Source organism: Streptomyces sp. NBC_00224, from assembly GCF_041435195.1.
Lineage (GTDB): Bacteria > Actinomycetota > Actinomycetes > Streptomycetales > Streptomycetaceae > Streptomyces.
On record NZ_CP108106.1, the window covers coordinates 2510821 to 2740179 of the forward strand.

General features: G+C 72.1%; 206 protein-coding genes, 3 rRNA genes and 1 riboswitch (2 of these 210 cut by a window edge). Of the genes, 87 read left to right on the forward strand and 122 right to left on the reverse strand.

Annotated features, from left to right (window positions below; translation table 11 throughout):
• Nucleotides 1–862 carry the 3' portion of a DUF5925 domain-containing protein gene (locus OG965_RS11210; RefSeq protein ID WP_371651685.1) on the forward strand. It extends 233 nt beyond the left edge of the window, so the window shows 862 of its 1095 coding nt (coding positions 234–1095); its start codon lies beyond the left edge, outside the window; it ends in the stop codon at nt 860–862.
• Between the two features lie 64 nt (nt 863–926).
• Here OG965_RS11210 and OG965_RS11215 read toward each other — a convergent pair whose 3' ends face one another.
• On the reverse strand, nt 927–1301 hold the full coding sequence (locus OG965_RS11215; RefSeq protein ID WP_361375178.1) for a GntR family transcriptional regulator: 375 nt from the start codon (nt 1299–1301) through the stop codon (nt 927–929).
• A gap of 244 nt (nt 1302–1545) precedes the next feature.
• On the opposite strand from OG965_RS11215, the gene OG965_RS11220 reads away from it, so the two are divergent.
• Nucleotides 1546–2046 (forward strand): DUF402 domain-containing protein, encoded by a 501-nt coding sequence (locus OG965_RS11220; RefSeq protein ID WP_371651687.1) that lies wholly within the window; start codon nt 1546–1548, stop codon nt 2044–2046.
• Nucleotides 2047–2361: 315 nt separating this feature from the next.
• Nucleotides 2362–3420 carry a lytic polysaccharide monooxygenase gene (locus OG965_RS11225; RefSeq protein WP_371651689.1) on the forward strand — a complete coding sequence of 353 codons (1059 nt, stop codon included), beginning with the start codon at nt 2362–2364 and terminating at the stop codon, nt 3418–3420.
• Between the two features lie 120 nt (nt 3421–3540).
• Here the strand turns inward: OG965_RS11225 and OG965_RS11230 are convergent, their stop codons facing one another.
• The gene (locus OG965_RS11230) at nt 3541–4419 is read right to left on the reverse strand and encodes an esterase/lipase family protein (protein ID WP_371651691.1); all 879 of its coding nucleotides are present in this window, start codon (nt 4417–4419) and stop codon (nt 3541–3543) included.
• Between the two features lie 187 nt (nt 4420–4606).
• The gene (locus tag OG965_RS11235) at nt 4607–5335 is read right to left on the reverse strand and encodes a TetR/AcrR family transcriptional regulator (RefSeq protein ID WP_371651693.1); all 729 of its coding nucleotides are present in this window, start codon (nt 5333–5335) and stop codon (nt 4607–4609) included.
• A gap of 86 nt (nt 5336–5421) precedes the next feature.
• On the opposite strand from OG965_RS11235, the gene OG965_RS11240 reads away from it, so the two are divergent.
• The gene (locus OG965_RS11240) at nt 5422–6159 is read left to right on the forward strand and encodes an SDR family oxidoreductase (RefSeq protein WP_371651695.1); all 738 of its coding nucleotides are present in this window, start codon (nt 5422–5424) and stop codon (nt 6157–6159) included.
• Between the two features lie 65 nt (nt 6160–6224).
• Here OG965_RS11240 and OG965_RS11245 read toward each other — a convergent pair whose 3' ends face one another.
• Entirely contained in the window at nt 6225–7361 is a 1137-nt protein-coding gene (locus OG965_RS11245; RefSeq protein ID WP_371651697.1) for a hypothetical protein, read from the reverse strand.
• A gap of 47 nt (nt 7362–7408) precedes the next feature.
• Nucleotides 7409–10915, reverse strand: coding sequence for a DNA polymerase III subunit alpha (locus tag OG965_RS11250; RefSeq protein WP_371651698.1), 3507 nt, complete (start codon nt 10913–10915; stop codon nt 7409–7411).
• 174 nt (nt 10916–11089) lie between these two features.
• On the opposite strand from OG965_RS11250, the gene OG965_RS11255 reads away from it, so the two are divergent.
• On the forward strand, nt 11090–12139 hold the full coding sequence (locus OG965_RS11255; protein WP_371651700.1) for a DUF3533 domain-containing protein: 1050 nt from the start codon (nt 11090–11092) through the stop codon (nt 12137–12139).
• 91 nt (nt 12140–12230) lie between these two features.
• Here the strand turns inward: OG965_RS11255 and OG965_RS11260 are convergent, their stop codons facing one another.
• On the reverse strand, nt 12231–13136 hold the full coding sequence (locus OG965_RS11260; RefSeq protein ID WP_371651702.1) for a slipin family protein: 906 nt from the start codon (nt 13134–13136) through the stop codon (nt 12231–12233).
• Between the two features lie 212 nt (nt 13137–13348).
• Here OG965_RS11260 and OG965_RS11265 point away from each other — a divergent pair, with 212 nt between their 5' ends.
• Complete coding sequence (locus OG965_RS11265; protein ID WP_371651704.1) at nt 13349–14218, forward strand: alpha/beta fold hydrolase; 870 nt, start codon at nt 13349–13351, stop codon at nt 14216–14218.
• An 80-nt stretch (nt 14219–14298) separates the two neighbouring features.
• On the opposite strand, the gene fxsT is transcribed toward OG965_RS11265, so the two are convergent.
• The 5 genes from fxsT to fxsA are packed head-to-tail and all read right to left on the reverse strand — an operon-like array spanning nt 14299 to nt 22811.
• Entirely contained in the window at nt 14299–18234 is a 3936-nt protein-coding gene (gene fxsT, locus OG965_RS11270) for an FxSxx-COOH system tetratricopeptide repeat protein (RefSeq protein ID WP_371651706.1), read from the reverse strand.
• Nucleotides 18218–19558, reverse strand: a complete 1341-nt coding sequence (gene fsxC / locus OG965_RS11275) for an FxsC protein (RefSeq protein WP_371651709.1) — start codon at nt 19556–19558, stop codon at nt 18218–18220. The genes fxsT and fsxC overlap by 17 nt, the downstream gene beginning before the upstream one ends.
• Nucleotides 19559–19618: 60 nt before the next feature.
• Entirely contained in the window at nt 19619–20437 is an 819-nt protein-coding gene (locus tag OG965_RS11280) for an aminoglycoside N(3)-acetyltransferase (RefSeq protein WP_371651710.1), read from the reverse strand.
• Complete coding sequence (gene fxsB / locus OG965_RS11285; RefSeq protein WP_371651712.1) at nt 20430–22667, reverse strand: radical SAM/SPASM protein FxsB, inactivated metallohydrolase extension form; 2238 nt, start codon at nt 22665–22667, stop codon at nt 20430–20432. The genes OG965_RS11280 and fxsB overlap by 8 nt, the downstream gene beginning before the upstream one ends.
• A gap of 27 nt (nt 22668–22694) precedes the next feature.
• Nucleotides 22695–22811, reverse strand: coding sequence for an FxSxx-COOH cyclophane-containing RiPP peptide (gene fxsA, locus OG965_RS11290; protein WP_371651714.1), 117 nt, complete (start codon nt 22809–22811; stop codon nt 22695–22697).
• A 294-nt stretch (nt 22812–23105) separates the two neighbouring features.
• On the opposite strand from fxsA, the gene OG965_RS11295 reads away from it, so the two are divergent.
• Complete coding sequence (locus OG965_RS11295; protein WP_371651716.1) at nt 23106–24011, forward strand: DUF4231 domain-containing protein; 906 nt, start codon at nt 23106–23108, stop codon at nt 24009–24011.
• 17 nt (nt 24012–24028) lie between these two features.
• Here the strand turns inward: OG965_RS11295 and OG965_RS11300 are convergent, their stop codons facing one another.
• The 7 genes from OG965_RS11300 to OG965_RS11330 all read right to left on the reverse strand — a co-directional run bounded on the left by OG965_RS11300 (nt 24029) and on the right by OG965_RS11330 (nt 32525).
• Nucleotides 24029–24508 (reverse strand): hypothetical protein, encoded by a 480-nt coding sequence (locus tag OG965_RS11300; RefSeq protein ID WP_371651718.1) that lies wholly within the window; start codon nt 24506–24508, stop codon nt 24029–24031.
• A gap of 159 nt (nt 24509–24667) precedes the next feature.
• A complete protein-coding gene (locus OG965_RS11305; RefSeq protein WP_371651720.1) occupies nt 24668–25573 on the reverse strand; it encodes a S1 family peptidase in 906 nt (301 codons plus the stop codon).
• Between the two features lie 196 nt (nt 25574–25769).
• Nucleotides 25770–26579 carry a DUF1684 domain-containing protein gene (locus OG965_RS11310; RefSeq protein ID WP_371651722.1) on the reverse strand — a complete coding sequence of 270 codons (810 nt, stop codon included), beginning with the start codon at nt 26577–26579 and terminating at the stop codon, nt 25770–25772.
• A 4-nt stretch (nt 26580–26583) separates the two neighbouring features.
• Complete coding sequence (locus OG965_RS11315; RefSeq protein WP_371651723.1) at nt 26584–27876, reverse strand: NtaA/DmoA family FMN-dependent monooxygenase; 1293 nt, start codon at nt 27874–27876, stop codon at nt 26584–26586.
• Nucleotides 27873–28886 (reverse strand): LLM class flavin-dependent oxidoreductase, encoded by a 1014-nt coding sequence (locus OG965_RS11320; protein ID WP_371651725.1) that lies wholly within the window; start codon nt 28884–28886, stop codon nt 27873–27875. Before OG965_RS11320 ends, OG965_RS11315 begins: the two co-directional genes overlap by 4 nt.
• A 123-nt stretch (nt 28887–29009) precedes the next feature.
• A complete protein-coding gene (locus OG965_RS11325; RefSeq protein WP_371651727.1) occupies nt 29010–30818 on the reverse strand; it encodes an FAD/NAD(P)-binding protein in 1809 nt (602 codons plus the stop codon).
• Between the two features lie 444 nt (nt 30819–31262).
• Nucleotides 31263–32525 (reverse strand): DUF5685 family protein, encoded by a 1263-nt coding sequence (locus OG965_RS11330; protein ID WP_371656913.1) that lies wholly within the window; start codon nt 32523–32525, stop codon nt 31263–31265.
• A gap of 312 nt (nt 32526–32837) precedes the next feature.
• Here OG965_RS11330 and OG965_RS11335 point away from each other — a divergent pair, with 312 nt between their 5' ends.
• On the forward strand, nt 32838–33272 hold the full coding sequence (locus OG965_RS11335; protein ID WP_371651729.1) for a cell division protein SepF: 435 nt from the start codon (nt 32838–32840) through the stop codon (nt 33270–33272).
• 26 nt (nt 33273–33298) lie between these two features.
• Here the strand turns inward: OG965_RS11335 and OG965_RS11340 are convergent, their stop codons facing one another.
• Nucleotides 33299–34495, reverse strand: a complete 1197-nt coding sequence (locus tag OG965_RS11340) for an acyl-CoA dehydrogenase family protein (protein ID WP_371651731.1) — start codon at nt 34493–34495, stop codon at nt 33299–33301.
• A gap of 133 nt (nt 34496–34628) precedes the next feature.
• On the reverse strand, nt 34629–36287 hold the full coding sequence (locus tag OG965_RS11345) for an MFS transporter (RefSeq protein WP_371651733.1): 1659 nt from the start codon (nt 36285–36287) through the stop codon (nt 34629–34631).
• Between the two features lie 523 nt (nt 36288–36810).
• Between OG965_RS11345 and OG965_RS11350 the strand changes: the two genes are divergently transcribed.
• Nucleotides 36811–37809 carry a phosphatase PAP2 family protein gene (locus OG965_RS11350; RefSeq protein WP_371651735.1) on the forward strand — a complete coding sequence of 333 codons (999 nt, stop codon included), beginning with the start codon at nt 36811–36813 and terminating at the stop codon, nt 37807–37809.
• 122 nt (nt 37810–37931) lie between these two features.
• Here OG965_RS11350 and OG965_RS11355 read toward each other — a convergent pair whose 3' ends face one another.
• Nucleotides 37932–38147: an I78 family peptidase inhibitor gene (locus OG965_RS11355; RefSeq protein WP_101387617.1), complete on the reverse strand. Its 216-nt coding sequence runs from the start codon at nt 38145–38147 to the stop codon at nt 37932–37934.
• A gap of 463 nt (nt 38148–38610) precedes the next feature.
• Here OG965_RS11355 and ctaD point away from each other — a divergent pair, with 463 nt between their 5' ends.
• Nucleotides 38611–40311, forward strand: a complete 1701-nt coding sequence (ctaD, locus tag OG965_RS11360) for a cytochrome c oxidase subunit I (RefSeq protein WP_371651738.1) — start codon at nt 38611–38613, stop codon at nt 40309–40311.
• On the opposite strand, the gene OG965_RS11365 is transcribed toward ctaD, so the two are convergent.
• Both OG965_RS11365 and OG965_RS11370 read right to left on the reverse strand, forming a co-directional pair.
• Nucleotides 40299–41570 carry an ABC transporter substrate-binding protein gene (locus OG965_RS11365; protein ID WP_371651740.1) on the reverse strand — a complete coding sequence of 424 codons (1272 nt, stop codon included), beginning with the start codon at nt 41568–41570 and terminating at the stop codon, nt 40299–40301. The genes ctaD and OG965_RS11365 overlap by 13 nt on opposite strands.
• Entirely contained in the window at nt 41548–42066 is a 519-nt protein-coding gene (locus tag OG965_RS11370) for a hypothetical protein (RefSeq protein WP_371651742.1), read from the reverse strand. Before OG965_RS11370 ends, OG965_RS11365 begins: the two co-directional genes overlap by 23 nt.
• A gap of 107 nt (nt 42067–42173) precedes the next feature.
• On the opposite strand from OG965_RS11370, the gene OG965_RS11375 reads away from it, so the two are divergent.
• Genes OG965_RS11375 through OG965_RS11385 form a run of 3 tightly spaced genes read left to right on the forward strand, consistent with a single transcriptional unit; the run spans nt 42174 to nt 45720 of the window.
• Nucleotides 42174–42572, forward strand: coding sequence for a hypothetical protein (locus tag OG965_RS11375; protein ID WP_371651744.1), 399 nt, complete (start codon nt 42174–42176; stop codon nt 42570–42572).
• Nucleotides 42573–42575: 3 nt separating this feature from the next.
• Nucleotides 42576–45044: an ATP-binding cassette domain-containing protein gene (locus OG965_RS11380; protein ID WP_371651746.1), complete on the forward strand. Its 2469-nt coding sequence runs from the start codon at nt 42576–42578 to the stop codon at nt 45042–45044.
• A gap of 19 nt (nt 45045–45063) precedes the next feature.
• Nucleotides 45064–45720 (forward strand): ATP-binding cassette domain-containing protein, encoded by a 657-nt coding sequence (locus OG965_RS11385; protein WP_371651748.1) that lies wholly within the window; start codon nt 45064–45066, stop codon nt 45718–45720.
• A gap of 86 nt (nt 45721–45806) precedes the next feature.
• Here the strand turns inward: OG965_RS11385 and OG965_RS11390 are convergent, their stop codons facing one another.
• The gene (locus OG965_RS11390) at nt 45807–46523 is read right to left on the reverse strand and encodes a transglycosylase family protein (protein WP_371651750.1); all 717 of its coding nucleotides are present in this window, start codon (nt 46521–46523) and stop codon (nt 45807–45809) included.
• Between the two features lie 529 nt (nt 46524–47052).
• Between OG965_RS11390 and OG965_RS11395 the strand changes: the two genes are divergently transcribed.
• Together OG965_RS11395 and OG965_RS11400 are read left to right on the forward strand one after the other, a co-directional pair.
• The gene (locus OG965_RS11395) at nt 47053–47826 is read left to right on the forward strand and encodes a hypothetical protein (RefSeq protein ID WP_371651752.1); all 774 of its coding nucleotides are present in this window, start codon (nt 47053–47055) and stop codon (nt 47824–47826) included.
• 309 nt (nt 47827–48135) lie between these two features.
• A complete protein-coding gene (locus OG965_RS11400; RefSeq protein ID WP_371651754.1) occupies nt 48136–48522 on the forward strand; it encodes a hypothetical protein in 387 nt (128 codons plus the stop codon).
• Nucleotides 48523–48550: 28 nt separating this feature from the next.
• Here the strand turns inward: OG965_RS11400 and der are convergent, their stop codons facing one another.
• From der to OG965_RS11420, 4 genes are all read right to left on the reverse strand, one after another.
• A complete protein-coding gene (gene der, locus OG965_RS11405; protein ID WP_371651756.1) occupies nt 48551–50002 on the reverse strand; it encodes a ribosome biogenesis GTPase Der in 1452 nt (483 codons plus the stop codon).
• Nucleotides 50003–50073: 71 nt separating this feature from the next.
• Nucleotides 50074–50661 (reverse strand): lysophospholipid acyltransferase family protein, encoded by a 588-nt coding sequence (locus OG965_RS11410; protein WP_371656914.1) that lies wholly within the window; start codon nt 50659–50661, stop codon nt 50074–50076.
• Between the two features lie 53 nt (nt 50662–50714).
• The gene (gene cmk, locus OG965_RS11415) at nt 50715–51458 is read right to left on the reverse strand and encodes a (d)CMP kinase (RefSeq protein ID WP_371651758.1); all 744 of its coding nucleotides are present in this window, start codon (nt 51456–51458) and stop codon (nt 50715–50717) included.
• A 69-nt stretch (nt 51459–51527) separates the two neighbouring features.
• Nucleotides 51528–52613 (reverse strand): prephenate dehydrogenase, encoded by a 1086-nt coding sequence (locus tag OG965_RS11420; protein ID WP_371651760.1) that lies wholly within the window; start codon nt 52611–52613, stop codon nt 51528–51530.
• 150 nt (nt 52614–52763) lie between these two features.
• Between OG965_RS11420 and OG965_RS11425 the strand changes: the two genes are divergently transcribed.
• Genes OG965_RS11425 through OG965_RS11435 form a run of 3 tightly spaced genes read left to right on the forward strand, consistent with a single transcriptional unit; the run spans nt 52764 to nt 54380 of the window.
• The gene (locus OG965_RS11425) at nt 52764–53087 is read left to right on the forward strand and encodes a DUF952 domain-containing protein (protein ID WP_371651761.1); all 324 of its coding nucleotides are present in this window, start codon (nt 52764–52766) and stop codon (nt 53085–53087) included.
• 58 nt (nt 53088–53145) lie between these two features.
• Nucleotides 53146–53622, forward strand: coding sequence for a Rieske (2Fe-2S) protein (locus OG965_RS11430; protein ID WP_371651763.1), 477 nt, complete (start codon nt 53146–53148; stop codon nt 53620–53622).
• 17 nt (nt 53623–53639) lie between these two features.
• Entirely contained in the window at nt 53640–54380 is a 741-nt protein-coding gene (locus tag OG965_RS11435; RefSeq protein WP_371651765.1) for a DNA polymerase beta superfamily protein, read from the forward strand.
• Here the strand turns inward: OG965_RS11435 and OG965_RS11440 are convergent.
• The 13 genes from OG965_RS11440 to OG965_RS11500 form a co-directional block, all read right to left on the reverse strand.
• Entirely contained in the window at nt 54309–55061 is a 753-nt protein-coding gene (locus OG965_RS11440; protein WP_371651767.1) for a DNA polymerase beta superfamily protein, read from the reverse strand. The genes OG965_RS11435 and OG965_RS11440 overlap by 72 nt on opposite strands.
• 3 nt (nt 55062–55064) lie before the next feature.
• The gene (locus tag OG965_RS11445) at nt 55065–56090 is read right to left on the reverse strand and encodes an ADP-ribosylglycohydrolase family protein (RefSeq protein ID WP_371651768.1); all 1026 of its coding nucleotides are present in this window, start codon (nt 56088–56090) and stop codon (nt 55065–55067) included.
• Entirely contained in the window at nt 56087–56836 is a 750-nt protein-coding gene (locus OG965_RS11450; RefSeq protein WP_371651770.1) for an NUDIX domain-containing protein, read from the reverse strand. Before OG965_RS11450 ends, OG965_RS11445 begins: the two co-directional genes overlap by 4 nt.
• Nucleotides 56830–57603, reverse strand: coding sequence for a transcriptional regulator (locus tag OG965_RS11455; RefSeq protein ID WP_371651772.1), 774 nt, complete (start codon nt 57601–57603; stop codon nt 56830–56832). The genes OG965_RS11450 and OG965_RS11455 overlap by 7 nt, the downstream gene beginning before the upstream one ends.
• A 177-nt stretch (nt 57604–57780) precedes the next feature.
• Entirely contained in the window at nt 57781–58950 is a 1170-nt protein-coding gene (locus OG965_RS11460; protein WP_371651774.1) for a pseudouridine synthase, read from the reverse strand.
• Nucleotides 58947–59591, reverse strand: coding sequence for an SMC-Scp complex subunit ScpB (scpB, locus tag OG965_RS11465; RefSeq protein ID WP_371656915.1), 645 nt, complete (start codon nt 59589–59591; stop codon nt 58947–58949). The genes OG965_RS11460 and scpB overlap by 4 nt, the downstream gene beginning before the upstream one ends.
• 8 nt (nt 59592–59599) lie before the next feature.
• On the reverse strand, nt 59600–60805 hold the full coding sequence (locus tag OG965_RS11470; RefSeq protein ID WP_371651775.1) for a segregation/condensation protein A: 1206 nt from the start codon (nt 60803–60805) through the stop codon (nt 59600–59602).
• Nucleotides 60806–60874: 69 nt separating this feature from the next.
• The gene (locus tag OG965_RS11475) at nt 60875–61408 is read right to left on the reverse strand and encodes a hypothetical protein (RefSeq protein WP_371651777.1); all 534 of its coding nucleotides are present in this window, start codon (nt 61406–61408) and stop codon (nt 60875–60877) included.
• Entirely contained in the window at nt 61393–62514 is a 1122-nt protein-coding gene (locus OG965_RS11480; RefSeq protein WP_371651779.1) for a ParA family protein, read from the reverse strand. Before OG965_RS11480 ends, OG965_RS11475 begins: the two co-directional genes overlap by 16 nt.
• Before the next feature lie 414 nt (nt 62515–62928).
• A complete protein-coding gene (ald, locus tag OG965_RS11485) occupies nt 62929–64044 on the reverse strand; it encodes an alanine dehydrogenase (protein WP_371656916.1) in 1116 nt (371 codons plus the stop codon).
• 145 nt (nt 64045–64189) lie between these two features.
• The gene (locus OG965_RS11490) at nt 64190–66301 is read right to left on the reverse strand and encodes a tetratricopeptide repeat protein (RefSeq protein ID WP_371651781.1); all 2112 of its coding nucleotides are present in this window, start codon (nt 66299–66301) and stop codon (nt 64190–64192) included.
• Between the two features lie 237 nt (nt 66302–66538).
• Entirely contained in the window at nt 66539–67165 is a 627-nt protein-coding gene (locus OG965_RS11495) for an NUDIX domain-containing protein (protein WP_371651783.1), read from the reverse strand.
• Between the two features lie 75 nt (nt 67166–67240).
• Nucleotides 67241–68917, reverse strand: coding sequence for a CTP synthase (locus tag OG965_RS11500; RefSeq protein ID WP_371651785.1), 1677 nt, complete (start codon nt 68915–68917; stop codon nt 67241–67243).
• A gap of 430 nt (nt 68918–69347) precedes the next feature.
• Between OG965_RS11500 and OG965_RS11505 the strand changes: the two genes are divergently transcribed.
• From OG965_RS11505 to OG965_RS11515, 3 genes are all read left to right on the forward strand, one after another.
• The gene (locus OG965_RS11505) at nt 69348–71150 is read left to right on the forward strand and encodes a glycoside hydrolase family 15 protein (protein ID WP_371651787.1); all 1803 of its coding nucleotides are present in this window, start codon (nt 69348–69350) and stop codon (nt 71148–71150) included.
• A gap of 71 nt (nt 71151–71221) precedes the next feature.
• Nucleotides 71222–72604: an FAD-binding oxidoreductase gene (locus OG965_RS11510; RefSeq protein WP_371651789.1), complete on the forward strand. Its 1383-nt coding sequence runs from the start codon at nt 71222–71224 to the stop codon at nt 72602–72604.
• Between the two features lie 72 nt (nt 72605–72676).
• Nucleotides 72677–74308 carry a PucR family transcriptional regulator gene (locus OG965_RS11515; RefSeq protein ID WP_371651791.1) on the forward strand — a complete coding sequence of 544 codons (1632 nt, stop codon included), beginning with the start codon at nt 72677–72679 and terminating at the stop codon, nt 74306–74308.
• 12 nt (nt 74309–74320) lie between these two features.
• Here the strand turns inward: OG965_RS11515 and OG965_RS11520 are convergent, their stop codons facing one another.
• The 5 genes from OG965_RS11520 to OG965_RS11540 all read right to left on the reverse strand — a co-directional run bounded on the left by OG965_RS11520 (nt 74321) and on the right by OG965_RS11540 (nt 79752).
• A complete protein-coding gene (locus tag OG965_RS11520; RefSeq protein ID WP_371651792.1) occupies nt 74321–75403 on the reverse strand; it encodes a glycosyltransferase family 4 protein in 1083 nt (360 codons plus the stop codon).
• 187 nt (nt 75404–75590) lie between these two features.
• Entirely contained in the window at nt 75591–77318 is a 1728-nt protein-coding gene (recN, locus tag OG965_RS11525) for a DNA repair protein RecN (RefSeq protein WP_371656917.1), read from the reverse strand.
• 373 nt (nt 77319–77691) lie between these two features.
• Nucleotides 77692–78645, reverse strand: a complete 954-nt coding sequence (locus OG965_RS11530; protein WP_371656918.1) for an NAD kinase — start codon at nt 78643–78645, stop codon at nt 77692–77694.
• Between the two features lie 5 nt (nt 78646–78650).
• Entirely contained in the window at nt 78651–79466 is an 816-nt protein-coding gene (locus OG965_RS11535) for a TlyA family RNA methyltransferase (RefSeq protein ID WP_371651794.1), read from the reverse strand.
• Nucleotides 79467–79473: 7 nt separating this feature from the next.
• A complete protein-coding gene (locus tag OG965_RS11540; protein WP_371651795.1) occupies nt 79474–79752 on the reverse strand; it encodes a hypothetical protein in 279 nt (92 codons plus the stop codon).
• Nucleotides 79753–79794: 42 nt separating this feature from the next.
• On the opposite strand from OG965_RS11540, the gene OG965_RS11545 reads away from it, so the two are divergent.
• Nucleotides 79795–80142: an SCP2 sterol-binding domain-containing protein gene (locus OG965_RS11545; RefSeq protein ID WP_371651797.1), complete on the forward strand. Its 348-nt coding sequence runs from the start codon at nt 79795–79797 to the stop codon at nt 80140–80142.
• Between the two features lie 76 nt (nt 80143–80218).
• On the opposite strand, the gene OG965_RS11550 is transcribed toward OG965_RS11545, so the two are convergent.
• The 4 genes from OG965_RS11550 to OG965_RS11565 all read right to left on the reverse strand — a co-directional run bounded on the left by OG965_RS11550 (nt 80219) and on the right by OG965_RS11565 (nt 84337).
• Complete coding sequence (locus OG965_RS11550; RefSeq protein WP_371651799.1) at nt 80219–81022, reverse strand: ABC transporter ATP-binding protein; 804 nt, start codon at nt 81020–81022, stop codon at nt 80219–80221.
• Between the two features lie 65 nt (nt 81023–81087).
• Nucleotides 81088–82116, reverse strand: coding sequence for a FecCD family ABC transporter permease (locus tag OG965_RS11555; protein ID WP_371651801.1), 1029 nt, complete (start codon nt 82114–82116; stop codon nt 81088–81090).
• Complete coding sequence (locus tag OG965_RS11560; RefSeq protein ID WP_371656919.1) at nt 82113–83168, reverse strand: FecCD family ABC transporter permease; 1056 nt, start codon at nt 83166–83168, stop codon at nt 82113–82115. Before OG965_RS11560 ends, OG965_RS11555 begins: the two co-directional genes overlap by 4 nt.
• Nucleotides 83169–83308: 140 nt before the next feature.
• Nucleotides 83309–84337 carry an HAD hydrolase-like protein gene (locus OG965_RS11565; RefSeq protein WP_371651803.1) on the reverse strand — a complete coding sequence of 343 codons (1029 nt, stop codon included), beginning with the start codon at nt 84335–84337 and terminating at the stop codon, nt 83309–83311.
• 71 nt (nt 84338–84408) lie between these two features.
• Here OG965_RS11565 and OG965_RS11570 point away from each other — a divergent pair, with 71 nt between their 5' ends.
• Nucleotides 84409–85716, forward strand: coding sequence for a DUF1015 family protein (locus tag OG965_RS11570; RefSeq protein WP_371651805.1), 1308 nt, complete (start codon nt 84409–84411; stop codon nt 85714–85716).
• 72 nt (nt 85717–85788) lie between these two features.
• Here OG965_RS11570 and OG965_RS11575 read toward each other — a convergent pair whose 3' ends face one another.
• The 6 genes from OG965_RS11575 to OG965_RS11600 all read right to left on the reverse strand — a co-directional run bounded on the left by OG965_RS11575 (nt 85789) and on the right by OG965_RS11600 (nt 94594).
• Nucleotides 85789–86691, reverse strand: coding sequence for a hypothetical protein (locus tag OG965_RS11575; protein ID WP_371656920.1), 903 nt, complete (start codon nt 86689–86691; stop codon nt 85789–85791).
• The gene (locus OG965_RS11580; protein WP_371657189.1) at nt 86628–88079 is read right to left on the reverse strand and encodes a hypothetical protein; all 1452 of its coding nucleotides are present in this window, start codon (nt 88077–88079) and stop codon (nt 86628–86630) included. Before OG965_RS11580 ends, OG965_RS11575 begins: the two co-directional genes overlap by 64 nt.
• A 188-nt stretch (nt 88080–88267) precedes the next feature.
• A 5S ribosomal RNA gene (gene rrf, locus OG965_RS11585) occupies nt 88268–88384 on the reverse strand.
• A gap of 107 nt (nt 88385–88491) precedes the next feature.
• Nucleotides 88492–91615 (reverse strand): 23S ribosomal RNA (locus tag OG965_RS11590).
• Nucleotides 91616–91894: 279 nt separating this feature from the next.
• A 16S ribosomal RNA gene (locus tag OG965_RS11595) occupies nt 91895–93420 on the reverse strand.
• Together the 16S, 23S and 5S rRNA genes form the textbook arrangement of a ribosomal RNA operon.
• Nucleotides 93421–93952: 532 nt before the next feature.
• Entirely contained in the window at nt 93953–94594 is a 642-nt protein-coding gene (locus OG965_RS11600) for a DNA-3-methyladenine glycosylase (protein ID WP_371651807.1), read from the reverse strand.
• An 85-nt stretch (nt 94595–94679) separates the two neighbouring features.
• Between OG965_RS11600 and OG965_RS11605 the strand changes: the two genes are divergently transcribed.
• From OG965_RS11605 to OG965_RS11615, 3 genes are all read left to right on the forward strand, one after another.
• The gene (locus OG965_RS11605; RefSeq protein WP_371651809.1) at nt 94680–95462 is read left to right on the forward strand and encodes a sporulation protein; all 783 of its coding nucleotides are present in this window, start codon (nt 94680–94682) and stop codon (nt 95460–95462) included.
• An 88-nt stretch (nt 95463–95550) separates the two neighbouring features.
• A complete protein-coding gene (locus OG965_RS11610; RefSeq protein WP_371651811.1) occupies nt 95551–96087 on the forward strand; it encodes a YbhB/YbcL family Raf kinase inhibitor-like protein in 537 nt (178 codons plus the stop codon).
• 157 nt (nt 96088–96244) lie between these two features.
• Nucleotides 96245–96751 carry an HNH endonuclease gene (locus OG965_RS11615; RefSeq protein ID WP_371651813.1) on the forward strand — a complete coding sequence of 169 codons (507 nt, stop codon included), beginning with the start codon at nt 96245–96247 and terminating at the stop codon, nt 96749–96751.
• Nucleotides 96752–96844: 93 nt separating this feature from the next.
• Here the strand turns inward: OG965_RS11615 and OG965_RS11620 are convergent, their stop codons facing one another.
• The 4 genes from OG965_RS11620 to OG965_RS11635 form a co-directional block, all read right to left on the reverse strand.
• Nucleotides 96845–97621 (reverse strand): sulfite exporter TauE/SafE family protein, encoded by a 777-nt coding sequence (locus OG965_RS11620; RefSeq protein WP_371651815.1) that lies wholly within the window; start codon nt 97619–97621, stop codon nt 96845–96847.
• 93 nt (nt 97622–97714) lie between these two features.
• Nucleotides 97715–98644 (reverse strand): SPFH domain-containing protein, encoded by a 930-nt coding sequence (locus OG965_RS11625; protein WP_067157382.1) that lies wholly within the window; start codon nt 98642–98644, stop codon nt 97715–97717.
• Between the two features lie 79 nt (nt 98645–98723).
• A complete protein-coding gene (locus OG965_RS11630) occupies nt 98724–99146 on the reverse strand; it encodes an NfeD family protein (RefSeq protein WP_371651817.1) in 423 nt (140 codons plus the stop codon).
• Nucleotides 99147–99205: 59 nt separating this feature from the next.
• A complete protein-coding gene (locus OG965_RS11635) occupies nt 99206–99997 on the reverse strand; it encodes an ABC transporter ATP-binding protein (RefSeq protein ID WP_371651819.1) in 792 nt (263 codons plus the stop codon).
• 138 nt (nt 99998–100135) lie between these two features.
• On the opposite strand from OG965_RS11635, the gene OG965_RS11640 reads away from it, so the two are divergent.
• On the forward strand, nt 100136–100933 hold the full coding sequence (locus OG965_RS11640) for a hypothetical protein (RefSeq protein ID WP_371651821.1): 798 nt from the start codon (nt 100136–100138) through the stop codon (nt 100931–100933).
• A gap of 332 nt (nt 100934–101265) precedes the next feature.
• On the opposite strand, the gene OG965_RS11645 is transcribed toward OG965_RS11640, so the two are convergent.
• The 3 genes from OG965_RS11645 to OG965_RS11655 form a co-directional block, all read right to left on the reverse strand.
• Nucleotides 101266–101508 (reverse strand): chaplin, encoded by a 243-nt coding sequence (locus tag OG965_RS11645; RefSeq protein WP_371651823.1) that lies wholly within the window; start codon nt 101506–101508, stop codon nt 101266–101268.
• A 171-nt stretch (nt 101509–101679) separates the two neighbouring features.
• Nucleotides 101680–102321 (reverse strand): response regulator, encoded by a 642-nt coding sequence (locus OG965_RS11650; protein ID WP_371651825.1) that lies wholly within the window; start codon nt 102319–102321, stop codon nt 101680–101682.
• Entirely contained in the window at nt 102314–103459 is a 1146-nt protein-coding gene (locus OG965_RS11655) for a GAF domain-containing sensor histidine kinase (RefSeq protein ID WP_371651827.1), read from the reverse strand. The genes OG965_RS11650 and OG965_RS11655 overlap by 8 nt, the downstream gene beginning before the upstream one ends.
• Before the next feature lie 222 nt (nt 103460–103681).
• Here OG965_RS11655 and OG965_RS11660 point away from each other — a divergent pair, with 222 nt between their 5' ends.
• The 3 genes from OG965_RS11660 to OG965_RS11670 all read left to right on the forward strand — a co-directional run bounded on the left by OG965_RS11660 (nt 103682) and on the right by OG965_RS11670 (nt 106479).
• The gene (locus tag OG965_RS11660; RefSeq protein WP_371651829.1) at nt 103682–104380 is read left to right on the forward strand and encodes an SDR family NAD(P)-dependent oxidoreductase; all 699 of its coding nucleotides are present in this window, start codon (nt 103682–103684) and stop codon (nt 104378–104380) included.
• Nucleotides 104381–104408: 28 nt separating this feature from the next.
• Nucleotides 104409–105545, forward strand: coding sequence for an S-adenosylmethionine:tRNA ribosyltransferase-isomerase (locus OG965_RS11665; RefSeq protein WP_371651831.1), 1137 nt, complete (start codon nt 104409–104411; stop codon nt 105543–105545).
• 268 nt (nt 105546–105813) lie between these two features.
• Nucleotides 105814–106479: a transglycosylase SLT domain-containing protein gene (locus tag OG965_RS11670; RefSeq protein WP_371651833.1), complete on the forward strand. Its 666-nt coding sequence runs from the start codon at nt 105814–105816 to the stop codon at nt 106477–106479.
• A 76-nt stretch (nt 106480–106555) separates the two neighbouring features.
• Here OG965_RS11670 and OG965_RS11675 read toward each other — a convergent pair whose 3' ends face one another.
• A complete protein-coding gene (locus OG965_RS11675) occupies nt 106556–109123 on the reverse strand; it encodes an FHA domain-containing protein (protein ID WP_371651835.1) in 2568 nt (855 codons plus the stop codon).
• A 268-nt stretch (nt 109124–109391) separates the two neighbouring features.
• Here OG965_RS11675 and OG965_RS11680 point away from each other — a divergent pair, with 268 nt between their 5' ends.
• Together OG965_RS11680 and serB are read left to right on the forward strand one after the other, a co-directional pair.
• Complete coding sequence (locus OG965_RS11680; protein WP_371651837.1) at nt 109392–110972, forward strand: streptophobe family protein; 1581 nt, start codon at nt 109392–109394, stop codon at nt 110970–110972.
• Nucleotides 110973–111168: 196 nt separating this feature from the next.
• A complete protein-coding gene (serB, locus tag OG965_RS11685; protein WP_371651839.1) occupies nt 111169–112434 on the forward strand; it encodes a phosphoserine phosphatase SerB in 1266 nt (421 codons plus the stop codon).
• Nucleotides 112435–112690: 256 nt separating this feature from the next.
• Here the strand turns inward: serB and OG965_RS11690 are convergent, their stop codons facing one another.
• From OG965_RS11690 to OG965_RS11705, 4 genes are all read right to left on the reverse strand, one after another.
• Complete coding sequence (locus tag OG965_RS11690) at nt 112691–113209, reverse strand: histidine phosphatase family protein (protein WP_371651841.1); 519 nt, start codon at nt 113207–113209, stop codon at nt 112691–112693.
• A gap of 77 nt (nt 113210–113286) precedes the next feature.
• Nucleotides 113287–113493 carry a hypothetical protein gene (locus OG965_RS11695; protein ID WP_371651843.1) on the reverse strand — a complete coding sequence of 69 codons (207 nt, stop codon included), beginning with the start codon at nt 113491–113493 and terminating at the stop codon, nt 113287–113289.
• Between the two features lie 167 nt (nt 113494–113660).
• Nucleotides 113661–113777, reverse strand: coding sequence for an SGM_5486 family transporter-associated protein (locus tag OG965_RS11700; protein ID WP_257582640.1), 117 nt, complete (start codon nt 113775–113777; stop codon nt 113661–113663).
• Nucleotides 113778–113781: 4 nt separating this feature from the next.
• Nucleotides 113782–115080 carry a CynX/NimT family MFS transporter gene (locus OG965_RS11705; RefSeq protein WP_371651845.1) on the reverse strand — a complete coding sequence of 433 codons (1299 nt, stop codon included), beginning with the start codon at nt 115078–115080 and terminating at the stop codon, nt 113782–113784.
• Between the two features lie 92 nt (nt 115081–115172).
• On the opposite strand from OG965_RS11705, the gene OG965_RS11710 reads away from it, so the two are divergent.
• Entirely contained in the window at nt 115173–115847 is a 675-nt protein-coding gene (locus tag OG965_RS11710) for a FadR/GntR family transcriptional regulator (protein ID WP_371651847.1), read from the forward strand.
• A gap of 48 nt (nt 115848–115895) precedes the next feature.
• Here OG965_RS11710 and OG965_RS11715 read toward each other — a convergent pair whose 3' ends face one another.
• From OG965_RS11715 to fabG, 3 genes are all read right to left on the reverse strand, one after another.
• Complete coding sequence (locus OG965_RS11715; protein ID WP_371656921.1) at nt 115896–116294, reverse strand: hypothetical protein; 399 nt, start codon at nt 116292–116294, stop codon at nt 115896–115898.
• A gap of 167 nt (nt 116295–116461) precedes the next feature.
• Complete coding sequence (fabI, locus tag OG965_RS11720; RefSeq protein WP_371651849.1) at nt 116462–117229, reverse strand: enoyl-ACP reductase FabI; 768 nt, start codon at nt 117227–117229, stop codon at nt 116462–116464.
• A gap of 4 nt (nt 117230–117233) precedes the next feature.
• On the reverse strand, nt 117234–117950 hold the full coding sequence (gene fabG, locus OG965_RS11725; protein ID WP_371651852.1) for a 3-oxoacyl-[acyl-carrier-protein] reductase: 717 nt from the start codon (nt 117948–117950) through the stop codon (nt 117234–117236).
• A gap of 146 nt (nt 117951–118096) precedes the next feature.
• Between fabG and OG965_RS11730 the strand changes: the two genes are divergently transcribed.
• The 3 genes from OG965_RS11730 to tyrS are packed head-to-tail and all read left to right on the forward strand — an operon-like array spanning nt 118097 to nt 122378.
• Nucleotides 118097–119659, forward strand: a complete 1563-nt coding sequence (locus OG965_RS11730) for a TldD/PmbA family protein (RefSeq protein ID WP_371651854.1) — start codon at nt 118097–118099, stop codon at nt 119657–119659.
• The gene (locus OG965_RS11735) at nt 119656–121053 is read left to right on the forward strand and encodes a metallopeptidase TldD-related protein (RefSeq protein ID WP_371651856.1); all 1398 of its coding nucleotides are present in this window, start codon (nt 119656–119658) and stop codon (nt 121051–121053) included. Before OG965_RS11730 ends, OG965_RS11735 begins: the two co-directional genes overlap by 4 nt.
• A 56-nt stretch (nt 121054–121109) precedes the next feature.
• The gene (tyrS, locus tag OG965_RS11740) at nt 121110–122378 is read left to right on the forward strand and encodes a tyrosine--tRNA ligase (protein WP_371651858.1); all 1269 of its coding nucleotides are present in this window, start codon (nt 121110–121112) and stop codon (nt 122376–122378) included.
• Between the two features lie 63 nt (nt 122379–122441).
• On the opposite strand, the gene OG965_RS11745 is transcribed toward tyrS, so the two are convergent.
• The gene (locus OG965_RS11745) at nt 122442–122717 is read right to left on the reverse strand and encodes a GlsB/YeaQ/YmgE family stress response membrane protein (RefSeq protein WP_371651860.1); all 276 of its coding nucleotides are present in this window, start codon (nt 122715–122717) and stop codon (nt 122442–122444) included.
• 212 nt (nt 122718–122929) lie between these two features.
• On the opposite strand from OG965_RS11745, the gene OG965_RS11750 reads away from it, so the two are divergent.
• Both OG965_RS11750 and OG965_RS11755 read left to right on the forward strand, forming a co-directional pair.
• Nucleotides 122930–123316, forward strand: coding sequence for a DUF3099 domain-containing protein (locus OG965_RS11750; RefSeq protein ID WP_371651862.1), 387 nt, complete (start codon nt 122930–122932; stop codon nt 123314–123316).
• Between the two features lie 177 nt (nt 123317–123493).
• On the forward strand, nt 123494–123742 hold the full coding sequence (locus OG965_RS11755; RefSeq protein WP_101387680.1) for a hypothetical protein: 249 nt from the start codon (nt 123494–123496) through the stop codon (nt 123740–123742).
• On the opposite strand, the gene moaA is transcribed toward OG965_RS11755, so the two are convergent.
• The 3 genes from moaA to OG965_RS11770 all read right to left on the reverse strand — a co-directional run bounded on the left by moaA (nt 123725) and on the right by OG965_RS11770 (nt 126863).
• A complete protein-coding gene (moaA, locus tag OG965_RS11760; RefSeq protein WP_371651864.1) occupies nt 123725–124714 on the reverse strand; it encodes a GTP 3',8-cyclase MoaA in 990 nt (329 codons plus the stop codon). The genes OG965_RS11755 and moaA overlap by 18 nt on opposite strands.
• A gap of 152 nt (nt 124715–124866) precedes the next feature.
• Nucleotides 124867–126501, reverse strand: a complete 1635-nt coding sequence (locus tag OG965_RS11765) for a cation acetate symporter (RefSeq protein ID WP_371651866.1) — start codon at nt 126499–126501, stop codon at nt 124867–124869.
• Nucleotides 126498–126863, reverse strand: coding sequence for a DUF485 domain-containing protein (locus tag OG965_RS11770; protein WP_371651868.1), 366 nt, complete (start codon nt 126861–126863; stop codon nt 126498–126500). Before OG965_RS11770 ends, OG965_RS11765 begins: the two co-directional genes overlap by 4 nt.
• Nucleotides 126864–127163: 300 nt before the next feature.
• Between OG965_RS11770 and OG965_RS11775 the strand changes: the two genes are divergently transcribed.
• Nucleotides 127164–128684 (forward strand): S8 family serine peptidase, encoded by a 1521-nt coding sequence (locus OG965_RS11775; protein ID WP_371651870.1) that lies wholly within the window; start codon nt 127164–127166, stop codon nt 128682–128684.
• Between the two features lie 99 nt (nt 128685–128783).
• Nucleotides 128784–130322, forward strand: a complete 1539-nt coding sequence (locus tag OG965_RS11780) for a S8 family serine peptidase (protein ID WP_371651872.1) — start codon at nt 128784–128786, stop codon at nt 130320–130322.
• A 115-nt stretch (nt 130323–130437) separates the two neighbouring features.
• On the opposite strand, the gene OG965_RS11785 is transcribed toward OG965_RS11780, so the two are convergent.
• The 6 genes from OG965_RS11785 to OG965_RS11810 form a co-directional block, all read right to left on the reverse strand.
• Complete coding sequence (locus OG965_RS11785) at nt 130438–131481, reverse strand: zinc-dependent alcohol dehydrogenase family protein (RefSeq protein WP_371651875.1); 1044 nt, start codon at nt 131479–131481, stop codon at nt 130438–130440.
• A gap of 102 nt (nt 131482–131583) precedes the next feature.
• Nucleotides 131584–132306, reverse strand: a complete 723-nt coding sequence (locus OG965_RS11790) for a VIT family protein (RefSeq protein WP_371651877.1) — start codon at nt 132304–132306, stop codon at nt 131584–131586.
• A 25-nt stretch (nt 132307–132331) separates the two neighbouring features.
• The gene (locus tag OG965_RS11795; RefSeq protein ID WP_371651879.1) at nt 132332–133561 is read right to left on the reverse strand and encodes an amidohydrolase family protein; all 1230 of its coding nucleotides are present in this window, start codon (nt 133559–133561) and stop codon (nt 132332–132334) included.
• Nucleotides 133558–134871, reverse strand: coding sequence for an amidohydrolase family protein (locus OG965_RS11800; protein WP_371651881.1), 1314 nt, complete (start codon nt 134869–134871; stop codon nt 133558–133560). Before OG965_RS11800 ends, OG965_RS11795 begins: the two co-directional genes overlap by 4 nt.
• A gap of 10 nt (nt 134872–134881) precedes the next feature.
• Nucleotides 134882–135766 (reverse strand): SDR family NAD(P)-dependent oxidoreductase, encoded by an 885-nt coding sequence (locus tag OG965_RS11805; protein WP_371651883.1) that lies wholly within the window; start codon nt 135764–135766, stop codon nt 134882–134884.
• Nucleotides 135766–136563 (reverse strand): acetoacetate decarboxylase family protein, encoded by a 798-nt coding sequence (locus OG965_RS11810; protein ID WP_371651885.1) that lies wholly within the window; start codon nt 136561–136563, stop codon nt 135766–135768. The genes OG965_RS11805 and OG965_RS11810 overlap by 1 nt, the downstream gene beginning before the upstream one ends.
• Nucleotides 136564–136685: 122 nt before the next feature.
• On the opposite strand from OG965_RS11810, the gene OG965_RS11815 reads away from it, so the two are divergent.
• From OG965_RS11815 to OG965_RS11840, 6 genes are all read left to right on the forward strand, one after another.
• Nucleotides 136686–137309 (forward strand): TetR/AcrR family transcriptional regulator, encoded by a 624-nt coding sequence (locus OG965_RS11815; RefSeq protein ID WP_371651887.1) that lies wholly within the window; start codon nt 136686–136688, stop codon nt 137307–137309.
• 40 nt (nt 137310–137349) lie between these two features.
• Nucleotides 137350–138339, forward strand: a complete 990-nt coding sequence (locus tag OG965_RS11820; RefSeq protein WP_371651889.1) for a DEDDh family exonuclease — start codon at nt 137350–137352, stop codon at nt 138337–138339.
• Nucleotides 138340–138392: 53 nt separating this feature from the next.
• A complete protein-coding gene (locus OG965_RS11825) occupies nt 138393–138626 on the forward strand; it encodes a hypothetical protein (protein ID WP_067160707.1) in 234 nt (77 codons plus the stop codon).
• 57 nt (nt 138627–138683) lie between these two features.
• Nucleotides 138684–139472: an SURF1 family protein gene (locus OG965_RS11830; protein ID WP_371651891.1), complete on the forward strand. Its 789-nt coding sequence runs from the start codon at nt 138684–138686 to the stop codon at nt 139470–139472.
• A gap of 101 nt (nt 139473–139573) precedes the next feature.
• A complete protein-coding gene (locus tag OG965_RS11835) occupies nt 139574–141355 on the forward strand; it encodes a glycoside hydrolase family 15 protein (RefSeq protein ID WP_371651893.1) in 1782 nt (593 codons plus the stop codon).
• 4 nt (nt 141356–141359) lie between these two features.
• Nucleotides 141360–142115 (forward strand): SDR family oxidoreductase, encoded by a 756-nt coding sequence (locus OG965_RS11840; RefSeq protein ID WP_371651895.1) that lies wholly within the window; start codon nt 141360–141362, stop codon nt 142113–142115.
• 171 nt (nt 142116–142286) lie between these two features.
• Here the strand turns inward: OG965_RS11840 and amaP are convergent, their stop codons facing one another.
• The 5 genes from amaP to OG965_RS11865 are packed head-to-tail and all read right to left on the reverse strand — an operon-like array spanning nt 142287 to nt 144824.
• Nucleotides 142287–142865 (reverse strand): alkaline shock response membrane anchor protein AmaP, encoded by a 579-nt coding sequence (amaP, locus tag OG965_RS11845; protein WP_371651896.1) that lies wholly within the window; start codon nt 142863–142865, stop codon nt 142287–142289.
• A gap of 3 nt (nt 142866–142868) precedes the next feature.
• Entirely contained in the window at nt 142869–143597 is a 729-nt protein-coding gene (locus tag OG965_RS11850; protein ID WP_371651898.1) for a DUF6286 domain-containing protein, read from the reverse strand.
• Nucleotides 143594–144064, reverse strand: coding sequence for an Asp23/Gls24 family envelope stress response protein (locus tag OG965_RS11855; RefSeq protein ID WP_371651899.1), 471 nt, complete (start codon nt 144062–144064; stop codon nt 143594–143596). The genes OG965_RS11850 and OG965_RS11855 overlap by 4 nt, the downstream gene beginning before the upstream one ends.
• Nucleotides 144065–144073: 9 nt before the next feature.
• Nucleotides 144074–144271 (reverse strand): hypothetical protein, encoded by a 198-nt coding sequence (locus OG965_RS11860; protein WP_371651901.1) that lies wholly within the window; start codon nt 144269–144271, stop codon nt 144074–144076.
• Nucleotides 144272–144323: 52 nt separating this feature from the next.
• Nucleotides 144324–144824 (reverse strand): Asp23/Gls24 family envelope stress response protein, encoded by a 501-nt coding sequence (locus tag OG965_RS11865; protein ID WP_371651903.1) that lies wholly within the window; start codon nt 144822–144824, stop codon nt 144324–144326.
• Nucleotides 144825–144917: 93 nt separating this feature from the next.
• Here OG965_RS11865 and OG965_RS11870 point away from each other — a divergent pair, with 93 nt between their 5' ends.
• Nucleotides 144918–145535, forward strand: coding sequence for a nucleopolyhedrovirus P10 family protein (locus tag OG965_RS11870; protein ID WP_371651905.1), 618 nt, complete (start codon nt 144918–144920; stop codon nt 145533–145535).
• Nucleotides 145536–145703: 168 nt separating this feature from the next.
• On the opposite strand, the gene OG965_RS11875 is transcribed toward OG965_RS11870, so the two are convergent.
• The 4 genes from OG965_RS11875 to OG965_RS11890 all read right to left on the reverse strand — a co-directional run bounded on the left by OG965_RS11875 (nt 145704) and on the right by OG965_RS11890 (nt 149690).
• A complete protein-coding gene (locus OG965_RS11875; RefSeq protein ID WP_371651907.1) occupies nt 145704–146495 on the reverse strand; it encodes an enoyl-CoA hydratase/isomerase family protein in 792 nt (263 codons plus the stop codon).
• Nucleotides 146496–146614: 119 nt separating this feature from the next.
• The gene (locus OG965_RS11880; RefSeq protein WP_067157635.1) at nt 146615–146836 is read right to left on the reverse strand and encodes a helix-turn-helix domain-containing protein; all 222 of its coding nucleotides are present in this window, start codon (nt 146834–146836) and stop codon (nt 146615–146617) included.
• A 347-nt stretch (nt 146837–147183) separates the two neighbouring features.
• Nucleotides 147184–148782, reverse strand: coding sequence for an ABC-F family ATP-binding cassette domain-containing protein (locus OG965_RS11885; protein WP_371651909.1), 1599 nt, complete (start codon nt 148780–148782; stop codon nt 147184–147186).
• Nucleotides 148783–148991: 209 nt separating this feature from the next.
• Nucleotides 148992–149690: a hypothetical protein gene (locus OG965_RS11890; protein WP_371651911.1), complete on the reverse strand. Its 699-nt coding sequence runs from the start codon at nt 149688–149690 to the stop codon at nt 148992–148994.
• Nucleotides 149691–149788: 98 nt separating this feature from the next.
• Here OG965_RS11890 and OG965_RS11895 point away from each other — a divergent pair, with 98 nt between their 5' ends.
• On the forward strand, nt 149789–150682 hold the full coding sequence (locus tag OG965_RS11895) for a neutral zinc metallopeptidase (protein ID WP_371651913.1): 894 nt from the start codon (nt 149789–149791) through the stop codon (nt 150680–150682).
• Between the two features lie 118 nt (nt 150683–150800).
• Complete coding sequence (locus tag OG965_RS11900) at nt 150801–151190, forward strand: VOC family protein (protein WP_371651915.1); 390 nt, start codon at nt 150801–150803, stop codon at nt 151188–151190.
• A gap of 6 nt (nt 151191–151196) precedes the next feature.
• Here OG965_RS11900 and OG965_RS11905 read toward each other — a convergent pair whose 3' ends face one another.
• From OG965_RS11905 to OG965_RS11915, 3 genes are all read right to left on the reverse strand, one after another.
• Nucleotides 151197–152519, reverse strand: coding sequence for a hypothetical protein (locus OG965_RS11905; protein ID WP_371651917.1), 1323 nt, complete (start codon nt 152517–152519; stop codon nt 151197–151199).
• A 321-nt stretch (nt 152520–152840) separates the two neighbouring features.
• Nucleotides 152841–153965: an alpha/beta hydrolase gene (locus OG965_RS11910; RefSeq protein ID WP_371651919.1), complete on the reverse strand. Its 1125-nt coding sequence runs from the start codon at nt 153963–153965 to the stop codon at nt 152841–152843.
• 47 nt (nt 153966–154012) lie between these two features.
• Entirely contained in the window at nt 154013–154699 is a 687-nt protein-coding gene (locus tag OG965_RS11915) for a class II aldolase/adducin family protein (RefSeq protein ID WP_371651921.1), read from the reverse strand.
• A gap of 221 nt (nt 154700–154920) precedes the next feature.
• On the opposite strand from OG965_RS11915, the gene OG965_RS11920 reads away from it, so the two are divergent.
• The 9 genes from OG965_RS11920 to cobI all read left to right on the forward strand — a co-directional run bounded on the left by OG965_RS11920 (nt 154921) and on the right by cobI (nt 167827).
• The gene (locus OG965_RS11920; RefSeq protein WP_371651924.1) at nt 154921–156186 is read left to right on the forward strand and encodes an anion permease; all 1266 of its coding nucleotides are present in this window, start codon (nt 154921–154923) and stop codon (nt 156184–156186) included.
• A 36-nt stretch (nt 156187–156222) separates the two neighbouring features.
• Nucleotides 156223–156447, forward strand: coding sequence for a hypothetical protein (locus OG965_RS11925; protein ID WP_190093641.1), 225 nt, complete (start codon nt 156223–156225; stop codon nt 156445–156447).
• A 111-nt stretch (nt 156448–156558) separates the two neighbouring features.
• Nucleotides 156559–156701, forward strand: a riboswitch (cobalamin riboswitch).
• A gap of 107 nt (nt 156702–156808) precedes the next feature.
• Nucleotides 156809–157738, forward strand: coding sequence for a cobalamin biosynthesis protein (locus OG965_RS11930; protein ID WP_371651926.1), 930 nt, complete (start codon nt 156809–156811; stop codon nt 157736–157738).
• Nucleotides 157735–159243: a cobyric acid synthase gene (locus OG965_RS11935; protein WP_371651928.1), complete on the forward strand. Its 1509-nt coding sequence runs from the start codon at nt 157735–157737 to the stop codon at nt 159241–159243. The genes OG965_RS11930 and OG965_RS11935 overlap by 4 nt, the downstream gene beginning before the upstream one ends.
• Complete coding sequence (gene cobN, locus OG965_RS11940) at nt 159240–162893, forward strand: cobaltochelatase subunit CobN (protein ID WP_371651930.1); 3654 nt, start codon at nt 159240–159242, stop codon at nt 162891–162893. Before OG965_RS11935 ends, cobN begins: the two co-directional genes overlap by 4 nt.
• A complete protein-coding gene (locus OG965_RS11945) occupies nt 162890–164896 on the forward strand; it encodes a putative cobaltochelatase (RefSeq protein ID WP_371651932.1) in 2007 nt (668 codons plus the stop codon). Before cobN ends, OG965_RS11945 begins: the two co-directional genes overlap by 4 nt.
• The gene (cobO, locus tag OG965_RS11950) at nt 164896–165495 is read left to right on the forward strand and encodes a cob(I)yrinic acid a,c-diamide adenosyltransferase (RefSeq protein WP_190093646.1); all 600 of its coding nucleotides are present in this window, start codon (nt 164896–164898) and stop codon (nt 165493–165495) included. Before OG965_RS11945 ends, cobO begins: the two co-directional genes overlap by 1 nt.
• Complete coding sequence (locus OG965_RS11955; protein WP_371651935.1) at nt 165489–167084, forward strand: cobyrinate a,c-diamide synthase; 1596 nt, start codon at nt 165489–165491, stop codon at nt 167082–167084. Before cobO ends, OG965_RS11955 begins: the two co-directional genes overlap by 7 nt.
• Nucleotides 167081–167827: a precorrin-2 C(20)-methyltransferase gene (gene cobI, locus OG965_RS11960; protein WP_371651937.1), complete on the forward strand. Its 747-nt coding sequence runs from the start codon at nt 167081–167083 to the stop codon at nt 167825–167827. Before OG965_RS11955 ends, cobI begins: the two co-directional genes overlap by 4 nt.
• Before the next feature lie 29 nt (nt 167828–167856).
• On the opposite strand, the gene OG965_RS11965 is transcribed toward cobI, so the two are convergent.
• The gene (locus tag OG965_RS11965) at nt 167857–168576 is read right to left on the reverse strand and encodes a ZIP family metal transporter (protein WP_371651939.1); all 720 of its coding nucleotides are present in this window, start codon (nt 168574–168576) and stop codon (nt 167857–167859) included.
• 77 nt (nt 168577–168653) lie between these two features.
• Here OG965_RS11965 and cobM point away from each other — a divergent pair, with 77 nt between their 5' ends.
• From cobM to cobC, 6 genes are read left to right on the forward strand one after another with little or no spacing between them, the layout of a single operon-like run.
• Nucleotides 168654–169481, forward strand: coding sequence for a precorrin-4 C(11)-methyltransferase (cobM, locus tag OG965_RS11970; protein ID WP_371651941.1), 828 nt, complete (start codon nt 168654–168656; stop codon nt 169479–169481).
• A complete protein-coding gene (gene cbiE / locus OG965_RS11975; protein WP_371651942.1) occupies nt 169478–170743 on the forward strand; it encodes a precorrin-6y C5,15-methyltransferase (decarboxylating) subunit CbiE in 1266 nt (421 codons plus the stop codon). The genes cobM and cbiE overlap by 4 nt, the downstream gene beginning before the upstream one ends.
• Complete coding sequence (gene cobJ / locus OG965_RS11980; protein ID WP_371651944.1) at nt 170740–172455, forward strand: precorrin-3B C(17)-methyltransferase; 1716 nt, start codon at nt 170740–170742, stop codon at nt 172453–172455. Before cbiE ends, cobJ begins: the two co-directional genes overlap by 4 nt.
• On the forward strand, nt 172452–173048 hold the full coding sequence (locus OG965_RS11985; RefSeq protein WP_371651946.1) for a precorrin-8X methylmutase: 597 nt from the start codon (nt 172452–172454) through the stop codon (nt 173046–173048). The genes cobJ and OG965_RS11985 overlap by 4 nt, the downstream gene beginning before the upstream one ends.
• Nucleotides 173045–173956, forward strand: coding sequence for a sirohydrochlorin chelatase (locus tag OG965_RS11990; protein ID WP_371651948.1), 912 nt, complete (start codon nt 173045–173047; stop codon nt 173954–173956). Before OG965_RS11985 ends, OG965_RS11990 begins: the two co-directional genes overlap by 4 nt.
• Complete coding sequence (gene cobC, locus OG965_RS11995; protein WP_371651950.1) at nt 173928–174998, forward strand: Rv2231c family pyridoxal phosphate-dependent protein CobC; 1071 nt, start codon at nt 173928–173930, stop codon at nt 174996–174998. The genes OG965_RS11990 and cobC overlap by 29 nt, the downstream gene beginning before the upstream one ends.
• 249 nt (nt 174999–175247) lie before the next feature.
• On the opposite strand, the gene OG965_RS12000 is transcribed toward cobC, so the two are convergent.
• Nucleotides 175248–176141 carry an SCO1860 family LAETG-anchored protein gene (locus OG965_RS12000; RefSeq protein ID WP_371651952.1) on the reverse strand — a complete coding sequence of 298 codons (894 nt, stop codon included), beginning with the start codon at nt 176139–176141 and terminating at the stop codon, nt 175248–175250.
• 337 nt (nt 176142–176478) lie between these two features.
• Nucleotides 176479–177570 (reverse strand): amidohydrolase family protein, encoded by a 1092-nt coding sequence (locus OG965_RS12005; RefSeq protein ID WP_371651954.1) that lies wholly within the window; start codon nt 177568–177570, stop codon nt 176479–176481.
• Nucleotides 177571–177681: 111 nt separating this feature from the next.
• On the opposite strand from OG965_RS12005, the gene OG965_RS12010 reads away from it, so the two are divergent.
• The 6 genes from OG965_RS12010 to OG965_RS12035 all read left to right on the forward strand — a co-directional run bounded on the left by OG965_RS12010 (nt 177682) and on the right by OG965_RS12035 (nt 182897).
• Nucleotides 177682–178779, forward strand: a complete 1098-nt coding sequence (locus OG965_RS12010) for an alanine--glyoxylate aminotransferase family protein (RefSeq protein WP_371651956.1) — start codon at nt 177682–177684, stop codon at nt 178777–178779.
• A gap of 291 nt (nt 178780–179070) precedes the next feature.
• Nucleotides 179071–179580: a diaminobutyrate acetyltransferase gene (gene ectA / locus OG965_RS12015; protein WP_371651958.1), complete on the forward strand. Its 510-nt coding sequence runs from the start codon at nt 179071–179073 to the stop codon at nt 179578–179580.
• Complete coding sequence (ectB, locus tag OG965_RS12020) at nt 179577–180851, forward strand: diaminobutyrate--2-oxoglutarate transaminase (RefSeq protein WP_371651959.1); 1275 nt, start codon at nt 179577–179579, stop codon at nt 180849–180851. The genes ectA and ectB overlap by 4 nt, the downstream gene beginning before the upstream one ends.
• A 32-nt stretch (nt 180852–180883) precedes the next feature.
• Nucleotides 180884–181288 (forward strand): ectoine synthase, encoded by a 405-nt coding sequence (locus tag OG965_RS12025; protein ID WP_371651960.1) that lies wholly within the window; start codon nt 180884–180886, stop codon nt 181286–181288.
• A 5-nt stretch (nt 181289–181293) separates the two neighbouring features.
• Nucleotides 181294–182148: an ectoine hydroxylase gene (thpD, locus tag OG965_RS12030; RefSeq protein ID WP_371651961.1), complete on the forward strand. Its 855-nt coding sequence runs from the start codon at nt 181294–181296 to the stop codon at nt 182146–182148.
• 89 nt (nt 182149–182237) lie between these two features.
• Nucleotides 182238–182897 (forward strand): hypothetical protein, encoded by a 660-nt coding sequence (locus OG965_RS12035; RefSeq protein WP_371651962.1) that lies wholly within the window; start codon nt 182238–182240, stop codon nt 182895–182897.
• Here the strand turns inward: OG965_RS12035 and OG965_RS12040 are convergent.
• Both OG965_RS12040 and OG965_RS12045 read right to left on the reverse strand, forming a co-directional pair.
• Entirely contained in the window at nt 182875–183588 is a 714-nt protein-coding gene (locus tag OG965_RS12040; RefSeq protein ID WP_371651963.1) for a hypothetical protein, read from the reverse strand. The genes OG965_RS12035 and OG965_RS12040 overlap by 23 nt on opposite strands.
• 53 nt (nt 183589–183641) lie before the next feature.
• Nucleotides 183642–184727: an alkene reductase gene (locus OG965_RS12045; protein WP_371651964.1), complete on the reverse strand. Its 1086-nt coding sequence runs from the start codon at nt 184725–184727 to the stop codon at nt 183642–183644.
• Nucleotides 184728–184820: 93 nt separating this feature from the next.
• Between OG965_RS12045 and OG965_RS12050 the strand changes: the two genes are divergently transcribed.
• On the forward strand, nt 184821–185354 hold the full coding sequence (locus OG965_RS12050) for a MarR family winged helix-turn-helix transcriptional regulator (RefSeq protein WP_371651965.1): 534 nt from the start codon (nt 184821–184823) through the stop codon (nt 185352–185354).
• Between the two features lie 122 nt (nt 185355–185476).
• Here OG965_RS12050 and OG965_RS12055 read toward each other — a convergent pair whose 3' ends face one another.
• The 3 genes from OG965_RS12055 to OG965_RS12065 all read right to left on the reverse strand — a co-directional run bounded on the left by OG965_RS12055 (nt 185477) and on the right by OG965_RS12065 (nt 188371).
• Nucleotides 185477–186535, reverse strand: coding sequence for an aminotransferase class V-fold PLP-dependent enzyme (locus tag OG965_RS12055; protein ID WP_371651966.1), 1059 nt, complete (start codon nt 186533–186535; stop codon nt 185477–185479).
• A gap of 113 nt (nt 186536–186648) precedes the next feature.
• The gene (locus OG965_RS12060) at nt 186649–187368 is read right to left on the reverse strand and encodes a DsbA family oxidoreductase (RefSeq protein WP_371651967.1); all 720 of its coding nucleotides are present in this window, start codon (nt 187366–187368) and stop codon (nt 186649–186651) included.
• Between the two features lie 82 nt (nt 187369–187450).
• A complete protein-coding gene (locus OG965_RS12065; protein WP_371656922.1) occupies nt 187451–188371 on the reverse strand; it encodes a GlxA family transcriptional regulator in 921 nt (306 codons plus the stop codon).
• 172 nt (nt 188372–188543) lie between these two features.
• On the opposite strand from OG965_RS12065, the gene OG965_RS12070 reads away from it, so the two are divergent.
• On the forward strand, nt 188544–189950 hold the full coding sequence (locus OG965_RS12070) for an MFS transporter (RefSeq protein WP_371651968.1): 1407 nt from the start codon (nt 188544–188546) through the stop codon (nt 189948–189950).
• A gap of 234 nt (nt 189951–190184) precedes the next feature.
• On the opposite strand, the gene OG965_RS12075 is transcribed toward OG965_RS12070, so the two are convergent.
• Nucleotides 190185–191741: an aldehyde dehydrogenase (NADP(+)) gene (locus OG965_RS12075; RefSeq protein WP_371651969.1), complete on the reverse strand. Its 1557-nt coding sequence runs from the start codon at nt 191739–191741 to the stop codon at nt 190185–190187.
• Between the two features lie 194 nt (nt 191742–191935).
• On the opposite strand from OG965_RS12075, the gene OG965_RS12080 reads away from it, so the two are divergent.
• From OG965_RS12080 to OG965_RS12105, 6 genes are all read left to right on the forward strand, one after another.
• Nucleotides 191936–192706 (forward strand): IclR family transcriptional regulator, encoded by a 771-nt coding sequence (locus OG965_RS12080; RefSeq protein ID WP_371651970.1) that lies wholly within the window; start codon nt 191936–191938, stop codon nt 192704–192706.
• Nucleotides 192707–192709: 3 nt separating this feature from the next.
• Nucleotides 192710–193210, forward strand: a complete 501-nt coding sequence (locus OG965_RS12085; RefSeq protein WP_371651971.1) for a GNAT family N-acetyltransferase — start codon at nt 192710–192712, stop codon at nt 193208–193210.
• Nucleotides 193211–193274: 64 nt separating this feature from the next.
• On the forward strand, nt 193275–194519 hold the full coding sequence (locus OG965_RS12090; RefSeq protein WP_371651972.1) for a sensor histidine kinase: 1245 nt from the start codon (nt 193275–193277) through the stop codon (nt 194517–194519).
• Nucleotides 194516–195169 carry a response regulator gene (locus OG965_RS12095; protein WP_371651973.1) on the forward strand — a complete coding sequence of 218 codons (654 nt, stop codon included), beginning with the start codon at nt 194516–194518 and terminating at the stop codon, nt 195167–195169. The genes OG965_RS12090 and OG965_RS12095 overlap by 4 nt, the downstream gene beginning before the upstream one ends.
• Before the next feature lie 100 nt (nt 195170–195269).
• Nucleotides 195270–196730: a peptidoglycan D,D-transpeptidase FtsI family protein gene (locus OG965_RS12100; protein ID WP_371651974.1), complete on the forward strand. Its 1461-nt coding sequence runs from the start codon at nt 195270–195272 to the stop codon at nt 196728–196730.
• A 72-nt stretch (nt 196731–196802) separates the two neighbouring features.
• On the forward strand, nt 196803–198005 hold the full coding sequence (locus OG965_RS12105; RefSeq protein ID WP_371651975.1) for an MFS transporter: 1203 nt from the start codon (nt 196803–196805) through the stop codon (nt 198003–198005).
• A gap of 260 nt (nt 198006–198265) precedes the next feature.
• On the opposite strand, the gene OG965_RS12110 is transcribed toward OG965_RS12105, so the two are convergent.
• Both OG965_RS12110 and OG965_RS12115 read right to left on the reverse strand, forming a co-directional pair.
• Nucleotides 198266–199405: a hypothetical protein gene (locus OG965_RS12110; protein WP_371651976.1), complete on the reverse strand. Its 1140-nt coding sequence runs from the start codon at nt 199403–199405 to the stop codon at nt 198266–198268.
• Nucleotides 199402–200379 carry a 5-dehydro-4-deoxyglucarate dehydratase gene (locus OG965_RS12115; protein WP_371651977.1) on the reverse strand — a complete coding sequence of 326 codons (978 nt, stop codon included), beginning with the start codon at nt 200377–200379 and terminating at the stop codon, nt 199402–199404. The genes OG965_RS12110 and OG965_RS12115 overlap by 4 nt, the downstream gene beginning before the upstream one ends.
• A gap of 291 nt (nt 200380–200670) precedes the next feature.
• Between OG965_RS12115 and OG965_RS12120 the strand changes: the two genes are divergently transcribed.
• The 5 genes from OG965_RS12120 (at nt 200671) to OG965_RS12140 (ending at nt 209027) form a co-directional block, all read left to right on the forward strand.
• On the forward strand, nt 200671–201495 hold the full coding sequence (locus OG965_RS12120) for an NAD-dependent epimerase/dehydratase family protein (protein WP_371656923.1): 825 nt from the start codon (nt 200671–200673) through the stop codon (nt 201493–201495).
• A 123-nt stretch (nt 201496–201618) separates the two neighbouring features.
• On the forward strand, nt 201619–202809 hold the full coding sequence (locus OG965_RS12125) for a TerD family protein (protein ID WP_371651978.1): 1191 nt from the start codon (nt 201619–201621) through the stop codon (nt 202807–202809).
• Between the two features lie 195 nt (nt 202810–203004).
• Nucleotides 203005–204228, forward strand: a complete 1224-nt coding sequence (locus OG965_RS12130; protein WP_371651979.1) for a beta-ketoacyl synthase — start codon at nt 203005–203007, stop codon at nt 204226–204228.
• A gap of 300 nt (nt 204229–204528) precedes the next feature.
• Nucleotides 204529–206769: a PQQ-binding-like beta-propeller repeat protein gene (locus tag OG965_RS12135; RefSeq protein ID WP_371651981.1), complete on the forward strand. Its 2241-nt coding sequence runs from the start codon at nt 204529–204531 to the stop codon at nt 206767–206769.
• On the forward strand, nt 206766–209027 hold the full coding sequence (locus OG965_RS12140; protein WP_371651982.1) for a protein kinase: 2262 nt from the start codon (nt 206766–206768) through the stop codon (nt 209025–209027). The genes OG965_RS12135 and OG965_RS12140 overlap by 4 nt, the downstream gene beginning before the upstream one ends.
• Here the strand turns inward: OG965_RS12140 and OG965_RS12145 are convergent.
• Together OG965_RS12145 and OG965_RS12150 are read right to left on the reverse strand one after the other, a co-directional pair.
• Nucleotides 209024–210463, reverse strand: coding sequence for an alkaline phosphatase PhoX (locus tag OG965_RS12145; RefSeq protein WP_371651983.1), 1440 nt, complete (start codon nt 210461–210463; stop codon nt 209024–209026). The genes OG965_RS12140 and OG965_RS12145 overlap by 4 nt on opposite strands.
• Nucleotides 210464–210748: 285 nt before the next feature.
• The gene (locus OG965_RS12150) at nt 210749–212188 is read right to left on the reverse strand and encodes a hypothetical protein (protein ID WP_371651984.1); all 1440 of its coding nucleotides are present in this window, start codon (nt 212186–212188) and stop codon (nt 210749–210751) included.
• Nucleotides 212189–212516: 328 nt separating this feature from the next.
• On the opposite strand from OG965_RS12150, the gene OG965_RS12155 reads away from it, so the two are divergent.
• Entirely contained in the window at nt 212517–214355 is a 1839-nt protein-coding gene (locus tag OG965_RS12155; protein ID WP_371651985.1) for an endonuclease/exonuclease/phosphatase family protein, read from the forward strand.
• A 1-nt stretch (nt 214356) separates the two neighbouring features.
• Here OG965_RS12155 and OG965_RS12160 read toward each other — a convergent pair whose 3' ends face one another.
• From OG965_RS12160 to OG965_RS12170, 3 genes are all read right to left on the reverse strand, one after another.
• Nucleotides 214357–215079: an antibiotic biosynthesis monooxygenase gene (locus OG965_RS12160; RefSeq protein WP_371651986.1), complete on the reverse strand. Its 723-nt coding sequence runs from the start codon at nt 215077–215079 to the stop codon at nt 214357–214359.
• A gap of 98 nt (nt 215080–215177) precedes the next feature.
• Nucleotides 215178–215870 carry a hypothetical protein gene (locus OG965_RS12165; RefSeq protein ID WP_371651987.1) on the reverse strand — a complete coding sequence of 231 codons (693 nt, stop codon included), beginning with the start codon at nt 215868–215870 and terminating at the stop codon, nt 215178–215180.
• Nucleotides 215867–216052, reverse strand: coding sequence for a hypothetical protein (locus tag OG965_RS12170; protein ID WP_371651988.1), 186 nt, complete (start codon nt 216050–216052; stop codon nt 215867–215869). Before OG965_RS12170 ends, OG965_RS12165 begins: the two co-directional genes overlap by 4 nt.
• A 135-nt stretch (nt 216053–216187) precedes the next feature.
• Here OG965_RS12170 and dapA point away from each other — a divergent pair, with 135 nt between their 5' ends.
• Nucleotides 216188–217057, forward strand: a complete 870-nt coding sequence (gene dapA / locus OG965_RS12175) for a 4-hydroxy-tetrahydrodipicolinate synthase (protein WP_371651990.1) — start codon at nt 216188–216190, stop codon at nt 217055–217057.
• A gap of 66 nt (nt 217058–217123) precedes the next feature.
• Here the strand turns inward: dapA and dapD are convergent, their stop codons facing one another.
• Complete coding sequence (gene dapD, locus OG965_RS12180) at nt 217124–218119, reverse strand: 2,3,4,5-tetrahydropyridine-2,6-dicarboxylate N-succinyltransferase (RefSeq protein ID WP_371651991.1); 996 nt, start codon at nt 218117–218119, stop codon at nt 217124–217126.
• A gap of 10 nt (nt 218120–218129) precedes the next feature.
• Nucleotides 218130–219362, reverse strand: coding sequence for an MFS transporter (locus OG965_RS12185; protein ID WP_371651992.1), 1233 nt, complete (start codon nt 219360–219362; stop codon nt 218130–218132).
• A gap of 111 nt (nt 219363–219473) precedes the next feature.
• On the opposite strand from OG965_RS12185, the gene OG965_RS12190 reads away from it, so the two are divergent.
• Nucleotides 219474–220361 (forward strand): winged helix-turn-helix transcriptional regulator, encoded by an 888-nt coding sequence (locus tag OG965_RS12190; protein ID WP_371651993.1) that lies wholly within the window; start codon nt 219474–219476, stop codon nt 220359–220361.
• Between the two features lie 18 nt (nt 220362–220379).
• Here OG965_RS12190 and OG965_RS12195 read toward each other — a convergent pair whose 3' ends face one another.
• The 3 genes from OG965_RS12195 to OG965_RS12205 all read right to left on the reverse strand — a co-directional run bounded on the left by OG965_RS12195 (nt 220380) and on the right by OG965_RS12205 (nt 221899).
• Complete coding sequence (locus OG965_RS12195; protein ID WP_371651994.1) at nt 220380–220703, reverse strand: multidrug efflux SMR transporter; 324 nt, start codon at nt 220701–220703, stop codon at nt 220380–220382.
• A gap of 151 nt (nt 220704–220854) precedes the next feature.
• Nucleotides 220855–221391: a TetR/AcrR family transcriptional regulator gene (locus OG965_RS12200; protein WP_371651996.1), complete on the reverse strand. Its 537-nt coding sequence runs from the start codon at nt 221389–221391 to the stop codon at nt 220855–220857.
• Between the two features lie 55 nt (nt 221392–221446).
• Entirely contained in the window at nt 221447–221899 is a 453-nt protein-coding gene (locus OG965_RS12205) for an SgcJ/EcaC family oxidoreductase (protein WP_371651997.1), read from the reverse strand.
• A 96-nt stretch (nt 221900–221995) separates the two neighbouring features.
• On the opposite strand from OG965_RS12205, the gene OG965_RS12210 reads away from it, so the two are divergent.
• Nucleotides 221996–222502 carry a MarR family winged helix-turn-helix transcriptional regulator gene (locus tag OG965_RS12210; RefSeq protein WP_371651998.1) on the forward strand — a complete coding sequence of 169 codons (507 nt, stop codon included), beginning with the start codon at nt 221996–221998 and terminating at the stop codon, nt 222500–222502.
• On the opposite strand, the gene OG965_RS12215 is transcribed toward OG965_RS12210, so the two are convergent.
• The 8 genes from OG965_RS12215 to sufB all read right to left on the reverse strand — a co-directional run.
• Nucleotides 222492–223814, reverse strand: a complete 1323-nt coding sequence (locus OG965_RS12215) for a hypothetical protein (protein ID WP_371652000.1) — start codon at nt 223812–223814, stop codon at nt 222492–222494. The genes OG965_RS12210 and OG965_RS12215 overlap by 11 nt on opposite strands.
• Nucleotides 223815–224092: 278 nt before the next feature.
• Nucleotides 224093–224431, reverse strand: coding sequence for a metal-sulfur cluster assembly factor (locus OG965_RS12220; protein WP_101387762.1), 339 nt, complete (start codon nt 224429–224431; stop codon nt 224093–224095).
• Nucleotides 224428–224892 carry a Fe-S cluster assembly sulfur transfer protein SufU gene (gene sufU, locus OG965_RS12225; protein WP_371652001.1) on the reverse strand — a complete coding sequence of 155 codons (465 nt, stop codon included), beginning with the start codon at nt 224890–224892 and terminating at the stop codon, nt 224428–224430. Before sufU ends, OG965_RS12220 begins: the two co-directional genes overlap by 4 nt.
• A gap of 12 nt (nt 224893–224904) precedes the next feature.
• Nucleotides 224905–226161, reverse strand: coding sequence for a cysteine desulfurase (locus OG965_RS12230; protein ID WP_371652002.1), 1257 nt, complete (start codon nt 226159–226161; stop codon nt 224905–224907).
• Nucleotides 226158–226925: a Fe-S cluster assembly ATPase SufC gene (gene sufC, locus OG965_RS12235; protein ID WP_371652004.1), complete on the reverse strand. Its 768-nt coding sequence runs from the start codon at nt 226923–226925 to the stop codon at nt 226158–226160. Before sufC ends, OG965_RS12230 begins: the two co-directional genes overlap by 4 nt.
• Nucleotides 226926–226931: 6 nt before the next feature.
• Nucleotides 226932–227252 (reverse strand): non-heme iron oxygenase ferredoxin subunit, encoded by a 321-nt coding sequence (locus tag OG965_RS12240; RefSeq protein ID WP_371652005.1) that lies wholly within the window; start codon nt 227250–227252, stop codon nt 226932–226934.
• Nucleotides 227252–228433 carry a Fe-S cluster assembly protein SufD gene (gene sufD, locus OG965_RS12245; protein WP_371652007.1) on the reverse strand — a complete coding sequence of 394 codons (1182 nt, stop codon included), beginning with the start codon at nt 228431–228433 and terminating at the stop codon, nt 227252–227254. Before sufD ends, OG965_RS12240 begins: the two co-directional genes overlap by 1 nt.
• Before the next feature lie 67 nt (nt 228434–228500).
• Nucleotides 228501–229359: the 3' portion of a Fe-S cluster assembly protein SufB gene (gene sufB / locus OG965_RS12250; protein ID WP_371652009.1), read on the reverse strand. The gene runs 563 nt beyond the window's last position; the window shows 859 of its 1422 coding nt (coding positions 564–1422); the start codon falls outside the window, past its right edge — the gene reads right to left on this strand; the stop codon is at nt 228501–228503.

Here is a 229359-nt window from a genome sequence, read left to right on the forward strand (position 1 = left end):
CGACGGCTGGACGCTGCTCGTCTCCCGCTGGAACCGGGGCGCGGACGTCACGGTGACCGCGACCAGCGAGGACCTCGCCGAGAGAGTGCTGAAGCAGGCCACCGAGGGCGCGGAGGACGAGCCGGAACCGGTACCGGAGAACGTCACGATGGGCTTCTGGTACGTCTCGCCGCGCCGCGGCCCGCACCGCACCACCCGCCAGATCGCGGCCGGTACGTGGGAGGAGGTCCGCCCCAACTACACGGCGCCGGTGGCCGAGGCGATGGACCACCTGATGAAGGTGACCCCCGACGACATCGCGGGCCGACTGCTGCTGCTCCATGGCCCACCCGGCACCGGCAAGACGTCGGCGCTGCGCACGCTCGCCCGCTCCTGGCGCGACTGGTGTCAGGTGGACTGCGTCCTGGACCCGGAGCGCCTCTTCAACGACGTCGGCTACTTGATGGACATCGCGATCGGCGAGGACGACGGCACGGCGAAGGGCCGCTGGCGGCTGCTGTTGCTGGAGGACTGCGACGAACTGATCCGTGGCGAGGCCAAGCACACGGCGGGGCAGGCCCTGTCGCGCCTGCTGAACCTGACGGACGGACTGCTGGGCCAGGGCCGCAACGTCCTGGTCGGCGTCACCACCAACGAGGACCTGGAGCGCCTGCACCCCGCGGTCGTCCGCCCCGGCCGCTGTCTGGCCCGTATCGAAGTGGGCCCGATGACCCGCCGCGAGGCGGTGACCTGGTTGGGCACGGAGGAAGGCGTCGGCCGCGAGGGCGCCACCCTGGCCGAGCTGTTCGCCCTGCGCCGCGGCACCACACCGCCCAGCGTCCCGGACCCCCGGGAGAGCGCGGACGCGGGGCTGTATTTGTAAGGGGGTGTAGGGGGTGTACTTGTACGGGGCGCTCGGCTTGCGGCTTGCGGCCGGGGGTTGGTCGTCAGTCGCCGTACACCGCTCGCACCGCGTCGGACACCGCCGCTTGTGCCGCTTCGCGGCTGAGGCCCAGGCGCCGCACCTCCTCGGCGTAGGTCCGGGCGGCCGCCGCGGCCCGGCGTTCCGCCGCGTCGCCCGCTGCCGCGACGAACGTGCCGTTGCGGCCACGCGTCTCGATCACGCCGTCCGCCTCCAGTGCGCGGTAGGCCTTGGCCACGGTGTTGGCGGCGAGCCCGAGCTCCTCGGCGAGGCCGCGCACCGTGGGCAGCTTGTACCCCACGGGCAGCACCCCCGCCCTGGCCCGCTCGGCGATCTGGGCCCGCAGCTGCTCGTACGGCGCGCTGGCGGCTTCCTGGTCAATGACGATCTTCAGGGTCACACGCCGATTCTGCCCCTCCCCCGCCCGGGGCGAAAATGGGAGGCACCGTTCGTGCCCTGCGCGTAACGTCCGACTCCATGACCGTGACTGTCCGAGCACCACGGCCCGGCACCTCCCTCGACGCCGAATCCGTACGGGCATCGCCTAAGACAGCCCGCTCCCCGGACAGGCCTTTACCGCCAACGGCCCGATGCTGACGATCAACAACTGGTCCCCTACGAAATCTGCGCTACGGAGATACGTCATGTCCGCGAACTCGGCCGAGCCCGGCTCCCTCCTCACCATCACCCTGGTCAAGTCCGGCCGTACGAAGATCGGTTACCCGGCGTCCGTGGTGTCCGACGACGGCGTCCGCCTCACGGTCCGCGCCCCCTGGGCGGCCGACGGCGTCCGCGACTTCGGGTTCGTCCGCTTCGAGCCGGGCGACGTCTTCACCGAGCACTACTGGCGGGACCGCTGGTACGCGGTGAAGGAGGTACGGGCGGCCGACGCGTCGCTCAAGGGCTGGTACTGCGACATCACCCGCCCCGCCGTGGTGCGCGACGGAGCAGTGGTCGTGGAGGACCTGGACCTCGACCTCTGGGTCTCCGCCGACGGCGGCACCGTGCTCCGCCTGGACGAGGACGAGTTCGCCGAGAGCGGCCTGGCCGACCACGACCCGGACGCGGCGGCCCGCGCCGTACAGGCCCTGGACGAGCTGGAACTCCTGGCGAAGCTCGGCAAGTTCACGGCGCTGCTCGACTAGTACGCGAGCAGTACGCGCGCGTTACGTCCCGGAACGGCCCGCCTCATGTCCGGGCGGGCCGACTTCGTACCCAGCCCTTCGTGCCCGGCCTTCGTGCCCGGCTTGCCCGGCCTTCGTGCCCGGGAGGCGGCCCGCCTCGCGCCCGGTGGCGGGCCGCCTCCCGGCCCGGGGCGGCCCGTTCTTAACCGTCTCTCAGTCGCTCCTTAACGCGACCATAAAGATCGCCATCACCCGCTCCCAGCAGCCGATTTCGCGGTTCTCGGCGGCTAGCGTGCTCCACGCCCACCCCGTGCAGCACCGAAGGAGAACGTCACGATGACCGCTCGTCGCAAGGCCGCCACCATCGCCGCCCTGGCCATGGCGCCGCTCGCGCTGACCGGGCTCGCGGCCGGTCCGGCCGCTGCCCACGGCTCGATGACGGATCCGGTCAGCCGGGTCTCCGCCTGCTACGCCGAGGGGCCGGAGAGCCCCCGCTCGGCCGCCTGCAAGGCGGCCGTCGCCGCCAGTGGGACCCAGGCGTTCTACGACTGGAACGCGGTCAACATCGCCAACGCGGCGGGCAAGTCGAAGCAGATCATCCCCGACGGCAAGCTCTGCAGCGCGGGCAACGACAAGTACAAGGGCCTCGACCTGGCGCGCGCCGACTGGCCGTCCACCAAGCTGACCGCCGGGCGCCACGCCTTCCACTACAAGGGCACGGCTCCCCACAAGGGCACGTTCGAGCTGTACATCACCAAAGGCGGCTACGACCCCACCAAGCCCCTGAAGTGGTCGGACCTGGAGTCCGCGCCGTTCGCCAAGGTGACGAACCCGTCGATGCGGAACGGCGATTACGTCTTCGACGCGACCCTGCCCGCCAAGTCGGGCCGCCACCTCGTCTACTCGATCTGGCAGCGCTCGGACAGCCCCGAGGCCTTCTACACCTGCTCCGACGTGGTGTTCGGCAAGGACAGCGGCGGCACCGGATCCGCCCCGGCCCCGACGGCCTCGGCGCCGACCCAGCAGCAGGTCGAGGACGGCGCCTCCAAGTCGACGGTGGAGCACCACGGGCACGGCGACGACGACGCGAGTACGGGCGCGGGTGCACCGGCGCGGCAGGCCGCCGACAAGGGCGGAAAGCCGAGCGGCGAGCAGCCTGGCAAGCAGGGCGGCGGCAAGGAGCAGTCCGGCAACCAGCCCCGGACCGACAGCGTGGCCGCGGCTCCGGCCCAGAACGGCTCGGTCAGCACCGAGAACCTCGCCGAGACGGGCGGGAGCGGCTCCACCCCGTACCTCGCGTTCGGCGGTGCGGCCGCCCTGGCCGCGGGCGCCGCGTTCCTCTTCCTGACCGTCCGCCGCAAGGCCGCACCGGCCGGCGGCCGCCACGGCCGCTGATCCACCCTCTACACCCGCACAAGGCGAGGCCCCTTCAACCTACTTCGTAGGTTGAAGGGGCCTCGCTGATGCCGGTGCCGACCGGTATGCGATCCGGCGCCGTCTACGGGGAGCGCGGGCTCAGCCGATGACGGACGCGCAGGTGGTGGGTGTGGCGTGCGCGGGGTCGAGCGCGTTCACCACTTCGTGGTAGGTGATGCGGTCGACGAGCCCCATCGCCACGTGCTCGGAGAGGTCGAGGGCGCACTTGTCCTGGATGAGGACGTTGTCGACATCGGGTCCGTCCAGGAACTGCGAGCGGTACGGGGTGACCACCTCGTCGTACTTGCTGGCGATGACGGTGTAGTGCACCCCGGGAACGGTGTCGCCGCCCGCGTTGAGCTTGGCCAGGAACGGCGACCCGGCCACCTGGTCGGCGAGGCCGGGGGTGGCGAGGTTGAGCAGGTCCCCGGCGCCGGGGAAGTAGGGCAGCAGCGCCGTGAGGCCGAGCAGGGTGGTGCCGTGGTTGTCGGGCGCGATACCGACCAGGGTGTTCACCTTGGAGGCGCCGCCCATGAACTTCAGATACCAGCGCGGCATCATGCCGCCCTGGGAGTGCCCCACGAGATCGGCCTTGGGGGCGCCGGTCGACGCGAGCACTTTGTCTACGAAACCGGCGAGCTGTTCGGCCGATTTGTCGATGTGGCCGAGACCGTTGAAGAGCGGTACGCCCGGGAACTGCCCGTAGTCGAGGGAGAAGACGCAGTAGTCCCGGTGGGCGAGGTACGGGGCGAGGGCCAGCCAGTTGTCGACCGAGTTCCCGAAGGTGCCGTGGACCAGGACAACGGGGCGGGGGTGGGCGGCGGAGGGCTTGCAGGAATAGTTGTTCCAGCCGCTGCTGGGGGCGGACTGGGCGTGCGCGGCGGTGGCGGGAACGGCGGTGGCCGCGGCCGCGAGCAGCAGCGCCGCCAGCGGTCCGAGCAGGTGTTTCCAGGCGCGGCGGGGCTTCCAGGGCAGCATCGAGCGATCTCCTTGCGGCTCAAGGGGAGTTGCGGGGACACACACCCTGTGATCCGGACCACAAGTGCTGTTCGCTCGCCAAATTACGCACCAGTAGCCTGAGAGTGAAGTTACGCGTCAGTAAAAACTGCCGTGTCGCTGTCCGGGCTCAGCTACCTCCCTTCCGGCACCCACGCTCCCGGCTCCCTCATTCGCGGCCCCGCCGCCGCCCGACCCCGCGGCTCTTGACCCCTACGCCTTCGCCCCCTGCACCTTCACCCCTGGCGCCCTCATCCCCGTCGGCCGACAGCAGCTTCTCCAGCGCCGCGGCGAGATCGGCCGCGAGTTCGTCGTCGACCGGGGCGTGGCGGCTCAGCAGCCGGTACCACATCACCCCGAACGCGAAGTCGACGGCGAGGTCGAGCGACGCGTCGGCGCCCTCGCTCAATTCGCCGCGCCGCACCCCGCGTTCCAGGATCTGGCGCAGCACCTCGCGGCGCGGGCCGATCACCGACTCCTGCAGCCGCCGGGACAGCTCGGCGTCGCCCTGCGCGTCGGCCATCAGCCCCACGATGGCCCGGCCGGTGACGCCCCGGGTCAGCTCGAAGGTGTAGGCGAGGAGCTCCTCGACATCGCCGCGGACGCCGCCCGTGTCGGGGAACAGCCGGTCGGGGGTGCGGTGCGGCAGCTCACCCAGGACTTCGATGAGGACGTCCTGCTTGGACGGCCACCAGCGGTAGACGGTCTGGCGGCCGACGCCGGCTTCGTCCGCGATCCCCTTCATCGTCAGTTCCTGGTAGCCGTCGCGCTGGCACAGCTCCAGCGCGGCCTCCAGCACGGCGCGCCGGGCCGTCTCACTGCGGGGCCGCCCGCGGGGGGCCGGACCCTCGCCCGACCCGCCTCCCGGCACCTTCGAGGAATTTTCGGGATTCTCCATGGGACCACTTTACAAGACACCGTGCACCGGAATACGCTTTACGAGACACGGAGCACCGTAATTTGTCGAAGCGTGGAAGGTACGGCATGAACGAGCGAGTTGTGATCATCGGCGGCACGTCCGGCATCGGCCTGGCGGCCGCGCGGCGCCAGCTCACCGAGGGCAGGGATGTCGTCGTCACCGGCCGCACCCCGGAGCGGCTGCGTGCGGCGCTGGCCGAACTGGACGCGCTGGAGGGCGTGGTGGGCACGGCGACGGGCGCGATCGTGGACGCCCGGGACGAGACGGCCACGGTCGAGTTCTTCGCCGGCCTCCAGCGGGCCGACCACGTCGTCATCGCCGCGACCGGCGCCACCGCGGCGGGGCCGTTCCGCTCGGTGACGACGGAGGCGCTGCGCGAGGCCGCCGAGGGCAAGTTGATCGCGCACAGCCTCACGGCCCGGGCCGCCCTCGAAGTCCTGTCCCCCGGCGGGTCGCTCACCTTCCTGACCGCCGCGTCGGCGGGCGCCGCGATGCCCGGCACGGCGGGGCTCGCGGCCGTCAACGCCTCGGTCGCGGCGATGGTCCCCGTCCTCGCCGTCGAGCTGGGCCCGATCCGGGTCAACGCGGTCTCGCCGGGCGTGGTGGACACGCCGTGGTGGGACTGGATGGACGCGGACGCCAAGGCGCAGACCTTCGCCTCGTACGCCAAGTCGACCCCGGCCGGCCGCTGCGGCGCCCCCGAGGACATCGCGGACGCCATCGCGTTCCTCATAGGCAACAGCTTCACGACGGGCGTCGTGCTCACGGTGGACGGGGGTGCGCGGCTCTCGGCAGGGGCGTAAGCAAGTACGCCGCGGGCGGGGCGAGGTCCCCGGCCCGGCCCCGGCGAGGCGGAACCGGGCCGCACTCAGGCAGCGTCGGCCAGGGTGCCAGGGGCTGCTGCGGTGCCAGTGACTGCTGCGACGCCAGGGGCTGCCACGGTGCCGACAGGGGCGGCCCCCGGACCGGTTGCCGCCGCCGCGCTGACGATCGCGGCCGGGCCGAAGCGGGCGCGGGCGCGGTCGGCGACCGCCTCGATACGGCGGGCCCGGTCGTCCGCGGGGTCGAACGTCAACTGCCGGGAGGCCAGTCGGGCGGGCGTCAGCCCCTCGGCCCGCAGGGAGATGCCCCGGACGCGGGCTCGCTGGAGGCCCAGCGACTCGTGGATCGCGTACGCCAGCGCGGTGAGCGCCGGGGAGTGGGCCGTGGGCTCGCGCAGGGTGCGGCCACGAGTGGTGGTGGACCGGTCGGCGTATCGGACGGTGAGCGTCAGGGAGCGGCACACCTGCTCCGTACCGCGCAGCCGGGCGCCCAGCTCCTCCGTGAGGGAGAGCAGCGCACGGCGTCGGCGGTCGGGGTCCAACTCGTCACGGGGGAAGGAGCGTTCGGCACCGAGGGAGCGGGCCGCCGCGTTCGGTACGACGGGGGTGCGGTCGATGCCTCGGGCCCGTTCGTGGAGCTCGCGCCCGGACCGCGCGCCGACGATCCGCTGCAAGGTGGCGAGCGGGGCGGCGGCGACCCTGCCGACCGAGTCGAGCCCGTACGAGCAGAGGGTACGGGCGGTCGCGGTGCCGACCCCGTCCAGCGCGGCGACGGGCTTGTCCGCCAGGAACTCCGTCACCTCGTCCGGGGACAGCGCCAGGGTCGTGCCCGGCCGGGCACCCCGGGCGGCCATCCGGGCCAGCATGGGGTTGGGCCCGGCCCCGATGGTGCAGTCCACTCCGCAGTGGGCGAGCGCCCTGACCCGGATGACGGAGGCGAGCTGGGCCGCGTTCCACCCGAAGTACCGCTCGGCGCCCCGCACATCGACGAGCGCGGCGTCCGGCGGGAGCGCCTGGACGACCGGGGTGAGACCGCCGAGCACCGCGAGCAGCGCGGGGAGCGCGGCCTCACGCCCACCACCCGCACCCGCGCTCCCACCGGCCCCGACAGCCGCAGCCCCGGCACCCGTACCACCAGCAGCCCCGGCACCACCCGTACCACCGGCAGCAGACCCTTCAGGCACAGGAGACACAGGAGACACAGGAGGCATATGGAATCGGACGCAGAGGATCATCCCGCGCTCCCCGGGCTCTGGTGCCACAACTTCCGGCCGGTGGCGGCTCGTTCGCCGGGGGGCTGGAGGTCGGCCCAGGGGTTCAGCTGATACCCCGTGGACAGTTCGATACGGCGTCCACCGTCGGGCTCCTCCCCGGGTGTCCCCTCTCCCTCCCCTTCTCCCTCGCCCTCGCCGTCAGGCGTCGGCGTCGGCGCCGGGGTCGACAGGCGGGCGGAGACCGCGTCCAGGCCGCCCTCGCGGCGGAGTTCGACCAGCTCGGCCAGGTTCCAGGCCGCGGCGCCCACCACGCTGAGGCTGCGCGGGCCGCGTCGCTGCACCACCCCTCGTACCAGCAGGAGCCAGGAATGGAAGACAGTGTGAGCACAGGCGGCGTGGCTGTCGCCGAAGAAGGCGAGGTCGACCAGGCCCGTCCCGTCGTCCAGCGTGGTGAAGATGACCCGCTGGCCGGACCGGATGGGCGGGGTCTGGGTGGCCGCCTTGGCGCCCGCGACCAGGACGGTCTCGCCGTGCCCGGCGTCCCGCAGCCGCTTGGCCGAGACCACGCCCAGCTCCTTCAGGAACGTCTCGTGATCCACCATCAGATGGCGGGAAGCGTCCATGCCGAGGACGCCCAGCTCGGCGCTGAGCCGTTCCGCCTCGTCGAGGTCGGGCAGTCCGGCGCGGGCCGTCCGCCGCCCGTCGCCGAGCGGGAGCTGGCCGCCGCCGGACCCGGCCGCCCGCTGGGCGCGGTGGAGTTCGGCGAGGTGCAGCAGCAGGTCGCGCCGGTTGCCGCCGAACGCGTCGAGCGCGCCGACCTGGGCGAGCCGTTCGGCGACGGGGCGGCTCGGCCTGGCCCGCCGCCAGAAGTCGAGCAGCGAGGAGTAGGGCTGCCCCTGTTCGATCCGGGCGGTCTCGGCCTCGCTGATCCCCTGGACGTCCGCGAGCGCGAGCCGGAGCCCCCAGATCCGGGAATTGGACACCAGTTCGATTCGATGGGCGGCCGCCGACCGGTTCACGTCCACCGGCAGGATGGGCACCCCGCGCCGCCGTGCGTCCGCGAGGAGCAGACGCTTGGGGTACATCCCGGGGTCATGGGTGAGCAGCCCGGCGTAGAAGGCGGCCGGGTGGTGGGCCTTGAGCCAGGCCGACTGGTAGGTCGGCACGGCGAACGCGACGGCGTGCGCCTTGCAGAAGCCGTACGAGCCGAAGGCCTTGATGATCTCCCAGGTGCGGTCGATCACTTCGGGCGTGTACGAGCGCTCGGCCGCGCGCGCGGCGAACCAGACGCGGATCTTCTCCTGCGACTCGGGGTCGGAGAGGGCGCGCCGGGCCTGGTCGGCCTCGGCCCGGTCGCAGCCGGTCATGACGGCCACCATCCGGATGAGCTGCTCGTGGAAGACGACCACGCCGTAGGTCTCCTCCAGTACGTCCGCCAGGTCCTCGTGCGGGTGGCGCACCGGGGCCCGCCCGTGGCGCGCCTCGATGAACGGCCGGACCATGTCGGCGGCGACCGGCCCCGGCCGGAAGAGCGAGATGTCCACGACCAGGTCGTGGAAGGTCGAGGGCTGCAGCCGTCCGATCAGATCGCGCTGGCCCGGCGACTCGATCTGGAAGCAGCCGAGCGTCTCGGTGGAGCGGATGAGCCGGTAGGTCGGCAGGTCCCCCTGCGGCACCTGGCGCGGGTCGTCGAGGTCCAGCTTCCGGCCGGTGGTGCGGCCGATCTCGGCGACCGCGTGCGCCATCGCCGACTGCATCCGTACGCCGAGGACATCCAGCTTGAGCAGCCCGAGGTCCTCCACGTCCTCCTTGTCGAACTGGGACATGGGGAACCCCTCGCCGCTGGTCGGCACCACCGGGGTGCGGCGCAGCAGCGTGATGTTCGAGAGCAGCACTCCGCACGGGTGCATGGCGACCCCGCGCGGCAGCCCGTCCAGCGCCTCGACCAGCTCCCACAGCCTCCCGTGCCGCCCCTGCTCCGCCGCGACCTCGCGCAGCTCCGGCAGTTCGGCCATCGCGGCGCGGGCGTCACGGGCCCGGATGTGCGGGAAGGACTTGGCGATCCGGTCGATCTCGGCCGGGTCCATGGACAGCGCGGCGCCCACGTCGCGTACGGCGTGGCGGACCCGGTAGGTCTCGGGCATGGCGACGGTGGCGACCCGTTCGGTGCCGAAGCGGCCGATGATCGCGCGGTAGACGTCGAGGCGGCGGGCGGACTCGACGTCGATGTCGATGTCGGGCAGCACATAGCGCCGGGTGGACAGGAAGCGCTCCATCAGCAGGCCGTGTTCGACGGGGTCGGCGTGGGCGATGCCGAGGAGGTGGTTGACGAGCGACCCGGCGCTGGAGCCGCGCGCGGCCACCCGGATGCCCATCTCCCGTATGTCGTCGACGACTTGGGCGACGGTGAGGAAGTACGCGGCGAAGCCGTGGAAGGCGATGACGTCCAGCTCCCGGTGCATCCGCTCCCAGTACGTGCGGTCGGTGTCGTAGCCGCGCAGCACCATGCCGGCGGCGGCCCGGGAGGCGAGGACCCGCTGCGGGGTGCGGTCCGCGGCGCCGACGAGATGGGGCTCGGGGAAGTAGCTGTACGTCTTGAGGCCCAGCTCCCCCCGGGGGTCGACCAGGCACGCGGCGGCGGTCTCCTCGGTCGTGGTGAGCAGCCGGTGCGCGGCGTCCCGGCGGAACCCGGCGGCCTCGGCGACCCGTTCGGCGGCGCGGGCCATGGCGGCCGGGTCCTTGAGCCAGCGCTCGCCGCTGTCCAGCCCCCGGCGCGGGTCGACGGGGACGAGCCGGCGGGCCGCGTCCAGGACGTCGGCGACCGGCCCGAGCCCGGCGTCCGCGTACCGCACGGCGTTGGTCAGCACGGCCGGTACACCCTGTTCGGCGGCGAGGCCGAGGGTGCGGGCGGCGAGCCGCAGCGAGCCGGGCCCGGTGCCCGCGCGCCCGTGGTGCACGACCTCCAGGCGCAGGGCGTCGCCGTACAGCTCGCGCCACGGCGCGAGGAGGTGAGCGGCCCGGTCCGGGCGGCCGGTGGCGAGCGCCCTGCCCACCTCGGACGCGGGTCCCAGCAGCACGGTGAGTCCGTCGGCGGGCAGCGCGGACCAGGAGAGGACAGGCGGTCCGGCGGCCGTGTGGGCGGCGGTGATCAGCCGGCAGAGCTCCGCCCAGCCGGTGGCGCCGTCCCGGGCGAGGAAGGTGGCGCGCGGCGCCGACTCGTCGACGAAGGCGCCGCCCCGCACCGGGGTGCGCGGACGCCGGGCGGAGGCGACCTCTCTCGCCTGCCCCTTCGCTTGTTCGAGGAGGTGTTCCGGGACGGCGAGGTCGGTGCCGAAGAGCGGGCGCACCCCCGCCGCGGCGCACGCCTTGGCGAAGCGCACGGCGCCGGCGAGGGTGTCCCGGTCGGTGAGAGCGAGTGCGTCCATCCCCCGTTCGGCGGCGCGCTCGGCCAGCCGTTCCGGGTGGGAAGCCCCGTACCGCAGGGAGTAACCCGAAACGGTGCGCAGATGCGTGAAACCGGGCACCCGCACCTCCTGGACCAATCGTTCTCACTTCCCCCTCCTTCACCATAGACCAATTTTCGAACGTACGTGCGATGGATGAATGAGCGGCCAGTGCGCGCGACCAGTACGAAGGTCGTCAGCCATTCGGACCAGCCCCGACTGCGCCGCCCTGCCGCGCCCCGGAGGGTGAGGGGCATGACGTTCGTCGACGAGGTGAAGAGCGCCGTCACCGTGCGGGCCGCACTGCTGGTCACGGGGGTGCTCGGGCTGATGGTCGCGTTCATCGCGTCCTATGCCGGGGCCTTCCACAGCCCCAAGCCGAAGGACGTTCCGTTCGGGGTGGTCGCACCCGCACAGATCAGCGCACAGGCTGTGCAGCGGCTGAACGCGATCCCCGGCGGCGCGCTGGACGCCCGTGCGGTCAAGGACCCGGCCGCGGCCACCCGGCAGCTGCGCGACCGCGACATCGACGGCGCGCTGATCGTCGACCCGAGGTCCACCACCGACACCCTGCTCGTCGCGGGCGGCGGCGGGGCGTCCCTCTCCCAGGCCGTCGAGCTGGTCGTCACCGCGATCGAGAAGGCCGAGCAGCGCACCGTGAAGGTGGTCGACATCGCCCCGGCCCACCGGGACGACGCCCGGGGCCTGTCCTCGTTCTACCTGGTCGTCGGCTGGTGCGTGGGCGGCTATCTGTGCGCCGCGATCCTGGCGATCAGCCATGGCGCCCGGCCCGCCAACACCCAGCGGGCAGTGATCCGGCTCGCCGCCCTCGCGGTGTACTCGATCGCCGCCGGGCTGCTCGGCGCGCTGATCATCGGGCCGGTGCTCGGCGCGCTGCCGGGCAGCTACCTGGGCCTGGCGGGCCTGGGTGCGCTGGTGGTGTTCGCGGTCGGCGCCACCACCCTGGCCTTCCAGGGCCTCGCCGGGATCGTCGGCATCGGGCTCGCGATCCTGGTCGTCGTCGTCCTGGGCAACCCGAGCGCGGGCGGCGCCTATCCGTATCCGCTGCTGCCGCCGTTCTGGAAGGCGATCGGCCCCGCGCTGCCCCCGGGCGCCGGAACCTGGGTGGCGCGCTCCATCGCGTACTTCCGGGGCAACGCGGTCACCGGCCCGCTCCTGGTGCTCTCCGCCTGGGCGGTGGGCGGGGCCGTGGTCACCCTGGTCATGGCCGGGCTGCGCAAGAAGGACGTACGCGCGGGGGACGACCCGCTCGAAGTCGGCGCGGGGGCCGGGACCGGCGCCTGAGCGTCCTCGACGGCCCCGCCCGCCCCGTACGTACGCGCAGACGAGGCCGACCGACCGGTTCGGGTGTTCACGAGTGAGAATCCGCCCACCTTCATGGAATCGAAGGCGGTTTCGCTGGTGGATCTTCCATTCCTAGATCCGAATGAGCCTGCGCCCCAGGAGTCTCCGGCTCGGGCACGTCCACCGCGGAAGCGTCCACCGCGGGAGCATCCGTCGCAGGCGCCGCGAAGACCTGCTGCGGGGCCGCCCGCTCCAGGAACCGCAGCAGCTCCACCGGGAACGGCAGGACCAGCGTCGAGTTCTTCTCGGCCGCCACCGCCACCACGGTCTGGAGCAGCCGCAGTTGGAGGGCCGCGGGCTCCTTCGACATCACCCCGGCCGCCTCGGCCAGCTTCTTCGACGCCTGGAGCTCCGCGTCCGCGTTGATCACCCGCGCCCGGCGCTCACGGTCGGCCTCGGCCTGACGGGCCATCGAGCGCTTCATCGTCTCCGGCAGCGAGACGTCCTTGATCTCCACCCGGTCGATCTGCACGCCCCACCCCATGGCCGGGCTGTCGATCATCAACTCCAGGCCCTGGTTGAGCTTTTCACGGTTGGAGAGCAGATCGTCGAGGTCGCTCTTGCCGATGATCGAGCGCAGTGAGGTCTGGGCCATCTGGGAGACCGCGAAGCGGTAGTCCTCGACCTGGATGACGGCGTCGGCCGGGTCGACCACCTTGAAGTAGATCACCGCGTCCACCCGGACGGTGACGTTGTCGCGGGTGATTCCGTCCTGCGCGGGGACGGGCATCGTCACAATCTGCATGTTCACCTTGTGGAGCCGGTCGGCGAGCGGAAGGATCAGGGTGAAGCCCGGGCCGCGCACCGATCCCCTGAGTTTGCCCAGCCGGAAGACCACACCGCGTTCGTACTGCTTGACGACCCGGGCCGCCGCCATCACATACACGATGCCGGCGGATCCGACGGCCACAGCCGTCGCCACCAATGCCTCGACCATCACGGCCCCCAAGGGTCCGAATCGGACGTGTACTTCGACGGTAACTCCGCTTCCGTCCCAGGGGGAGTCCCGGTCACACTCCACTGAATGGGTAAAACGCGGGCGGGAGGGGAATGCCGCAACAGTCGATGCCTGTATCCGACAACCGGTATGGGCGGTACGAGGACGGTCCCGGCGATCGGTATCGCGACCCACTAGCGGAGGGGGCACGAGTGCGCGGTCGGGTGCGCGCGGCCGACGGGCGGCATCTGACGGTGGAGCGCTTCGGAGACCCGCGGGGCAGACCGGTCTTCCTGCTGCACGGCACCCCCGGCAGCCGTCTCGGCCCCGCACCCCGCGGCATGGTGCTCTACCAGCGCCGGATGCAGCTGATCGCCTACGACCGGCCCGGCTACGGCGGCTCCGACCGGCTGGAGGGCCGCAGCGTCGCCGACGTCGTCCAGGACGTGAAGGCGATCGCGGACAGCTACGGCCTGGAACGCTTCGCCGTCGTCGGCCGCTCCGGCGGCGCCCCGCACGCGCTGGCCTGCGCGGCCCTGCTGCCCGAGCGGGTCACCCGGACCGCCGCGCTGGTCACGCTCGCGCCCCGGGACGCGGCCGGGCTCGACTGGTTCGACGGGATGACCGCCTACAACGTGGAGGAGTTCACGACCGCGTCGGTCAACCCCGAGGAGTTCGCCGCCCGGCTCATCCCGCGCTCGGACGAGATCCGCCGGAACCCCATCCAGCTCCTGGACGAGCTGCGCCGCGACCTCACCCACGCCGACCGCATGGTGGTCAAGGACGCCGGGGTGCGGTCCATGCTGCTGCGCAACTACCAGGAGGCGCTGCGGACTTCGGCGTACGGATGGATCGACGACGCGCTCGCCTTCTGCGGCCCCTGGGGGTTCGACCCGGCCGACATCATCGGCGAGGTGCTGCTCTGGCACGGCGTGAAGGACGTGTTCTCGCCGGTCGGCCACTCCCGCTGGCTCGCCGAACGCATCCCGGGCGCCACGGCCGTCCTGGAGCCGACCGCCGCCCACTTCGACGCCCTGCACGCGCTGCCCGACATCCTCACCTGGCTCATCGAGGAGGACTGAGAGCCTGTCTTTGACCTCCGGCGGTACACGGCGGAGGGAACCGGTGCGATCACTCCGGTCGCACCGGTCGTCCCCTCACATCACACCGCGAGCGGCTCCAGGTCCCGCTGCACCCTGCGCTCGTCCCTGGCGATCCGGACGAACGCGTGCTCGTCGCCGAGCAGTCGCTGCAGCTCCTCCACGGCCTCCGCCCGCACGTGCAGCGCCTCCTCCTTGCGGCCGAGCCCGTCGAGCGTCACCGACATGTTCGCGGCGCAGGCGAGCGTCTCGGGGTGGTGCGCTCCCAGCACCTCCCGCAGCCGCGCGACCGCGTTGCGCTCGATCTCCAGGGCGCTCTCCAGATCGCCCATGTCGGCCTTCACATTGGCCAGGTTGACGGTGGCGAACAGCGCGTGCGGATGGTTCTCCCCGAGTATGTCGCGCATGGTCCGTATGGTCGTCTCCAACAGGGTGTCGGCGGAGTCGAGTGCCCCGCAGCCCCACTGGTAGATGCCCAGGTTGTTGCTGGCCGCCAGCGTGTACGGGTGCCGCTCCCCCGGCACCTTGATGTACTGGTCGACGACCTCCTGGGCCGCGTCCCGGGCCGCCGCCGAGTCCCCGGCCGCGAACAGGTCGGCGGCCATGTTGAGGTCGCAGGCCAGCCAGTCGGGGTTGGCGGAGGTGTACTTGGCGCGGTAGCGGTTGCGGGTCGCGGTGGTCAGCCGGCGCGCGTCGTCGAGCCGGCCCGCCCGGCGCAGCGACACGGCGAGGCTCTTGGCCGCCGCCAGGGTGCCAGGGAAGGCCCGGCCCAACTGCTCCTTGTAGAGGTCGTACGTCCGGCTGAGCAGCGCCACCGAGTCCTCGTAGCGCCCGATCTCCCGCAGGTCCCGCGCCAGGTTCATCGCGGAGGAGAGGGTGTACGGGTGCTCCGGGCCGAGCACCTCGGTGCGCCGGTCGTAGACGTCCTGGTCGAGCTCGCGGGCCCGGGCGTACTGGCCGAGCATCCGCATGTTCAGGGCGAGGTTGTTGGCGGCGGCGAGCGTGCGCGGGTGCGACTCGTCGAAGATCTGCCGGAACCCCTCGTGCGCCTCGGTCGCCAGCTCCATCGCCTTGCTGTACTGGCCGAGCGCCCCGAGGTCCATCGCGAGGGCGCTGGTGGTCATGTACGTGTGCGGATGCGTGGCGCCGAGCACTTCCGTCTGGCGGGCCAGGGTCTCCTCGTCCAGCTCCATCGCCTCGACGTAACGGCCGCGCGAGCGAAGGATGTTGGAGAGGTGGAAGCGCAGGTACAGGTACTGGAGGTCGTTGGGCCCCAGTTTCTCGCGCCACTCCTCGCGCAGGTCCTCGGCGAGGTTGGCGGCCGCGTTGAAGTCACCGCGCTTCCACAGATAGCGCACGCGGTCGATGAGGAGCCGGCGGGTCTCCGGCTCGTCGCACAGACGCGCCCCCGACGGGGTCAGATGCGGCCAGATGGTGTTGAACTGCGCCCAGGTCTCCGGGTTGTCGATCGGCTCGTCGGCGTCCGGCCGGGCGCCCGCGAGGATGCGGTGCACGGCGTGCCGGGCGTCCATCTGCTCCTCGTCGCTCAACTGCGCCCGGATCACCGCCTGGACGAGCCGGTGCACCTGGATGGAGCTGCCGACCTGGTCGACCTTGGCGAGGGCGAACCGGCCGATCTCCCGGATGACCCGGCCGAGCACCAGCTTCTCCTGGAGCGTGGCGTCGTACGGCTTGAGCGCGTCGATCATCTCCTTGCTGTAGAGGAGATTGGCGGAGATCGGCTCGGGCGCGAAGAAGGCGCAGAGCTGGAGCAGCCGGACCGCCGCGGGCGATCGCTGCTTCAGCCGCTCGATGGAGACGTTCCAGGTGGCGGCGACCGGCTCGGGGTATCCGGCGGGCTGGTTGAGCGCGAGGACGCTGGGGGCCTGCTGGGCCAGCTGCTCCAGATAGGCGGCGACCGGCGTCGCGGTCTCCGCGATCCACGCCGCCGCCTGCTCGACGGCGAGCGGCAGGTCACCGACCGCGGTGGCGACCTGGTCGGCGTCGTCCACGGTGAGCCCGGGGGCGCGCCGCTGGAGGTGCTCGATGGACTCCTCGCGCAGGAACACGTCGACGGGCAGCGCGTCGCCGTACTGCGACCAGGTCTGGTTCCTGGAGGTCACCAGGACGTGGCCCGGGCCGCCCGGCGGGAAGAACCGCTTGAGCTGCTCGGGGTCGTCCGCGTTGTCGAAGACCAGCAGCCAGCGCGAGGTGGGCACCCCGCGCCGCAGCAGGTCGATGGCCTCGCGGGAGGCGGAGTTCATGTCGTCGCCGCCCTGCACCCCGAGCCGTACGCCGAGCTCGGCGAGGCCGGCCACCACGTCGTCGGGCTGCTCGGCGGAGATCCACCAGACCAGGTCGTAGTCGGCCATGAACCGGTGGACGTACTCCAGGGCCACCTGTGTCTTGCCGACGCCGCCGAGTCCGTACAGCGTCTGCGGCTGCGGCAGGACGACGGCGAGGCCGCCGCCGAGCTGGTCGCGCATCCGCTCCAGGACCAGCGAGCGGCCGGTGAAGCCGGGGTTGCGCGGCGGCGCGTTCCAGATCTTGGGGACGGTGCCGGGGAACCGCGGTCCGGGCGCCACCCCGTCGCTGATCTGCACCGGCCGCTCCAGGGCGCGCAGCAGCGCGGTGGTGGCGTGCACCTCGTCGAGCCGGAACAGGTCCACCGGGTTGCGGTCGATGTAGGGCGCGGTGAGCCGTACGTCTCCGACGCGCAGCGGCAGCAGCTGGCGGCGGGCACCCGAGGGGTCCTCGGCGGCGGCCCGGGACCAGATCTCCACGGCGCGGGCCGACTTGAGGTAGGCGCTGGAGATCAGGACGACGGTACGGGCCGCGTTCTCGGCGGCGACCGCCTCCCCGTCGGCGCTGCTGGGCTCGGCCGACACGTCGCGGGGCACCACCCGGAACCCGGCCCGGGTCAGCACGGACTCGATCCAGTCGGCCCACATCCGGTTCTCGGCCACATAGCTGAGGAACAGATCGGCCGGAAGTGCGGGCCTGCGGCGGGTGAAGGCGTCCCGGATCCGCAGCCGGATCTCCTCGTTGACGGTCGGCATCGAGGTGATCCGGCCCTCGGTGACGACGGAGGCGAGCCGCTCGAAGGCGGAGAGCAGCGAGTTGGAGAGCCCGGCCTCGTCGCCGAAGGTCGCCAGCGTCTCCTCGTAGGCGTAGTAGGGGCGGTACGGGATCTCCACCGCGCCCCAGTACGCGGTGAGTTCGTCGCCGGAGAGCCCGGCCGGGAAGCGGTCGAACTTGAGGCGGGCGAGCGCCCGGCCGGCGTCCGCCTTCTCCTTCTCGCCCTCGTCGATGCGCATGGGGACGGGCAGGATGCGGATGTTCTGCCCGCTGTAGCGCTCGTCTATCTGGCGGGCCACGGAGGCGGCGCCGTCTATGGACTGGTCGCTGAGGGTGAAGCAGTCCACCAGGACGTCGGGGAGGTGGACGGTGCAGATGTCGGCGATGTCGCTGAGGCCGGTGCGGCTGTCGATCAGTACGTAGTCGTAGTTCTCCTTCATGTCCTCGCGCAGGGCGTCGAAGAAGTGGCCGCCGCCGAGCCGGTCGTAGAAGTTGTCCCAGTCGAACGTGGAGACGGTCGCCGAGTACTCGCGGTTCTGCCGGCCGGCGGAGACGAAGTCCAGGGTGCCGCCGTCGGGGAACTGCCAGCCCAGGGCCTCGGGTGTGAGCGAGACGGCGTGCGGCTGGATGCGCGCGTAGTCGCGGTGCCAGTCGTCCGAGCGCGGCACGGGACTGGTGGCGGCCCAGGCGTATTCGGTGATGAGATCGATGACCCCGGTGGTGGCACCGAGCGTCGAGGGGTCGAGGAAGGGGTGGAAGAAGCGGTGCAGCCCCGGGGCCTCCAGGTCCCAGTCCACCGCGAGGACCCGCTTGCCGTTGGCGGCAAGGATCCAGGCCGTGTTGGCGAGGGCCATGGTGCGGCCCGTACCACCCTTGTACGAGTAGAACGTGACGATGCGTCCGTCACGACTGGCTGTCATCCGTCTCCTCCGCATCGGGCGCGTGATCGAGCCTGTCGGGGATGTACTGCGTGGTGCCGAAATCGGTGCCCATCGGCCCGACCAGGCGCGGCCGTTCGGTGTGCCCGCCCCCCGCGGGCGGATAGACCGTCGCGTGTCTCAGATACTGCTGTGCCGCCGCCTCCACGACCTGGGGCAGTATCTGCCCGAAGGCCTCCATGCTGGGTACGCCCTTGGCTGCGGCCCGGCACGCGGCCCGCCCCTGGCGCATCTTGGACGGCATGGTCTCTTCCAGACGGTGCGTCAACTCCACCTCCGATGCCCGGCTCTGGGTGTCGTCGCGGTTCCAGGGGACGACCACGCTCACCCAGGGCCGGTGCTCGGCGTCGAAGGCCGCGAGCCGGGCGCGCCGGTCCTCGTCCTCCAGCGCCCACCGGTCCACCAGCAGGACCTCGGGCCGCGACGGCGGCTGCTTGCCGTCGAGGTGCAGCACCTCCTCGTCGAAGGAGGAGACGGTGGTCTGGTAGTTGAGCGAGCGCACCATGTCCTCCGCCACCAGCGCCAGCGGCCGGGCGGAGATGGGGTGATAGGGATTCCACTCCAGCGGGCTCTCCCCGTAGTACGCGTCGTCGCGGCCCTCGGGCAGTTCGTGCCGGGTGGGCGCGGCGACGGTGACGTGCATGGGGCGTGGGCCCTCGCTGGGGGCCGCGCCGAAGGCGCTGGGCGCCAGCCGGTAGTCGACGTGGCGGCCGGGCCTGATCGCGGTGGCGTCGGCGACGCTGACGATGCGTTTGGCGAGCTCGTAGACCGCGCGTTCGTACTCCTCGGCGAATATGCGCAGCTTGATCAGCCCGTAGAGGCCGTCGGTGACGTAGCGGTCGCCGAAGGCCCGGTGGTTGAACTGCAACCGCTCGGCGGGCCCGGGCAGTTGCTCGGGCGGGACCGGCACCCACAGGGCCGGCACGATCGCCTCGGCCGGGCGGTTGGTGTATGCCTGGTGCTGGATGGTGCGCTGCTCGAACGCGTACCACTCACGGCCGCACATCTCGCTCGCGAAGTAGCGCGGCGAGAACAGCGGCACGAACACCCGGCAGGAGGCGAGGACTTCGCCGAGGCGCTCCGACCAGCCCTCGCCGGACCGTATCTCCCGGTCCATGAAGCCGGCGGGCGCACCGGCGGGCAGGTCGGTCATGGCCATCACATGGCCGCAGAGATCACGGAAGAGCCGCTCCACCCACATGTCGGGGTCCGGGCCGCCCGCCCCGTACCTCGGCGTGTGCGCGTAACTCAGAAAGAAGTAGGGCCGATGTTGGTCGGCCGGACGCGGCTGCGCTGATGCGTGCACACGACCCCCGTCCTGCAGTATTGAAGAACATCATTCCGGAGCGCACGGCGCTCCATCCCCTCACCGTTCGGTCAAACAAGGCCGCTTTTCGGTCATCCAGTCCACCGCATGGTCCACCGCCCCCTTGATCGAAAACAACCGGGCGGTTCTCCGTCCCAGCTGCCACTCTTTGCGCATTTCTTCCGGAAGGTCGGCCCCGACCGCCTCGAAGTCGCTGTCGTCGAGATCGACGTCGGGATAGTGGAACCATCCCCGACGCCCACTCTCGTCCCGCACCACACAGCTGTACAGCTTCTTGGGCGGGTTGCGCAGATACCGGTATTCCGCGAGGTGAAAGGCGCTGCAGACACCGAATCCCACATTGATCATGAGTACCCGGGCCCCGGCGCGATACAGCGCGCCGACCGGCGACTTCTCGCCCAGATGACAATCGGGTTCATGCCCCTCCATCAGCTCCAGGGCACGGCAGCCCCAGGCAGCGAAGGACGTCTGGGGATGGGTGCTGCGCACCGCCCCTTCCGAGGTGCGCACCCACTCCGCCAACCGGCCCATTCCCTGACTTCGGGTCCGGTCCGGGTCGAAAGGCTCCATTCTGCGCTTGAAATCCTTGTACGCGGCCGGATCCCGCAGCACGTTCCTGCTCCGCCGCCGGTGGGCAGTGGAGGTGAGCGAGTTCTCCGCCGTGAAGGCCGGGACCACCAGGGTGCCCTTGAGCCGACCACCGACCACCGTCTGCAGGGCCTGCCCCAGCACGCGCGGGCCGTGCCCCAGACCGCTCATTGAGGCGTGCACGAGCAGGGTGTCCCCCTCGTTGATCCCCATGGCGACCAGGTCGTCGAGTAACGCGCTCTCCAGCACTGCTTGGGCTCGCTCATCCACGGGCTGCCTCTTCCCACTCCACCAGGACGTCGGCGACCAGGCTCTTCCCGCCTACGGTGAGTTCGGCCGCCCCCTGAAGAGCTTCCAGCGCCCGCCGGGTCTCCGCCAGAGTGCGTGCACTCCTGTCGTACGCGGCGACCGCCACCCGCTCATGTGTTTCGGCCAGCAGGACCGAAACCGGCACCGGCTCTTCACGCCAGTCGGCCGGGTGGAGCCAGCCGCCGTCCAGGGCGTACAGGTCCGCCACATCGCGCAGGGCCCGGAACCTGGCCCTGCGGAAGCCTCGCAGCAGCCCCAGCGCCAACGCGTCCCCCGTGAGCCCCACGGGCACCCCCAGTGCCCCGTAGCCGTGCCGCCCGGCCACCGGTTCGCCGGCGCCCGCGAGCGGGGTGAGCGTGGTCAGCGCGGCGGCCGCGGCGGCCGCGTGGCCCGGCACAGTGGCCGAGAGCAGCCCCCAGGCGGCGCCCAGACGCCCGCTCCACTCGTCGGCCTCGGCGAGACCCAGACGCGGCAGCACCTGTGTGCCGAAGCAGTCGCGGTACGGGTCGAGGTCGTCGAGCGCCGGATCGGGCGCCCCGTCCCGGCCGAGGCCCCGCACCGGCAGCCAGTCGCCGCACGGCTCGCGCGGGCACTCCACCTCCAGCTCGAAGCGCTCGCCCCGGACCCGGAAGCCCTTCTCGGCCGAGACCACCCGCGCGCGGCCGGACTCGCCCGGGGCGCCGACCCTCAGCTCCCCGAGGGTGGGCAGCACCAGCCTGCCGTCCGCGTACCCGACGGTGACGGGCACGTCGAGCCTGCCGCGGACGGCGGCGGCCGCGGTGTAGGCGGCAAGGCGGTGGGCGTGGGCGACGGCGTCGGGCCGGCCCGTGCGCAGCGCCTGAAGGGTGGTGAGCAGCCAGCCGCGCGCGTACGGATGCGTCAGCACCTCGTCGAGGCCCGGCCCGTCGACTAGGGCGGTCAGCCGCCAGGCCTCGGCCCACTCGGGACCGCCGCGTCCGGCCAGATCGGCGTGGAGGCGGGCGAGCAGGGTGCGGGTGAGTTCGTGCTCGGCCGCGACGAGTTCACCGGGGTCGGTGACGGCGCCGGGGACGAGGCGGGCGGCCGTGCGGGTCTCGATGCCCCGCACCAGCGCCTCCAGGTCCGCGCAGTAGACCGAGGGCCCGTCGAAGGCGCCCCTGCCCGCCGTCTCGTTCGCCGAGCGGTAGCGGTGGGTGTAGAGCCCGCCGCCGCAGGAGCGGACGACCGGGCACTGTCTGCACTCGGGTCCGACCCCGGCCAGGCCGAGCTGGCGCACCCGTACCCCTGGATGGGCGGCGACCTCGTCGAAGGAGTGCCGGAAGACGTCAAACCCGGTGGCGGCCGCGCCTTCGTAGGCGCTCTTGAGCGAGTCGACCTGTTCCAGGGTGCCGTCGGTCTCCACCACCACGAGGTCGGTGGGGGCCAGGCCCAGGGACTCGGTGAGGCTGGGGCCGCCGTTCAACGTCGACAGTACGGACTCGAACAGCCGGACCGGAACCGGTCTGCCCTGTTCCTCCCACCGGTCGAAGACCGCCAGGATCCACTCGGCGTACTCGGTCGGGGAGCCGCCCGGCCGGGCCGGGGGCGCGTCCCAGGTGGCGTGCGGCAGCAAGTAGTCGATGCGCGGCGGGTCCAGGGCGATGAGCGCGTCATGGACGGTGACCGGGTCGTTGGCCACGTCGATGGTGCAGAGCAGCCCGAGGAAGAGGTGGCGGTAGCGCTCGCTGCGGAGCAGTTCGACGGCCTTCAGGACCAGGGGATGGCTGGTGCGGCCGTCGGCGAAGCGGCGGTGGCGGTCGTTGGCCGACCGGTCGCCGTCGAGGGAGATGCCGACCCTGACGCCGAACTCGTCGAACAGGTCGAGGTAGCGGCTGCTGAGCTGGAGGCCGTTGGTGTGGATGCGCAGATCGAGCTCCGCGACGCCGTCGAGGGCGGCGGTCAGCTCCTCGCACACCCGGCGCAGCCTGGCGGGGCCCGCCAGCAGCGGCTCCCCTCCGTGCAGGATCACTGACACGGAGGGCAGTACGTGTTTCTCGGCGTGCTCGGCCAGTCGCCGGGCCGTCCATGAAATCGCCTCGTCAGAGATTGCCTTGGGGCGGGTACGCCAACTCTGATCAGGGGCTTCGTAGATATAGCAGTGATCACAAGCAAGATCGCATCTGCTGTGAACCTTGAGCACGATCTCGCGGAATGGGACCACGGGTCCAGTCATTCCGCCAGTCTAGAGCTCTCCGACAGACTAGAGAGCCGAGTTGAAGGTCGACGCCTGCACGGGGCGACCGATCGACGAGGGCAGCACGCGGCCGAGCTTCCTGGCGGCGTCCGCACCGCGGACGTCGATGTCTGCCAGGGGCACACGGCTCTTCTTCGCAGGGGCGAAGGAGAGAGAATTCACGGAGGTCTTCACGGCCGTCCTTGATGGGTAATTCCTGCATGTGGACAGTGGTACCGACGACATGCACCGTTGCAGTGTCGGCGGCACGACTTTACTCTCTTGGCCACTGTTGGCAACTGAGCACGACCGCTTGCCGCAAACGCGTGACCCAGCATTGGCGGAAGGTGTACGGAACGGGTCGTTCCATCGAAAGAGTGATGACTAAAACCGCAGACAGGGGTGGATGTGACGGCGATTCCCGGTCCTCTGCAAAGCATGGTCTTCCGCAACGCCGACCTGCCGGGTCTCTTCCATCACGCGGACTCACTCGCGATAGGGCGCCAGCGGGCCGCGGTGAACAGCACCCGCTGGCAGTTGTGCCTGCTGGTGGTGGGGGCGGCGCTGGCGGCACTGCCGTGGAAGATGACGCTCGGTGGTGACTTCCAGCTGACCAGCGCGCTCAGCGCACTGGCGTACGCGGGGGTGCTCGCGGTGAGCTTCCGCGCTGCCCGCGGGCATGCGAAATCGCATTGGCAACTGAACCGTTCGGCGGCCGAGTTCATCAAATCCATGTGCTGGCGCTATGCCGTGCACGGCACCCCCTTCGATTCCCAGGCACCCGATCCCGAAGGTCTGTTCACCCTCCGTCTGGAGGAAGGACTGCGGGAGTTGCGCAAGGTCGGCTGGCGGGATCCGCGCGAGGACCGGGCGTCGGGCCTGGCCGATGTGCCCCTCATCACCGCGCCCATGCGGGAGTTACGGGCGAAGGCGTTCACCGTACGCAAGGAGACCTACGTCCGGGACCGGCTGATCGAGCAGCGCAACTGGTACCGGCGCCGCCAGGAGGCCTCCAAGCGGGCCACCGCGCTGTGGACCTCGGCAATCACCCTGCTCACCGTTCTCGCGTTGCTCTTCGCGACGCTGCACATGTTCGGCGCGGCCCAGGACGTCAAGGTCGCCGGGCTGCTCTCGGCCGCGGCGGCCGCGTGTCTGGCGTGGAGCGAGATCCGCCGCCACCAGCCGCTGATCTCGGCGCACTCCCTGGTGGAGCAGGACCTCAAGGAGATGCACGTGGCCATGGAGAACACGGTCAGCGAGCGGGAGTGGCCGGGCGCGGTCTACGAGACCGAGCGGGTCGTGTCGCCCCAGCACACCGACTGGCTGGTCCGGCTCCGCAGTTGATCGCCCCGGACGGGGCGCTACGGGCGGCGCACCCCGTCGCACCACACCACCGTGACCGACTTGCCCAGGCCACGGGCGTACTGGACGATGTCGCCGGTGCCGCCGAGCCCCCGCGCGGGCTGGCCGTCCCAGACGGCGACCAGACGGTCGCAGTTGTCCGCGATATAGGCGCCGGCCGCGTAGTACGCCTCGTCCGTCGCGTGCGGGAAGTCCATCCGGACCTCCTGCGTGGCCTGTCCCCTCAGCCCCTGGTAGCGGGCGAGTTCGGCGGCGTCGGCGAAGCCGTTCTCGTAGTCGCCGCTGGGAATGACCACGGTCAGGGAGGCGCCGCACTCCAGGGCGATGGCCGCGAACAGCTGGTCCGCGCCGACCGCGAGGCTGGAGAGGGCCTCCAGGGAACCGTCGTGTCCGCACAGCAGGCTCCGCAGACAGGTGCGGATCTCCCCCAGCGCCTCGGAGGGAATGTCTCGGTGACCGGTCACTCCGATGCGTTTCACTGACTCACCCCGTGTGTCCGGTCGCCTCTCCGCCGTGAACATCCTCCCAAAAAGGCGCATCGCGTCCAGTCATGGCCGCCGTATGTGCACAGGGAACGAGCCCCCGCCCGATGGCCGGACGGGGGCTCGCCGCTGCCGGGGCAGCGAGGTGATCAGCCGTCAGAAGAGACTGACGCCATAGGCGTTCATGGCCTCGACCACGGGCTGGAAGAAGGTCGTGCCGCCGGAGGAGCAGTTGCCGCTGCCGCCGGAGGTGAGGCCCAGCGCGGTCGAGCCGGCGTAGAGCGGGCCGCCGGAGTCGCCGGGCTCGGCGCACACCGTGGTCCTGATCAGGCCGTACACGATGTCACCGCCGCCGTAGTTGACGGTGGCGTTGAGCGCGGTGACCCGGCCGCTGTGGATGCCGGTGGTCGAGCCTCGCCGGGTGACCGTCTGGCCGACCGTGGGGTTGGCCGCGCTGCTGATGTGCTGGCTGCCCACGGCACTCGGGTGGGCCAGCGAGGTGTTCGTGTACTGCACGAGGCCGTAGTCGTTGCCCGGGAAGCTGGTGCCGACCGTCGGGCCGATGCTCGTCGCGTGCGAGGAACTGGTGTACCAGGGCGGCTTGCCCTCGGTGCAGTGACCGGCCGTCAGGAAGTAGTAGGTGCTGCCCTTCTTGACGTTGAAGCCGAGGGAGCAGCGCCAGCTCGGCGCGTAGATGGCGTCGCCGCCGGAGAGCAGCTTGCTGAACTTGCCGGGGGTCCGCTCGACGCGTATGGCGGACGCGTTGGCTCCGGCCTGCCGCTTGATCTTGGCTATGTCGGCCTTGCTGACGGTGGAGTCGGCGGTCACGACCAGCGTGTGGGTGGCGGGGTCGACGCTCCAGGCGGTGCCCGCGACGTCGGCGCCGAGCACGGCGCTGCTCGCGGCGGAGAGTTGGGTGGCGCTGAACACCTGGGACGGGGTGGCACTTGCGGTGGGGACCGCGAGTGCGCCGGCGGCGAGGAGCCCTGCGGTAAGGGCGACTGCCTTGGTGCGTCTCGCGAGACCGCGGTGGCGGGTGGGGGTGGTGCGCTTGATCCTCACTTCTGTTCCTCCCGAGGGGAATCGAGGGGCCCGAGTTGGGTGGGGGGACCCCGTGAGGCGCAGCCAGAGCTGACGGCAGCACTGTTGAGCGCAAGCCGTGCTCCTGACAAGCGCTTGGGAGGGAGTATTCGGCGGCCCGGCCGTCGGGCGCAAGGGCGCCTTTCGGCCGGGCCGTTGGGGTTTGCGAGCCCGCGGGTCAGCGGGTGAGGACGGTCCGCTCGCCCGCCGCGACCGCCGCGTCGAGGGTGTTGCCCGGGGGCGGGAAGGGGCAGATGAAGTGCTCCGCGAAGGCGCACGGAGGCAGCAGTGCGCGGTTGAAGTCCACCGTGAGCCGTCCTTGCGCATCGGGTGCGCCGGGGCGCAGGAAACGGAACCGGAAGCTCGAATCCCCGCTGGTCGCATCGGCGAACACCGCCCAGAGCGCGCCGTCGTCCTCGACCGCCACCTGGAGGGTGTGTTCCCGGCCGTCGAGCGCGAACGCGAGCTCCCCGCCGAGGCCGAGCCCGCGCTCCACTCCGTCGGCGTTCGCCACCCGTACGGTCCGCGCCTCGTCGTACGGGCGGAAGGTGGCGGGCACCGCCCAGCGCGCCTCGTACGGCGTCGCCCCGATGCCCGCGAAAGCGCGTCGGCGCTCGGCCTCCGGGTCCCAGACCCGCACCGCCCACAGCCCTTCGCGGCGCAGCACCACGAGCCGCCGCGCGCCCTGGGCCAGCCGGGACTCACCGATGGGCGTGTGGTCGGCGGTCAGCCGCACCTCGCCGCTGAAGGGCTCTGAGTCGAGGGCGATCCCGTCCTGCGCGGCGGCCGTGAGCACCACCGCGTCGTCGTCTTCGCGCCACTCGCCCGGCACGGCCGGAATTCGCCCCTCCACCGCGTCGGCGAGCCAGTGGGTGCCGGTCAGCGCCAGCGGACCGTAGGGCGCCGAGACAGTCTCGATGCGCCGTTCGTGCCAGTTCTTCCACTCCTGTGCCGCGTCCTGCGGATCCCTCGCCGCGTCCGTGCTCATGTGTTCAACCCTTCCGTACGGGGGTGGGCAGCCCCAGGTGCGAGCGCAGTGTCGGGCCGGAGTATTCCGTACGGAAGACCCCGCGCTCCTGCAGCAGCGGCACCACCCGGTCGACGAAGTCGTCGAGTCCGCCCGGCGTCAGATGCGGGACGAGGATGAAGCCGTCGGCGGCGTCGGCCGTCACGAACTCGGTGAGCTGGGCGGCCACCGAGGCCGGGGTCCCGATGAACGACTGCCGGCCGGTCGTCTCGATGACGGTCTGCCGGATGGAGAGGCCCTTGGCCTCGGACAGCGCCCGCCACTTGGCGGCGACCGCAAAGGGGTCGCCCACCTTCACCCGGCCCTTGACCAGTTCGGACTCCGGGTCCGGGTCGATCTCCGGAAGCGGCCCGTCGGGGTCGTAGGCGGACAGGTCGCGGCCCCAGATCTGCTCCAGGGCGACGATCGCGTTCTGCGCGGAGACCTGGCGGCGCCGGATGTCGGCGGCCTTCTCCTGCGCCTCGGCGTCGGTGTCGCCGAGCACGAAGGTCACCCCCGGCATGATCTTCAGATCCTCGGGGCGCCTGCCGTACTTGGCGAGCCGGGACTTCACATCGGCGTAGAACTCCCGCCCGGCCTCCAGGGTGCCGTGCCGGGTGAAGACGATGTCGGCGGTGGAGGCGGCGAACTCGCGGCCCTCGCCGGAGTCCCCGGCCTGGATGACGACCGGGTGGCCCTGCGGGGAGCGCGGGACGGTGAACTCCCCCGATATGGAGAAGTGCTGCCCCTGATGGGCGAACGGACGCGGGGTGCCCTCCGGCGTCCAGGAGTCCCACAGCTCACGGGCGGTGGCGACGAACTCGGCGGCCCGGGTATAGCGGTCGGCGCGGTCCAGATAGCCGCCGCGCCGGAAGTTCTCCCCGGTGAACGCGTCGAACGAGGTGACCACGTTCCAGGCGGCGCGCCCGCCGGAGAGGTGGTCGAGGGAGGCGAAGCGCCGGGCGAGCTCGTAGGGCTCGTTGAAGGTGGCGTTGACGGTGGCGGCGAGGCCCAGGTGCTCGGTGACGGCCGCGAGCGCGCCGAGGACGGTGAGGGATTCGGGGCGGCCCACCACGTCGAGGTCGTGGATGCGCCCCTTGTGCTCGCGCAGCCGCAGCCCCTCGGCGAGGAAGAAGAAGTCGAACCGGCCGCGCTCGGCGGTGCGGGCCAGATGCACGAAGGAGGAGAAGTCGATCTGGCTCCTGGAGCGAGGGTCGGCCCACACGGTGGTGTTGTTGACGCCGGGGAAGTGGGCGGCGAGGTGCATCTGCTTGGTCATGACGGGCTCCCGGCGTGCGCGTACTGGTTGGCGGCCCGGGCCAGGCCCAGGTGTTCGCGGAGTGTGGCGCCGGGGTAGAACCGGCGCAGTAAGCCCCGGTGCTGGAGCACCGGTACGGTCCCGTCGACGAGCAGCGCCAGATCGCGCTCGGGCTCGGCCGGGCGCAGATGGAAGCCCTCGGCCGCGCCCTGCTCGTACCAGTCGCCGATGAGCGTGGCGAGGCCGACCGCGTCGGCGGTGGTGTGCAGTTGGACGGGGAGCGAGACGAGCACCCGCAGCCGCTCGGGGTCGCGGCCGTGGGCGCGGGCCCGGTCGCGCAGCTCCTCGCGCAGTTCGCGGGCGGCGGCCGGGTCCTCGGCGCGCACCAGCGCGATGTCGGCGTGCCGGACGGCGGCCGCGCGCGGCTCGGGGGCGGTCGCGTCGATCACCGTGACGGGGTGGCCCTGCGGCGGCCGGGGCACGATGGCCGGGCCGCGCACCGAGAACGTACGGCCTTCGAAGTCGACGTAGTGCAGCTTGTCGCGGTCGATGAAGCGGCCGGTCGGCTCGTCGCGGATCTCGGCGCCGTCCTCCCAGCTGTCCCACAACCTGCCCGCCACGTCCGCGACTTCGCGCGCCTCGTGCCACAGGTCGGCGGCGGGCGCGGCGGGGCGGCGGCCGAAGAGCGCGGCCTCCGCCTCGGTGGTGGACACCTCGGGGCTCCAGCCGGCCCGGCCCCGGCTCACCCAGTCGAGGGTGGCCACGGCCGAGGAGACGTGGAACGGCTCGGTGTGCGTGGTGGTCACGGTGGGCACGAGGCCGATCCGCTCGGTGGCGGGCGCGACCCGGGCGAGCACGGCGAGCGCGTCGAGGCCCGGCCGGGCGAAGGAGTCCCCGAGCGTGACGAAGTCCAGGGTGCCCCGCTCGGCGAGCCGGGCGAGGGCGGTGTAGTGGCGGGCTTCGTAGTGGGGCGAGCCGCCGATGTCGGCGGCGAGGTGGAGCGGCCGGGTGGGCGTACGGGGAGGAGGCATGTCGGTTCTCCTTGCGGGGTGCGTCGGGATCAGAGGATCTTGGCGAGGAAGGCGCGGGTGCGCTCGTGGGGCCCCCTTCACGGGGTGGCGGGTGGAATGCGGTACGGAGGTTGCGGCGCCGGTTCAGGCGCTGAGCGGGCGACACGCGAGGTCGCGCAGGAAGCTCAGCGCGGCGCGCGCACAGGCGTCGTTCTGCCGGAACGCGGGCCCGCCGGTGCGGGGCCGGGTGAAGGCGCCGGACACCCGCGCGGTGGTGTGCGGGCCGAGCGCGAAGCGGCGCGGGTGCGGGCGCCCGTCGCGGTCCAGGACCCGCCCGTCGGCGGGGTCCACGGTGAGCAGCCCGCTCGCGGTGATGCCGGCGCCGTCCCGGTGGAGGGCGCGCAGCAACGGGCTGCGGGTGCGCTCCGGGGACGGTTCGGGCAGCCGCGCCTCGACCAGGGCGCGCGCCTCGGTCCACTCCCCCGGCACACTGGCGCCGCCGGCCCGGAAGACGCCCTTGTCCTCGTCGCGCTCCACGGTGATGCCCGCGCCCAGGAACCGGACGACCCCGGCGTCGGAGAGCGCGAGCAGTTGGCGCAGCCGGGGGCCGGGCGGGCCGGAGGCGAGGTAGCTGAAGAACCCGTGCCACCGGCCGCCCACATCACCGAGCCGCAGAAGCTGCCCGTAGACGGAGAGCAGCCCCAGGAACACCGCCAGGTCGGGGCTGCGGGCCTGGTCATGACGGCGCGTCAGGTCCTGGTTGATGTAGGCGCGCAGCCCGTCCTGGAGGGCGTCGGACGACGCGAAGCGCACTCCGTCCAGGGGGTGGTCGAGCGCCTCCAGGTCGAGCCGGTCGGCCGGGTCGGGGACGGCGGCGGCGACCAGGGCGTGCAGCTCGGGGCTTCCCGCCCCGGCCGCCGCGTACTTCTCCTCGAAGTCGGGCCAGTCGACGGCCGTACGCCCGGGGTGGGCGGTGAAGAGGCGGTGGTAGTGCGCGAAGCCGAGCTCTTTGTCGATGAGCGGCCACACATCCCGCCGGAAGTTGAGGCGGCCCGGCCGTTTCAGCAGCTCGTCGACGGCATCCGGCCCGAAGAAGCGTGGCAGCGGCGGCCGTTCGCCCTGCCAGGTGTACCCGATCTTGGAGTGGTAGGGGACCCCGCGTCGCGAGCCGACGTGGAGGACCGGCTCGCGGCCGGACGGATGGTAGGTCCCGCTCTCGTCGTAGCGCCCGCCGCGCCCCTCGGTGAGCAGCACCATCAGGTCGACGAAGGCGAGCCCGAAGCCGCGCACGATCACCGCTTCGCCGGGGCCCAGGGCCGACAGGTCCGAGTCCGCCGTGAAGTCGGGCGGCAGGTGGACGAGCCCGTGGCGTACCGCGAAGTCCGTCAACTCCCGCTGCTCGGCGTCCGGTTCGGCGTCCAGATGGCCGAGGGTGAGCACCACCAGATCGGCGCCCAGCGGCTCGGCGCGCCCTTCGAGCCACACCTGCTGGCGGCCCTCGCGCGGCCCGCCGATCCGCAGCACCCGGGTGCGGTGCTCGTGGACGGTGACGGCGGGGCCGAGCTCGGCCACCGCCTCCTCGTACACCCAGCGCAGATACGCGCCCTGCGCACGCCGACTCGGGAAGGTCTGCCCGTCGATCCCGGCCCACTCGGCGAGGGTGGGCCCCGGACGCACCGGGCCCTCCTGTACGACCGTCTCGTCGGTGAACATGGTGACGTCCTCGGCCATGGAGTTCATCCACAGCAGCGGCGACTGCTCCTCGCGCCAGATCCGGCCGCCGCCCGGTGGATAGGGGTCCACCAGATGGACCTCCAGCGGCTGGTCCCCGTACAGGCCGGGGAGGTTGGCGGCGAGCCGCTCCAGGAATCCGGTCCCCCGCGGACCGGCTCCCACGACGACGAGGACGGACGGCGGTTTCGGGAAAGGCTGCTTCGGGAGGGGCAGGGGCATGCGAAGGCTCCGTGGATGCCGGGATCGAACACGGTGATGCCTTCACGTACACAGCGCGGACCAGCCCCTCAGCACGGTCCGTTCCCGAGGCTATGCGGTGCGTACGGCCGGTTGTCAAGGCTGTCCGCACTGTGAGCGGTACGTCTCACGGCAGTTGACGCGGATACGGATGCCTGTTCCACTTGGGCCATGCATCCGCAGCAGTGGCTGGTCACGCGCTCCCACATCGACTTCGGTCGAGTGTGGTCCTCCTCCTGTTGAGCCGACCGCCCGCACGGATTTCCCACGGCGCCCGCGCGCGCCGTTCTCCCGCGCCTTCACACAGCTGACACCGCGCACCCCTCCCCTCGCACAAGTCGCACGACTCGCACGCCCGCGTCACCGCGTCACCGATGTCACCCACCGAACACAAGTGACCGTACGTACACACTTCATGACGGTACGTCAGCAGTCGCACCCGCAGTCGCATCCATCACAGCAATCGCACCCGTCGCAGCACTTGCAGACATCACAGCAATCGCAGCAGTCACAGTCGCAGTCGCGGCAGAAGCCTTCCTGCTTCTTCCGCGACCAGGGGCCCTCGTACTCCTTGGCGCAGCACATCTGGCAGGTGCAGCAGAGCCCGGCGAAGACGCCGCACCCCGCGAGGAAGCCGCGCGGCGCGGGGGGCCTGGGTCCCTCGCCCTGCGGCGGCGAACCGTACGGGTTGCCGGGCACCGGGGCGTACGGGCCGCCGGGCGGCGGCGAACCGTAGGGACCGGGCTGGTGGGAGCCGTGAGCACCGGTATCGGCGTGACCGTGGACATCGGCGTCGCCGTGACCGTGCGCATCGGCACCGCCGTGGGCGCAGCCCGCCGTCCCGAAGGACCGGTTCACGGACTGCTTCAGCTCGTGGGCGAGCAGGACGTGCGCCAGCCTGCCGTCGACGAAGTCGACCTCGCGCAGGGCGAGCCGGATGCCGTGCACCGCGTCATCGGCGAGCCGCCGGGCCTCGGCCAGGTCGGTGCCGGTCGCCGTGAGCGGGTTCCAGGCGCCCGACGCGGCGTCGGACGCCTGGTCCTCCACGGCGTCCAGGAGGTGCGCGAGCCGTCCGAAGAGGCGGCCCGCCTCGGCCAGCGGCTCGGCGTTGTGCGGGCGCCCGGCGAGTACGGCCGTGTGCGCGAAGGCCGCGGCGGTGGCCGTCTCGGTCGGCTCGGTGACCGTGAGCAGGGAGGTGCCCGGCCCGGCGAGCGCCTCGATCGCGGTCTGCCGGTCGACCGCGTCGACCAGGACCGCCGTGTCGAACCCGAGTGAGGCGCCGGTGCGGGCGCCCGCCCGGTCCCAGCTCGCGGCGAGCCGGCGGGCCGCCAGCGCCACCGGCCTGCGCTTCAACAGCCCGTCCCGGTCGGCCACGTGGTCGCGGACCTTCGCCGAGGCCAGGACCAGCGAGACGGCCGCGGCGAGCCGGGCGCCCTCGCCCTGGGCGACCGGGGCCGTCCGCATCGCGCGCAGCGGACAGGGCCCGGCGGTGCGCCTGCGCCCGGTGCTGCTCTCGACCTGAGCCTCCGTCAGAACCGAGACGATCAGCCCGTCGTAGTTGGTCACGACCCGGGCGAGCTGGCCGTGGTCGGAGCGAAGTGCCAGGCAGAGGCCGCAGAGATGGGCCATCCACTCGGTTCTCAGGCCCTCTGTGAGCCGATGCGAGCAGGGCCTGACGATTCCGAACACGACGCTCCCCCGGGTGCCGCGGGACACCTCGCCCCACGCCTCGTTCAACAGTGCGGCAGGCATCGTATCGAGCGATCCGTTCACCCGTACGTCCGCTCCATCACCCGTCTGGACGGAAGTTCATATTTTGTATCCGTTACCCGTCGTACAGCGGAAGAAAGCTGACGATTCGCCACATCTTCTGCACCAGTCCCGTCACGAATCCCCTGCACGGCGGCTATCCACTTGGCGCGGTATCCGCATCATGGACGACCATAGGGGTGCGGAACGCGAGAAGTAGCAAGAAGAAGTCCGCTGTGAGAGGAGGCGTCCATGGGATCGGTGCGCAAGGCGAGTGCCTGGCTGGGACTTGTCGAGGACAACGACGACCGCTACTACGACGACGAGTACACCGAGGAAGCCGAGTCCGGCGAAGCCTGGGTGACGGACCCGCGGGTGCGGGTGGCCTCCGAGGCGGCCCACGAGCAGGGGCGCCGGATCGCCACGGTCACGCCCGACGGGTTCCGTGACGCGCGCGGCATCGGCGAGCTCTTCCGCGAGGGCGTCCCGGTCATCGTGAACCTCACGTCCATGGAGCCCGGTGACGCCAAGCGCGTCGTGGACTTCGCGGCCGGCCTGACGTTCGGGCTGCGCGGCTCCATCGAGCGCGTGGCGACGAGGGTCTTCCTGCTGACCCCCGCCGACACCCAGATCGTCAGCGGCGAGGCCGCGGGCCGCGCCACCGGCGGCTTCTTCAACCAGAGCTGAGCGGGGCGCTCACCGGATCACCGTTCCTAGCGGAACGCGTCCAGTCCGGTGAGCGCCTTGCCCAGCACCAGCTGGTGCATCTCCACGGTGCCCTCATAGGTGAGCACCGACTCCAGATTGGTGGCGTGCCGCATCACGGGGTACTCCAGCGAGATCCCGTTGGCCCCGAGGATCGTGCGCGAGGTGCGGCAGATCTCGATCGCCTCCCGTACGTTGTTGAGCTTTCCGAAGCTGACCTGTTCCGGACGGAGCCTGCCCGCGTCCATGCGCCGCCCCAGATGGTGGGCCAGCAGGACGCCCTTGTGGAGCTCGACCGCCATGTCGGCGAGCTTGGCCTGGGTGAGCTGGAAGCCGCCGATGGGCCTGCCGAACTGCTCGCGGCTCTTCGCGTAGTCCACCGCCGCCTCGAACGAGGCACGGGCCGCGCCCATCGCACCCCAGACGATTCCGTACCGCGCGTGCGAGAGACAGCTCAGCGGGCCCTTGAGCCCGGTGACCCCCGGCAGCACCGCGTCGGCGGGCAGCCGCACCTCGTCCATGACCAGCTCGCTGGTGACCGATGCCCGCAGCGACCACTTGTGCTTGATCTCGGGCGCCGAGAAGCCGGGGGTGTCGGTGGGGACGACGAATCCCCTGATACCGCCGCTCCCGTCGTCCGTCTGCGCCCAGACCACCGCGACCCCGGCGACCGACCCGTTGGTGATCCACATCTTGCGGCCGTTGAGCACCCAGTCGGTGCCGTCCCTCTTCGCGTACGTACGCATCCCGGCGGGGTCGGAGCCGTGGTCGGGCTCGGTGAGGCCGAAGCAGCCGATGGTCTCGCCGGCCGCCATCGACGGCAGCCAGCGCTCCTTCTGCTCCTCGGAGCCGAACTTCCAGATCGCGTACATCGCGAGCGAGCCCTGGACCGAGACGAGGGAGCGGATGCCGGAGTCGGCGGCCTCCAGCTCCAGACAGGCCAGGCCGTACTGGACGGCGGTGGCGCCCGCGCAGCCGTGGCCGGTGAGCGACATTCCGAGCGCGCCCATGGCGCCGAGCTCCCGCGCGAGCTCGCGGATGGGCAGCTCGCCGCTCTCGTACCACTCGGCGATGTGCGGCAGGACCCGGTCGGCGGCCCAGGAGCGGACGGTGTCGCGGACCGCGAGGTCCTCGTCGCTCAGCAGGTCGTCGAGCCCGAGGGGGTCGGCCGGGTCGAAGGGGGGCAGCTTGGCGGGTGCGGACATGAGGATGCCTCCGGCGTCCCTGAGAACCTGTGCGGCTCAGCTAAAACTAGCAGTGGTAGTTATTGCTGCCCGCTGACGTTACGGCTCAGTGTGCCGCGCGTCCAGACCCGCCCGTCCGTGCGGGCCCCCCGCCTCAGTGGCCGCCGGGCCCGGATCCCGCCGCCTCGGTGGCCGGAACGCCCGCCGCCGCGGGGACCCTGGCGTGCTGCTCGGTCCGCTGCTCGGGCAGCCCCGGCGCGAGCTCGGTGTGCTGCGCCCCGCACTCCATCACCCGGGGCAGCCGCAGCGCGGCCAGCGCGCCCAGGACCAGCAGACCCACGCTGACCAGCAGCGTCACATGCAGGCCATGGACGAAGGAGTGCCGCGCGGCGCTGCGCAGGGCCGCGCCCGCCGGGCCGCCGAGGCGGTCCGCGACGTCATAGGCCTCGCCCAGGGAGTTGGCCGCGCCCGCCGAGGCCTCGCGCGGGACCCCGGGGACCGAGGCGAGCCCGGGGGCGTAGGCCGCGTTCATCACGCTGCCGAGCAGGGCGATACCCATTCCGGCGCCGAGCTGGTAGGAGGTCTCGCCGATCGCGGCGGCCCCGCCCGCACAGTCGGCGGGCGCCTCGCTCAGCATCGATTCGTACGCCCCGAAGAGCGTCGTCTGGAGGCCGAAGCCCAGGACTATGAAGGCACTGGTGAGCAGCAGCGGCCGGTCGTGCTGGCCCATCAGGACGAGCAGCAGCACGGCGGCGGCGGTCAGGGCGAAGCCGCAGCCGACCATCGTGCGCGGGCCGAAGCGGCGCAGGGTGTACGAGCCGGTGGCCCCGGCGGCCATCGCGGCGAAGGTGAGGGGCAGCAGCCGCAGCCCGGTTTCGAGCGGGCTGAGCCCGAGGACCAGCTGGAGGTACTGGACGGCTATGAGCTCCAGGCCGACCAGCGCCAGCATGGCGAGGACGATGCACCCGATCGAGGTGGAGAAGGTGGGCCGGGCGAACATCCGCATGTCGACCAGCGGATGGCGGCGCCGCTTCTGGCGCCGTACGAACAGGACGATCAGGGCGGTGCCCGCGCACAGCGGCGCCAGGGTGAAGAGGTCGAGCAGCCCGTGACCGGCGCCCAGCCGCTTCACGCCCAGGACCAGGGTGATCACTCCGGCGGCGGCCGTCAGCGCGCCGAGCACGTCCCACGGCCCGTCGGTGCCGCCCTTGGACTCGGGCAGCAGCTTGCGGCCCAGCGGGAGGATCAGCGCCATCAGCGGGATGTTGATCAGGAAGACCGAGCCCCACCAGAAGTGCTGGACGAGGAAGCCGCCGAGCACGGGTCCGGTGGCGGCGCCTATCGCCGCGGTGGCGGTCCACACGCCGATGGCGGTGGCGCGTTCCCGACGGTCGGGGAAGACCGCGCGGAGGATGGAGAGCGTGGCGGGCATGATCATCGCGCCGCCGACACCTAGCAGCGCACGGGCCACGATCAGGAGCTCGGCCGACCCGGCCAGGGCCGCGACGGCGGACGCCAGACCGAAGATCCCGTAACCGAGCAGCAGCACCCGGCGGCGGCCGACGCGGTCGCCGAGGGTGCCGAAGAGGATGAGGAGGGCGGCGCAGACCAGCGGATAGGCGTCGACGATCCACAGCAGCGCGGTGGCGCTGGGGCGCAGATCCTCGGTGACCGAGGGGACGGCGACGTGCAGGACGGTCGCGTCGAGCGCGACGAGCAGCAGACTCACACAGAGGACGACGAGGACGACCCAGCGGTTGGCACCGCCGGCGGTCGCACGCGCGCGTGCGGCGTCCGTCATCGTTCCTGCCATGTGTGTACCTCCTGTACGGCGGCCCCTGCCGGGGTCCCGGGACACGCCGGCCTCGCGGTGACGCATCGTCCCCGCTCTCGGCGGACCCTGTACCTGCGTGGTCTTGTGGGTCCGGCATCGACGAGCGAGTGATTCGTCAGCGTACGCGAGTTCCAGCCATCGGCACGTGGTCCACCTCTCACCCCATTGGACGCACCCTGTGGCGTGCGCCACATCGAACGAAGAGCGGGGAGTCGCCACCCCGGGGCATTAATGATCTTGGCACGCCGTGTCGGTGAATCCTGGCACCCCGTGCCAGGCCTGATGGCTGAACGATGAATTCCGGCCCGCTTCCCGGAGAATCTGTTCACCGGATTCAAAGAGCGTTCCGCACCGGCCTGCGGCGGAATAGATTCCAAGGTCATCCGCGCATTTCCCGGGCCCGGGAATAAACCGTGACGTGAGACATACTCCACATCACATCGTCATCACAAAGCCGCCGGATCGGCCTGGGCCGTCACTCACTCGCTGTAACGTCGATTGAGTGCGTACCGACCGAATCTTCGCCCGTCTGGACCGGGAGCCCGAGCCGCCGAAGATAGCGATCCCGCGGATGAGCCGTCATCGCGTGATCCTCTTCAGCGCGACGATGGCGTTCTACGTCGCCATCGTCGTCGCCGTGCTCGCCTCGTCCTGGCTCGTCGAGCTGGACTGGAAGGTCATGCTGTTCCGGCCCTACGAGCAGTGGCCGCAGCTGCACGCCTTCCTCGACTACTTCGTGGTCCTGGGCCAGCGCGGCCCCACGGCGGTGATGGTCGCGGCCTGGCTGGGCTGGCGCTCCTGGCGGCAGCACACCCTGCGCCCGCTGCTCGCGCTGGGCGCCTCGCTGCTGCTCCTGAACATCACGGTCGGCGCGGTCAAGCTCGGCCTCGGCCGCCTCGGCCCGCACTACGCGACGCAGATCGGCTCGGCCGAACTGTTCGCGGGCGGCGATATATTCCCCTCCGGCCACACCGCCAACGCGGTCGTGACCTGGGGCATCCTCGCCTATCTGGCCACCACCCCGCGGGCCCGGCGCTGGCTGTCGGTGATCTCGGCCGTGGTCGCCCTGGGCGTCGGCGCCACCACCGTCTACCTCGGCACCCACTGGGTGAGCGACGTGCTCCTCGGCTGGGCGGCCGGACTGCTCATCCTGCTGGCGCTGCCCTGGTGCGAGCCGCTGATCGCCCGCGCCGAGGCGCTGGTCTTCGCGCTGCGGGCCAAGTGGCGCGCACGCGGAACTGCCGTTCCGGCGCTGCCCGTTCCGGCCGGCGCGCTGCCCGGCGTGTTCGCCCAGCGCACCGCGAGCGAGGACGACGCCCCGGTGCGCGAGCCGGTGGGCGCGGCCAGTGGCGGGCGCACCGCGGGGGCCCGCGGCGCGGCCCGTCCGCCGGGCGCCGGTCCCCGCCCCGAGCGCCCGCCGGTGCCCCCGGCGGCCAGCAGGCGCCCGCAGCACCCCGAGCGCAGCCCGCGCCCGGCGCCGGCCCGCCCCCTCGGCGGCTGACACCCTCCAAGCAGCGGGAACGGTACGCACAACCACCCCCGCACGGCGAAGGCCCCGGCGGCTCCACTCGGAGCCGCCGGGGCCTTCGCCGTCCGTACGCGTCGTCCCTGCGGGAGCGAGATTCAACCGCGCCAGCAGCGGATCACCGTGCCGTCGGCCACCTCGAAGTTCAGCCGCCCTTCCAGGTACTCCATGGTGATGATCGAGCCAGGAGCGAGCGACCTGACGGTGGTCCAGCCACGCGCGCGTGCCAGCCGCTCGGCGGCCTCGCCGGCCAGGCCCACATAGGCGTCGGGGGCGTCGTCGGGCTGTGCGGAGGGGGTCGGTATGGGTGCCATGCCAGCCACCGTAGGCGCCCCGGGGCGGTGACGGAAGCCGGGGCCCCTGCCCTGCCGCTGTCCGCACCACGTCCCCCGCCGGTCACACTTGTGTCACAGGATCATGGGCCGGGTTTACCTCGAACTTGGTCACTCGTACGGGGAGTTCCGGTCAGGCCGCCCAGAAATCGCACAGCCCCCGACAGGCCGTTCGGGCCCATTTCAGAATTCCCCCGGAAGCGCCCCCGAAACACCCGGCTGAATTTCTCAGCCAAGCCTCCGCGTGGGGAATTGACGAGCCATAGGGAATTCACGGCATCCTTACACGATCCGCACCGACGGCGGATCCTCTTCGCCGTCGGCTGCGTCCGGCGCGTTGGCTCGTATGCGCCTATCCCGGTCATGTACGCACCCTGTCGGACCGGGTACCAGCGCGAGCATCATGGCTACCGGCCTGATGCCTGACACCTGAGTGGGGGCGGCGATGGGTACGGAGACGGCGACCGCGGACGCGGGACCACACGAGGCCCGGCAGTCGGGCCGGGTGATCGTGGACTGGCTGACCACCACGGACCACAAGAAGATCGGGCACCTCTACCTGATCACGTCGTTCGTCTTCTTCCTGATCGCCGGGCTGATGGCCATGTTCATGCGGGCCGAGCTGGCCCGCCCCGGCCTGCAGATCATGTCGAACAACGAGTTCAACCAGATGTTCACCATGCACGGCACGATCATGCTGCTGCTCTTCGCCACCCCCACCTTCGCGGGCTTCGCCAACGAGATCATGCCGCTCCAGATCGGCGCCCCCGACGTGGCGTTCCCCCGGCTCAACATGCTGGCGTACTGGCTGTTCCTCTTCGGCGGGCTCATCGTCCTCGGCTCGCTGCTCGTGCCCGGGGGCCCCGCGGCCTTCGGCTGGTTCGCCTACGCGCCGCTCAACTCCATGACCCGCTCCCCCGGCGTCGGCGCCGACCTGTGGATCATGGGGCTCGCGCTCTCCGGGTTCGGGACGATCCTGGGCGCGGTGAACTTCCTGACCACCATCATCGGGATGCGCGCGCCCGGCATGACGATGTTCCGGATGCCGATCTTCACCTGGAACGTGCTGTTCACCTCGATCCTGGTGCTGCTCGCCTTCCCGGTGCTCGCGGCGGCGCTGCTGGTCCTGGAGGCGGACCGCAGGTTCGGATCGGTGGTCTTCGAGCCGCAGTGGGGAGGCGCGCTGCTGTGGCAGCACCTCTTCTGGTTCTTCGGCCATCCCGAGGTCTACATCATCGCGCTGCCGTTCTTCGGCATCATCACGGAGATCATCCCGGTCTTCGCGCGCAAGCCGATCTTCGGCTATCTGACGCTGGTCGGCGCCACCATGTGCATCACCGGACTGTCGATCGTGGTGTGGGCGCACCACATGTTCGCCACCGGCGCGGTGCTGCTGCCGTTCTTCTCCTTCATGTCGTTCCTGATCGCGGTGCCGACCGGGGTGAAGTTCTTCAACTGGACGGGCACGATGCTGCGCGGCTCGCTCAGCTTCGAGACGCCGATGCTCTGGGCCGTGGGCTTCCTGATCAGCTTCCTGTTCGGCGGCCTCACCGGCGTCATCCTCGCCTCGCCACCACTCGACTTCCACGTCACCGACTCGTACTTCGTGGTGGCCCACTTCCACTACGTCGTCTTCGGCACGGTCGTCTTCGCCACCTTCGGCGGCTTCTACTTCTGGTGGCCCAAGTTCACCGGAAAGATGCTCGACGAACGGCTCGGGAAGATCCACTTCTGGACCCTCTTCGTCGGCTTCCACACCACGTTCCTGGTCCAGCACTGGCTGGGCGCCGAGGGCATGCCCCGCCGGTACGCGGACTATCTGGCCGCCGACGGCTTCACCGCCCTCAACACCGTCTCCTCCATCGGCGCCTTCCTGCTCGGCATGTCGACGCTGCCGTTCCTCTACAACGTCTGGAAGACGGCGAAGTACGGGACGAAGGTGGAGGTCGACGACCCCTGGGGGTTCGGGCGCTCGCTGGAGTGGGCGACCTCCTGCCCGCCGCCGCGCCACAACTTCACCACCATCCCCCGCATCCGCACCGAGTCGCCCGCCTTCGACCTGCACCACCCCGAGTACGCGCCGTTCCGCGACGATCTGGCGCCGGACCGGCCGCAGGAGAAGGAGAAGGACCCTCAGGGCCGGTAGGCGAGCTGGGGCACGGTGAAGCAGTTGGCACTCATGTCGCCCTGGGTCACCCACCCCTTGGCGTCCTGCCAGCGGGCCACCGACAGACAGGTACGGCGCTCCTTCGGCGGCCGGTCCAGGTGCGCGTACGACACCGGGAGCAGCAGCCCGTGCGCGGTGTACGGCTCGGTCCGGTTCAGGAAGCCCTCCACGCACGCGCGCGTGAGCGCGGCCGCCGCGCAGGACCGGGCGGCGTCGGTGAACCACATCGCCGCCGCCCATCCCTCCAGCTGCCACTGCGAGAGCGGCTTCTCCTTCATCGCCGCCCGGAACGCCCGTACCTCCGGCTGGTCCTTCTCCTCGTAGTTGCGCGAAGAGCCGGTCACCCACAGGGCGTTGCGGCAGCGCGGGGCGTCCCGGTAGTCGTCGGGCACCGCCGAGTTCCAGTTCTGCACATTGGTGACCTTGGCGGTGACCTTCGCCCCCAGCGCGTCCATCGCCTCGCACAGCTGCACATTGCCGTGCGTGTCCAGCGCGTCGAAGACGAGGTCGGCGCCCCGGGCCTTCAGATCTGCGGCGACCGCGCGGAAGTTCGGCAGCACGAAGTCGACCTGCTCGCCGACCACGTCGTACCCCTCGGCCTTCAGCCCCGCGGTCACCAGCCGGGCGTACGCGGCGGACGCGGCCTGGTTGTAGGAGACGACGGCGGCCGTGCGGGCGCCCTGCTCACGCTTGAAGTAGCGGTAGACCTCGGTGCCTCCGTAGAGGCTGCCGCCCCAGCCGGGGGTGCCGTCGCGCGGGGCGGCGCTGCCGTAGATCCCGTACAGGTGCGGATAGGTGTCGTAGGCCGCGCCGATGGGCTGGCCGCCGATGTCGGGGACGCCCTCGGCGGAGACCTCGGGGGCGCCCGCGTAGTCGAGCGCGGTGGTCGCGACCAGTGCGAACACCTTCTTCTCGGTCACCAGCCGGTGCACGCACTCGGTGTTGCCGACCCCGCTGCCCCCGTCGTCGCAGGTGAGCACCTCCACCTTGCGGCCGCCCAGGCCTCCTTGGGCGTTCAGCGCGTCGAAGTAGGCGCGGGCGCCGTCGCGCGGCCCGGTGAACGCGGCGCCGCCGACCGGGCTGGTCTCGCTCGCGATGATGCCGACCCGGACCGGTTCGGCCGCCGGCGCGGTCGGCCGGTCCTCGAAGTCCCGCTCGGGCAGCCGGCTGCCGCAGCCGGCGCCCAGCAGGAGCAGCGCCGTCAGCAGCAGGCCTTCAGCAGCCCGGCGCGGCCGCATTGCCGCTCAACTGCACGAGGGCGCAGAGCGTCTTCACCGAGACCTTCCACGTCTGGTCCTGGAGCACCGCGGTGCCCTTGGCGCCGGGCAGCGCCGGGTTGCCGCCGACCAGCAGGTCGTACGTCACGGTGGCCTGGGTGGGCGAACCGAAGCTGACACCGGTGACCTTGGCGGAGGACTGCGCGGCGTTCTTGTCACCGCCGAACGCGACGAGCAGCGGCCGCAGCGCGTCGCCGTTCTCCAGCACCTTCACCTTGGCGTCGGTGGACGCCTTGGGGTCGAAGAACGTCGTCCAGTTCTTCTCGATCTGCGCCTTGGCCGCCGCCGGGTCGGCCGGCTGGTCGGCGGCCGGGGAGTTGGCGGGCGCGGTCGCGGTGGGCGAGGGGGACTTCTCGGAGCTGCCGCCGCTGTCCGAGCACGCCGAGGCGGCCGGGAACAGCACGAGCACCGCCGCGGCCGCCCAGGCCGCGGGCCGAACACGTGTGCCGGGACTCATCTGGCTCACCACCAAGACTGGATGCTTCCAGGGTCTGCCGCTTCAGGGCATAGTGCAAGGAATCGCCTTCCACCACCAGACGGGCGGACACCGGACATGGGGACCTGATGCCGACTTCCCGGCTGCTGTGGGCGGGCCTTGCTGCCGCCGCCTGCGGCGCGGTCCTCTGTGTCGCGGGCTGGTACGGCGTCTCCGGCGAGCGCTTCGCCGCCCGCCAGATCCCTTACCTCGCCTCCTGTACGGTCCCGGGCGCGGCCCTGATCGTGGCGGGCGCGGTGCTGCTCGCGCGGACCGCCGGTGCGGAAGCAGCCGTTCGGGTGAACCGGCCCGGCCAGGAGGCGCCGTCCCCCGACGAGCCCGGCCCACCCTCCTCCGACGGCCCCTTGCTCCGCGTCCCGGGCGGCACCCTCGCCCACCGCCCCGACTGCCCGCTGGTGGCCGGGCGGCCGGACGCACACCCGGCGGGCGAGGCGCCGCTGGAACCCTGCCCCGTGTGCGAGCCCTGACCCGTGGCGTCCCTGACGTACGACCTGACCCTCGCGGGACTCACCGTCGGCAGCGCCGCCGCCCTCACCGGCATGGGCCTCGTCGTCACCTACCGGGCCACCGGCGTGCTCAATCTGGCGCACGGCGCGATCGCCATGGTCTGCGCCTATGTACTGCGCCAGCTCGTCGTCGAGTGGCACTGGCCGCTCGCCCCGGCCGCCGCCGTCACCCTGCTCGTGGCCGCCCCCGGCCTGGGCGTGCTGCTCGACGTCCTGGTCTTCCGGCCGCTGTCCCTCCAGGGCAACGACCCGGCCCGCACCCTGGTCGCCTCGATCGGCGTCTTCGTCCTGCTCGTCGGCGGCGCCGCGCTGATCTGGGGCCCGGGCGCGCGGGCCGACGCCCCGGCGCTGGTGACCGGCGAGCCCTGGGGCCAACTGGCGGTGGTGGCGGCCCTCGTCGCCCTGGTGGGCGCGGTGACCCGCTGGACGCGGTTCGGCGGCGAGGTGCGGGCGGTCGTCGACAACCGCGAACTGGCCGCGCTCGGCGGCATCGACACCGACCGGGTGGCGTCGGTCGGCTGGGCGTTCGGCGCCTTCACCGCCGGTCTCACCGGTGTGCTGCTCGCGCCCTACGTCCGCCTCGACCCGTACGGCCTCCCCCTGCTCGTCGTCGAGGTGATCGCGGTCGCGGTGATCGCCAGGATGCGCGGTGTGGTGGTCGCGGTGGGCGCCGCGCTGCTGATCGGGGTGGCACAGGCGCAGCTGACCCGGCTCCATCCGTCCGGGCGCGCCGAACCGCTGGTCCAGGCCGTGGGGGCGAACCTGTTCGTGGTGGCGCTGCTGGTCGCGGCGCTCGTGCTGCCGGGCGTCGGGACGCGGGACGCGCTGTCGCGGACGACGGTCGCCGCGGTGCGGATACCGCCCGCCGCCTGGCTGGTGGCGGGCGTCCTGTTCCTGCTGCCGCTGGGCTTCGCGGGCTCCGACCTGCACACCTCGGTGCAGGTCCCGGCGCTGGCGATCGTGCTGCTCTCGCTGGTCGTGGTGAGCGGCCGGGGCGGCCAGATCTCGCTGGGCCAGACGGCGTACGCGGGTCTGGGCGCCCTGTTCACCGGCTGGCTCTCGCAGTCGGTGCCGGAGCTGGTCGCGCTGCTCCTCGCGGTGCTCCTGGTCGCCCCGCTCGGCCTGCTCACGGGCCGGCCCGCGATCCGCCGCCACGGTCTGGCGCTCGCCCTGGCCACCCTCGCGGTCTCCGTCGCCACCAGCCGCTTCGTCTTCGCCCAGCCGTACGCGACCTCGGGCCTGACCCTGACCCGCCCGGCGGGCCTGGGCGACGACCGCGCGTACTACACCGTCGAACTCGCCCTGCTCGCCTGCGCGTTGCTCGCCGTGGCGGCCCTGCGCCGGGGCCGCACCGGACGCGCCCTGGCGGCGATGCGCGACCACGAGGAGGGCGCGCAGGCGGCGGGCGTGCCCGTCCCCGCGCTCAAGATCGTCGCGTTCGTCATCGGCGCCGCCCTCGCCGCGCTCGGCGGGGGGCTGCTCTCGATGGGGCTGCGGACCTTCGACCCGGGCGCGTACGACCCGGTGCGCGGGCTGCTCTGGTTCGCGGCGGTGGTGGTGCTCGGCGCGGACAACCCGCTGGGCGCCCCGGCCGCGGCCGCCCTCCTGGTCGGCCTGGACGCGGGCACCCGGGGCGGGGTGGCGGCCGCCGCCATCGGTCTGCTCGCCCTGCTCGTCGGCCGCTTCCCGCAGGCCCACGAGCTGCTCTCCCGCCGCCCCAGCCCCCCGAAGGCCCCACCGGCCGCGGCACGGAAGGTGTACGCGCTCCCGGCGGCCCCGGCCCCGGCGGCGCCCCCCGAACTCGCCGCGCACGGGGTGCGGCTCTCGTACGGCTCGTACACCGTCCTCGCGGGTGTCGACCTGGCCGTGCCACCGGGCCGGGTCACCGCGCTGATCGGCGGCAACGGCGCCGGGAAGACCACGCTGTTCCACTGCCTGTGCGGCACCCTGCGCCCCGACGCGGGGCGGGTCGCGTTCGGCGGGGACGACATCACCCGCCGCCCGGCCCACGCCCGTACCCGGCTCGGCATCGCGCGGACCTTCCAGCAGATCGCGGTGTTCCCCTCGCTGACCGTCGAGGAGAACGTACGGATCGGGGCCGAGCAGGGCCGGGTGCGCGACCCGGCGGCGGTGGAGCAGGCGCTGCGGCTGATGGGCCTCGCGGGCGGGGTGCGGCGGCTGCCGGCCGCCGGACTGCCCACCGGCACGCTGCGCCGCGTCGAGCTCGGCCGGGCGCTGGCGGGCCGCCCGCACACACTTCTCCTCGACGAGCCGGCCGCCGGGCTCGACACCGCCGAGGCCGGGGAACTGGCCCGGGTGCTGCGGGCGCTGGCCGCCGACGGCATGGCCGTACTCGTCGTCGAGCACGACCTCGACCTGGTCGCGGACATCGCCGACACGGTCCATGTGATGCGGGCGGGACGGATCGGATGACGACGGACGGGCCCATGCGATGAGCATCGAGATCGAGCTGAGGGGCGCGCGGGTGCGGTACGGCCCGCTGGAGGCGCTGCACGGGGTCGACCTGGCGGTGCCCGCCCGCGCCCTGACCGTCCTGCTCGGCCGCAACGGCTCCGGCCGCACGACCGCGCTGCGCGCCCTGGCGGGGACGGTGACGCCGACGGCCGGGCGGGTGGTGTGGCGCGGTGCCGACGTCACCCGGCTGCCCGTACACGAGCGCGCGCGGCGCGGACTGTGCCTGGTCCCGGACGTACGGGCCGTGCACGCCGGGCTGACCGTCGCCGAGAACCTCGAACTCGTCGCTCCGGGCGGGGACTTCACGGCGGCGCTCGACGGCTATCCGGCGCTGTGGCCGCTGCTGCCCCGGCGGGCGGGCACCCTGTCGGGCGGCGAGCAGCGGATGCTCGCGGTGTCGCGCGCGCTGGTCGGCGGCGCCCGGCTCGTCCTGCTCGACGAGCCGGCCCAGGGCATGTCCCCCGAAGTGGCCGAGCGCACCTACGACCTGCTGGCCGAGCTCGCGCGGGAGCGGGCCGTGGTGGTCGCGGAGCAACGACTCCCGCCCGGCCGCCCGGCGATCGTGCACCGGCTGCGGCGCGGCAACGTGGTCTTCAGCGGCGAGAGCGCGGAGCTGGAAGGCCCGCGCCCCTGATCCGCCGGGCGCGGGTGGCGAGGTCGCCGCGCCGAAAGCGCCCGAGCCCCACCCGGTCGGGCGACCGGGCGGGGTGGTGGCGCGGCTCAGAGGGCGAGCCGCTCGCCGGGCAGGATCAGGTCCGGATCGCCGCCGACGACCGCCTTGTTGGCGGCGTACAGCGTCTCCCAGGTGGTGCCGTGCGCCTCGGCGATGGCGGACAGCGTGTCCCCCTCGCGCACGGTGTAGTCGCCGCCGCGCGCATCCCGGTCGGTCCGGACGGGCGGCCGCTCGGGCGCCTTCGCCGGTGCCGCCTTGGCCTCGACCCGGCCGGTTCCCGCCTTGTGCGTATCGGCCTCGCGAGCCTCGCGCTTGGGCTCCGACCTGTGCTCGGCCTTGACCTTGGGCTTGGCCTTGGCCTTGTGCGTCGACGGCTTGGGCGCCGACGGCGCCTCCCCGTACGCCCCCGCCCGGGCGGCGCAGACGGGCCACGCGCCCCAGCCCTGCGCCCGCTGGAGCCGGGTGGCGACGGCTATCTGCTGAGAACGGCTCGCCCGGTCGGCGGTGGACGCGTACGCCCCGCCGCCGTGCGCCCGCCAGGATCCGGCGGAGAACTGGAGTCCGCCGTAGTAGCCGTTGCCGGTGTTGATGTGCCAGTTTCCTCCGCTCTCGCACTGCGCGATGCGGTCCCACACCGCACCGTCCGCCGCGCCGGCCGGGCCGGCGGAGACGGCTAGCAGCGCCAGCGGCGCCGCCACCAGGGCGGCGCCGATCGCCGCCACCGTGGAGCGCCTGGAGCTGGAACGACTGGTACCAACAGACATGAAGTCCCTCTTCCGAAGGACCCGGGACTCCCAGGCGGTACGGCCCGGTGACGCGTCCGGCGTCCCGTTCCGTGCCGCCCCGCCCGCCGGGGTCGTGCGCTTGCCTGTGGTGCGGTCGTACGAGTCGTAGCTGTCGTGCGGCCGTACGGGGCGGGCTGCCCGGGCGGTGCTAGGTGCACACGGCGTTGGAATGTAGGGACCGGATCACCCTGGTATCAACCAATGCCTTGTCATTCCAGGCCAGTTGACTATTACCTCGGGTAACGGCGATTTCCGGACACCCACTTGATTGATGGATTTCAGGATTTGTCGACCTGCCGTCAACCCGATCTGTGACCCAGCTCACCGGCCCAACTTCCGTGCAGCCGCCACGCGTTGACATGGAGTGAGGGGTTCCGGGGGCGTACTCACCCTCTGCGCCCGGTGGTTCGATTCCGTTCGCCCTGGGGCGTGACCCCTGCCACAGATCCGCCGTTGTCCTTTCAGGAGCCGGGAACCACCCGGCGCACGCATCCAGTAGGAGCCACCCGTGCCGCGCATGCTCGACGTCAGCGAGGACGTCCGCGCCGAGATCGGCGACGAAGAGGCCGACCGGCTGCTCGCCGGCGAGAACGCCCCGGGCAGCTACGACTGCACCTCCTGCCGCACCCCCGGCGACTCCGAGCACGAAGCCACCAGCACCGTGCTGTTCGTCGGCGAGGAGACCGCCGTCCTCGCCTTCGCCCACGCCTCCTGCATCCCCTCCCAGGTCGTCCAGGTCTCCGAGGAGCAGCTGCAGGGGGCCGTCCGGTCCATCACCGGCGACGAGTTCGGGGGTGCCGCACCCCAGCAGGCCGTGCTGGGGATCACCAGCGGCCTCATCCTGATCGAGGGCACCCTGCACCCGGCGCTCGTCGTGGAGCCGACCGCCCCGATCGCCCGCCCCGGCTCGGGCGGCACCACGGACGAGTTCCTGCCGCTCCTGATCGAGCAGGGCTTCGTCCCGGTCACCGACGTCGGCCGGATGCCCTCGGTGCTCGCCGGCTGGTCGGTGCTGCTCGCCATGGGCCAGCTGCACGCGATCCTGCAGCCCGGCACGGGCGGCAGCGGCAGCCCGGTCTCCTGGTGGCAGGCCCACCAGCCGCTCCAGGTGACCGAGGGCTGGCGCGCGGCCGCCAACCGCACCCAGCGCGTCCTGGTCTTCGCGGCCCCGGTCGGCTCCATCGGCCAGCAGCCCCGCGAGGACCTGCTGCGCGACGCCCTGGAGAAGGCGGCCTCGGACGGCACCCTGGTGTCGGCGGCGATGCCCCTGGCGGGCACGTGACCTGACGGTCGGCAACCCCCCGCCCCCGCAAAGACCCCGGGGCCCGGACCGCGTACCGGCCCGGGCCCCGGAGCCGTTGCCACGCCCGCCACGCGCACGCCGCGCCCGGCGGCTCGCTGTCACAGCCCGGAGGACACGCCATCGCGTCCGGCCCCGTGTGAGCGCCCCGCGTACGCCCGGATCACCTCGTGCATCCGGTGATGCGTGTTATCTGCTGTCAGCCCGCATCCGAGAGCCGTCGGGGTCGTTGGCACATACGTGCACGCATACGAGCCCTCCCGCCAGTCGTACCAGTCGCAGATCCCCTCCATGCGACCCGCACAGGACCTCTCGGGCGGCCACTCGGCCACGCCGATCTACGACGCGCTGTACTCGGAGTACCGCCGGTCCTTCCGGGCCCTGCCGGGTGACCGGAGCGGCGAGGACGACCTCGGCTTCCGGGGCTTCGCGGCCCTGGGGCACTCCGGGTCCCTCGGCTTCCGCGGCGCCCACCAGCACCACCCCCAGCCGGTGCACCCGCAGGTGCCGCACCCCCAGACCGTCCCGAGCTTCCACCCGTACCCCGCGCACAGCGGCTCGCCCTGGCAGCTCAGCGGGACGGCGAACAGCACCACCGGGCCCATGACAGGGCGGCAGCACACCGGGCTCCACCAGCTCCCGGCAGCACTGCCGCCCGCCCCGCGCAGGGGCCTGTGAGGCCGTAGGGCCCCGGCCCCCGCGGGGGTTACTTCTTCTTGCTGCGCTTCTCGCGCACCCGCACCGAGATGTGGATCGGGGTGCCCTCGAAGCCGAACTCCTCGCGCAGCCGGCGCTCGACGAAGCGCCGGTAGCCGTGCTCCAGGAAGCCGGAGGCGAAGAGCACGAACCGCGGCGGCTTCGTTCCGGCCTGCGTACCGAACAGGATGCGCGGCTGCTTGCCGCCGCGGACCGGGTGCGGGTGGGCGGCGACGATCTCACCGAGGAAGGCGTTGAGCCGCCCGGTCGGGACGCGCGTCTCCCAGCCCGCGAGCGCGGCCTCGATGGCCGGGACCAGCTTCTCCATGTGGCGGCCGGTCAGCGCGGAGACGTTGACGCGCGGGGCCCAGGCCACCTGCTGCATCTCGGTCTCGATCTCGCGCTCCAGGTAGTAGCGGCGCTCCTCGTCGAGGTCGTCCCACTTGTTGTACGCGATGACGATGGCACGGCCCGACTCGACGGCCATGGTGATGATGCGCTGGTCCTGGACGCTGATGTTCTCGGTCGCGTCGATCAGGATCACCGCCACCTCGGCTTTCTCGACGGCGGCGGCCGTGCGCAGCGAGGCGTAGTAGTCGGCGCCCTGCTGGAGGTGGACCCGCTTGCGGATGCCCGCGGTGTCGATGAACTTCCAGGTCACCCCGCCGAGCTGGATCAGCTCGTCGACCGGGTCGCGAGTGGTACCGGCCAGCTCGTTGACGACGACGCGGTCCTCCTTCGCCACCTTGTTCAGGAGCGAGGACTTGCCGACGTTCGGGCGGCCGATGAGCGCGATGCGGCGGGGGCCGCCGGGGGCCGAGCCGCCGAAGGTCTGCGCGGGCGCCTCGGGCAGCGCCTCCAGGACGGCGTCCAGCATGTCGCCGGTGCCGCGGCCGTGCAGCGAGGAGACGGGGTGCGGCATGCCGAGGCCGAGGGACCACAGCGAGGAGGCGTCCGCCTCGCCCGACTGGCCGTCCACCTTGTTGGCGCACAGCACGACGGGCTTGCCGGCCCGGCGCAGCAGCTTGACGACGGCCTCGTCGGTGTCGGTGGCGCCGACCTTGGCGTCCACGACGAAGACACAGGCGTCGGCGGCCTCGATCGCGTACTCCGCCTGGGCGGCCACGGACGCGTCGATGCCGAGCACGTCCTGCTCCCAGCCGCCGGTGTCGACGACCTTGAAACGACGGCCCGCCCACTCCGCCTCATAGGTGACGCGGTCGCGGGTGACGCCCGGCTTGTCCTCGACGACCGCCTCGCGGCGTCCGATGATGCGGTTCACCAGGGTCGACTTGCCGACGTTCGGGCGGCCGACGACGGCGAGGACGGGCAGCGGGCCGTGGCCCGCCTCCTCGATCGCGCCCTCGACGTCCTCGATGTCGAAACCCTCTACCGCGGCGAGCTCCATGAACTCCGCGTACTCGGCGTCGCCGAGTGCTCCGTGGTCGTGCTGGTCGTTCATGAAGTCCGTTCCTCGTTCTGCGTCATCGATGGACCGGGCGTCCGGTCCACTACTCAAGTCTCAAGTCTCGCTCAGCGCCCGGTGAGGCGCCTGGCGTTTTCCAGGTGGCGGGTGAGCCGCTCCTGAATGCGTACGGTCGCCTCGTCCAGCGCCGTACGGGTCCGCCGGCCGCTGCCGTCCCCGGCCTCGAAGGCGTCGCCGAAGACGACGTCCACCCGGCTGCGCAGGGGCGGCAGCGCCTTTATCAACCTTCCTCTGCGCTCGGTGCTTCCCAGCACCGCCACCGGGACGATCGGCGCCCCCGCCCGCAGGGCGAAGTAGGCGAGCCCGGCGCGCAGCGAGGCGAAGTCGCCCTCGCCCCGGGTGCCCTCGGGGAAGATCCCCAGCACACCGCCGCCGTCCAGCACCCCGATCGCCTGGTCGATCGCGGTTCGGTCGACGGTCGACCGGTCCACCTTCACCTGCCCGATCCCGCGCAGGAACGGGTCGAGCGGCCCGATGAAGGCTTCCTTCTTGATGAGGAAGTGCACCGGTCTCGGCGCGGTCCCCATCAGCATCGGCCCGTCGATGTTGTGCGCGTGGTTGACGGCCAGGATGACCGGGCCACTGACCGGCACCCGCCAGGCCCCGAGCACCCGGGGCTTCCACAGCCCGTACATCAGCCCGACGCCGATCCGGCGCCCGACCTCGGCGCCCTGCTGGGTGGGAACCGTCACCTGGCGGCCCGCTTCTCCTCGATGAGCGTGACCACGCACTCGATGACCTGGTCGAGGGTGAGCTCGGTGGTGTCGACCTCGACGGCGTCGCCCGCCTTGGCCAGCGGGGACGTCTTGCGGCCGGAGTCGGCCGCGTCCCGCTTCAGCAGGGCCTCCCGGGTGGTGGCGACGTCCGCGCCCTTCAGCTCGCCGCTGCGGCGGGCGGCGCGCGCCTCCGGGGAGGCGGTGAGGAACACCTTCAGGTCGGCGTCGGGCAGCACGGTCGTGCCGATGTCACGGCCCTCGACCACGATCCCGGCCGGGGCTGCCGCCGCGATGTCCCGCTGGAGCTGGGTGATGAGCGCCCGCACCTCCGGGACGGCGCTGACCGCGCTGACCTTGGCGGTGACCTCCTGCGTACGGATCGGGGCGGCCGCGTCGAGGCCGTCCACGGTGATGGTCGGCGCGCTGGGGTCGGTCCCCGAGACGATGACCGGCTTGGCGGCCGCGGTCGCGATCGCGGCCGGGTCGTCGGTGTCGATCTCGTTGGTGATCATCCACCAGGTGATCGCCCGGTACTGGGCGCCGGTGTCCAGATAGCTCAGCCCCAGCTTGGCGGCGACCGCCTTGGAGGTGCTGGACTTGCCGGTGCCGGAAGGGCCGTCGATGGCGACGATCACAGCTGCCGGGGCGGTCCGGGCGGCGCTTTCCACGGTGTCGGACACCTTCCTGGTACGGGGACGGGGTGGGCGGGCAGGCATCCGCCCCCACACAAGGTTACTGGCTCATACGTGCGCCCAGATCCCCGCCCGGCGCCCCCCGGGCCGGGCTCACTGCCGGATCGCCCAGCCCCGCTCCCGCAGGGACGCCGTCAGGCCGGGGGCCGCGGCCGGTTCGACCATCAGCTGGACCAGGCCCGCCTGCTGCCCGGTGGCGTGCTCGATGCGCACGTCCTCGATGTTGACCCCGGCGCGGCCCGCGTCCGCGAAGATCCGGGCCAGCTCGCCGGGCTGGTCGCTGATGAGCACCGCGACCACCTCGTACGCCGTGGGGGCGGCGCCGTGCTTGCCGGGGACGCGCTCGCGGCCCGCGTTGCCGCGCCGCAGCACGTCCTCGACGCCGGCCGCGCCGCCGCGCCGCTTCTGCTCGTCGGAGGACTCAAGAGAGCGCAGCGCCCGTACGGTCTCGTCCAGGTCGGAGGCGATCCCGGCCAGCACGTCCGCGACCGGGCCGGGGTTGGCGGAGAGGATCTCGACCCACATCCGGGGGTCGGACGCGGCGATCCGGGTGACGTCCCGGATGCCCTGACCGCACAGCCGTACCGCCGTCTCGTCGGCCTCCTCCAGCCGGGCGGCGACCATGGACGACACCAGCTGCGGGGTGTGCGAGACGAGGGCCACCGCGCGGTCGTGGGCGTCCGCGTCCATCACCACGGGCACGGCGCGGCAGAGCGCGACCAGCTCCAGGGCGAGGTTGAGCACCTCGGTGTCGGTGTCCCGGGTGGGGGTGAGCACCCAGGGGCGGCCCTCGAAGAGGTCGGCGGTGGCGGCGAGCGGGCCCGAGCGCTCCTTGCCGGACATCGGGTGCGTACCGATGTACGAGGTGAGGTCGCAGCCCAGCGCCTCCAGCTCGCGTCGCGGGCCGCCCTTGACGCTGGCGACGTCGATGTACGCGCGGGCCGCGTCCGAGCGGATCGCCTCCGCCAGGGTGGCGGCGACGTGGGCGGGCGGCACGGCCACGATCACCAGGTCCACGCGGCCCTCGGGCGCCTCGTCGGTCCCGGCGCCGAGCGCGGCGGCGGTGCGGGCCTGGCCCGGGTCGTGGTCGACGAGGTGGACGGCGACGCCGCGGGCGGCGAGGGCCAGCGCGGCGGACGTACCGATCAGGCCGGTACCGATGACGAGTGCGGTCCTCACGGGGTGATCCTTGCGAAGTGCGGCGGCTGCGCCGGGGCGGACGTACGGGCTTGCCCGTTCAGCCTAGTCAGCCCGGCGCGCGCACGGGCACGGATGCCCCCTGTATGGGGGCGGCGGAAGGCACGGCGGAACCTGCGGTAGAACGGGGGAATGATCTTCCATGTGGTGCCCGGTCCGCAGTGGACGGCGGCCGGGTCCGGCCCGTACGCCCCGGCGTCGCTCGCGTCCGAGGGCTTCGTCCACTGCTCGGCCGACCTGGCGTCCGCCCTGGCGGTCGCGAACGCCCACTACGCGCACGCGCCGGCTCCGCTCCTGCTGCTGAGCGTCGACGAGGCGGGGCTGGCCGCCGAGGTCCGCTGGGAGGGGAAGGGGCAGGCGTTCCCCCACGTCCACGGGCCGATCGAGCGGGAGGCCGTGGTGGCGGTGGCGGAGCTGCGCCGGGAGGCCGGGGGCACGGGCTGGGTTGGGCCATAGGGCGTACGGCACGCGCGCGTGCCGGGATTCGCCGCTGGGTTGCACCAGGATGCTGCCCATGACGACGCCAACCTCCCGCCGCGCGGTGCTCGCGGTGGCCGCGGGCACGGCCGCGCTGGCCGGCTGCGGCAGCAGCGACGACAAGAGCAGCGGTACGAGCGGCACGCCCAGCGCCGGCGAGACCTCTCCCCCGGTCGCGTTCGCCCCGAACACTCCGACGCGGTCCCCCTCGGCCTCGCACGGCGACGGCGACGTACTGGCGAAGACGTCGGACATCCCGGTCGGGGGAGGCAAGGTCTTCGCGGCCAGGAAGGTCGTGGTCACCCAGCCCGAGGAGGGCACCTTCAAGGCGTTCTCGGCGATCTGCACCCATCAGGGCTGCACGGTCAAGGACGTCGCCGGCGGAACGATCAACTGCCCCTGCCACGGCAGCAAGTACCGGGTGGCCGACGCCTCGGTCGCGGCGGGCCCGGCCCCCCGCCCGCTCGCGCCCGCGCGGATCACGGTCGAAAACGGCTCGATCCACCTGGCCTGACCAGCGAAAATCGGCGGATGACGCCCGAGCAGCTCGTCCGCGACCACACCATCTACTCCTGTGTGATGGGCTCGCGCGCCTTCGGTCTGGCCACCGACACCAGCGACACGGATCGCCGCGGCGTCTACGTGGCCCCGACCCCGCTCTTCTGGGCCTTCGACAAGCCGCCGACGCATGTGGAGGGCCCGGCCGAGGAGCAGTTCAGCTGGGAGCTGGAACGCTTCTGCGAACTGGCCCTGCGCGCCAACCCCAACATCCTGGAGTGTCTGCACTCACCGCTGGTCGAGCGGGTGGACGACACCGGCCGGGAGCTCCTCGCCCTGCGCGACGCGTTCCTCTCCCTCCGCGCCCACGCCAGCTTCACCGGCTACGCGCTGAGCCAGCGCAAGAAGCTGGAGGCGGACGTACGCCGGTACGGCGCCCCGCGCTGGAAACACGCGATGCATCTGGTGCGCCTCATGACGAGCTGCCGCGACCTCGTGCGCACCGGCACCCTGACGATCGAGGTGGGCCCCGACCGCGACCGCCTCCTGGCGGTAAAGCGCGGCGAGGTCCCCTGGCCCGAGGTCGAATCCTGGATGACCCGCCTGGCCGAGGAGGCCACGAAGGCCGCCACCCGCACCCCGCTTCCGGAGGAGCCGGACCGGGCCCGCGTGGCGGACTTCCTGTTCCGGGTGCGCCGGTCCTCAGCACTCCAGCCGCACCCGTACGACGAAGTCGTGCAGGGCGTCGTGCCCGGCGGCGGCGCCGGGCAGTAGCGAGTCCGCCTGCGCCCGGTCGAGCACGCCGTGCAGCGCCTCCACGTCGCCCGCCACCCGCTCCGGGTCGAGCCCGGTCGCGGCCCCGTGCTCGGCCTCGGCCTTCACCGCTATGAGGTCGGGCAGATAGGCGGGCGCGGCCACCTCGCCGAGCAGCGTGGGCAGGTCCGCCTGCACCTGGCCGCTACGCATCAGATGGATACCGGTGAGCAGCACCCGGAAGGTGTAGAGCAGCGGCTTCAGCTCGCCGGTCTTCTCGTACAGCCGCCACTGGGTGTTGGCGAACCCCCGGTAGTGGTGGGCGTGGTGCGAGGTCAGCACGGACGGGGCGGGTGCCACCAGCTCGGCGTGCGCGTCGGTCGTGTGCACCACCAGCGGTGAGAGCAGCTGTTCCAGCACATAGCCGTTGCGGCGCAGCATCAGCCGGACGAACTTGCGCAGGTCATGGGTGACCAGGTCCATCTCGACCCCGTCCCGGTCCCACATGAGGGACCGGCTCTCCTCCGGCTCGCGCAGCCCGAGCAGCGCCTCCGCCGGGAGCAGATGGACGCCGCGCAGGTCGACGTCGGAGTCCCGGGAGGGGAAGCCGTAGAGGTGGGCGCCGGAGACCGTGGCGAAGAGCAGCGGGTCGGGCTGCTCGCGCACCACGGCGGCGAGGTCGATGGCCTGGAGATCCGTCATGGATCAAGAATCCCAGAGCGCCCCGAGCGTCAGCAGTTCGCTGCGGTACTCGATGCGCTCCGCCCACTCCTTGGGCCAGGCGGCGGCTCCCAGGTGGGCGCCCGCGAAGGCGCCGGTCAGGCAGGCGATGGAGTCGGAGTCGCCCTTGGTGCAGGCCGCCCGGCGCAGGGCCGTCAGGGGGGCGTCCGGGAACAGCAGGAAGCAGACCAGGGCCGTGGCCAGGGCCTCCTCGGCGACCCAGCCGTCGCCCGTCTCCAGGCACGGGTCCGTCTCCGGGGACGGGTTGTGCAGGGCCTTGAGGACGCGGTCCAGGGCGTCCAGGCACTCGTCCCAGCCGCGGGCCATGAAGGCGGCGGGCGTCTCGTCGTGGGCGTAGGTCCACAGGTCGCCCAGCCAGCGGTCGTGGTAGCGGGTGCGGTTCTCGTACGCGTACGAGCGCAGCTGGCCGACCAGGCCCACCGGGTCCGCGCCCTGGGCCAGCAGGAAGACCGCCCGGGCCGTCAGGTCGCTGGCCGCCAGGGCCGTGGGGTGGCCGTGGGTGAGGGCCGACTGGAGCTGGGCCGCGCCCGCCCGCTGCTCCTCGCTCAGACCGGGCGCCAGGCCCACCGGCGCCACCCGCATGTTCGCGCCGCAGCCCTTGGAGCCGAGCCGGCTCGCCTGCTGCCAGGGCAGTTCGCTGTCGAGCAGCCCGCAGGCGACCATGCAGGTGCGGCCGGGCGCCCGGTTGTTCTCCGGGGAGTGGTACCAGCGCACGAACCCCTCGCGGACCGGCCGCTCCAGGCGGCGCGGGCCGAGGAGGCCGCGGTCCATGGCGGCCCGTATGCCGTGGCCGACCGCCAGGGTCATCTGGGTGTCGTCGGTGACGATCGCGGGCGTCGGCAGCCGCATCTCCCGCCAGGGCCCGCACTTGGCCAGGATCGCGGGCACGCCGATGAACTCGGTCGGGAAGCCCAGGGCGTCCCCGAGCGCGAGTCCGGTCAGCGAGCCGGTCGCCGCCTGCTTCGCCCGGCTGTTCACTCGACTGTTCATGAGGGTCGTCCTTCCGGCCGCAGGAGCGGGGGGTGCAGCGCGGTCGCCACGCCCGCCCGGTACAGCGCGGCCGGCTTGCCCCGGCCGCCGGTCAGACGCGCGGCGCCCGCCACCGGCTCGACGAAGCCGGGCGTGGCGAGGACCTTGCGTCGGAAGTTGGGGCGGTCGAGGGCGGTCCCCCAGACCGTCTCGTAGACCTGCTGGAGCTCGCCGAGCGTGAACTCGGGCGGGCAGAACGCCGTGGCGAGGCAGGTGTATTCGAGCTTGGCGCCGATCCGGTCGCGCGCGTCGGCCACGATCCGCTCGTGGTCGAAGGCGAGGCTGCCGAAAGCGCCGAACGGCAGCCACTGCGCGTGCGCCGCGTCGCCGCCGCCGTGCGGCTCCGGCAGATCCGGTACGAGCGCGGTGTACGCGACCGACACCACCCGCATCCGGGGGTCGCGGTCGGGGTCGCTGTAGGTGCGCAGCTGCTCCAGGTGCAGGCCCGCGACCAGGTCGTCCGGGAGCCCGGTCTCCTCGGCCAGCTCTCGCCGCGCCGCCTGCCCGGCGCTCTCCCGGGGCAGCACGAATCCGCCCGGCAGCGCCCACTCGCCCTTGTACGGCTCCTCGCCGCGCCGGATCAGCAGGACGTGCAGCCCGCCGTCGCGGACCGTGCAGACCGCGAGGTCGACGGTGACCGCGAACGGCTCGAAGGCGTACGGGTCGTAGCCCTCCGGCTTCCTGGCCGGGCCCGCCGCGCTCACCATCGCCCCGCGGGCGGCCCGTCCAGGCCCCAGTTCTCGCCCAGGAACGAGTCGACCGCGTCGACGGCGGCGCCCAGCATCGCGGCCGGACCCGCGCCCCGCAGCACGACCATGCGGCCCTGTCCGGGCAGCCCGCCGTCCTGCGGGCCCGCGAGCAGCCACAGGTGCCGCTCGGCACGGGCGGTCCCCGCGGCGCAGAAGAGCACCGGCGCCCCCGTGCGCGCGACCTGCTCCTCCCGCGCCCTCCCGCACCGGGGCACCCACCGGGTGCCCGCCCACACCCCGCCGCGCCGCTGGAAGCGCTCGGCCAGCGAGCGGGCCAGGGTCGTGGCGGCCGGGTCGGCGCCGAGCACCGCGACCCGCCGGGTCAGCCAGGCCCGTACGGGCTGCTCCAGGAAGTCCCAGCACCCCACCGGGTCCTTGCGCACGGCGGCCGCGGAGACCGGGAAAAGCGTGCGCTCGGCGTCGACGCACACGTGCTCGGCGCCGAAGGCCCCGGCGAGCCGGTCCCCGTACCGCTCGGACGTGAAGACCGCGTCCACCCTCCCGGTGGTGCGGACGGAGCGGACCGACCGGACGACGCGGGCGCGCGGATGGACCTCGGCCATCCAGCGCGCCCGCGTCCCGGCCGCCACGAGTTCCCCGGCCGCCGTGCACACCAGCACGGTCAGCGCCTCGCAGCGGTCCTCGGCGGTCCGTACGAGGTGGTGGTGGCCGGCGTGCGGCGGGCAGAACGTGCCGATCACCAGACCGTGTCCGTACCGCTTCATCGCCGTCACCCCCGCCCGCCGCACCGTCGCTCTTTAATAGTCATGCTGACTATAAAGGGCGCACGGGGGCGCGCACAACAGGTGCGTACGACATCTACGCAGGGCAGGTGCGCACAGCGGCGAGCCCGGCCCCCGTCGGTCGGGGGCCGGGCTCGGTACCGGAAACTCAGCGGGCGGCTACAGGCCGACCTCGCGCATCAGCATGCCCACCTCGGTGTTGGTGAGGCGGCGCAGCCAGCCGGACTTCTGGTCGCCGAGCCCGATCGGGCCGAAGGCGACCCGGACGAGCTTCTCGACCGGGAAGCCGGCCTCCGCCATCATGCGGCGCACGATGTGCTTGCGGCCCTCGTGGAGCTCGATCTCCACCAGGTAGTTCTTGCCGGTCTGCTGGATGACCCGGAAGGCGTCCGCGCGCGCGTAGCCGTCCTCCAGCTGGATGCCCTCCTTGAGCAGCTTGCCGATCTCGCGCGGCAGCGGGCCCGTGATGGCGGCCAGATAGGTCTTCTTCACGCCGTACTTGGGGTGGGTGAGACGGTGGGCCAGCTCGCCGTGGTTGGTGAGCAGGATGATGCCCTCGGTCTCGGTGTCGAGCCGGCCGACGTGGAAGAGCCGCGTCTCGCGGTTCGTCACGTAGTCACCGAGGCACTGGCGGCCGTCCGGGTCCTCCATCGTGGAGACGACGCCGGCGGGCTTGTTCAGCGCGAAGAACAGGTACGACTGGGTGGCGACGGTCAGGCCGTCCACCTTGATCTCGTCGCTCGGCTGGACACGCTTGCCCTGCTCCAGCACGATCTCGCCGTTGACCTCGACGCGGGCCTGCTCGATCAGCTCCTCGCAGGCGCGGCGCGAGCCCATGCCGGCGCGGGCGAGCACCTTCTGCAGCCGCTCGCCCTCCTGCTCGGCGCCCGGGAAGGTCTTGGGGGTCTTGATGTCCGGCTTGTCCGCGTACCGGTCGCGGTTGCGCTGCTCGATCTTGGCGTCGAGCTCGCGCGGGCGGGCCTGGCCGAGCCGCTGGCCGTGCGGGCCGCGGCGGACCGGGGTGCCGCCCTGGGGCGACTTGGGGCCGCCCTTGGCGCCGCCGCGCGCGGACGAGCCGCGACCGCTGCGGGGGGACTCGGAGGAGCCGCCCATCTCGTAGGTGCGCTCCTCGGGGCGGAGAGGGCGCGGCTTGCCGCCGCCACTCTGGCGCGGGCCACCGCCCTGGCGCTGGCCGTCCCGGCCTCCGCCGGCACCGCCGCGGCCGGCGCCGCCCCGGCCGCCACCGCCGCTGCTGCCGCGGCCGCCGCTGTTGCCACCACGGCTCCCGCCGTTGTTTCCGCTGCTGTTACTGCCGCTGCTTCGCATCAAATTTCCGTCTTGTCGTCTGCGTGGGTTTCCGGGGCGTCAGGTGCGTCCGGATCGAACGACGGCACACCCTCCAGGGTCTCGGCTTCGATCGCGTCCGCCTCGGGGAGGAAGGGCGCGAGCTCCGGGAGCTCGTCCAGGCCGCGCAGGCCCATCCGCTCCAGAAAGTAGTTCGTCGTCCTGTACAGGATCGCACCTGTTTCGGGTTCCGCGCCCGCCTCGTCGACCAGACCCCGCTGGAGCAGGGTCCGCATGACCCCGTCGCAGTTCACTCCGCGCACCGCCGAGACCCGCGACCGGCTCACCGGCTGGCGGTACGCGACGACCGCCAGGGTCTCCAGGGCCGCCTGGGTGAGCCGGGCCTGCTGCCCGTCCAGGACGAAGCCCTCGACGGCCGGCGCGTATGCCGCCCGGCTGTAGAACCGCCAGCCGCCCGCCACGAGCCGCAGCTCGAAGCCGCGGCCCTGGACGGTGTACTCGTCCGCCAGCTCGCGCAGGGCGTCCGCCACGGCCCTGCGGGGCCGCTCCAGCACCTTCGCCAGGTGCTCCTCGGTCGCGGGCTCGTCGACCACCATGAGAACGGCTTCAAGGGCAGGCTTGAGCGCAAGCTCCCCGGGTTCCTCGATTTTCTGGTTTTCCCCGATTTCCTCGATCACGCCGTCTCCACCTCCACAACTTGGTCGAACTCGTCCGTCACGGCGGGCTGGGACCCGTCGCCGCCGCTCCAGCGCACCACGAGCTCCCCGAGCGCCTCGTCCTGGTCGAGGACGACGGCCTTCTCGCGGTAGAGCTCCAGGAGGGCGAGGAAGCGGGCGACGACGGTGAGGGTGTCGGGCGCGTCCAGGGTCAGCTCCCGGAAACTGACGTCTCCGCGCTCCCGCAGCATCGCCACGACCACGGCGGCCTGCTCCCGGACGGAGACGAGCGGCGCGTGAATGTGATCGATGTAGACCTGGGGCTTGGCCTTCGGCTGCATGGCCTTGACCGCCAGCTTGGCGAATCCGTCGGCGCCGATGCTGATGACGACCTCGGGCAGCAGCTCGGCGTGGTGCGCCTCCAGCCCGACCGTACGGGGATGACGGCGCGCCTCGCTGTCGAGCCGCTCGCTGAAGATGTCCGCGATCTGCTTGTACGCGCGATACTGGAGCAGCCGTGCGAACAGCAGGTCCCGCGCCTCCAGGAGCGCCAGATCGGCCTCGTCCTCGACCTCGGCGGCGGGCAGCAGCCGGGCCGCCTTGAGGTCGAGCAGGGTGGCGGCGACGACGAGGAACTCGGTGGTCTGATCGAGGTCCCAGTCCGCTCCCATGGCGCGGATGTGCGCCATGAACTCATCGGTCACCTTGGACAGCGCGACCTCGGTCACGTCCATCTTGTGCTTCGAGATGAGCTGAAGCAGCAGGTCGAAGGGGCCTTCGAAGTTGGCGAGCCGAACGGTGAAGCGGCCGTCGGAGGGGGCGGGGGCCGCGGAGTCAGCGTCCGGCACGGTCTCGGGACCCGGGCTCCCGTTTGCCTGCGGGCCGGTGGGGGCTGGTCGCGCAGTTCCCCGCGCCCCTGGGGGGACGGGGTCCGGGGCGGAGCCAGGCGGGCGGGGTGCAGGGGCCGCAGGCCCCGCCGGGGGGTCCACCGGGAGATCCACCGCCGGGTCCGGGGGCGCAGCCTCCGAGGGGGTGCAGGGGCGCAGCCCCGCTCGGGGGTCCGGGGGCGCAGCCCCCGGGAAACCCTCCTCAGCCACTCCCCCGGCCGCCCGCCCAGGGCCTTCGGGAAGGAGCGGGGTGGGGGAAACACCCCCCGGCCCCCGCCCCAGCGCACGGCGAGCCCCCCGCGCAGCGGGAACGTTCGGGTCGTCGGCGGTGGGCAAGAGGCGGTCCAGGGGGATGCGGAACGGGCGGTACCAGGCGCGGCGCGGGCCGCACGGCGCAGGCTAGTGCTACCGGCCCCGCAGACGCCGTACGAGAATGCTCGCGTCGCCCCGGGACTCCAGATCGGCCAGGACCACCGCGACGGCCTCGCGGACGATCCGCCCGCGGTCGACGGCGAGCCCGTGCTCCCCGCGCAGGACCAGGCGCGCGTGCTCCAGGTCCATCAGCTCCTCCGCGGAGACGTACACCGTGATCTTCTCGTCGTGGCGCTCGCGCCCGCTGGGCCGCCGGTTGGCGGCCCGGGCCCGCCGCCGCTGCGCCGCGGTGCTGGAGGCGGCCGGAGCGCCCGGACGGGCCCCCTTGGCGGCCTCACCGGACGCGGCGGCCGTGCGGCTGCGGGGCTCGCCCGACGCCGGATCCTCCTCCGCCGCCGAGTGCTCGGCCCGCGCCGCGGACTCGTCCGTGACCGGGTCGCTCTCGCCCGCCGGTCCGGGCACCCTCGCCTCGCCGTTGGTCCGCCTCGGGGTGGAGGACTGGAGTGCCATTCCTCCGGTCGTACGGAACAGTTCGTCGGCCCCGGGCAGACTCACTCGGCGTGACACCGGGCGAGCACCTCCCTGGCGAGCTGGCGATAGGCGGCGGCACCCACGGAGTTGGACGCGTACGTCGTGATCGGCTCACCGGCGACCGTGGTCTCCGGGAAGCGCACGGTCCGGCCGATCACCGTGTGGTAGACGTGGTCGTCGAACGCCTCCACCACCCGGGCCAGGACCTCGCGGCTGTGCACCGTACGGGAGTCGTACATGGTCGCGAGGATGCCGTCGAGCTCCAGGTCGGGGTTGAGCCGCTCCTGGACCTTCTCGATCGTCTCGGTCAGCAGGGCGACGCCGCGCAGCGCGAAGAACTCGCACTCCAGCGGCACGATCACCTTGTGAGCCGCCGTCAGGGCGTTGACGGTGAGCAGGCCGAGCGAGGGCTGACAGTCGATCACGATGTAGTCGTAGTCGGCCATCAGGGGCTTCAGGGCGCGCTGGAGCGTCGACTCCCGGGCCACCTCGCTCACCAGCTGCACTTCGGCGGCGGAGAGGTCGATGTTGCTCGGGAGCAGGTCCATGTTGGGAACCGCGGTCTTGAGCAGGACCTCGTCGGCCGACATGCCCCGCTCCATGAGCAGGTTGTAGACCGTCAGGTCGAGCTCCATCGGGTTCACGCCCAGGCCCACCGAGAGGGCGCCCTGCGGGTCGAAGTCGACGAGCAGCACCCGGCGTCCGTACTCCGCGAGTGCGGCACCCAGGTTGATGGTCGACGTGGTCTTGCCGACGCCGCCCTTCTGGTTGCACATCGCGATGATCTTCGCGGGACCGTGGTCGGTCAGTGGACCCGGGATCGGGAAGTACGGCAGCGGCCGTCCGGTCGGGCCGATCCGCTCACGGCGCTGGCGTGCGGCGTCGGGAGCGAGGGTGGCCGCGTACTCGGGGTCGGGCTCGTATTCGGCGTCGGGGTCGTAGAAGTGCCCCTGGGGCACTTCCTCAAAGTCGGCGAGAGCAGCGGTGTCCCGGCCACTCTCGTTGCCGGCCATGGCGTTCACGTGTAGGCCGTCCATCATCCGTGGGGCTGTCGTCATGTGCGGGGTGGTTGCGAAGGCGCGGACCGCGACGGAGCCGACAGCCTCAGCAGGCCCCGAAGGGCCATGGCCCCGTGCGGGCATCCCTGGTTGACCACCTCCGGGAGTAAATGTCGACTCATTCACAAGTCGTCTTACCTCCTTGGAAGTGACCAGGAAACTTTATCGATAGGTCAGCGTGGCACCATGCCGACGGTTGGCGACTCTATGGCGTGTCACCGGTCCGCAGCAACACAATCCGCCGGACCCGGCCGGATGTGTCGGCAACCGAACACCGCTCTGTCAAGGGCGTACGGGCATCAGAGCGCGAGTTTCAGGGGTGCGCGAAACGGTTAAAGAGTTACGTTCGAGGCGAGTTGAGCGAGCCTGCCACACTCCGGTGGAAGTGTCGCGATACACATCCGGCCGGACCTTGGGCGACAAGGTCCGGCCGGGTGGGTGAGGTTGACGGCTCGCGTTGACGAACCGTTTCGTCAGCGCGCCGCCACAGTGCTCGGATCAGCCGAGGAGCGTGCTCAGCTCGACGGTCTCCAGGCCGTGGGCCTCGGCGACCGGGCCGTAAACGACCTGGCCGTCATGGGTGTTGAGGCCCAGGGCGAGCGCGGGGTCGCGGCGCAGCGCCTCGGCCCAGCCGTTGTTCGCCAGCGACACGATGTAGGGCAGCGTGGCGTTGGTGAGCGCGTAGGTCGAGGTGTTGGGCACCGCGCCCGGCATGTTGGCGACGCAGTAGAAGACCGAGTCGTGGACCATGAAGGTCGGCTCGGCGTGGGTGGTGGGACGCGAGTCCTCGAAGCAGCCGCCCTGGTCGATCGCGATGTCGACAAGGACACTTCCGGGCTTCATCTTGGCGACGAGCTCGTTGGTGACCAGCTTCGGGGCCTTGGCACCCGGGATGAGGACGGCGCCGATGACGAGGTCGGCCTCGATGACGGCCTTCTCCAGCTCGTAGGCGTTGGAGACGATCGTCTGCACCTTGGTGCCGAAGATCTTGTCGGCCTCGCGGAGCTTGTTGATGTCCTTGTCGAGCAGGGTCACGTGGAAGCCCATGCCGACGGCGATCTGGGTGGCGTTCCAGCCGGAGACGCCGCCGCCGATGACGACGGCCTTGCCCGCGTGCGTACCGGGGACGCCGCCGGGCAGGACGCCGCGGCCGCCGACCGAGCGCATCAGGTGGTACGCGCCGACCTGCGGGGCGAGACGGCCCGCGACCTCGGACATCGGGGCGAGCAGCGGCAGCGCGCGGCCCGCGGTCTCCACCGTCTCGTACGCGATGGCGGTGGTGCCGGACTCCAGGAGGGCGTCCGTGCACTCGCGGGACGCGGCGAGGTGCAGGTAGGTGAAGAGCGTCTGGTCCTTGCGGAGGCGGTGGTACTCCTCGGCGATGGGCTCCTTGACCTTCAGCAGCAGGTCGGCGGTGGCCCACACCTCGTCGGCGGTGCCCAGGATCTCGGCGCCGGCGGCCACGTACTCGGCGTCCGTGATCGACGAGCCGACACCGGCGTTCTGCTCGATGACGACCTGGTGGCCGTGGCGCACCAGCTCGTGCACGCCGGCGGGGGTGATGGCCACCCGGAACTCGTTGTTCTTGACCTCGCGGGGGATGCCGACCTTCACGTCGATCACGGTCCTTGGCTCAGGGGATGAAGGGGGTGTAATGCATTCATACCCGGATGCACCAAGGCGCACCGGGATACACCGCAAGAAGGTGCGGCGGAGCCAGTCTAATGAAGGTTTTCCCGCTGTCTACCCTTACAAACAACTAATCTTTGGCCGAAGCGCTACGGATTTCGTAGGCCGGAGCTTCATCTTCCTCCCCACTTCCTCCGTCAGGCCCCAACAGGGTCTCGGCCGCGCCCCGGTGCAGCCTGGCCCCCGCCGGGTCTCCCAGCCGGTCGAGGGTGTCCGCGAGGCGCAGCTGGAGCGCCGCCTGGAGACGCAGATCACCGGCCTGCCTCGCCCACTCGACCGCCTCGCGGCAGGTGCGCAGCGACTCCTCGGGCCGCCCGGCGTACTCCTGCACCCGGGCAGCCTCGCTCAGCGCCCGCGCCTGGCTCGGCAGATCGCCGAGACGGCGATATCCGGCCACCGCGGCGCGCCAACTGCGGAGCGCCTCGCCGTAGCGGCCCGCGTAGGTGAGCACCGCGCCGATGCGCCCGTAGAGGCGCGCCTCGTCCTCCCGCTCGCCCCGCGCGAGCCGCTGGGCCAGGGCTCGCCCGTACCAGTCGGCGGCCCGCGTCCAGTCGCCCAGCTCCTGGTGGGCGCCGCCTACGGATTCCATCGCGCGGCCCGTCGCATACGGGTCGTTCGCGGCCCGGCCCGCGTCCAGGGCCGCCCGGTAGCGCACCAGCGCGTCACCGGTGCGCCCGGCCTCCGCGTCCAGATCGCCCAGATTGAGCAGGGCCGCGGCCTTCTCCCGGTGCAGCTCGCGCCGCTCGGCGACGTCGAGAACCAGCTGGTGCAGACCATAGAGATCGGGTGCGGCGGCCCCGGTCCCCCGGTGCGCGGCCAGCGCCCGGACCAGCGCCGCGACCAGCCGTCTGGCCAGGGTGTCCAGCTCGCCGTCCTCGACCGCGAGCCGGGCGGCCGCCAGCAGCGCGGGCCTGCGGGTGTCCAGCCACGCGGCGGCCAGCCGCTCGTTGGGGAAGCGCAGGGCGCGGGGCAGCCCGGCGAGCTTCTTGCGGGCCGGGGAGCCGTCGGGCTCGGTGACCGCCCGGCAGGACTGGAGCAGCCGTACGGTCCGCTCCAGCATCCGGGCCCGGGCCAGCTGGAGCTCGCCGGGCCGGTCGGCGGCCTCCGCGAGCCTGTGCAACAGCGGAGCCAGCCAGCCGGGCACCGCGTACTGGGCGGGCCGCTCGTCCGGGTCGCCGAAGACCCTCAGCAGTCCGTACGCGACGAAGTCCTCCAGGGTGTTCTGGGCCGCCGACACCGAGCACCCGGCGAGCGCCGAGGCGGTCTGGGCGTCCACGATCCCGGCCGGGGCGAGCGAGAGCAGCCGCAGAAGGCGGGCGTTGGGCTGCGGCAGCGACTCGTACACCAGCCGGAAGGCGCGCACCAACGGGCGCTCCGCGACGGGTAGTTGGCCGCCGAGGGCCCCGCCGGCCCCGCCCTCGTCGGGGAGTGCGTGCAGCCGCTTGGCGACGTCGGAGACGGCCGCCTGGGGCCGGACCGCCAGCCAGCCGCCGACCAGGGCGATGGCGGCGGGCGCTCCCGCGCACTCCTCGACCAGGTTCTCGGCGGTGCGCGGGTCCACCGTGATCCGTACCGCCCCGGTGAAGCTCTCCAGGAATTCGACGGCCGCCTTGGGGTCGAGGCCGCCGAGGGTGCAGGGGCGGACGTCAGGGACGCCGGTGAGCGGTCCGCGGGCGGTCGCCACCACCAGGCAGTCGGCGTTCTGCGGCAGCAGCGGGTCGACCTGGTCGGCGCCGACCGCGTCGTCGAGCAGCAGCAGCGCCCGTCGCTGCGCGAGCGCCTCGCGCACCAGCTGGGCCAGCTCGTCCTCGCCGCCGCCGGGCGGCACCGGAACCTCAAGGGCGTCGAGCAGATCGCGGGCCACCCGCTCGGCGGGGACCGGGGTGCCGCCGGGTTCGCGCAGGGACGCGCGCAGCACCCCGTCGGGGTAGTCGGCGGCGAGCTGCCGGGCCAGCTCCTCGGCGAGGGCGGTCCGCCCGGAGCCGGGGCGTCCGGCGATCAGCAGCACCCGGGCGCGCGGCGACTTGCGGCCGGACAGGGTGTCGAGCCCGGCCCGCTCCACGTCCTCGCGCAGCTCCTTCAACTCCCGCTGGCGGCCGAAGAACTGACGGCCGGTCGTCTCCGGCGCATCCGGCTCGCACTCTGATGCAGAGCCGCCCACGTCCACCGCCTGATCCGTCACGGGCCACGCTCCGTCCGCTGCGCACGAGCCGAGCCCGGCGGGTCTCCGCACGGGCGTTCCGAGCGTAGTTCACGCGTGGTCAGCGGCCCGGCGGAGCGCGGCGGGCAGGTCGCCCGATCGGATCAGCGGATCGTCGGACGGACATACCGGCGTGTACGCCGGACGGGCCGGCGCGCTCCCCGCGCACCGGCCCGTCGACGGCTCAAAATCTCCGAGCGGCTCACCTCCGCGAGCGGCTCATTTCTCGAACGGGCGGGCCGGCCAGGGCGCCTCGGCCGGGCGCAGCGAATCGAGCCCGGACCCCGTCTGTGCGGCCGCGAGCGCGAGGACGCCCACCACCAGGCAGTTGTTGTGCAGCTCACCGGCGAGCACGCCCCGGACGAGCTCGTCGACGGGCACCCGGGCCAGCTCCATGTCGGCCTCCTCCTCGGAGACCTCGAAGCGCTCGCCCTCCGCCTCGGAGAGATCGCGGGCGAGGAAGATCCGTACGGCCTCGTCGCAGCCGCCGGGCGTGGTGTAGACGTCGGTGAGGACCCGCCAGTCCTCGGCCTTGACGTGCGCCTCCTCGTACAGCTCGCGCTGGGCGGCGTGCAGCGGGTTCTCGCCGGGCACGTCGAGCAGCCCGGCCGGGATCTCCCACAGCTTGTGGCGCACGGGGTGGCGGTACTGGCGCAGCACCAGGACCCGGCCCGCGCCGTCGAGGGCGAGGACGGCCACCGAGCCCGGGTGGACCTGGTAGTCGCGGCTCGCGACCGTGCCGTCGGGCATGACCACGTCGTCGGTGCGGACGCTGGTCTTGTTGCCCTCGAACGGGGTCCTGGTGGCGACGACCCGCCATTCCTCGGGGGTGTCCTGGAGCTGCATCGATGTCCTCCCGCAAAAGCAGAAACCGGGGTACGCGTCCCGAAGGACCCGTACCCCGGCAACCGTATCGTCTGGTTACTTCTTGCCGGCCTTGCGCGCGGCTTCCTGCCGTTCGACGGCCGCCTTCACCAGACCCGCGAAGAGCGGGTGCGGGCGGGTCGGGCGGGAGCGCAGCTCCGGGTGCGCCTGGGTGGCGACCAGGTAGGGGTGCACCTCGCGCGGGTACTCGACGTACTCGACGAGCTTGTTGTCCGGGGACGTGCCCGAGAAGACGATGCCCGCCTTCTTCTCCAGCTCCGCGCGGTAGGAGTTGTTGACCTCGTAGCGGTGGCGGTGGCGCTCCTCGACGTACCCCTGGTCGCCGTAGACCTCGCGCACGATCGAGCCCTCGGCGAGCTTCGCCGGGTACATGCCCAGGCGCATGGTGCCGCCCAGGTCGCCCGCGCCCTCGACGTACGCCAGCTGCTCCTCCATCGTCGAGATGACGGGGTGGGCGGTGGCGGCGTCGAACTCGGTGGAGTTGGCGTCGGGGATGCCGGCCAGGTTGCGGGCGGCCTCGATCACGATGCACTGCAGGCCCAGGCAGATGCCGAGCAGCGGCACCTTGTTCTCGCGGGCGTACTGGATCGCGCCGATCTTGCCGTTGACGCCGCGGTCGCCGAAGCCGCCGGGCACCAGGATCGCGTCCACGTCGCCGAGGTTCTTCTTGGCGCCGGCCGGGGTCTTGCAGTCGTCCGAGGTGACCCACTTGACCTTGACGCGGGCCTTGTTGGCGAAGCCGCCGGCGCGCATGGCCTCGGTGATCGAGAGGTAGGCGTCGGGCAGGTCGATGTACTTGCCGACGAGCGCGACGGTGACCTCGTGCTGCGGGTTGTGGACCCGGTCGAGCAGGTCGTCCCACTGCGTCCAGTCCACATCGCGGAACGGCAGGTCCAGCTTGCGGACGACGTACGCGTCCAGGCCCTCGGTGTGCAGCACCTTGGGGATGTCGTAGATCGACTTGGCGTCGATGGCGGCGACCACCGCGGCCTCGTCGACGTCGCACATCAGCGAGATCTTGCGCTTGATGGACAGCGGCACCTCGCGGTCGGCGCGCAGCACGATCGCGTCGGGCTGGATACCGATGTTGCGCAGGGCGGCGACCGAGTGCTGGGTCGGCTTGGTCTTCAGCTCGCCGGAGGGGCCGATGTAGGGCAGCAGCGAGATGTGCACGACGAAGACGTTGTCGCGGCCGACCTCGTGGCGGACCTGGCGGACGGTCTCCAGGAACGGCAGCGACTCGATGTCGCCGACCGTGCCGCCGACCTCGGTGATGACGACGTCGACGTCGTCGGTGGCCATCCGGCGGATGCGGTGCTTGATCTCGTTGGTGATGTGCGGGATGACCTGCACGGTGTCACCGAGGTACTCGCCGCGGCGCTCCTTGGCGATGACGGTGTTGTAGACCTGGCCGGTGGTGACGTTGGCCGAGCCGTCGAGGTCGACGTCGAGGAAGCGCTCGTAGTGGCCGATGTCCAGGTCGGTCTCGGCGCCGTCGTTGGTGACGAACACCTCGCCGTGCTGGAACGGGTTCATCGTGCCGGGGTCGACGTTCAGGTACGGGTCGAGCTTCTGCATGGTGACGCGCAGGCCGCGCGCCTTGAGGAGCGCACCCAGGCTGGAGGCAGTCAGACCCTTGCCGAGGGAAGAGGCGACACCCCCGGTGACGAAGATGTGCTTGGTCGTCGAGGATGCCAAGGATCGAGTCTGCATGGCCAAGAGGGGGCTCCCGTGGTCGCTGTCTGAAGTGCGTGCCGGTCACCCTCTGTGGATCTCGTACGAGTTGCCGTACGAGTTTCCGGGGGGCGCCGTCGCTGCGGTTCGGGGGTTTTTTCACCACCCGGCCACGGGCTACCAGGGTATCAGCGAGTGCGGCGGACCGCTTCCGGCCACGCTCCGCACACGCCCGGCCAACCCAGTGTGCTCCACTCACCCGGACGGCCGAACGGCGTTGCCGGAAGGCATCGGCGGATCACCCACGTGCGTCGTATCCTGCTCGGACACTCGCCGCCGAGCCGCTGGTAACACGGCGCCACCCCGGCCGTCACCCACAACATGCGCTCGTTGGCGATCCCTTGACCGCAGTCGCAGTAGCAGTAAGCGCCCCGCGGGGCGGACGTGGCCGTTCGACTGGAGATTGCACGTGGCCGGGCGCATCGAGGATTACGCACTCATCGGAGACATGCAGACCGCCGCACTGGTCTGCCGGGACGGCACGACCGACTGGCTGTGCCTGCCACGCTTCGACTCGCACGCCGTCTTCGCCGGACTGCTCGGCACTGATGAACACGGCTTCTGGCGGATCGGCCCGGCCCATGCGGCCGACGCGCCGCCACCCCGCGCGGACCGGCGCCGCTACCGGGGCGACTCGCTGATCCTGGAGTCGGAGTGGGACACCCCGCGCGGCACGGTCCGGGTGACCGACTTCATGCCGCCGCGCGACGGCGCGCCGCAGCTGATCCGGATCGTGGAGGGCGTCAGCGGCCGGGTGCCGATGCGCAGCGCCCTGCGGATGCGCTTCAGCTACGGGCGTGTCGTGCCCTGGGTGCACAAGGTCGACACCCGTACGGTCGCGGTGGCGGGACCCGACTCGGTCTGGCTGGACACGCCGGTCGACACCTACGGCAAGAACCTCACCACGTACGCCGACTTCACCGTCTCCCCCGGTGAGCGGATCGCCTTCACGATCAGCTGGCAGCCGTCCCACAAGGAGCCGCCCGCGCTCTCGGAGCCGGAGGCGGCCCTGGAGGCGACCGAGGACTTCTGGCGCGAGTGGGTCGAGCACTGTACGTACCACGGGCCCTACCGCGAGGCCGTGGTCCGCTCGCTGATCACGCTCAAGGCGCTCACCTACGCCCCCACCGGCGGCATCGTCGCCGCGCCCACCACCTCGCTGCCCGAGGACATCGGCGGCTCGCGCAACTGGGACTACCGCTACACCTGGCTGCGGGACGCGGCGATCACCCTCTCCTCGCTGCTGCGCACCGGCTACCGCGACGAGGCCCGCGCCTGGCGGGAGTGGCTGCTGCGGGCGGTCGCGGGCGACCCCGAGAACCTCCAGATCATGTACGGGATCGCGGGCGAGCGGGAGCTGGGCGAGGCCGAGCTGGACTGGCTGCCCGGATACGAGGACTCGGCCCCGGTCCGGGTCGGCAACGGCGCCGCCGGCCAACTCCAGCTGGACGTGTACGGCGAGGTCACCGAGGCCCTGCACCTGGCGCACATGACGGGCCTGGCCCGCAACGACTACGCCTCGCTGCTCCAGCTCAAGCTGATCCGGTACCTGGAGGACCACTGGGACCAGCCGGACGAGGGCATCTGGGAGGTGCGCGGCCCGCGCCGCCACTTCGTGCACTCCAAGGTGATGGCCTGGGTCGCCGTCGACCGCACCATCAAGCTGATCGAGTCGGGCGACGCGGACGGCCCCCTGGAGAAGTGGCGCGAGCTGCGCGACGACATCCACCGCGATGTGTGCGAGAAGGGGTACGACAAGGAGCGCAACACCTTCACGCAGTCGTACGGCTCCAAGGAGCTGGACGCCTCCCTGCTGCTGATCCCGCAGATGGGCTTCCTGCCGCCGGACGACAAGCGCGTGATCGGCACCATCGAGGCGATCCAGCGCGAGCTGTCCACGCCCGACGGGTTCATCCTGCGCTATCCGACGGCGGGCGAGGAGGCGGGCTGCGACGGTCTGGAGGGCGACGAGGGCGCGTTCCTGGCCTGCTCGTTCTGGATGGCGGACGACCTGGCCATGATCGGCCGGGTCGACGAGGCCCGGAAGCTCTTCGAGCGGCTGCTCTCGCTCCGCAACGACCTGGGGCTGCTCGCCGAGGAGTGGGACCCGCGGGAGCAGCGGCAGGTGGGGAACTTCCCGCAGGCCTTCAGCCACGTTCCGCTGATCGACACGGCACTGCGGCTGACCGCTTCGGGGGCGTACGGGGGGTAGTCGGCGCGCCCAGGACCCCGTGCCCGCTTAGAGTGGAAATGTCCTGTCCCCTCCTGGAAGGGGGCTGCGCCATGACCACCCCCTCGAAAGCGGGCACGGCCCTTGCCGAGCTCCGTGAAGACCTCGCCGGTGATGTGTTCGTGCCGGACGATCCGGGCTACGACGAGGCCCGGGCGGTCTTCAACGCCATGATCGACCGGCGCCCCGCCGTGATCGCCCAGTGCGAGTCCGACGCGGACGTGGTCACCTCCGTACGCTTCGCACGCGACCTGGACCTCAAGATCGCCGTACGCGGCGGCGGCCACAGCGTCTCCGGCCAGGCCCTCAACGACAACGGCCTGGTCATCGATCTGCGCCGGATGCACGAGGTGACCGTCCACCCGGCCGCCCACGCCGTCCGCGTCCAGGGCGGCACCATCATGAGCCAGCTGGACCGGGCCACCCAGGCGCACGGCCTGGCCACCACGGGCGGGCGCGTCTCCACCACCGGCGTCGGGGGCTTCGTCCTCGGCGGCGGATCGGGCTGGCTGGACCGCAGGTTCGGCCTCGCCGTCGACAACCTGCTCGGCGTCGAGCTGGTCACCGCCGACGGCAGCGTGGTGACGGCGAGCGCCGAGGAGAACCCCGAGCTGTTCTGGGCGCTGCACGGCGGCGGCGGCAACTTCGGCGTCGCCACCTCGATCACCCTGCGGCTGCACGAGCTGCCCGAGTACTCCATCGCCATGCTGCTGTACCAGCCCGAGAACGCCCCCGAGGTCACGCACATCTATCGCGAACTCATCGAGAACGGGCCGGACGAGGCGAGCGGCGGCGTCCTGTACATGACCGCACCGCCCGAGCCGTTCATCCCCGAGCACCTGGTCGGAAAGGTGCTGTGCGGCGCCCTCGTGGCCTACGCGGGCGGCGAGGAGGCCATGCGCAAGGTCGCCCAGCCGCTGATCGCCCTGCCGCACGAGGTCGAGATCGTCACGGCCATGCCGTACGCGGACATGCAGTGCATGATGGACGACCCGCCCGGGCTGCGGAACTACTGGTCGGCCGAGTATCTGACCGGTCTGCCCGACGAGCTCGTGGACGTCTTCTGCTCCCTGGGCGAGTCCATGCCGACGCCCACCGGCACCCAGCACGTGATCTTCCCGCTGGGCGGCGCCATCGCCGACGGCCCCGCCGAGTACCCCGTGCCCTACCGCGACGCGCCCTGGGCCGTACACCCCTTCGGGATCTGGGAGGACCCGGCCGACGACGAGCGCTGCCGCCAGTGGGTCAAGGACGTCCGGGTCAAGGTCCAGCCGTGGTCGACCGGCGCGGTCTACCTCAACTTCACCGGCGACGAGGGCGCCGACCGGGTGGTCGCGGGCCTCGGGGCCGAGAACATGCGGCGGCTCGCCGAGGTGAAGCGCGCCTACGACCCGGACAACGTCTTCCGCTTCAACCACAACATCGCCCCGGCCTGACGGAAACGGAGAAGTGTGTCGTACCGTGACCCGCATCACCGTCCGGTACGACAAAACACGAGGTGAACCCCATTGGACAGCCAGGGCGGGATCACCGTGCAGCGCGCTCTGGAGCTGCCCGGGCTGCGCGGCGGGCTCCCCGAGGTGGTCGCCGGGGCCGAGCGCCTGGGCCGCACTGTGCGCTGGGTGCACGCGGGCGAGGTCCCGAACATCGCCTCGCTGCTCAAGGGCGGCGAGCTGCTGCTGACCACGGGTCTGGGCCTGGGCACCCGCCCCGCCGAACAGCGCGCCTTCGTACGGCGCCTCGCCGAGCGGGGCATCGCCGCACTGGTCGTCGAGCTCGGCCCGCGCTTCAGCAGGCTGCCCGCCACCATCGTGGACACCGCGCGGGCGGCCGGGCTGCCCCTGGTCGCGCTGCACCGCGAGGTCCCGTTCGTGACGGTGACCGAGGAGATCCACACCGAGATCGTCAACGGCCACTACGCCCTGCTCCAGCGCGCCGAGGAGGTGCACCGGCGGTGTACCGGCGCGCTGCTCTCGGGCGGCGGCGTACCCCAGGTCCTGTCGATCCTGGCCGACTTCACGGCCAACCCGGTGTTCCTGGAGACCCCCGACGGCCAGCTGCTCTACGCGGCCGCCGGCTCCGGCGAGGTCGGCGCCGACCCGCTCCAGGTGTGGGAGGGGCTGCGCGGCCAGCGCGAGTCCCGCGAATCGGGGCCGCCGACCGGCGCGGTCCTGGTGGACGTGCCCGGCGGCGGCCACGGCACCGGCGCGGTACGGGCCCGGATCGCCCTGCTCGCCGTCGCCGCGCCGCTGCTGCCGGTCCACCGGATGGCGGCGGAGCGGGCCGCGGGCATCCTCGCGGTGGTGCTGATGCAGGCGCGCCAGGAGGAGGAGCTGGCGGCGCGCGGGCGCGGCGACTTCCTGACCGACCTCGCCGAGGGCCGCATCACCGCCGAGGACGCGCCCGCGCAGGCGAAGGTGCTGGGCTTCAAGCCGGGCGAGGACCCGCTGCTGCCCGTGGTGATGCGGCTGACCACAGAACTCTCGGCGTCTTCCCCCACCGGCAACTGGGCCGTCCTGGCACGTGCGGTCCTGGAGGAGCTGTCCTCGGTGGGCGTGCCCGTCCTGCTCGGCGTACGGCCGGTGGAGGGCCGGGTCCCGCTGCTGCTCGGGCTGCGCTCGGAGTCGGAGCGCACGGCGGTCGCCGACCGGGTGGCGGCGGCGCTGCGGGCCGGTGTGGAGCGCGCCGGGCTCGCCCGGGCCGGGGCGCAGCCGGTGGTGGTGGTCGGGGTCGCGGGCGGCTGGGCGGCGGCCTCGGCGGGGCTGCGCCACGCGGCCGAGACCGCCGCGGCCGCGCAGGGCCTGTCCGAGCGCCCCTGGTACGACGCCCGGCGCCTGGACATCGACCTGCTCCTTTGGCGGCTGCGCGAGCACCCGGACCTGGCGGCGTTCGTGGAGCGCGCCATCGGCCCGCTGCGCACCCACGACGCGGCCTCGCGCCCGCCGCTGCTGCCCACCCTGGAGACCTATCTGGCGCACGCCGGCCGCAAGGCGGAGACGGCCCGCGAGCTGCATCTCAACCGGCAGACGCTCTACAACCGGCTGGCCCGCATCGCGGAGCTGCTCGGCACGGACCTGGACGACCCGCAGACGGTACTGGCGCTGTCCCTGGCCCTGCGCGCCCGCCGCCACGTCCCGTAACCGCCCGGCCGGTCAGAGTCCCTGACGCTGGGTCAATTCGTCATAAACACTGAGCACTTGAGCCACGGTCTCGTCCTCGGTGGGCCAGCCCGCCGCCTGTACGATCCCGGCCTCGGCGAGCTCGCGGCGCCGTCCGGGGTCGGCGAGCAGCCGCGCCACGGCGTCCCCGAGCGCCGCCGCGTCCCCGTACGGCACCAGCTCGGCCGCGTCCCCGACGAGCTCGGGGACCCCGCCCACCGCGGTCGCCACCAGCGGCACCCCGAGCCGCAGCGCCTCCTGGGCCAGCAGCGAGCGCCCCTCCCAGCGGCTCGCCAGCACGGCCGCGTCGGCGGCGGCCAGCAGTTCGGTGACGTCGTCGCGCCGCCCGAGCAGCTTCACGGGCAGCGCCTCGGCCTCGATGCGCCGCTGGAGCGCAGCCCGCTGCCTGCCCTCCCCCGCGATCGCCAGCAGCGGTACGGGGTCGAGCGCCTTCCAGTGGTGGGCCGCGTCCAGGAGCACGTCGTACCCCCGGTGCTCGGCCAGACTGCCGACGGCCATCAGCAACGGCCGGTCCACGGCGCCCAGTTCGGCCCGCGCCTTGCCGTCCGGAACGGGCGTACGGGGCCCGGGCACCGCGACCGCGGCGAGCCGGGCGTCCCGGGCGCCGCGCCGCCGGGCGCGGTCGACCAGGTCCGACGAGGTGCCGAGCACCACGGCGGCCGCACGGGCCGCCCGCCGCTCCAGCACCCGCAGCACCCGGCCCCGGGCGCCCTCGGCGTGGGAGCAGGTGTGCCAGGTGACGACGAGGGGGACCGCGCGCCGCCCGCCCAGGGCGAGGGCGGTCCGTACGGCCGCGTGCAGCCCGTGCGCGTGCACCACGTCCGCACCCGCGCAGACCGCCCGCAGGGCGCCGACCGCCACCGGGTCGCCGCGCCGGGGCACAGGGACGAAGTGGGCGCCCGCGCCCCGGAAGTCGAACTCCCGCTCCAGCGCGGCGGGAGCGCAGACGGTGACCCGGACGCCCCGCGCGGCGAGCCCGGCCGCCAGCGAGCGCACATGCGCGCTGCTGCCCGCACTGCCGCCGCCCAGCACTTGCACCGTACGCAGCTGTGACACGTGAACAGGCTCCCGGGTCGGCGGTGGGCCGGTGTGGACCCCGGCCAAGGATGCCAGCCCGCACGGACGTTCCGCCCCCGTCCGGACGTTTCCCCGTGTCGACGGGCGGCGGACCGGGCCGGGGGACCACCCACACGGGTGAACCGCCGCGGCGGGGTGGTGACCCGTGGGGAGGGCGGAGCCGGGGCTATCCCTCCGCGCGTGCCGTCGCCAGCAGCTCCTCCGCGTGGGCCCGGGCCGTCTCGGAGTCCTCCTGGCCCGCCAGCATCCGGGAGAGCTCGCGGACGCGGTCCTCGCCCTCCAGGACGGTGACGCCGGACCGGGTGACCGTGCCGTCGTTGGTCTTCTCCACCAGGAGCTGGCGGTCCGCGAAGGCCGCCACCTGGGGCAGATGGGTGACCACCACGACCTGCGCCGACTTGGCGAGCTTCGCCAGGCGCCGGCCGATCTCGACCGCCGCCCGGCCGCCGACGCCCGCGTCGACCTCGTCGAAGAGGTACGTGGGCACCGGGTCCGTTCCCGCGAAGACCACCTCGACCGCGAGCATCACCCGGGAGAGCTCACCGCCCGAGGCGCCCTTGGCGATCGGCCGCGCCGGGGCGCCCGGGTGCGGGGCGAGCAGCAGCTCCACCTCGTCCGCGCCGGTCGGCCCGTACGCCACGGTCCGCCCGTCCACCTCGACGCCCTCGGCGTCCTCCACCTGCCGTACCGCGAACGACACCCGCGCGTGCGGCATCGCGAGCGACGCCAGCTCGGCCGTCACCGCGTCCGCGAAGCGCGCCGCCGCCTCGGTGCGGGCGTCGGTCAACTCCTGGGCCAGTACGGACAGTTCACCGCGCAGCCCGTCCCGCTCGGCCGTCAGCTCGCCGATCCGGTCGTCGTCGCCGTCCAGCTCGGTCAGCCGCGCGGCACCCTCCTGCGCCCAGGCCAGCACGGCCGCCATGCCGTCGCCGTACTGGCCGTACTTACGGCTGAGCCCGGTCAGCGCGGCCCGCCGCTCCTCCACGGCCGCGAGCCGCAGGGGGTCGGCGTCGAGGTCGTCCGCGTACCCGGCGAGCTCACCCGCCACATCGCCGAGGAGGATCCCGACCTCGCCGATGCGCTCGGCCAGCGCGGCCAGCGCGGGGTCGTGCGACCGTACGGCGTCCAGGGCCCGGTGCGCGCCCGCGACCAGGGTGGTCGCGTCGACGCTCTCCGGGTCCTCGGGGTTGCCCGCGAGGGCGGCGTGCGCGAGGGCGGCCGCGGACGCCAGCGCCTCGGCGTGCCCGAGCCGTCCGGCCTCGGCGGCGAGTTCCGTGTCCTCACCCGCCAGCGGCTCGACCGCCGCGATCTCGTCGAGCCCGAACCGCAGCAGATCGGCCTCCTGCGCCCGCTCGCGCGCCCGCGTGGTCAGCTCCTCCAGCTCCCCGGCGACGGCCCGCAGCCGCCGGTACGCCTCCGCGTACTTGGCCAGCGGCCCGGCCACGGCGTCCCCGGCGTACCGGTCGAGGGCCTCCCGCTGCCGGGCAGGCCTGAGCAGCCCCTGCTGATCGGTCTGCCCGTGCACGGCGACCAGCTCGTCGGCCAGCTCCGCGAGGACACCGACCGGCACGGAGCGCCCGCCGAGGAACGCCCGCGAGCGGCCCTCCGCCGAGACGGTACGGCTGAGCAGCAGCGCGCCGTCGTCGAGCTCGGCCCCGGCCTCCTCCGCGCGGATCGCCGCGGTGGCGCCCGCGCGCAGCGTGATCCGCCCCTCGACGACCGCCGACTTGGCGCCGATCCGCACCAGCGCGGGGTCGGCGCGCCCGCCGAGCAGCAGCCCCAGGCTGGTGACGACCATGGTCTTGCCCGCACCGGTCTCGCCGGTCACCGCGGTGAACCCGGGCGACAGCTCGACGACAGCGTCGTCGATGACCCCGAGCGACCGTATCCGCATCTCCTCCAACACGCCCCCGACCTTACGAGGTCCGCCCCCCGGTTTGCGACGCCCCCCACGCGCTCACCCTCCCGATTGACCCAGGCGCACGTTTTGCCCCACTCCGAGAATCAGCCCCTCCGGCGTGCAAGGAGGGGGACTCGGGCACATTCAGCCCCTCCGGCGTTTGAGGAGCGGGGTCCGGGGCGGAGCCCCGAAAGCGGGGGCGGGGGCGCAGCCCCGGCGGGGGTATCGGGGGCGGAGCCCCCGTGAGCGGGGTGCAGGGGCCGCAGGCCCCGCAAAAGGGGGTCCGGGGGCGCAGCCCCCGGGAAACCACCTCCACCCCCACCCACCCCCGGAGGGTTAAGGGAACGGGCGGGGAGGGGCACAAACCTCAGTGCGGCGCACCCCTCCACCCACTGACCGGCAGCGCGAACTTGGCCACCAGCCGGTCCGTGAACGACGCATGATGCAGCCGCGCCAGCCGCACCGGCACGGCCCCCCGCCGAACCTCCACCCGAGCCCCCGGCGGCAACTCGACCGTACGGCGCCCGTCGCACCACAGCACCCCGTGCGGCGTATGCGGCTGCACCTCCACCGCCAGCACCGAACTCGGCGACGTCACCAGCGGCTTGGCGAACAGCGCGTGCGCGCTGATCGGCACCATCAGCAGCGCCTCGACCTCCGGCCACACCACCGGCCCGCCCGCCGAGAAGGCATACGCCGTCGACCCGGTCGGCGTCGCGTACACGATCCCGTCGCAGCCGAACCCCGTCACCGGCCGCCCGTCGATCTCCAGGACGACTTCCAGCATCCGCTCGGGCGACACCTTCTGCACGGCGGCCTCGTTCAGCGCCCAGTCGGTGTGCACCACGTCGCCGTTGCTGTGCACCACGACATCGAGGGTCATCCGCTCCTCGACCTCGTAGGAGCGCGTGACCACCCGGTCCACGACCTTGTCCAGGTCGTCCCGCTCCGCCTCGGCGAGGAACCCGACCCGGCCGAGGTTGACGCCGAGCATCGGCACCCCGGACGCCCGCGCGAACTCGGCGCCGCGCAGCAGCGTCCCGTCCCCGCCGAGCACGATCAGCAGCTCACATCCGTCGAGGCACTGCGGGGTCGCCTCCTTGACCGTCTGCACGGATTCCGACTCCGGCAGCGGAATGTCGGCCGCCTCCGCCTCCAGGACCCGCACCCCGATACCGCAGCGCAGCAGCCCTCGTACCACCAGCTCCGCACTGCGGATGGCGGCGGGCCGCCCGGTGTGCGCGAGCAGGAACACCGTGCGCTCCGCCGCACCCCGCTCGCACGCGGCGTCCCCCCCGCGTGTCTCCTCCGCGTTCCCCAACGAGCTCAACTAGGTCCCTCCGCCACTGCACGCTCGACATCAGCCGGATCCAGCGCGGGCGCTCCGGCCCGCAGCCACAGAAAGTATTCGACATTGCCGGAGGGTCCGGGGAGCGGGCTGGCCGTGACCCCGAGCACACCGAGCCCGAGCCCGGCGGCCTGCGCGGCCACCGTGCGTACCGTCTCGGCCCGCAGCTCCGGGCTGCGCACCACACCGCCGCTGCCGAGCCGGTCCTTGCCGATCTCGAACTGCGGCTTGACCATGAGCACCAGGTCCGCGTCCGGCGCGCAGCACCGCACCAGCGCGGGCAGCACCAGGCCGAGCGCGATGAAGGACAGGTCCCCCACCACCAGGTCGGCCGGCTCGCCGTCGATGTCGTCGAGCGTCAACTCCCGTACGTTCGTACGGTCCTTGACGGTGACCCGGTCGTCGCTCTGGAGGGACCAGGCGAGCTGTCCGTACCCGACGTCCACGGCCACCACGTGCCCGGCGCCCGAGCGCAGCAGCACGTCCGTGAAGCCCCCGGTGGAGGCGCCCGCGTCCAGCGCCCGGCGCCCCTCGACCTTCAGCCCCTGCGGGACGAAGGCGGCCAGCGCGCCGGCCAGCTTGTGGCCGCCGCGCGAGACGTAGTCCGGGTCGCTGTCGTCCTCGGCCACGACGATGGCGGCGGCGGTCTCGACCTGGGTGGCGGACTTGGTGGCGGTGTTTCGGCCGACCGTCACCCGCCCGGCGGCGATCAGCTGCGCGGCGTGCTCACGGGACCGGGCGAGCTTCCGGCGGACCAGCTCGGCGTCGAGGCGGCGGCGTGCCACTCCTGCCACGTTCGGTTCAGCTCCTGTTGTCGTACGTATGTGACGCGGGGGACGGGGCCGGCGGCCCCGGGCGGGCGTCGAGCGCGCTCAGCGTCTCGCGCAGCCCCCCGTGTACATCCTCGTACACCTCGACGTGTCCGTCCGTATCGAGGTGGTCGACGTCCGCCAGCCGCTCGACCAGGGCGTCCACCCGGGGGTCGCCGGTGGGGTCGCGGGGCACGTCCAGGGGTGCCGGGCCGACAGGTTCGTCGGGCGCGCCGGCCTCCGCCTCGGGCTCCGGCATCAAGTCGCTCATGCCAAGACGCTACCGCGTGGGCCTGCGGTACGGTCGATCACGATGGCGACGATGGAGGAGTGCCGCGCCGCACTCGACGAACTTTCCGACAACCTGGCCGGCGCGAACGGCGACGTGCGCGCCGCCGCCGCGCTCGACCGCTCGCTGAGCTGCCACATCACGGACCTGGACCGCACGTTCACCGGGCGCCTGCGGGACGGCCGCATCGAGGTCGAGCGGACGCTGGACGGCCCGCCGCCCGAGCGCGCCCAGATCCGCCTCGCCATGAAGGGCGACGACCTGGTGGCGATGGTCGCGGGCGAGCTGAACTTCGCGCGGGCGTGGACGTCGGGGCGGGTCCGCCTGGAGGCGGGGTTCCGCGACCTGCTCAGGCTGCGGACGCTGCTGTAGGAATCCGGCCACTTCACGCCGTACGAATTCACGCTGCATGAATTCACGTCGTACGAAACCGGCGCCCGCGCGCCCGTCAGGACACCGGCGCCGCGTCCCGCTGCCGCGCCGCCGGCACCACCAGCGGCGTGCCCGTCTCCGGGTCGTCGATGACCTGGCAGCGGACCCCGAACACCTCCCGCACCAGCTCCGCCGTGACGATCCGCGACGGCGGCCCCTCGGCCACGATCTCGCCGCCGCGCATCGCGATCAGATGCGTGGCGTACCGGGCGGCCTGGTTGAGGTCGTGCAGCACCGCGACCAGTGTGCGCCCCTGGGACTCGTGCAGCTCGGCGCACAGGTCCAGGACCTCTATCTGGTGCTGGATGTCCAGGAACGTCGTCGGCTCGTCGAGCAGCAGCAGCGGGGTCTGCTGGGCCAGCGCCATCGCGATCCACACCCGCTGGCGCTGCCCGCCCGACAGCTCGTCGACGTACCGCTCCCCCAGCTCGCCCACACCGGTGGCGTCCATCGACTCCTGGACGATCCGCTCGTCCTCGGGCGACCACTGCCGCAGCAGCCCCTGGTGCGGGTAGCGGCCGCGCGCCACCAGGTCCGCGACCGTGATCCCGTCCGGCGCGATCGACGACTGGGGCAGCAGCCCGAGGGTCCTGGCGACCTTCTTCGCGGGCATCGAGTGGATGGTCTGCCCGTCGAGCAGCACCCGCCCCTCGCTCGGCTTCAGCATCCGCGACAGGGCGCGCAGGAGCGTGGACTTGCCGCAGGCGTTGGGGCCGACGATGACCGTGAACGAGTGGTCCGGGATCTCCACCGACAGGTCCTTGGCGATCACCCGCTGGTCGTAGCCGAGGGTCACCGAATCGGCGCTGAGGCGCTGCATGCTCGTACTCCTGGAGGAAGAACCGGAATCCGTACGAGTACGGGGGTCGGGGAGGTGCGGGCCGCTCATATCCGGCCCGCCTTGCGCTCGGTGACCAGCAGCCACAGCAGATAGAGGCCGCCGACCACCCCGGTCACCACGCCCACCGGCAGCTTGCTCTCGCCGAACAGCCGCTGGGAGGCCCAGTCGGCGGCGACGAGCAGGGTCGCGCCCATGCAGCCGGAGGCCAGGATGTTGGGCCCGGTGGCCCGGGTGAGACGGCGGGCGAGCTGCGGCGCGGTCAGCGCGACGAAGGAGATGGGACCTGCCGCCGCGGTCCCGGCGGCGTTGAGGAGCACGGCGGCGAGCATCAGCACGGTCCGGGTCCGCTGGACGGGCACGCCGAGCGCGTACGCCGCGTCGTCGCCCATCTCCAGCATCCGCAGCGGCCGCCCGTACGCGAGGATCACCGGCAGCAGCACCGCGAACAGCGCGAGCAGCGGCCACACCTGCGCCCAGTCCCGCCCGTCGAGCGAGCCGGTCAGCCACACCATGGCCCGGGTCGCGTCGACCAGCTGGGCCTTGGTGAGCAGGTACTGGATGCAGGCGGTGAGCATCGCGGCGGTGCCGATGCCGACGAGCACGAGGCGGTAGCCGTGCACGCCCTTCTTCCAGGCGAGCAGATAGACCGCGACCCCGGTCGCGAGCCCGCCGAGCAGGGCGCCGACCGCGACCTGGTTGGCACTGCCCCCGAACCAGACGATGACGACGAGGGCGCCGACGGACGACCCCTGACCGAAGCCGATGATGTCCGGACTGCCCAGCGGATTGCGGGAGATGGACTGGAAGACCGCGCCCGAGATGCCGAGCGCGGCGCCCACCAGGAGACCCACGAGCACCCGGGGCAGCCGCAGCTCGTTGATGATGAAGTCCTGCTGGGCGGTGCCGGAGCCGAAGAGCGTACGGACGACGTCGAGCGGCGCGATGTCGAAGTCGCCGCTGCCGACGAGGACCACGCCCGCCGTGAGCGCCGCGGCCAGCAGCGCCACGACGACGACCAGCGAGCGGGTGTCGGCCCGGAACGAGTAACCCCCGGGCGTGCGTACGGCCTTCACAGCTGAGCCATCCTCTTGCGGCGGACGAGAAAGATGAACACGGGCCCGCCGATGAGCGCCGTGACGATGCCCACCTGGAGCTCGGAGGGCCGGGTGATCACCCTTCCGACCACGTCGGAGCCGAGCAGCAGCACGGGCGAGAGGACGGCCGAGTACGGCAGGATCCAGCGCATGTCGGGCCCGGTGATGGCCCGGACGATGTGCGGGACCATCAGTCCGATGAAGACGATCGGCCCGCAGGCGGCGGTCGCGGCCCCGCACAGCAGCGTCACGGTGACCATCGACAGGACGCGGGTACGGGTGAGATGGGCGCCCAGGGCGCGAGCGGTGTCGTCGCCGAGGGCCATCGCGTTGAGCGGCCGGGCGATGAGCGCGGCGAGCACCAGGCCGGCCACCACGAACGGCGCGATCTCGGTGACGGTGTCCGCGTTGGCGGAGGCCAGCGAGCCGACCGACCAGAACCGCAGCCGGTCCAGGGCGGCCGAGTCCATCAGCTGCACGGCGTTGATGTAGCCGTAGAGCGCGGCCGTGGCGGCCGTCCCCGCGAGCGCGAGCCGGACCGGTGTGGCGGCCCGGCTGCCGCCCAGGACGTAGACGAGCGCCGAGACGACCGCGGCGCCGACGAAGGCGAACCACACATAGCCGGTCAGGCTGGTGACGCCGAAGAAGCTGATCGCCGAGACCACGGCGGCCGAGGCGCCCGCACTGACGCCGAGGATTCCTGGCTCGGCCAGCGGGTTGCGGGTGAGCGCCTGCATCACCGCGCCGGAGACGCCGAGCGCGGCCCCGACGAGCAGCCCGAGCAGGGTGCGGGGCACCCGGGTGTCGTGGACGATGACGTCGTCGGCGGTGCCGGAGTAGTGGAACAGCCCGTGCCAGACGTCCGCGAGCGGAATCTGTTTGGCGCCGACCGCGATGCTCGCGAGGGCCACGAGGGCCAGGACCCCCGTGGCCGTGAGCAGTCCGGCGGCGCGCAGGGCATGCCGCCGGGCGGTCGGGGTCGGGGGCGCGGGAGCTGTCTCCGCGCTCGGCTTGGAAGGGCTGTCTACCAACACGCAAGTTAGGTTAGCCTACCCTGCAAAGCGCCCGACAGGGCCCTTGATCCACAACCGGCCGCCACCGGGCCCGCAAGCGGCCGGTGACCTCCAGCGGCCGGCGGGAGGTCCCTGCCCAGGACCCCGGGGCCACGGGGTCACAACCCCAGCCGCCCCAGCACCTTCCCCGCATCCAGCTCGCACACACCCTCGCCCGCGTACGTCCACGCCGCCGCGCACAGCGCCCGCAGACCGTCCAGCGGCTCACCGTCGCCGTCCAGGGCGAACGCCTCGTCACGTACGGCCGCAGTCCACCCGCCGCACCCGAACTCACCGTCGTTTTCAGCCACTTCCGGCTGGCCGGTCAGCATCCCCCGCAGATCCGCGTCCACGAACGTCGGCCGGTGCTCGGGCCGGGCGGCGAGCAGCTGGGCGCCGTCGGTCACCCCGGTGAGGACGAGCAGCGAGTCCACCCCGCCGTTGAACGCCCCCTCGATGTCCGTGTCCAGCCGGTCCCCCACCACGAGCGGCTTGCGCGCACCCGTCCGCAGGACCGTCTCCCGGTGCATCGGGGGCAACGGCTTCCCGGCCACCTGCGGCTCGGCGCCGGTCGCGATCCGCACCACCTCCACCGCCGCCCCGTTGCCCGGCGCGATGCCGCGCCCGCTGGGGATCGTCAGATCGGTGTTGGACGCGAACCACGGCACCCCGGCCGCGATCGCGTAGCACGCCTCGGCGAACCTGCCCCACGCCAGATCGGGCCCGCCGTACCCCTGCACCACCGCCGCCGGGGCGTCCTCGGCCGACTCCACCGGCACGAGCCCGCGCTCGCGCAGCGCCACCCGCAGCCCCTCGCCGCCGATCACCAGCACCCGCGAACCCTCCGGCACCTGCTCGGAGATCAGCCGCGCCACCGCCTGCGCCGAGGTGATCACATCGCCCGGCTCGGCCGGCACACCGAGCTCCGTGAGGTGCTCCGCCACCACGTCCGGCGTCCGCAGCGCGTTGTTGGTCACGTACGCGAGGTGCATCCCGCCCTCGCGCGCCGTGCCCAGCGAGCCGACGGCGTGCTCGATCGCCTCGCCGCCCGCGTACACCACCCCGTCAAGATCCAGCAGAGCCGTGTCGTACGCCTCGCTCAGCGACTGCGCGCTGCCACTCGGCCGGGTCCTGCTCGGCTGGCTCATCCTCATCCACTCCTCGCTCGATGCTCTCCCCCGATCATCGCGCATGCCCGCACCCCACTTACGATGCACTAATGACCACAACACGGCGTGCGGACGACGACGGGCTGCGCCTGATCCCCTTCCGAGGCCTGCGCTATGTACCCGAGCGCGTCGGCAGCCTCGCGGCCGTGACCTCCCCGCCGTACGACGTGGTGGTGCGGCCCGACGGGCTCCTCCACCTGGAGTCGGCGGACCCGTACAACATCGTCCGGCTGATCCTCCCGCAGGCCGCCACGGCCACGGCACGGCACCGGCAGGCCGCGCTCACCCTCGACGACTGGCTCTCGGAGGGCGTCCTCGCCCCCGACCCGGAGCCCGCGCTGTATGTATACGAACAGCACGACGGCGGGCTGCTCCAGCGCGGCCTCATCGGGGCGCTGGCCCTCTCGGAGCCGTCCGAGGGGGTGGTGCTGCCGCACGAGGACGTGATGCCGCACGTCGTCGAGGACCGCGCCGACCTGATGCGGACGACGGCCGCGCACTTCGAGCCGCTGCTGCTGACGTACCGCGGCGACGCGGACGCCAACGGCGGCACGCCGGCGGGCGCGGGAGCAGGAGCGGTCATCGAGCGGACCGTACAGCGCGAGCCGCTGCTCGCGACGACCACCGAGGACGGCTACAGCCACCGTCTGTGGGCGGTCACGGACCCCGCCGACCTCGCCGAGATCCAGACGGAGCTCGCACACCACCAAGCGGTGATCGCCGACGGCCACCACCGCTGGGCGACCTATCTGCGGCTGCGCTCGGAACAGTCGGCGCCCGGCCCCTGGGACTTCGGCCTGGTCCTGCTCGTCGACACGGCCCGCTATCCCCTGCGGGTACGGGCCATCCACCGGCTGCTCCACCGGCTTCCGGTCAGCGACGCCCTGGCCGCGGTGGCCGAAACCGGTGCCTTCCGCGTCCGTACGCTCGCGGTGCCGCTGCCCGACGCGCTCGACGTCCTCGCAGAGGCGAGCACGGCGGGCAACGCGTTCCTGCTGGCGGGCGACGGACGCTTCCACCTCCTGGACCGCCCCGACGCGGACCTGCTCGCCCGCACCGTCCGCACGGACCGCCCGCAGGCCTGGCGCGACCTCGACGCGACCGTGCTCCACTCCACACTCCTGGACCACGTCTGGCGCATCCCGGACGCACCCGAGGACATCATGTACATCCACGACACGGCGGCCGCCGTCGAGCAGGCGGAACGGCGTGGCGGCACGGCGGTGCTCATGCACCCCGTACGCGAGGAGGTCGTCCGCGACCTGGCCCGCCAGGGCGTCACGATGCCCCGCAAGTCGACGTCCTTCGGCCCGAAGCCGGCAACGGGCCTGGTGCTGCGGAGCCTGACGGTGAACTGAGCGGCACGCGGATACGACAGAGGGCGGCACCCCGGCCGGGGTGCCGCCCTCTTCTCAACTGCCTACAGGAGCTCAGGCCTTGTCGGCCGGACCCTTGTCCGCGTCGACATCAACGTCGGCCTGGACCTCAACCTCGGCCTCAACCTCGACCTCGTCGAAGTCGTCGGCGTCCACGTCGTCCATGTCATCCACGTCGGCGCGGTCGTCGTCCTCGTCCGGCAGGCTGTCCGACTCGTCGGCGGCGTCGGCGAGGTCGGCGTCCGGCTCGTCGAGGAGTTCGGCCGCGGCCTGCTCTTCGTCGAGGGCGTCCACGAAGTCCACGCCGTCCATCTCGGCCAGCCGGTCGGAAGCGTCGGTGGCGCCGTCCTTGTCGGACTCCACCGCCTTGGCGAACCACTCGCGCGCCTCGTCCTCACGCCCGGCGGCGAGCAGCGCGTCGGCGTACGCGTACCGCAGACGCGCGGTCCACGGCTGCACCGAGTTCGACGCCAGCTCCGGGCTCTGCAGGGTCACGATGGCGGCGTCCAGCTGCCCAAGGTCCCGCCGCGCACCGGCCGCGACCAGGCGCATCTCGACCTGGCTCGCCTTGTCGAGCTTCTGCACCTCGGGCGCACCGGCCATCTCCAGCGCACGCTCGGGCCGGCCCATGCCGCGCTCGCAGTCGGCCATGACGGGCCACAGCTCGACGTGCCCGGTCATCCGCCGCGCGGCCCGGAACTCGGCCAGCGCCTCGGAGTACTTCTGCGTCGCGTACGCCGCGAACCCGGCCGCCTCGCGGACCGCCGCCACACGGGAGGCGAGCCGCAGCGCGATGCGCGAGTACGCGTACGCCTGCTCGGGGTCCTCGTCGATCAGCCGGGCCACCATGACCAGGTTCTGGGCGACGTCCTCGGCGAGGGTCTTCGGCAGGCTCAGCAGCTCCTGGTGAACGTCCTCGTCGATCTCGTTGCCCGTGACGTCCTCGTCGATCGGCAGCCGCTTGATCGGCTCACGGTCGCGCTCCCGCTCACGGCGGTCGTCGCCGCCACGGAACCCGCCACGGTCATCGTCGCGGCGCGGGCCACGGTCGTCCCGGCGGAAGCCGGAGCGGTCGTCGCGACGGTCATCGCGACGGGGGCCACGGTCGTCGTCCCGGCGGGGACCGGACGGACGGTCGTCGCGCCGGTCGTCGCGGCGGAAGCCACCACCGGAGGGGCGGCCGCCACGGTCGTCATCACGGCGGAAGGAGGGACGGTCGTCGTCACGACGGGGGCCGGACGGACGGTCGTCGCGGCGGCCGTAGCCACCGCCGCCACCGCCGCCGGAGGGACGGCCGTAGCCGCCACCGGACGGGCGGCCACCACGGTCATCGTCGCGGCGCGGGCCGCGGTCGTCGCGCCGGTCGTCGCCGCCACGGAAGCTCGGACGGTCGTCACGACGGAAACCGCCACCGCTGCTGCCACGGTTGTCGTCCCGGCGGCCGTAGCCACCACCCGTGGGACGGCCACCACGGTCGTCATCACGACGGGGGCCACGGTCGTCGCGCCGGTCGTCGCGGCGGAAACCGCCACCGGAGGGACGGCCGCCACGGTCGTCATCACGGCGGAAGGAGGGACGGTCATCGTCACGACGGGGACCGGACGGACGGTCGTCACGGCGGAAGCCACCACCGGACGGGCGACCACCACGGTCGTCATCACGACGGAAGGAGGGACGGTCATCGTCACGGCGCGGGCCGGACGGACGGTCGTCACGACGGCCATAGCCACCGCCACCACCGCCACCCGAGGGACGGCCATAGCCACCACCGGAGGGACGACCACCACGGTCATCGTCACGGCGGAAGGACGGACGGTCGTCATCGCGGCGCGGGCCACGGTCATCACGCCGGTCGTCGCGGCGGAAGCCACCACCGGAGGGGCGGCCGCCACGGTCGTCATCACGGCGGAAGGAGGGACGGTCGTCGTCACGGCGCGGGCCGGACGGACGGTCGTCACGGCGACCGTAGCCACCGCCACCACCGCCACCACCGCCGGAGGGACGGCCATAGCCACCACCAGAGGGGCGACCACCACGGTCGTCATCACGACGGGGGCCGGAGGGACGGTCGTCACGGCGACCGTAGCCACCGCCACCCGAGGGACGGCCGTAGCCACCACCGGACGGGCGGCCACCACGGTCATCGTCACGGCGCGGGCCGCGGTCGTCACGCCGGTCGTCGCCGCCACGGAAGCTCGGACGGTCGTCACGACGGAAACCGCCACCGCTGCTGCCGCCACGGCTGTCGTCACGGCGGAAGCCCCCGCCGGAGCCGCCACGGTCGTCACGGCGCGGACCACGGTCGTCGCGACCGCCCCGGTAGCCGCCCCTGTCACCGCCGTCACGGCTGCGCCCCTCGCGCTGCGGACGGTCCTCGGGAGAGTTGGTGGACATCGGTGCGACTCCTGTCTTCGGGTACTGCAGTCATTCTCGCGCAGTCGGCTGCCCGACGCGCTTCGGAAAATTGAAGCGAAAATAAAAAAGGACCCTTGGTCCCAGCGTGAACGCTGGGACCAAGGGTCCTTGAAAGATTGTTCGGCGGTGTCCTACTCTCCCACAGGGTCCCCCCTGCAGTACCATCGGCGCTGAAAGGCTTAGCTTCCGGGTTCGGAATGTAACCGGGCGTTTCCCTAACGCTATGACCACCGAAACCCTATCGGTTTCGAGCGAACAAGCACACTCTTCAATTAAGGTGGTTCTGCTCAAAGCCAGCAACTGTTCGTTGCTTCAGAACTAACACAGTGGACGCGAGCAACTGAGGACAAGCCCTCGGCCTATTAGTACCAGTCAGCTCCACCCCTTACGAGGCTTCCACATCTGGCCTATCAACCCAGTCGTCTACTGGGAGCCTTACCCTCTCAAGGAGGTGGGAATACTCATCTCGAAGCAGGCTTCCCGCTTAGATGCTTTCAGCGGTTATCCTTTCCGAACGTAGCCAACCAGCCATGCCCTTGGCAGGACAACTGGCACACCAGAGGTTCGTCCGTCCCGGTCCTCTCGTACTAGGGACAGCCCTTCTCAATATTCCTGCGCGCGCAGCGGATAGGGACCGAACTGTCTCACGACGTTCTAAACCCAGCTCGCGTACCGCTTTAATGGGCGAACAGCCCAACCCTTGGGACCGACTCCAGCCCCAGGATGCGACGAGCCGACATCGAGGTGCCAAACCATCCCGTCGATATGGACTCTTGGGGAAGATCAGCCTGTTATCCCCGGGGTACCTTTTATCCGTTGAGCGACGGCGCTTCCACAAGCCACCGCCGGATCACTAGTCCCGACTTTCGTCCCTGCTCGACCCGTCGGTCTCACAGTCAAGCTCCCTTGTGCACTTACACTCAACACCTGATTGCCAACCAGGCTGAGGGAACCTTTGGGCGCCTCCGTTACTCTTTAGGAGGCAACCGCCCCAGTTAAACTACCCATCAGACACTGTCCCTGATCCGGATCACGGACCCAGGTTAGACATCCAGCACGACCAGAGTGGTATTTCAACGACGACTCCACAACCACTGGCGTGGCCGCTTCACAGTCTCCCACCTATCCTACACAAGCCGAACCGAACACCAATATCAAACTGTAGTAAAGGTCCCGGGGTCTTTCCGTCCTGCTGCGCGAAACGAGCATCTTTACTCGTAGTGCAATTTCACCGGGCCTATGGTTGAGACAGTCGAGAAGTCGTTACGCCATTCGTGCAGGTCGGAACTTACCCGACAAGGAATTTCGCTACCTTAGGATGGTTATAGTTACCACCGCCGTTTACTGGCGCTTAAGTTCTCAGCTTCGCCACCCCGAAGAGTGACTAACCGGTCCCCTTAACGTTCCAGCACCGGGCAGGCGTCAGTCCGTATACATCGCCTTACGGCTTCGCACGGACCTGTGTTTTTAGTAAACAGTCGCTTCTCGCTGGTCTCTGCGGCCACCCCCAGCTCAGAGTGCAAGACTCATCACCGGTGATGGCCCCCCTTCTCCCGAAGTTACGGGGGCATTTTGCCGAGTTCCTTAACCATAGTTCACCCGAACGCCTCGGTATTCTCTACCTGACCACCTGAGTCGGTTTAGGGTACGGGCCGCCATGAAACTCGCTAGAGGCTTTTCTCGACAGCATAGGATCATCCACTTCACCACAATCGGCTCGGCATCAGGTCTCAGGCTTCGTGCTGTCCGGATTTGCCTAGACAGCGCCCTACACCCTTACCCCGGGACTACCACCGCCCGGGCTGGACTACCTTCCTGCGTCACCCCATCGCTTACCTACTACCACCTTGGATCGACGGCTCCACCACTTTCCTTTCCCCGAAGGGTCCGGAACGGCTTCACGGCCTTAGCATTAATGGATTCGATATTGGGCGTTTCAAAGCGGGTACCGGAATATCAACCGGTTGTCCATCGACTACGCCTGTCGGCCTCGCCTTAGGTCCCGACTTACCCTGGGCAGATCAGCTTGACCCAGGAACCCTTAGTCAATCGGCGCACACGTTTCTCACGTGTGTATCGCTACTCATGCCTGCATTCTCACTCGTGAACCGTCCACCACTAGCTTCCGCTGCGGCTTCACCCGGCACACGACGCTCCCCTACCCATCCATACGCCCGTTGGGGCTATGTGTATGAATGACACGACTTCGGCGGTACGCTTGAGCCCCGCTACATTGTCGGCGCGGAATCACTTGACCAGTGAGCTATTACGCACTCTTTCAAGGGTGGCTGCTTCTAAGCCAACCTCCTGGTTGTCTCTGCGACTCCACATCCTTTCCCACTTAGCGTACGCTTAGGGGCCTTAGTCGATGCTCTGGGCTGTTTCCCTCTCGACCATGGAGCTTATCCCCCACAGTCTCACTGCCGCGCTCTCACTTACCGGCATTCGGAGTTTGGCTAAGGTCAGTAACCCGGTAGGGCCCATCGCCTATCCAGTGCTCTACCTCCGGCAAGAAACACACGACGCTGCACCTAAATGCATTTCGGGGAGAACCAGCTATCACGGAGTTTGATTGGCCTTTCACCCCTAACCACAGGTCATCCCCCAGGTTTTCAACCCTGGTGGGTTCGGTCCTCCACGAAGTCTTACCTCCGCTTCAACCTGCCCATGGCTAGATCACTCCGCTTCGGGTCTAGAGCGTGCAACTCAAACGCCCTGTTCGGACTCGCTTTCGCTACGGCTTCCCCACACGGGTTAACCTCGCTACACACCGCTAACTCGCAGGCTCATTCTTCAAAAGGCACGCAGTCACGACGCACCGAGTAAACTCGATGCGCGACGCTCCCACGGCTTGTAGGCACACGGTTTCAGGTACTATTTCACTCCGCTCCCGCGGTACTTTTCACCATTCCCTCACGGTACTATCCGCTATCGGTCACCAGGGAATATTTAGGCTTAACGGGTGGTCCCGCCAGATTCACACGGGATTTCTCGGGCCCCGTGCTACTTGGGTGTCTCTTAAACGAGCCGTTGATGTTTCAGCTACGGGGGTCTTACCCTCTACGCCGGACCTTTCGCATGTCCTTCGCCTACATCAACGGTTTCTGACTCGTCTCACAGCCGGCAGACTGTGAAAAAGAGATCCCACAACCCCGTATGCGCAACCCCTGCCGGGTATCACACGCATACGGTTTGGCCTCATCCGGTTTCGCTCGCCACTACTCCCGGAATCACGGTTGTTTTCTCTTCCTGAGGGTACTGAGATGTTTCACTTCCCCTCGTTCCCTCCACATGCCCTATGTGTTCAGGCATGGGTGACAGCCCATGACGACTGCCGGGTTTCCCCATTCGGAAACCCCCGGATCAAAGCCTGGTTGACGGCTCCCCGGGGACTATCGTGGCCTCCCACGTCCTTCATCGGTTCCTGGTGCCAAGGCATCCACCGTGCGCCCTTAAAAACTTGGCCACAGATGCTCGCGTCCACTGTGCAGTTCTCAAACAACGACCAGCCACCCATCACCCCACCATCTACATGGTGAGTGCACTGGGGCCGGCATACCGAAGACAAGGCGTAAAGCCCGTGCCTTCAGACACCCAACAGCGTGCCCGGCCCTTCCAGACGATCCCCACGTTCCACGCCGAAGCAGTACTAGTGACAACCTTCCAGAAGTGCCGAATAGTCAACGTTCCACCCATGAGCTGACCGTGCAGAACATTTGCCTGCAATCGGTACTGTGCTCCTTAGAAAGGAGGTGATCCAGCCGCACCTTCCGGTACGGCTACCTTGTTACGACTTCGTCCCAATCGCCAGTCCCACCTTCGACAGCTCCCTCCCACAAGGGGTTGGGCCACCGGCTTCGGGTGTTACCGACTTTCGTGACGTGACGGGCGGTGTGTACAAGGCCCGGGAACGTATTCACCGCAGCAATGCTGATCTGCGATTACTAGCAACTCCGACTTCATGGGGTCGAGTTGCAGACCCCAATCCGAACTGAGACCGGCTTTTTGAGATTCGCTCCGCCTCACGGCATCGCAGCTCATTGTACCGGCCATTGTAGCACGTGTGCAGCCCAAGACATAAGGGGCATGATGACTTGACGTCGTCCCCACCTTCCTCCGAGTTGACCCCGGCAGTCTCCTGTGAGTCCCCATCACCCCGAAGGGCATGCTGGCAACACAGAACAAGGGTTGCGCTCGTTGCGGGACTTAACCCAACATCTCACGACACGAGCTGACGACAGCCATGCACCACCTGTATACCGACCACAAGGGGGCGACCATCTCTGGCCGTTTCCGGTATATGTCAAGCCTTGGTAAGGTTCTTCGCGTTGCGTCGAATTAAGCCACATGCTCCGCTGCTTGTGCGGGCCCCCGTCAATTCCTTTGAGTTTTAGCCTTGCGGCCGTACTCCCCAGGCGGGGAACTTAATGCGTTAGCTGCGGCACCGACGACGTGGAATGTCGCCAACACCTAGTTCCCAACGTTTACGGCGTGGACTACCAGGGTATCTAATCCTGTTCGCTCCCCACGCTTTCGCTCCTCAGCGTCAGTAATGGCCCAGAGATCCGCCTTCGCCACCGGTGTTCCTCCTGATATCTGCGCATTTCACCGCTACACCAGGAATTCCGATCTCCCCTACCACACTCTAGCTAGCCCGTATCGAATGCAGACCCGGGGTTAAGCCCCGGGCTTTCACATCCGACGTGACAAGCCGCCTACGAGCTCTTTACGCCCAATAATTCCGGACAACGCTTGCGCCCTACGTATTACCGCGGCTGCTGGCACGTAGTTAGCCGGCGCTTCTTCTGCAGGTACCGTCACTTTCGCTTCTTCCCTGCTGAAAGAGGTTTACAACCCGAAGGCCGTCATCCCTCACGCGGCGTCGCTGCATCAGGCTTTCGCCCATTGTGCAATATTCCCCACTGCTGCCTCCCGTAGGAGTCTGGGCCGTGTCTCAGTCCCAGTGTGGCCGGTCGCCCTCTCAGGCCGGCTACCCGTCGTCGCCTTGGTAGGCCATCACCCCACCAACAAGCTGATAGGCCGCGGGCTCATCCTTCACCGCCGGAGCTTTCAACCCCCGCCCATGCAGGCAGGAGTGTTATCCGGTATTAGACCCCGTTTCCAGGGCTTGTCCCAGAGTGAAGGGCAGATTGCCCACGTGTTACTCACCCGTTCGCCACTAATCCACCCCGAAAGGCTTCATCGTTCGACTTGCATGTGTTAAGCACGCCGCCAGCGTTCGTCCTGAGCCAGGATCAAACTCTCCATGAATGTTTACCGGTAATCCGGTCCACACACACGAAAGAGCGGGACAGCCATGTCGGAATAAGACCGACCGTCCTCAGCGTCCTCGCTGTGTAATTGCCTGCCCGCCACAAGGGCGCACAGGACTTTTCAAAGGAACCTCCAACCCACCACAAGGGATGGGCCGGGGTTGTCAATCTGGCGTTGACTTTTGGCACGCTGTTGAGTTCTCAAGGTACGGACGCTTCCTTTGTTCCCGTTTCCGGGCCCTCCGGGCGCTTCCTTCGTTTCCGACTCTATCAGACTCTTTCGTGTCCGATTCCCAGTCAGCGGGATTCGCTTTCCAGGTTTTCGCTTTCGCGTTTCCCTTTCGGCGTGGTCACTACTTTAGCTGATTTCCCAGGCGGCTCATAATCGAGCCACTGAATCCAAATTCCGGCATGCCGAAACAAGGACCCGTTGGGGTCAGTCGTAGGTAGTGGGTGGCCGCTTCGGGTTGCTGAACAGCAGGGCCCGTCTCAAGCGGCTCGGGCTACGTTAGGCGTCGGGCCGGGCCGAGTCAAGTTGCGCGGCGGCGTGGCTGATGTGCCCGGTACGGGCTGACTGTCGGGTCGTCAGAGATCCAGAACCGCCAGGGATGTGGGGCTCCGTCGCCGCCCACGCCGGTGCGCGGTCCGCTGCGTACCAGGTCGGCCGGTGGCGGGGTCCCCGTAAGTACGGAGAGCGGGGCATCCGTGCCGGTGCAGACGTCAGTGCCGTCGAGGGCTCGGTCGACGTCCAGGGCCGTGGCCAGCCGGGCCGGTCCTTTGGCCAGTTCCTTGTCGTTTCGGGCCGAGATTCGACGTTTACGCGCGAGCTCCGCGCCTACCTGGATCTCGCCCGCCCGCAGCAGGACCCCGCTCGCCGCACCCTCCTGCCCGCACACCACGTTCAGGCAGTGCCACATCCCGTACGTGAAGTAGACGTACGCGTGGCCGGCCGGGCCGAACATCACGCCGTTGCGCGCCGTGCGGCCGCGGAAGGCGTGCGACCCGGGGTCGTTCGCGCCGTCGTACGCCTCCACCTCCGTGAGCCGCAGCTCGACCGGGCCGTCGGCGGTGCGGCGCACGAGGGTGCGGCCGAGGAGGTCGGGTGCGACCTCCAGGACGGGGCGGTCGAAGAAACCGCGTGGGAGTGGCGTACGTTCGGGGCCCGCGATCATGGCGTCCGAGCGTACCGGGTGGGGAGACGGAACCGGAGGCCGCGGTTTTGCGTTTAGTGGGGGCAGGATCTATGGAGGGAACAGCATGGGGTTCAAGCGTCTGCTTGCGAGTCTGGGTGCCGGTGGCGCTTCGGTGGAGACCGAACTGACCGAGGCGAATGTGGTGCCGGGCGGTGTCGTCCAGGGCGAGGTGCGGATCCAGGGCGGATCCGTGGACCAGATGATCGAGGGGCTCTCGGTCGGTCTCCAGGCGCGGGTCGAGGTCGAGGGCGGTGACCACGAGACCAAGCAGGACATCGAGTTCACCAAGCTGCGCCTCGGCGGCGCGTTCGAGGTGAAGGCGGGCGCGGTGCACGTGGTGCCGTTCGGCCTGGAGATTCCGTGGGAGACGCCGGTCACGACGGTCGACGGTCAGCCGCTGCGCGGGATGCACATCGGTGTGACGACGGAGCTGGAGATCGCGCGCGCCCTGGACTCGGGCGACCTTGACCCGATCAACGTGCACCCGCTGCCGGCGCAGCAGGCGATCCTCAACGCCTTCATCCAGCTGGGCTTCCGCTTCAAGAGCGCGGACATGGAGCGCGGGCACATCCGCGGCACCCGCCAGCGGCTGCCGTTCTACCAGGAGATCGAGTTCTTCGCGCCGTCGGAGTACCGGGGTCTCAACCAGGTGGAGCTGACCTTCGTAGCGGACGACCGCGCGATGGACGTGGTCCTGGAGATGGACAAGAAGCCGGGTCTGTTCAGCGAGGGCAGCGACTCGTACCGCTCGTTCCAGGTGGGTCTGCACGACTACCAGGCGACGGACTGGTCGGCCTATCTGCACCAGTGGCTGGCGGAGGTCGGCGGCCGGCGCAACTGGTTCTAGGCTCGCCCTCGTCACTGGATCCCGGTGTCACCGGGATCCAGTGCCTATGGTCAGCGATGCCGATGGTTACCGATCAGGAGGTGCCCGCGTGAGCGAGCTCAAGAGGCCGCCGCTCCCCCATGACTTCCACCCCGAGGTGCCCTCGTTCACCGTGGTGAGCGAGGACGTCCAGGAGGGTGCGCCGCTGCAGGACGCCCAGGTGTACGCGGCCGGGAACATGTCTCCCCACCTTCGGTGGGAGGGGTTCCCGGCCGAGACCGAGAGCTTCGCGGTGACGTGCTTCGACCCGGACGCCCCGACGGGCAGCGGGTTCTGGCACTGGGTGGTGTTCGACATCCCGGCGTCGGTGACCGAGCTGCCGGTCGGCGCGGGCAGCGGGAAGTTCGAGGGTCTGCCGGCCGGGGCGGTCCAGGTCCGCAACGACTACGGGTCGAAGGAATTCGGCGGGGCGGCTCCGCCGGCCGGGGAATCGCACCGCTATGTCTTCACCGTGTACGCGGTGGATTCCGCGAAGCTGGGACCGGACGCGGACGTGTCGCCCGCCGTCGTCGGATTCAATCTCCGGTTCCACACTCTGGCACGCGCGCAGCTGATCGGTACGTACACGGGTCCCTCGAACAGCTGACTCCGGGTAGCTGATCGTTCCTTCATTGTTTGCCCTGCTCTGGTCTTGGAGAGATCAGAGCAGGGCATTTTTAATGCGTTGTCCGTCGTGGCGAGCCCGGCCAAAGTTGATCCAAGCCCGCCAGGGAGTGGGCCGGCACTACGCGGAGGTGGGCAGGATGCGGGACACGCTGGTACTGAACGCGAGCTTCGAGCCGCTGTCGACGGTCACTCTCAACCGTGCGGTGGTGCTGGTCCTCCAGGACAAGGCCGTCGTCGAGCAGGAGCATCCCGAGCTCAGGATGCGTGCGGCCGCCGTGGAGATACCGGTGCCGCGGGTGATCAGGCTCTGCCGTTACGTACGGGTGCCCTTCCGAAGACAGGCTCCGTGGTCGAGAAGGGGGGTGCTGGTCCGGGACCAGCACCGGTGCGCGTACTGCGGAAGGCGCGCGACCACCGTGGACCACGTGGTGCCGCGGGCCCAGGGCGGGCGGGACAGCTGGCTCAATACGGTGGCGTCCTGCGCCGAGGACAACCACCGCAAGGCCGACCGGACGCCGGACGAGGCGGGGATGCCGCTGTTGCGGGAACCGTTCGAGCCGTCGCCCGCGGACGCGATGCTGCTCGGCATGGCGGCCGGTGATCGGTCCGCGCTGCCGGAGTGGTTGGCTCGCGGGGCTGCGTAAGCACACGCTGCAAGCGTCGGGATTCGGGTGCGGACCGTGGGTGGCTGGGCGCGCCCACGCGGCGGAGCCGCAAATAGACACAGCCCCGCGCCCCTAACCGCGCAGGACCAACTGCACGATCGCCACCACGCCCACCGCGATGATCACCCCCCGCAGCACCGTCGGCTTCAGGCGGCGGCCTACCTTGGCGCCGATCTGGCCTCCTATGGTCGAGCCGACCGCGATGAGCAGGACGGCGGTCCAGTCGAAGTCGGCGACGAAGAGGAAGAAGACGGCGGCGATGCCGTTGACCAGGGCCGCGAGGATGTTCTTGACGGCGTTGACGCGCTGCAGGCTCTCGGGGAGCAGCAGGCCCATCAGGGAGAGGTAGAGCACGCCCTGGGCCGCACCGAAGTAGCCCCCGTAGATGCTGGCGAAGAAGAGGCCGACGAGCAGGACGGGGCCGCCGTCGGGGCGGGCCTGGGTGCCGGTGGCCTCGCGGCGGCGCTTGACGGCGGCGGCGATGCGCGGCTGGAAGAGGACGAGCAGCAGCGCGAGGCCGACCAGTACGGGGACGATCGCGTCGAACGCGTCGGACGGCAGGGCGAGCAGCAGGATGGCGCCGACGAGCCCGCCGATCAGCGCGGTGGACGCGAGGCGCAGGATGCGGCGGGTCTGGCCGCGCAGTTCGCGGCGGTAGCCGATGGCTCCGCTGATGGAGCCGGAGACCAGGCCGAGGGTGTTGGACACGTTCGCCGTGATCGGCGGGAGACCGGTGGCCAGCAGCACGGGAAAGGTGATCAGGGTGCCTGAGCCGACGATCGTGTTGATGGTGCCGGCGCCGATGCCGGCCGCGAAGACCGCGAGTGCTTCCCAGATGGACAAGGCCATCTCCTTACACAATCAGTGAGACGCCTCCCCGCCATGGAGGTCGAGGGGCCGCACTGATCATGCACGGATGATGTACTACGCAGTCAACTGGTCTCAGTCGACGGGCGGTTCTTCGCGGCGCTCGGATCCCGTGTTGAAGCCGGACATCCCGCTGCCGAGGTTGCCGAACGCGCCGGACAGGCCCTTGAGCGCGTCGCCGATCTCGCTGGGCACGATCCAGAGCTTGTTGGCGTCGCCCTCGGCGATCTTCGGGAGCATCTGGAGGTACTGGTACGAGAGGAGCTTCTGGTCGGGGTCGCCCGCGTGGATGGACTCGAAGACCGTACGGATCGCCTGGGCCTCGCCCTCGGCGCGCAGGGCGGCCGCCTTGGCCTCACCTTCGGCGCGCAGGATCGCGGACTGCTTCTCGCCCTCGGCGCGCAGGATCTCGGACTGCCGGACACCTTCGGCCTGGAGGATCGCGGCGCGCTTGTCACGGTCGGCGCGCATCTGCTTCTCCATCGAGTCCTGGATGGAGGTCGGCGGCTCGATCGCCTTCAGCTCGACGCGGTTGACGCGGATGCCCCACTTGCCGGTGGCCTCGTCGAGGACGCCGCGCAGGGCCGCGTTGATCTCCTCGCGGGAGGTGAGGGTCCGCTCCAGGTCCATGCCGCCGATGATGTTGCGGAGGGTGGTGACGGTGAGCTGTTCGATCGCCTGGATGTAGCTGGCGACTTCGTACGTGGCGGCGCGGGCGTCGGTCACCTGGTAGTAGATGACCGTGTCGATGTTGACGACCAGGTTGTCCTGGGTGATCACCGGCTGCGGCGGGAACGGCACGACCTGCTCACGCAGGTCGATGCGGTTGCGGATCGAGTCGATGAACGGGACGACGATGTTCAGGCCCGCGTTCAGCGTCCTCGTATAGCGGCCGAAGCGCTCGACGATGGCCGCGCTGGCCTGCGGGATCACCTGGATGGTCTTGATCAGGGCGATGAAGACCAGCACCACCAGAATGATCAGGACGATGATGATCGCTGACATCGCGTTCCCCGTGCCTTTCTTGCCTCTAGGAAGTGCGCGGCAGCTGTGCGGCTCCCGGCCCGGATGATCCTGGCATGGTTCACATGACGATGGCAGTCGCTCCGTCGATCTCGACCACATCGACCTGCTGGCCGGGTTCGAAGGACTGGCCGCCGTCGAGGGTGCGGGCCGACCACACCTCGCCCGCCAGCTTGATCCTGCCGCCGCTGCTGTCGACTCTCTCCAGGACGACGGCCTGACGGCCCTTCAGCGCGTCGATGCCGGTGGCGAGGCGGGGCCGCTCGGCGCTGTGCCGGGCCGCGATGGGCCGGACGACGGCGATGAGGGCGACCGAGACCACGACGAAGACGAGGACCTGCGCGACGGTGCCCAGGCCGAGGCCCGCGGCCACGGCCGCGGCGACCGCGCCGACGGCCAGCATGCCGAATTCCGGCATGGCGGTCAGCACCAGAGGAATTCCGAGACCCGCCGCCGCGATCAGCCACCCAACCCATGCGTCCACGAGGTCATCGTAGGTCCGGGCACCCCGCCACGGACAGTGCGCCCGGGGAGCGCCCGGGGTCAGCCGAGGGGCAGACCGGTCGCGGAGTAGCGGTCGCCGCGGTGTTCGACGACCAGCGGGAGCCCGAAGCAGAGGGAGAGGTTGCGGGAGGTGAGCTCGGTCTCCATGGGGCCCGCGGCGAGCACCTTGCCCTGGCGGATCATGAGGACGTGGGTGAAGCCGGGGGCGATCTCCTCGACGTGGTGCGTGACCATGACCATCGAGGGCGCGTACGGGTCGCGGGCGAGGCGGCCGAGGCGGCGGACCAGGTCCTCGCGGCCGCCCAGGTCGAGACCGGCGGCCGGCTCGTCGAGGAGCAGCAGCTCGGGGTCGGTCATCATCGCGCGGGCGATCAGGGTGCGCTTGCGCTCGCCCTCGGAGAGGGTGCCGAACTTCCGGTCGACGTACTCGGTCATGCCGAGCCGGTCGAGGAAGGCGCGGGCGCGCTCCTCGTCGACGGCGTCGTACTGCTCCTGCCAGGTGGCGGTCATGCCGTACGCGGCGGTGAGCACCGTCTGGAGCACGGTCTGGCGCTTGGGCAGCTTGTCGGCCATGGCGACGCCGGCCATGCCGATGCGCGGGCGCAGCTCGAACACGTCGACCTTGCCGAGCGGGTCGCCGAGGATCTTCGCCGTACCGGTGGTCGGGAAGAGGTAGCTGGAGGCGATGTTGAGGAGGGTGGTCTTGCCGGCGCCGTTGGGGCCGAGGATCACCCAGCGCTCGCCCTCCTTGACCGACCAGGAGACGTCGTCCACCAGAGCGCGTCCGTCGCGGACCACGGATACGTCCACCAGCTCCAGTACATCGCTCATGAGCGCGTTGTCTCCCCATGCAATCGTCTTGAGGTCCGGGCTGTTCCTGTGGGCAGGGTCCCGGGGAAATCTCCCAGGGAAAACCTACGCCACTGAGGGAGTGGACCTGCCGTGAGGGCCAGTACCTAGGCTGGGTCCATGTTCTCGGAACCACGTTCAGGTCGGCTGGCCGCATGGGGAAATGCCCTGTTGGCCGGGAAAGTTTCACCGGATGACGCCGCGTCGGCGATCGTCGGGGACGACACGGTGCACCGGGTGGCGGGGCTGCCGGGTGAAGCGACGCCGGTGGGGCTCACGCTGGCGCTCGGGCGGCTGCGGGGGCTCGGGGTGACCGGCTTCCGGGTCGCGCTGCCCGCGCCGGGGCATCCGCTGGGGCTCAGCGGGCCGCCGGAGTTCAACGCGCGGGCGCTGGACGCGGAGGAGGCCGTCGTCGGATTCGGGGCGCCGCACGGGCTGGTGCCGGAGGTCAGCGAGGTGGGGCCCGCGGGTGATGTGCGGGTGGAGGTCGTCTGGCAGTGCCTGGCGGTACGGGAGGCGCCGCCGGCCGATGTGCCCTCGCTCGGGGAGGCGGAGCGGGAGCTGGCGGAGGCTCTGCGGGAGGCGACGGTCGTGCTGACCCGGCTCGACGTCGCCGGATCGGGGCCGGCGGCGGAGGCGGCGATCGACGCGTACCGGGCGCGGGCGGAGGGGCCGGACGACATGGTCCTGGCTCCTGGCTATCCGGCGCGGGCGGTACGGGTGTTGGAGCTGGCCCGGCGGGTCGCGCTGCTGGTCGAGGTGGCGCGCGGGGCGGAGCACATCGGCGGGGCGGTGAGCGCGTCGGAGCTGGCGGTTCGGGCGGAGGCGTTGCGGCCGGTGGAGCGGGTGGCTCGGCGGGCTCGGGTGGCGGCGTACAACTCGTACGTGGAGGGTCCCCCACCCCGCCCGTTCCCTTAACCCTCCGGGGGTGGGTGGGGGTGGAGGCTCGTTTCCCGGGGGCTGCGCCCCCGGACCCCCGTTGCGGGGCCTGCGGCCCCTGCACCCCGCTTCGGGGCTCCGCCCCGGACCCCGTTGCTTCGGGCTCCGCCCCGGATCCCGTTCGTCTGCGGGCCGTCTGTGGCTGGTCGCGCAGTTCCCCGCGCCCCTAACCCCTCAGGGGCGCGGGGAGCCCCCACCCACCCGCAGCCAAAAACCGCGTCCGGGGGCGTAGCCCCTGGCGGGGGTGGGGGCACAAGCCTCTGGGGCGCAGCGGACATTTCCGCGCGCCCCGGGGCTCGACCGCTTTGCGGTCAGGAGTTGGAGGACTCGTTGCCGAAGGCCGGGTTGAGGAGGCCGACGACGTTCACCGAGTTGCCCGTGGCGTTGACCGGGACCTGGATCGGCGCCTGGACCAGGTTGCCGGAGACGACGCCGGGGGAGTTCTTGGCCTCGCCGTCCGCGTTCGCTCCGTGCGCGGCGGCGGCACCGGCACCGGCTGCGACGATTCCTCCGGCGACCATGGCGACGGCGGCGGCCTTCTTCAGGTTCTTCACTTCAGGTTCCTCCTGGTCTCGCTGCGACGGTCCGCCGCAGCACGCCCTGGAGAACGCCCACCGGTCGCCGGAGATACGCCGGACGGGTGACATACACCCGACGGTATGAATCTCTCACTGGAGCGTGACGATCCGTATTTACGGACCTACACCTTTTTATACGGCGCCCCGTCAGTCCGTCAGGCCGTGGCGGACCGCCCACAGGGCCGCCTGGGTGCGGTCCGCCAGGTCCAGCTTCATCAGGATGTTGGAGACGTGTGTTTTCACCGTCTTCTCGGACAGGACCAGTGCTCGGGCGATCTCCCGGTTCGAGCGGCCGTCCGCGATCAGGCCAAGGACTTCGCGCTCGCGCTCGGTGAGCGAGGTGCCCCGGCCCTGGCCGCCGCCCGCGTCGTCCTGGGAGAGCAGTGCGCCCGCGACCTCGGGCTGGAGCAGCACGTGCCCGGCGTGCACCGAGCGGATCGCGCCGGCCAGTGCCTCCGGGTCGACGTCCTTGTACACATAGCCCGCCGCGCCCGCCCGCAGCGCGGGCACCACCGTGCGCTGCTCGGTGAAGCTGGTGACGATCAGCACCTTCGCCGGGTTGGCCAGCGTGCGCAGCTTGCGCAGCGCCTCGATGCCGTCCATGCCGGGCATCTTCACGTCCATCAGGACGACGTCCGGCTTCAGCTCCTCGGCTCGGGCGACCCCCTCGGCCCCGTCGGCGGCCTCGCCGACGACCTCTATGTCGTCCTGGACCTCCAGGAACGTCCGCAGGCCGCGGCGGACCACCTGGTGGTCGTCGACCAGGAGGACTTTGATGCTGTCAGCCACCTGGCACCTCCATCTCGATCGTGGCGCCCTCTCCGGGCGCCGATTTCACGATGAGCCGGCCCCCGACGCCGCTCGCCCGGTGCCGCATCGACACCAGGCCGAGGTGACGGCCGGCGCGGCGGACCGCACGGGGTTCGAATCCGCGGCCGTCGTCGACGATCCGCAGGGCGGCGCCCTGGCCGCGTCGTATGAGAACGACCGAGACGTGCTCGGCGTCCGAGTGGCGCAGGGCGTTGTGCAGGGCCTCCTGGGCGACGCGCAGCAGCGCCTCCTCCTGGGCGGGCGGCAGTGCCCGTACTCCACAGTTCTCGAAGGTGACCTCGGCGCTGTGGGCGCGGTCGAGGACCTGGATCTGGGTGCGCAGGGTGTTGACCAGGCCGTCTTCCTCCAGGGCGGCCGGGCGCAGTTCGACCACGGCCGCGCGCAGTTCGTCGGCGGCCTCGGCGGCGAGCGCGGCGACCTGCTGGAGCTCGCCCTTGGCGCGCGCGGGGTCGCGGTCCACGAGGGCGGCGGCGGCCTGGGCGGTCAGCCGGAGCGAGAAGAGCTTCTGGCTGACCGCGTCGTGCAGCTCGTGGGCGAGGCGGGTGCGCTCCTCGGTGATGGTGAGCTCGCGGCTGCGCTCGTAGAGGCGCGCGTTGGTCAGGGCGATCGCCGCGTGCTGGGCGAGGATGCCAAGCAGTTCGGCGTCGTCCTCGGTGAAGCCGCAGCCGCCCTCCGGCTTGGGGCAGCGCTTGTTGGCGAGGAAGAGCGTGCCCAGCGTCTCGTCGCCGTCGCGGATCGGCACGCCCAGGAAGTCGGACATGTCGGGGTGCGCGGCGGGCCAGCCGCCGAAGCGGGGGTCCTTGCGGACGTCGGCGATCCGCTCCGGCTTCTGCTCGTTGAGCATCGCCGCGAGGATGCCGTGCTGGCGCGGCAGCGGGCCGATCGCCTTCCACTGCTCGTCGCTGACGCCGTCGACCACGAACTGCGCGAAGCCGCCGTGGTCGTCGGGGACGCCGAGTGCCGCGTACTCCGCGTCGAGCAGGTCGCGGGCCGACGCGACGATCGTCTTGAGGACGTCGCGCACCTCAAGATGCCTGCTCATCGCGAGGAGCGCGGTGCTCACGGCGGCGAGGCCGGAGCTCGGTCGGTGACTCATGGGATCACCGTACCCGTGGGGTGTGACGGTCCGTATCCGCCTGTGGACGGCGGTCGGCTGGGTCCCGGGGACTAGGTCGAAGTGCCTTGGGCGGCTGGGGCGCGCGGCTGAGGCGGCGGGGGCGGGCGGGGAGTGACGCTGGGGCTGTCGGCGGCCCGCGCGGCCGACGCGCACCGCCGACGCGAGACAGCGATGCAGCGGACTACGAGGGGACGGAAGATCATGCCGGTAGCGATCATCACGGGGGCTTCGAAGGGACTCGGGCGGGCGCTCGCGCGGGCGCTGGCCGCACGCGGCTGGGACCTCGTCCTGGATGCCAGGACGGCGTCCGTACTGAAGGAGACGGCCGACGCGCTCGATGGACACGGAACGAAGGTCGTGGCGCTCGCCGGGGACGTGACGGACGCCGTGCACCGCCGGGCGCTGGTGGCGGCGGCCGGGGAGCTGGGCGGGCTCGACCTGCTGGTGCACAACGCGAGCGCGCTCGGCGCCGAGCCGCTGGTGGCGCTGGAGCGGCAGAGCCTGGACGGGTTCCGGGCGGCCCTGGAGACCAATGTGGTGGCGGCGCTGGGGCTCGTACAGGAGTCGCTCGGCCTGCTGCGGGGCTCGGGGGCGGGGGCGGTACTGGCGGTGAGTTCGGACGCGGCGGCCGAGGCCTATGCGACCTGGGGCGGGTACGGGGCGTCCAAGGCGGCGCTCGACCAGCTGGCGGCCGTGCTCGCGGTGGAGGAGCCGGGGCTGCGGGTGTGGGCGGTGGACCCGGGCGACATGCGGACCGATCTGTACCGGGCGGCCGTGCCGGGTGACGAGGAGGAGCGGCCGGAGCCGGAGACGGTGGTGCCCGGCTTCCTGAGCCTGATCGAGCGCCGCCCCGCGAGCGGGCGGTACGCGGCTCCCGCGCTGGTGGAGACGGCGCGATGAGGCGGAGCCCGGCCGGGACGGGGGCGCGATGACGGCGGACATCGCCATCCGGGTGCCCGAGGAGCTGATGGCCTCGGAGCCCGCCGAGGTGCGCGGCTCGGGGCGGGACGACGTGCGGCTGATGGTGTCGCGCGGCACCGAGGTCTCCCATCACGCGTTCCGGGACCTGGCCGGGCAGCTGCGGGCCGGGGACGTCCTGGTCGTCAACACGTCGGCGACCATGCCGTCGGCCGTGGACGGCACGCTGGACGGCGAGCGGGTGGTCGTGCACTTCTCGACGCTGGGCCCGGACGGGCGCTGGGCGGTCGAGCTGCGCGCCCCGGAGCCGTCGGGCAGTACCCGGCGGCGTACCGGTACGCGCGCGCGGACGACGGTGGCGCTGCCGGGCGGGCGGCGCCTGGCCCTGGAGGAGCCGCTCAGCGCGGCCGGGGACCGCCTGTGGTGGGCCCGTGCGGACACCCCGGACGTGCCGGGGCTGCTCGCGCGGTACGGGCGGCCGATCCGGTACGCGTACACCTCGGGCGACCAGCCTCTCTCCGCGTACCAGACGGTCTTCGCGCTGCCCTCGCCGGACGGGGTGGGCTCGGCGGAGATGCCGAGCGCGGCGCGGCCCTTCACGGTGGAGCTGGTCGCGGAGCTGGTGCGGCGCGGGGTGTGGTTCGCGCCGGTCACCCTGCATACGGGGGTGGCCTCGCCGGAGGCGCACGAGCCGCCGTATCCGGAGCGGTTCGAGGTGCCGGTGTCCACGGCGCGGCTGGTGAACGCCGCGCGGGCCGGGAGAAGGCGGGGCGCGCGAGGCGCTTCCCCGAAAGGGCGGTGGCGGGCGGCGGGTGGGCGGATCGTGGCGGTGGGGACGACCGCGGTGCGGGCGCTGCAGTCGGCCGCCGGGGTGGACGGGGTGGTGCGGCCCGCGTCGGGGTGGACGGATCTGGTGGTGACGCCCGGGCGCGGGGTGCGCGTGGTGGACGGGCTGCTGACCGGGCTGCATGAGCCGGAGGCCTCGCACCTTTTGATGCTGGAGGCGCTCGCGGGGCGGGCGGCGATCGGCGCCGCGTACGCCGAGGCGCTGAGCGGGCTCTACCTCTGGCACGAGTTCGGCGACGTCCACCTCATCCTTCCGGACGAGAACCGTCACGCACCGAATTGCTCCTGCAACGGATGGTGAGACTGTTACGTGGCCGATGTGAGCCCGCGCATAGGACGCACATCACTTACGAAGCAGCGTAGTGGATCCATAAAGGCCCTGTGAGCGGGGCGGGCGGGGGCGGGAGGCGCTTTTTCCCGGCCCCTGATCCACTATCCGGGTTCGTATGTCGCATCTTTGCCACAGGATTTTGCGGCCGCTAAGAATGGCTCCCGTCGCACAGCGCTGCGGCTCACCGCCGCGGCGCTTTCGTGTGCCGTCCCCGTCATTCGGAAGAGGTCCTACAACCATGCCCGAGTCCAGCAACCCTGGTCACAGTCGTCTGAACAAGACGCACAAGATCTCGATTGCCGGTGTCGCCGCTCTCGGCGCCGCCGCCCTCGCCTTCTCGGTCCTGCCGGGCAGCGGCGAGTCGGGTACCGCCGTGGCCGCCGAGCCCGTCGCCTTCTCCGTGACCGCCGCCGGCACCAACGCGAAGGCCGTCGAGGCCAGCGTCGCCAAGCAGCACGTCACCGCCGTCAAGCAGGCCAAGGCGAAGGCCGAGGCCGACGCGAAGGCCAAGGCCGAGGCCGAGGCGAAGAAGCGCGCGGCCGACGCCGCCGCGAGCCGCGCCGCCGCCCGCAAGCCGGTGTACGCCAACAACCTGGACGGCTGGATCAAGCAGTCCCTGGACATCATGAAGTCCAAGGGCATCCCGGGTTCGTACAACGGTCTGTACCGCAACATCATGCGCGAGTCGACCGGCAACCCGAACGCGATCAACGGCTGGGACATCAACGCCATCAACGGCGTCCCGTCGAAGGGCCTTCTCCAGGTCATCCAGCCGACGTTCAACGCGTTCCACGTGTCCGGCACGTCGACCAACATCTACGACCCGGTCGCCAACATCACCGCCGCGGCGAACTACGCGGCCAACAAGTACGGCTCGATCGACAACGTCAACGGCGCCTACTGACGGACGCCGACGGCACACGCCGAAGGGCGGCACCCCATCAGGGATGCCGCCCTTCGGCGTGCGTGCGGGGCCCGCGCTACTTGCGCATGACCTCCGGCTCGTGGCGGCGCAGCAGGCGCGCGACCGCGAAGCCGCAGATGACACCGAGGGCGATCAGCACGGTGATGTTGATGCCCCACTGGGCCACCGAGTGCTCCCACAGCGGGTCCAGGTCGTTGGGCTTGTTCTGGTCCCACGGCGGCATGAGGTGCGCGAGGTCCAGGGTCGTACCGGCGCCCGCGATGGCCCAGCGCGACGGCATCAGCCAGGCGAACTGCTCCAGGCCGAGCGAGCCGAAGACCTTGAAGAGGATGCCGGTGAAGACGACCTGCACGATCGCGAACATGACCAGCAGCGGCATGGTCTTCTCGGCGGTCTTCACCAGCGAGGAGATGACCAGGCCGAACATCATCGAGGTGAAGCCGAGGGCGATGACCACCAGGCAGATCTCGATGGCCGGCGGCATGATCAGGCCCTCCTCGGGGAGGTCCCGGGTGGAGAAGCCGATGCCGCAGATGATGACGCCCTGGATGGCGGTGATCACTCCGAGCACGATGACCTTGGACATCAGGTACGCCGAGCGGGAGAGGCCGGTGGCCCGTTCCCGTTCGTAGATGACCCGTTCCTTGATCAGCTCTCGTACGGAGTTGGCCGCGCCCGAGAAGCACATGCCGACCGCGAGGATCAGCATGATCGTGCCCGCGTCGGCGTTGAACTTGTTGGCGCCGGTCGGCGGGGCCAGGCCGAACTTCGCCGGGATGACCACGCTGACCGCGCCGAGTACGGCGGGCAGGATCACCATCAGGCCCAGGAAGCCCTTGTCGGAGGCGATGACCGACGAGTACCGCCGGATCAGCGTCCACAGCTGGGCGCCCCAGCTCTGCGGCTTGGGCGGGCGCATCTGGTTCGGCGCCGGCATCTGGACCGACTGGGCGGCCACGGCGTCGATGTCCGCGGCGTACATCTGGTAGTGCTGCGAGCCCTTCCAGCGGCCCGCCCAGTCGTAGTCGCGGTAGTTCTCGAAGGCGGAGAAGACATCGGCCCAGGTGCTGTAGCCGAAGAAGTTCAGCGCCTCCTCGGGCGGACCGAAGTACGCCACCGAGCCGCCCGGCGCCATCACCAGGAGCTTGTCGCAGATCGCCAGCTCGGCCACCGAGTGGGTCACGACGAGGACGGTGCGGCCGTCGTCGGCGAGCCCGCGCAGCAGCTGCATGACATCGCGGTCCATGCCCGGGTCGAGGCCGGAGGTCGGCTCGTCCAGGAAGATCAGGGACGGCTTGGTCAGCAGCTCCAGGGCGACGGAGACGCGCTTGCGCTGGCCACCGGAGAGGGAGGTGACCTTCTTCTCCTTGTGGATGTCCAGCTTGAGCTCGCCCAGCACCTCGTTTATGCGCTGCTCGCGCTCGGACTCGGTGGTGTCGGCGGGGAAGCGCAGCTTGGCCGCGTACTTCAGCGCCTTCTTGACGGTCAGCTCCTTGTGCAAGATGTCGTCCTGCGGGACCAGACCGATGCGCTGGCGCAGCTCGGCGAACTGCTTGTACAGGTTCCGGTTGTCGTAGAGGACGTCGCCCCGGTTGGCGGGCCGGTAGCCGGTGAGCGCCTTGAGCAGGGTGGACTTGCCGGAACCCGAGGGGCCGATGACCGCGATGAGGGACTTCTCGGGGACGCCGAAGGAGACGTCCTTGAGGATGTCCTTGCCGCCGTCGACCGTCACCGTGAGGTGGCGGGCCGAGAAGGAGACGTCACCGGTGTCGACGAACTCCTCAAGGCGGTCGCCGATGACGCGGAAGGTGGAGTGGCCGACGCCGACGATGTCGTTCGGGCCGAGCAGCGCGGAGCCGCCCTTGGCGATCGGCATGCCGTTGACGTACGTGCCGTTGTGCGAGCCGAGGTCGCGGATCTCCATGCGGCCGTCGGGCGTCGAGTGGAACTCGGCGTGGTTGCGCGAGACCTGGAGGTCGGAGACGACCAGCTCGTTCTCCAGCGCACGGCCGATGCGCATCACCCGGCCCAGCGCCACCTGGTGGAACGTGGTGGGGCTGCGGTCGCCGTAGACCGCCGACGCGCCCGCTCCCTGGCCGGGGCCCTGCTGCTGCGGGACCTGGGCCTGCGGGGGCTGGTGGGCCGGGGCCTGCTGCTGCGGCGCCTGCTGCCACGCCTGCTGCGGGACCTGGGCCTGCGGCGCCTGCTGCTGGGGCTGCTGCGGCGCCCAGCCGCCCGCTTGGGGCTGCTGCTGCGGCGGGGCCTGCTGCGGCGCCTGCTGGGCGGCGGCGGGCGCGCTGTACGCGGCGGCTCCGGCCGGGGCCGCGGCTGCGGCACCGGTGAGATTCAGCCGCGGGCCGTCGGTCGCGTTGCCCAGGTGCACCGCGGAGCCGGGGCCGATTTCCATCTGGTGGATCCGCTGACCCTGCACATAGGTGCCGTTGGTGCTGCCGTGGTCCTCGATGACCCAACTGCGCCCGCCCCAGCTGATCGTGGCGTGCCGCCACGAGACCCTGGCGTCGTCGATCACCATGTCGCCCTGCGGATCACGTCCGAGGGTGTACGACCGGGACGCGTCGAGCGTCCAGGTCCTGCCATTCAATTCCAGTACGAGTTCCGGCACTCCATGCCCCACTTGTTGTCCCCCGAGCAATCCCCCGATACAGGGAGTCTAGGGATGGCGAACATCGTGGGGAACTATTTCAGGCCCGGGCTCGTATCCGAAACCCGACCCTTGTGAATAACGTGCACAGACCTGTTGCAGTCGAGCAACAGGTGTGTACGCACGCGCCGTTGACTCAGGAGAAACGCGCCCGGAAAGTAGTAAGCACCCATGACTGCGTACGGATCATGCGCGAATGGGACAACTTGGACCAATCCCGGGGGGCCTGATGAGCATGGGCGACAGGGGCGGGAAGAGGGTCTCCGGGGGGCTCGGGACCCCGGGTGCGACCGGGGCCCGAGGGGCGCCCGGCGGCATTCCCTGGGCCGATGTACTGCTGGCTTCGGTCGCCTCGGTCAGCTGGGCGCTGGTCGCGATGGCGGGCGTGGCGGCCCTCGGGCTGCACCTGCTCGGCGCCGACGCGGCCGGGGCGCTGGGGCCGATGACGGCGGCCGTGGTGGTGCTCGGGGCGGGCGGCTCCGTCACCCCGTCGGGCGACGTCTCGGCGTTCGGTCTCACCGGCGCGCAGGCGAAGACGGCCGTCGAGATCACGCCACTGGGGGTGTCGCTCGCCGGGGCCGTGCTGCTCGCCTTCTTCTTCCTGCGCTCGCTGCGGGCGGCGGGCGCGGTCCTGCCCGGGGCGGAGCTCGCCGCGCGGGCGGGCGGCGTCGTGGTGCTGTTCGTCGGCGTGGTGGCGGGGCTCGCCTGGGCCGGGCACGACCTGGTCACCATCGACGGGGCCTCGCTCGGCCTCGACACGGAGAAGCCGCCGGGCGGCGGCGGGGTGTCCATCCCCGGGCTCGGCGACCTGGGCGACCTCGGGGACATCGGCGGGCTGCTGCCGGACCGGCTCGGCAAGCTCGCCGACGCCAAGGCGCAGGTCGGCTTCACCGTGAACACGGCGGACTCGCTGGCGGGCGCGGTGTTCTGGGTACTCGGGGTGCTGCTGATCGCACTGCTCGCCTCGCGGCGCTCCCCGCTGCCGCGCGGCTGGGAGTGGGTGCACCGGGTCGTGCGGCCGGCCGCGTCGGCGCTGGTCGCGGTGGCCCTGGTGGCGGTCGTGGCGGGGCTCGCGGCGGCCGCGTACGCGATGGTGGGCGACGCCCATCCCGGGCGCATCGCGGGCGCCGCGCTGCTCGGCGCGCCGAACGGAGTGTGGCTCGCGCTTCCGCTCGGCCTGTTCGTCCCCTGGAACGGCCATGCCACGGGGGCGCTGGTGAAGGTGCTGCCGGACCCGCTGGACAAGCTGCTCGGCTTCAAGAACGACCAGAGCGTGAGCCTCGGGCGGCTGGCCGAACTCGACGGGCGTGTCTGGCTGTTGGCGGTCGCCACGGGTGTGGTGATGCTGTACGCGGGGGTGCTCGCGGCGGCGCGCACGCCGGTGCGGGGGCTGTCCGCGGGCGCGTTCGCGGGGCGGTGCGCGGTGGCGCTGGGGGCCGTGACGGCGGTCGCCCTGCCGCTGATGGTGTGGCTGACGGGAGTGTCCGCGGACGCGTCGCTGTCCGTGCTGGGGTTCAACGCGTTCGGGGCGGGGGTGGAGCTGCACGGCAACGCGGGGCTCGCGCTGGTTCTGGGGGCGGGGTGGGGGGCGGTCGCGGGGGGCGTGGGGGGGCTGCTGGCGTACGGGGTGGGGGCGGCGGGGCGGCGGGTGGCCCCGCAGGCTGGTCCCGCGTCCGTTCCGGCTCCGGATGGGCCTTCCGCGGACGAGGTGTACGGGCGGGCGGGCCCCTACAGCCCCTCCCCCGTGTACCGGCCGCCGCACGACGAGACGAATCCGTATTTGCGGGGGCCGGGGGATGGGGTGGGGTGAGTTGCGTGGGTTGCCTGTGGCTGGTCGCGCAGCCCCCACCGGCCCGCAGACGAACCCGCAACCAACTCCCACCCCACCCCTGAGTGACCAGCAGGTTTCGCTCCGCTGTCAATTTGGGCCGGGGTCGTGACACAGCTGTCCGGTGGGCGGGACAGGGGGTCGGGGTCCGGTGGCGGGCCTATACGGTGGGAACACCATGAGCGCTTCTCAGCCCCCTCGCCCCGCTGGTCACAGCAGTGACGCCGCCCTCCCGGGCGCGGACATCGCGGACATGCCGACCCTGCTCGTCAAGATCTTCGGGAAGGACCGGCCCGGGATCACCGCCGGGCTCTTCGACACCCTGGCCGCCTACTCCGTCGACGTCGTCGACATCGAGCAGGTCGTCACCCGTGGCCGTATCGTCCTGTGCGCGCTCGTCACCGAGCCGACCGTGAGCACGGCGGGCGAGCTGCGGGCCACCGTGCACAGCTGGGCGGAGTCGCTCAGGCTCCAGGCCGAGATCATCTCCGGTACCGGCGACAACCGGCCGCGCGGCAGCGGGCGTTCGCACGTCACCGTGCTCGGACACCCGCTCACCGCCGAGTCCACGGCGGCCATAGCGGCCCGGATCACCGCGACCGGCGGCAACATCGACCGTGTCTTCCGGCTCGCCAAGTACCCCGTGACCGCTGTCGAGTTCGCCGTCTCCGGCACCGAGACCGAGCCGCTGCGCACGGCGCTGGCCACCGAGGCCGCGGTGCAGGGCGTGGACGTCGCCGTCGTCTCGGCGGGGCTGCACCGCCGCGCCCAGCGGCTGGTCGTCATGGACGTGGACTCCACGCTCATCCAGGACGAGGTCATCGAGCTCTTCGCCGCGCACGCCGGGTGCGAGGACAAAGTGGCCGAGGTCACCGCCCAGGCGATGCGGGGCGAGCTCGACTTCGAGCAGTCGCTGCACGCGCGCGTGGCGCTGCTCGCGGGGCTCGACGCGTCCGTCGTGGACAAGGTCCGCGCCGAGGTGCGGCTCACCCCCGGCGCGCGCACCCTGATCCGTACGCTCAAGCGGCTCGGCTACCAAGTCGGCGTGGTGTCCGGCGGGTTCACCCAGGTCACCGACGACCTGCGGGAGCGGCTCGGCCTCGACTTCGCCTCCGCCAACACCCTGGAGATCGTCGACGGCAAGCTCACCGGGCGCGTCACCGGGGCCGTGGTGGACCGGGCCGGGAAGGCGCGGCTGCTGCGCGAGTTCGCGGCCGAGGCGGGCGTCCCGCTCGACCAGACCGTGGCGATCGGCGACGGGGCCAATGACCTCGACATGCTCAACGCGGCGGGTCTTGGCGTCGCGTTCAACGCCAAGCCGGTGGTCCGCCGGGCCGCCGACACCGCCGTGAACGTGCCGTTCCTGGACACCGTGCTCTACCTCCTCGGCATCACCCGCGAAGAGGTCGAGGCCGCCGACGGCTCCGTGGACCTGCCCCACTAGGGCCTGTCCGGCGGATCTGGTCGCCCGCGAGGTGCCTTCGCCTTTCGGTCCTGGTGAGCGGGGTCCTGGTGCGTCCAGCTGCAAGGCGGAGGAGGGCGTCGACGCGGAGCGTCGGCAACCGACGACAACGCCGCAGATGGGCGTGCCAGGACCCCGCGTCCCAGACAAGATCCGCCGGACAGGCCCTAGTCCCCCCGGACAGCGACAAAGCCCCGGAGCGGTTCTCCGCTCCGGGGCCCTTTCACGTACGTACGCCTTACGTGTGCGGTGCCCAGAAGTCCGTCAGCCTGCCGACGCCGGGCTCGACCGTCTTCCACGAGCCGTTGAACGCCACCACCGCGAACGCGGCGGTCGGGAAGCCACTGCGGTTCATCCTCGGCAGTACGTCCCCCTCCGCCTCGCCCGCCAGCACGTCGGCGAGCGCGTGCATCCCGGGGTTGTGGCCGACCAGGAGGACGTTGTCGACGTCGTCCGGCGTCTCGTTCAGGAGGGCGAGCAGCTCGCCGGGCGAGGCCTCGTACAGCCGCTCCTCGTACACGGTCCTGGGGCGGTGCGGCAGTTCCTGCACGGCCAGCTTCCAGGTCTCGCGGGTACGGGCCGCGGTCGAGCAGAGAGTCAGGTCGAAGGCGATTCCGGTCTCGGCGAGCCTGCGCCCGGCCACCGGGGCGTCCGTGCGGCCGCGGTCGGCGAGCGGCCGGTCGTGGTCGGACACCTGGGGCCAGTCGGCTTTCGCATGCCGGAGGAGGACGATCCTGCGGGGTGTGTCGACGCTCATGCCCAACAGCTTCGCACGAATCACGCCATCGGGCTCAGGGTCCCGGTGCGCTCTCGCGCCAGGGTTGACAAGGGTGTTCACCGGGACAGCGTGTGCTGAATGCGGTCCATGAGGTGGCTGATAGCGGGGTCTCCCGAGGCGGCCTCGGCGTCGTGCGAGCCCGTGATGAGCAACAGCAGCACGACGAAGGCGACGGTGGGGAGCGCGACGGCCCACCAGGGGAGCCGGAAGTCGGCGCGGGCAGTGGCCGGCCGGGTGGACCGGGTGTGCGTACTGGCCGACATGGCCGCCTCCGTAAATCCGTAAAGGTGAAGTACGTGGTCTCGCTGACGTACTTCGAACCTACGGAAGGGGGCGCCCGGAGCCCATCGGGTGACCCACCCACTTACCCCGGGGCTTTTCCCCCTAGGGGTTAGGGGGGCCAGCACCACCATGGGCGCGTCGGTGCAGGTCAGGGGGAGGCGATCGTCGCGATCACGGCGATGACCACTGTGATCGCCAGCATCGCGCCGAGCACGATGAGGAGCTTCTTCTGACCGTTCTGGGGGTTCGGATCGAGCACAGGCATGCGCTCAGTCTCGCATCCCCGCTTCGTCCTCCACCGTCCGGTCCCGGCCCGCCAGCGACCCGACGACGATCTGCGGCACCATCAGGCCCGCCATCAGCGCGATCGGCAGGCCCCAGCCGCCGCTGCTGTCGTAGAGGGCGCCGACCAGGGTGGGGCCGGGGATGGAGATGAGGTAGCCGGTGGACTGGGCGAAGGCGGAGAGCCGCACCACGCCGGTGCCGGTCCGGGTGCGCATCCCGATCATGGTGAGGGCGAGCGGGAAGGCGCAGTTGGAGATGCCGAGGAGCAGCGCCCAGGCCCAGGCGCCGGCGGCCGGGGCGAAGTAGAGGCCCGCGTAACCGGCGAGGCCGCAGGCGCCAAGGACGGCGACGATCGGGCCCTGGTTGCGCATCCGGGTGGCGACGCGCGGGATGACGAACGCGAGCGGCACGCCCATCACCATGGTCACCGCGAGCAGGACGCCCGCGGTCCCGGCGGACACCCCGGCGTCCCGGAAGATCTGCGGCATCCAGCCCATCGTGATGTAGGCGGCGGTGGCCTGGAGACCGAAGAAGCAGGCGAGCGCCCAGGCGGTACGGCTGCGGGTGATCTTGAAGGCGGGAGCCTCCGCGTCCTCCCGGGCGGCCGAGGGCCGACCGGCCGGCCGGTCCGAGCGGTCGCGGACGAGCAGCAGCCACGGCAGTACGGCGACGACGGCGAGCAGCGCCCACACGCTAAGCCCGGCGCGCCAGCTGCCGCCGAGCACATCGGTGACCGGGACGGTGGCCGCGGCGGCCAGTGCGGTACCGAGGGCGAGGGCCATCGAGTACAGGCCGGTCATGGAGCCGACGCGGTCCGGGAAGTACCGCTTGACGATCACCGGCATCAGTACGTTGCTGACGGCTATGCCCATCAGGGCGAGCGCGCTGGCCGCGAGGAAGCCCGGGGTGCCGCCGGCGAACGGCCGCAGCAGCAGGCCCGCGGCGATCGCGACCATGCCCGCGCAGACGACGACGGCGGGGCCGAAGCGGCGGGCGAGGCGGGGGGCGAAGACGCCGAAGACGGCGAAGCAGAACGGCGGTACGGAGGTGAGGACACCGGCGACGCTGCCGCTCATGTGCAGCCCGTCGCGCACCTCTTCGAAGAGCGCGCCGAGGCTGGTGATGGCGGGGCGCAGATTGATCGCGGCGAGGACGAGGCCGACGAGCACGAGGCGGATGGTCCACGGCGCCGGGCCGCCCGTGCGGGTGCCCGCGAGGGCTTCTTGGGAGGTGTGGGGCGTGGTGCCCGGCGCGGGGCTCAGGGTGCGGGTCTCGTCGGCCATGACCCCATCATAGAATCATGGGATGATTGGTTGTCCAATCACTTGGGCCTGCCCTCACTACAATCTGGGCGACTCTCACTACAAGGAGCGGCATGACGCTGAGCTCTCCCCGGCGGTCCGCCCTCGCCGACCAGGTGATCGCGCAGCTGCGCAACCAGATCACCTCGGGCGAGTGGCCGGTGGGATCGCGCATCCCCACCGAACCCGAGCTGGTCGAACAGCTGGGGGTGGCGCGCAACACGGTCCGCGAGGCGGTCCGGGCGCTCGCGCACAACGGGCTGCTCGACATCCGCCAGGGCTCGGGCACCTATGTGGTCGCGACGAGCGAGCTGGCGGGCGTGATGCACCGGCGCTTCGCCGACGCCGACCCCCGCCATGTGGCCGAACTGCGCTCCACCCTGGAGTCGTCGGCGGCCCGCCTCGCGGCCGAACGGCGTACGGCACGCGATCTGGCGCAGCTGGACGCGCTGCTCGCGCGGCGCGAGGAGACCTGGGAGTCGGGCGACGCGGAGGCGTTCGTCGCCGCCGACGCCACGCTGCACCTGGCGATCGTCGCGGCCTCGCACAACGACGTCCTGACCGAGCTCTACGCCGACCTCGGCGACCTCCTGCGCGACTGGCTCCGCGACGACGTGGGCCGCGAGCTGCGGCCGGAGAACCACATGGACCATGCCCGGCTGGTCGAGGCGATCCGGGCGGGCGACGGGGAGACGGCGGCCACGGAGGCCGCGGGCCACGCGTTCTTCTGCATCGGCGAACGGCTCTAGCGAACGGCTCTGGCGAACGGCTCTGGCGATCGGCTCTGGCGAAGACTTTTACCGGACGGCCGGCGACGGCTTCGGCGTCGGCGCCGCGTCCGGCTTCTCATGGGTGACCCACACCGCCCGCACCTCCTTCCAGCAGCGGTCGGTGAGCCGTACGGTCTGGGCGGGCGCGACCTCCACCGGGGCCGCGTCGGCGTCGATGTCCCACCAGCGGGCGCACTCGGCGTGCAGCCGCACCCGGTCGGTGTCGGGGTACGGGTTGTGGCAGTACGCGATGACGTGCGAGCCCCGCACCGAGGTGCGGCAGTCGGCCCCGAAGGGCTCGGGCGGCGCGGCCGGGGCGGGGTCCTCCGAGGTGGCGGCCCGTACGACCGAGGGGGCCGCGAGTGCGGCGAGTGCCGTGAGCAGGAGCGCCACCAGGGCGACGGCTCGGCGCTGGGCCGTACGCAAGGGCCGCACCGCCCCACCTCCTCCCCGGCCGACTGCCCGACTTGTCCGCTTCGCTCAGTCTGCGGGGAAGTGGCCGGACACGCACGACGGCCGCCCTCCGTCCGCGCGAGCGGACGGAGGGCGGCCGTCGAAAAGCCGGAGGCTCAGGCCCCCGTGAGGGAGGACGCTCAGGCCCCCATCATGTGCACGCCGCCGTCGACGTGGACGATCTCGCCCGTCGTCTTCGGGAACCAGTCCGAGAGCAGGGCCACGACGCCGCGGCCGGCCGGCTCCGGGTCGGCCATGTTCCACTCCAGCGGGGAGCGGGTGTTCCACACGTCCGCCAGCTCCGAGAAGCCCGGGATGGACTTGGCGGCCATCGAGCCGATCGGGCCCGCCGAGACCAGGTTGCAGCGGATGTTCTCCTTGCCCAGGTCGCGGGCGAGGTAGCGGGAGGTCGCCTCCAGGGCGGCCTTCGCCGGGCCCATCCAGTCGTACTGCGGCCAGGCGAACTGCGCGTCGAAGGTCAGGCCGACGACCGCGCTGCCGGAGCTCATCAGCGGGCGACAGGCCATGGTCAGCGACTTCAGCGAGAACGCCGAGACGTGCATCGCCGTCGACACCGAGTCGAACGGGGTGTTGAGGAAGTTGCCGCCGAGGGCGTCCTGCGGGGCGAAGCCGATGGAGTGGACGACGCCGTCCAGGCCGCCGAGCTCCTCCTTGACCAGGTCCGCCAGCCGGTCCAGGTGCTCCTGGTTGGTCACGTCGAGCTCGATGACCTTGGCGGGCTTGGGGAGCTTGCGGGCGATGCGCTCGGTGAGCGTGGGCCGCGGGAAGGCGGTCAGGATGACCTCGGCGCCCTGCTCCTGAGCCAGCTTCGCGGTGTGGAAGGCGATGGAGGACTCCATCAGCACACCCGTGATCAGGACGCGCTTGCCGTCGAGAATTCCGCTCATGTGATCAGTGACCCATGCCCAATCCGCCGTCAACCGGGATGACGGCACCAGTGATGTACGAGGCGTCGTCCGAGGCGAGGAAGCGGACCGCGGCAGCGATCTCCTCGGGCTGCGCGTAGCGGCCCAGCGGTACCCCGGAAAGGATCGAGGTGCGCTGCTCGTCAGTGAGCACCTTGGTCATGTCGGTGTCGACAAAACCGGGTGCGACGACGTTGAAAGTGATGTTGCGGGAGCCCAGCTCGCGCGCGAGGGAGCGGGCGAACCCGACGAGACCGGCCTTGGAGGCCGCGTAGTTGGCCTGGCCGGGCGAGCCCATCAGGCCGACGACGGACGAGATCAGGACGACGCGGCCCTTCTTGGCGCGCAGCATGGCGCGGTTGGCACGCTTCACGACCCGGAAGGTGCCGGTGAGGTTGGTGTCCAGGACCGAGGTGAAGTCCTCCTCGGACATCCGCATCAGCAGCTGGTCCTTGGTGACTCCGGCGTTGGCGACGAGCACCTCGACGGGCCCGTGGGCCTCCTCGATCTGCTTGTAGGCCTGCTCCACCTGCTCGGTGTCGGTGATGTCGCACTTGACGGCGAGGAACCCCTCCTCCTGGAGGGCGTCCGGCTCGCCGGAGCGGTAGGTGATCGCGACCTTGTCGCCCATGGAGGCGAAAGCGCGGGCGATGGCGAGGCCGATGCCCCGGTTTCCTCCGGTGACGAGAACCGAGCGGCTCAACGGATCACCCTTTCGATAGCGGTTTCGTACTTCCGCAAACTATCGGTACCGGCCGTTGTACGGGGAATCGACCTGTGACAGTGGCGTACGGAAAGCGCTGTGGGGTCCCTACAGAAAGGGATAGGCAGGCGGCCCCGAACCGCGACATGATCGGGTCGACCGGTCTCACACGACAGGAGACATCCGTGCCTCATTCCATCGACGCAGCCTTCACGGCGCTGCCGCTGCGGGCGCTCGCCGACGCCGCGCTGGCGCGCGCCCGTGCGCTCGGCGCCGACCATGCCGACTTCCGCCTGGAGCGGGTGCGCAGCGCGGCCTGGCGGCTGCGCGACGCCCGGCCCGCGGGGTCGTCCGACACCACGGACCTCGGTTACGCGGTCCGGGTGGTGCACGGCGGCGCCTGGGGCTTCGCCTCCGGCGTCGACCTCACCATGGACGCCGCCGCCAAGGTCGCCTCGCAGGCCGTGGCGATGGCGAAGCTCTCGGCGCAGGTGATCGCGGCCGCCGGGTCCGACGAGCGCGTGGAGCTGGCCCCGGAGCCGGTGCACGCCGACAGGACCTGGATCTCCTCGTACGAGATCGACCCGTTCTCCGTACCGGACGAGGAGAAGAGCGCGCTGCTCGCCGACTGGAGCCGGCGGCTGCTCGGGGCGGACGGGGTGGCGCACGTGGACGCCTCGCTGCTCACCGTCCACGAGAACAAGTTCTACGCGGACACGGCGGGCACCGTCACCACCCAGCAGCGGGTGCGGCTGCACCCGCAGCTCACCGCGGTCGCCGTGGACGGCAAGACCGGCGAGTTCGACTCGATGCGCACGATCGCGCCACCGGCGGGCCGCGGCTGGGAGTACCTCACGGGCACCGGCTGGGACTGGGACTCCGAGCTGGAGCAGATCCCGGCGCTGCTCGCGGAGAAGATGCGGGCGCCGAGCGTCGAGGCCGGGTCGTACGACCTGGTGGTCGACCCGTCGAACCTGTGGCTGACCATCCACGAGTCGATCGGCCACGCCACCGAGCTGGACCGGGCGCTGGGCTACGAGGCGGCGTACGCGGGCACCTCGTTCGCCACCTTCGACCAGCTGGGCAAGCTGGCGTACGGCTCGTCGGTGATGAACGTGACCGGTGACCGCACCGCCGAGCACGGTCTCGCGACCATCGGGTACGACGACGAGGGCGTCGAGGGGCAGTCCTGGGACCTGGTGAAGGACGGCACGCTGGTCGGCTACCAACTGGACCGCCGCATCGCCAAGTTGACGGGCCTGGGCCGTTCGAACGGCTGCGCCTTCGCGGACTCCCCCGGGCACGTCCCGGTCCAGCGCATGGCCAACGTCTCGCTCCAGCCGGACCCGGGCGGGCTCTCCACGGAGGACCTGATCGGGGGCGTGGAGCGCGGGATCTACGTGGTCGGCGACCGCTCGTGGTCGATCGACATGCAGCGCTACAACTTCCAGTTCACCGGCCAGCGCTTCTTCCGGATCGAGAACGGCAAGCTGGCGGGCCAGTTGCGCGATGTCGCCTACCAGGCGACGACGACCGACTTCTGGGGCTCGATGGAGAAGGTCGGCGGCCCGCAGACGTATGTGCTCGGCGGCGCCTTCAACTGCGGCAAGGCCCAGCCGGGCCAGGTGGCGGCGGTCTCCCACGGCTGCCCCTCCGCCCTGTTCCGGGGCGTGAACATTCTGAACACCACGCAGGAGGCCGGGCGATGAGCTCCCGTACGACCGTCAAGCCGCACGAGATCGTCGAGCGGGCGCTCGCGCTGTCCACCGCCGACGGGTGCGTCGTCATCGCGGACGAGCAGTCCTCCGCCAATCTGCGCTGGGCCGGCAACGCGCTGACCACCAACGGCGTGACCCGCGGCCGCACCCTCACCGTCATCGCGACCGTCGACGGGGCGCAGGGCACGGCCTCGGGCGTGGTGTCCCGGTCCGCCGTGACCGCCGACGACCTGGAGCCGCTGGTCCGGGCGGCGGAGGCGGCGGCGCGCGGCGCCGGGCCCGCCGAGGACGCCCAGCCGCTGGTCGAGGGCGTGCCGGTGGCGGCCGACTTCACCGACGGGCCCGCCGAGACCTCCTCGGCGGTCTTCGCGGAGTTCGCCCCCGCCCTCGGCGAGGCCTTCGCCCGGGCCCGCTCGGGCGGGCGCGAGCTGTACGGCTTCGCCAACCACGAGATGACCTCCTCGTACCTGGGTACCTCGACGGGCCTGCGGCTGCGCCACGACCAGCCGACCGGCACGCTCGAACTCAACGCCAAGTCGCCGGACCGGACGCGTTCGGCCTGGGCCGGGCGCTCCACGCGGGACTTCAAGGACGTCGACCCCGGCGCCCTGGACGAGGAGCTCGCCGTCCGGCTCGGCTGGGCCGAGCGCCGTATCGACCTGCCCGCGGGCCGGTACGAGACGCTGCTGCCGCCCACCGCGGTGGCCGATCTGCTGATCTACCAGCTGTGGTCGTCGAACGCGCGGGACGCCACCGAGGGCCGGACCGTGTTCTCCAAGCCCGGCGGCGGCACCAGGCTCGGCGAGACGCTGGCCCGGCTGCCGCTGACGTTGCGCAGCGACCCGAACGAGCCGGGTCTGGAGTCCGCGCCGTTCCAGCTGGCGCACTCCTCCGGCGACGACGCCTCCGTCTTCGACAACGGCCTGCCGCTGGCCCCCACCGACTGGATCCGGGACGGGAAGCTGGAGCGGCTGATCACCACCCGGCACAGCGCCGGGCTCACTCAGCTGCCCGTGACCCCGTCGATCGGCAACCTGGTCCTGGACGGCGGTGGCGAACGCTCCCTTGAGGAGATGGTCGCGGCCACCGAGCGGGGTCTGCTGCTGACCTGCCTCTGGTACATCCGCGAGGTGGACCCGGCGACGCTGCTGCTCACCGGGCTGACCCGGGACGGCGTCTACCTCGTCGAGAACGGCGAGGTGGTCGGGGAGGTCAACAACTTCCGGTTCAACGAGTCGCCGGTGGACCTGCTGTCGCGGGCCACCGAGGCCGGGCGGACCGAGAAGACCCTGCCGCGCGAGTGGAGCGACTGGTTCACCCGGGCCGCGATGCCGGCCCTGCGGGTGCCGGACTTCAATATGAGCTCGGTCAGCCAGGGCGTCTGACCCCCATAGACTGACTGCTGCACATCCACACACCTGAGCCGAGGAGACGTACGACCGTGACGGACATCGTCGATGAGCTGCAGTGGCGCGGGCTGATCGCCCTCTCCACTGACGAGGACGCACTGCGCAAGGCGTTCGCGGACGGTCCCGTCACGTTCTATTGCGGCTTCGACCCGACCGCGCCCAGCCTGCACCTCGGCAACCTGGTGCAGATCCTGACCATGCGCCGGATCCAGCAGGCGGGCAACCGCCCGCTGGGCCTGGTCGGCGGGGCCACCGGTCTGATCGGCGACCCCAAGCCGAACTCGGAGCGCACGCTGAACGCGCCCGAGGTCGTCGCGGGCTGGGTCGAGCGGCTGCGCGGGCAGATCGAGCGGTTCCTCGACTTCGAGGGCCCGCACGCCGCGACCATGGTCAACAACCTGGACTGGACGTCGGGCCTGTCGGCCATCGACTTCCTGCGTGACATCGGCAAGTACTTCCGGGTCAACAAGATGATCGCGAAGGAGGCGGTCGCCCGGCGGCTGAACTCCGACGCGGGCATCAGCTACACCGAGTTCAGCTACCAGATCCTGCAGGGCATGGACTTCCTGGAGCTGTACCGGCGGTACGGCTGTGTGCTGCAGACCGGCGGCAGCGACCAGTGGGGCAACCTCACCGCGGGCACCGACCTGATCCACCGGGTCGCCCCGGAGGCCGAGGTGCACGCGCTGGCCACCCCGCTGATCACCAAGGCCGACGGCACCAAGTTCGGCAAGACGGAGTCCGGCACGGTCTGGCTGGACCCCGAGCGCACCACGCCGTACGCGTTCTACCAGTTCTGGCTGAACGCGGACGACCGCGATGTCTCCAAGTTCCTGCGGATCTTCAGCTTCAAGTCCCGCGAGGAGATCGAGGAGCTGGAGCAGCTCACCGAGGAGCGCCCGCAGGCGCGTGCCGCGCAGCGCGCGCTCGCCGAGGAGCTGACGACGCTGGTGCACGGCGCCGACCAGTGCGCGGCGGTCGTCGCCGCGTCGAAGGCGCTGTTCGGGCAGGGCGAGCTGGCGGACCTGGACGAGGCCACGCTGGCCTCCGCGCTCTCCGAGCTGCCGCACGCCGAGGTCGCCGAGGCCGGTCTGGTGGTGGACCTGTTCGCCGCGGTGGAGCTGGTGGCGAGCAAGTCGGCGGCCCGGCGCACGGTGAAGGAGGGCGGCGCCTACGTGAACAACGCGAAGGTGACGTCCGAGGACGCGGTGATCACGGCCGACGATCTGCTGCACGGCCGCTGGCTGGTGCTGCGCCGGGGCAAGAAGAACCTGGCCGCGATCGAGGTCACGGGCGCCTGACCTGCACATACGGTAAGTGGTGAGGGGGCGGTTCCGGTACGGGGCCGCCCCCTCACCGTACCGTCAGGCCCGCTGTTTGTTGCCCCGCAGCGCCATGTAGAGCATGTCGCCGAGGAAGACGATGACGACCGCCGCCGCGACCTGGAGGCCGTGCCGGCCCCAGTCGATGCCCTTGGTCTCGGCGATTCCGATCGCCCGGGCGATCGAGTTGCCGACCACACCGCCGATGATGCCGAAGATGGTGGTCAGCCAGAGCGGACTGTGCTGCTTCCCGGGAAGGATCGCCTTCGCGATGAGACCCAGCACGAATCCCACGATGATCGCCCACAACCAGCCCATGGCTGCCTCCTCGTTCGCTCGACATGAGCAGTCGCAGTCAGTGTTGACCCATCCGCCATACGGCGCATGTCGGACTCGTCCGTACGCAGTACGGATCGGGTCAATCACGCAGGCCGGACCGGCCCCGGTCTCGAACCCGACGGATACCGGGCGTACCGTGTGAACAGTCCGGACCGGGGAGAGTCCGGTGTGGAGTCGGGTGGTGGAGCTTGATGCGGAAGCGGAGCGGAGCCGAGGTCTTCCGGATCACCGGGGCCCGGCAGAGTCTCGCCGAGGACGTGCGGGGGCGGCAGCGCCGCTATGTGATCTCGATGTCGATCCGTACGGTGTCGGTCGTGCTGACGGCCGTCCTGTGGAACATCGAGCGCCCTGTCGCAATCGTGACCCTGGTGTTGGGAGCCCTGCTCCCTTATGTGGCTGTGGTGCTCGCCAACGCCGGGCGGGAGAACGTGCCTTCACTGCCGTCGACGTACATCCCCGCACCGTCGCGGCCGATGCTCGGGGCGGCTCCGGCGGGGGGTCCGACGGCGGCTCCGACGGAACCCACAGAGGCCTCCGGAACCCCTGACCACGAACCGTGGTCACGCGAGCAGACCTGATCCGTCACCGTCTGCAAAGCTCAAGAAAAGCTCAGATCAATCATGAAGTTACGGTGCACCACATAGGGTCCCCCGTGACATACTGCGTAGGCGCTCCGCATCCCCCGTCGGAGCGACGGACCGACGCCGGGCAGCTCCCCCCGTGGCTGCTCGGCGTCGCCATGTCACCCCCGGTTCATGGCGCAGAATGTATCCGTGAGTGACGAGATCGCCGACGAGGCGCCCACATGTTCCGCCAAGGGCTGCCGCACCGCGGCCATATGGGTCCTGGCATGGAACAACCCGAAGATCCACACGCCGGAGCGGCGCAAGACCTGGCTCGCGTGCGACGAACACCGCGAGCACCTCTCCCAGTTCCTGGGCGTGCGCGGGTTCCTCAAGGACGTGGTGCCGCTGGCCGAGTGGGAGTCAGCCGCCGATCGCTGACATCGGGCGGTCGGGCTGAAGGAAAGCCGGGTCGTCCAGACCGGATCCGGCCTTCTTTCCCCACATCGCCAGCCGCCACAGCCGGGCGATCTCCTCGTCCGGCGCGCCCGAGCGCAGGGCCGCGCGCAGGTCGGACTCCTCGCGCGCGAAGAGGCAGGTGCGCACCTGGCCGTCGGCGGTGAGCCGGGTCCGGTCGCAGGCCGAGCAGAACGGGCGGGTCACCGAGGCGATGACGCCGACCCGGTGCGGTCCGCCGTCCACCACCCAGCGCTCGGCGGGCGCGGAGCCCCGCTCGTCGTCGCCCTCGGCGGTGAGCGAGAACCTCGTACGCAGCGAGGCGAGGATGTCACCGGCGGTGATCATGCCGTCGCGCTTCCAGCCGTGCTGGGCGTCGAGCGGCATCTGCTCGATGAACCTCAGCTCGTAGTCGTGCGCCACGGCCCAGGCCAGCAGGTCGGGGGCCTCGTCGTCGTTGAGCCCCGGCATCAGGACCGCGTTGACCTTGACCGGGGTGAGCCCGGCGGCGCGGGCGGCCTCCATGCCCTCGATGACGTCCTTGTGGCGGTCGCGGCGGGTGAGGGTCTTGAAGACCTCGGGGCGCAGGGTGTCGAGGGAGACGTTGACCCGGTCGAGACCGGCCGACTGCAGCGCGGCCGCGGTGCGCTTCAGACCGATGCCGTTGGTGGTGATCGACATCCGGGGGCGGGGCTCCAGGGCCGCGCAGCGCTCCACGATGCCGACCAGGCCCGGGCGCAGCAGCGGCTCGCCGCCGGTGAAGCGGACCTCGGTGATGCCGAGCTCGGTCACGGCGATGCGGATGAGGCGGACGATCTCGTCGTCGGTGAGCAGGTCCGGCTTGGCCAGCCACTGCAGGCCCTCTTCCGGCATGCAGTACGTGCACCGCAGATTGCAGCGGTCCGTGAGTGAGACACGCAGGTCAGTGGCCACACGGCCGTATGTGTCGATGAGCACTGTGGGCCCCCTCCCCCGATTACCGGTTGGTTTATACAGCCGAGCCTACGCGAGAGGGGTGACAACAGCGGGGGCCGTTTGCCACGAGGTGCGACGCGGCCGCGTCGTAGAGTCCTACGACGCGGCCGCGGCTCGTACCCGTGGGGAACGCCCTAGTGGGCACCGATTCCGGTGAGGGACTTGACCTCCAGCTCCGCGTACTTTCCGGCGTCCGGCTCCTCCTTCGAGAGCAGCGATCCGATCAGACCTAGCAGGAAGCCGACGGGGATCGAGATCAGGCCGGGGTTCTCCAGCGGGAACCAGTGGAAGTCGACGCCCTTGAACATCGACGTCTTCGGGTTGCCGGAGACGACCGGCGAGAACAGCACGAGCACGACCGCCGTGGTCAGACCGCCGTAGATCGACCACAGCGCGCCCTGGGTGGTGAACCGCTTCCAGAAGAGGCTGTAGAGGATGGTCGGCAGGTTGGCGGAGGCGGCGACCGCGAAGGCGAGCGCCACCAGACCGGCGACGTTCAGATCGCGGGCGAAGGCGCCGAGCACGATGGCGGCGGCCCCGATGAAGACGGTCGCCCAGCGCGCGGCCCGGACCTCCTCCTGCTCGGTCGCCTTCCCCTTGCGGATGACGTTGGCGTAGATGTCGTGCGCGAAGGAGGACGACGAGGCGAGGGTGAGGCCCGCGACGACCGCGAGGATCGTGGCGAAGGCGACCGCCGAGATCACCGCGAGCAGGATCGCGCCCCCGTTGGAGCCGCTGCCGCCGCCGATCTCCAGGGCCGCCAGTGGCGCCGCGGTGTTGCCCGCCGGGTTGGAGGCGATGATGTCGCCCGGTTTGAGGAGCGCGGCCGCGCCGAAGCCGAGCACGATCGTCATCAGGTAGAAGGCGCCGATGATGCCGATCGCCCAGTTCACCGACTTACGGGCGGCCTTGGCCGTGGGGACGGTGTAGAAGCGGATCAGGATGTGCGGCAGGCCGGCCGTGCCCAGCACCAGGGCGATGCCGAGCGAGATGAAGTCCAGCTTGGAGGTGCCCGTCTTGCCGTACTTGAGGCCGGGCTCCAGGAAGGCGCTGCCCTTGCCGCTGTTCTTGGCGGCCGTGCCGAGCAGGTCCGAGAGGTTGAAGTTGAACTTCAGCAGGATCAGGAAGGTGATCAGGATGGTGCCCGCGATGAGCAGGACCGCCTTGACCATCTGCACCCAGGTGGTGCCCTTCATCCCGCCGATCGTCACGTACACGATCATGAGCACGCCGACCAGGGCGACGATCAGGACCTTGCCCGCGTCGCTGGTGATGCCGAGCAGCAGCGAGACCAGGACGCCGGCGCCGGCCATCTGCGCCAGCAGGTAGAAGATCGAGACGACGATGGTGGAGGTGCCCGCGGCCGTGCGTACGGGACGCTGGCGCATCCGGTACGCGAGCACGTCGCCCATGGTGTAGCGGCCGGAGTTGCGCAGCGGCTCGGCGACCAGGAGCAGCGCCACCAGCCAGGCGACCAGGAAGCCGATCGAGTACAGGAAGCCGTCGTAGCCGAAGAGCGCGATGGCTCCGGCGATGCCGAGGAAGGACGCGGCGGACATGTAGTCGCCGGAGACCGCCAGGCCGTTCTGGAAGGCGGTGAACTGGCGGCCGCCCGCGTAGAAGTCGGCCGCGCTCTTGGTCTGGCGGCCCGCCCAGACCGTGATGACCAGGGTCGCGACGACGAACACCGAGAAGAGCGTGATGATCAGCGGCCGGTGCTCGGTGGTGGCGGTCGCCGCGAGCGGGAGGTGGGCGTACGGGGCGCTCATGCGTCGGCCTCCATGCGGGACTTGATCGCCTCGGCACGGGGGTCGAGCTTGGCGACCGCGTACCGCGAGTAGAACCAGGCGATGAGGAAGGTGGTGAGGAACTGGGCGAGACCGAAGACGAGCGCCACGTTGATGTTGCCGAACAGCTTGTGGCCCATAAAGCCGCCCGCGTAGTTGGACAGCAGGACGTACAGCAGGTACCAGGCGATGAAGGCGACCGTCAGGGGGAACGCGAACCGGCGGTGCGTGCGGCGCAGTTCGGCGAATTCCTCGCTCGCCTGCACCTCGACGAACTTCTCGGTGGGGGGCTGGGCGGGGCGCGTGTCGATACCGCCTTCGGGCGGTGGCACGTCGGTGGCCACGGAGTCTCCTCGCGATGCGGGTGCGGTGGGGATGGACGTCAAGGGGGACCTCACTGTCGGGGACGGGGTGATGGTGGTCCCCCTGACAACGGCACGGAGAGCGTCGCGTCTCGGTTCAGACCGGTCGTTTTTCTCGGCACCTCCTCCCGGCGCCGTCTTCACTGCGTTCGCACAACTTCTCGGACCAAGACGCCCGAACTCGTTGATGGGCCCGCATGATCAGCGATAGCTTCGCTGGTCATGTACCCGTCCATCCGTGACCCGCGGTTGGACGGCTCTCACGGATGATGTGGAGAACCCATGGCTCATCTGGGATCCGGACGGCGACGGGCCCTCGTGCTCCCCGCCGGCCTGGCGCTCACGGCCTCGCTCGGCTTCCTCCCGGCGGGCACGGCCTCGGCCGCACCGGCCCCCGCCGCCGACGGACCGGACCTCTCGTACGTCGTCAACACCACGGGCGGACACGGCACTTCGGCCCGCGTGCAGAAGGCGATAGCGAAGGCGGGCGGCACGGTCGTCGTCTCGTACGACCGGATAGGCGTGGTCGTCGTGCACTCCACGAACCCCGCGTTCGCCCGGGAGATACGCCGGGCCAGGGGCGTCACCTCCGCCGGTGCCACCCGTACGACGCCTCTGAAGGCGCAGGCCACCACCGAGGAGGGCACCACCCAGGCCCTCACCCCGGCCGAGGCCGCCAAGGCGAAGGCGGCGGCCGCACCCGGCCAGGAGCCGCTGGAGGCCAACCAGTGGAACCTGCGGGCGATCGGCGCCGACAAGGCCGCCAAGATCTACCCGGGCAGCCGCCGGGTCACCGTCGGCGTGATCGACACCGGGGTCGACGACACCCACCCCGACCTCGCCCCGAACTTCTCCGCCTCCCAGTCGGCCAACTGCGTGGGCGGCGTCGCCGACACCTCGCCGGGCGCCTGGCGGCCGTACGTGGGCGGCAGCGACCACGGCACACACGTCGCGGGCGAGATAGCCGCGGCCCGCAACGGGATCGGCGTCGCCGGGGTCGCGCCCGGCGTCAAGGTCGCCGGGATCAAGGTCGCCGAGCAGGGCAGCGGGCTGTTCTTCACCGAGGCGGTGGTCTGCGGGTTCGTCTTCGCCGCCGAGCACCACATCGACGTCACCAACAACAGCTATTACGTGGACCCCTGGTACTTCAACTGCAAGGCCGACCCGGACCAGAAGGCGCTGCTCGACGCGGTGACCCGGGCGAGCAAGTACGCCGAGCACAAGGGCGTCCTCAACGTCGCGGCGGCGGGCAACGAGAACTACGACCTGTCCAAGCACGCCATCACCGACACCACCAGCCCGGACGACCAGCCCGCACCGCACCCCACGGTGACCGTGGACCCGGCCAAGTGCCCGGACATCCCGGCCCAGTTGCCGGGTGTCGTCACGGTCGCGGCGACCGGGGTGCAGAACGTCAAGTCGTACTACTCCAGCTACGGCCTGGGCCAGATCGACGTGGCCGCGCCCGGCGGTGACAAGTACCAGATCCCGGACACCCCGGACAAGAACGGGCGGATCCTGGCGACGCTCCCGGGCGGGCAGTACGGCTACAAGCAGGGCACGTCCATGGCCACGCCGCACGTCGTCGGCGTCGCCGCGCTCCTGAAGTCCAAGAACCCGTGGGCATCGCCGGCCGAGCTGCGGGAGATGCTCAAGGAGCAGGCCGACAACCCCGGCTGCCCCACCGGCCTGTACGACCCGGACGGCAACGGCGTCCAGGACTCCACGTGTGAGGGCGGCAAGCGCGTCAACGGCTTCTACGGCCGGGGCGTCGTCAACGCGCTGAGCGCGGTCACCGAGTAGCACGACCGAACAGGCGCGGCCGGACGGCTCCGCGCCGCGCCTGTTCGCACAGCTCCTTTCCGTACGTAACGAGACCTTCGTCAACCACATGGAGATCCCATGACGTTGCACTTCTCCCGTACGCACCGCGCCCTCGCCGCTTCCGTCGGCATGGCGACCATCACCGCGCTCGCGATCCTGCCGGGCACGGCGTCGGCCATGCCGGCCGGCGGCGCGGCCACCAAGGCCGCCCCGGCCGCCGCCTCGCCCTCGCTCAGCTATGTCGTCAACCTCCGCAAGGGATACGGGCACGCGGACCGGGTCAGAAGGGCGATCGAGGCGGCCGGTGGCACGGTCGTCCAGTCCTACGACCGGATCGGCGTGATCGTCGTCCACTCCGCCGACCCCGGCTTCGCGACGGCCATGCGGGCGGTACGGGGAGTGGAGTCGGCCGGGGCGACCCGGACCGCGCCGCTGCCCGCGCAGACGACGACCGACGTCGGCACGCCCAAGACGCTCAGCGCCGAGGAGGTCCGGGCCGCCACCGCCGGGGCCGCGGCAGGCGAGGACCCGCTGGAGCCGCTCCAGTGGGACCTGAAGGCCATCAAGGCCGACAAGGCCCACGAGAAGACCCTGGGCAGCTCCAGGGTGACCGTCGGCGTCGTCGACACGGGCGTGGACGACACCCACCCCGACATCGCGCCCAACTTCGACCGCGCCAAGTCGGTGAGCTGCATCGGCGGCAAGCCGGACACCACCGACGGCGCCTGGCGGCCGTTCACCACCGGCGGCTCCCCGCACGGCACGCATGTGGCGGGCGAGATAGCCGCGGCCAAGAACGGCGTCGGCGTCACCGGTGTGGCGCCCGGGGTGAAGGTCGCCGCCATCAAGGTCTCCACCCAGGGCGGCAGCTTCTTCTACACGGAGGCCGTCGTCTGCGGCTTCATGTGGGCCGCCGACCACGGCATCGACGTGACCAACAACAGCTATTACACCGACCCCTGGTACTTCAACTGCAAGACCGACCCGGACCAGAAGGCGCTGGTCGAGGCGATCACCCGGGCCAGCCGGTACGCCGAGTCCAAGGGCACGGTGAACGTGGCGGCGGCGGGCAACGAGAGCTACGACCTCGCGGCCGACTCGCTCACCGACCCGGCCAGCCCCAACGACTCCACGCCGGGCGACCGGACGGTCGACCCGAGCGAGTGCTTCGACATCCCCACGCAGCTGCCGGGGGTGGTCACGGTCGCCTCGACCGGGGCCAAGGGCCTGAAGTCCTCGTTCTCCAACTACGGTCTGGGCGTGGTCGACGTGGCGGCGCCGGGCGGCGACTCGACCGCCTACCAGCCGCCGCAGGCCCCGGCCACCAGCGGTCTGATCCTCGGCCCGGTGCCCGGCGGCAAGTGGGCCTACATGGCGGGTACGTCGATGGCGACCCCGCACGTGGTGGGCGTGGCCGCACTGCTCAAGTCCGCGCACCCGCACGCGCCCGCCTGGAAGATCAAGGAGCTCCTGAAGGAGGGCGCGGACGCGACGGCCTGCCCCGACCCGTACGACATCGACGGGGACGGGAAGGTCGACGCGGTGTGCGAGGGCGGGAAGCGCCACAGCGGGTTCTATGGGGCGGGGGTTGTGAACGCGCTGCGGGCGGTGCGGTAGCGCTCCGCGGGGGCGCGGGTTCGTCTGCGGGCCGTGTGTGGCTGGTCGCGCCCACGCGGCGGAGCCGCAAATGTCACAGCCCCGCGCCCCTCAGGGGGCCCGTAGGCGAAGCCCCCTACGGCTTGATCAGGACCTTCAGGGCCGTGCGCTCGTCCATCGCCTTGTAGCCGCCGGGGACGCCGTCGATGCCGACCGTCACGTCGAAGACCGGGGACGGGTCGATCGCGCCGGACAGGACGTCCGGCAGCAGCTCCGGGATGTAGGCGCGGACCGGGGCGACGCCGCCCCGCAGCGCGATGTTGCGGTCGAACATGACGCTGAGGTCGAGGCCGGTGCCGCTGCCGTGCGGGACGCCCACGTAGCCGATGGCGCCGCCGTCGCGGGTAATCTCGACGGCGGTGCGCATCGACTGCTCGGTGCCGACCGCCTCGATGACCGCGTGCGCGCCCTGGCCCCGGGTCAGCTCGCGCACCGCGTCGACGGCGGCCTCGCCGCGCTCGGCGACGACGTCCGTGGCGCCGAAGGTCCGCGCGATGTCCGTACGGGCCTGGTGGCGCCCGAGCGCGATGATCCGCTCGGCGCCGAGCCGCTTGGCCGCCAGGACGCCGCAGAGGCCGACGGCCCCGTCACCGACGACGGCGACCGTGGAGCCGCGCTTCACGCCCGCGCCGACGGCCGCGTGGTGGCCCGTGCCGAGCACGTCGGAGAGGGCGAGCAGGGCGGTGAGCAGGTGGTCGTCGGAGGCCGCGGCGGCGGGCAGCTTGACCAGCGTGCCGTCGGCGAACGGCACCCGGACCGCCTCGCCCTGGCCGCCGTCGGAGCCCACCGAGCCCCAGAACCCGCCCTGCGGGCAGGACGTCTGGAGCCCCTCGGCGCAGTACTCGCAGTTGCCGTCGGACCAGACGAAGGGCGCGACCACGAGGTCCCCGGCCCGGAACCCGTTCACCTCGGAGCCCGCCTCCTCGACCACACCGAGGAACTCGTGCCCGATCCGCTGCCCGGGCTGCCGGGCGGACTCGCCCCGGTAGGCCCACAGGTCGCTGCCGCAGATACAGGCCCGCAGCACCCGGACGACCGCGTCGGTGGGGAACCGGACCACGGGGTCGGGCACGTCCTCCACCCGGATGTCGTGGGGGGCGTGGATGACGGTGGCGCGCATGGGGCAGGTCCTTGCTGGTCAGTCAGGGGTGGTACGGAGAACAGCGGGCCACCGGCGGTACGGCTCGGTCGCCCGGGGGGGTCCGTTCTCACCGTACGCCCCTCACACCCCCGCCGCCCCCAGCGCCGCCCCCGCCGCGTACGTCACTCCCATGGCCACCGCGCCCCCGGCCATGTTGCGCAGTACCGCCGCGCCGGCCGGGGCCGAGCCCAGGCGGGCGCTGCCCCAGCCGGTGAGGGCCAGGGCGGCCAGGACCGAGGTGACCGTCACGTACAGGCGGAGCGAGGACGGGGGCAGGACGATGGCCAGGAGGGGGAGCAGGGCGCCGGCCGTGAAGGCCAGGAAGCTGGCGCCCGCCGCGTGCCAGGGGTTGGCCAGCTCGTCGGGGTCGATGCCGAGCTCCACGCGCGCGTGGGCGCGCAGGGCGTCGCGCTCGGTGAGCTGCCGCGCCGCCTCCCGCGCCACCTCGGCGCTGAGGCCGCGGTCCTCCAACAGGCCGCTCAGCTCCTCCAGTTCGGCCTCCGGCTCCTCGCGCAGCTCGCGCCGCTCCTGCGCCAGGGCGGCCTTCTCGGAGTCGCGCTGGGTCGACACGGAGACGTACTCGCCCGCCGCCATCGACATCGAGCCGGCAAGCAGCCCGGCGAGGCCCGCCGTCAGCAGGGCGGAGCGGTCGTCCGTCGCGCCCGCCACGCCGACGACGAGGCCCGCCGTGGACACGATGCCGTCGTTGGCGCCGAGGACCGCCGCCCGCAGCCAGTTCAGGCGCGTGCCGAGGGCGCCCTGGTGGGCCTCGTCGTGGCCCTGGGCGGTCTCCGCTTCCGTCATGCGGCGAAGGGTCTCACCCGCCGCCTCACCACACCCGTACCGACCCACCCAGCGCGAACACCGGGCTCGTCGCGTCCGCCGGGACCTCCTTGAGCGGCTCGGCGATCTCCTCGACGGTCGGGCCCACCCTCGCCGCGATCCCGTCCAGGAACGGCAGGTCGAAGCCGTACACCCGGGCCGCGTTGCCGCCCGCCATCCGCGCCACCTCGTCCCTCGGCAGCCCCGCGTAGGCGATCCGCAGGCCCTCGCGGGAGTAGGGGGTGGTGCCCTCGTCGTGCGGGTAGTCGCTGCCCCACATGATCTTGTCGAGGCCGATCCGGTCGCGCAGCGGCACCTCGTGGGGGCGCATGAAGCTGGCGCCCACATAGCAGTTGTCGCGCCAGATCCGGCTCGGCCCCGCGCCCATCGACTCCGCGAGGCCCGCGCCGAACTTGGACTCCGCCGTCGCCGCCCGGGTCGCCGCCGACACCAGGCGCTCGTGGTAGTAGTCGAGCATCTCGATCACGCCGGGGATCCAGCCCGAGCCCTGCTCGGTGAGGATCAGCTTCAGCGCCGGGTGGCGGCGGAACGCGCCACCGAAGATCAGGTGCCACAGGGCCCGGTGCGAGAACCAGGTCGTCTCCACCATGAAGACGGCCCGCGCGGCCGGTTCCTCGCCGAGCGGCGGCGACGCGGAGCCGCCGTGGTGGTTGACCGGTACGTCGAGGTCGGCGCAGGCCGCCCAGATCGGGTCGTAGACGGCCGAGTACAGCTCGGGTACGCCCGAGCCGGGCGGGGCGCCAGGGAGCATGATGCCGCCGGTCAGACCCGCCTCCTTCACCCGGTGGATCTCCGCCACCGCCGCGTCGACGTCGTTCAGCAGGATCTGCGCCACACCCGCCCTGCGGCCCGGCACCAGCGCGCAGAAGTCGGCCAGCCAGCGGTTGTGGGCCCGCAGCCCCGCCCAGCGCTGATCGAGCTCCTCCCGCGTCGGCGCGGGGGCCATCAGCGAGGCCGAGGGGAAGAACGGCGGGATGGTGTTGGGGAACACCACCTCCGCGACGATCCCGTCCGCCTCCAGCTCGGCCACCCGCCGCTCGGAGTTCCAGTTGCGGTCGGCGGTGTCGGCGAGCAGGTCCTCGTGCGGATTGACGTAGGTGGCGGCCCAGGCGTCGAAGTCGTCGTGGTGGCGCTTCTCCAGGTACGGCTTGTAGTCGAGGAGGTCGGCGCCCGCGTGGCAGTCGGCCGAGATCACCGTGTACCGGTCGGCGGTCATGACACCCCCAGGACCGGGAAGTCGTGGTCGGTCAGCCAGTGCCGGCCCACCTCGCGCGACCGCGCCCAGGACGCCTCGACCGCCGATTGGTCCTCGCTCTGGCCGAGTTCGGCCGGGGTCGGGCCGATGCGCCGGGCCAGCGGGGCCAGTTTCGCGGTGTCGAAGCCGAAGACCTCCGCCGCCGCCAGGCCCAGCATCCGGCGCGTCTCCGCCACCGGTATGTCGTGGAAGGTCTTGCGCAGCCACTCGCGGGTATGCGGCCAGGTGCCCTCCGGGTGCGGGAAGTCGGAGCCCCAGAGGATGTTGTCGACGCCGATCTCGTAGCGCTGGGCCAGCTCGCGCCGTTTGGTGTTGGTGGCGCAGACGAAGATCTGGCGGTCCAGGTACTCGCTCGGCGGGCGCTTGAGCTCGGCGAACGGCGAGAGCTTCTTGCCGCCGTGCGCGCCCAGGTACAGCCGGTCCATGAACCACAGCAGGTTCGGCAGCCACCAGCAGCCCGACTCCGCGACCCCGAAGCGGAGTCCGGGGTGGCGCTCGAAGACACCGGACCAGAGCAGGAACCACAGCGGCCGGGCCGGCCACCAGGTGACCTCGCTGACGTAGATGCCGAGGTGGTCGCCGTACTCGTGGCGGGGCGCCGCTCCCGAGTGGGTGACGACCGGCATCCCGGTCTCGGCGGCCGCCGCCCAGACGGGGTCGTAACGGCGGTCGTGGTACGGGGCCTTGTCCACCCACATCGAGGGGATCATCAGCGCGCCGAGCCCGGACTCCTTGGCCCGGTGGATCTCCGCGACCACGCGCGCGACGTCGCCCGTCACCGGCAGCAGGGCGACCCCGCAGTGCCGTGCCGCGTTTTCGGCGCTCCCACCCACGAACTCGGCGAGCCAGCGGTTGTGCGCCTGCGCGCCCGCCATGCCGAGGTCGGGGTCCTGGTCGCCGGAGAGGCCGAGGCCCACCCCGAAGGGCGCGGCGGTCCGGCTGTCGACGGCGTCCGCGTCGGGGAAGACGACCTCGGCGGCCACCCCGTCCCCGTCGAGCTCCTTGAGCCTGCGGGCGGCGTCCCAACCGCCCTTCAGACCCTCTTCGTTGTCGGCGAACCACTTGTCCGCGAATGCCTCGTTGCGGACGCCCAGACGGGTCATCTCCTCGCGGCGGCGCTCCCGCCCGTCGAGGAAGCCGTCGAAGTCCCGATGGAAGCGGGAGTCGAGATAGGGCCGGTACCGCTCGGTGGGGAGCCCGGCGTGGCAGTCGGAGGAGATGATCAGGTACGGGTCGTTATGTGCACCTTTGGACGTGCTGTTCTCTGGCATGACGCATCCCTCAGTCCAGAATGAAGTTCTCCAGGTACGACGGATCGGTCCGGTCCAGCATCGACTGCGACCTCGCCCTGATCTGGCGGTCGCTGTGCTCGCTCGGCGGGAGCATCCAGAAGCGGTCGGCCCGGATGCCGTCGACGACCGTTTCGGCGACCTCCTCGACCGGGGTGAACTCGACCTCCTGCCCGGCCGCCCGCATCGCCGCCTCCCACTGGCCAAGGCTGCGGTAGGGCGCCTTGCGCGGGCGCTCCTTGGCGTACCGGTCGGGGCGGTTGCGGTGCGACTCCCACAGTCCGGTGCGCAGCATGTGCGGCCCGGGGAAGAGCACGGACGCGCCCACGCGCGCGTGCTCCGCCTTCAGGTGCGCGTACAGCGACTCGGTCATGGTGACGACGGCCGCCTTGGTGACCGCGTACACGGAGGCGGTGGGCAGCGGTGCGATCCCGCCGTCGCCCGACGAGGTGTTGACGACATGGCCCGGCTCACCGGAGGCGATCATGCGGGGCACGAAGGCCTGGATGCCGTGGAAGACGCCCCACACATTGACGGCGAAGGCCCACTTCCAGTCGTTGACCTCGTGCTCCCACATCCGGCCCTCGGCGCCCGAGCCGACGCCCGCGTTGTTGCACAGGACGTGGACGGCCCCGAACGTGTCGTACGCCGCGTCCGCCAGCTGTTGCACGGACGCCCGCTCCGAGACGTCGACCACACGCGCGTGGACGCGCGCCCCCTCCTCGCGCAGCTCCTGCGCCGCCTTCTCCAGGGCCGCCTCCTCGACATCCGCGAGGACCACCTTGAGCCCCTCGGCCGCGAACCCGCGGGCCATCGCGAGCCCGATCCCGCTCGCCGCGCCGGTGACGACGGCGACCTGCCCCTCGGTGAGCCGCATCACACACTCCCCGCCGGCGGGCCGTCGAGGATCTGCTGCGGGTCGTCGTAGCGCTGGTGGATGTACGGCAACAGGGCCTGGGCGCTGACCCGTTCGGCCACCCGGCCCCGCTGGTCGGTGGTCTTCTCGCCGATCGTGATCTCCACGACGCGCCGGACCGGGAGGTCCGCGACCGGGTCGTACATGGACTCGCGCAGCACCACGTCACCGGTGATCCGCTCCAGCTTGCGGACCTTCTCGTTGCGTACGCAGTACACGAGCACCGGGTCCGCGTCGAAGCCCTCGCCGTCCACGGCGGGCAGGAACTTGAAGTAGAAGTCGACCTTCTCCGTCGGCTCCGGCAGCGGCAGCGCGCTGTCGACCGCGCCGCGCACCTCGACGAAGGCGATGCCGTGCCGGGCGAGCGCGGCCCGGACGACCAGGCCGTCCCGCTCGACGGTGACCTCGCCGAGCTTCTTCGGCTCGCCGAACACCTCGCGCCCACCGATCAGCGCCCGCTCATGGGTCATCGGCATCACCAGCGGATACCAGCCGGGCTGCCCGTCGTGCACGGCGGAGACCGCCACCGAGCCCGCGCCGAGCGGATAGCCGGGCAGGTCCACCCGGCTGATGTTGGCCCGTACGAGTGAATCCCCGGCGGGCTTGAGCGGCGGCGGCAGCACGGCCGCCACCGCGTCGGGGTCGCTCTCCCAGACGGCCACCACACCGGTGGACCAGATGTCGGGGAGACGGGAGCTCGCGGTGCGCGCGGCCCGGATCTCGTCCTCGGTCCGCGCTCCGTACCGTACGCGTGCCATGGCGTACCACCCTTCCTGGGTTGTGCCTCGCAGTGCGTTCCCCCGGGTCTGTAACACAGTTACACCGAGCCCGATGAAGGGTAAAGAGCCGTGCAGCAACCGGAGTTGGGAGGGGGCGGACCATGACGCGTACGTCTCTGAGCCGCGAGGAGGTCCTGGAGGCCGCCGGGGCCCTGGTCAGACAGCACGGCCCGGCCGCCCTCACCATGCGTAAGCTCGCCGCCGAGCTCGGCACGGCGGTCACCTCGATCTACTGGCACGTCGGCAACCGCGAGTCGCTGCTAGACGCGCTCGTCGAGCGGACCGTGCGGGAGCTGGGCGAGATCAGACCGCGCGGGCGCACCCCGGCCGCCCGGATCGTCTCGGTCGCCACCGCGCTGCGCCGGGAGCTGCGCGAGCGCCCGCACCTGATCGCGATGGTCCACGAACGCGGCTTGACCGAGCGGATGTTCCTGCCCGCCCAGCAGGCCCTGGTCCACGAGGTCCACGAGGCCGGGCTGCGCGGGACCGCCGCCGCGCGGGTGGTACGGGCGGTCCAGTTCCAGGTCGTCGGCCATGTCCTGGTCGAGCGCTACCGCGAGCGGGCTCCGGCGCAGCACCCCGGCGAGGACGAGCTCTGGCACACCGCGCCCGCCGAGCACGACCCGGCGCTCGCCCGTGCGCTGGCCCGGCCGCCGGACCCGGAGCGGCTGTTCGCGGCGTCGGTGCGGGCCCTGGTCGACGGGCTGCTCGCACAGCCGTGTTGACGGGCGCCGGTCGCACTGTCAGTGCGGCCCCGTATTCTCTGTGACCATGCTCGACGACCGTACGACAGCAGCAGCGACATGGCCGGCCGCCTACCCACAGGGGTACGCGGTCGTCGACGTGGAGACCACCGGCCTCGCCCGCGACGACCGGATAGTGTCGGCTGCCGTCTACCGCCTGGACGCCCAGGGCAACGTCGAGGACCACTGGTACACGCTGGTCAACCCGGAGCGCGACCCCGGCCCCGTGTGGATCCACGGGCTGACCACCGACGTCCTGGCGGACGCGCCGCTCTTCCCGGAGATCGCCGCGGAGTTCGCCGAGCGCCTGGACGGCCGGGTCCTGGTCGCGCACAACGCGATCTTCGACTGGCAGATGATCTCCAGGGAGTACGCACGGGCGAAGCGCACCGCGCCGGTGCGCCAGCGGCTGTGCACCATCGCGCTCTCCAAGGAGCTCGACCTGCCGCTGCCCAACCACAAACTGGAGTCGCTGGCCGCGCACTACGGAGTGGTGCAGCAGCGCGCGCACCACGCGCTGGACGACGCGCGCGTGCTGGCCGAGGCGTTCCGCCCGAGCCTGCACGAGGCGGCGCGGGTCGGGGCCCGGCTGCCGCTGCTCGAATGCCGCCCGCTCACCGAGTGGTCGGACGGCCCGGCCGCCCCCCGCATCGGCTACCAGGCCACCGGTTCGTACGGGAGCCGGGGCTCCAGCTGGCGGCCCGCGCGCAAGCGCCCGGTGTGCCCGCACCCCAACCCCGGCCGTTACGAAGTGGATAAACCACTCAAGCAGGGCATGCGGGTGGCGTTCTCCGGCGACACCTCCATCGACCGGGAGCTCCTGGAGGACCGCGCGATCGAGGCCGGGCTGCACGTGGCGACCAGCGTCTCCCGGCTGACCAGCCTCCTGGTGACCAACGATCCGGACTCGGCGACCTCCAAGACCGTGAAGGCGAAGTCGTTCGGCACCCCGGTCGTCGACGAGGCGGCCTTCACCCAGCTGCTGCGGGACGTGGCTCCGGCAGACGGGTGACCGCGTGGCGTGCCGCCCGCCGTTGCGGCGCGGTGCGTCGCACCCTGTGGCGCATGGCACGTTGTGAGGTCTGCGGAAACGACTACGGGATGTCCTTCGAGGTGCACGCGCAGGGCGTGGTGCACGTCTTCGACTGCTTCTCGTGCGCCATCCACCGCATGGCGCCCATCTGCGAACACTGCCGGGTCCAGATCATCGGCCAGGGCGTCGAGGTCGAGGGGCACTGGTACTGCGGCGGGCACTGCGCCCGAGCGGAGGGCCGGGTGGGCATCGTCGACAAGGTCTGATCCCCCGTACCCCGACCCCCTTCCGAACACCCCACGGCCGAGTTGTACCGTCGTGGGGTGTATCGCTTCCTGTTGTCCCGGCAGTGGGTGCTCGTCACCCTCCTCGCCCTCGTTCTCATCCCCACGATGATCGAGCTGGGCTTCTGGCAGCTGCACCGCCATCAGCACCGCGTCGCGCAGAACACCGTCATCGCGGACAACCTGAAGGCCAAGACGGTCCCGGTGACCGCGCTCACCTCCCCCGGCCACACCGTCCCGCACGCCCAGTACTGGCGCCGGGTCACCGCCACCGGCACGTACGACACCGCCCACGAGGTCGTGGTGCGCCGTCGGACCGCCGCCGACGGGCAGGTCGGGTACCACGTCCTCACCCCGTTCGTCCTCGACGGCGGACCGACCGTGCTGATCAACCGCGGCTGGGTGCCGGACAACGGCAGCCAGACCGAGTTCCCGCAGATCCCGGCCCCGCCCAAGGGCGAGGTCACGGTCACCGGGCGGCTGATGGCCGACCAGACGACCGCGGCCAGCGGCATCAAGGACATCAAGGGCCTGCCGCCCCGCCAGGTGATGCTGATCAGCAGCGCCCAGCAGCAGAAGGCGCTCGGCCGCCCGGTCCTGGGCGGCTACATCGAGCAGACCGCGCCCGAGTCCGGCGACTCCCCCGAGCTGATCCCGGCCCCGGACCACTCCTCGATCGGCCCGCACATGGCGTACGCCGTGCAGTGGTGGCTGTTCACCGCCGGGGTCCCGGTCGGCTGGGTGATCCTGGTCCGCCGCGAGAAGCGGGACCGGGCCGAGGCGGCGGCGAAGGCCGGGGCGGCGGAGCCCGCACCCGCGACGGCCTGACCGGGACCGCACCGGCCGTCGCCCGATCCGATCCGCACCGTCCGGTCCTATTGACGTACTTGCCTGATTGACAATTCCGCCGGGCGGGAACACGCCAGAGCGTGACGCGACGTATCCAACGCATCGAGGACTACGCCCTCATCGGCGACCTCCAGACCGCCGCCCTCGTCGGCCGCGACGGCTCCATCGACTGGCTCTGCCTGCCCCGCTTCGACTCGGCGGCCTGTTTCGCGGCGCTGCTCGGCGACGACGACAACGGCCACTGGCGGATCGCCCCGGCGGGCGCCGGGGACTGTACGCGCCGCGCCTACCTCGACGACTCGCTCGTCCTGGAGTCCGTCTGGGAGACCCGCACCGGCACGGTCCGCGTCCTCGACCTCATGCCCCAGCGCGACACCGCCCCCGACGTCGTACGGATCATCGAGGGCGTCAGCGGCAGCGTCGAGATGAGCTCCGTGCTGCGGCTGCGCTTCGACTACGGCCGGGTGGTGCCCTGGGTGCGCCGCGCCGACGGCCACCGGGTCATGGTCGCCGGCCCCGACTCGGTCTGGCTGCGCACCGAACCCGCCGTCAAGACCTGGGGCCAGCAGATGAGCACCCGCTCGTCGTTCACCGTGGGCCCCGGCGAGAAGGTCGCGATGGTCCTGACCTGGCACCCCTCGCATGAGCCCCGGCCGTCGATAATCGATCCGTTCGAGGCGCTGGAGCAGAGCCTGGCGGACTGGCGCGAGTGGGCGGGCAAGTGCCGCTGCACCGGCCCCCACCGGGACGCCGTCGTCCGCTCCCTCATCACCCTCAAGGCCCTCACCTACGCACCGACCGGCGGCATCGTCGCCGCCCCCACCACCTCGCTTCCGGAGGAGCTCGGGGGCGTGCGCAACTGGGACTACCGCTACTGCTGGCTGCGCGACTCGACGCTGACGCTGGGCGCGCTGGTCTCGGCCGGCTACCTCGACGAGGCGGCGGCCTGGCGCGACTGGCTGCTGCGCGCGGTCGCGGGCGACCCGGCCGACCTCCAGATCATGTACGGCCTCGGCGGCGAGCGGCGCCTGCCGGAGACCGAACTGCCGTGGCTGCGCGGCCACTTGGGCTCCGCCCCGGTCCGGATCGGCAACGCCGCCGTCAAACAGCTCCAGCTCGATGTGTACGGCGAGGTCATCGACTCCCTCCATCTGGCCCGTAAAGCGGGCATGGCCGCCAAGCCGCACACCTGGAACGTCGAACTCAGCCTGCTCGGCTTTCTGGAGTCCCGCTGGCGCGAGCCGGACGAGGGCCTGTGGGAGGTGCGCGGGGAGCGCCGCCACTTCGTGCACTCCAAGGTGATGGCGTGGGTCGCCGCCGACCGGGCGGTGCAGGCCCTGGAGTCCGACCCGTCCCGGCGCGGCGACGCGGAGCGCTGGCGGCGGATGCGGGACGAGGTGCACCGGGAGGTGTGCGAGAAGGGGTTCGACGCCGAGCGGAACACCTTCACCCAGGCGTACGGGTCCGCGGAGCTGGACGCGGCCACGCTGCTCATCCCCCGGGTCGGGTTCCTGCCGGGCGACGACCCGCGGGTGATCGGGACGGTGGACGCGGTGCGCGCCGAGCTGGGCCACGACGGCTTCGTGCGCCGCTACAGCACCGAGGGCAGCGCGGTGGACGGTCTGCCCGGCGACGAGGGCACCTTCCTGGTCTGCTCGTTCTGGCTGGCCGACGCGCTGCGGCTGACCGGCCGCGAGAAGGAGGCGCGGGAGCTGTTCGAGCGGCTCCTCGCGCTCCGCAACGACGTCGGGCTGCTGGCCGAGGAGTACGACCCGGCGGCCGGCCGGCAGCTGGGCAACTTCCCGCAGGCCTTCAGCCACATCGGGCTGGTGGCGACCGCGCTGGGGCTGGAGGCAGGATAGGCGCATGGATCTTGGACTGAAGGACCGCGTCTACGTCGTCACCGGTGCCTCCCGGGGCCTCGGCCTCGCCTCGGCGCGGGCGCTCACGGCCGACGGCGCGAAGGCGGTGCTCAGCGGCCGCGACGAGAAGGCGGTGGCGAAGGCCGCCGAGGAGCTGGGCCCGAACGCGCTGGGCGTGGCCGTCGACAACGCCGACACCGGCGCGGCCGCCCGTCTGATCGCCACCGCCCGCGAGCGGTTCGGCCGCTTCGACGGCGTGCTGATCAGCGTGGGCGGCCCGCCGCCCGGCTTCGTCGCCGACAACACGGACGAGCAGTGGCGCTCGGCCTTCGAGTCGGTGTTCCTGGGTGCGGTACGGATGGCGCGCACGGCGGCGGAGGAGCTGGACGAGGGCGGCGTGATCGGCTTCGTCCTGTCGGGCTCGGTCCACGAGCCGATCCCCGGCCTGACCGTCTCCAACGGCCTGCGCCCGGGCCTCGCGGGCTTCGCCAAGTCCCTGGCGGACGAGCTGGGCCCGCGCGGCATCCGGGTGGTCGGTCTGCTCCCGGCCCGCATCGACACCGACCGCGTCCGCCACCTGGACGCCCTCTCCGGCGACGCGGAGGCCGCCCGCACGGCCAACGAGGCCCGGATCCCGCTGCGCCGCTACGGCACCCCGGAGGAGTTCGGCCGCACGGCCGCGTTCCTGCTCTCGCCCGCCGCGTCGTATCTGACGGGCCTGATGCTGCCGGTGGACGGCGGGTCACGGCACGGGTTCTGAGGCAACGGCGACCGCCCCCTACCGCCGTGGCACCGGCGGCCGGGTTGAGCGGGCTCGCCGTGGCCCTCGGTGCCCTCGGCGAGGCGCGCGCCGCGCGCGGGGTGTCGAGGCGGGCCGCCCGGATCCAGCGGCGGCCGGCCCGGGACATCGGCGGGCCGCTGTGGACCGGGGTCAACTCACCCGCTGCGCCCGGTGCTTGACCCCGCGCAGCCGTACCTCGGCCGGGAGTGCGGCGAGGCCCGCCGAGTCGCGGGCGTGGGCGAGGGCCTCCGAGGTGAGGCGGGAGAGGGCTTCGGCGGGGGCCGCGTGGGGCTCCAGGAGGAGGGCGACGCGGGCCGCCGGGGTGGTGCGGCGGCCGTGCAGGGTCACCTGGGCGCGGGCCACGCCCGGCAGCGACTCCGCCTCGCCCGCCAGGACCGTCTCCATGGCGCGGCCGCGCAGCAGCGCGCCCTCGCCGTCGCCCGAGTCCACCAGGACCTCGGCCAGCCGCGCCCGGCGCAGCTGGGCGAAGAGCCACCAGAGGGTGAGCAGGACGAGTACGGCCAGCGCCGCGATGACCGTCGGCCACCACCAGCCGTGGTGGTGCCAGCGCTCCCGGCGCGCGCGGTCGAGCAGTACCTCGTCGGTGCCCTCCCAGGGCCACCACGCCGGGACCGAGAGACCCGCCCCGGCCGCCAGGACCGCGCCGCCCGCCGCCACCAGGATCAGCCCGACGAGGCCGATCAGCACCCGGTTCACCGTCCTGAGCATGGGTCACCTCTTCCTGGCGGCACGGCCCACGTGCACGGCGAGCCCGGGCTGTCCGGCGAGCCCGAGCTCCTTGATGCCCGCGCCCAGAGCGGCGTCCAGATCGGCCCGTACGTCGTCGAGCTCGCGGAAGTGCGAGACGGCCCGTACGGCGACCTTGGCGCGGCCCATCCTGACCCGCACCGACTGCACGCCCGGGACCTCCATCGCCCGGTCCCGCAGCACCAGCGCGGCGGCGGAGCGGTCGAGCCCGGCGCGCACCCCGGCCGAGGCGCGCCGCATCGGCAGCACGTCCCGCATCCCCGGCGTCACCGCGAGCACGATCAGCCAGATCCCGACGGCCACCACGACGCCCGCGCCGGTGAGCACCACCGCCTCGTCCACGGCGTGCCGGGCCATCCAGTCCGCGAGCCGACGGCGCCAGTGCATCGCGGGGCGGTCCGCGCGTACGGCCGCGATGTCGTACAACAGGGGCCCGGACACGGCCAGTACGGCCACGGCGACCAGTACGGCGGGCACCCGCCGCACCGACCAGAAGCGCCCGGCCCGGCCGCCCTCGTCCTCGGCGAGGACCGGCACGGGGTCGTAGGCGGCGGACGACTGCGACTGATCGAGCCCGCCGTCGGGGTCCTTGGCGGGGCCCTTCTCCATGACGACGGGGAGGCGCCGGGTGCCGCTCGCGCCACTCGTTCCACTGGACGGGTCGTGCCCGCCCGGCTCGCTGGGCTCGCTCATGTGATCCTCCCCCGGTCCGCCGTACCGGTGTGCGCCGAGTGCAGACGCTCGATCTGCACCGCCACCTCGGGCACCTCCATGCCCGCCAACGCCCTTACCCGCTCGGCCACTTGCCGACGCACGGCACCGCACTGGGCGCCGAGATCGGAGGGGTAGCTGAGCTCCAGGCTGACCCGCACCCGGGCCACGTCCTGGTGCACCGTGACCGCCGCGTGGGGCGCGGTGCCGCCCTCGGGGAGCGCGCCCAGCACCTCGCGCGCCGCCTGTGCGGCGATCTTCGCGACGACCCGGTCGGCGATACGGGTCGCCCCGCGCTCGGCGGGCGCGATCCGGCGGGGCGCGGCGGCCGGCCCGGGGCCGTTGGGGTCCGACGTGACGGCGGGGCCGTCTCCGCCCCGCGCGCCGGTCCTCCCCCGGCCGGGCCGGGCCTCACCGGACCCGGACGCCGCCGTCGACGACACCGTCATGAGCCCGCGTCACCGCCGCCGGTCGCCGCGGTCGCGGTCCCGGGGACGGAAGAAGTCGCCGGGTTCGAGATCGCCGTCCAGGAACCTGCCCACCACGAATCCGATCGCGCCGAGCGCCGCGACCAGCAGGAACGCCCCGAAACCGCCGAAGTATCCGGCGAAGCCGAGCGCCATGCCGGCCACCATGCCGATCACCGCCATGCTCATCCTGAGCTCCTCAGTCGCTCCTCAGCCGGGGGCCGGGGCCTCATCGGGGGCCTCACTGGAGCCGGGGCTCCGGCCCGTCCTCTTCCTCATCCGGAAGTTTCACGTCGCTCACCGCGATGTTGACCTCGACGACCTCAAGCCCCGTCATGCGCTCCACGGCCGCGATCACGTTCTCCCGTACGGCACGGGCCACATCCGAGATCGACACGCCGTATTCGACGACGATCTCCAGGTCGAGCGCCGTCTGGACCTCGCCGACCTCGGCCTTCACCCCGCGCGCCACGGCGGATTTGCTGCCACCGGGCACCCGGTCGCGAACCGCGCCGAAGGTACGGGACAGACCGCTGCCCATCGCATGGACGCCGACGACCTCACGGGCCGCGAGCCCCGCGATCTTCTCCACCACGCCGTCGGCGATGGTGGTACGGCCGCGCGTGCCGGGGTCGCCACCGCCGCGCTTGGCGGTGGAGCTCTTTCTGGTCCCGCTCTCGGCGGTGTCCCTGCCGCCCGCGCCGGACGGTTCGGGGCTGCTGCGTTCCACGGTGTCGCTCATGGCGTTCATCCCTTTCGGCTTCCCCTTCCCCTCAGCTGCCCACACTAAGTGCGGTTGCCCCTTCTCGCGCCGGGGATGCGGCAGGCTGGAGCAATGACGCCAGACGTGTGGAGCACGGAGGTACGGCGCCGACTGGCCCTGGGCAGGCTGCTGCCGCTCGGGGACGCGGCGGACGGCGCATGGGTGACGGAGCGGGCGGCGGGGGCAGTGCTGCGGGCCGCCTGCGCGTCGGTTCCCGGCCTGGCGGTCACGTCCCTGCGCCTCGCGCTCGCCGACCCGGCGGCGGCCGGGGTGCCCGCGGTTCCGCCACCGCCGAGCGGGCTGCCGCCGGGGGATGTACGGGCGGTGGTGGAGGTGGCGGTGTGGGGTGACGGTCGTCCGCGTACGGAGGGGGTGCGGGAGGCGATGCTGTCGGCGTCGTCCGCGCGACTGGGCCTGCGCCTGTCCCGGGTCGACATCCGGGTGACGTCCCTGCTGGACGCCCCCGCGCATCCGGCTCCCCCGGATCCCCCACCCGGGGTACACCCCGGGCCCCCGCTCTCCGTCCCCGGCGTGGCGTTCCTGACGTCGGAGCTGGCGGGGCCGCTGGGGGCGACGCCGGAGTGCCTGGAGGTGGCGGTCGCGCCGGGGCACCGGGCGGTGGAGGTGGTGCGGGAGGTCCGGGCGGTGGTGGGGGGCGGGGTCGCGGTGCTGGTGACGTGGGCGGGGTGAGCCTCCGGCGGGCGGCCGGGTTCGTCGACTGCGGGCTCGGTGGGGGCTGGTCGCGCAGTTCCCCGCGCCCCTTAGGTAACTCCAGCACCTTTAGGGGCGCGGGGAACTGCGCGCCCAGCCACAGACGACCCGCAGCCGAACGGGGCCCGGGGCGCAGCCCCGGGGAAATCAGTCCGCGAGGCCCGCCAAGTCGCGCAGGCGGCGCGCCTGAGCGCCCCGCTCCGCGACCCGCTGCTCCTCGTACGACCGCCCCGACGCCCCTCGCAGCAGCGCCTTCGTCTCGATCACCGCATCCCGCGGCGCAGCAAGAAGCGCCGCCGCCAAGTCGCGTACGGACGCGTCCAGTTCCGCCCCCGGCACCGCGAGATTCGCGAGCCCGATCCGCTCGGACTCCTCCGCTCCGACGAAGCGGCCGGTCGCGCAGATCTCCAGGGCGCGGGCGTAGCCCACCAGGCTCACCAGGGGGTGGGTGCCCGTCAGGTCCGGCACCAGGCCCAGGCTGGTCTCGCGCATGGCGAACTGCACGTCGTCGGCGACGACGCGCAGGTCACAGGCGAGCGCGAGCTGGAAGCCCGCACCGATCGCGTGCCCCTGGACCGCCGCGATCGACACGATGTCGTTGCGGCGCCACCAGGTGAACGCCTCCTGGTACTCGGCGATGACCCCGTCCAGCTCCGCGTCGGAGCCGCGTGCGAGGTCGATGAAGGACGGCTCGCCGTCGAAGCCTTCGGGAGTGAAGGCCTGACGGTCGAGCCCGGCGGAGAAGGACTTGCCCTCTCCCCGCAGCACAACGACCCGGACGGTGCCGGGCAGTTCCTGACCGGCGGCAGCCAACGCCCGCCACAGAGCGGGAGACTGGGCGTTGCGCTTGTCCGGGTTGGTCAGGGTCACCGTGGCGACTGCGTCGTCGACGGTGAGCCGGACGCCGTCCTTGTCGAGTACGGGGTCGGGCGAAGCCATGGGGCGCCTCCGGGTCGGGTGCGGTCAAATAAGTGACTGCACAGTAACTACCCGGCCGACCGTGCGACCGACCGGGTGGCAACCCGACCCGGCGAGCCCATGGTTCCGCCCGGCCCCGGTCAGGCCGAGGCGGTCTTCTTGCCGCGTGTCGCTCCGCCGCGTCCGCGCAGTACCACCCCGGACTCGCTGAGCATCCGGTGGACGAATCCGTAGGAGCGGCCGGTCTCTTCGGCCAACGCCCGGATGCTCGCACCGGAGTCGTACTTTTTCTTCAGGTCTGCCGCGAGCTTGTCGCGCGCGGCGCCGGTAACCCGGCTGCCCTTCTTCAGAGTCTCGGCCACCCGTGCCTCCTCATGGGAAGTGCGCTCTGGACTTCTCATGATCACCCCTCCCGGGCTTCCTGGCCACCCATTCGGCAAGGTCCGTGCAACCGGGTTTCGGCGCAGGGCGGCGCAAGACGGGGCCGGAATCACAAATTCCGCACGGCCACGGAACCGCCCCGAATTCGAGCGCGGCAAGAACGCGCTGGTCAGGGGTGTGTTCGGGGTCACACTCCGGAATCAGTCCGTCCCGTACCCATCGGATCTTGATCCCGTGCATGACACGCCGGGGTACGAGACGCACTCACTCAGATTGAGGATCACACGTAAGCCGAATGATCCATATGGAGTGGATCAGTCGCCCTGGGTCAGGCGAGGGCGACCAGATCCGCGTAGTCGGGACCCCACAGGTCCTCGACCCCGTCGGGCAGAAGAATGATGCGCTCGGGCTGTAGAGCCTCGACCGCGCCCTCGTCGTGCGTCACTAGAACGACCGCGCCCTTGTACGTACGCAGCGCGCCCAGGATCTCCTCGCGGCTGGCCGGGTCGAGGTTGTTGGTCGGCTCGTCGAGGAGCAGGACGTTGGCGGACGAGACCACCAGCGTGGCCAGGGCCAGCCGGGTCTTCTCGCCGCCGGAGAGCACACCGGCCGGCTTGTCCACGTCGTCGCCGGAGAACAGGAACGAGCCCAGCGTCTTGCGGACCGCGACCAGGTCCAGGTCGGGCGCGGAGGAGCGCATGTTCTCCAGGACCGTGCGGTCCGGATCGAGCGTCTCGTGCTCCTGGGCGTAGTAGCCGAGCTTGAGGCCGTGGCCCGGGGTGACCTCGCCGGTGTCCGCCTTCTCGGCCCCGGCGAGCAGCCGCAGCAGGGTCGTCTTGCCGGCGCCGTTCAGACCGAGGATGACCACCCTCGACCCCTTGTCGATGGCCAGGTCGACGTCGGTGAAGATCTCCAGGGAGCCGTACGACTTGGACAGGCCCTCGGCGGTCAGCGGGGTCTTGCCGCAGGGCGCCGGGTCCGGGAAGCGCAGCTTGGCGACCTTGTCGGAGACCCGTACCGCGTCCAGGCCGGAGAGCAGCCGCTCGGCGCGCTTGGCCATGTTCTGCGCGGCCACCGTCTTGGTCGCCTTGGCGCGCATCTTGTCGGCCTGGGAGTTGAGGGCCGCGGCCTTCTTCTCGGCGTTCTGGCGCTCGCGCTTGCGGCGCTTCTCGTCGGCCTCGCGCTGCTGCTGGTAGAGCTTCCAGCCCATGTTGTAGACGTCGATCTGGGAGCGGTTGGCGTCCAGGTAGAACACCTTGTTGACGACCGTCTCGACCAGGTCCACATCGTGGGAGATCACGATGAAGCCGCCGCGGTACGTCTTGAGGTAGTCGCGCAGCCAGACGATCGAGTCGGCGTCGAGGTGGTTGGTCGGCTCGTCGAGGAGCAGGGTGTCGGCGTCCGAGAACAGGATCCGGGCGAGCTCGACACGGCGGCGCTGACCACCGGAGAGGGTGTGCAGCGGCTGGCCGAGCACCCGGTCGGGCAGCCCGAGCGCGGCCGCGATGGTGGCGGCCTCGGCCTCGGCGGCGTACCCGCCCCTGGTGAGGAACTCGGTCTCCAGGCGCTCGTACTTCTTCATCGCCTTCTCGCGCGTGGCGCCCTTGCCGTTCGCCATGCGCTCCTCGTTCTCGCGCATCTTGCGCAGCACCTCGTCGAGGCCGCGTGCGGAGAGCACGCGGTCGCGCGCGAGGACGTCGAGGTCGCCGGTCCGGGGGTCCTGCGGCAGATAGCCGACCTCGCCGGAGCGGGTGATGGTGCCGCCGGCCGGGGTTCCCTCGCCGGCCAGGCACTTGGTGAGGGTGGTCTTGCCGGCTCCGTTACGGCCGACGAGACCGATGCGGTCGCCCTTGGCGACTCGGAAGGACGCGTTCTCGATGAGGATGCGGGCGCCGGCGCGCAGCTCGATGCCGGTGGCGGTGATCACGGAAATACTCCAGGGCGGTATGGACGGCGGGACGGACGGGGGTCGAGGGAGCGTCGACGCCGTCTAATGCACAAGGAGAATTGCCATGGGCCAATTCTAGCGGTGGTGTGCAACTGCTTTTACGTGCGGTGATCTCTTACGAAAGGTGATCACCCGGGCGCGGTGACGACCCCCGTGGGGCGGCCCGGGCACCGGTCCGCCGGGCGGCCTCACACGCCCCGGGCGGCGCCCACGCGCGCGGGGAGCTCGTTGCCCAGCGGGGTGCGGCCGGGGGCGATGCGCCCGAGGGTGTCCACCGCCACCACCTCCTGGGTCCACACGTCCCGGTCGCGGCAGGGCTGGGCGACGAGCAGAACGCCCGCCACGCGCGCGATGCGGCCCGGGTCGAAGGCGCACTCCCGCCGGGCGGGCAGCATCCAGCGCAGATCCCCGTCGGCGGTGCGGTACGCGGCGATGCGCTCGGGGGTGACGACGGCGAGCATCCCGCCGCCCCGGGCGCCCGGAGCCAGCTGCTGGAGCACGCCCGCGGCCCGGCCGGGGCGCCCGGCGAGCCAGCCCGCGAGGCCCGGGACGGCCCGGTGCCAGCGGACCGCGTCGACCGAGAGCACGCGCGCGGTGTCGGTGACCATGCCGTCGCTCCACAGCGCGAAGGCGTGCCCCGGCGCGGTGCGCACCGCGAGCGGACGGCGCCCCTCGCGGCGGTACGTCCAGCTGCGCGCCCCGCTCCTCGGGTCGTACGCCTCGACGGCCGCGCCCCGCACCCGTACCGCCGGGCGGGCCGGCGCGGCGGCGGGCAGCACGGTGAGGCGGTCGCCGTAGGGGGCGGGGCGGGCGTGCTGTGCCTCGGTGACCAGGGGAAGGGCCAGTACGGCGGCGACGGCGGCCAGCGCGAGACGGTTCCGGTCCATGAGGCGCCGAGCGTATCGGCCACCGTGTCAAAAGGGGCGCAACGCAATGAACTGTTTGATACTCGGGGTGATATCGGGTGACGGAGGGTGGTGGGCCCGTGCAGTTCGACGACGACGCCGATCTGGACGCGTCCGAGGTCAAGGACGTGCGGGGCAGTCGGGTTCCCGGCGGCAGGGCGACCATCGGCGGCGGCATCGTCGGACTCGTCGCGCTCGTGCTCGGCCTGCTGTTCGGGGTCGGCCCCGAAGAGCTGGGCCTCTCCTCCGGCGACTCCACCCCGGCGACCTCGGTGTCGTCCCAGGGGCAGGTGCGGGAGAGCTGCCGCAAGGGGCGCGACGCCAACACCAAGGAGGACTGCCGGATCCTCGCGGTGGTCAACAGCGTGCAGGACTACTGGTCGCAGGAGTTCCCGCGCCGGGGCGGCCGCTACACGCCCGCGCAGACCGTCTTCTTCACCGGCCGGGTCACGACCGCGTGCGGGACGGCGACCTCGGCGGTCGGGCCGTTCTACTGCCCGGGCGACCGGCAGGTCTATCTGGACCTCGGGTTCTTCGACGACCTGCGGACCAAGTTCGGCTCCACCGGCGGGCCTTTCGCCCAGGCGTACGTGGTGGCGCACGAGTACGGGCACCACGTCCAGAACCTGATGGGCACCCTCGCCCGGTCGCAGGACGGACAGCAGGGCGCGAACAGCAACGCCGTGAAGGTCGAGCTCCAGGCCGACTGCTACGCCGGGGTGTGGGCGCACCACGCCACGACGACCCCGGACCCCAGGACCGGCAGGCCGCTGCTGACCCGGCTGACCGACCAGGACATCGAGGACGGCCTGGACGCGGCGGCGGCCGTGGGTGACGACCGGATCCAGGAGAAGTTCCAGGGCCGCGTCACCCCGGAGTCCTGGACGCACGGCTCGGCCCAGCAGCGCCGGCAGTGGTTCTCCACCGGCTTCGGCACGGGCGACATGGGCCGCTGCGACACGTTCGCGCGCTGAGCCGGCGGGCCGCCCGCACACGGCCTGCCGCCGGTCCGAGGGGCGTTGTCAGTGCCGGGTGCCAGACTGAGATCCAGGTCACATCGAGGCAGGCCGACGAGTGGGACGGGAGTTCGTGATGAGTGTGTATCCGACGATTCTGTACGCGGACGCGAAGGCCGCGATCAATCTGTTGAAGGACGCCTTCGGGTTCACGGAGACGAGTGTCTACGAGGACGCGGACGGCTTGGTGCTGCACGCCGAACTCGCCAGCGGCACCGGGGTGGTGATGCTCGGCTCGAAGGGCCGGGGCGGCCTCTTCGCGGACGCCATGCGCGACGCGGGCCCGGTCGGTGTCTACGTGGTGGTGGACGACGTGGACGCGCACCACAAACGGGCGGTGGAGCACGGCGTGGAGATCCTGATGGAGCCCACCGACCAGGACTACGGCTCACGGGACTACATGGCGCGCGACGCCGAGGGCAACGTGTGGAGCTTCGGTACGTACGCCCCCGGCGCGGCGGGCTGACCCCGGCTACACGCCGCCGGTGTGGACCTGGAAGGCCGCGCGGCGCACGGCCTTGGCCAGGGCCGGGTCCGGATGGGCGGCGGCGAGGGCGACCAGGACCTGGACGGTACGGGGGTGGCCGACGGCCCTGACCTCGTCGAGCAGGGCGGGCACGGTGCCCTGCACGGCCGAGTCGAGGTGGCGCACCATCAGCTCGACCTCGCCGTGGTCGGCGACGGCCGCGGCGGTGTCGACCCAGAGCCAGGTGGACTCCTCGCGGGTCAGGACGGCGGTGACGTCCTCGGGGTCGCTCCCCTCGTGCTCGGCGAGCCAGAGCAGGGCGTAGGGGCGCAGGAAGATCTCGTCGGTGGCGGCGCGCACCTCGGGCTCGGCGGGAGCGCCGACGACCCGGAGCGCCTCGAAGGCGAGCCCGCGCACCAGGGCGTCCTCGCCCCGGGCCGCGTCGAGCAGTTCGGTCACCGCGCTGCCGACGGGCCGGGCGGCGAGCCAGGCGCGGTACTCGGCGCGGGCCGGGCCGGGGGTGAGCCGGGCGCAGCCGCGCAGCATGTCCTCGGCGGACTGCTCGATGTTGCCGGCCGGGCTCTGCGCGGCGACGCAGATCTGCTCCAGCTTGACCCACACCGCCCAGCTGCCCAGCGGGGTGAGGGTGGCCGAGCCCTCGCCGAGGGTGAGCGCGCCGACGGCGGCGAGCCCGGCGAGCACCCAGTCCAGGAGGAGGGAGAGGAAGGCAAGGGAGGCGGGGCGGTCGCCGCCGGTGCCGTCCGCGTCGGTGCCGTATGGGACTTCGCAGCGCTCGTCGCGCAGTTCGTCGACGCGCTGGCCGAGCAGATCGAGCAGGGCGGGTACGAGGACGGGACCGGCCGAGAGCTGGAGGAGGGAGAGCACCTGGGGGACGGCTTCGACGACCTCGGCCACGGCGGCGGGCGCGATGGCGGCCGGGGCGGGGTGGACGATCGACCAGGCGTCGAAGAGGGCGACCCAGCCGCGCAGCACCGCGGCGTCGTCGCGGTCCCAGGCGCGCAGCCGCCAGCCGGGGCGCGCGGTGCCGCCGTGCAGCTCGACGAGTCCGGCGAGCCGGGCCCGGTCCCAGCCGGCCCGCACCTGGGCGGGCGTCAGCCGCAGGGTGGCGGCGGCCAGTTCGGCGGCGGCGCCGGACAGGGTGCCCGTCGGGGCGGGGCGGGGCGCGCTGCCCCGGGCGCGCTCGGCCTCGGCCCAGCGGGCGACGCGTACGGCGTCGGCGAGGACCGCTCTGGCCTGGCGGGCCAGTTCGGCGGCGGCCGGGGTGCCCTCGGGCGGCCGGGAGCCCGCCGGGGAGCGGCGGTCGCTCACGGCCCGGCGTGCGCTGGCGAGGGGTCGGGCATCCTTCGCGTGCGGTGCGCGGACAAGCCGCAGTCTGGAGTCTCGCGGCAACTTCTCTTCAGGCTTCCGGGACGTCACGGATGCAGTCTTCCCGTTGACAGGCAGAAAGCCCAAACGGAATGGGGGAAGTCCGGCTCCCGCACGGGCCGGGCGCGGCCGGGCTCCGGGGCTGTCCTCTGGGGTGGCGCGGTCCGTTGACGGGCCGATTGCAGAAACGGAATGGGCGCCCTGATCGTCGGGGCGGTGCGGCGCGCCCCCCGTGCGCCGCTTCGGGGGATCCGGCCCCGCGCGTCACATGAGCGGGGTCAGGAAGCGCCGCAGTGCCTCCTCGTAGCGGGCGGGGTCCGCGTTCCACATCGAGGCGTGCGGGGCGTGCTGGACTGTGTGAAGGGTCACCAGATCGGGGCGGCGGGCCGCGAGTTCACGGGTGAGGTGCCAGGAGGCCAGGGTGTCGTCGGGGCCGTGGAAGACCAGCGCCGGGACGCGCAGGGCGGCCGGGTCGGCCGCCTCGCGCAGATGGTCGCCGTGCGGACCGGTGCGGCCTTGCGCGGCCCGGACGGCGAGCGGAAGCAGCGCGCTGGGGGCGCCGTGGGCGAGGGCGAGGGCGCGCAGCGTGCCCTCCCAGTCGAGCACCGGCGAGTCGAGGACGACGCCCCGGATGTGCTCGCGCATCCCGGAGCTCGCGGCGGCGTGCAGCGCCATGGTGGCGCCGGTGGACCAGCCGTGCAGGATGACGCGCTCGGCGCCGGAGCGCACGGCGTAGCGGATGGCGGCGTCCAGGTCGCGCCACTCCGAGTCGCCGAGGTGGCCGAGGCCGTCCGGGGACCGGGGGGCGCCCTCGTCGCCCCGGTAGGCGAGGTCGAGCACCGGCAGCCGATGGCGGTGCAGGAACCCGATGACGTTGAGCGGGTGTTCGCGGGTGGTGCCCAGGCCGTGCACGGTGATCACCCAGGTGTTCCGTACGCCCTGCACCAGCCAGGCGGGCAGCACACCGAGCTCGGCGGGGATCTCGACGTCCTGGTAGTCGAGGCCGAGCGCCTCCTTCGGGGTGCCGTGGTGGAGCTGTGGGGTGAGCCGGACCCGGTCCCCCGGCTGCGGGGTGCCCCGGGTGACCCGCTCCAGGCGGCGCACCACGGTGTCCGCCGGATGCGGCACGTCGACGACCTCGCCGACCACCGCGCGGATGCCGGGACCCTCGATCCCGTACGTCCCGGGGCGCAGCGAGGCCAGGCACCGGGTCAGGGCGATCCGCCCGGGCCCGGTGGCGTGCACGGTGAGCTCGGGGTCGGTGGGCAGCGGGCGGCCTGGCGGCGCCTTGAGGGCCGCGTCGCTCGCGTACCGTCCGGCGGCCACCGCTGCCGCGCCGACGCCGATGAGTGTGGTGACGGCCGCTGCCGTCGCTGTAGCCGGGCGCACCGTTCCAGTGTCGGCAGTGCGCGGCCGCACGGCCAGTGGGCGGGGGCCTACCGGAGCACGGCCGGGCCGGGGGCGTCCCCCTGTCCGTACCCCCGGAACTGTTCGGCGGCCCGGTCGAGGTCGGCGCCGGAGAGCAGGGAGGGGGTGCGGCCGGGGACGGAGGAGGCGGCGAGCCAGAGGCGGCACATCCACTCCAGCTGGGCGGTGCGGTCGTATGCCTGGGAAAGAGTGGTTCCGTAGGTGATCGTCCCGTGGTTCTGGAGGAGACAGCCGGTGCGGCCTTCGAGGGCGCGCAGCATGTTCCGCGCCAGTTCCTCGGTCCCGTACAACGCGTAGGGCGCGACCTGGACCGGACCACCGAGCGTGGCGGTCATGTAGTGGACCGGCGGGAGCTCGGTGACCAGGGTGGAGACGGCCGTGGCGTGCACGGCGTGGGTGTGGACGACGGCCAGGGCGTCGGTGTGCCGGTATACGGCCAGGTGCATCGGCAGCTCGCTGGTGGGCCGCAGTGTGCCGGTCACCTGGCGGCCGGTGAGGTCGACAGCGACGGTGTCGTCCGGGCCGAGGCGGTCGTAGGGGACCCCGGTGGGGGTGACCAGGACCAGCTCCCCGACGCGTACGGAGACGTTGCCCGAGGTGCCCACGACCAGGCCTTCCTCGGCGGTGCGGCGCGCGGTGGCGGTCAGTTCGGCCCAGGCCGCGGCGGTCGCTCCGGAGTCGTTCGGCTCTCCCATGGGGGCGATCCTCGCAGGCTCCGAGCCGGGGGTAGCAGAGTGACCAGAATCTCTTCAATAGGACCTATGGCCGGTTCGCGGGGTTTGTCAGGGGCTGCCCATGTCAAAAACCACGCCAAAAACCGGTCAGATACACCGTGAAGCCCGACCCAGTTCACCTTCCGTTCATCCAGGTTACTTACGTTCGTCCAGCCACTGACGTCGAACGATTGACTGGGTAAATGGAACACATCACGCTGCTGCTCGCCATTGTGGTCGTGACAGCTCTAGTGTTCGATTTCACGAACGGTTTCCATGACACCGCCAACGCGATGGCCACGACCATCTCGACCGGCGCCCTGAAGCCCAAAGCCGCGGTCGCCATGTCCGCCGCGCTCAACCTGGTCGGCGCGTTCCTGTCAGTGGAGGTCGCCAAGACGATCTCCGGCGGGATCATCAACGAAAAGGGCATCAGAACAGAGGTGATCTTCGCGGCGCTCGTCGGCGCGATCCTCTGGAACCTGGTGACCTGGCTGCTCGGCCTGCCGTCCAGCTCGTCCCACGCCCTGTTCGGCGGTCTGATCGGCGCGGCCGTGATGTCGGCCGGCTGGTCCTCGGTGAACGGCTCGACCGTCGTCACCAAGGTGCTGCTCCCCGCCGTCGCCGCCCCGATCGTCGCGGGCGTCGCCTCGATGCTGGCCACGCGTCTGACGTACCGGATCAACCGGAATACGGACGAGAAGGCCACCGCCAAGGGCTACCGGGCCGGTCAGATCGCCTCCGCCGGTCTCGTCTCGCTCGCCCACGGCACCAACGACGCGCAGAAGACCATGGGCATCATCACGCTCGCCCTGGTCGCCGGCGGTGTGCTGCACCCGGGCGCCAACCCCCCGCTGTGGGTCATCGTCTCGGCCGGCATGGCCATCGCCATGGGCACCTACCTCGGCGGCTGGCGCATCATCCGCACCATGGGCAAGGGCCTGACCGAGCTGGCGCCGCCGCAGGGCTTCGCCGCCCAGTCCGGTGCCGCGACCGTCATCCTGGCCTCCTCGCACATCGGCTTCTCGCTCTCCACCACCCAGGTCTGCTCCGGCTCCGTCATGGGCGCCGGCCTCGGCCGCAAGGGCGGTGTGGTCCGCTGGTCCACCGCGACCCGCATGTTCATCGCGTGGGGCCTGACCCTGCCCGCCGCGGGTCTGGTCGGCGCCGGCGCCGAGTTCCTGACCGGCCAGGGCACCTGGGGCATCGTCCTCGTGGCGATCCTGCTGATCGCGGGTTCCGGCTTCATCTGGAAGCTGTCGCGCCGCGAGCCGGTCGACCACAACGACGTCATTGCCACCGCCACCCCGGCCGAGTCCCCGGCCGAGCCCGCGGGCGTCGTGACCACCGCGATCGCCGCCGTCACCCCGCCGCCCACCGCCGCCGCCGTGGCCGCCGATCTGACGGCCACCATCCCGGCCCCGGCCCCGGTGGCCCCCGTCGACCCGGCCCGCCCGGCTGTCGTCTAACGGGCCGACCCGGCCGCGCACCCCAAAGGAATCGTCATGCACATCGACTGGGCAGCTCTCGGCACCGTCTTCGGTGTCAGCCTCATCGTCACCGTCGGCCTGGTGGGCCTGTTCACCGTCGGGATCGTCGGCCTCAGCAAGCAGCAGTCGGCCGCGGCCGGCAAGGGCAACGTCGCCGTGGCCCGCACCACCGCCTACCTCTGCTTCGCGCTCTGCGCGGCGGCCGTCGCGTACGGCATCAACCTGATCGTCGGCAAGTAGCCCGGCGAGCAGCGCCGCACACACCTCTGAACCGCCCTCCGGCCCGGCCGGAGGGCGGTTCTCTGTGTGCCCCAACACACTCTCCCGTCGCAGGTCAGCAGCGAGTTGACGGGCGTTCCCGGGCGTGGTGGACTGCCCGAGCCATTTACGGCGGCAGAAGAGGAAGCCGGTGCGAATCCGGCGCGGTCCCGCCACTGTCATCGGGGAATCATCCCCGTGAGCCAGGAACTCTCACCGCCGGTCGACGTCGTACCAGGGCGCGGACACCCTGAGTGAGGACATACCGCCATGCGCGCCTGCCTGTTGTCGGCACCCCCCGGAAGTACCAGAGCTCTTCGCGGCGTTGCGGCGGGCTGATCCCATGCGTGCCGATCGCACTTTCGCGTACGGCGCCACCGCCGGTCTCCTCGGCGACCTCCTCCTCGGCGACCCCCGCCGCGGGCACCCGGTCGCCGCGTTCGGCCGTGCCGCGGCCGCCGTGGAGCGCGCGCTGTGGCGCGACCACCGGGGCTGGGGCGCGCTGCACACCGCCGTGTGCGCCGGAGGCGCCGCGGGCGCCGCGCTGCTCGCCACGCGCGCGGTACGGAAGCTTCCCGCCGCGTCCGTCGCGCTGACCGCCGCCGCCACCTGGGCCGTCGTGGGAGGCACTTCGCTGGGCCGGGAGGCCCGCGCGATCGGCGAGGCGCTGGAGGCCGGGGACGTCGAGGCGGCCCGCGCGCGCCTGCCGCACCTGTGCGGGCGCGACCCGCAGTCCCTTGACGCGCCCGGCATCGCGCGCGCGGTCGTCGAGTCCGTCGCCGAGAACACCTCGGACGCCGTGGTGGGCGCGCTGGTGTGGGGGGCGCTCGCGGGGGTGCCGGGCCTGGTCGCGTTCCGCGCGGTCAACACGCTGGACGCGATGGTCGGCCACCGCTCGCCGCGCCATCTGCGGTACGGCTGGGCCTCGGCGCGGCTGGACGACGTGGCGGGCTGGCCGGGCGCCCGGCTCACCGCCGCGCTGGCGGTGGCCGCCGGGGGCGCGCCGCGCTCCGCCACGCGCGCGTGGCGGGACGACGCCCGCAAGCACCCGAGCCCCAACGCCGGCCCCGTCGAGGCGTCGTTCGCGGGCGCGCTGGGCGTACGGCTGGGCGGCACCCTCTCGTACGGCGGCCGTGTCGAGCACCGGCCCGTCCTGAACGGGGGCGGCCGGGCGGTGGAGGTCCCGGACATCGAGCGGGCGGTGCGGCTGTCGCGCCGGGTGGGCTGGCTGGCGCTGGGTGTGGCGATCGCGGTGAGGAAGGTACGTACATGAGCGGCGGACTGCTGGTCGCGGGCACCACATCGGACGCGGGGAAGAGCGTCGTCACCGCGGGGATCTGCCGGTGGCTGGTGCGCCAGGGCGTGAAGGTCGCGCCGTTCAAGGGACAGAACATGTCCCTCAACTCGTTCGTCACGCGCGAGGGCGCCGAGATCGGGCGGGCGCAGGCGATGCAGGCGCAGGCGGCGCGCGTCGAGCCGTCCGCGCTGATGAACCCCGTGCTGCTCAAGCCGGGGAGCGACCGGTCGAGCCAGGTCGTACTGATGGGCAAGCCGGTGGGCGAACTGAGCGCCAGCGGCTACCACGGCGGACGCCAGGAAGCGCTTCTCGGCACCGTCGTGGACTGTCTGGAGCGGCTGCGGGGCACATATGACGCCGTGATCTGCGAGGGGGCGGGCAGTCCGGCCGAGATCAACCTGCGGCGCACGGACATCGTCAACATGGGCATCGCGCGCGCCGCGAAGCTGCCGGTGGTGGTGGTCGGCGACATCGACCGGGGCGGGGTGTTCGCCTCGTTCTTCGGTACGACGGCGCTGCTGAGCCCCGAGGACCAGGCCCTGGTCGCCGGGTACATCGTCAACAAGTTCCGCGGCGACGTCTCGCTCCTCGAACCCGGCATCGACATGCTGCGCGGGCTCACCGGGCGCCACACGTACGGGATCCTGCCGTTCGCGCACGGGCTCGGCATCGACGAGGAGGACGGCCTTCGCGTGTCGCTGCGCGGCGCCGTGCGCGAATCCGTGGTGGCGCCGCCGGTGGGCGAGGACGTGCTGCGGGTCGCGGTCTGCGCCGTCCCGCTGATGTCCAACTTCACGGACGTGGACGCGCTCGCCGCCGAACCGGGCGTGATCGTACGGTTCGTGGACCGGCCGGAGGAGCTGGCCGACGCGGATCTGGTGGTCGTGCCGGGAACCCGGGGCACGGTCCGGGCGTTGGAATGGCTGAGGGAACGGGGGCTGGCGCGGGAGCTGGCGCGCAGGGCGGCCGAGGGGCGCCCGGTGCTGGGGATCTGCGGCGGGTACCAGGTGCTCTCAGAGCACATCGAGGACGAGGTCGAGTCACGGGCGGGTTCCGTGGCGGGGCTCGGACTGCTGCCCGTACGGGTGCGGTTCGCGGCCGAGAAGACACTTGCACGGCCGACCGGCGAGGCGCTGGGCGAGCACGTGGAGGGATACGAGATCCACCACGGGGTCGCCGAAGTTCTTGGCGGGGAAGCCTTCTTGGACGGATGCCGGGTCGGGGCGGTCTGGGGCACGCACTGGCACGGGTCACTTGAGAGCGACGGATTCAGGCGACGGTTCCTGGAGCTGGTCGCGAGCGCCGCAGGACGGCGTTTCGTGCCCGCCCCCGACACGTCGTTCGGCGCGCTGCGCGAAGAGCAGCTGGACCGCCTCGGCGACCTCATCGAAGAACACGCGGACACGGACGCGCTCATGCGGCTCATCGAGCAGGGCGCGCCCGCCGGACTTCCCTTCATCGCACCTGGAGCACCCGCATGAGCACTGTGCTGTTGTTGTCGACCGCCGACACGGATCTGCTGGCGGCCCGGGCCTCCGGGGCGCCCTTCCGGATCGGCAACCCGACCCGTATCGATGTGGCCGATGAGCTGCCCGCGCTGATCGAGGGCGCGTCCGTGGCCGTCGTGCGCCTGCTGGGCGGCAAGCGCGCCTGGGAGGACGGGCTTGCGGCGCTGAAGGCGTCCGGCATCCCGACGGTGCTGCTCGGCGGCGAGTCCGTGCCGGACGCGGAGCTGATGGCCGAGTCGTCGGTCCCGGCCGGTGTGGTCGCCGAGGCCCTGCGCTATCTGGTCGAGGGCGGACCGGGCAACCTGGTGGAGCTGTCCCGGTTCCTCTCCGACACCGTGCTCCTGACCGGCGTGGGCTTCGCCGAGCCGGAGAAGATGCCGGAGTGGGGCGTGCACGGCACGCGCGCGTACGTGGAGGGGCGCCCCACGGTGGGCGTGCTCTTCTACCGCGCCCACGAGCTCTCCGGCAACACCGCCTTCGTCGACGTCCTCTGCGACCGCATCGAGGCCCGGGGCGCCAACGCCCTTGCGGTGTACGTGGGTTCGCTGCGCGGCGCCGAGCCCGCGCTGTACGAGACGCTGGGCCGGGCGGACGCGCTGATCGCCACCGTCCTGGCGGCGGGCGGCACCACCGCCTCGCAGGCCAGCGCGGGCGGCGACGAGGAGGCGTGGGACATCGGCGCCCTGGCCGACCTGAACGTCCCGGTGCTGCAAGGGCTCTGCCTCACCTCGTCCAAGGCGGCGTGGGAGGCCTCGGACGCCGCGCTCTCCCCCATGGACGCGGCGATGCAGGTCGCCATCCCCGAGTTCGACGGCCGACTGATCACCGTCCCCTTCTCCTTCAAGGAGCAGGGCCCGGACGACGTGCCGGTCTATGTCGCCGACCCCGAGCGGGCCTCCCGGGTCGCCGGAATCGCGGTGCGCCACGCCCGGCTGAAGCACAAGCCGAACGCGGAGAAGAAGCTGGCCCTGGTCTTCACCGCGTACCCGACCAAGCACTCCCGCGTCGGCAACGCGGTGGGCCTGGACACGCCCGCCTCCGCCGTGCGCGTCCTGGACGCGCTGCGCGACGCCGGTTACGTGGTGGAGGGCCACCCGGACAACGGCGACGAGCTGATCCACCGCCTGATCAACGCGGGCGGCCACGACGTGGAGTGGCTCACCGAGGAGCAGCTGGCGGCCGCCCCCGCGCGCGTGCCGCTCGCCGACTACCGCGCCTGGTTCGAGAAGCTGGAGCCGGAGCTGCGCGACAGCATGCTGGAGCACTGGGGCGAGCCCCCGGGCCAGTTGTACGTGGACGGCGACGAGATCGTGCTCGCCTCCCTCCAGTTCGGCAACGTCGTCGTGATGATCCAGCCGCCGCGCGGCTTCGGCGAGAACCCCATCGCGATCTACCACGACCCCGACATGCCTCCGTCGCACCACTACATGGCCGCCTACCGCTGGCTGGAGAACAGTTTCGGCGCCGACGCGATCGTCCACATGGGCAAGCACGGCACCATGGAGTGGCTGCCCGGCAAGGGCCTCGGCCTGTCCTCCGGCTGCGGCCCGGACGCGGTCCTGGGCGAGCTGCCGCTGGTCTACCCGTTCATCGTCAACGACCCGGGCGAGGGCACCCAGGCCAAGCGGCGCGGCCACGCCACGGTCGTGGACCACCTGGTCCCGCCGATGGCCCGCGCCGACACGTACGGCGACCTGGCCAAGCTGGAGCAACTCCTCGACGAGTACGCGCTGGTGAGCGACCTCGACCCGACGAAGGCCCCGGCCGTGCGGGCCCAGATCTGGACGCTGGTGAAGGCCGCCGAGCTCCACCACGACCTGCACATCGCCGAGCAGCCGGACGACGGCGACTTCGACGAGTTCGTCATGCACATCGACGGCTATCTCTGCGAGATCAAGGACGTCCAGATCCGCGACGGCCTCCACATCCTCGGCGGCGGCCCCGAGGCCGAGCCCCGGGTCAACCTGGTGCTCGCGGTGCTGCGCGCCTCCCAGGTGTGGGGCGGCCAGGCCAACGCGCTGCCCGGTCTGCGCGCCTCGCTGGCCGAGCACTTCGGCCTCGTGGAGAAGGAACTGCTCGCCGAGCCGGGCACACCGGTGAAGGTGCCGGTGGAGCTCACGGACTTGGTCGAGGGCCCTGCCCGTACGGCGGCCGACACCATCGACCTCCTGGAGCAGCTGTGCCGCCGCCTGGCGGAGGGCATGGAGGAGCGCGGCTGGGACGCGGCCGCGTGCGGCCCGCTGGTGGCCGAGGTCCTGCGCACCGAACTCGCCCCGGCCATCGCGGTCCTCGACTTCGCCTGCCGCGAAGTGGTGCCGCGCCTGGCGCGTACGACGGACGAGATCACCCACATCCTGCGGGCGCTCGACGGCGGCTACGTCCCGGCGGGCCCGTCCGGCTCCCCCACCCGGGGCCTGGTCAACGTCCTGCCGACCGGCCGCAACTTCTACTCCGTCGACCCCAAGGCCATCCCGTCCAGGCTGAGTTGGGAGGTCGGCCAGTCGCTGGCGGACTCGCTGCTGCAGCGCTACCTCGCGGACAACGGCGAGTACCCCAAGTCCGTGGGCCTCACGGTCTGGGGCACCTCCGCGATGCGCACCCAGGGCGACGACATCGCCGAGATCCTGGCGCTGCTCGGCTGCCGCCCGGTGTGGGACGACGCGTCGCGGCGCGTCACCGGCTTCGAGGTGGTCCCGGCCGCGGAGCTGGGCCGCCCCCGCATCGATGTGACCGTCCGCATCTCCGGCTTCTTCCGGGACGCGTTCCCGCACGTGGTCGGCCTGATCGACGACGCGGTGCGGACGGTGGCGGAGCTGGACGAGCCGGCCGACTCCAACTATGTACGGGCGCACGCCGACGAGGACACCGCCGAGCACGGCGACCGCCGCCGCGCCACGGCCCGTATCTTCGGCTCCAAGCCGGGGGCGTACGGGGCGGGCCTGCTGCCGCTGATCGACGCGCGCAACTGGCGCTCGGACGCGGACCTGGCCGAGGTCTACGCGGTGTGGGGCGGCTATGCGTACGGGCGCGGGCTCGACGGGCGCGCGGCACGGGGCGACATGGAGACGGCGTTCCGCCGGATCGCGGTGGCCGCGAAGAACGTCGACACCCGCGAGCACGACCTGGTCGACGCCGACGACTACTTCCAGTACCACGGCGGCATGGTCGCCATGGTCCGCCATCTGACGGGCGAGTCCCCCGAGGCGTACGTGGGCGACTCGGCCACCCCGGACCAGGTCAAGACCCGCACCCTGGGCGAAGAGACCCACCGCGTCTTCCGCGCGCGCGTGGTCAACCCGCGCTGGATGGCGGCGATGCGGCGGCACGGCTACAAGGGTGCCTTCGAGATGGCGGCGACCGTCGACTACCTCTTCGGCTACGACGCGACGGCGGGCGTGGTCGACGACTGGATGTACGAGAAGCTCAGCGCGGAGTACGTGTTCGACGAGACGAACCGGGACTTCATGAAGAAGTCCAACCCCTGGGCGCTGCGCGGCATCACGGAACGGCTGCTGGAAGCGGCCGACCGCGGCCTGTGGGCCGAACCGGACGCGGAGACGCTGGAGCAGCTCCGCGCGACCTATCTGCAGCTTGAGGGCGACCTGGAGGGTGACGACGCATGAGCACGCCTTATCCGTTCACCGCGATCGTCGGTCAGGACGATCTGCGCCTGGCCCTCCTGCTGAACGCGGTCAGCCCCGCGGTCGGCGGCGTCCTCGTCCGGGGCGAGAAGGGCACCGCCAAGTCGACCGCCGTGCGGGCGCTCTCGGCGCTGCTGCCCGAGGTCGACGTGATAGCGGGATGCCGGTTCTCCTGTGAGCCGACGGCGCCCGATCCGGCATGCCCCGACGGGCCGCACGAGGCCGGGACCGGGGCGGCCCGGGCCGCGCGGATGGTGGAGCTGCCGGTCGGCGCGTCCGAGGACCGCCTCGTGGGCGCGCTCGACATCGAGCGGGCGCTCGCCGAGGGCGTGAAGGCCTTCGAGCCCGGTCTGCTTGCCCACGCCCACCGCGGGATCCTGTACGTCGACGAGGTCAACCTCCTCCACGACCACCTGGTCGACCTGCTGCTCGACGCCGCCGCCATGGGCGCCTCGTACGTGGAGCGCGAAGGCGTCTCCGTACGGCACGCCGCGCGCTTCCTGCTGGTGGGGACCATGAACCCCGAAGAGGGGGAGCTGCGGCCGCAGTTGCTGGACCGGTTCGGGCTGACCGTCGAGGTGAAGGCGTCCCGGGAGCCGGACCAGCGCGTCGAGGTGGTCCGCCGCAGGCTCGCCTACGACGACGCGCCCGCCGCGTTCGCCGCGCGCTGGGACGACGAGGAGAGCTCCGTACGGGCGCGGATCGTCGCGGCGCGTGCGCTGCTGCCCGAGGTGCGCCTCGGCGACGCCGCGCTCCGGCAGATCGCCGCGACCTGCGCGGCCTTCGAGGTCGACGGCATGCGGGCCGACATCGTGATGGCGCGTACCGCCACGGCGCTGGCCGCCTGGGCGGGGCGTACGGACGTGCTCGCCGAGGACGTCCGGCAGGCGGCACTCCTCGCGCTGCCCCACCGGCGCCGGCGCAACCCGTTCGACGCCCCGGGCCTCGACGAGGACAAGCTCGACGACACCCTCCAGGAGTTCGGCGACCAGGGCGAGGACGACGACCCGGATCCGGACGGGCCGGGCGGCGGGGGCGGGCAGCCTCCGCAGGACGGCGGCCCGACGCCGGACGCGGGCGCCGGGGACACCCCCGCGCGCCCCGAGGCGGGCGAGGGCGGCGAGCCGCAGACGTCCGGCGCGGGAGAGCAGCAGGCCGTACGGGCGGGCGAGCCGTTCCGTACGAAGATGCTGAGCGTGCCGGGGCTCGGCGAGGGCGCGGCCGGGCGCCGCTCGCGGGCCCGCACGGCGCACGGGCGCACGACCGGGGCCCGCCGCCCCCAAGGCGCCCTCACCAAGCTGCACTTGGCGGCGACCGTCCAGGCGGCCGCGCCGCACCAGCGGGCGCGCGGGCGCTCGGGGCGCGGCCTGGTCGTCCGGCGCGACGATCTGCGCCAGGCGACCCGGGAGGGCCGCGAGGGCAACCTGGTGCTCTTCGTCGTCGACGCCTCCGGCTCGATGGCGGCCCGGCAGCGGATGGGCGCGGTCAAGGGCGCGGTGCTCTCGCTGCTGCTCGACGCGTATCAGCGGCGGGACAAGGTCGGTCTGGTCACCTTCCGGGGCAAGGACGCGGAGGTGGCCCTGCCGCCGACGTCGTCGGTGGACGCGGCGGCGGTCCGCCTGGAGACGCTGCCGACGGGCGGGCGCACCCCGCTCGCGGCCGGGCTGCTCAAGGCGCACGACGTGCTGCGCGTGGAGCGGATGCGGGATCCGTCGCGGCGGCCGCTGCTCGTGGTGGTGACGGACGGACGGGCCACCGGTGGCGTGGACCCGGTGGCGCTCGCGGGCCGGTCGGCCCGGCTGTTCGCCGCCGAAGGGGTCGCTTCGGTGGTCGTGGACTGCGAGGCGGGCGCGGTGCGCCTCGGGCTCGCGGCCGAGCTGGCGCGGGAGCTGGGCGGCCCGGCGGTGACGCTCGACGAGCTGCGGGCCGACTCGATCGCCGGTCTGGTCAAGGACGTTCAAGGGACTTCGAGGAGGGCCGCCTGATGCCGCAGGGACAGCCGAGCGTGGTGCCCGAGGACGGACTGACGACCCGTCAGAGGCGTAACCGGCCGCTGGTCGTGGTGCACACGGGCATCGGCAAGGGCAAGTCGACGGCCGCGTTCGGGCTCGCGCTGCGGGCCTGGAACCAGGGCTGGCCGATCGGGGTGTTCCAGTTCGTCAAGTCGGCGAAGTGGAAGGTCGGCGAGGAGAACGCACTGAAGGTGCTGGGCGCCTCCGGCGAGGGTGGGAGCGTCGACTGGCACAAGATGGGCGAGGGGTGGTCGTGGGTCCAGCGCGACGAGCAGCTGGATAACGAGGACAAGGCTCGCGAGGGCTGGGAGCAGGTCAAGCGGGATCTGGCGGCCGAGACGTACAAGCTGTACGTGCTCGACGAGTTCGCGTACCCCATGCACTGGGGATGGGTGGACACGGACGAGGTCATCGCGGTGCTGCGGGACCGCCCGGGCACCCAGCACGTGGTGATCACGGGGCGCAACGCACCGGAGAAGCTGGTGGACTTCGCGGATCTGGTGACCGACATGTCCAAGGTCAAGCACCCGATGGACGCCGGTCAGAAGGGGCAGCGGGGCATCGAGTGGTAGCACGTCTCGTCATCGCGGCCCCCTCGTCGGGCAGCGGGAAGACCACGGTCGCGACGGGCCTGATGGCCGCGCTCGCCGCGACCGGGCTGACCGTGTCCCCGCACAAGGTCGGCCCCGACTACATCGACCCCGGCTACCACGCCCTGGCCACGGGGCGCCCCGGGCGCAACCTCGACGCGTATCTGTGCGGCGAGGAGCTGATCGCTCCCCTGTTCGCGCACGGCGCGCGGGGGTGCGACGTCGCGGTGGTCGAGGGCGTGATGGGGCTGTACGACGGGGCGGCGGGGCTCGGTGAGCTCGCCTCCACCGCGCAGGTGGCGAAGCTGCTGCGGGCGCCGGTGGTGCTGGTCGTCGACGCGTCCTCGCAGTCGCGGTCGGTGGCGGCACTGGTGCACGGGTTCGCGTCCTGGGATCCCCGGGTGCGGATCGGCGGCGTGATCCTCAACAAGGTGGCGTCGGAGCGGCACGAGGAGCTGCTGCGGTCGGCGCTGGACGAGTCCGGGGTGCCGGTGCTCGGGGCCCTGCGGCGCGCCGCCCCCGTGTCGACGCCGTCGCGGCACCTCGGGCTCGTGCCGGTCGCCGAGCGGCGGGCCGACGCGGTGGCCGCTGTCGCGGCGATGGGGGAGCAGGTGCGGCGGGGGTGCGACCTGGCGGCTCTGCTGGCGCTGGCCCGGTCTGCGCCGACGCTCGGCTGCGAGCCGTGGGACCCGGCGGGGATGTTTCCCCACCCCGCCCCTTCCCTCAACCCTCCGGGGGTGGGTGGGGGTAAAGGTGGTCTCCCGGGGGCTACGCCCCCGGACCCCCTGGCGGGGCCTGCGGCCCCTGCACCCCACTTTCGGGGCTCCGCCCCGGACCCCGCTCCTCAAACGCCGGAGGGGCTGAATGTGCCCGAGCCCCGCTCCTTGCACGCCGGAGAGGCTGGAGGTGCCTTCAGGGGCGCGGGGAACTGCGCGACCAGCCCCCACCCGACCCGCAGACGAACCCCGGGCCACCCCGTCGTCGCCCTCGCCGGCGGCCCCGCCTTCACCTTCTCGTACGCCGAGCACGCCGAGCTGCTCTCCGCCGCCGGGGCGGACGTCGTCGTGTTCGACCCGCTCAGGGACGAGCAACTGCCCCCCGACACCGCCGGGTTGGTGATCGGCGGCGGGTTCCCCGAGGTGTACGCCTCGGAGCTCAGCGCCAATGAGCCGCTGCGTAAAGCCGTCGGCGAGCTCGCGCGGTCCGGCGCGGCCGTCGCCGCCGAGTGCGCCGGGCTGCTCTATCTGGCGCGGTCGCTCGACGGGCAGCCGATGTGCGGGGTCCTGGACGCCGACGCCCGGATGTCGGAGCGGCTCACGCTCGGGTACCGGGAGGCCGTCGCGGTCGGGGACAGCTGTCTGGCTCCCGCCGGCGCGAGGCTGCGTGGACACGAGTTCCACCGGACCGTCCTCGACCCGGGGGCGGGGCCCGCGCCCGCGTGGGGTCTGGTGCACCCGGAGCGCCGGGTCGAAGGTTTCGTACAGCAGGGCGTGCACGCGAGCTATCTGCACACGCACTGGGCCGCCCGGCCCGCCATCGCCCGTCGGTTCGTCGAAAGGTGCACTCCATGAGCAAGCTTGTCGGAGTCGGAGTGGGACCCGGTGACCCGGAGCTGGTGACCGTGAAGGGCGTACGGGCCCTTCGGGAGGCCGATGTCGTCGTGGTGCCCGTGATGGCCGCGGCCGACGGGCAGGACGGCGGCGAGCCCGGCCGCGCCGAGGCGACCGTCCTGCACTACGCGGACCGGGAGAAGGTCGTCCGGGTCGTCTTCGCGCTCAACGAGCGCTCCGACCGGGGACGGCGCGAGGCCGCCTGGGACGCGGCGGGCGAGGCGGTCGCCGAGCTGCTGCGCGCGCACGACTCGGTGGCCTTCGCGACCATCGGCGACCCCAATGTGTATTCGACGTTCACGTATCTCGCCCAGACCATCACCGAGCTGGTGCCGGGGACGGAGATCGTGACCGTGCCCGGGATCACCGCGATGCAGGACCTCGCCGCGCGTTCGGGCGCCGTGCTCACGGAGGGGACCGAGCCGCTCACCCTCGTCCCCGTCACGGCCGGGGCGACCGTGCTCAAGGACGCGCTTGAGGGGCCGGGGACGGTGGTGGCGTACAAGTTCGGGCGCCAGGCCGGTGAGGTGGCGGCGGCGCTGCGGGCGACCGGGCGGATCGACGACGCGGTGTGGGGCTCGGCGCTCGGCCTGGACGAGGAGTTCATCCGCCCGGCCGCGGAGCTCGACGGCGGCACGCTGCCCTACCTCTCGACGCTCATCGCGCCCGCGCGGCGCGAGGGCGGGCGCGGCGGCAAGCTGTGACAGCGCCCAGGGCTCCGTACGCGGTGGGCTCACCCCGCGAGCCCCACCACCAGCCAGATGAAGGCCACCCCGCCGACCGTGAACAGCAGCGTCGAGAGCGCCGGGTGGTCGTGGTGGGCCTCGGGCAGGATCTCGGCGGCGGCCAGATAGAGCAGCACCCCGCCGAAGAAGCCCAGATAGCTTCCGAGCAACTCGGCCGGAAGAGTGAACAGCAGCGTCGAGGCGGCGCCGACCATCGGGGCGAGCGCGTCCGCGATCAGCATGGCGACGGCCTTGCGCTTCTCGTTCCCGTACAGGCTGGTGATCGTGTAGGTGTTGAAGCCGTCGGCGAAGTCGTGCGTGATCACGGCGACCGCCACGGCCGCGCCCATGCCGCCGCCCACCTGGAAGGCCGCGCCGATCGCGATGCCGTCCATCAGGCTGTGGCCGACCATCGCCGCGGCGGCCGTCAGACCCACCTGCGGCACTCTCTTCTCTCCCCCATGGGCCGCCCTGCGCACCGCGAGGACGCGTTCCACCAGGTGGGCGAGGAGGAAGCCGCCGACGAACAGAAGCAGCGCGGCCGGTACGCCGAAGACGTCGTCGCCCGCCGCCTCCATCGCCTCCGGCAGCAGGTCGAGTCCGACCACGCCGAGCATCAGCCCGCCCGCCAGACCCAGCACGAGATGGCGCCGGTCGGTGACGCGCTGGGCCGTCCAGCCGCCGACCAGTGTCATCAGGAACGCGCCGAGCGCCACGAGCACTGCCATGCGCCCTTGCTAACCGACTGACCCACCCCCGCGCATTTCGCTTTACCGACTGTGTGACGTACGAGAGGACCCCTCCCATGGCCGATGCCCCCACCGGCAGGCTGACCGTCGTCGGCGCCGGCCCCGGCGCCGCCGATCTGCTGACGTTCCGCGCCGCCCGGGCGATCGCCGAGGCCGACGTGGTCATCTGGGCCGCGAGCCTGGTGCAGGCCGAGGTCCTGGACCACGCGCGCGAAGGCGCCGAGATCCTGGACTCGGCGGCGATGTCCCTGGAGGAGGTCGTCGGGGTGTACGAGCGGGCCGCCCGGGAAGGGCTGAAGGTCGCCCGTATCCACTCCGGCGACCCGGCGCTGTGGGGCGGCACCCAGGAGCAGCTCGACCGGGTGGCGGGGCTCGGCCTGGAGGTCGAGGTCATCCCGGGTGTCTCGTCGTTCTCGGCGGTCGCCGCGATCGCCCAGCGCGAGCTGACCATCCCGGAGATAGCCCAGTCCGTCATCCTCACGCGCCTGGGCGGCGGCAAGACGCCGATGCCGCCCGGCGAGGAGGTCCGCGAGTTCGCCCGGCACGGCACCACGATGGCGGTCTTCCTGTCCGCCGCCCGCTCGGGCCAGCTGGTGGAGGAGCTGCTGGAGGGCGGCTACCCGACCTCGACCCCGGTCGTCATCGCGTACCAGGCGACCTGGCCCGAGGAGCTGGTGCTGCGCTGCACGATCGAGACGCTGGAGGAGACGGTCAAGGAGCACAAGCTCTGGAAGCACACGCTCTTCCTGGTCGGCCCGGCCCTCTCGGCCTCCGGCACCCGCTCGCACCTCTACCACCCGGGTCACTTCCACGGCTTCCGCCGGGCGGACCCGGCGGCCCGCCGCGCGCTGAAGGCCGAGAAGGCGGAGCGCACCCCGTCATGATCACCGTCATCGGTACGGGGACGGGGGCGCCGCTGGCACCGGACGCCCTGGCGGCGCTGGCCGAGGCCACGCTGGTCACCGGCGCCGCCCGCCATCTGGCGGCGGCCGAAGCCGCGGCCGAACTCCCGCCGCAGGCCAAGCAGGTGGTGCTCGGCCCGCTGGCGCCCGCCCTAGACGCCGTCGCCGAGCACCACGAGCGCGGTGGCCGGGCCGTGGTGCTGGCCTCCGGGGATCCCGGGTTCTTCGGGATCGTACGGGCGCTGGCCGAGCGGTTCGGGCCGCAGGAGCTGGACGTACGGCCGGGGACCGCGTCGGTGGCGGTCGCCTTCGCCCGGCTGGGGCTGCCCTGGGACGACGCGCTGGTGGTCAGCGCGCACGGGCGGGACCTGCGGACGGCCGCCAACGTGTGCCGGGCGCACCCCAAGACCGCCGTGCTGACCGGGCCCGGTGCCGGGCCCGCCGAGCTGGGCGCCGAGCTCGCCCGCCGGGCGCCCGAGCGGCTCCTGGTGGTGGCGTCGGCGCTCGGCGACCCGGAGCGGGAGCGGCTGGTGCGGGTGAGCCCGGCCGAGGCCGCCGCCCGGGAGTGGGACGCGGTCAGCGTGATCGTCTGTCTGGACGAGGAGAAGGCGCTCTCGCCGGTACGCACGGTCGCGGGCGGCCGGGCCACGCCCGACCGCTGGGCGCTGGACGAGAGCGCGTTCGCCCATCGCGACTCGATGATCACCAAGGCCGAGGTGCGGGCGCTTGCGCTGGCCCGGCTCGGGCCGCGCCTCGGCGATCTGGTCTGGGACATAGGGGCCGGGTCGGGCTCGGTGGCCGTGGAGTGCGCCCGGTTCGGGGCGGCGGCGGTCGCGGTCGAGAAGACCGCCGAGGGCTGCGAGCACGTCCGGGCCAACGCGGCGGCGCACGGTGTGGACGTACGGGTGGTGCACGGCGCGGCGCCCACGGTCCTGTCGGATCTCGCGGATCCGGACGCGGTGTTCATCGGCGGGGGCGGCCGCGAGCTGCCCGCGATCGTGACCGCGTGCGCCCGGCGGGCCCGGCGCTCGGTCGTGGTGGCGCTGGCCGCGCTGGACCGCGTTCCGGCGGTGCGGGCGGCGCTGGCCGGGGCCGGTCTGGAGACCGACGGCGTCCTGTTGCAGTCGTCGCGGCTCGCGCCGCTGCCCGGGGACGTGACCCGGCTCGCCGCCACCAACCCCGTCTTCCTGCTGTGGGGCGACCGCCCCGCACCTGTATCGGTTGTCGAAGGAGCTGTTCAGTGATCGGCCTGATCTCCGCCACGGCGGCGGGCGCCGTAGCCCGCGACCGGCTGGCCGCGGCCTGGCCCGGCCGGGTCCGGGTGTACGAAGGACCCGTGCGGGAGGCCGTGGAGCGGGCCTTCGCGGAGTGCGACGCGCTGGTGTGCTTCCTCGCCACGGGCGCCACGGTCCGGCTGCTCGCGCCGCTCCTCGCGGACAAGGCGTCCGACCCGGGTGTGGTCTGCGTGGACGAGGGCGGGCGCTTCGCCGTCTCGCTGCTCGGGGGCCACGGGGGCGGCGCCAACGCGCTGGCCGCCGAGGTGGCCGAAGTCCTCGGCTGTACGCCGGTGGTGACCACGGCGACGGACGCGGTGGGCGTCCCGGGCCTGGACACGCTGGGCCTGCCGGTGGAGGGCGCGGTGGCGGCGGTGTCCCGGGCGGTCCTGGACGGCTCGCCGGTGGCGCTGCGGGCGGACGGGGTGTGGCCGCTGCCGGCGCTGCCCCCGAACGTGACCCCGGCCGCCGAGGACGCGGTCGCCACCCTCCACCTGACCGACCGTCTTCTCGAACTCGGCGCGGGCGAGGCCGTGTTGCGCCCCAAGTCGCTCGTCGTCGGGGTCGGCGCCTCCAAGGGCGCGCCCGTCGACGAGGTGCTCGGGCTCGTCGAGGACGCGATCCGGGGCGCGGGGCTCAGCCTCCTCAGCGTGGCCGAACTCGCCACCGTGGACGCCAAGTCCGAGGAGCCGGGGATCGTCGAGGCGGCCTCCCGGCTCGGGGTGCCGCTCACCACGTACAGCGCGCAGGAGCTCTCCCGTATCGAGGTGCCGAACCCTTCCGACGCGCCTCTGGACGCCGTGGGGACGCCCTCCGTCGCGGAGGCCGCCGCGCTCGCGGGCGGCGGTGAACTCCTCGTGCCGAAGCGGAAGTCGAGCCCCGAGGGGCGGGCCGCGATGGCCACCTGCGCGGTCGTGCGGCGCGCCCCGCGCGGGCGGCTCGCGGTCGTCGGGCTCGGGCCCGGTGCCCGGGACCTGCTCACCCCGCGCGCCAAGGACGAGCTGCGCCGGGCCTCGGTGCTCGTCGGGCTCGACCAGTATGTGGACCAGATCCGCGATCTGCTGCGGCCCGGCACCACGGTCCTGGAGTCGGGGCTCGGCGCCGAGGAGGAGCGGGCCCGTACCGCCGTCGCCCAGGCGCGCGAGGGGCACGCGGTCGCGCTGATCGGATCGGGTGACGCGGGGGTGTACGCGATGGCGTCGCCCGCGCTCGCCGAGGCCGCCGACGACATCGAGGTGGTCGGCGTCCCGGGCGTGACGGCCGCGCTGGCCGCCGCGGCGATCCTGGGCGCGCCGCTGGGGCACGACCACGTCTCCATCTCGCTCTCGGACCTGCACACGCCGTGGGAGGTGATCGAGCGCCGGGTGCGCGCGGCCGCCGAGGCGGACATCGTGGTCACCTTCTACAACCCGCGCAGCCGGGGCCGCGACTGGCAGCTGCCCAAGGCGCTCGGCATCCTCGCCGAGCACCGCGCCCCGCACACCCCGGTCGGCGTGGTGCGCAACGCCTCGCGCCCCGACGAGAGCAGCCGGCTGACCACGCTCGGCACGCTGGATCCGGCGACCGTGGACATGATGACGGTCGTGACCGTGGGCAACACGGCCACCCGCGAGATCGCCGGCCGCATGGTGACCCCGCGCGGCTACCGGTGGCAGTCCGCGACCGCCGAGGGGGCCGAGTGAGCAGGCCCTGGGAGCGTACGGTCCACCCGATCGAGGTGGAGTCGTACCGGCGGATGCGCGCCCGCCTCGACACCTCGCACTTCGCGCCGCTCACCAGGGCCGTGGTGGAGCGGGTCGTCCACTCCGCCGCCGACCTCGGCTACGCCACAGACCTCGTCTGCGACGAGGAGTCGCTGGCGAAGGCGCACGCGGCGCTGCACGCCGGGGCGCCGGTCGTCACCGATGTGGAGATGGTCGCGGCCGGGATCACCCGGCGCGAGACCGTCTGCCGTCTGCGGGACGCCGAGTCCGGCCCCGGGCTCACGCGTTCGGCGCACGCCATCCGGCTCGCGTACGAGGAGGTGGGACCCGGCGCGCTCTGGGTGATCGGCAACGCGCCCACCGCGCTCGAAGAACTCCTCACCCTCGACACCGCGCCCGCGCTGGTGATCGGCCTTCCGGTCGGCTTCGTCGGAGCCGTCGAGTCCAAGCAGGCGCTGCGCGAGAGCGGCCTGCCCGCCGTCAGCAACGTTTCCGAGAAGGGCGGCTCGGCGGTGGCCTCCGCCGCGCTCAACGCCCTTCTGTACCACCCCCTCTCCAAGGAGAACCCGTGACCACCCCCCAGACCAAGCCCGCACTGCTCATCGCCGGGCACGGCACCCGGGACGACGCCGGGGCCGAGGCGTTCCGCGCGTTCGTCGAGGAGCTCGGCCGCCGCAACCCCGAGCTGCCCGTCGCGGGCGGCTTCATCGAGCTGTCGCCACCGCCGCTGGGCGAGGCCGTGACCTCGCTGGTGGAGCAGGGCGTCAAGCGGTTCGCCGCCGTGCCCCTGATGCTGGTGTCGGCCGGGCACGCCAAGGGCGACATCCCGGCCGCGCTCACCCGCGAGAAGGAGCGCCACCCCGGCATCTCCTACACGTACGGGCGCCCGCTCGGCCCGCACCCGTCGCTGCTCGCGGTCCTGGAGCGCCGGGTCGACGAGGTCATCGGCGACCTCGACCGCTCGGAGGTGACGGTCCTCCTGGTCGGCCGGGGCTCGACCGACCCGGACGCCAACTCCGAGGTGCACAAGGCGGCCCGGCTGTTCTGGGAAGGGCGCGGTTACGCGGGCGTGGAGACGGCGTTCGTGTCGCTGGCGGCGCCGGACGTGCCGGCGGGCCTGGAGCGCTGCGAGAAGCTGGGCGCCCGGCGGATCGTGGTCCTGCCGTACTTCCTGTTCACCGGCATCCTGCCGGACCGGGTGCGGCAGCAGACCGAGGAGTGGGCGGCGGCGCACCCCGGCCTCGACGTCCGTTCCGCCGACGTCATCGGGGCGGCCGAGGAGCTGCACGCGCTGGTCATGGAGCGGTACGAGGAGGCGGTGAAGGGGGATCTGCGGATGAACTGCGACTCCTGCGTCTACCGGATCGCGCTGCCCGGTTTCGAGGACAAGGTGGGACTGCCCCAGCAGCCGCACTTCCACCCGGACGACGACGGCCACCATCATCACCACCATGGCAGCCATGCGCACGCACATCACTGAGCACGATCTGCGCCACCACGGGGACGCCGAGGTCCGTGACGCCGGCGACGGTCTGACCGATCTGGCGGTCAACGTACGGGCGGGTACTCCCCCGGACTGGCTGCGGGAGCGGATCGCCGCGTCGCTGACCGGTCTCGCCGCCTACCCCGACGGGCGGGCGGCGCGGGCGGCGGTCGCGGGGCGGCACGGGCTGCCCGTGGAGCGGGTGCTGCTCACGGCGGGGGCGGCGGAGGCGTTCGTCCTGCTGGCGCGGGCGCTTTCGTTCCGGCACCCCGTGGTGGTGCACCCGCAGTTCACCGAGCCGGAGGCGGCGCTGCGGGACGCGGGGCACGAGGTCCGCCGGGTCCTGCTGCGCCCGGAGGACGGGTTCCGGCTCGACCCGGCGACGGTGCCGTCGGAGGCGGACCTCGTGGTGGTCGGCAACCCGACGAACCCCACGTCGGTGCTGCACCCCCGTGGGGTGCTGGCCGCGCTGGCCAGGCCCGGGCGGACGCTGGTCGTGGACGAGGCGTTCATGGACGCGGTGCCCGGCGAGCGGGAGGGGCTGGCGGGCCGGACGGATGTGCCGGGCCTGGTGGTCCTGCGCAGCCTCACCAAAACGTGGGGGCTCGCGGGGCTGCGGATCGGCTATGTGCTGGCTGATCCTTCCGTGGTGTCCGCCCTGTCGCGGGCCCAGCCGCTGTGGCCCGTCTCCACGCCCGCCCTGGTGGCGGCGGAGGCGTGTGTGTCGCCCCGGGCGCTGGCGGAGGCGGAGGAGGCGGCGCACCGCCTCGCCGCGGACCGGGCGCATCTGGTGGCGGGGCTCGGGGAGTTCGAGGAGATACGGGTGGTGGGGGCGGCGGAGGGGCCGTTCGTGCTGGTCCGCACGGCGGGGGCCGAGGCGGTGCGGGCGCGGCTTCGTGGGCTGGGGTTCCTTGCCCGGCGCGGCGACACGTTCCCGGGCCTGGGCCCGGAGTGGCTGCGTCTGGCGGTCCGGGACCGGGCGACCACGAACCGGTTCCTCCAGGCACTGGACCAGGCACTGACGCTGACGTCGGGCTGACCCGGGTCGAGCCCCCACCCCGCCCCTCCCCTAAACCCTCCGGGGGTGGGTGGGGGTGGAGGTGGTTCCTCCCGGGGGCTGCGCCCCGGACCCCGTTCGTCTGCGGGCCGTCTTGGGCTGGTCGCGCCGTTCCCCGCGCCCCTGAGAATGCCGCTGCGCGGCAATCCCCTGGGCGGCCCGGAGGGGCGCATCCAGGGGCGCGGGGAACTGCGCGACCAGCCCCCACCGAACCCGCAGACAAACCCCCGCTCAGCCCCGCCGGCTCCGCCGGCCCCGCCCCACCGCCACCCCTCCCGCCGCCAGCAGCGCGACCGCCCCGCCGATCACGTACGGCGTCCCCGACGACCCGCCCGTCTCCGCGAGCTCCGGGTCCGCCGACACCGTCTGGGGGCGTACGGACGTGCTCGACGCGCGTGAGGGCCGCGCGGTCGGGGACTCGCACGTGGCCTCCGCCAGGGTCACCTCGCCCTCCACCTCCGCCACGTTGAGCTTCAGCGGGTTCACCGAGACCCGTAGGCGCAGGGCCGTCGCCGCCGCCGTGCGGGACGTCGTGCGGGTCGAGGACAGGTCGAGGGTCACCTCGCCCACCCCGGGCACCGCCACCCGTGTCGTCCCGCCCGTCGTCAGGGTCAGCTTCTTGCCCAGTACCGTCACCGCACCCAGCAGGTTGGACGACGCCACCGGGCGGGCGCCCGCCGTGCAGACCGCCTTCGAGGTGACGTCCTGGACCTCGACCAGGGAGAGCAGCGGGAGGCCGGGGACGTGCAGCCGGGCGTGGAGCAGGTGCGTGGCGCCCTCCGCCCGGTCCGCCGCCACCGTCGCCGTCGCGGTCGCCACGTCCGCCTTGAGGACGCTGACCGGCCGGCCCTTGTCGACGCCGTCCAGCTTCACCTCCAGCGCCGTCTCCCCCGCCGTACGCGAACCGGCCGGCGCCTGGGCCTCGTTGAGTGTGGTCTTCAGAGGGACTTCGATGGTCTTGTTGAGCAGGGAGACGTCCAGGCCGGTGCGCAGCACTACCGCGCTCGCCCTGCCCTCGCCGCCCGTCGCGTGCGCCGGGACGGGCGTCGCGAGGGCCAGTGAGCCGAGCGTCAGCGCCAGCGCGGCCGAAGTGCTTACGGGCAGGCGGAAGTTGATGGTGTTCAAGGTGGTGGAACCCCCACGGGAGACATGAGCCGTCACCCCGCGCCCGCCCACGGGGACTCGTGGGGCTCGGGTGAGCCAGGGGCGCGCCGGTGACTTGAGACACCGGAATCTTTACGCACGGAGAGTGAACTCGCGTACACCTGGCGTCAGTTCACCCCAAGGGAGGTCGATGCGGCCTTCCGTTCGAGCCGACTCGTGTATGCGTTCCCCCGTGACGCCCTATCCGCCTCCCCGCGGCGTACGCCGGTGGTCCGCGCGGGCGGTCGCGTCATCGCGCCGAAACAGCTACAACGAGCCTCTCCCCCGGACCGTCACCCTCCGCGTCAACTCCCCGCCCTCATCCCACGATCCGCCCGTTCAGCACGATCCGGCTCGGCGACGCCAGTACGCGTACGTCCGCTCGGGGGTCCTGCTCGTACACCACGAGGTCCGCCGGGGCGCCCTCCTCCAGGACCGGGCGGCCCAGCCAGGTGCGGGCGCCCCAGGCCGTGGCGGAGAGGGCCTCGACCGGCGGGATGCCCGCCTTGACCAGCTCCGCCACCTCCGCCGCGACCAGGCCGTGCGCCATCGAGCCGCCCGCGTCGGTGCCGACGAAGATCGGGATTCCGGCGTCGTGGGCCGCGCGGACCGTGTCGTAGCGGCGGGCGTGCAGTCGGCGCATATGGGCCGACCAGACCGGGAACTTGGCCTCCCCGCCGTCCGCGAGGTGCGGGAACGTGGCGATGTTGACCAGCGTCGGGACGATGGCGACGCCGCGCTCCGCGAACAGCGGGATCGTGTCCTCGGTCAGCCCGGTGGCGTGCTCGACACAGTCGATACCCGCCTCGACCAGGTCGCGCAGCGAGTCCTCCGCGAAGCAGTGGGCCGTCACCCGCGCGCCCAGCCGGTGCGCCTCGGCGATCGCCGCCTCGACCTCGCCGCGCGGCCAGCACGGCGACAGGTCGCCCACCTCGCGGTCGATCCAGTCCCCGACCAGCTTGACCCAGCCGTCGCCGCGCCGCGCCTCGCGGGCCACGTACGCGACGAGGTCGCCGGGCTCGATCTCGTGGGCGTAGTTGCGGATGTAGCGGCGGGTGCGCGCGATGTGGCGGCCCGCGCGGATGATCTTCGGCAGGTCGTCGCGGTCGTCGATCCAGCGGGTGTCGGAGGGCGAGCCCGCGTCCCGTACCAGCAGGGTGCCCGCCTCCCGGTCCTGGAGGGCCTGCTTCTCGCTGGTCTCGTCGTCGACCGGGCCGTGCTGGTCGAGCCCGACGTGACAGTGCGCGTCGACCAGGCCGGGCAGCGCCCAGCCGGTGACCGTGACCGCGTCCACGGCACCCGGCGGGCGCTCGTAGGTGATCCGGCCGTCCACCGCCCACAGTTCGTCCCGCACCTCCTCGGGACCTACGAGCACCCGCCCCTTCACATGCAGCACCACGTGATCGCTCATGGTCAGCACTGTACGAGGCGCTGGGTAGGCTCGACCGGGCACACCCGCTGAAGCAGCGGATACACCCACCGAAGTACCGAGCACACCCGATGACGTGAAGAAGGCACCGCTGTGACGCACCCGTTCCTCGACCTGGCCCCGCTGACCGCCGGCCGCTTCGCGGCCATCGAGCGGCGGGTGGCCGCGCTGCTCGCCACCGAGCAGGACGTGGTGATCATGCAGGGCGAGGCGCTGCTGCCGCTGGAGGGCTGCATCCGGGGCGCCGCGCACCCGGGCTCCACCGCCCTGAACGTGGTGACCGGCCCGTACGGCCAGACCTTCGGCAACTGGCTGCGGGACTGCGGCGCCGAGGTCGTGGACCTGGAGGTGCCGTTCCACACAGCGGTGTCCGCCGAGCAGATCGACCGGGCGCTCAGCGAGCACCCGGAGATCGACTTCGTCTCCCTGGTGCACGCGGAGGCGGCGACCGGGAACACCAACCCGGTGGCGGAGATCGGCGAGGTGGTCCGCCGGCACGGCGCGCTGTTCATGCTGGACGCGGTCGCCTCGGTGGCCGCCGAGCCGCTGCTGCCGGACGCGTGGGGCGTGGACCTGTGCGTGATCGGCGCGCAGAAGGCGATGGGCGGCCCGGCGGGCGTCTCCGCGGTGTCGGTGAGCGAGCGCGCCTGGGCCCGGATCGCCGCCAACCCGCGTGCCCCGCGCCGCTCCTACCTGTCGCTGCTCGACTGGAGGGAGCGCTGGATCGACGGCGGCCGCAAGGCGCTGCTGCACGCCCCGGCGCAGCTGGAGATGCTGGCCCTGGAGGCGTGTGTGGAGCGGATCGAGGCGGAGGGTCTGGACACGGTGACGGCCCGGCACGCGTCGGCCGCGGCCGCGACCCGGGCGGGCGCCTCGGCGCTCGGCGGCGGTCTGGAGCCCTATGTGTACGAGGCGCGGGACGCGGCCCCGGTGGCCACGACGCTGCGCACGCCCGAGGGCGTCGACGCCTCCGAGCTGGTCGCCAAGGCGCTGGCCGCCGATCCCGCGCTGCCGCTGATCGCAGGCGGCGGGGCGCTGGCGAAGGAGATGATCCGGGTCAATCACTACGGCGCCGATGCCACTCGGGGTGCGGTCCAGGGCTCGCTCGCGGCGCTGGGGGCGGCGCTGGGCGAGACGGGCCGGCGGGTCGATACGGAAGCTGCCCGCAAGGCCGTTTCACAAACCTGGTAACACCTTTACCGCACACAAATAGCAGATTAATTCCAGTAAACGGGAAGCCGCTTTATCCAGAGCAGCTTCCCGTTTTCTTCTGCCCCGGCTTGTTGATCTCAAACGCAAGATCTCAACAAGGTTTTCGCGGCTCCCCGGCGGGTGTGATCGACCCCACAAGGGTGCCTTTTTGTCCCGGAATTACCGGACAAAACGCCTTGCGCGTGTACCCGCGTGATAACACAGACCCGCGCCGCGCACACCCCCTCCCGGGAATGCGATTTCGATTTCCGCTGGGTAAATTCCCTCCGCATGACCGCCGCACAGACCGTTGTCCATATCGACACCCCACGCGTCGAGGACGGCGCCGCGATCTGGCGTATCGCCCGCGATTCGCAAGTCCTGGACCTCAACTCCTCGTACAGCTATCTGCTCTGGTGCCGCGACTTCGCCGCGACCTCCGTGGTGGCGCGCGACGCCACCGGTGAGCCGATCGCCTTCGTCACCGGATACATCAGGCCCGCCCGGCCCGAGACGCTCGTCGTCTGGCAGGTCGCCGTCGACCGCGAGCACCGGGGGCGGGGCCTCGCCGGCACCCTGCTCGAAGCGCTGACCGGGAAGGTCGCCGACTCGCACGGGGTCAGCTCCGTCGAGACCACCGTGACCCCCGACAACACCGCCTCCGACCGGCTGTTCATCGCCTTCGCCGAGCGACGCGGCACCGCGCCCCACCGCGAAGTCCTCTTCGACAGCGGCCTGTTCCCCGACGAGGGGCACCAGGCGGAAGTCCTCTACCGGATCGACCTGGGAGTACGACTGTGACCATCACCCCGCCCGCACTGAGCGTCTTCGAGACCGTCGAGTCGGAGGTGCGCAGCTACTGCCGCGGCTGGCCGGCCGTCTTCGACCGCGCCCAGGGTGCCCGGCTCACCGACGAGGACGGCCACGAGTACCTCGACTTCTTCGCCGGGGCCGGTTCGCTCAACTACGGGCACAACAACCCGGTGTTGAAACGCGCCCTGCTCGACTATCTGGAACGCGACGGCATCACCCACGGCCTGGACATGGCGACCACCGCGAAACGCACGTTCCTGGAGACCTTCCAGAACGTGGTCCTGCGCCCGCGCGACCTGCCGTACAAGGTGATGTTCCCCGGCCCGACCGGCACCAACGCCGTCGAGGCGGCGCTGAAGCTGGCGCGGAAGGTGAAGGGCCGCGAGTCGATCGTCTCCTTCACCAACGCCTTCCACGGCATGTCGCTCGGCTCGCTCGCCGTCACCGGCAACGCCTTCAAGCGGGCCGGGGCCGGCATCCCGCTGGTGCACGGCACGCCGATGCCGTTCGACAACTACCTGGACGGGCAGACCCCCGACTTCCTGTGGTTCGAGCGGCTCCTGGAGGACCAGGGCTCCGGGCTCAACAAGCCCGCCGCCGTGATCGTGGAGACCGTGCAGGGCGAAGGCGGCATCAACGTGGCCCGCCCCGAGTGGCTGCGCGCGCTCGCGGACCTGTGCCGGCGCCAGGACATGCTCCTGATCGTCGACGACATCCAGATGGGGTGCGGGCGCACCGGCGCGTTCTTCTCGTTCGAGGAGGCGGGCATCACCCCGGACATCGTCACCCTGTCCAAGTCGATCAGCGGCTACGGACTGCCCATGTCGCTCTGCCTGTTCCGGCCGGAGCTGGACGTGTGGGAGCCGGGCGAGCACAACGGCACGTTCCGCGGCAACAACCCGGCCTTCGTCACCGCGACCGCGGCCCTGGAGGCGTACTGGGCCGACGGCGGCGCCCTGGAGAAGCAGACCCGGGCCCGCGGCGAACAGGTCGAGCAGGCGCTGATCTCGATCACCGAGGAGAACCTGGTCGACATCAAGGAGTACCGGGGCCACGGCCTGGTCTGGGGCATCGAGTTCCACGACAAGGCGCGGGCGGGCGCGGTGGCGCGGCGCGCCTTCGAGCTCGGCCTGCTGGTCGAGACGTCGGGCCCGCAGAGCGAGGTCGCCAAGCTGCTCCCGCCGCTGACGATCACGCAGGACGAGCTCGACGAGGGGCTGCGCACCCTCGCCCGCGCGGTCCGCGAAACGGCCGTCTGACCCGTACGCACGAAGAAAGAGAGCAACCCGCTGTGATCGTCCGCTCGTTGAAGGACATCGAGAACACCGAACGCCATGTCCGCGCCGCCTCCGGCACCTGGGAGAGCAAGCGGATCGTCCTCGCCAAGGAGAAGGTCGGCTTCTCCCTGCACGAGACGGTTCTGTACGCGGGCACCGAGACGTCGATGTGGTACGCCAACCACATCGAGGCGGTGCTGTGCGTGGAGGGCGAGGCCGAGCTCACCGACCACGAGACCGGCGAGACCCACTGGATCGCGCCCGGCACGATGTACCTGCTGAACGGCCATGAGCGCCACACCCTGCGCCCCAAGACCGACTTCCGCTGCGTCTGCGTCTTCAACCCGCCCGTCACCGGACGGGAGGACCACGACGAGAACGGCGTCTACCCGCTGCTGACCGAACCCGAGGAGGGCTGATCTCTATGCAGGACCTGTACCCCACCCGTGGCGCCACCGAAGTGGTGACCCCCCGTCAGGACCCCGTCGTCTGGGGGCCGTCCGCCGGGCTCGAATCGTACGAGAAGGACGGCTTCCTCACCGTCGACCAGCTGCTGGCCGACGACGAAGTGGCCTTCTACCGGCGCGAGTTGGAGCGGATGATCGCCGATCCGGCGGTCCGCGCCGACGAGCGGTCGATCATCGAGCCGCAGTCCCAGTCGGTGCGCTCGGTCTTCGAGGTGCACCGGATGAGCGAGATCTTCGCGGGTCTGGTGCGCGACGAGCGCGTGGTCGGCACCGCCCGGCGGATCCTGGGCTCGGACGTGTACGTCCACCAGTCGCGCATCAACGTGAAGCCGGGGTTCGGGGCGTCGGGCTTCTACTGGCACTCGGACTTCGAGACCTGGCACGCGGAGGACGGTCTGCCGAACATGCGGACCGTGTCCGTGTCGATCGCGCTCACCGAGAACCACGACACCAACGGCGGCCTGATGATCATGCCCGGTTCGCACCGGGACTTCCTGGGGTGCGCCGGGGCCACGCCGAAGGACAACTACAAGAAGTCGCTCCAGATGCAGGACGCGGGCACGCCGTCCGACGAGGCGCTGACGAAGATGGCGGACCGGCACGGCATCCGGCTGTTCACCGGGCGCGCGGGCTCGGCGACCTGGTTCGACTGCAACTGCATGCACGGCTCCGGGGACAACATCACCCCGTATCCGCGCAGCAACGTCTTCATCGTCTTCAACAGCGTGGAGAACGCGGCGGCCGAGCCGTTCGCGGCCCCGATCCGCCGCCCGGAGTTCATCGGCGCCAGGGACTTCACGCCGGTGGGGTGACCGGCCCCGGCCGGGGGTGCTGTGACTCCCGGGGGGTGCCCCCGGGAGTCACAGCACCCCCGCACAGTGATCGTTGGTACGGTCGCCCCATGGCTGATGAATCTTCACGAACTCCCGTCACCGCGGCCGATGTCGAGCACGTCGTACGGCTCTCGGTCACCGCACTGCGGGCGGGGCTTGCCGCGGACTGGAGCGTGAAGGCCGGTTCCCTGGAGTGGGACTGCTGGGAGACCGTCGAGCACCTCTCGGACGACCTCTTCGCGTACGCCGTGCAGCTCGGCCCGCAGCAGCCCCCGCTCGACGGCGAGGTGCCGTACCTGTGGGAGGCGAAACGTCCCGGCGGGCCGCGCAACGCGGTGCACGCGGACCGCGCGGCCGGGCCCGCCGGGCTCCTCCAGACCCTGGAGGCCAGCGGCGCCCTGCTGACCGCGATGGTCCGCACGGCGTCCCCGGACGTCCGCGCCCACCACGGTTTCGGCAACTCGGACCCGGAGGGCTTCGCGGCGATGGGTGTCGTGGAGACGCTGCTGCACACCTACGACGTGGCGGCGGGCCTCGGGGTCACCTGGGCGCCGCCGGGCGGGCTGTGCGACCGGGTGCTCGCCCGGCTGTTCCGCGAGGTTCCGGCGGATCCGGACCGGTGGCGCGTGCTGCTGTGGGCCACCGGCCGGGCGGATCTGCCGGACCTGCCGCGCCAGGAGTCCTGGCGCTGGTACGGAGAACCGCTCAGTGGCGCAGCCAGATCCTGAGCCCGCCGACCGGGGTGAACCCGGCGCGGACGGCGGCCGCGAGGTCGTCGCCGCTCTCGTAGCCGACCACGTCGAGGCCGGGCCGGTGCCGGGCGAGCGCGCCCAGGCAGCCGGCCCAGGCCGCGTCCAGGTCGCCGTCGGCCGCGAACAGGTTGGAGACGCCCACCACCGAGGCGCCCTCGCTGGCGACGGCGCCCGCGACGATCCGGCCCGCCGCGTCCCGCGCCGCGAGGAACGCGTGGGAGCCGTCGGCGAGGAGCGCGGCCGGGAACAGTCCACTGCTGTCCCCGTCCGACCACGCCTGCTCCCACCGCGCCAACTCGGCTTCCGTGCGCACGAGTTCCCACCCTCCCGCGCCCGTCTCCGGCGCGGGGCGGTGGATCCACTGGGCGTCGAAGAGGACCTCGAAGCCGTCGGCCGTCAGGTCGAGAGCGGCGAAGCTGTCCTTGACCGAGGCGCCCGGTGAGGCGTCGATCCGCTCCACGATCTCGCGCGGCCCGGCGCCCGGGTCGAGGGTCACCGCGTCGGGGTAGAGCGGCGGGGTGCGCTGCGCGCTGGTCCAGGCGCGGGGGTCCCACTCGCCCGTGATGCCGTGTGCACGGCAGAGCGCCGCACACCAGTCGGCGTTGTTGCGGGCGGCGGCACGCACCCGTACGTCCTGCTCGATGTCGCTCTCGATATCCCTGGTCACGGCCCGATCCTCCCCCGTAGGACCGGGCCGTGACCAGGGGTTTTTCGCCCGGCTCAGACGACGAGGGCGGCGTCCAGTGCCGGGTAGTCGAGGTAGCCCTTGTCGTCGCCGCCGAAGAAGGTGGCCGGGTCGGGGGCGTTGAACGGGCCGCCCGTCTCAAGGCGCTGCGGCAGGTCCGGGTTGGCGAGGAAGAGCGCCCCGTACGAGAGCAGGTCGGCGGTGCCGTCCTCGATGAGCGCGAGCGCGTCCGGGCCGGTGGGGCCGTCGGTGGCCGCGTTGAGCACGACCGTGCCGTTGAACAGCTTGCGCAGGGTCCCGGTGAGCTCGCGGAGCCCGGGGCCGCCCTCCAGGATGTGCAGATAGGCGAGCCCGACGGTCTCCAGCTCGCGCACCAGCGCGGTGTACGTGGCCTCCGGCGCGGGCTCGCTGATGTCGTTGTAGCCGTTCGCGGGCGAGATGCGCAGGGCGGTGCGGCCCGCGCCGATCTCGGCGGCGACGGCCTTGACGACCTCGACGGCGAACCGGGTGCGGGCCTCGTCGGAGCCGCCCCAGCGGTCGGTGCGCAGGTTGGTGGTGGGCGCCAGGAACTGGTGGATGAGATAGCCGTTGGCGCCGTGCAGCTCGACCCCGTCGAAGCCGGCCGCGATGGCGTTGCGCGCCGCCGACGCGTACTGGCCGATGGTCTCGACGACCTCGGCGTCCGTCAGCTCGCGCGGGGTGACGAAGTCCAGCGGGCCGTCGTGCGTGTAGACCTTCCCGGCGGCGGCAACCGGCGACGGGGCGACGTTGACCAGGTCGCCGGGCAGCAGGTCGGGGTGGCCGATGCGGCCGGCGTGCATCAGCTGGGCGAAGATGCGCCCGCCCTGGGCGTGCACGGCGTCGGTGACCTCGCGCCAGGCGGCGACCTGCTCCTCGCTGTGCAGGCCGGGGGTGTCGGGGTAGCCCTGGCCGACGGCGGCCGGCTGGATGCCCTCGCTGATGATCAGCCCGGCACCGGCCCGCTGGGCGTAGTACGCGGCCGTGGACGCGGTGGGCGAGTTGCCCGGGCCGTAGGCGCGGCTGCGGGTCATCGGCGCCATGGCGATGCGGTTGGGGAGGCGGAGGCCGGGCAGGTCGATCGGGTCGAAGGCGGTGCTCATGACAGCTCCAGGGGAGGGTTATGTTGGTCGGCCAAGTAATTCGACGCGCTTCACTGTAACCCATTGATTGGCCGACCAAGGTAAAGTTGTGGCATGACCACGGACGCGCGCAGCCAAGACCCCCTCTGTACGGAGTTGTCCCGCACCCCGGGTGCGGCGCGCGGCGGCCCGATCAGCCACGCCGTCTCACGGGTGGCCCGGCTGCACCGCGTCGCCGCGGGCCGGCTGCTGCGCGCGACCGGGCTCTACGCGGGCCAGGAGATCTTGATGATGCATCTGTGGGACGCGGGCGCGGTGCGCCAGTCCGAGCTGATCAAGGCGCTGGAGCTGGACCCGTCGACGGTGACGAAGATGCTCCAGCGCCTGGAGCAGACGGGCCAGGTTCGCCGCCGCCCCGACCCCGCCGACCGCCGCGCCTCCCTGGTGGAGGCGACGGAGGCCAGCTGCGCCCTGCACGACGCGGTGGAGGCGGCGTGGAACGGCCTGGAGGAGAAGACCCTGGCGGGCCTGACCACGGCGGAACGCGCCGAACTGGCCCGCCTGTTGAACAAGGTGGAGGCGAACTTGTGCCCGATGGCGGCGGCGGAGTGCCCGTCCGGAGAGGGCGCTCCCCCGGCGGGTGCGTGATTCACCTGCGGGTCGTGGTGGGCTGGTCGCGCAGTTCCCCGCGCCCCTTAAATGCGCCCCTCCGGGCCGCCCAGGGGATTGGCCGCGACCAGCCCAGCACGGTCCGCAGCCAAAATCCGGCCCTAAAGCGCCGCGCCCAGCACCTCCAGCGCCCGGTCGACGTCCGCGGACGAGTTGTACAGGTGGACGGCGAACCGCAGATTCCCACCCCGCGCGGACGCGTACACCCCGCCCCGCACCAACTCCGGCTGAAGGCCGTCCAGCCCCGGCACGGCGACGACCGCCGAGGACTCGGAGACGGCCCGGTGCCCCAGGTCGGCGAGCCCCGCCCGCAACCGCCCCGCCAGCGCCAGGTCGTGCGCACACACCGCCTCGATCCCCACGGCCTCAAGAAGCGCTAGCGACTCCGCGGCCGCGTGGTACGACAGGAACGAGCCGGGCTCGTCGTAGCGCCGCGCGGACCCGGCGAGCTCCCGGACCGGCCCGTAGTTGTCGGACAGGTCCTCCGCCGCGAACCACCCCGAGTGCAGCGGCGCCAGCTGCTCCTGCGCCTCCTCCGTCACGGTGAGGAACGACGTGCCGCGCGGGCAGGCAAGAAACTTGAAACCGGCCGTGACCGTGTAGTCGTACGCGCCCGCGTCCAGGGGCAGCCAGCCCGCCGACTGGCTGGCGTCGAGGAGCGTACGGGCCCCGTGCGCGGCCGCGGCGGCCCGTACGGCGTCGAGGTCCGCGACCCGCCCGTCGACGGACTGGACGGACGAGAAGGCGACCAGGGCGGTGCCCGGCCGTACCGCCTCGGCCAGCGACTCCAGCGGCACGTACCGCATCTTGAGGTCGCCGCGCACCGCGAAGGGCTGCACCACCGAGCTGAACTCGCCCTCGGGGGCGAGGACTTCGGCCCCGGCGGGCAGCGAGTGGGCGACGAGGGCGACGTGCACCGAGACCGACGAGCCGAGCGCGACCCGGTCGGCGCCGACCCCGGTGAGCCGGGCGAACGAGCCTCGGACGGCGGCGAGCGCGTCGAAGCTGCCCGCGCCCTCGCGGGTGCCCGCCAGGTTCTCCCCGGCGAGCCGCGCGATGGCGTCCACGGCACGCCGGGGCAGCAGACCGCAGCCGGAGGTGTTCAGATACGTCGTCTCGGGCGCGAACGCGTCGCCCGACAAAGGCTCCAGGATCTCCATGATCCCACCCTGCGGTCCCCCCGCCCCGGGGTCAATCGACAAAAGGCGGAGGGAACCGTCAACGGTTGCTTACGGGTTGGGCCGAGACAGCCGACGCCACGCCCGTACGTACGTCACGCGCGCGGGACCTCGCACCCGTCCGGGCCGCACGCCTCGCCCTCGGCCGAGGCGGCGCCGAGCGTGGCGAGGACGGGCGTGTGCTCCTGCCAGGCCTGCTCAAGGGCCTGCGTGAACACCTCGGCGGGCTGGCCGCCGGAGATCCCGTACTTGCGGTCGACCACGAAGAACGGCACCGCGCTCGCGCCGAGCGCGGCGGCCTCGGCCTCGTCCGCGCGCACCTCGTCGGCGTACGCGCTCTCGTCGGCGAGCACAGCCTTCGCCTCGTCGGCGTCCAGGCCCGCCTCGACGGCCAGCTCCAGCAGGACGGCGGCGTCGAAGACCGAGCGCTCCTCGGCGAAGTTGGCCCGGTAGGCGAGGTCGAGCAGCGCCTCCTGGCGGCCCCGGGCCTTGGCGAGGTGGAGCAGCCGGTGGATGTCGAAGGTGTTGCCGTGGTCCCGGCCCTCGGTGAGGTAGCCCAGCCCCTCGGCGTGCGCGTTGGAGGCGACGTGCTCCTCCATGCCCCGGGCCTCGTCCAGGGTGCGACCGTACTTCTCGGCCAGCATCGGGATCACCGGGCCGACCGCGTCCTTGGCGCGGTTCGGGTCGAGCTCGAAGGAGCGGTGCACGACCTCGATGCCGTCGCGGTGGGCGAACTCCGCCAGGCCCTTCTCGAAACGGGCCTTGCCGATGTAGCACCACGGGCAGGCGATGTCGCTCCAGATCTCGACGCGCATGTCACTTCTCTCGGATTCTCTCGGGGGAGGTTGTATCACTTTCAAGTATTAGAACGTACGGGGCGGCCGCCGCATTCCCCGGTCAGCCCACCGCGGTCGTCTCCAGCCTGCTGAAGGTGGCCCGGTACGAGCTCGGGGTCAGACCGGTGCGCCGGACCAGATGGGCGCGGAGCGAGTCGGCGCTGCCCAGGCCGCTGGCCTCGGCGATCTGGTCCATGGCGAGCGCGGTGGTCTCCAGGAGCTCCTTGGCCCGCTCGATGCGCTGGTGCAGCAGCCACTGCAGCGGGCTGACCCCGCTCTCGGCGTGGAAGCGGCGGGTCAGGGTGCGCACGCTCACCCCCGCGTGCCGGGCCAGGTCGGTGAGGGTGAGCGGCTTGTCCAGGTTGCGCATCGCCCAGCCCCGGGTGTCGGCGCAGACCACGCCCCGCTCGGCGGGCAGCGGGGTCTGGGTGAACTGGGTCTGCCCGCCGGGCCGCACCGGGGCGACCAGCGCGGCCCTCGCCACCTGGTTGGCGACGGCGGCGCCGTAGTCGGTACGGATGACGTGCAGGCACATGTCGATCCCGGCCGCGTATCCGGACGAGGTCATGACGTCCCCGTCCTCGACGTAGAGGACATCGCCCTTGAGGTCGAGGGTCGGGTAGCGCCGGCGCAGCTCCTCGGCGAGCTCCCAGTACGTGGTGGCACTGCGCCCGTCGAGCAGTCCGGCCTCGGCGAGGACGAAGGCGCCGCTGCAGATGGAGGTGATCCGGGTTCCGTCGGCGGCGGCCGCGCGGACGGCCTCCACCATGCGCGGGTCGGGCACATAGCGCTGCCCCGTCCCCGCGACCAGGACGGTGTCGGCGTCCGCCACGGCGTCCAGGCCCCGGCCCACGTACAGATCGAGCCCGCCGGTGGTGGCGACCGGGCCCGGCTCCGGGGTGCAGACGGTCAGCTCGTACCCGGGGGCACCGTCGATCTCCACCTTGGCGAAGAGCAGCTCGGGGATGGCGAGGTTGAACATCGATACGGGGGAGGGCGCGATGACGACGACGCGGTGGGGCCGCCACGGGGCGGACGGCCGGTCGGTGGGCTTGCCCTCAGCGGGCTGCCGGTCGGACTTCATGGCCAGAACCTCCGGGTGCATGGCATTCAGGCCACTACTCTAACCGGCTGCGGTTCGTCAGGCTGAGGGCATGCCATCCAACGCCGTACGCCAACCCGTCCCCTCCGCCGACCAGTTGACCACCGACCAGTTGACCGCCGACGGGTCGATACGGCCGAAGTCGCCCCGCTCCACCTCCCCCTCCCCCGGCCTCACCCTCGCCGCCGCGCTCCTCGGCTTCGCCCTGATCACGCTGGACGCGTCCGTGGTGAACGTGGCGCTGCCCGCGATCGGCTCCGACCTGGGCGGCGGGATGTCCGGGCTGCAGTGGGTGGTCGACGCGTACACGCTCGCGTTCGCGGCGCTGATGCTGTCGACCGGCGCCTTCGCGGACCGGATCGGCTCGGCTCGGGCGTACGCACTGGGCACGGTCGTCTTCGTCCTCGCCTCGGCCGCCTGCGGCCTCGCCCCGGACCTGGGGGTGTTGATCGGGGCCCGGGTGGTGCAGGGCGCGGCCGCCGCCGTGGTGCTGCCCGCCTCGCTCGCCCTGGTGCGCCAGGCGTACGCGGATCCGGCGCGGCGGGCCCGCGCGGTGGCGCTGTGGGCGGCGGGCGGCTCGGTCGCGGTGGCGCTCGGCCCCGTCGCGGGCGGGGCGCTCACCACGGCCTGGGACTGGCGCGGGATCTTCTTCATCAACCTCCCGCTGGGCCTGGCGGCCCTGGCCCTGACGGCCCGCGCCCCGCGCTCCGAGCGCCGCCCCGCGCCGCTGGACCTGCCCGGCCAGCTGACGGCGGTGGTGGCCCTGGCCGCGCTCGCCTTCGCCGTGATCGAGTCCGGACCGGTACGGGTGGTGGCGGGCGCGGTGGCGCTCGTCTCCGGATCGGCCTTCCTGCTGATCGAGTCGCGCGCGGCCCATCCGGTCGTCCCGCTCGGCCTGTTCCGTACGCCGACGGTCGCGGTGGCGGTCGCGGTCGGCGCGGCGGCGAGTGTGGCGTTCTACGGAGTGATCTTCGTCTTCTCTCTCTACTTCCAGCGGGTGCGGGGGGAGTCGGCGCTGGCGGCGGGACTGATGTTCCTGCCGATGACGGCCCTGATCCCGGCGACGAACGTCCTCTCCGGCAAACTCGCCAACCGCTACGGCCCGCGCCGCCCGATGATGATCGGCCAGCTGGTGGCCCTGGCGGGCCTGCTCCTGCTCCTCGTCCCCGACGAGCACACACCCACCCTGCTGGTGGCCTTCCTCCTGATCCCCCTGGCCCTCGGCTGCGGCCTATCGATCCCGGCCCTGACCGCCGCGATGATGGAGTCCCTGCCGCAGGAACGGGCGGGCCTGGCGGCGGGCGTACTGAACGCGGCGCGCCAGGTCGCCGGGGCGCTGAGTGTGGCGATGTCGGGGGCGCTGGTGGCGGGGGGATTCGTGCCCGGGATGAGGGTGTGGCTGGTAGTGGCGGCGACCCTGTTCGCGGGAACGGCGGTCGCTACGCGGCGGCTGCGGTAGCCCTCCGGGGGGTGCGGGATTTGTCTGCGGGCCCGGTGGGGGCTGGTCGCGCAGTTCCCCGCGCCCCTTAAGGCACCTCCAGCCCCGGCCAAATCCAGCCCCTCCGGCGTTTGAGGAGCGGGGTCCGGGGCGGAGCCCCGAAGCGGGGTGCAGGGGGCGGAGCCCCCGCAACGGAGGTCCGGGGGCGCAGCCCCCGGGAAACCCCACCTCCACCCCCACCCACCCCCGGAGGGTTTAGGGAAGGGGCGGGGTGGGGAGCTCCAACCGGCCGTCCACCCGGCGAGGGACCCCCACCCCACCCCCCTCCCGCAACTCCTCCGGAAGCAGCCCCTCCGGCGTGCTCTGGTACGTCACCGGCCGCAGCCACCGCTCGACCGCCGTCGCCCCCACCGACGTGGACGTCGACGTCGTGGCCGGGTACGGCCCCCCGTGATGCTGGGCCGGCGCCACCGCCACCCCCGTCGGCCACCCGTCCACCAGGACCCGCCCCGCGAGAGCCGTCAGCTCGGCGAGGAGCAGCCGCGCCGCAGCCCCGCCCTCGGCCCCCGCCGCCTCCCCCGCCGACAGCTGAAGCGTCGCCGTCAGGTTCCCCGGCAACCGCGAGAGCACCGCTCCGATTTCGGACGGGTGCTCATACCGCGCCACCACCGTCACCGGCCCGAAGCACTCCTCCAGGAGCAGATCGTGCGGTCCCGGCGAGCCGAGCACAGCCGCCCCCACCGTCAGGAACCCCGCGCTCACCGTGTGCTCCCCGCCGGAACCCGGCGTCACCGGCGCCCCGACCCCGTCGAGCGCGGCCCGCTCGGCGACCCCGGCCACGAACGCGTCCCGCATCCGGTGGTCGAGCATCACCCCCGCCTCGGAGTCGCTCACCACCGCCATCAGCGCCTTGACCAGCGCGTCACCCCCGGCACCGACGGGCGCCAGTACAAAGCCCGGCTTGGTGCAGAACTGGCCGACGCCCAGCGTCATCGACGCCCCGAGCCCCGCCCCGATCTGCTCGCCGCGCTCCTCGGCCGCCGCCTCGGTGACCACGACCGGGTTCAGCGACCCCAGTTCGCCGTGGAAGGGGATCGGCACCGGCCGGGCCGCCGCCGCGTCGAAGAGGGCGCGCCCTCCCCGTACCGAACCGGTGAAGCCCGCCGCCGAGACCAGCGGGTGGCGCACCAGCGCGACGCCCGCGTCGAAGCCGTGCACCAGCGCCACCACGTCCTGCGGCAGCCCGACCCGTACCGCCGCCCGCCGCAGCAGCGAGACGCACAGCTCGGAGGTGGCCGGGTGGGCCGGGTGCGCCTTGACCACGACCGGGCAGCCGGCCGCCAGCGCGCTCGCCGTGTCCCCGCCGGGAACGGAGAAGGCGAGCGGGAAGTTGGACGCCGAGTAGACCGCGACCACCCCCAGCGGCACCTTCATCCGGCGCAGGTCCGGCCACGGCGGGGTGCGGCCCGCATCGGCGTGGTCGATGCGCACGTCGAGGAAGGCGCCCTCGTCCACGACGTCCGCGAACGCCCGCAACTGGGCGGTGGTCCGGGCGAGTTCGCCGGTGAGCCGGACCGGCCCGAGGGCCGTCTCGGCGTCGGCGGCCTCCACCACGTGCTCGGCCGCCCCGTCGAGAAGGTCGGCGGCGGTCCGCAGCAGCGCGGCCCGTACGGTCCGGTCGGCGAGCGCGCCGCGCACCGCCCAGGCGGCCCGGACCGCTTCGTCGACCTCGTACTCCGTCGCCTCGGAAGCGACTTCCTCGCGCGGCTTCCCGGTACGGGGGTCGACACTCCAGACTGGTGCTGTGCTCACCACGATGTCCTTCCGGCTTCCGGCCCTGCCCGTGGTCCGGGAACGGGACCTTGCTCGTCATCCTTGCCCGCCCTGCTCCGCCACCAGGATTTGTTCGGTATTCTGAACAGCGTTCCTGTTGGTGAATATGCTGGACTCTATTGACGGGCGTTCTGCGTTGGCAAGACGCGCAGACGAAGAAGGGGCGAGGGCGAATGTCGGCTGCCGAGACAGGTGGGGCCCAGGTCAAGTCCGCCGTGCGTACGGTGGAGTTGCTGGAGTACTTCGCGGGGCGCCCCGGAATGCACTCCCTCGCCGCGGTCCAAGAGGCGGTCGGATACCCGAAATCCAGCCTCTACATGCTGCTGCGCACCCTGGTGGAGCTCGGCTGGGTGGAGACCGACGCCACCGGCACACGGTACGGGATCGGCGTCCGGGCCCTGCTGGTCGGCACCTCGTACATCGACGGCGACGAGGTCGTCACGGCCGCCCGGCCCACCCTGGACCGGCTCTCCGACGACACCACGGAGACCATCCACCTCGCCCGCCTCGACGGCACCAACGTGGTCTACCTCGCCACCCGCCAGTCCCAGCACTATCTGCGCCCCTTCACCCGCGTCGGCCGCCGACTGCCCGCGCACTCGACCTCGCTCGGCAAGGCGCTGCTCGCCACCCACAGCGACGAGCAGGTGCGCAAGCTGCTCCCGGAGACCCTCCAGCAGCTGACCGAGCACACCATCACCGACCGCGAGAAGCTCATCGAGGAGCTGCACCAGATCCGCGAGCAGGGGTACGCGGTGGACCGCGAGGAGAACACGCTGGGGCTGCGCTGCTTCGGCGTCGCGATCCCGTACCGGACCCCCGCGCGCGACGCGATCAGCTGCTCGGTGCCGGTCGCGCGGCTGACCCCGGCGCACGAACAGATGGTCAAGGACGCCCTGTTCGACGCCCGCGACCGGCTCACCCTGGCCACCCGTAGGCTCTGACCCATGACGCTCGCCTCCTCCTCGCACGCCCGGCCGGCCGTCCTCCTGCGGGAGGTGCGCGACGACGATCTGCCGGTGTTCTTCTCGCACATGAGCGACCCCGAGTCGGTGCGGGTCGCGGCCTTCGCCGCCGAGGACCCCACCGACCGGGCCCGCTTCGACAGTCACTGGGCCCGGCTCCGCGCCTCGGACGACCTGATACGCACGGTGCTCGCCGACGGCGAAGTGGCGGGCCACGCGGCGGTCTACGGCCCGCCGGACCACCGCGAGGTGACGTACTGGGTGGACCGCGCGCACTGGGGCCGCGGCATCGCCACCGCGGCCCTGTCGGCGCTGGTCGGGCTCGTGCCGCAGCGCCCGCTGCACGCCCGTGCCGCCGCCGACAACACCGGCTCGATCCGGGTGCTCCAGAAGTGCGGCTTCGAGATCGTCGGCCACGACCGCGGCTTCGCCAACGCCCGGGGCGCGGAGATCGACGAGGTCGTCCTCGCGCTGGCGCGCTGACCCCCCGCGGGCCGAACTCCACCGGACCGGGACCCCGCCCGCCGTCCTCCCCTACGCTGTGCGGATGATCATCGCTACCCGGCTGCTCGGCCGGACGGCCCGGCTGCGCTGGGTCCATCTGGTGCTCGGCGGCGCGGCGTTGATGCCGTACTTCCTGCTCGGCGCGGTGATCGTGGGTGCGGTCACCGGCGGCGCGGACGTCTACACCACCCTTCACCTCCAACTCGCCGCGTTCGCCTGCGCGTTGCCGATCGCCGCCGTCTCCGCGCTGTTCCCGGTCGCCCGCCCGCTGTCGGTGGCGGCGGCCCGGGCGCTGTGCGGGGTCGCCCCGGCCGCACTCGCGGACGGGCCCGCCGGCTCGCGGGCGGCCCGGGCGCGCACGGCCGGGTGGTTCACGCTCCACATCGGCCTCGGCGGGGTCATCAGCGGGATGACGCTCGCGCTGCCGCCGTTCGCCCTGACCCTGATCGTGCTGCCGTTCTTCGCGGCGCTGCGGGACTCCCGCCTCGGGCTGCCCGCCTTCGGCGGCTGGGCGGTGCTGCTCGCCCCGCCACTCGGCCTCGCCGGACTGCTGGCGCTGAACTGCTGCGCGGCCGGTGCCGGGGCGCTCCTCGCCCGCTGGGCGCCCCGGCTGCTCGGCCCCACGCCCGCGGACCGGCTGGCGGCGGCCGAGCAGCGGGCGGCGGAGCTGGCCGTGCGCAACCGGCTGGCCCGCGAGCTGCACGACTCGGTGGGCCACGCGCTGAGCGCGGTGACGCTCCAGGCGGGCGCGGCCCGCAGGGTGTTCGACAGCGACCCCGCCTTCGTACGGGAGGCGCTGGCGGCGATCGAGGAGACGACCCGGCGCACGGTCGGTGAACTCGACTCCGTGCTCGGCCTGTTGCGGCAGGGGGACGACGAGGCGGCCGGGGGCGCCGGGCCCGGGCTCGCCGGTCTCGACGGGCTGCTGTCGCATACCGGCGTGAAGGTGTCGTACACGGCGGCCGGCGACCTCGCCACCGTACCGGAACTGGTCTCGCGCGAGGCGTACCGGATCGTGCAGGAGGGGCTGAGCAACGCCCTGCGGCACGGCGGCGCCGCGCCCGTGGCCCTGCGGATCGCCGTCGACGGCGAGGAAGTGGAGATCGTGATGGAGAACCCCATGCCGGGTACGGCCCAGGTGGTGCGCCCGGGGGGCGGCCGGGGCCTGCGCGGGATAGCCGAGCGGGCCGCCCTGCTCGGCGGCCGCGCGCAGGCGGGCCCCGAGGACGGCCGGTGGCGGCTCGCCGTCCGCTTCCCGGTCGCGGGCAGGCCCGGGGGTGCGCGATGAGCGCGGTCCGGGTGGTGCTCGCGGACGACGAGCGGATGGTGCGCACCGCGCTGCGGGCCATCCTGGAGGCGGAGGCGGACCTGGAGGTCGTGGGCGAGGCCGCGACCGGCGCGCAGGCCGTCTCGGTGGTGCGCGAACTGCGCCCCGACGTCGTCCTGATGGATGTGCGCATGCCCGAGATCGACGGCATCCGCGCCACCGAGCAGATCCTGGCGACGCTCCCCTCGCCGCCGCGGATCGTGGTGGTGACGACCTTCGAGAACGACTCGTACGTGTACGACGCGCTGCGCGCCGGGGCCGCCGGGTTCCTGCTGAAGCGGGCGGCGGCCGAGGAGCTGGTCCAGGCGGTGCGCCTGGTGGCCCGCAGCGACTCGCTGCTCTATCCGTCGGCGGTGCGGGAGCTCGCCGCGCTGCACTCCTCGGCCCGGCCCGCGCCCCCGCCCTGGGCGGCCCGGCTCACCGAGCGCGAGGCGGACGTACTGCGGCTGATGGCGACCGGGCTGTCCAACGCGGAGATCGCGGGCCGGATGGGCGTCGGCCCGGCGACGGCGAAGACGCATGTGGCGTCGGTGCTCGCGAAGACGGGCGCGCGGGACCGCACCCAGGCGGTGATCGCGGCGTACGAGTCGGGCTTCATCACACCGCGCTGAGGCCTCTGAGACCTCTGAGATCTCTGCGACAGATGAGAGCTTCCTGAGAAAACCGGCCAAACGGAACGATTCGCGTCAGCCGCCTCGTCCCTTTCATGGGATGAACAAGACGATCAGGCGCGCCTCGGTCTGCTGTCTGCTCATGGTGCTCGCCCTCCTGGGGCGGGCCACCTATGTGCAGTTCTACAAAGGCCAGGCCCTCGCGGACGACAAGCTGAACCGGCGGAACACCATCGCGCAGTACGCGAACCCGCTCGGGGACATCATCGTGGCCGGCTCCCCGGTCACCGGATCGGAGAGGACGGCGAGCGGCGACCTCGCGTACAAACGCACGTACAAGAACGGTGAGCTGTACTCGGCGGTGACCGGCTTCAGCTCGCAGGTGTACGGGGCGACCCAGCTGGAGGGGATCTACGGCAAGGTGCTCGACGGCACCGACACCCGGATGAAGGACCCGCTCTCGGTGCTCACCGGCGAGCGGGCCCGCGGCGGCAACGTGCTGACCACCATCGACCCGGCGGTGCAGAAGGCCGCCTACCAGGCGCTCGGGAGCAAGAAGGGCGCGGCCGTCGCCATCGACCCGAAGACCGGCCGCATCCTCGGCATGGTCTCGACGCCGTCGTACGACCCGTCGAAGATCGCCGGTTCGACGGACGGCGACGCCTGGAAGGCGCTCTCCGAGGACCCGGACAAGCCGATGGTCAACCGGGCGCTGCGGCAGCCGCTGCCGCCGGGTTCGACGTTCAAGCTGGTGGTCGCGGCAGCGGCGCTGGAGAACGGCCTGTACCCGTCGGTGGACACCAAGACCGACAGCCCCAACCCGTACACCCTGCCCGGCACCCGCACCGTACTGACCAACGAGAACCCGTCCGCCCCGTGCGAGAACGCCACCGTCCGCACGGCGCTCCAGTACTCGTGCAACAACGTCTTCGCGAAGATGGCGGACCAGCTGGGCCAGGACAAGGTCCGGGCCATGGCGGAGAAGTTCGGCTTCAACGACGCGAAGCAGGACGTGCCGGTACGGGCCTCGGCGAGCGTGTACCCGAAGGGCATGGACAAGGCGCAGACCGCGCTGACCGGCATCGGCCAGTTCGATGTGACGGCGACGCCGCTCCAGATGGCCATGGTGTCCGCCGCCATAGCCAACGATGGAGTCATGGCATCGCCCCATATGGTCTCCGAGGTGACGGACGCCGACGGCACGGTCCTGCAGTCCTACGAGGACAAGGACGGCGACGGGAAGCGGATCATGTCGTCGGAGACCGCGCGCCAGCTGCGCGCCGCGATGGTGACGGTCGTCGAGGACGGCACCGGATCCAACGCCAGGGTGAGCGGCGCCGAGGTCGGCGGCAAGACGGGCACGGCCCAGCACGGCGTGGGCAACTCCAAGACGCCGTACGCCTGGTTCACGTCGTACGCGAAGGATTCCGCTACCGGCAAGGAGGTGGCGGTGGCCGTACTCATCGAGGACTCGGGCGCGGCGCGCTCCGAAGTGAGCGGCAACGGCCTGGCGGCGCCGGTGGCGCAGAAGATGATGCGGGCGGCGCTGGGCTCGTCGTAGGGCATCGGCGGGGGCGGGAATAGGGCGTTCGCCGGATCCGCCGGGGTCGCCTCACAGGCCAGATTGACGCCTGTGAAGACGAGGACGATTGAGAGGGCGGTCCGGACCGGCCCGCTCGTACGGGTGCTGACGGACCGCAACGCGGGGCTGTATCTGACCGGGGTGGTGGTGTCCGGGTTCGGGTCGTCGGCGATGTGGCTGACGGCCGGGATCTGGGCCAAGTCGCTGACCGGCTCGGACGCGTTGGCGGCGCTCACCGTCTTCGCCATGTGGGCGCCGACGCTGGTGGGGCCACTGCTGGGAACGGTGGCGGACCGGGTACGCCGCCGGCCGCTCCTGGTGGGGATCAACATCGCGATGGCGGCCCTGCTGACGTCCCTGCTCGCGCTGGACTCGGCGGGCCGGATCTGGATCCTGTTCACGGTGCTCGTGGTGTACGGCGTGAACGGCGTCGTCCAGGACGCGGCCGAGGCGGCGCTGGTGGCCAACGCCGTGGACCGGGACCTCCTCGGCGACTTCAACGGCCTGCGGATGATGGCCAACGAGGGCATGAAGCTGGTGGCTCCGCTGGCGGGGGCGGGGCTGTACGCGCGGTTCGGCGGGGCGGCGGTGGCGGCCCTGGACGCGGTGACGTTCCTGCTGGCGGCGGGGATCTTCGCGCTGATACGGGTACGGGAGGCGCGGCCCGTGCCGGGCGGCCACTGGCTGGCCGACACGGCGGAGGGGGCGCGTACGGTGTGGCGCTCGCCGGTGCTGCGGCCGCTGGTGCTCGCGGGCGGGGCGACGATGCTGTGCGCGGGCCTGAACGGGGCGGCGATCTATGCCGTGGTGGACGATCGGCTCGGCCACTCGGCGGCGTACGTGGGCGTGCTGTACGCGGTGCAGGGCGTGGGCTCGGTGGCGGCGGGCCTGCTGGCGGGCCCACTGCTGCGCCGCCTGCCGGGCCACCGATTCGCGGCGGCGGGCATCGCGTTGTTCGCGGTGGCCGTGTTCGGACGGGTCCTTCCGTACGACGCGGTGGCGCTGGCGTGCAGCGCGGCGATCGGGCTCGGGTTGCCGTGCGTGCTGGTGGCGGCGATGACGGCGGTGCAGCGGTCGGTCCCGGACGCGGTGCTCGGGCGCACGGCGGCCACGGCGAACACGCTGCTGTTCGTCCCGAACGCGGTGGGGTTGGGGGTGGGGGCGGGCCTGGTGGGTCTGGTGGGGCCGGGGGTGCTGCTGCCAGTGGTGGGGGCGGGGGCGCTGGTCGCTGCGCTGACCCTGACGCGGGGGTGAGTGGGGCTGAAGATGGCTCTCCCGGGGGCTTCGCCCTCGGACCCCCGTTTGTCTGCGGGCCCGGTGGGGGCTGGGGTCACCCGGGTTGCCGCAGGGATCGCCCCGCAGGGGCGCTCTTAGGGGCGCGGGGCTGTGACATTTGCGGCTCCGCCGCGTGGGCGCGAGCAACCCAGCACGGTCCGCAGACGAACACCGAGCCCCGGGGCGCAGCCCCACCCGGCCGCCCGCCCGAGGGCTTGAGGGAACGGGCGGGGTGGGGGTCAACCCACCGCCCCCGACCGCCGCACCGCCACCGCGTCCTCCCCCGACACCAACCCCCCGTGGTACAGCCGCAACTCCGTCGCCCCCGCCCCCTCCGCCCGCACCGCGTCCTCCCCCAGCGCCCCGGGCCGACCCCCCATCCCCGCCACCACCGTGAAGTTCGCCGCGACCACCGCCCCGGACCCGGCGTGTGCCGCGAACGGCCGCAGCAGGTCCGGGCGGCCACCGGGGCAGGGGACGACCACGCCGTCCGCCAGGCCGAACACCCCCGCCGGATCCACCCCCACGTTCGCCCCGCACCGGTGCACACCGGGATCCGCGTGCAGCAGCACCTGGAAACCGGGGCCCGCCGCACCCCGCACAGCGCCGACCACCTCCTCCTGAAGGCTTCGCGCCACGGCGGCGCGGTAGTCGACCGTCGCCTCCAGCAGCTCCCCGCCCGCACACGGGCCCCCGCGCCACACCGGCTCCAGCGCCGCCCGCACCTCCCCGGCCAGCCGTTCCGCGTCCAGGCCCCACTCCCCGTACCCCTGTCGGCACGAGCCGCAGAAGCACAGGGACATCAGGTACTGGGCCGTGTCGTCCAGCGCGACCCCCGCGGTCTTGTCGTGGGCGTGCAGGTGCGCGAGGCCGTACCAGCCGCAGGATTCGAGTTCCGTCCCGCGCGCCCCGGGCCGTACCGCCGCCTCCGCCGCGAGGGCGACCAGGTAGGCGCGGACCTCCGGGCGCGCTATGCAGGGCGCCCAGGGGTAGCGGTCGCCGTACGCGTTGACCACCGAGGTCTCGGGGTGCTCCGCGCCGAGGCGGGAGTTGTGGGCGAGGACGACCCAGGAGTGGACGTCGAGCCCGGCCGCCGCGAGCGCCTCGGCGGCCTCGCCGTACGCGTCCCCGGGCGCCCACCTCCCGGCGGCGTACGGCCGCAGCGCACGGCCGGACCAGCGGCGTTCGTCGACGGGGTAGAGGACCGCCGCGTGTTCGGCTGTGACCACCCGGTGGCGCGGGTGGTGCGGGGTGAGGGCCCGGGTCGAGTGGTAGGCGGCGGCGAGCGTCACCTGTCCGACCCCGAGGCCGGCGATCCGCGCGGGCGCGTCCGGGTCGCCGATGACGTCCCAGGGGTAGAGGAACGCCGACGCCTTCACGCGCCCGCCCCGCCCCGCCCGGCGGGCTCCCCTTCGCCCTCCGTCAGCAGTGAGCGGCCCCGCTCGATCAGCGCGGCCAGCTGCTTGATGTGGGCCTCGTCGGGCTCGTTCAGCGGCGGCCGCACCTCGCCGACCTCCAGGCCCGCCAGCCGTACGCCCGCTTTGACGAGGGAAACGGCGTAGCCGCGGCCCTGGTTGCGCAGTTCGACGAGCGGCACGTAGAAGCCGTCCAGGAGGCGGTTCACGGTGGCGTCGTCGCCGGTGTCGAGCGCCCGGTGGAAGGCGAGCGCGATGTCGGGGGCGAAGCAGAAGACCGCCGACGAGTAGAGCGTGACGCCGATGCCCCGGTAGGCGAGGCCGGTGAGCTCGGCCGTGGGCAGGCCGTTGAAGTAGAGGAACTCGCGGTCGGGCTCCTCGCGGCGGACCGTGCTGACGATCCGCTGCATCAGGTCGAGGTCGCCGATGCCGTCCTTGAGGCCGATGATGCCGTCGGCGCGGGCGAGTTCGACGGCGGTGGCGGGGGTGAGGACCGCGTTGTCGCGCTGGTAGACGATGACGTCGAGGGAGGTGGCGGCGGCGAGCGCGGTGTAGTGGCGCAGCAGCCCCTCCTGGTCGGCGACCACGAGGTACGGCGGCATGGCGAGCAGCCCGTCGGCGCCCGCGTCCTCGGCGAGCTCGGCGTACTGGATCGCGAGGGCCGTCCCGTATCCCGCACCGGCCACCACCGGGACGTGGCCCGCGGCCTCCTCGACGGCGGCGGCCACGCAGGCGTGGAACTCCTCCGGGGTGAGCGCGTGGAACTCTCCCGTACCGCAGCAGGCGAACACCGCGGCCGCGCCCGCGTCGATGCCGCTCCTCACGTGCGCGCGGAAGGCGCCGAGGTCGAGGCCGCCGTCCAGCCCGAAGGGGGTGACCGGGAAGAAGAGGAGACCGTCCAGGCGGGCGGCGAGGGGGGATGGGTTCTTGGGCGTCACGGGCGCTCCCAGGGCAAGGCCGTTGTGCACAATTCTGATCGGCGTCTATATTTCTGAACGCCGCCACGCTATGGCAGCCCTACGACGACGGTCAAGACGCGAAACCCCGGCGCGCGGGTGTTTTCCGCGCGGGTGTCACCTCTGCCGCCATGGCGCCGGCAGGCGCTCCGCGCCACACTTGACGAGGCCGGAGACCGCTCCCTAGCTTGTCCATGGTTATGAATGACATCCATGAGGGTGTCCATCCGGCCCGCACGGCCGCCGTCCCGCCCGCGCACCGAGGAGATCCCCATGCCCGCTCCCCGCACCGTCCTGCTCACCGGCGCCGCCGGCGGACTCGGCACCCTGATGCGGGGGCTGCTTCCGGCGTACGGCTACGACCTGCGCCTTCTCGACGCACGGGCCATTCCCGGGGAGCCGGACGCGATCACCGCCGACCTCGGTGACCGGGGCGCGCTGCGGGAGGCGGTCCGGGGCGTCGACGCGGTCCTGCACCTGGCGGGCATCTCGCTGGAGTCCACGTTCGACAAGATCCTGCGGGCCAACATCGAGGGCACGTACAACCTCTACGAGGCCGCGCGCGAGGAGGGCGTCGCGCGCGTGGTCTTCGCCTCCTCCAATCACGCGGTCGGCTTCACCCCGCGCCCGCGCGGCGAGGCGCCGCTGGAGCGGGACGCCCTGATCCCGGTCGACACCCCCCGCCGCCCCGACACCTTCTACGGCCTCTCCAAGTCGTTCGGCGAGGACCTGGCCCAGTTCTACTGGGACAAGTACGGCCTGGAGAGCGTCTCGGTGCGCATCGGCTCCTGCTTCATGGAACCCACCTCCGTACGGATGCTCTCCATCTGGATGAGCCCCGGCGACGGCGCCCGCCTCTTCCACGCGGCCCTCACCGCCGACGGCGTCGGCCACACGGTGGTCTACGGCTCCTCCGCCAACACCCGGCTGTGGTGGGACCTCTCATCGGCACGGGCGCTGGGGTACGAGCCGCGGGACGACTCCGAGCAGTACGCCGAGAAGCTGGTCGCCGAGCAGGGCGAGCTCGACCCCGACAGCCCGGACCACGCGTACGTCGGCGGCCACTTCGCCACCGACCCGCCGGTGTGGCCGTACTGAACCAGGGGCAGGTGGGGGCGGGGGGACGGGGAGCGCCCGCGGCCGTTCACGAATTGGCGGGACGCTCACCGAATTGGCGGGACGTTCAAGGAACCGTAAAGCCGTGCCGCTCGTTCCCGGAGCATGACCGCAATGACACCTGGCTCGAACCTTCCGCTCCCGACCGCCCGCGTGGCGGTGGACGTCGCCGCCCCGGTGCGGCTCGACGTGTCGGGCCTGTTGCTCACCGCCGACGGCAAGGTGCGCTCGGACGACGACTTCATCTTCTACAACCAGCCCTCGGGCCCCGGTGTCACCTACCGGTCCGGCGGCGGCACCGCCCCGGACGCGATCGTGGTGGACACGACGGCGGTGCCGCCCGGCATCGAGAAGATCGTCGTCACCGCCAGCCCCGACGCCGCGGGCCAGACCTTCCAGGGCATCGAGCCCACCGCCACCCTGCGCAACGCCGACGACGGCAGCGTGATCGCCACCTTCACCCCGCCGCAGCTCGGCGGCGAGACCGCGCTGGTCGTCATGGAGGTCTATCTGCGCGGCGGCGCCTGGAAGGCCCGCGCGGTGGGCCAGGGGTATGCGAACGGGCTGGCGGGCATCGCCACCGACTTCGGCGTCTCGGTCGAGGAGCCCCCGGCCGCCGCGCCCGCTCCCGCCGCACCGGCCCCGGTCGCCCCCGTGACCGCGCCGCCGATGCCCGCCGCTCCCCCGGCCCCGGCCGCGCCGGCCGCCGCGCCGAGCGGGAAGATCAACCTGGACAAGGGCCGCGTCAGCCTCCAGAAGAACCAGACGGTGTCGCTGGTCAAGGGCGGCCGCCCGCTGCTCTCCCAGGTCAAGATGGGCCTCGGCTGGGAGCCCGCGTTCCGCGGCAAGGACATCGACCTGGACGCCTCGGTGATCGCGTACGGGCCGCAGCGCAACCACCTGGACAGCTGCTACTTCGGCAAGCTCTCGATCCTGGGCGGCGCGGTCAAGCACTCCGGCGACAACCTCACGGGCGAGGGCGCGGGCGACGACGAGGTGATCGTCGTCGACCTGGGCCGTATCCCGGCGGAGGCGACGGGCCTGGTCTTCACGGTGAACTCGTTCTCCGGCCAGAAGTTCACCGAGGTCGCCAAGGCGTACTGCCGACTGATGGACGCGGCGACCGGTGAGGAGCTGGTCCGCTTCGAGCTGACCAGCGCCGAGCCGCAGACGGGCGTGATGATGGCCAAGCTGATCAAGCAGTTCTCCGGCGAGTGGGAGATGACGGCGCTGGGGAACTTCGTGAAGTCCCGGACGGTGCGCGGGATGGTGAAGCCGTCGGCCGAGGCGCTCTGACCCGCCGGAAGACCACGACGACGGCCCGAGACGACCGGGGCCCGTCACCCGCTGCACGCGGGTGACGGGCCCCGCGCGTTTCCGTGACGCGAGGCGATACGGAACACCTGTTGTCTGAACCCCACAACCCTCCTGGGACAAATCGATCCGTTCGGCCCCTCCCCGCACCTGCCCGCGGCTGGCAGGGTCGAGGGCATGAACGATCATGAAGACGTGCTGGTGACCGGTCTCGGCGCGATCACCCCGCTCGGCGCGGACGCCGCATCCACCTGGTCCGGTCTGCTCACCGGCAAGTCCGGGGTGTCCCTGCTCACCGAGGAGTGGGCGGCGGACCTGCCGGTCCGGGTCGCGGCGGGACTGTCCGTCGACCCGGTCTCGCTGCTCGACCGGGTGGAGGCGCGGCGCCTTGACCGATGTGAACAACTGGCCCTGATCAGCTCCCGCGAGGCCTGGCGGGACGCGGGCACCCCCGAGGTGGAGCCCGAGCGGCTGGCGGTGGTGATCGGCACCGGCACCGGTGGCCTGCTGACCACGCTGGTCCAGGACGACACGTACGAGAAGAGCGGCGCGCGCAGGCTCTCGCCGTACGCCGTGCCGATGCTGATGCCCAACGGCCCGGCGGCCTGGGTCTCCATGGAGCTGGGCGCGCGGGGCGGGGCGCGCACGCCCGTGAGCGCCTGCGCGTCCGGGGCCGAGGCCATCGCGATGGGGCTCGACCTCATCCGCGCGGGCCGGGCCGACGTGGTGGTCGCGGGCGGCACGGAGGCCTGTCTGCACCCGTTCACGCTCGCCGCGTTCGCGCAGATGAAGGCGCTGTCGCCGCAGGACCACGACCCCGAGACGGTGTCCCGGCCGTTCGACGCGGACCGCAGCGGTTTCGTGATGGGCGAGGGCGCGGGCGTACTCGTCCTGGAGCGGGCCTCCTTCGCGCGGGCCCGGCGGGCGCGGGTGTACGGGGCGGTGGCGGGGGCGGCCGTGACCTCCAGCGCCGACCACATCACCGCGTCGGACGTGGCAGGGCAGGTCCGGGCGATCGAAACGGCGCTGCGGGACGCCGACTTGAGCCCCGCCGACATCGGCGTGGTGCACGCGCACGCCACGTCGACGCCGTCGGGCGACCTGGCCGAGGCGGACGCGGTGGCGCGGGCGATCGGCACCCATCCGGTGGTCACCGCGACCAAGTCGATGACCGGCCATATGCTCGGCGCGTCCGGGGCGGTGGGGGCGATGGCGGCCCTGCTCGCCCTCCACGACGGCACGGTCCCGGCCACGCGCAACCTGGACCGGCTGGATCCGGCGGTGGAGCTGGATGTGGTGGCGGGCACGAACCGTACCGGCGAGTGGGACGCGGCGCTCGCCAACTCCTTCGGCTTCGGGGGGCATAACGTGAGCCTGATCCTGACGCGGGTGAGCGGGTGAGCGGGTGACTCGCTGGGGGCCCCGGGGGGGCGGGTGCTTCGTCTGCGGGTGAGTGGGGGCTGGTCGCGCAGTTCCCCGCGCCCCTTAGGCACCTCCAGCCCCTTCAGGGGCGCGGGGAACTGCGCGGCCAGCCCCCACCGGGCCCGCGGACGAGTGAGGTCCGGGGCGCAGCCCCCGGGAAAACCGCCTCCCCCGAGAGTGTGAGAGAACGGGCGGAGTGGGGCGCAACCACGGGTGGGGTGGGCCGCGTCGCACATGCTGATGGCCGTAAGGTCGAGGCGGAGCGGATCGGGAGGTGCGGTGCGGGAGATCGGCGGGTACCGCCTCGTCGCGCTGCTCGGCGACGGCGGCATGGGCCAGGTGCACCTCGCCCGCGCCGCCTCCGGGCGGCTGGTCGCGCTGAAGACCGTGCACCCGCACCTCGCCGCCGACCCCCGCTTCCGCGAGCGGTTCCGCCGCGAGGTGGCGGCCGCCAGGGCGGTGGACGGCCCGTACACCGCAGGCGTACTCGCGGCCGACCCGGACGCCGAACCCCCGTGGCTGGCCACGGCGTACGCCGCCGGCCCCGCCCTCTCCGAGGCCGTCTCCGCGCTCGGCCCCCTCGGCCCCCGACAGCTCGCCGCGCTCGGCGCCCTGCTGGCGGAGGCGCTGGCCACCGTGCACGCCGCGCACCTCGTCCACCGCGACCTCAAGCCCGCCAATGTGATCGTGACCCGGGACGGGCCGAAGGTCATCGACTTCGGGATCGCCAAGGGGACCGTGGAAGGGGTGGCAGGAGAGGCGCTCACCCACTCCGGCGAGACCCTCGGCTCCCCCGGCTTCATCGCCCCGGAGCAGCTCGCCCGCGACGGCGAACCCGGCCCCGCCGCCGATGTGTTCGCCCTCGGCGGGCTGCTCGCGCTCTGCGCCACCGGCCGCAACCCGTTCGGCGCGGGCAGCGCCCCGCAGGTCCTCTACCGCACGCTCCACGAGGAGCCGGACCTCGACGGTGTGCCGGGGGACGACTGGCGGGAGTTCCTCGGGCGGTGTCTGGCCCGCGAGCCCGCCGACCGGCCCGCCGTCGCCGAGGTCCTGGCGTGGTGCGCCGGGCGCAGCGCCCCCGAGCCCTGGTGGGAGCAGGAGCCGGTCACCGGTCTGATACGCCAGCACGAGGAAGCCACCGCCGAGTTGATCGAGGCGGCACCCGCCCCGGCCGGCACAGCGCTGCCCGACTCCGGCCGCGCCTCCCGCCGCCGCTTCCTCCTCTGGTCCGCCTCCGGCGCCGTCGCCGCCGCCGGAATCTCCACCGCGGTCGCACTCGGCGAAGACGAAGACGAAAGCGGAAGCGGAAGCGGACAGTCCGCCGACCCCGACCCCACCTCCTGGCCCCGCGGCCGCGCCCTGTGGACCCGTACCCTCGGCCCCACCCAGTACGGCGGCGCCCTGATCCGCCACGGCGACGCCCTCTACGTCCGCGACAACGCCTCCCTCACCCGCCTCGACCCCGCCACCGGCGCCGTCCGCTGGCAGCGGGACGCCAAGGGCGTCGGCCAGGTCGTGCCGCACGGCACGGACCTCGTCTACCTCGTACGCACCGAGCTCGCCGGTGCCCCGACCCTCGCCGCGCTCGACTCCGCCACCGGCGACACCCGCTGGGAGACCCGCGATCCGCGGCTCGAAGGGCTGCGGCCGCGCACCTCGCTGCTGCCCGACGACGTCGAACTGGAGGGCTCCCGGGGCATGTTCGCGCTCGGCGACGCGGTCGTCTGCTTCGTCACGTACGAGTCGTACGACACCGAATGGTCGCGGCGGACCGGGCAGAAGCGGCCCTGGCGGGCGTACGGCTACGACCCGGCGACCGGCGAGGGGCTCTGGTACCACGAGGGGACGGCCGCCGGGGTGACGGCGGTGCGGCACGCGGGCGGGCGGTTCGCGGTCGCCGCGTCCGGCTACGCCCAGTCGGACGAGCCCGAGCAGCTCAAGGTCCGCGCGCAGGAGCCGCTCCACGTGCTGCGGGCCTCCGACGGCAGCCCGGAGACGACCGTCGCGGGCGGGGCGCTGCGGCCGGACGCCCATCCGGGGGCCACCGGCACGGGCTACTTCGCGCTCGGCGAGGCGGTCAGCGCCGTCGATCTGGCGACCCGGACCACGCTGTGGTCCCGGGGCGTCACCGGCTCGGTGTCCGTGACGCCGACGGCCACCGGCGGTCTGGTGCACGCCGCTTCGCACTCGGAGGTGAGCGCGCTGGACGCGGCCACCGGCCGGACCCGCTGGCTGCGTACGGACGTACGGCGGCTCACCGAGGCACCCCACGCGTCACCCCCGCCACTGCTCTCCGAGGGGCGGCTGTACGTCACCGGGCCGGAGCCGGGCAGTGACCGGCTCGCGCTGAGCGGGCCGAAGTGGGGGCTGCACGCGCTGGACCCGGCGACGGGGAAGCTGGTGTGGGCCGTGCCGTTCGAGGGCCGCGACGAACTGCTCGGGAGCGCCGGGGGCGGACTGGTGCACGTATGCGTCGGGTCGGTCCTCACCACCTTCCGCGGCCCTGACGGCGCCGCATGACGGATCCGTTACTCGCCTCGGATCCGCGTCAGCTGGGCGGGATCCGTCTGCTCGGCCGGCTCGGCGCGGGCGGGATGGGTCAGGTGTACCTCGGGCGTACGCGGGGCGGGCGGCTGGTCGCCGTGAAGACCGTCCACGAGCACCTCGCGGACGACCCGCACTACCGGGAGCGGTTCCGGCGCGAGGCGGCCGCCGCACGGGCCGTGACGGGCGCGCACACGGCCCCGGTCCTGGACGCCGATCCCGACTCGCCGGTGCCGTGGCTGGCCACGGCGTTCCTGCCCGGCGTGACACTGAGCCGGGCCGTGGCCGCGGGCGGTGCACTGCGGCCCGACGCGGTGCGGGCGCTGGGCGCGGCCCTCGCCGAGGCGCTCACCGCGATCCACGCGGCGGGTCTGGTGCACCGCGATCTGAAGCCGTCGAACGTGCTGGTGACGGCGGACGGGCCGCGCGTCATCGACTTCGGCATCGCCCGGGCGGTGGACGGGCAGGGGCTGACGGAGGCCGGCGCGATCATCGGGACGCCGGGCTATCTGGCCCCCGAGCTGATCGCCGGGGACGGCCCGCCCGCGACGGCGGCCGCCGATGTGTTCGCGCTGGGCGCGGTGCTCGCGTTCGCGGCGACCGGCCGTACCCCGTTCGGCACCGGCACGGTGGCGATCCTGCTGTTCCGCACGGTCCACGAGGAGCCCGAACTGTCCGGCGTCACGCGCTCGTCGGGGCTGCGGGAGCTGGTGGAGCGCTGTCTGGGCAAGGATCCCGAGGCCCGTCCGACCGTACGGACCGTGCTGCGGGCGCTGCGCGATCCCCGGCCCCCGCTGTGGTGGCGCGAGGAGCCCGTGCGGTCGCTGGTCCTCGCCGACGAGCCGGTGCCGGAGCCGCAGGACGCGCCGCCGCCGACCGTGCAGGAGGCCGTACGGGAGCCGGTGGCCGGTCCCGTACGCCCGTGGCGCGGCCGGGCGGTGGCCCGGCGGGGCCTGCTGCTCGCCGGCGGGGGCGGGCTCGCCGCGTTCCTCGCGTACGCGGTGCTGCGGCCCACCCCGGACGGCGGCGGGTCCGGGTCTTCGTGGGACCCGGTGGTGCGCACGGGCGCGGCGGCGGGCGGGGCTCGCTGGAGTCTGGAGCCCAGGAGCGGCGAGGTGGACGCGCTGCTGGTGGCCGGGGCGTCCGTGCTGGTGCACGGCACCGACGCGGCGGGCTCGTCCTCCGGTGTGGTCGAGGCGCGCGCGGGCGCCGACGGGGCGCCGCTCTGGCAGCGGAAGGCGGACGGGACGGCGAGCGGGTGGTGGGGCGCGTCCGACAGGCTGCTCCTCGCGCCGGACCTCGGACTCCCGGCCGTCGCCCTCGCGTCGGGCACCGTCCGGGTGAAGGCGCCCCAACTGGCGCCCACCCTGGGCTGGTTCACCGCGACGGGCGGGCTGCTCGTCGACTCGTACGGTGAGACGAGCTCCGAGTGGCGCACCCGGGCCACCGACCCGGCCGGCGGCGCCGTGCGCTGGACCACGCCACCGGGCCCGGCGACTGTGGCGCCCGCCGTGCTCGGCGACGCGCTCCTGCTCGCCCCCGTGCCCGCCGCGTCGACGCGGCTGCGGTGCGTGGGAGCGAAGGACGGCGCCGAGCGGTGGACGTATCCGCTCGCGGCGGGCGACGGGGGCGCCCTTGGAGTGTGCGCGCTGCCGGACGGGTTCGCGGTGCTCACCACGACGGGCCGGGTGCATCTCGTGGGCGCGGACGGCCGGGCGGTCCGCCCCGTGCAGACGCTCGCGGACGTGGCCCTTCCGGCCGGGTCCACCGCGCTGGGACAGTCGGCCGGAAGGCTGCTGGTCGCCGCCGGGAACAGGCTGTACGGCTTCCCCGCCAACGACGTACACGAACACTGGTCGCGGGCCACCCTGGGGCTCGACGCGAGCTGGCCCAAGCGGCTCGGCGGGGCCCGCGCGCCGGTGACGGGCGGCGGGCTGCTGCTGCACTGGCGGGACGCGGGCACCCTGGAGGCGGTGGCCCCGGCGACCGGGCGGGTCCACTGGAGCGCGCCGGTGGGCGGCGGGGTCGCCCAGGTCCCGCCGGTCGTGGCGGGCCCGGTGGTCTACGCGGCGGCGGGCAGCGGCTGCACCGCACTGCGCCTCACCGACGGCCGCGCGCTGCGGAGCTGGCCGCTGCCGGACCGGGTGAGCGAGCTCGCGGCGGACGGCGCGGGCTGGTACGCCCGTATCGGCAAGGCGTCGATACGGGCGTACGACAAACCCTCCGGGGCCTAACGCGGCTGACGGCGCCAGGGGCCGGTGATGGCGAGCATGATGCCCGGATCCTGGATGTTGGCGAACAGGGTCCGCCCGTCCGGCGAGAAGGTCACGCCGGTGAACTCGCTGTACTCCGGGGCCTGTTCGGTGCCCTGGTTGAGCTCGTTGCGGGCGATCGGATACGTACGCCCGGAGTCGGTCGCGCCGAAGAGGTGCTGGATGCCCGCGCCGTCCTCGGCGATGACCAGACCGCCGTACGGCGACACGGTGATGTTGTCCGGGCCGTCGAAGGCGCCGTCCTGGCCGGGCGCGGCGTTGACGCCGAGCAGCACCTTGAGGGTGAGGGTGCGACGGCGCGGGTCGTAGAACCACACCTGGCCGTCGTGCTGGACCGGGGACTCCTCACGGGCGTACGAGGAGACGATGTACACGCCGCCGTCGCCCCACCACATGCCCTCCAGCTTGCGGGCGCGGGTGACGTCCTGGCCGGTGAACTGCTTGCGCACGGAGGTGGTGCGGGCGTCGCGGTCCGGCACGTCGACCCAGTCGACCCCGTACACCGTGCCGATCTTCGTGGCCCGTGAGAGGTCGTCGACGAACTGGCCGCCCGCGTCGAAGCACTTGGTGGCCTGGAGGACTCCGGCGTCGTCGGCCAGCGTGCGCAGCTTCCCGCGGCCGTGCTTGAAGCCGTGCGGCGGGGTCCAGCGATAGAGCAGGCCGTTGGGCCCCGAGGCGTCCTCGGTCAGGAAGAGGTGGCCGCGCCGGGGGTCGACGACGACGGCCTCGTGGGCGTACCGGCCGAGCGCCTTGAGGGGCTTGGGGGCGCGGTTGGCGCGCCGGTCGTAGGGGTCGACCTCGAAGACATAGCCGTGGTCCTTGGTCATCCCGTTGGAGCCGGCCTTGTCCTCGGTCTCCTCGCAGGTCAGCCAGGTGCCCCAGGGGGTGGCGCCGCCCGCGCAGTTGGTGGAGGTGCCCGCTATGCCGACCCACTCCGCGACCGGGCCGCCGTGCGGGTGCACCTCGACGACGGTGCAGCCGCCGGACGCGGCCGGGTCGTACACCAGGCCCTCGGTGAGCGGCACCGGGTGCGGCCAGCTCTTGCGCGGGCCCTTCAGCTCGTGGTTGTTGACGAGCAGGGTGACGCCGCGCGGCCCTTCGAAGGCGGCGGTGCCGTCGTGGTTGGACGGGGTGATCTCGCCGGACTCCAGCTTGGTTACGCCGCTGTGGGTGACGATCCGGTACGAGAAGCCCTTCGGCAGCGCGAGTACGCCCTTGGGGTCGGGCAGCAGCGGGCCGTAGCCCGGCTCGTGGTGCCCGTGACCTGCGGCGCCGTACGCGTCCTCGGCGGCCAGCGCGCCCGGCGCCGTGGCCAGCGCCCCGACGGATCCGGTGAGGGCGACCCCGGCACCGGTGAGGGCGGAATTCCTGGCGAACTCCCTGCGGCTGAGCGACATCGCGGGTCTCCTGACGGGGTTGCGGGGGGCGGGCCCAGGGTCCCGGTGGCGGGCGAACAGCGCAATAACACGGGGTGTCGCCCACCCCAACTCCCGCGCCCCGGGAGGCCGCCCTTCTGGGCGCGCAGTTCCCCGCGCCCCTAAAAATGCCGCTCCGCGGCAATCCCCTGGGCGCCCCGCAGGGGCGCATTCAGGGGCGCATTCAGGGGCGCATTCAGGGGCGCGGGGAACTGCGCGCCCAGCCACGCACGGTCCGCAGCCGAACAGCCGCAACCACCCCAAGGACTACGCCCGCGAGCGGGCCTTGAACGCCGCCTTGCGGGCCTCCTTGGCCACCTTCTTGTCCGGGTGCAGACGGCCCATCGCCTCCAGGACGTCCGCCGTCGCGGGGTGCTCCACCCGCCAGGCCGCGTCGAAGAAGCCGCTGTGCTGGCCGACCAGGCCCTCCACCAGGCCCTGGAGCTCCTCCAGGTCCCCGTCCACCGCCAGCTGCGCGGCGATCGTGTCCACGGCGAGCCAGAACACCATCGCCTCCGGCGGCGCGGGGACGTCCGCCGCGCCGCGCTCGGCGAGCCACACCCGGGCGAGGCCGCCCAGCTCCGCGTCGTCCAGGACCTCGCGCAGCGCGGGCTCGGCCTCGGGGCCGGTGAGGGCGAGCGCCTGCTGGCAGTGCAGGCGGCGCAGCGGGCCGCGCTCGTCCGAGCCGCGGGACGCCGCCAGCAACTCCCGTACGGCGGCCGGGAGTTCGTGCCGAGACAGCCACTGCTCGGTCTCGGCGCGGGCGGCCGCCTCCGGGTAGTACGCGATGCCGTCGAGCAGCACGTCCGCGCCCTTGTCCGCGAGGTCGCCGACGGCCGGCGCCTCGACGCCCGCCTCCAGCATCCGGGCCCGTACGCCGTAGAGGCCGAGCGGGGTGAGGCGGACCATGCCGTACCGGGCGACGTCCTCGTCGTCGACGGGCGGCGCGGGCTCCTCGCCCTCCTCGGCCATCAGCGCCTCGTCCACCGGCCGGTACTCCACCAGGCCGATCGGTTCGAGGAGGCGGAACTGGTCGTCGAGGCGCATCATCGCGTCCGACACCTGCTCCAGGATGTCGTCGGTGGGCTCCCCCATGTCGTCGGGGACGATCATCGACGCGGCGAGCGCGGGCAGCGGCACCGGGCCCTCGCCCGCGCCGCCCTCGGTCACGGTGAGCAGATACAGGTTGCCGAGCACGCCCTCCAGGAAGTCCGCCTCCGCCTGCGGGTCCCAGTCGAGCCGGTCGAAGTCGAGCTCGCCGTCGTCCCCGATGAGGTCGGCGAAGTCGTCGAGCACGGGGGCGGTCGCGTCCGCGAAGACCGCGTCGAAGGCGTCCAGCCAGGTGGTGAGGACGTCCTGCGGGGAGCCGGAGGTGAGCAGGGCGAGGCTCTCGCCCGTCGCGGCCGTGCCCTCGCCGTCCTCGTCCTCCGCGTCGGTGACGTCGACCAGGCCCGCGTCGACGGCGATCCGCCACGCCTCGCTCGCGTCCGCCGCGCCGTCGTCGTCGGCGGTGAGGCCCAGTGCCTCGGCCGCCGCGGGCAGTTGCTCCTCGACGAGCTCGCCCCCGGCGCCGACCCGGGTCGCGGGCCCGGCCCAGCGGGCGAGCCGGGCCGCGCGGGCGAGCAGCGGGGCGGCGAGCGCCGCCCGCGCGAGTTCGGCCTCGGAGTGCAGCCGCACCGGCGGCAGGGTGGGGCGGTCTCCGGACATCTGTGGCGTACTCCTCGGGCGAAGCGATGTGATTCGAGAGACACCCAGCGTAGACGTATTTCACCGGGTATCGCCGCGCCCGGCGAGAGCCCGGGCCGGACCGCACGGCGGGTTCCGGCCGGGGCGGCGACGGTTGCGTACGGGAATCGCCGGGCGGCGTCCGGTCTCCCACGGCGGCCGGTTCATCCAGCCGTCAGATTCCGGCCACCCGGCGACCCTTGACAACTGCCCCGCTCAGCCAAGAGATTGACGCGCGTAGAACTTGCTGCACACCTGAGCAGCACCGCACCCGCACGTGCACCGATCCCTCATCTTCCGGAGTTCCTTGATGCCCGTTCCGAGATCCGCCGCCGTCTCCGCCGTCGTCGCCGCAGCGCTGGGCGCCGGTCTGCTCGCCGGCACCGCGGCGGCCGCGGCCGACCCGACCGCCCCCGCCCCGGCCCGCATCCACGACATCCAGGGCACGACCCGCACCTCGCCGCTGGCCGGCAAGCAGGTCGCGGAGGTGCCGGGCGTCGTCACGGGCGTGCGGACGTACGGCTCCTCGAAGGGCTTCTGGTTCCAGGACACCGCACCGGACGACAACCCGGCCACCAGCGAGGGCGTCTTCGTCTTCACGGGCTCGGCCCCGACCGTGGCCGTGGGCGACGCGGTGCTGGTCTCCGGCACGGTCACCGAGTACGTCCCGGGCGGCCTGTCCTCCGGCAACCAGTCACTGACCCAGATATCGAAGCCGACCGTGGCGGTCGTCTCCCCGGGCAACGCGCTGCCCGCCCCGGTCACGGTGACGGCCCGTACCGTTCCCGGCCGCTACGCCCCGGCGGGCGACCCGGCCGCCGGCAACAGCGTCAACGGGCTGACCCTCCAGCCGAAGAAGTACGCCCTGGACTACTACGAGTCCCTTGAGGGCATGAACGTCCGCATCGGCACCTCGCGGATCGTCGGCGCCACCGACCCGTACAGCGAGCTGTGGGTCACCGTGAAGCCGCGCGAGAACCGCACCGAGCGGGGCGGCTCGCTCTACTCGTCGTACGACGACCAGAACACCGGCCGCCTCCAGATCCAGAGCCTGGTGCCGGCCGCGCAGCAGCCCTTCCCCAAGGCGAACGTCGGTGACACGCTGACCGGCGCCACCGAAGGGCCGCTGGACTTCAACCAGTTCGGCGGGTACACGATCACCGCCCGTACGCTCGGCACGGTCAAGGACGGCGGCCTCAAGCGGGAGACCACCCGCAAGCAGCGCACCGGCGAGCTCGCGGTCGCCACGTACAACGTGGAGAACCTGGACCCGAGCGACCCGCAGGCCAAGTTCGACGCGCTGGCCGACGGTGTGGTCACCCACCTCGCCTCGCCCGACATCGTGGCCCTGGAGGAGATCCAGGACAACAACGGCGCCAAGAACGACGGCACGGTCGACGCGTCCGCCACCCTCAAGAAGTTCACGGACGCGATCGTCGCCAAGGGCGGTCCCGCCTACCAGTGGCGCTCGATCGACCCCGAGAACCTCAAGGACGGCGGCGAGCCCGGCGGCAACATCCGCCAGGTGTTCCTCTTCAACCCGGCGCGGGTCTCGTTCACCGACCGCCCCGGCGGCGACTCCAGGACCGCCGTCGCCGTCACCGGCACCAAGGGCCGCCCGGCCCTGACCCTCTCCCCCGGCCGTATCGACCCGGCGAACCCGGCGTGGGCGGACAGCCGCAAGCCGCTCGCGGGCGAGTTCGTCTTCAAGGGGCAGACGGTCTTCGTCATCGCCAACCACTTCGCCTCCAAGGGCGGCGACGAGGGCCTGGCCTCGCAGCACCAGCCGGTGCCGCGCTCCTCCGAGGCCAAGCGGCTGCTCCAGGCGCAGGCCGTCAACGGCTTCGTGAAGCAGATCCTCGCGGTCGACAAGCACGCCCGGGTGCTCGCACTCGGCGACATCAACGACTTCGACTTCTCGGGCACCACCAAGGCCCTGGAGGACGGCGGCGCGCTGCGCTCGGCGTTCCGCACGCTGCCGAAGAAGGAGCGTTACTCCTACGTGTACCAGGGCAACACCCAGGTGCTCGACCAGATCCTGACCAGCCCGGGCGTCCGCGGCTTCGACTACGACAGCGTGCACATCAACGCCGAGTTCTCGGACCAGAACAGCGACCACGACCCGCAGGTCATCCGCTTCCGCCCGTAGGTCACCCGGCCGGGGTGACGGTCAGCGCCGGAAGGTAGCGCGTCACCCCGCCACCGGTCACACCCGGGTAGTTCTGCACCCGGGCCCACTGCGGGGTCTTCGAGCCGACCCCGTCGCTGCCCGCGGCCAGCGCGTCGATGTGGGCCCGCTCGCTCTCCCACTCGGCGTAGTTGAGGACACGGGTGCCGTCCAGGCTCGCGTGGAAGTGCGCGGAGATGCCGCCGGGCGGCAGGTCCGGGTCGGTGTCGAGGGCCTCGAAGACGCCGTCCACCCAGGCGCGCTGGCGGTCCGGGTCCGGTCCTTCGAACTCGACGTCGACGATCACGATGCAGCCGGGCGTACGGGGGTCGCCCGGCTGCGGGCCGCCGCTGCGGTAGAGCTCGTACGAGTGCAGGCCCGCGCGCTCGATGCCGGGGACGGCCGCGTCGATCTCGGCGTTGCGGCCGTCCCGGAACCGCCGGAAGAAGTCCTGGTAGGCCGCCTCGCTCTGCCACTGCGAGTAGTGCAGGAGCGCGTCGCCGTCGGTGCCGGTGTAGACGCTGTACGAGAGCAGGCCCACATCCGGCCAGTCCCGGCTGCCCCACGCCTTGGCGATCGCCTCGACGGCGGCCCGCTGCCGCTCGGGGCCGCCCATGCGCCAGACGCTGGACTTGACGACGCCGACGCCGGGGCGGCGGAGGTCGGGCAGGGCGTCGAACTTCACGTCGGTGGGAGTGGCGGACATGGCGGTCTCCTGGTGATCGTCGCGGTGCTGTGCTGCGTTGACGATCACCATCCTGAAACGTCAAGGTCACTTGAGGTCAAGGACGGACAGAGGCCCTCTCAGTCCTTGTGCAGCCAGTCCCCCTGTCGGGGGTCCCCGTTGTCGCCGAGCCGCACCAACTCGCTCTGGAACCAGTCGAGCCGGGCCTGGAGCAGCGCCGCCTCCGCGACCAGCTCCGGGAAGGTCCGGCCGGGCTCGGGGGCGCCCGCGTCGACGGCGGGCGCGGCCAGGACCTTCAGCCCCGCGCCGCCGCGCCGGGCGAAGTCGTCGAACGCCACGGTCGCGCGCGACCCCGCGCACACCGCGCAGACCGGCTCCACGACCCGCCACCCGGGCCGCCCCCGGCCCGCGTCGGCGAGGCCGGTCGCCCGCCGTCGACAGCGGCACGGCCCGGCCGTGGCGATGCCCACCCGCTGGCGGGCGTAGCGCATCCCGCGCTCGAACCGGATGTAGCGCCCGAGCACCGCCACTTCGAGCAGCAGCGCCCCTCGGTGCTCGGCCGTGCAGGTCAACGCCTCGGCCTCGGCGCGCGCGTGCAGACAGTGGAAGCCGCAGTCGCAGAGCCTGGACGGCGAGCGGTGGCGCCGCCCGTAGGCGCAGTGGGCGTCGTCGAGGACGCCGTAGGGCAGGGCGGCGCCCAGCGAGATGCCGAGGAATCCGGCCCGGGAACCGTCCTGGGAGAGCGCCGCGTGGGCGATCTTGTAGCCGGTGGGCGGCTCCGTCGGGCGTTCCTCGGGGAGCCGCAGCCTCATCGGCCCGCCGTCACCTCGGCCGGGCCCGCGGCCTGGATCTCCGCCGGGACCTCCTCGGGCACGGGCGGCGCCTCGTTCCGTACGACATCCTCGGGCTGTTCCTCCGCGACACCAGTGGCGAGAGCCTTGCCGAGCTTCATGACGACCTCCGACAGTACGACGGTACGGACATGAACGGACACACCGGTCTCTCATCGTGACGTACGCCCTCGCGGCCGCCAAGAGCGCCTGCGCACCCAACACTTCAGCGATGCTGTTGATGAACCGAAAGCAAATCTAAGTAGACCTTCACGCTTACTTCGGCCCAGACTTCGCGAATGAACACTCCCCGCCCTTTCGGGCGCGCACTTTGCGCCATGATCACTCCCTTCACCGCCGACGACCGCCTCGACCTCGACCACGCGCGGCGGCTGGCGGCGCACCTGGTCGCCGAGGGCTGCGACGGCCTGGTGCTCAGCGGCACCACGGGCGAGTCGCCCACCACGACCGACGCCGAGAAGGCGGCGCTGGTACGGGCGGTGCGCGAGGAGGTCGGGACGGACATCCACGTCCTGGCCGGGGTCGGCACCGCCTCCACCCGGCACACCGTGGAGCTGGCCCGACAGGCCGAAGAGGCGGGCGCGAACGGCCTGTTGGTGGTCTCGCCGTACTACAGCCGCCCGCCGCAGGACGCGGTGGAGGCGCACTTCCGCACGGTGGCCGACGCCACGGGGCTCCCTGTGATGCTCTACGACATCCCCGGCCGGACGGGGGTGCGGATCGGAACGGAGTCGCTGCTGCGCCTGGCGGAGCACGACCGAATCGTGGCGGTCAAGGACTGCGCGTACGACCTGCTCGCCTCCACCAAGGTCATCGGCCGCACCTCGCTGGCGTACTACTCGGGCTGCGAGGAGACGAACCTGCCGCTGTACGCGGTAGGGGGCGCGGGCTATGTGAGCACGGTGGCGAACGTGGTCCCGGCCCTGATGCGGGCCCCACTGGACGCCTACGACAAGGGCGATGTGGCGGAGGCGACCCGCCTCAACCACCTCACGCTCCCGCTGTCGGAACTGATGATGGCGAGCGGCCTACCGGGCACGGTGACGACGAAGGCGCTGCTGAACAATCCAGTCCGCGAACCCTTGCAACCCGCGACCCCGGAGCAGGTCGCCGTGTTGCAAAAGGCATACGCCGACCTGCTCTCTTAGGGGCGCGGGGAACTGCGCGACCAGCCCACGACGGCCCGCAGTCGACAACGCGCCCCCTCAAGACCCTCAGTTGTGCGCGTGCAGAATCTCGTTCAGCCCGCCCCACACGGCATTGTTCGGCCGAGCCTCAACCGCACCCGTGACCGAGTTCCGCCGGAACAGGATGTTCGACGCACCCGAAAGCTCACGAGCCTTCACGATCTGCCCGTCCGGCATGGTCACCCGCGTACCGGCGGTGACGTACAGCCCGGCCTCGACGACGCACTCGTCACCGAGCGCGATCCCCACCCCGGCCTCCGCGCCGACCAGGCACCGCTCACCGATGACGATACGGACGTTGCCGCCCCCGGACAGCGTGCCCATGGTGGACGCGCCGCCGCCGATGTCGGAGCCGTTGCCGACGACGACACCGGCGGAGATGCGGCCCTCGACCATCGACGTGCCCAGCGTGCCCGCGTTGAAGTTCACGAAGCCCTCGTGCATCACGGTGGTGCCCTCGGCCAGGTGGGCGCCGAGGCGCACCCGGTCGGCGTCGGCGATGCGGACGCCCTTGGGGGCCACGTAGTCCGTCATGCGCGGGAACTTGTCGATGGACGTCACCTGGAGGTGCAGCCCGGCGGCGCGGGCGTTCAGGCGCACCTTCTCGATGTCGTCGACGGCGACCGGGCCGAGCGAGGTCCAGGCGACGTTGGCGAGCAGGCCGAAGAGGCCGTCCAGGTTCTGGCCGTGCGGCTTGACCAGGCGGTGCGAGAGCAGGTGCAGACGCAGATACGCGTCGTGCGCGTCCAGCGGCTTGTCGTCGAGCGAGGCGATGACCGTACGGACGGCGACGACCTCGACACCCCGGCGCTCGTCGACGCCGAGGGCGTCGGCCGCGCCCTTGCCGACGAGGGCGAGGGCCTGGTCGGCGGTGAGCCGCTCGGTGCCGGCCGGGCCGGGCTCTTCGACGAGCTCGGGGGCGGGGAACCAGGTGTCGAGAACGGTGCCGTCGCCGGCGAGGGTGGCGAGGCCGGCGGCGACGGCGCCGGTGGAGCGAGAAGCAGTAGCAGTCGTGTCGGTCATGGCAGAAAACCTAACCGGCGACGGCACGCCGGGGCGAACCGGTCTCATGTCCCGGGCGCGCGTCACCCCCGGCCGGCCGCGCAGCAAGGCCGCGCGCCCACAGCACGGCGAGCCCGGCGAGGCCCGCGAGGGCGGCGCACAGCGGCCAGAGCAGACCGGGCGCGGCGCTGTAGAGGGCGCCGCCGAGCGGCGGGGCGAGCACCTGGCCGCTGATGGAGGCGCCCGCGTACAGGCTCTGGAAGCGGCCCTGGGCGTGGGCGGGCGCCTGGTCGGCCACGTACGCGGTGGCGGTGGTCTTGTAGAGGATCTCACCGAGGGTGAGCGACACCATCAGGGCGAGGGCCCAGCCGAGGGCGGCGCCCGGGATGAGCAGCGCGTAGCCGAGGCCGACCAGGAGCAGCCCGCAGCCGACGACCGACAGCGGGGCGCGGCCGCGCAGGGCGTGGACGGCGGGGAGTTCGAGGCAGAGGATCACCCCGCTGTTGAGGGCGATCAGCCAGCCGTAGACGTGGGCGTCCATGCCGTGGTCGCCGAGGAAGACCGGCAGGGTGGAGTACTGCTGGCGGTAGACGAGGTCGACGCAGACGATCGCGACGAGCAGCACGAGCACGGCGGGCCGGACCTGTAGCTCCCGCCACAGGCCGGGCGCGCCCGGGTCGTAGGACGGCTTGGCGTGGGCGGCCGCGCGGGCGGGCAGCACCCGGGCGGCGTACGCGGCGAAGAGCAGGCTGCCGACGCCGTCGGCGGCGAAGAGCCAGTCGTACGACCAGTGGGCGGCGACCAGGGCGCCGAGCGGCGGTCCCACGGTGAAGCCCGCGTTGGCCGCGAACCGCATCACGGCGAAGCCCTGGCGGCGGCTTCCCTCGGGGACTCCGACGGCGACGAGCGCGGAGTTGGCGGACCGCACGACTCCGGAGGCGTACTGGGCGAGCGGCAGGGCGACGGCCAGCAGGGCGGTCGGCAGCAGCCCGAGGGTGGTCAGGAGGAGGCCGCTGACCACGGCGCCCGCGAGCAGGGCGCGCCGGTGGCCGTACCGATCGCCGAACCAGCCGCCGGTGAAGTTCCCGGCCACCAGGCCGACGCCGCCGATCCCGCTGATCACTCCGGCCTGGCCGACGCTCAGGCCGCGCGGGCCGGTCAGGTACACGAAGAGGTAGATGAACGTGAAGCTGACGACGGCGTTGAAGAACATGCCGAAGCACAGCAGTCGGACGGTTCTCGGCACCGCGCGCAAGGTCTTCACGCCGTCGCCCCCCTGAGCTCGTTCGATCTCGTTTCCGAGTGAGTTCCTTATGGGAACGGACTATGTCAGCATGGAGACCGCAGGTCAACGGCGTACGGAAGGATGGGGACCATGCCTCAACGCACCCGTCTCCACGACGAGCACTGCGCCATCGCCCAGGCCCTGGACGTCGTCGGCGACTGGTGGACCCTGCTGATCGTGCGCGACGCCGCACGCGGGGTGCACCGCTTCGACGCCCTCCAGCGCGAACTCGGCATGTCCCGCAAGGTGCTCGCCGAGCGGCTGAAGCTGCTGGTCGAGACGGGGGTGCTGACCCGGGAGCCGTACCAGGACCGCCCGGTGCGGTACGAGTACCGGCTCACTCCGCGCGGCCGTGCCCTGCTGCCCGTACTGATCGCACTCCAGGACTGGGGAGACACCTGGGTGCTGGGAGAAGGAGAGACGATGGCCACGGCGACGGAGAACTCCGGGGAGACCGAACGGGTGCGGGAGCTGGTCGGCACGAAGGTGCCGGAGCTCCGACTCACCGACTTCGACGGCGAGTTGCGTGACCCGGTGGCGCAGGACAGCGCGTACACCGTGCTCTACTGCTTCCCCGGCGCCTACGCCCGCAAGGAGTCCTATCCGCCCGGCTGGGCGGGGATCCCGGGGGCACCGGGCTGCACGCTCGAATCGTGCACGTTCCGCGACCAGCTCGCGGAGTTCACCGCGGCGGGCGCGACGGTGCACGGCGTGTCCACCCAACGCCCGGACGAGCAGCGGGCGTTCGCGGACAAGGAGCGGCTGCGCTTCCCGCTCCTGTCGGACGCGGACCTGACGCTGACGGCCGCGCTGCGGCTGCCGACGTTCCGCACGGCGGGGGTCAGCAGACTGAAGCGCCTGACGCTGGTGGTCGACCGGGACCGTACGGTGATCGAGGCGCTGTACCCGATCACCGACATCGAGGCGAGCGTGCGGGCGGCGCTGGAGGCGGTGCGGCGGGCGGGCGCCGGGGGCTGAGCCGCCGGCCGGCGGTGCTCAGTGCGCGGCGCCGCCGAGGTTGAGCAGCACCACGCCGCCGATGATCAGCGCGATCCCGGCGAGCTTGGCGGCCGTCATCGTCTCGCCCAGGAAGAGCATCCCGATGGCTGCGATGACGGCCGTGCCCGCGCCGGACCAGATCGCGTACGCCGTGCCGACGGACATCGACTTCAGGGTGAGCGAGAGCAGATAGAACGCGAGGAGGTATCCGCAGGCGGTGACCAGCGAGGGCCAGAGCCGCGTGAAGCCCTCGCTGTACTTCATCGCGGAGGTGGCGGCGATCTCCGACGCGATGGCGCAGGAGAGCAGGACGTACGGCATGGAGACAAGCGTACCCAGTGATGCGTACGGGCGTACATAACGATCGGGGCGCGGAAACTCGGTCCGGTACCCGTCCCCGTAAGGGGCGCGGGGAACTGCGCGACAAACCCCCACCGGCCCGCAGCCGACGAACCACGCACCCCGCGGAGCGCTACCGCAACAGCCGCCCCAGCAACTCCCGCGCGTAACCCTGGTCATAGGCCCCGCCGGTCAGCAGCGCCTGGAGGCAGATCCCGTCCATCAGGGCGACCAGGCCCCGGGCCGTCACCGCGTCCGTGTGCCGGGCCAGGACCTCCGCCACGCCTTCGGTCCACTCGGCGGCGACGGGCCGCAGCGGGGGCCGTCGCAGCGCCGCCAGATAGAGCTCGTACTCCAGCTCCACCCGCGACCGGTCCCCCGCGATCCACTCGCCCATCAGCCGCGCGAGCTCCGCGGCCACGTCCACGCCCGGCTCCGCCAGCGCCCCGCTGTCGCGGATCGCGGCGGCGAAGCCCTCGTTGGCCTGGCGCAGCGCGGCGACCATGAGCTCGTCGAGCGTCTTGAAGTGGTACGTGGTGGAGCCGAGCGGCACATCGGCCTCGGCGGCGACGCTGCGGTGGCTGAGCCCGGCGATACCGCGCTCGCCGACCACCCGGATCGCGGCGTCGATGATGCGGCGCCGCCGGTCGGGGTCGTACCGGCGGGCCATCAGTCGCACGTTCCTGGGACGGGGACCATGGCACGACCGTACCGGGCGGCCGGCCTCAGCCCTTGGGCGCCCGCGCGGCCAGCCAGTGGGAGAAGGCCTCGACGCGGGGCCGCAGCCGGGTGTTCTGGAAGGCCCGGATGCGCCAACGGCCGTCCGCGCCACGGACGATGACGTACGTCTGCACGGAGAGCGCGCGCCGCGAGGGCTTGCGCGCCCGACCCTTGAGCACGGCACCGCGCGCGTGGACGAGGGCGACGCCGGGTGCGGGGAAGTCGGCGGCGGTGATCTCCGCGTACAGCCGTGAGCCCTTGAGGACCCCGTCGAAGAGCCCACGGTGCCCCTCGACCACTGCCTCGCGGCCGACGAGACGGCCGCCGAAGAAGGTGACGTAGTCGGCGTCCTCGGTGAAGTGCGCCCCGTACGCGTCGGCGTCGCCCCAGGCGAGGCGGTGGCTCTCGAAGAGCTCGCGGACGGAGTGGAGATCGGCGTCGACGGTCGACGTGGGCATGGCTGTCTCCTGAGGTTCGGGTACGATTAATTGCACACATGCAATATATGCACGCATGCATGTGTTGGGCAATCCCTCACGGAGACAGGACGAGACATGCCGGACCAGGAGAGAGCGCGTGAGACCGAGGATCTGCTGCGGCGGGGCGCGGGCACGTACCGCGCGTATCTGACCGCCGTCGTCCTGCACGGCCAGGCGGCGGCCGACGTCCTCGGCCAGAACCCGACCGACCTCTACGCCCTCAACGTCCTGGAACTGGCGGGGCCGCTCACCACGGGCGCGCTCGCCGAGCGGATCGGGCTGACCCAGTCCGCGACGACGCGGCTGGTGGACCGGCTGGAGAAGGCGGGACGGCTGCGCCGCGCCCCGGACCCGGCCGACCGCCGCCGGGTGGTGGTCGAGTCCGTCCCGGTCCCGGCGGAGGAGGACGAGCAGGCGTTCGGCGCCGCGCGCCGGCGGATGGCGGAGGTGTTCGGCGGCTTCGACCCGGACGAACTCCGCGTCCTGTTCCGCTACTTCGAAGCCGCCGCCCCCGCACTGCGGGAGGCGACGGCCGAGACGAAGGGGGTGCCGCCGACGGGCGGCGCACAGGTCAGCCGGTGACGGTGAACCAGGTGGCGCGGGACTTCTTCCACTCGGGGTGGGTGAGATCCTTCGCGTCGGTCCCGTCCCCGTACAGGTCGGCCGACCCGTCGTCGGTGATCAGCTGGGCGCGGGCCCCCGGCACCGACAGGTCCGGCACGTCCACGACGGCCTCCCAGCCGCCCGGGTCGCTGGTGGGCAGGTCGCGCAGCTTGACCGGGGCGTGCGCGGGGAGACCGTCCCAGGAGTAGAGGGCGTACGGGTCGGAGTTGTCGTCGGCCGCCCACGACCCGGCGACGATGAGGTACTGGTCGGCGGAGTTCTTACGGATGTCCCGAATGCTCAGCCCCCCGAGATCGAGCTCGATGGGCGCCCCGAAGACGGCCTTGACCCCACTCCCCACCACCTTGTCGATATTGGTGACGGGCACGATGAGGGCCTTGCCGCCGTTGGCGGGCGGCACGAGCGGCGCCCGGAAGCCGACGTACGCGGTGGTGACGGAGCCCGGCGCGAACTCCAGCCCCTCCACGTTGAACCCGTCGATCTGCTTGGGCGCCTGCCCGGCGGCGGTCGCGGCGGCGAAGCCGTACCGGTCGCCGTTGGCGCGGTCCCAGGCGACGAGGTCGTCGCGCAGCTTCTTGTACGAGCGGCCGAGCGTGAGCTGGGTGTTCGCCCCGGACCCGGTGACGGTGGTGGTGAAGACGGTGTTGCGGTCGGCCTTGTACTCGCCGTCCTTGTTGTTGCCGAGCGAGCCGGTCCAGTAGATGGTGTCGCCGACGCGGGCGACGCCCTCGATGTCGATCTCCTTGCTGACCCCGAGCCCGGAGCTGAAGTCCCAGGTCCGCACGGGCGCCCCGGAGGCCGAACGGTCGTGGAGCCGCAGCGTGTTGGACTCGTCGTCGGCGACGACGACGTACCCGCCGCCCACGTCGACGGCGGCGGAGGCGTCGCTGGACCCGGTGAAGTACCGGGTGTCGGAGGCGTACTGGACGGCGGCCGAGGCGGCGTAGTGCAGCGTCTTGGTGACGCCCTTGCCGCCCAGCCCGGTGACCTTGAGGGTGAGGTCGGTGTACCCGCGCCCGTGCGCGGCCACCGCCACCTGCCGGGTGGCCCCGGTCCCGGTGACCTTCACGTCCCCGGTCCCGGCGACGGAGGGCCTGGTGCTGGCCGAGGCGGCGACGGTGAGCGCGGAGGCGTCGGCCCCGCTCTGCCCCACGGTCACGGTCACCACGGGGTCCCCGCTCGCCCCCACCGCGCCCGAGAGATATCCGGCCGAAAGCGAGAGGGTCGGGGTGCCGTATCCGGCCGCGTGCGCGGGTGCGTTCAGGCCCATGCCGGCCAGCGTAAGAGCCCCGCTCACAACCGCAAGGGCGACGCGCTTCGAAGGGGAAACGTCATACAGCACTGGGTGCCTCTCGTCGGCGTGATGTCGACGAGAAGACTCCGGCGCGTGCGCCAATTTCGGCCGTACGAGATACGTACACAGGGCGAACAGATCCGTACGCCGCCGGACGGCCCGGCTCACCTCGGCCGATCAGTGGCCCCGCTGACGCCGAAGGGGCCCAGGCGTGACGCCGGGGCCCCTCGGGTACTGCGATCGGACGGGGAGGATCAGACGTTGAACCCGAGCGCCCGCAGCTGCTCGCGGCCGTCGTCCGTGATCTTGTCCGGGCCCCACGGCGGCATCCAGACCCAGTTGATCTTGAGCTCGTTGACGATGCCCTCCGTCGCCGACTTCGCCTGGTCCTCGATCACATCGGTCAGCGGGCAGGCCGCCGACGTCAGGGTCATGTCCAGGGTGGCGATGTTGGCGTCGTCGATGTGGATGCCGTAGATGAGGCCCAGGTTGACGACGTCGATGCCCAGTTCGGGGTCGACGACGTCGTACAGCGCCTCGCGGACTTCTTCCTCCGAGGCCGGCTTCAGTGTGGCCTCTGCGTTCTCGGTCATGCGCTCTTCCTCTCGGCTCCGGCGCCCAGCGCCTGGGCCGTCGCGTCCTTCCAGGCCATCCAGCTCAGCAGAGCACACTTGACGCGCGCGGGGTACTTGGAGACGCCGGCGAAAGCCACCGCGTCCTCCAGGACCTCCTCCATCGCGTCGTCCGGCTCCAGCTGGCCCTTGGACTGCATCAGCGCCAGGAAGGTCTCCTGGATCCGCTGTGCCTCTTCCAGGTCCTTGCCGACCAGGAGGTCGTTGAGGACCGAGGCGCTCGCCTGGCTGATCGAGCAGCCCTGACCCTCGTACGAGATGTCGGAGATCTGCGAGCCCTCATACTTCACCCGCAGGGTGATCTCGTCGCCGCACGTCGGGTTCACGTGGTGCACCTCGGCGTCACCGTCCCGCAAGCCCCGCCCGTGCGGGTGCTTGTAGTGGTCCAGGATGACGTCCTGGTACATCGAATCCAGCTTCACGTCGGTTAACCCCTAGCCGAAGAAGTTTCGTACGTGCTCCAGACCGTCCACCAGGGCGTCGACCTCGGCGGGCGTGGAGTACAGGTAGAAAGACGCTCGCGTGGTCGCGGGAATTCCGTAGCGCAGGCAGACCGGGCGCGCGCAGTGGTGGCCGACCCGGACCGCGATGCCCTCCTCGTCGAGGACCTGGCCCACGTCGTGCGGGTGGATGTCGCCGAGCACGAAGGAGATCGCGGCGCCGCGGTCCTCGGCCGTGGTGGGGCCGATGATCCGCAGGTCGGGGACCTCCTGGAGGCGCTTCACCGCGTACTCGGTGATCGCGTGCTCATGCGCTGCGATCTTGTCCATGCCGATCGCCGAGAGGTAGTCCACCGCCGCACCGAGGCCGACGGCCTGGGCGATCGGGGGCGTACCGGCCTCGAACTTGTGCGGCGCCGGAGCGTACGTCGACGAGTGCATCGAGACCGTCTCGATCATCTCGCCGCCGCCGAGGAAGGGGGGAAGGTCCTCCAGCAGCTCCTGGCGGCCCCACAGGACGCCGATGCCGGTCGGGCCGCACATCTTGTGGCCGGTGAAGGCCACGAAGTCGGCCTGGAGCGCCTGCACGTCCAGCGGCATGTGCGGCGCGGCCTGCGAGGCGTCGATGCAGAGCAGCGCGCCGACCTCCTGGGCGCGGCGGACGATCGCCTCGACCGGGTTGACGGTGCCCAGCAGGTTGGAGACCAGCGTGAAGGAGACGATCTTCGTCTTCTCGGTGATGATCTCGTCGATGTTGGAGAGGTCCAGACGGCCGTCGTCGGTGAGGCCGAACCACTTCAGCTTCGCGCCGGTGCGCTGCGAGAGCAGCTGCCACGGCACGATGTTGGAGTGGTGCTCCATCTCCGTGATGACTATCTCGGTCTCGTGGTCCACGCGGTAGGGCTCGTCGGCCCAGCCCAGCATGTTGGCGACCAGGTTGAGCGACTCCGAGGCGTTCTTGGTGAAGATCACCTCGTCGCGGCTCGGCGCGTTGATGAACGCGGCGACCTTGTCGCGCGCGCCCTCGTACAGCGCCGTGGCCTCCTCGGCCACCGTGTACACACCACGGTGGACGTTGGCGTTGTGCCGCTCGTAGTACTCGTTGAGGGCGTCGAGCACCTGGCGCGGCTTCTGCGAAGTCGCCGCGCTGTCGAGGTACACGATCTTCTTCCCGTCGTGGACCACACGGTCCAGCAAGGGGAAGTCCTTGCGGATCGCCTCGGTGTCGAGGAGGCCCGGCAGAATCGTCACTCGGAAGCGCCGCCCTTCGTGCTGTAGGCCTCGTAACCCTCGTTCTCCAGCTTGTCGGCGAGCTCGGCGCCGCCGGACTCGGCGATGCGGCCCTCGGAGAAGACGTGGACGAAGTCAGGCTTGATGTAGCGCAGGATGCGCGTGTAGTGGGTGATCAGCAGGGTGCCGACCTCGCCGGTCGCGCGGACGCGGTTGACGCCCTCGGAGACCTGGCGCAGCGCGTCGACGTCCAGACCGGAGTCGGTCTCGTCGAGGATCGCGATCTTCGGCTTGAGGAGCTCCAGCTGAAGGATCTCGTGGCGCTTCTTCTCACCGCCGGAGAAGCCCTCGTTGACGTTGCGCTCGGCGAAGGCCGGGTCCATCTGGAGCTGCTCCATCGCGGACTTGACCTCCTTCACCCAGGTGCGCAGCTTGGGCGCCTCGCCGCGCATGGCGGTGGCGGAGGTGCGCAGGAAGTTGGAGACCGAGACGCCGGGGACCTCGACCGGGTACTGCATGGCCAGGAAGACGCCGGCGCGGGCGCGCTCGTCGACGGACATCTCCAGGACGTCCTCGCCGTCCAGCGTGACCGTGCCGCTGGTGATCGTGTACTTGGGGTGACCCGCGAGCGAGTACGCGAGGGTGGACTTGCCGGAGCCGTTGGGGCCCATGATGGCGTGGGTCTCGCCCTGCTTCACGGTCAGGTCGACGCCCTTGAGGATCTCCCGGGGGCCGTTCTCGGCTTCCACGGAGACGTGCAGGTCGCGGATTTCAAGCGTTGCCATGGGGACTTAGTTCTCCTGGGATACGGAGACGAGCACATCGTCCCCTTCGATCTTTACGGGGTAAACGGGCACGGGTCGCGTCGCGGGCAGGCCCGACGGCTTGCCGGTGCGCAGGTCGAACGTGGAGCCGTGCAGCCAGCACTCGATCTGGCAGTCCTCCACCTCGCCCTCCGACAGCGAGACGTTCGCGTGCGAGCAGATGTCGTGGATCGCGAACACCTCGCCCCCGGTGCGGACGAGCGACACCGGCGTGCCGTCGAGTTCCACCCGCTTCGGGGTGTCCTCTTCCAGCTCGCTCAGTGCGCAGACGCGGACGAAGGCGGACATCAGACGGACGCCTCCAGCTCCGCCTCGATCTTGGCGAGCAGTCGCTCCTCGACGTCCGCGACACCGATCTGCTGGACCAGCTCGGCGAAGAAGCCGCGGACCACCAGACGGCGGGCCTCGGCCGCGGGGATGCCGCGCGCCATCAGGTAGAACAGCTGCTCGTCGTCGAAGCGGCCGGTGGCGGAGGCGTGACCGGCGCCGGCGATCTCGCCGGTCTCGATCTCCAGGTTCGGCACGGAGTCGACGCGGGCGCCGTCCGTCAGGACCAGGTTGCGGTTCATCTCGTAGGTGTCGGTGCCCTCGGCCTTGGCCTGGATGAGGACGTCACCGATCCACACGGCGTGCGCGCCGTCGCCCTGCAGAGCGCCCTTGTACACGGCGTTGGACTTGCAGTGCGGCATGTTGTGGTCGACGAGGAGGCGGTGCTCCTGGTGCTGGCCCTTGTCGGTGAAGTACAGACCGAAGAGCTCGGCCTCGCCGCCGGTGCCCGCGTAGGAGACGCGCGGGTGCAGGCGGACCAGGTCGCCGCCGAAGGTGACCACGACGGACTTGAAGGAGGCGTCGCGGCCGACCAGCGCGTTGTGCTGGGCGACGTGGACGGCCTTGGCGTCCCAGTCCTGCACGGAGACGACGGTCAGCTTGGCGCCGTCGCCGAGGACGAAGTCCACGTTGGCGGCGAGCACCGCGTCACCGGTGTGGTCGATGACCACGACGGCCTCGGCGAACGCGCCGAGCTCGACGACCTGGTGCGCGAAGACGGTGCCGCCCTCGCCGTGCACGGCGATGCGGATCGGCTCGGTGAGGACCGCCTCCTTGGCGACGGTGACGACCGAGGCCTTCTCGAACGAGGAGTACGCCTGGGCGGCGACGCGGTCGACGGGCTTGCCTGCCCGGCCGAGCCGGGCGTCGTCGCGGCCGACGGTCTCGACGGTGACGCCCTCGGGGGCCGTCACCTCGACGCGCAGTCCGTCACCGGTCGCGACGGCGGTGCCGTCGTGCAGCCCGCGCAGCCGCTCCAGCGGCGTGAACCGCCACTCCTCCTCGCGGCCGTGCGGAACCGGGAAGTCCGCCACGTCGAAGGAGGGGGGCGCGCTCATGCGCGTGGCGACGGTGGACTCGGCGGCCACCGCGATCGAACCGGCAGTGGTGGAGCCCGCCGGAATGTTCTGAGCCTCAGCCATGGCTGTCGTAGTGCTCTCTTCCTAGATCAGTCTGCGTGCGCTGCTGGGGGTCGGTCGTCAGGCTGTGCTAGCCGACCGAACCCTCCATCTGCAGCTCGATCAGCCGGTTGAGCTCCAGGGCGTACTCCATGGGCAGCTCCTTGGCGATCGGCTCGACGAAGCCGCGCACGATCATCGCCATCGCCTCGAACTCGGTCAGACCGCGGCTCATCAGGTAGAAGAGCTGGTCCTCGGAGACCTTGGAGACGGTCGCCTCGTGGCCCATGGACACGTCGTCCTCGCGGACGTCGACGTACGGGTACGTGTCGGAGCGGGAGATCGTGTCGACGAGCAGCGCGTCGCACAGCACGTTCGACTTCGATCCGTGGGCGCCCTCGCCGATCTCGACCAGACCGCGGTACGAGGTGCGGCCGCCGCCACGGGCCACCGACTTCGACACGATGTTGGACGACGTGTTCGGCGCCATGTGGACCATCTTGGAGCCGGCGTCCTGGTGCTGGCCCTCGCCCGCGAAGGCGATGGACAGAGTCTCGCCCTTGGCGTGCTCGCCCATCAGGTAGACGGCCGGGTACTTCATGGTGACCTTGGAACCGATGTTGCCGTCGATCCACTCCATGGTCGCGCCCTCGTACGCCACGGCGCGCTTGGTGACCAGGTTGTAGACGTTGTTCGACCAGTTCTGGATCGTCGTGTAGCGGCAGCGGCCGCCCTTCTTGACGATGATCTCGACGACGGCGCTGTGCAGCGAGTCCGAGGAGTAGATCGGGGCGGTGCAGCCCTCGACGTAGTGGACGTACGCGTCCTCGTCGACGATGATCAGCGTCCGCTCGAACTGGCCCATGTTCTCCGTGTTGATACGGAAGTAGGCCTGGAGCGGGATGTCGACCTTGACGCCCTTGGGCACGTAGATGAACGAGCCGCCGGAC

Coding starts and splice junctions, on each gene's coding strand:
- OG965_RS11435 (WP_371651765.1), top strand. CDS start 53,640: ATGACGCCCGAGCAGCTCGTCCGCGACCACACCATCTACTCCTGTGTG.
- OG965_RS11655 (WP_371651827.1), bottom strand. CDS start 103,459: ATGAGTCACCGACCGAGCTCCGGCCTCGCCGCCGTGAGCACCGCGCTC.
- OG965_RS11870 (WP_371651905.1), top strand. CDS start 144,918: ATGACGCCAGACGTGTGGAGCACGGAGGTACGGCGCCGACTGGCCCTG.
- dapA (WP_371651990.1), top strand. CDS start 216,188: ATGAACACTCCCCGCCCTTTCGGGCGCGCACTTTGCGCCATGATCACT.
- OG965_RS12050 (WP_371651965.1), top strand. CDS start 184,821: ATGACCACGGACGCGCGCAGCCAAGACCCCCTCTGTACGGAGTTGTCC.
- OG965_RS11385 (WP_371651748.1), top strand. CDS start 45,064: ATGAGCATCGAGATCGAGCTGAGGGGCGCGCGGGTGCGGTACGGCCCG.
- OG965_RS11855 (WP_371651899.1), bottom strand. CDS start 144,064: ATGACGGTGTCGTCGACGGCGGCGTCCGGGTCCGGTGAGGCCCGGCCC.
- OG965_RS11745 (WP_371651860.1), bottom strand. CDS start 122,717: ATGGGCTGGTTGTGGGCGATCATCGTGGGATTCGTGCTGGGTCTCATC.
- OG965_RS12100 (WP_371651974.1), top strand. CDS start 195,270: ATGAACAAGACGATCAGGCGCGCCTCGGTCTGCTGTCTGCTCATGGTG.
- OG965_RS11670 (WP_371651833.1), top strand. CDS start 105,814: ATGCCCGAGTCCAGCAACCCTGGTCACAGTCGTCTGAACAAGACGCAC.
- OG965_RS11255 (WP_371651700.1), top strand. CDS start 11,090: ATGACGTTCGTCGACGAGGTGAAGAGCGCCGTCACCGTGCGGGCCGCA.
- sufC (WP_371652004.1), bottom strand. CDS start 226,925: ATGGCAACGCTTGAAATCCGCGACCTGCACGTCTCCGTGGAAGCCGAG.
- cobO (WP_190093646.1), top strand. CDS start 164,896: ATGCCGCAGGGACAGCCGAGCGTGGTGCCCGAGGACGGACTGACGACC.
- OG965_RS11695 (WP_371651843.1), bottom strand. CDS start 113,493: ATGTCGGCCAGTACGCACACCCGGTCCACCCGGCCGGCCACTGCCCGC.
- OG965_RS11320 (WP_371651725.1), bottom strand. CDS start 28,886: ATGCCTCCTCCCCGTACGCCCACCCGGCCGCTCCACCTCGCCGCCGAC.
- cobN (WP_371651930.1), top strand. CDS start 159,240: ATGAGCACTGTGCTGTTGTTGTCGACCGCCGACACGGATCTGCTGGCG.
- OG965_RS11260 (WP_371651702.1), bottom strand. CDS start 13,136: ATGGTCGAGGCATTGGTGGCGACGGCTGTGGCCGTCGGATCCGCCGGC.
- OG965_RS11860 (WP_371651901.1), bottom strand. CDS start 144,271: ATGAGCATGGCGGTGATCGGCATGGTGGCCGGCATGGCGCTCGGCTTC.
- OG965_RS11735 (WP_371651856.1), top strand. CDS start 119,656: ATGAGCTCCCGTACGACCGTCAAGCCGCACGAGATCGTCGAGCGGGCG.
- OG965_RS11710 (WP_371651847.1), top strand. CDS start 115,173: ATGACGCTGAGCTCTCCCCGGCGGTCCGCCCTCGCCGACCAGGTGATC.
- OG965_RS11550 (WP_371651799.1), bottom strand. CDS start 81,022: ATGCAGCGCCTCAGCGCCGATTCGGTGACCCTCGGCTACGACCAGCGG.
- OG965_RS11600 (WP_371651807.1), bottom strand. CDS start 94,594: ATGATCGCGGGCCCCGAACGTACGCCACTCCCACGCGGTTTCTTCGAC.
- OG965_RS11730 (WP_371651854.1), top strand. CDS start 118,097: ATGATCGGGTCGACCGGTCTCACACGACAGGAGACATCCGTGCCTCAT.
- OG965_RS12065 (WP_371656922.1), bottom strand. CDS start 188,371: ATGTTCAACCTCGCCATCCCCGAGCTGCTCTTCGCCAAGGTGGAGATC.
- fxsB (WP_371651712.1), bottom strand. CDS start 22,667: ATGACTGGACCCGTGGTCCCATTCCGCGAGATCGTGCTCAAGGTTCAC.
- OG965_RS11790 (WP_371651877.1), bottom strand. CDS start 132,306: ATGACGGAAGCGGAGACCGCCCAGGGCCACGACGAGGCCCACCAGGGC.
- recN (WP_371656917.1), bottom strand. CDS start 77,318: ATGCGGATACGGTCGCTCGGGGTCATCGACGACGCTGTCGTCGAGCTG.
- OG965_RS11615 (WP_371651813.1), top strand. CDS start 96,245: ATGCGGGACACGCTGGTACTGAACGCGAGCTTCGAGCCGCTGTCGACG.
- OG965_RS11945 (WP_371651932.1), top strand. CDS start 162,890: ATGAGCACGCCTTATCCGTTCACCGCGATCGTCGGTCAGGACGATCTG.
- OG965_RS12215 (WP_371652000.1), bottom strand. CDS start 223,814: ATGGGCCTGAACGCACCCGCGCACGCGGCCGGATACGGCACCCCGACC.
- serB (WP_371651839.1), top strand. CDS start 111,169: ATGAGCGCTTCTCAGCCCCCTCGCCCCGCTGGTCACAGCAGTGACGCC.
- OG965_RS11225 (WP_371651689.1), top strand. CDS start 2,362: ATGACCGCTCGTCGCAAGGCCGCCACCATCGCCGCCCTGGCCATGGCG.
- OG965_RS11310 (WP_371651722.1), bottom strand. CDS start 26,579: ATGAGCACGGACGCGGCGAGGGATCCGCAGGACGCGGCACAGGAGTGG.
- OG965_RS11605 (WP_371651809.1), top strand. CDS start 94,680: ATGGGGTTCAAGCGTCTGCTTGCGAGTCTGGGTGCCGGTGGCGCTTCG.
- cobI (WP_371651937.1), top strand. CDS start 167,081: ATGAGCAAGCTTGTCGGAGTCGGAGTGGGACCCGGTGACCCGGAGCTG.
- fabI (WP_371651849.1), bottom strand. CDS start 117,229: ATGAGCGGAATTCTCGACGGCAAGCGCGTCCTGATCACGGGTGTGCTG.
- OG965_RS12145 (WP_371651983.1), bottom strand. CDS start 210,463: ATGTCGCTCAGCCGCAGGGAGTTCGCCAGGAATTCCGCCCTCACCGGT.
- OG965_RS11315 (WP_371651723.1), bottom strand. CDS start 27,876: ATGACCAAGCAGATGCACCTCGCCGCCCACTTCCCCGGCGTCAACAAC.
- fxsT (WP_371651706.1), bottom strand. CDS start 18,234: ATGACAGCCAGTCGTGACGGACGCATCGTCACGTTCTACTCGTACAAG.
- OG965_RS11335 (WP_371651729.1), top strand. CDS start 32,838: ATGGGATCGGTGCGCAAGGCGAGTGCCTGGCTGGGACTTGTCGAGGAC.
- cobM (WP_371651941.1), top strand. CDS start 168,654: ATGGCCGATGCCCCCACCGGCAGGCTGACCGTCGTCGGCGCCGGCCCC.
- OG965_RS12130 (WP_371651979.1), top strand. CDS start 203,005: ATGAACGATCATGAAGACGTGCTGGTGACCGGTCTCGGCGCGATCACC.
- ectA (WP_371651958.1), top strand. CDS start 179,071: ATGACCGCCGCACAGACCGTTGTCCATATCGACACCCCACGCGTCGAG.
- OG965_RS11665 (WP_371651831.1), top strand. CDS start 104,409: ATGACGGCGGACATCGCCATCCGGGTGCCCGAGGAGCTGATGGCCTCG.
- OG965_RS11815 (WP_371651887.1), top strand. CDS start 136,686: ATGACGCGTACGTCTCTGAGCCGCGAGGAGGTCCTGGAGGCCGCCGGG.
- OG965_RS11295 (WP_371651716.1), top strand. CDS start 23,106: ATGGTCTTCCGCAACGCCGACCTGCCGGGTCTCTTCCATCACGCGGAC.
- OG965_RS11230 (WP_371651691.1), bottom strand. CDS start 4,419: ATGCTGCCCTGGAAGCCCCGCCGCGCCTGGAAACACCTGCTCGGACCG.
- OG965_RS12055 (WP_371651966.1), bottom strand. CDS start 186,535: ATGGAGATCCTGGAGCCTTTGTCGGGCGACGCGTTCGCGCCCGAGACG.
- OG965_RS12125 (WP_371651978.1), top strand. CDS start 201,619: ATGACCGCAATGACACCTGGCTCGAACCTTCCGCTCCCGACCGCCCGC.
- OG965_RS11375 (WP_371651744.1), top strand. CDS start 42,174: ATGCCGACTTCCCGGCTGCTGTGGGCGGGCCTTGCTGCCGCCGCCTGC.
- OG965_RS11920 (WP_371651924.1), top strand. CDS start 154,921: ATGGAACACATCACGCTGCTGCTCGCCATTGTGGTCGTGACAGCTCTA.
- OG965_RS12045 (WP_371651964.1), bottom strand. CDS start 184,727: ATGAGCACCGCCTTCGACCCGATCGACCTGCCCGGCCTCCGCCTCCCC.
- OG965_RS11500 (WP_371651785.1), bottom strand. CDS start 68,917: ATGCAGACTCGATCCTTGGCATCCTCGACGACCAAGCACATCTTCGTC.
- OG965_RS11440 (WP_371651767.1), bottom strand. CDS start 55,061: ATGACGGATCTCCAGGCCATCGACCTCGCCGCCGTGGTGCGCGAGCAG.
- OG965_RS11570 (WP_371651805.1), top strand. CDS start 84,409: ATGACCACAACACGGCGTGCGGACGACGACGGGCTGCGCCTGATCCCC.
- sufD (WP_371652007.1), bottom strand. CDS start 228,433: ATGGCTGAGGCTCAGAACATTCCGGCGGGCTCCACCACTGCCGGTTCG.
- OG965_RS11355 (WP_101387617.1), bottom strand. CDS start 38,147: ATGGCACCCATACCGACCCCCTCCGCACAGCCCGACGACGCCCCCGAC.
- OG965_RS11545 (WP_371651797.1), top strand. CDS start 79,795: ATGGCGACGATGGAGGAGTGCCGCGCCGCACTCGACGAACTTTCCGAC.
- OG965_RS11850 (WP_371651898.1), bottom strand. CDS start 143,597: ATGAGCGAGCCCAGCGAGCCGGGCGGGCACGACCCGTCCAGTGGAACG.
- OG965_RS11620 (WP_371651815.1), bottom strand. CDS start 97,621: ATGGCCTTGTCCATCTGGGAAGCACTCGCGGTCTTCGCGGCCGGCATC.
- amaP (WP_371651896.1), bottom strand. CDS start 142,865: ATGCTCAGGACGGTGAACCGGGTGCTGATCGGCCTCGTCGGGCTGATC.
- OG965_RS11680 (WP_371651837.1), top strand. CDS start 109,392: ATGAGCATGGGCGACAGGGGCGGGAAGAGGGTCTCCGGGGGGCTCGGG.
- OG965_RS11690 (WP_371651841.1), bottom strand. CDS start 113,209: ATGAGCGTCGACACACCCCGCAGGATCGTCCTCCTCCGGCATGCGAAA.
- OG965_RS12090 (WP_371651972.1), top strand. CDS start 193,275: ATGATCATCGCTACCCGGCTGCTCGGCCGGACGGCCCGGCTGCGCTGG.
- OG965_RS11565 (WP_371651803.1), bottom strand. CDS start 84,337: ATGAGCCAGCCGAGCAGGACCCGGCCGAGTGGCAGCGCGCAGTCGCTG.
- OG965_RS11425 (WP_371651761.1), top strand. CDS start 52,764: ATGATCTTCCATGTGGTGCCCGGTCCGCAGTGGACGGCGGCCGGGTCC.
- OG965_RS12095 (WP_371651973.1), top strand. CDS start 194,516: ATGAGCGCGGTCCGGGTGGTGCTCGCGGACGACGAGCGGATGGTGCGC.
- OG965_RS11660 (WP_371651829.1), top strand. CDS start 103,682: ATGCCGGTAGCGATCATCACGGGGGCTTCGAAGGGACTCGGGCGGGCG.
- OG965_RS11785 (WP_371651875.1), bottom strand. CDS start 131,481: ATGCGCGCCACCGTCATCCACGCCCCCCACGACATCCGGGTGGAGGAC.
- OG965_RS11795 (WP_371651879.1), bottom strand. CDS start 133,561: ATGACCGCCGACCGGTACACGGTGATCTCGGCCGACTGCCACGCGGGC.
- OG965_RS12085 (WP_371651971.1), top strand. CDS start 192,710: ATGACGCTCGCCTCCTCCTCGCACGCCCGGCCGGCCGTCCTCCTGCGG.
- OG965_RS12005 (WP_371651954.1), bottom strand. CDS start 177,570: ATGAGCGATCACGTGGTGCTGCATGTGAAGGGGCGGGTGCTCGTAGGT.
- OG965_RS12190 (WP_371651993.1), top strand. CDS start 219,474: ATGCCTCAACGCACCCGTCTCCACGACGAGCACTGCGCCATCGCCCAG.
- OG965_RS11220 (WP_371651687.1), top strand. CDS start 1,546: ATGTCCGCGAACTCGGCCGAGCCCGGCTCCCTCCTCACCATCACCCTG.
- ctaD (WP_371651738.1), top strand. CDS start 38,611: ATGGGTACGGAGACGGCGACCGCGGACGCGGGACCACACGAGGCCCGG.
- OG965_RS12080 (WP_371651970.1), top strand. CDS start 191,936: ATGTCGGCTGCCGAGACAGGTGGGGCCCAGGTCAAGTCCGCCGTGCGT.
- OG965_RS11325 (WP_371651727.1), bottom strand. CDS start 30,818: ATGCCCCTGCCCCTCCCGAAGCAGCCTTTCCCGAAACCGCCGTCCGTC.
- OG965_RS11390 (WP_371651750.1), bottom strand. CDS start 46,523: ATGTCTGTTGGTACCAGTCGTTCCAGCTCCAGGCGCTCCACGGTGGCG.
- OG965_RS11625 (WP_067157382.1), bottom strand. CDS start 98,644: ATGTCAGCGATCATCATCGTCCTGATCATTCTGGTGGTGCTGGTCTTC.
- OG965_RS11875 (WP_371651907.1), bottom strand. CDS start 146,495: ATGGCTTCGCCCGACCCCGTACTCGACAAGGACGGCGTCCGGCTCACC.
- OG965_RS11640 (WP_371651821.1), top strand. CDS start 100,136: ATGTTCTCGGAACCACGTTCAGGTCGGCTGGCCGCATGGGGAAATGCC.
- OG965_RS12220 (WP_101387762.1), bottom strand. CDS start 224,431: ATGACCGAGAACGCAGAGGCCACACTGAAGCCGGCCTCGGAGGAAGAA.
- OG965_RS11705 (WP_371651845.1), bottom strand. CDS start 115,080: ATGGCCGACGAGACCCGCACCCTGAGCCCCGCGCCGGGCACCACGCCC.
- OG965_RS12140 (WP_371651982.1), top strand. CDS start 206,766: ATGACGGATCCGTTACTCGCCTCGGATCCGCGTCAGCTGGGCGGGATC.
- OG965_RS11495 (WP_371651783.1), bottom strand. CDS start 67,165: ATGCAGCTCCAGGACACCCCCGAGGAATGGCGGGTCGTCGCCACCAGG.
- OG965_RS11410 (WP_371656914.1), bottom strand. CDS start 50,661: ATGTACGGGCTGTGGAAGCCCCGGGTGCTCGGGGCCTGGCGGGTGCCG.
- OG965_RS11775 (WP_371651870.1), top strand. CDS start 127,164: ATGGCTCATCTGGGATCCGGACGGCGACGGGCCCTCGTGCTCCCCGCC.
- OG965_RS12210 (WP_371651998.1), top strand. CDS start 221,996: ATGCCGGACCAGGAGAGAGCGCGTGAGACCGAGGATCTGCTGCGGCGG.
- OG965_RS11365 (WP_371651740.1), bottom strand. CDS start 41,570: ATGCGGCCGCGCCGGGCTGCTGAAGGCCTGCTGCTGACGGCGCTGCTC.
- OG965_RS11765 (WP_371651866.1), bottom strand. CDS start 126,501: ATGAGCGCCCCGTACGCCCACCTCCCGCTCGCGGCGACCGCCACCACC.
- OG965_RS11700 (WP_257582640.1), bottom strand. CDS start 113,777: ATGCCTGTGCTCGATCCGAACCCCCAGAACGGTCAGAAGAAGCTCCTC.
- OG965_RS11930 (WP_371651926.1), top strand. CDS start 156,809: ATGCGTGCCGATCGCACTTTCGCGTACGGCGCCACCGCCGGTCTCCTC.
- OG965_RS11925 (WP_190093641.1), top strand. CDS start 156,223: ATGCACATCGACTGGGCAGCTCTCGGCACCGTCTTCGGTGTCAGCCTC.
- OG965_RS11800 (WP_371651881.1), bottom strand. CDS start 134,871: ATGCCAGAGAACAGCACGTCCAAAGGTGCACATAACGACCCGTACCTG.
- OG965_RS11965 (WP_371651939.1), bottom strand. CDS start 168,576: ATGGCAGTGCTCGTGGCGCTCGGCGCGTTCCTGATGACACTGGTCGGC.
- OG965_RS12150 (WP_371651984.1), bottom strand. CDS start 212,188: ATGTCCGGAGACCGCCCCACCCTGCCGCCGGTGCGGCTGCACTCCGAG.
- OG965_RS12070 (WP_371651968.1), top strand. CDS start 188,544: ATGCCATCCAACGCCGTACGCCAACCCGTCCCCTCCGCCGACCAGTTG.
- OG965_RS11810 (WP_371651885.1), bottom strand. CDS start 136,563: ATGGCACGCGTACGGTACGGAGCGCGGACCGAGGACGAGATCCGGGCC.
- OG965_RS11345 (WP_371651733.1), bottom strand. CDS start 36,287: ATGGCAGGAACGATGACGGACGCCGCACGCGCGCGTGCGACCGCCGGC.
- OG965_RS11455 (WP_371651772.1), bottom strand. CDS start 57,603: ATGAAGCGGTACGGACACGGTCTGGTGATCGGCACGTTCTGCCCGCCG.
- OG965_RS11750 (WP_371651862.1), top strand. CDS start 122,930: ATGCGGAAGCGGAGCGGAGCCGAGGTCTTCCGGATCACCGGGGCCCGG.
- OG965_RS11240 (WP_371651695.1), top strand. CDS start 5,422: ATGAACGAGCGAGTTGTGATCATCGGCGGCACGTCCGGCATCGGCCTG.
- OG965_RS11890 (WP_371651911.1), bottom strand. CDS start 149,690: ATGGACCGGAACCGTCTCGCGCTGGCCGCCGTCGCCGCCGTACTGGCC.
- OG965_RS11825 (WP_067160707.1), top strand. CDS start 138,393: ATGGCACGTTGTGAGGTCTGCGGAAACGACTACGGGATGTCCTTCGAG.
- OG965_RS11445 (WP_371651768.1), bottom strand. CDS start 56,090: ATGAACAGTCGAGTGAACAGCCGGGCGAAGCAGGCGGCGACCGGCTCG.
- OG965_RS11755 (WP_101387680.1), top strand. CDS start 123,494: ATGGCGCAGAATGTATCCGTGAGTGACGAGATCGCCGACGAGGCGCCC.
- der (WP_371651756.1), bottom strand. CDS start 50,002: ATGAACGACCAGCACGACCACGGAGCACTCGGCGACGCCGAGTACGCG.
- OG965_RS12160 (WP_371651986.1), bottom strand. CDS start 215,079: ATGTCCGCCACTCCCACCGACGTGAAGTTCGACGCCCTGCCCGACCTC.
- OG965_RS12205 (WP_371651997.1), bottom strand. CDS start 221,899: ATGCCCACGTCGACCGTCGACGCCGATCTCCACTCCGTCCGCGAGCTC.
- OG965_RS11805 (WP_371651883.1), bottom strand. CDS start 135,766: ATGCGGCTCACCGAGGGGCAGGTCGCCGTCGTCACCGGCGCGGCGAGC.
- OG965_RS12165 (WP_371651987.1), bottom strand. CDS start 215,870: ATGAGGCTGCGGCTCCCCGAGGAACGCCCGACGGAGCCGCCCACCGGC.
- OG965_RS11935 (WP_371651928.1), top strand. CDS start 157,735: ATGAGCGGCGGACTGCTGGTCGCGGGCACCACATCGGACGCGGGGAAG.
- OG965_RS11235 (WP_371651693.1), bottom strand. CDS start 5,335: ATGGAGAATCCCGAAAATTCCTCGAAGGTGCCGGGAGGCGGGTCGGGC.
- OG965_RS12155 (WP_371651985.1), top strand. CDS start 212,517: ATGCCCGTTCCGAGATCCGCCGCCGTCTCCGCCGTCGTCGCCGCAGCG.
- OG965_RS11510 (WP_371651789.1), top strand. CDS start 71,222: ATGACCACCCCCTCGAAAGCGGGCACGGCCCTTGCCGAGCTCCGTGAA.
- OG965_RS12200 (WP_371651996.1), bottom strand. CDS start 221,391: ATGGCCCGCCGGTACGACCCCGACCGGCGGCGCCGCATCATCGACGCC.
- OG965_RS11840 (WP_371651895.1), top strand. CDS start 141,360: ATGGATCTTGGACTGAAGGACCGCGTCTACGTCGTCACCGGTGCCTCC.
- OG965_RS12120 (WP_371656923.1), top strand. CDS start 200,671: ATGCCCGCTCCCCGCACCGTCCTGCTCACCGGCGCCGCCGGCGGACTC.
- OG965_RS11450 (WP_371651770.1), bottom strand. CDS start 56,836: ATGGTGAGCGCGGCGGGCCCGGCCAGGAAGCCGGAGGGCTACGACCCG.
- OG965_RS11400 (WP_371651754.1), top strand. CDS start 48,136: ATGCGACCCGCACAGGACCTCTCGGGCGGCCACTCGGCCACGCCGATC.
- OG965_RS11480 (WP_371651779.1), bottom strand. CDS start 62,514: ATGCCCGCACGGGGCCATGGCCCTTCGGGGCCTGCTGAGGCTGTCGGC.
- OG965_RS11900 (WP_371651915.1), top strand. CDS start 150,801: ATGAGTGTGTATCCGACGATTCTGTACGCGGACGCGAAGGCCGCGATC.
- OG965_RS11635 (WP_371651819.1), bottom strand. CDS start 99,997: ATGAGCGATGTACTGGAGCTGGTGGACGTATCCGTGGTCCGCGACGGA.
- thpD (WP_371651961.1), top strand. CDS start 181,294: ATGCAGGACCTGTACCCCACCCGTGGCGCCACCGAAGTGGTGACCCCC.
- OG965_RS11780 (WP_371651872.1), top strand. CDS start 128,784: ATGACGTTGCACTTCTCCCGTACGCACCGCGCCCTCGCCGCTTCCGTC.
- OG965_RS11915 (WP_371651921.1), bottom strand. CDS start 154,699: ATGGGAGAGCCGAACGACTCCGGAGCGACCGCCGCGGCCTGGGCCGAA.
- OG965_RS11340 (WP_371651731.1), bottom strand. CDS start 34,495: ATGTCCGCACCCGCCAAGCTGCCCCCCTTCGACCCGGCCGACCCCCTC.
- cbiE (WP_371651942.1), top strand. CDS start 169,478: ATGATCACCGTCATCGGTACGGGGACGGGGGCGCCGCTGGCACCGGAC.
- cmk (WP_371651758.1), bottom strand. CDS start 51,458: ATGCCTGCCCGCCCACCCCGTCCCCGTACCAGGAAGGTGTCCGACACC.
- OG965_RS11865 (WP_371651903.1), bottom strand. CDS start 144,824: ATGAGCGACACCGTGGAACGCAGCAGCCCCGAACCGTCCGGCGCGGGC.
- OG965_RS11370 (WP_371651742.1), bottom strand. CDS start 42,066: ATGAGTCCCGGCACACGTGTTCGGCCCGCGGCCTGGGCGGCCGCGGCG.
- OG965_RS12240 (WP_371652005.1), bottom strand. CDS start 227,252: ATGTCCGCCTTCGTCCGCGTCTGCGCACTGAGCGAGCTGGAAGAGGAC.
- OG965_RS12035 (WP_371651962.1), top strand. CDS start 182,238: ATGGCTGATGAATCTTCACGAACTCCCGTCACCGCGGCCGATGTCGAG.
- OG965_RS12195 (WP_371651994.1), bottom strand. CDS start 220,703: ATGCCGTACGTCCTGCTCTCCTGCGCCATCGCGTCGGAGATCGCCGCC.
- OG965_RS12060 (WP_371651967.1), bottom strand. CDS start 187,368: ATGCGCGTCGAGATCTGGAGCGACATCGCCTGCCCGTGGTGCTACATC.
- OG965_RS11540 (WP_371651795.1), bottom strand. CDS start 79,752: ATGAGCGACTTGATGCCGGAGCCCGAGGCGGAGGCCGGCGCGCCCGAC.
- cobC (WP_371651950.1), top strand. CDS start 173,928: ATGGCAGCCATGCGCACGCACATCACTGAGCACGATCTGCGCCACCAC.
- OG965_RS11430 (WP_371651763.1), top strand. CDS start 53,146: ATGACGACGCCAACCTCCCGCCGCGCGGTGCTCGCGGTGGCCGCGGGC.
- dapD (WP_371651991.1), bottom strand. CDS start 218,119: ATGACCGACACGACTGCTACTGCTTCTCGCTCCACCGGCGCCGTCGCC.